230 protein-coding genes, 2 tRNA genes, 1 other RNA gene and 4 pseudogenes are annotated in these 230,686 nt (G+C 43.4%); 45 read left to right on the top strand and 192 right to left on the bottom strand.

The features are described from left to right. Nucleotides 1-72: 72 nt before the first annotated feature. From DQM55_RS01560 to DQM55_RS01510, 11 genes are all read right to left on the bottom strand, one after another. A complete protein-coding gene (locus tag DQM55_RS01560; protein WP_111675262.1) occupies nt 73-2,211 on the bottom strand; it encodes an ATP-dependent Clp protease ATP-binding subunit in 2,139 nt (712 codons plus the stop codon). Nucleotides 2,212-2,689: 478 nt separating this feature from the next. Continuing rightward, nucleotides 2,690-3,841, bottom strand: a complete 1,152-nt coding sequence (locus tag DQM55_RS01555; protein ID WP_111675261.1) for an iron-containing alcohol dehydrogenase — start codon at nt 3,839-3,841, stop codon at nt 2,690-2,692. 186 nt (nt 3,842-4,027) lie between these two features. After that, nucleotides 4,028-4,456 (bottom strand): RbsD/FucU family protein, encoded by a 429-nt coding sequence (locus tag DQM55_RS01550; protein WP_111675260.1) that lies wholly within the window; start codon nt 4,454-4,456, stop codon nt 4,028-4,030. After that, a complete protein-coding gene (locus DQM55_RS01545; protein WP_111675259.1) occupies nt 4,457-5,941 on the bottom strand; it encodes a rhamnulokinase in 1,485 nt (494 codons plus the stop codon). A gap of 42 nt (nt 5,942-5,983) precedes the next feature. Continuing rightward, nucleotides 5,984-7,066 (bottom strand): ABC transporter substrate-binding protein, encoded by a 1,083-nt coding sequence (locus tag DQM55_RS01540; protein WP_111675258.1) that lies wholly within the window; start codon nt 7,064-7,066, stop codon nt 5,984-5,986. Nucleotides 7,067-7,122: 56 nt separating this feature from the next. After that, nucleotides 7,123-8,082 carry an ABC transporter permease gene (locus tag DQM55_RS01535; RefSeq protein WP_231909443.1) on the bottom strand — a complete coding sequence of 320 codons (960 nt, stop codon included), beginning with the start codon at nt 8,080-8,082 and terminating at the stop codon, nt 7,123-7,125. 48 nt (nt 8,083-8,130) lie between these two features. After that, a complete protein-coding gene (locus tag DQM55_RS01530; protein ID WP_002927994.1) occupies nt 8,131-9,627 on the bottom strand; it encodes a sugar ABC transporter ATP-binding protein in 1,497 nt (498 codons plus the stop codon). 1 nt (nt 9,628) lies between these two features. Next, nucleotides 9,629-9,991, bottom strand: a complete 363-nt coding sequence (locus DQM55_RS01525) for a PTS lactose/cellobiose transporter subunit IIA (RefSeq protein WP_111675256.1) — start codon at nt 9,989-9,991, stop codon at nt 9,629-9,631. Nucleotides 9,992-9,995: 4 nt separating this feature from the next. Next, nucleotides 9,996-10,292, bottom strand: a complete 297-nt coding sequence (locus DQM55_RS01520) for a PTS sugar transporter subunit IIB (protein WP_002916544.1) — start codon at nt 10,290-10,292, stop codon at nt 9,996-9,998. A gap of 65 nt (nt 10,293-10,357) precedes the next feature. Beyond that, on the bottom strand, nt 10,358-12,124 hold the full coding sequence (locus DQM55_RS01515; protein WP_111675255.1) for an L-fucose isomerase: 1,767 nt from the start codon (nt 12,122-12,124) through the stop codon (nt 10,358-10,360). Between the two features lie 21 nt (nt 12,125-12,145). Continuing rightward, nucleotides 12,146-12,892 carry a class II aldolase/adducin family protein gene (locus tag DQM55_RS01510; protein ID WP_002927999.1) on the bottom strand — a complete coding sequence of 249 codons (747 nt, stop codon included), beginning with the start codon at nt 12,890-12,892 and terminating at the stop codon, nt 12,146-12,148. A 185-nt stretch (nt 12,893-13,077) separates the two neighbouring features. On the opposite strand from DQM55_RS01510, the gene DQM55_RS01505 reads away from it, so the two are divergent. Continuing rightward, nucleotides 13,078-13,830: a DeoR/GlpR family DNA-binding transcription regulator gene (locus DQM55_RS01505; RefSeq protein WP_111675254.1), complete on the top strand. Its 753-nt coding sequence runs from the start codon at nt 13,078-13,080 to the stop codon at nt 13,828-13,830. Nucleotides 13,831-13,968: 138 nt separating this feature from the next. Here the strand turns inward: DQM55_RS01505 and DQM55_RS01500 are convergent, their stop codons facing one another. From DQM55_RS01500 to DQM55_RS01400, 20 genes are all read right to left on the bottom strand, one after another. Further along, nucleotides 13,969-14,733 carry an amino acid ABC transporter ATP-binding protein gene (locus DQM55_RS01500; protein ID WP_111675253.1) on the bottom strand — a complete coding sequence of 255 codons (765 nt, stop codon included), beginning with the start codon at nt 14,731-14,733 and terminating at the stop codon, nt 13,969-13,971. Nucleotides 14,734-14,745: 12 nt separating this feature from the next. Beyond that, nucleotides 14,746-15,432, bottom strand: a complete 687-nt coding sequence (locus DQM55_RS01495; protein ID WP_111675252.1) for an amino acid ABC transporter permease — start codon at nt 15,430-15,432, stop codon at nt 14,746-14,748. Between the two features lie 3 nt (nt 15,433-15,435). Then, the gene (locus DQM55_RS01490; protein WP_111675251.1) at nt 15,436-16,128 is read right to left on the bottom strand and encodes an amino acid ABC transporter permease; all 693 of its coding nucleotides are present in this window, start codon (nt 16,126-16,128) and stop codon (nt 15,436-15,438) included. A gap of 195 nt (nt 16,129-16,323) precedes the next feature. Beyond that, nucleotides 16,324-17,208: a transporter substrate-binding domain-containing protein gene (locus DQM55_RS01485; RefSeq protein WP_111675250.1), complete on the bottom strand. Its 885-nt coding sequence runs from the start codon at nt 17,206-17,208 to the stop codon at nt 16,324-16,326. A 15-nt stretch (nt 17,209-17,223) separates the two neighbouring features. Continuing rightward, on the bottom strand, nt 17,224-18,225 hold the full coding sequence (locus tag DQM55_RS01480; RefSeq protein WP_111675249.1) for a uroporphyrinogen decarboxylase family protein: 1,002 nt from the start codon (nt 18,223-18,225) through the stop codon (nt 17,224-17,226). An 87-nt stretch (nt 18,226-18,312) separates the two neighbouring features. Further along, the gene (locus tag DQM55_RS01475) at nt 18,313-18,513 is read right to left on the bottom strand and encodes a hypothetical protein (RefSeq protein WP_111675248.1); all 201 of its coding nucleotides are present in this window, start codon (nt 18,511-18,513) and stop codon (nt 18,313-18,315) included. 55 nt (nt 18,514-18,568) lie between these two features. Next, nucleotides 18,569-19,576, bottom strand: a complete 1,008-nt coding sequence (locus tag DQM55_RS01470; RefSeq protein WP_111675247.1) for a uroporphyrinogen decarboxylase family protein — start codon at nt 19,574-19,576, stop codon at nt 18,569-18,571. A 248-nt stretch (nt 19,577-19,824) separates the two neighbouring features. Next, entirely contained in the window at nt 19,825-21,636 is a 1,812-nt protein-coding gene (glmS, locus tag DQM55_RS01465; RefSeq protein WP_111675246.1) for a glutamine--fructose-6-phosphate transaminase (isomerizing), read from the bottom strand. A 353-nt stretch (nt 21,637-21,989) separates the two neighbouring features. Further along, nucleotides 21,990-22,997, bottom strand: a complete 1,008-nt coding sequence (gap, locus tag DQM55_RS01460) for a type I glyceraldehyde-3-phosphate dehydrogenase (protein WP_002907928.1) — start codon at nt 22,995-22,997, stop codon at nt 21,990-21,992. A gap of 322 nt (nt 22,998-23,319) precedes the next feature. Next, nucleotides 23,320-25,401, bottom strand: coding sequence for an elongation factor G (gene fusA / locus DQM55_RS01455; protein WP_002899105.1), 2,082 nt, complete (start codon nt 25,399-25,401; stop codon nt 23,320-23,322). A gap of 240 nt (nt 25,402-25,641) precedes the next feature. After that, on the bottom strand, nt 25,642-26,112 hold the full coding sequence (gene rpsG, locus DQM55_RS01450) for a 30S ribosomal protein S7 (RefSeq protein WP_002893865.1): 471 nt from the start codon (nt 26,110-26,112) through the stop codon (nt 25,642-25,644). A gap of 19 nt (nt 26,113-26,131) precedes the next feature. Beyond that, the gene (rpsL, locus tag DQM55_RS01445) at nt 26,132-26,545 is read right to left on the bottom strand and encodes a 30S ribosomal protein S12 (protein ID WP_002893867.1); all 414 of its coding nucleotides are present in this window, start codon (nt 26,543-26,545) and stop codon (nt 26,132-26,134) included. A gap of 216 nt (nt 26,546-26,761) precedes the next feature. Then, complete coding sequence (locus DQM55_RS01435) at nt 26,762-27,226, bottom strand: hypothetical protein (protein ID WP_111675245.1); 465 nt, start codon at nt 27,224-27,226, stop codon at nt 26,762-26,764. 21 nt (nt 27,227-27,247) lie between these two features. After that, nucleotides 27,248-28,063: a pur operon repressor gene (purR, locus tag DQM55_RS01430; protein ID WP_231909442.1), complete on the bottom strand. Its 816-nt coding sequence runs from the start codon at nt 28,061-28,063 to the stop codon at nt 27,248-27,250. A gap of 92 nt (nt 28,064-28,155) precedes the next feature. Beyond that, nucleotides 28,156-29,100, bottom strand: coding sequence for a 3'-5' exoribonuclease YhaM family protein (locus tag DQM55_RS01425; RefSeq protein ID WP_002893873.1), 945 nt, complete (start codon nt 29,098-29,100; stop codon nt 28,156-28,158). Beyond that, nucleotides 29,090-30,346 carry a DNA recombination protein RmuC gene (locus DQM55_RS01420; protein ID WP_111675243.1) on the bottom strand — a complete coding sequence of 419 codons (1,257 nt, stop codon included), beginning with the start codon at nt 30,344-30,346 and terminating at the stop codon, nt 29,090-29,092. The genes DQM55_RS01425 and DQM55_RS01420 overlap by 11 nt, the downstream gene beginning before the upstream one ends. A gap of 1 nt (nt 30,347) precedes the next feature. Further along, nucleotides 30,348-30,980, bottom strand: coding sequence for a thiamine diphosphokinase (locus DQM55_RS01415; protein WP_172454698.1), 633 nt, complete (start codon nt 30,978-30,980; stop codon nt 30,348-30,350). Continuing rightward, a complete protein-coding gene (rpe, locus tag DQM55_RS01410) occupies nt 30,973-31,632 on the bottom strand; it encodes a ribulose-phosphate 3-epimerase (RefSeq protein ID WP_002893879.1) in 660 nt (219 codons plus the stop codon). The genes DQM55_RS01415 and rpe overlap by 8 nt, the downstream gene beginning before the upstream one ends. A 15-nt stretch (nt 31,633-31,647) precedes the next feature. After that, nucleotides 31,648-32,523, bottom strand: coding sequence for a ribosome small subunit-dependent GTPase A (rsgA, locus tag DQM55_RS01405; protein WP_111675241.1), 876 nt, complete (start codon nt 32,521-32,523; stop codon nt 31,648-31,650). Between the two features lie 234 nt (nt 32,524-32,757). Further along, nucleotides 32,758-37,443, bottom strand: coding sequence for a Cna B-type domain-containing protein (locus DQM55_RS01400; RefSeq protein WP_111675240.1), 4,686 nt, complete (start codon nt 37,441-37,443; stop codon nt 32,758-32,760). Between the two features lie 194 nt (nt 37,444-37,637). Between DQM55_RS01400 and DQM55_RS01395 the strand changes: the two genes are divergently transcribed. Beyond that, nucleotides 37,638-37,720 (top strand) — tRNA-Leu (locus DQM55_RS01395). Nucleotides 37,721-37,866: 146 nt separating this feature from the next. Here the strand turns inward: DQM55_RS01395 and rsmA are convergent. The 4 genes from rsmA to DQM55_RS01375 are packed head-to-tail and all read right to left on the bottom strand — an operon-like array spanning nt 37,867 to nt 40,958. Further along, the gene (gene rsmA, locus DQM55_RS01390; protein ID WP_111675239.1) at nt 37,867-38,739 is read right to left on the bottom strand and encodes a 16S rRNA (adenine(1518)-N(6)/adenine(1519)-N(6))-dimethyltransferase RsmA; all 873 of its coding nucleotides are present in this window, start codon (nt 38,737-38,739) and stop codon (nt 37,867-37,869) included. Nucleotides 38,740-38,759: 20 nt separating this feature from the next. Further along, on the bottom strand, nt 38,760-39,614 hold the full coding sequence (locus DQM55_RS01385) for an SDR family NAD(P)-dependent oxidoreductase (protein ID WP_111675238.1): 855 nt from the start codon (nt 39,612-39,614) through the stop codon (nt 38,760-38,762). 11 nt (nt 39,615-39,625) lie between these two features. Beyond that, complete coding sequence (gene rnmV, locus DQM55_RS01380) at nt 39,626-40,195, bottom strand: ribonuclease M5 (protein WP_415244962.1); 570 nt, start codon at nt 40,193-40,195, stop codon at nt 39,626-39,628. Continuing rightward, entirely contained in the window at nt 40,188-40,958 is a 771-nt protein-coding gene (locus DQM55_RS01375; protein ID WP_111675236.1) for a TatD family hydrolase, read from the bottom strand. Before DQM55_RS01375 ends, rnmV begins: the two co-directional genes overlap by 8 nt. A gap of 236 nt (nt 40,959-41,194) precedes the next feature. Here DQM55_RS01375 and DQM55_RS01370 point away from each other — a divergent pair, with 236 nt between their 5' ends. The 3 genes from DQM55_RS01370 to DQM55_RS01360 are packed head-to-tail and all read left to right on the top strand — an operon-like array spanning nt 41,195 to nt 43,313. Continuing rightward, nucleotides 41,195-41,671 carry a DUF2975 domain-containing protein gene (locus DQM55_RS01370; RefSeq protein ID WP_111675235.1) on the top strand — a complete coding sequence of 159 codons (477 nt, stop codon included), beginning with the start codon at nt 41,195-41,197 and terminating at the stop codon, nt 41,669-41,671. An 8-nt stretch (nt 41,672-41,679) separates the two neighbouring features. Then, complete coding sequence (locus tag DQM55_RS01365) at nt 41,680-41,895, top strand: helix-turn-helix domain-containing protein (RefSeq protein ID WP_002893895.1); 216 nt, start codon at nt 41,680-41,682, stop codon at nt 41,893-41,895. A gap of 2 nt (nt 41,896-41,897) precedes the next feature. Further along, on the top strand, nt 41,898-43,313 hold the full coding sequence (locus tag DQM55_RS01360) for a DUF4153 domain-containing protein (RefSeq protein WP_111675234.1): 1,416 nt from the start codon (nt 41,898-41,900) through the stop codon (nt 43,311-43,313). A gap of 130 nt (nt 43,314-43,443) precedes the next feature. Here the strand turns inward: DQM55_RS01360 and DQM55_RS01355 are convergent, their stop codons facing one another. Together DQM55_RS01355 and DQM55_RS01350 are read right to left on the bottom strand one after the other, a co-directional pair. After that, nucleotides 43,444-44,004: a DNA-3-methyladenine glycosylase I gene (locus DQM55_RS01355; protein ID WP_111675233.1), complete on the bottom strand. Its 561-nt coding sequence runs from the start codon at nt 44,002-44,004 to the stop codon at nt 43,444-43,446. 11 nt (nt 44,005-44,015) lie between these two features. Continuing rightward, nucleotides 44,016-44,480 carry a pyridoxamine 5'-phosphate oxidase family protein gene (locus tag DQM55_RS01350; RefSeq protein WP_111675232.1) on the bottom strand — a complete coding sequence of 155 codons (465 nt, stop codon included), beginning with the start codon at nt 44,478-44,480 and terminating at the stop codon, nt 44,016-44,018. Nucleotides 44,481-44,504: 24 nt separating this feature from the next. On the opposite strand from DQM55_RS01350, the gene DQM55_RS01345 reads away from it, so the two are divergent. Beyond that, nucleotides 44,505-45,122, top strand: coding sequence for a helix-turn-helix transcriptional regulator (locus DQM55_RS01345; protein WP_111675231.1), 618 nt, complete (start codon nt 44,505-44,507; stop codon nt 45,120-45,122). Between the two features lie 60 nt (nt 45,123-45,182). On the opposite strand, the gene rpmH is transcribed toward DQM55_RS01345, so the two are convergent. From rpmH to DQM55_RS01255, 19 genes are all read right to left on the bottom strand, one after another. Then, nucleotides 45,183-45,317, bottom strand: coding sequence for a 50S ribosomal protein L34 (gene rpmH / locus DQM55_RS01340; protein WP_002893904.1), 135 nt, complete (start codon nt 45,315-45,317; stop codon nt 45,183-45,185). A gap of 138 nt (nt 45,318-45,455) precedes the next feature. Then, nucleotides 45,456-46,088, bottom strand: a complete 633-nt coding sequence (locus DQM55_RS01335) for a ribonuclease P (protein WP_111675230.1) — start codon at nt 46,086-46,088, stop codon at nt 45,456-45,458. A gap of 49 nt (nt 46,089-46,137) precedes the next feature. Beyond that, nucleotides 46,138-47,163: an RNA-binding cell elongation regulator Jag/EloR gene (gene jag, locus DQM55_RS01330; RefSeq protein WP_049540303.1), complete on the bottom strand. Its 1,026-nt coding sequence runs from the start codon at nt 47,161-47,163 to the stop codon at nt 46,138-46,140. 21 nt (nt 47,164-47,184) lie between these two features. After that, nucleotides 47,185-48,000, bottom strand: coding sequence for a YidC/Oxa1 family membrane protein insertase (locus tag DQM55_RS01325; RefSeq protein WP_002899132.1), 816 nt, complete (start codon nt 47,998-48,000; stop codon nt 47,185-47,187). Beyond that, complete coding sequence (gene rnpA, locus DQM55_RS01320; RefSeq protein ID WP_002917781.1) at nt 47,984-48,343, bottom strand: ribonuclease P protein component; 360 nt, start codon at nt 48,341-48,343, stop codon at nt 47,984-47,986. The genes DQM55_RS01325 and rnpA overlap by 17 nt, the downstream gene beginning before the upstream one ends. Before the next feature lie 148 nt (nt 48,344-48,491). After that, nucleotides 48,492-49,877 carry an argininosuccinate lyase gene (argH, locus tag DQM55_RS01315; RefSeq protein WP_111675229.1) on the bottom strand — a complete coding sequence of 462 codons (1,386 nt, stop codon included), beginning with the start codon at nt 49,875-49,877 and terminating at the stop codon, nt 48,492-48,494. Between the two features lie 14 nt (nt 49,878-49,891). Continuing rightward, nucleotides 49,892-51,091, bottom strand: a complete 1,200-nt coding sequence (locus tag DQM55_RS01310; protein WP_111675228.1) for an argininosuccinate synthase — start codon at nt 51,089-51,091, stop codon at nt 49,892-49,894. A 175-nt stretch (nt 51,092-51,266) separates the two neighbouring features. Beyond that, nucleotides 51,267-51,890 carry a DUF6287 domain-containing protein gene (locus tag DQM55_RS01305; RefSeq protein WP_111675227.1) on the bottom strand — a complete coding sequence of 208 codons (624 nt, stop codon included), beginning with the start codon at nt 51,888-51,890 and terminating at the stop codon, nt 51,267-51,269. 100 nt (nt 51,891-51,990) lie between these two features. Then, a complete protein-coding gene (gene gltX / locus DQM55_RS01300; protein ID WP_111675226.1) occupies nt 51,991-53,448 on the bottom strand; it encodes a glutamate--tRNA ligase in 1,458 nt (485 codons plus the stop codon). 106 nt (nt 53,449-53,554) lie between these two features. Continuing rightward, entirely contained in the window at nt 53,555-54,334 is a 780-nt protein-coding gene (locus tag DQM55_RS01295) for an alpha/beta hydrolase (protein ID WP_111675225.1), read from the bottom strand. A gap of 74 nt (nt 54,335-54,408) precedes the next feature. After that, nucleotides 54,409-56,076, bottom strand: a complete 1,668-nt coding sequence (locus tag DQM55_RS01290) for a ribonuclease J (protein ID WP_111675224.1) — start codon at nt 56,074-56,076, stop codon at nt 54,409-54,411. 264 nt (nt 56,077-56,340) lie between these two features. Next, a complete protein-coding gene (locus DQM55_RS11710; RefSeq protein WP_172454696.1) occupies nt 56,341-56,502 on the bottom strand; it encodes a hypothetical protein in 162 nt (53 codons plus the stop codon). A gap of 221 nt (nt 56,503-56,723) precedes the next feature. Beyond that, a complete protein-coding gene (locus tag DQM55_RS11705; RefSeq protein ID WP_172454695.1) occupies nt 56,724-56,864 on the bottom strand; it encodes a hypothetical protein in 141 nt (46 codons plus the stop codon). A gap of 21 nt (nt 56,865-56,885) precedes the next feature. Next, nucleotides 56,886-57,587: a hypothetical protein gene (locus DQM55_RS01280; protein ID WP_111675223.1), complete on the bottom strand. Its 702-nt coding sequence runs from the start codon at nt 57,585-57,587 to the stop codon at nt 56,886-56,888. 1,119 nt (nt 57,588-58,706) lie between these two features. Next, on the bottom strand, nt 58,707-58,910 hold the full coding sequence (locus DQM55_RS01275; protein ID WP_002899152.1) for a CsbD family protein: 204 nt from the start codon (nt 58,908-58,910) through the stop codon (nt 58,707-58,709). Nucleotides 58,911-58,985: 75 nt separating this feature from the next. Further along, entirely contained in the window at nt 58,986-59,576 is a 591-nt protein-coding gene (locus tag DQM55_RS01270; RefSeq protein WP_111675222.1) for an Asp23/Gls24 family envelope stress response protein, read from the bottom strand. Nucleotides 59,577-59,593: 17 nt separating this feature from the next. After that, complete coding sequence (locus DQM55_RS01265) at nt 59,594-59,764, bottom strand: DUF2273 domain-containing protein (protein ID WP_002899156.1); 171 nt, start codon at nt 59,762-59,764, stop codon at nt 59,594-59,596. 11 nt (nt 59,765-59,775) lie between these two features. Then, nucleotides 59,776-60,357, bottom strand: a complete 582-nt coding sequence (gene amaP, locus DQM55_RS01260; RefSeq protein ID WP_002893930.1) for an alkaline shock response membrane anchor protein AmaP — start codon at nt 60,355-60,357, stop codon at nt 59,776-59,778. Nucleotides 60,358-60,412: 55 nt separating this feature from the next. Beyond that, the gene (locus DQM55_RS01255; protein WP_111675221.1) at nt 60,413-60,652 is read right to left on the bottom strand and encodes a GlsB/YeaQ/YmgE family stress response membrane protein; all 240 of its coding nucleotides are present in this window, start codon (nt 60,650-60,652) and stop codon (nt 60,413-60,415) included. Between the two features lie 293 nt (nt 60,653-60,945). On the opposite strand from DQM55_RS01255, the gene DQM55_RS01250 reads away from it, so the two are divergent. Further along, complete coding sequence (locus tag DQM55_RS01250; RefSeq protein WP_111675220.1) at nt 60,946-62,427, top strand: M protein trans-acting positive regulator PRD domain-containing protein; 1,482 nt, start codon at nt 60,946-60,948, stop codon at nt 62,425-62,427. 150 nt (nt 62,428-62,577) lie between these two features. On the opposite strand, the gene DQM55_RS01245 is transcribed toward DQM55_RS01250, so the two are convergent. The 13 genes from DQM55_RS01245 to DQM55_RS01185 all read right to left on the bottom strand — a co-directional run bounded on the left by DQM55_RS01245 (nt 62,578) and on the right by DQM55_RS01185 (nt 73,783). Then, nucleotides 62,578-63,336 (bottom strand): ABC transporter ATP-binding protein, encoded by a 759-nt coding sequence (locus DQM55_RS01245; protein WP_111675219.1) that lies wholly within the window; start codon nt 63,334-63,336, stop codon nt 62,578-62,580. Further along, nucleotides 63,333-64,199: an ABC transporter permease gene (locus tag DQM55_RS01240; protein ID WP_002899165.1), complete on the bottom strand. Its 867-nt coding sequence runs from the start codon at nt 64,197-64,199 to the stop codon at nt 63,333-63,335. The genes DQM55_RS01245 and DQM55_RS01240 overlap by 4 nt, the downstream gene beginning before the upstream one ends. A 97-nt stretch (nt 64,200-64,296) precedes the next feature. Next, complete coding sequence (locus DQM55_RS01235; RefSeq protein WP_111675218.1) at nt 64,297-64,794, bottom strand: beta-class carbonic anhydrase; 498 nt, start codon at nt 64,792-64,794, stop codon at nt 64,297-64,299. A gap of 163 nt (nt 64,795-64,957) precedes the next feature. Further along, a complete protein-coding gene (locus DQM55_RS01230; RefSeq protein WP_002893940.1) occupies nt 64,958-65,443 on the bottom strand; it encodes a GNAT family N-acetyltransferase in 486 nt (161 codons plus the stop codon). 288 nt (nt 65,444-65,731) lie between these two features. Beyond that, a complete protein-coding gene (locus DQM55_RS01225; protein WP_002893942.1) occupies nt 65,732-66,427 on the bottom strand; it encodes a TIGR00266 family protein in 696 nt (231 codons plus the stop codon). Nucleotides 66,428-66,540: 113 nt separating this feature from the next. Then, nucleotides 66,541-67,257, bottom strand: coding sequence for a TIGR00266 family protein (locus DQM55_RS01220; protein WP_111675217.1), 717 nt, complete (start codon nt 67,255-67,257; stop codon nt 66,541-66,543). Nucleotides 67,258-67,373: 116 nt separating this feature from the next. Then, entirely contained in the window at nt 67,374-68,741 is a 1,368-nt protein-coding gene (radA, locus tag DQM55_RS01215; protein WP_111675216.1) for a DNA repair protein RadA, read from the bottom strand. A gap of 5 nt (nt 68,742-68,746) precedes the next feature. Then, nucleotides 68,747-69,379 (bottom strand): methyltransferase domain-containing protein, encoded by a 633-nt coding sequence (locus DQM55_RS01210; RefSeq protein WP_111675215.1) that lies wholly within the window; start codon nt 69,377-69,379, stop codon nt 68,747-68,749. Nucleotides 69,380-69,430: 51 nt separating this feature from the next. Then, nucleotides 69,431-69,946, bottom strand: a complete 516-nt coding sequence (locus DQM55_RS01205; RefSeq protein WP_111675214.1) for a histidine phosphatase family protein — start codon at nt 69,944-69,946, stop codon at nt 69,431-69,433. 1 nt (nt 69,947) lies between these two features. Then, nucleotides 69,948-70,394 carry a dUTP diphosphatase gene (locus DQM55_RS01200; RefSeq protein ID WP_111675213.1) on the bottom strand — a complete coding sequence of 149 codons (447 nt, stop codon included), beginning with the start codon at nt 70,392-70,394 and terminating at the stop codon, nt 69,948-69,950. Nucleotides 70,395-70,488: 94 nt separating this feature from the next. After that, the gene (locus tag DQM55_RS01195; protein WP_111675212.1) at nt 70,489-71,634 is read right to left on the bottom strand and encodes a tyrosine-type recombinase/integrase; all 1,146 of its coding nucleotides are present in this window, start codon (nt 71,632-71,634) and stop codon (nt 70,489-70,491) included. Nucleotides 71,635-71,971: 337 nt separating this feature from the next. After that, on the bottom strand, nt 71,972-72,949 hold the full coding sequence (locus DQM55_RS01190) for an Abi family protein (RefSeq protein ID WP_111675211.1): 978 nt from the start codon (nt 72,947-72,949) through the stop codon (nt 71,972-71,974). A 195-nt stretch (nt 72,950-73,144) separates the two neighbouring features. Further along, nucleotides 73,145-73,783, bottom strand: coding sequence for a helix-turn-helix domain-containing protein (locus DQM55_RS01185; RefSeq protein WP_111675210.1), 639 nt, complete (start codon nt 73,781-73,783; stop codon nt 73,145-73,147). 141 nt (nt 73,784-73,924) lie between these two features. On the opposite strand from DQM55_RS01185, the gene DQM55_RS01180 reads away from it, so the two are divergent. The 15 genes from DQM55_RS01180 (at nt 73,925) to DQM55_RS11700 (ending at nt 83,267) form a co-directional block, all read left to right on the top strand. Further along, nucleotides 73,925-74,110, top strand: coding sequence for a hypothetical protein (locus DQM55_RS01180; protein WP_111675209.1), 186 nt, complete (start codon nt 73,925-73,927; stop codon nt 74,108-74,110). A gap of 255 nt (nt 74,111-74,365) precedes the next feature. Next, the gene (locus tag DQM55_RS01175; protein ID WP_111675208.1) at nt 74,366-74,773 is read left to right on the top strand and encodes a DUF1492 domain-containing protein; all 408 of its coding nucleotides are present in this window, start codon (nt 74,366-74,368) and stop codon (nt 74,771-74,773) included. A gap of 239 nt (nt 74,774-75,012) precedes the next feature. Next, complete coding sequence (locus DQM55_RS01165) at nt 75,013-75,273, top strand: hypothetical protein (protein ID WP_111675206.1); 261 nt, start codon at nt 75,013-75,015, stop codon at nt 75,271-75,273. 24 nt (nt 75,274-75,297) lie between these two features. Further along, nucleotides 75,298-75,432 (top strand): hypothetical protein, encoded by a 135-nt coding sequence (locus tag DQM55_RS11855; RefSeq protein ID WP_255297061.1) that lies wholly within the window; start codon nt 75,298-75,300, stop codon nt 75,430-75,432. 26 nt (nt 75,433-75,458) lie between these two features. Then, nucleotides 75,459-75,755 carry a hypothetical protein gene (locus DQM55_RS01160; RefSeq protein ID WP_111675205.1) on the top strand — a complete coding sequence of 99 codons (297 nt, stop codon included), beginning with the start codon at nt 75,459-75,461 and terminating at the stop codon, nt 75,753-75,755. After that, entirely contained in the window at nt 75,745-75,987 is a 243-nt protein-coding gene (locus DQM55_RS01155) for a hypothetical protein (protein WP_111675204.1), read from the top strand. The genes DQM55_RS01160 and DQM55_RS01155 overlap by 11 nt, the downstream gene beginning before the upstream one ends. A 10-nt stretch (nt 75,988-75,997) precedes the next feature. Then, a complete protein-coding gene (locus DQM55_RS01150; protein WP_111675203.1) occupies nt 75,998-76,216 on the top strand; it encodes a hypothetical protein in 219 nt (72 codons plus the stop codon). A 1-nt stretch (nt 76,217) separates the two neighbouring features. Continuing rightward, complete coding sequence (locus DQM55_RS01145) at nt 76,218-76,508, top strand: hypothetical protein (protein ID WP_111675202.1); 291 nt, start codon at nt 76,218-76,220, stop codon at nt 76,506-76,508. After that, nucleotides 76,505-77,020 carry a hypothetical protein gene (locus DQM55_RS01140; protein WP_072074691.1) on the top strand — a complete coding sequence of 172 codons (516 nt, stop codon included), beginning with the start codon at nt 76,505-76,507 and terminating at the stop codon, nt 77,018-77,020. Before DQM55_RS01145 ends, DQM55_RS01140 begins: the two co-directional genes overlap by 4 nt. After that, entirely contained in the window at nt 77,017-78,666 is a 1,650-nt protein-coding gene (locus DQM55_RS01135; RefSeq protein WP_111675201.1) for a phage/plasmid primase, P4 family, read from the top strand. Before DQM55_RS01140 ends, DQM55_RS01135 begins: the two co-directional genes overlap by 4 nt. 651 nt (nt 78,667-79,317) lie before the next feature. Beyond that, nucleotides 79,318-79,863: a hypothetical protein gene (locus DQM55_RS01130; RefSeq protein WP_111675200.1), complete on the top strand. Its 546-nt coding sequence runs from the start codon at nt 79,318-79,320 to the stop codon at nt 79,861-79,863. A 12-nt stretch (nt 79,864-79,875) separates the two neighbouring features. After that, nucleotides 79,876-80,205 carry a hypothetical protein gene (locus DQM55_RS01125; protein WP_111675199.1) on the top strand — a complete coding sequence of 110 codons (330 nt, stop codon included), beginning with the start codon at nt 79,876-79,878 and terminating at the stop codon, nt 80,203-80,205. Between the two features lie 125 nt (nt 80,206-80,330). After that, nucleotides 80,331-81,596, top strand: a complete 1,266-nt coding sequence (locus tag DQM55_RS01120; RefSeq protein ID WP_111675198.1) for a phage portal protein — start codon at nt 80,331-80,333, stop codon at nt 81,594-81,596. 920 nt (nt 81,597-82,516) lie between these two features. Beyond that, nucleotides 82,517-82,708: a hypothetical protein gene (locus DQM55_RS01115; protein ID WP_111675197.1), complete on the top strand. Its 192-nt coding sequence runs from the start codon at nt 82,517-82,519 to the stop codon at nt 82,706-82,708. A 214-nt stretch (nt 82,709-82,922) separates the two neighbouring features. After that, nucleotides 82,923-83,267: a hypothetical protein gene (locus DQM55_RS11700; RefSeq protein WP_172454694.1), complete on the top strand. Its 345-nt coding sequence runs from the start codon at nt 82,923-82,925 to the stop codon at nt 83,265-83,267. Between the two features lie 497 nt (nt 83,268-83,764). On the opposite strand, the gene DQM55_RS01100 is transcribed toward DQM55_RS11700, so the two are convergent. Together DQM55_RS01100 and DQM55_RS01090 are read right to left on the bottom strand one after the other, a co-directional pair. Next, on the bottom strand, nt 83,765-84,214 hold the full coding sequence (locus tag DQM55_RS01100; protein WP_002899180.1) for an 8-oxo-dGTP diphosphatase: 450 nt from the start codon (nt 84,212-84,214) through the stop codon (nt 83,765-83,767). Between the two features lie 265 nt (nt 84,215-84,479). After that, a complete protein-coding gene (locus tag DQM55_RS01090) occupies nt 84,480-85,169 on the bottom strand; it encodes a gamma-glutamyl-gamma-aminobutyrate hydrolase family protein (RefSeq protein WP_002893948.1) in 690 nt (229 codons plus the stop codon). A gap of 228 nt (nt 85,170-85,397) precedes the next feature. Between DQM55_RS01090 and DQM55_RS01085 the strand changes: the two genes are divergently transcribed. Then, a complete protein-coding gene (locus DQM55_RS01085) occupies nt 85,398-87,371 on the top strand; it encodes a peptide ABC transporter substrate-binding protein (RefSeq protein ID WP_111675196.1) in 1,974 nt (657 codons plus the stop codon). A 116-nt stretch (nt 87,372-87,487) separates the two neighbouring features. On the opposite strand, the gene DQM55_RS11915 is transcribed toward DQM55_RS01085, so the two are convergent. From DQM55_RS11915 to DQM55_RS01075, 4 genes and pseudogenes are all read right to left on the bottom strand, one after another. Next, nucleotides 87,488-88,276, bottom strand: coding sequence for an ABC transporter ATP-binding protein (locus DQM55_RS11915; protein WP_415244968.1), 789 nt, complete (start codon nt 88,274-88,276; stop codon nt 87,488-87,490). Between the two features lie 135 nt (nt 88,277-88,411). After that, nucleotides 88,412-89,140 (bottom strand): annotated as a pseudogene (locus DQM55_RS11910) (ABC transporter permease); the annotation flags it as partial. After that, nucleotides 89,119-89,257 (bottom strand): annotated as a pseudogene (locus tag DQM55_RS11905) (ABC transporter ATP-binding protein); the annotation flags it as partial. The pseudogenes DQM55_RS11905 and DQM55_RS11910, both read right to left, overlap by 22 nt. A 1-nt stretch (nt 89,258) precedes the next feature. Beyond that, nucleotides 89,259-90,965 (bottom strand): ABC transporter ATP-binding protein, encoded by a 1,707-nt coding sequence (locus DQM55_RS01075; protein WP_111675194.1) that lies wholly within the window; start codon nt 90,963-90,965, stop codon nt 89,259-89,261. A 159-nt stretch (nt 90,966-91,124) separates the two neighbouring features. On the opposite strand from DQM55_RS01075, the gene DQM55_RS01070 reads away from it, so the two are divergent. Continuing rightward, nucleotides 91,125-92,147: an NAD(P)H-dependent glycerol-3-phosphate dehydrogenase gene (locus tag DQM55_RS01070; protein ID WP_002899188.1), complete on the top strand. Its 1,023-nt coding sequence runs from the start codon at nt 91,125-91,127 to the stop codon at nt 92,145-92,147. A gap of 16 nt (nt 92,148-92,163) precedes the next feature. After that, nucleotides 92,164-93,069, top strand: coding sequence for a UTP--glucose-1-phosphate uridylyltransferase GalU (gene galU, locus DQM55_RS01065; protein WP_002893959.1), 906 nt, complete (start codon nt 92,164-92,166; stop codon nt 93,067-93,069). Between the two features lie 97 nt (nt 93,070-93,166). Here the strand turns inward: galU and DQM55_RS01060 are convergent, their stop codons facing one another. The 11 genes from DQM55_RS01060 to DQM55_RS01005 form a co-directional block, all read right to left on the bottom strand. Next, entirely contained in the window at nt 93,167-93,850 is a 684-nt protein-coding gene (locus DQM55_RS01060) for a rhomboid family intramembrane serine protease (protein WP_023916923.1), read from the bottom strand. Then, nucleotides 93,831-94,370, bottom strand: a complete 540-nt coding sequence (locus DQM55_RS01055; protein ID WP_002917801.1) for a 5-formyltetrahydrofolate cyclo-ligase — start codon at nt 94,368-94,370, stop codon at nt 93,831-93,833. The genes DQM55_RS01060 and DQM55_RS01055 overlap by 20 nt, the downstream gene beginning before the upstream one ends. A 20-nt stretch (nt 94,371-94,390) precedes the next feature. Next, the gene (locus DQM55_RS01050) at nt 94,391-95,524 is read right to left on the bottom strand and encodes an N-acetyldiaminopimelate deacetylase (RefSeq protein ID WP_023916921.1); all 1,134 of its coding nucleotides are present in this window, start codon (nt 95,522-95,524) and stop codon (nt 94,391-94,393) included. Nucleotides 95,525-95,600: 76 nt separating this feature from the next. Next, nucleotides 95,601-96,299 carry a 2,3,4,5-tetrahydropyridine-2,6-dicarboxylate N-acetyltransferase gene (gene dapD / locus DQM55_RS01045; protein WP_002917803.1) on the bottom strand — a complete coding sequence of 233 codons (699 nt, stop codon included), beginning with the start codon at nt 96,297-96,299 and terminating at the stop codon, nt 95,601-95,603. A 350-nt stretch (nt 96,300-96,649) separates the two neighbouring features. Beyond that, entirely contained in the window at nt 96,650-97,663 is a 1,014-nt protein-coding gene (locus tag DQM55_RS01040) for a hypothetical protein (protein WP_009660258.1), read from the bottom strand. 30 nt (nt 97,664-97,693) lie between these two features. Next, on the bottom strand, nt 97,694-98,629 hold the full coding sequence (locus DQM55_RS01035; RefSeq protein ID WP_032905708.1) for a hypothetical protein: 936 nt from the start codon (nt 98,627-98,629) through the stop codon (nt 97,694-97,696). Nucleotides 98,630-98,708: 79 nt separating this feature from the next. Beyond that, entirely contained in the window at nt 98,709-99,566 is an 858-nt protein-coding gene (locus tag DQM55_RS01030; RefSeq protein WP_111675193.1) for a hypothetical protein, read from the bottom strand. Nucleotides 99,567-99,699: 133 nt separating this feature from the next. Next, complete coding sequence (locus DQM55_RS01025) at nt 99,700-101,049, bottom strand: glucose-6-phosphate isomerase (RefSeq protein WP_000018268.1); 1,350 nt, start codon at nt 101,047-101,049, stop codon at nt 99,700-99,702. Between the two features lie 558 nt (nt 101,050-101,607). Beyond that, nucleotides 101,608-101,705: signal recognition particle sRNA small type (gene ffs / locus DQM55_RS01015), an RNA gene on the bottom strand. Between the two features lie 12 nt (nt 101,706-101,717). Beyond that, entirely contained in the window at nt 101,718-102,188 is a 471-nt protein-coding gene (tadA, locus tag DQM55_RS01010) for a tRNA adenosine(34) deaminase TadA (RefSeq protein WP_111675191.1), read from the bottom strand. 242 nt (nt 102,189-102,430) lie between these two features. Next, a complete protein-coding gene (locus tag DQM55_RS01005) occupies nt 102,431-103,723 on the bottom strand; it encodes an adenylosuccinate synthase (RefSeq protein WP_111675190.1) in 1,293 nt (430 codons plus the stop codon). 297 nt (nt 103,724-104,020) lie between these two features. On the opposite strand from DQM55_RS01005, the gene gshAB reads away from it, so the two are divergent. From gshAB to DQM55_RS00990, 3 genes are all read left to right on the top strand, one after another. Beyond that, nucleotides 104,021-106,273 (top strand): bifunctional glutamate--cysteine ligase GshA/glutathione synthetase GshB, encoded by a 2,253-nt coding sequence (gene gshAB / locus DQM55_RS01000; protein ID WP_111675189.1) that lies wholly within the window; start codon nt 104,021-104,023, stop codon nt 106,271-106,273. A gap of 235 nt (nt 106,274-106,508) precedes the next feature. Then, a complete protein-coding gene (locus tag DQM55_RS00995) occupies nt 106,509-107,354 on the top strand; it encodes a hypothetical protein (RefSeq protein ID WP_111675188.1) in 846 nt (281 codons plus the stop codon). A 24-nt stretch (nt 107,355-107,378) separates the two neighbouring features. Beyond that, complete coding sequence (locus tag DQM55_RS00990) at nt 107,379-108,635, top strand: toxic anion resistance protein (RefSeq protein WP_002907849.1); 1,257 nt, start codon at nt 107,379-107,381, stop codon at nt 108,633-108,635. A 76-nt stretch (nt 108,636-108,711) separates the two neighbouring features. Here the strand turns inward: DQM55_RS00990 and DQM55_RS00985 are convergent, their stop codons facing one another. Further along, entirely contained in the window at nt 108,712-109,530 is an 819-nt protein-coding gene (locus DQM55_RS00985) for an ADP-ribosylglycohydrolase family protein (RefSeq protein WP_111675187.1), read from the bottom strand. Nucleotides 109,531-109,641: 111 nt separating this feature from the next. Here DQM55_RS00985 and hslO point away from each other — a divergent pair, with 111 nt between their 5' ends. Next, nucleotides 109,642-110,514 carry an Hsp33 family molecular chaperone HslO gene (hslO, locus tag DQM55_RS00980; protein ID WP_111675186.1) on the top strand — a complete coding sequence of 291 codons (873 nt, stop codon included), beginning with the start codon at nt 109,642-109,644 and terminating at the stop codon, nt 110,512-110,514. Continuing rightward, nucleotides 110,501-111,478 carry a tRNA dihydrouridine synthase DusB gene (gene dusB, locus DQM55_RS00975; protein WP_172454692.1) on the top strand — a complete coding sequence of 326 codons (978 nt, stop codon included), beginning with the start codon at nt 110,501-110,503 and terminating at the stop codon, nt 111,476-111,478. The genes hslO and dusB overlap by 14 nt, the downstream gene beginning before the upstream one ends. Nucleotides 111,479-111,518: 40 nt before the next feature. On the opposite strand, the gene DQM55_RS00970 is transcribed toward dusB, so the two are convergent. From DQM55_RS00970 to DQM55_RS00930, 9 genes and pseudogenes are all read right to left on the bottom strand, one after another. Continuing rightward, nucleotides 111,519-112,268 carry a DUF6287 domain-containing protein gene (locus tag DQM55_RS00970; RefSeq protein WP_111675184.1) on the bottom strand — a complete coding sequence of 250 codons (750 nt, stop codon included), beginning with the start codon at nt 112,266-112,268 and terminating at the stop codon, nt 111,519-111,521. 159 nt (nt 112,269-112,427) lie between these two features. Continuing rightward, nucleotides 112,428-113,216: an NUDIX domain-containing protein gene (locus DQM55_RS00965; RefSeq protein WP_111675183.1), complete on the bottom strand. Its 789-nt coding sequence runs from the start codon at nt 113,214-113,216 to the stop codon at nt 112,428-112,430. A gap of 54 nt (nt 113,217-113,270) precedes the next feature. Further along, nucleotides 113,271-114,086, bottom strand: coding sequence for a nicotinamide riboside transporter PnuC (gene pnuC / locus DQM55_RS00960; RefSeq protein WP_111675182.1), 816 nt, complete (start codon nt 114,084-114,086; stop codon nt 113,271-113,273). A 21-nt stretch (nt 114,087-114,107) separates the two neighbouring features. Further along, a complete protein-coding gene (locus DQM55_RS00955; protein WP_111675181.1) occupies nt 114,108-115,166 on the bottom strand; it encodes an AAA family ATPase in 1,059 nt (352 codons plus the stop codon). Between the two features lie 185 nt (nt 115,167-115,351). Beyond that, complete coding sequence (locus DQM55_RS00950) at nt 115,352-115,753, bottom strand: DUF4430 domain-containing protein (protein ID WP_111675180.1); 402 nt, start codon at nt 115,751-115,753, stop codon at nt 115,352-115,354. Continuing rightward, entirely contained in the window at nt 115,737-116,222 is a 486-nt protein-coding gene (locus DQM55_RS00945) for an ECF transporter S component (protein WP_172454691.1), read from the bottom strand. Before DQM55_RS00945 ends, DQM55_RS00950 begins: the two co-directional genes overlap by 17 nt. Before the next feature lie 42 nt (nt 116,223-116,264). Beyond that, nucleotides 116,265-117,009 (bottom strand): annotated as a pseudogene (locus tag DQM55_RS00940) (DUF4272 domain-containing protein). Nucleotides 117,010-117,102: 93 nt separating this feature from the next. Beyond that, nucleotides 117,103-119,532 carry an ATP-dependent Clp protease ATP-binding subunit gene (locus tag DQM55_RS00935; RefSeq protein WP_111675178.1) on the bottom strand — a complete coding sequence of 810 codons (2,430 nt, stop codon included), beginning with the start codon at nt 119,530-119,532 and terminating at the stop codon, nt 117,103-117,105. Next, on the bottom strand, nt 119,533-119,997 hold the full coding sequence (locus DQM55_RS00930; RefSeq protein ID WP_002899234.1) for a CtsR family transcriptional regulator: 465 nt from the start codon (nt 119,995-119,997) through the stop codon (nt 119,533-119,535). Between the two features lie 146 nt (nt 119,998-120,143). On the opposite strand from DQM55_RS00930, the gene DQM55_RS00925 reads away from it, so the two are divergent. After that, nucleotides 120,144-120,632, top strand: coding sequence for a hypothetical protein (locus DQM55_RS00925; RefSeq protein WP_172454690.1), 489 nt, complete (start codon nt 120,144-120,146; stop codon nt 120,630-120,632). Nucleotides 120,633-120,735: 103 nt separating this feature from the next. Here DQM55_RS00925 and tsf read toward each other — a convergent pair whose 3' ends face one another. Next, nucleotides 120,736-121,779: a translation elongation factor Ts gene (gene tsf / locus DQM55_RS00920; RefSeq protein ID WP_002894014.1), complete on the bottom strand. Its 1,044-nt coding sequence runs from the start codon at nt 121,777-121,779 to the stop codon at nt 120,736-120,738. Between the two features lie 72 nt (nt 121,780-121,851). Then, nucleotides 121,852-122,634: a 30S ribosomal protein S2 gene (gene rpsB / locus DQM55_RS00915; RefSeq protein WP_002894015.1), complete on the bottom strand. Its 783-nt coding sequence runs from the start codon at nt 122,632-122,634 to the stop codon at nt 121,852-121,854. A 306-nt stretch (nt 122,635-122,940) separates the two neighbouring features. Between rpsB and DQM55_RS00910 the strand changes: the two genes are divergently transcribed. After that, nucleotides 122,941-123,011 (top strand) — tRNA-Cys (locus tag DQM55_RS00910). A gap of 129 nt (nt 123,012-123,140) precedes the next feature. Continuing rightward, on the top strand, nt 123,141-123,905 hold the full coding sequence (locus DQM55_RS00905) for a hypothetical protein (protein ID WP_111675177.1): 765 nt from the start codon (nt 123,141-123,143) through the stop codon (nt 123,903-123,905). A gap of 89 nt (nt 123,906-123,994) precedes the next feature. Here DQM55_RS00905 and nusG read toward each other — a convergent pair whose 3' ends face one another. From nusG to pbp2a, 4 genes are all read right to left on the bottom strand, one after another. After that, entirely contained in the window at nt 123,995-124,531 is a 537-nt protein-coding gene (gene nusG / locus DQM55_RS00900; RefSeq protein ID WP_002894018.1) for a transcription termination/antitermination protein NusG, read from the bottom strand. Nucleotides 124,532-124,867: 336 nt separating this feature from the next. Then, complete coding sequence (gene secE, locus DQM55_RS00895) at nt 124,868-125,047, bottom strand: preprotein translocase subunit SecE (protein ID WP_002894022.1); 180 nt, start codon at nt 125,045-125,047, stop codon at nt 124,868-124,870. A 9-nt stretch (nt 125,048-125,056) separates the two neighbouring features. After that, on the bottom strand, nt 125,057-125,209 hold the full coding sequence (gene rpmG, locus DQM55_RS00890; RefSeq protein ID WP_111675176.1) for a 50S ribosomal protein L33: 153 nt from the start codon (nt 125,207-125,209) through the stop codon (nt 125,057-125,059). Nucleotides 125,210-125,277: 68 nt separating this feature from the next. Next, nucleotides 125,278-127,506 (bottom strand): penicillin-binding protein PBP2A, encoded by a 2,229-nt coding sequence (pbp2a, locus tag DQM55_RS00885; RefSeq protein ID WP_111675175.1) that lies wholly within the window; start codon nt 127,504-127,506, stop codon nt 125,278-125,280. Between the two features lie 176 nt (nt 127,507-127,682). Between pbp2a and DQM55_RS00880 the strand changes: the two genes are divergently transcribed. Continuing rightward, a complete protein-coding gene (locus tag DQM55_RS00880) occupies nt 127,683-128,555 on the top strand; it encodes an RluA family pseudouridine synthase (protein ID WP_172454689.1) in 873 nt (290 codons plus the stop codon). Nucleotides 128,556-128,632: 77 nt separating this feature from the next. On the opposite strand, the gene DQM55_RS00875 is transcribed toward DQM55_RS00880, so the two are convergent. The 34 genes from DQM55_RS00875 to DQM55_RS00705 all read right to left on the bottom strand — a co-directional run bounded on the left by DQM55_RS00875 (nt 128,633) and on the right by DQM55_RS00705 (nt 161,283). Beyond that, the gene (locus tag DQM55_RS00875; RefSeq protein WP_111675173.1) at nt 128,633-129,607 is read right to left on the bottom strand and encodes an acyltransferase family protein; all 975 of its coding nucleotides are present in this window, start codon (nt 129,605-129,607) and stop codon (nt 128,633-128,635) included. A 184-nt stretch (nt 129,608-129,791) separates the two neighbouring features. Further along, nucleotides 129,792-130,808, bottom strand: coding sequence for a UDP-glucose 4-epimerase GalE (gene galE / locus DQM55_RS00870; protein WP_111675172.1), 1,017 nt, complete (start codon nt 130,806-130,808; stop codon nt 129,792-129,794). Nucleotides 130,809-130,835: 27 nt separating this feature from the next. Next, nucleotides 130,836-131,891, bottom strand: a complete 1,056-nt coding sequence (locus tag DQM55_RS00865) for a galactofuranosyltransferase (protein ID WP_111675171.1) — start codon at nt 131,889-131,891, stop codon at nt 130,836-130,838. Between the two features lie 25 nt (nt 131,892-131,916). Continuing rightward, the gene (glf, locus tag DQM55_RS00860) at nt 131,917-133,020 is read right to left on the bottom strand and encodes a UDP-galactopyranose mutase (protein WP_002905536.1); all 1,104 of its coding nucleotides are present in this window, start codon (nt 133,018-133,020) and stop codon (nt 131,917-131,919) included. Nucleotides 133,021-133,029: 9 nt separating this feature from the next. Then, entirely contained in the window at nt 133,030-134,442 is a 1,413-nt protein-coding gene (locus DQM55_RS00855) for a flippase (RefSeq protein WP_002905538.1), read from the bottom strand. Next, nucleotides 134,439-135,599: a hypothetical protein gene (locus tag DQM55_RS00850; protein WP_002905539.1), complete on the bottom strand. Its 1,161-nt coding sequence runs from the start codon at nt 135,597-135,599 to the stop codon at nt 134,439-134,441. The genes DQM55_RS00855 and DQM55_RS00850 overlap by 4 nt, the downstream gene beginning before the upstream one ends. A gap of 45 nt (nt 135,600-135,644) precedes the next feature. Continuing rightward, the gene (locus DQM55_RS00845) at nt 135,645-136,607 is read right to left on the bottom strand and encodes a glycosyltransferase family 2 protein (protein ID WP_002905541.1); all 963 of its coding nucleotides are present in this window, start codon (nt 136,605-136,607) and stop codon (nt 135,645-135,647) included. Nucleotides 136,608-136,641: 34 nt separating this feature from the next. Continuing rightward, nucleotides 136,642-137,640, bottom strand: coding sequence for a Stealth CR1 domain-containing protein (locus DQM55_RS00840; protein WP_002905543.1), 999 nt, complete (start codon nt 137,638-137,640; stop codon nt 136,642-136,644). A 2-nt stretch (nt 137,641-137,642) separates the two neighbouring features. Then, nucleotides 137,643-138,800, bottom strand: a complete 1,158-nt coding sequence (locus tag DQM55_RS00835) for a glycosyltransferase family 4 protein (protein WP_002905544.1) — start codon at nt 138,798-138,800, stop codon at nt 137,643-137,645. A 3-nt stretch (nt 138,801-138,803) separates the two neighbouring features. Beyond that, entirely contained in the window at nt 138,804-139,976 is a 1,173-nt protein-coding gene (gene cps2T / locus DQM55_RS00830; RefSeq protein WP_002905545.1) for a beta 1-4 rhamnosyltransferase Cps2T, read from the bottom strand. Nucleotides 139,977-140,006: 30 nt separating this feature from the next. Beyond that, nucleotides 140,007-141,383 carry a sugar transferase gene (locus DQM55_RS00825; RefSeq protein WP_002905546.1) on the bottom strand — a complete coding sequence of 459 codons (1,377 nt, stop codon included), beginning with the start codon at nt 141,381-141,383 and terminating at the stop codon, nt 140,007-140,009. 38 nt (nt 141,384-141,421) lie between these two features. Further along, nucleotides 141,422-142,120, bottom strand: a complete 699-nt coding sequence (locus DQM55_RS00820) for a polysaccharide biosynthesis tyrosine autokinase (RefSeq protein WP_002905547.1) — start codon at nt 142,118-142,120, stop codon at nt 141,422-141,424. 10 nt (nt 142,121-142,130) lie between these two features. Further along, nucleotides 142,131-142,826, bottom strand: coding sequence for a Wzz/FepE/Etk N-terminal domain-containing protein (locus tag DQM55_RS00815; RefSeq protein WP_002894051.1), 696 nt, complete (start codon nt 142,824-142,826; stop codon nt 142,131-142,133). Between the two features lie 7 nt (nt 142,827-142,833). Continuing rightward, nucleotides 142,834-143,565, bottom strand: coding sequence for a capsular polysaccharide biosynthesis protein Cps4B (cps4B, locus tag DQM55_RS00810; RefSeq protein ID WP_002905549.1), 732 nt, complete (start codon nt 143,563-143,565; stop codon nt 142,834-142,836). Further along, a complete protein-coding gene (gene cpsA, locus DQM55_RS00805; RefSeq protein WP_462885281.1) occupies nt 143,562-145,034 on the bottom strand; it encodes an LCP family glycopolymer transferase CpsA in 1,473 nt (490 codons plus the stop codon). The genes cps4B and cpsA overlap by 4 nt, the downstream gene beginning before the upstream one ends. 238 nt (nt 145,035-145,272) lie before the next feature. Next, the gene (gene nrdG / locus DQM55_RS00800; RefSeq protein ID WP_172454688.1) at nt 145,273-145,872 is read right to left on the bottom strand and encodes an anaerobic ribonucleoside-triphosphate reductase activating protein; all 600 of its coding nucleotides are present in this window, start codon (nt 145,870-145,872) and stop codon (nt 145,273-145,275) included. Further along, nucleotides 145,838-146,383 (bottom strand): GNAT family N-acetyltransferase, encoded by a 546-nt coding sequence (locus tag DQM55_RS00795; RefSeq protein ID WP_111675168.1) that lies wholly within the window; start codon nt 146,381-146,383, stop codon nt 145,838-145,840. Before DQM55_RS00795 ends, nrdG begins: the two co-directional genes overlap by 35 nt. A 9-nt stretch (nt 146,384-146,392) precedes the next feature. Further along, on the bottom strand, nt 146,393-146,890 hold the full coding sequence (locus DQM55_RS00790; protein ID WP_111675167.1) for a GNAT family N-acetyltransferase: 498 nt from the start codon (nt 146,888-146,890) through the stop codon (nt 146,393-146,395). A gap of 52 nt (nt 146,891-146,942) precedes the next feature. Further along, the gene (locus DQM55_RS00785; RefSeq protein WP_172454687.1) at nt 146,943-147,083 is read right to left on the bottom strand and encodes a hypothetical protein; all 141 of its coding nucleotides are present in this window, start codon (nt 147,081-147,083) and stop codon (nt 146,943-146,945) included. 1 nt (nt 147,084) lies between these two features. Continuing rightward, complete coding sequence (gene nrdD, locus DQM55_RS00780) at nt 147,085-149,280, bottom strand: anaerobic ribonucleoside-triphosphate reductase (RefSeq protein ID WP_111675165.1); 2,196 nt, start codon at nt 149,278-149,280, stop codon at nt 147,085-147,087. 222 nt (nt 149,281-149,502) lie between these two features. Next, nucleotides 149,503-151,050: a heme transporter CcmD gene (locus tag DQM55_RS00775; protein ID WP_111675164.1), complete on the bottom strand. Its 1,548-nt coding sequence runs from the start codon at nt 151,048-151,050 to the stop codon at nt 149,503-149,505. A gap of 38 nt (nt 151,051-151,088) precedes the next feature. Further along, entirely contained in the window at nt 151,089-151,229 is a 141-nt protein-coding gene (locus DQM55_RS00770) for a hypothetical protein (RefSeq protein ID WP_111675163.1), read from the bottom strand. A gap of 183 nt (nt 151,230-151,412) precedes the next feature. After that, nucleotides 151,413-152,948 (bottom strand): cardiolipin synthase, encoded by a 1,536-nt coding sequence (gene cls / locus DQM55_RS00765; protein ID WP_111675162.1) that lies wholly within the window; start codon nt 152,946-152,948, stop codon nt 151,413-151,415. 194 nt (nt 152,949-153,142) lie between these two features. Then, nucleotides 153,143-153,622, bottom strand: coding sequence for an SP_0198 family lipoprotein (locus tag DQM55_RS00760; protein WP_111675161.1), 480 nt, complete (start codon nt 153,620-153,622; stop codon nt 153,143-153,145). A 57-nt stretch (nt 153,623-153,679) separates the two neighbouring features. Then, nucleotides 153,680-154,912: a bifunctional folylpolyglutamate synthase/dihydrofolate synthase gene (locus tag DQM55_RS00755; RefSeq protein WP_111675160.1), complete on the bottom strand. Its 1,233-nt coding sequence runs from the start codon at nt 154,910-154,912 to the stop codon at nt 153,680-153,682. A gap of 181 nt (nt 154,913-155,093) precedes the next feature. Then, nucleotides 155,094-155,405: a DUF1292 domain-containing protein gene (locus tag DQM55_RS00750; protein ID WP_002894073.1), complete on the bottom strand. Its 312-nt coding sequence runs from the start codon at nt 155,403-155,405 to the stop codon at nt 155,094-155,096. Between the two features lie 24 nt (nt 155,406-155,429). Then, nucleotides 155,430-155,849 (bottom strand): Holliday junction resolvase RuvX, encoded by a 420-nt coding sequence (gene ruvX, locus DQM55_RS00745; RefSeq protein WP_002899275.1) that lies wholly within the window; start codon nt 155,847-155,849, stop codon nt 155,430-155,432. Beyond that, the gene (locus DQM55_RS00740) at nt 155,849-156,115 is read right to left on the bottom strand and encodes an IreB family regulatory phosphoprotein (protein ID WP_002894075.1); all 267 of its coding nucleotides are present in this window, start codon (nt 156,113-156,115) and stop codon (nt 155,849-155,851) included. Before DQM55_RS00740 ends, ruvX begins: the two co-directional genes overlap by 1 nt. A 177-nt stretch (nt 156,116-156,292) precedes the next feature. After that, a complete protein-coding gene (locus tag DQM55_RS00735; protein ID WP_111675159.1) occupies nt 156,293-156,835 on the bottom strand; it encodes a hypothetical protein in 543 nt (180 codons plus the stop codon). 105 nt (nt 156,836-156,940) lie between these two features. Beyond that, entirely contained in the window at nt 156,941-157,513 is a 573-nt protein-coding gene (locus tag DQM55_RS00730) for an SP0191 family lipoprotein (protein WP_111675158.1), read from the bottom strand. Between the two features lie 134 nt (nt 157,514-157,647). After that, nucleotides 157,648-158,046, bottom strand: a complete 399-nt coding sequence (gene spx, locus DQM55_RS00725) for a transcriptional regulator Spx (RefSeq protein ID WP_002894078.1) — start codon at nt 158,044-158,046, stop codon at nt 157,648-157,650. Nucleotides 158,047-158,131: 85 nt separating this feature from the next. Then, on the bottom strand, nt 158,132-159,280 hold the full coding sequence (recA, locus tag DQM55_RS00720; protein ID WP_111675157.1) for a recombinase RecA: 1,149 nt from the start codon (nt 159,278-159,280) through the stop codon (nt 158,132-158,134). A gap of 58 nt (nt 159,281-159,338) precedes the next feature. Further along, a complete protein-coding gene (locus tag DQM55_RS00715; protein WP_049552831.1) occupies nt 159,339-160,595 on the bottom strand; it encodes a competence/damage-inducible protein A in 1,257 nt (418 codons plus the stop codon). Between the two features lie 409 nt (nt 160,596-161,004). Continuing rightward, nucleotides 161,005-161,283: a bacteriocin immunity family protein gene (locus tag DQM55_RS00705; RefSeq protein ID WP_223310420.1), complete on the bottom strand. Its 279-nt coding sequence runs from the start codon at nt 161,281-161,283 to the stop codon at nt 161,005-161,007. Between the two features lie 598 nt (nt 161,284-161,881). Between DQM55_RS00705 and DQM55_RS00695 the strand changes: the two genes are divergently transcribed. Then, a complete protein-coding gene (locus tag DQM55_RS00695; RefSeq protein ID WP_111675156.1) occupies nt 161,882-162,730 on the top strand; it encodes a helix-turn-helix domain-containing protein in 849 nt (282 codons plus the stop codon). A gap of 9 nt (nt 162,731-162,739) precedes the next feature. Here DQM55_RS00695 and DQM55_RS00690 read toward each other — a convergent pair whose 3' ends face one another. Beyond that, on the bottom strand, nt 162,740-163,312 hold the full coding sequence (locus DQM55_RS00690; RefSeq protein WP_111675155.1) for a DNA-3-methyladenine glycosylase I: 573 nt from the start codon (nt 163,310-163,312) through the stop codon (nt 162,740-162,742). A 9-nt stretch (nt 163,313-163,321) separates the two neighbouring features. Beyond that, a complete protein-coding gene (gene ruvA, locus DQM55_RS00685) occupies nt 163,322-163,912 on the bottom strand; it encodes a Holliday junction branch migration protein RuvA (protein ID WP_009660167.1) in 591 nt (196 codons plus the stop codon). Nucleotides 163,913-164,079: 167 nt separating this feature from the next. On the opposite strand from ruvA, the gene DQM55_RS00680 reads away from it, so the two are divergent. Continuing rightward, the gene (locus DQM55_RS00680) at nt 164,080-164,583 is read left to right on the top strand and encodes a helix-turn-helix domain-containing protein (RefSeq protein ID WP_004185136.1); all 504 of its coding nucleotides are present in this window, start codon (nt 164,080-164,082) and stop codon (nt 164,581-164,583) included. Beyond that, a complete protein-coding gene (locus DQM55_RS00675; RefSeq protein WP_168956407.1) occupies nt 164,567-165,088 on the top strand; it encodes an RDD family protein in 522 nt (173 codons plus the stop codon). The genes DQM55_RS00680 and DQM55_RS00675 overlap by 17 nt, the downstream gene beginning before the upstream one ends. A gap of 35 nt (nt 165,089-165,123) precedes the next feature. Here the strand turns inward: DQM55_RS00675 and mutL are convergent, their stop codons facing one another. Further along, on the bottom strand, nt 165,124-167,067 hold the full coding sequence (gene mutL / locus DQM55_RS00670) for a DNA mismatch repair endonuclease MutL (RefSeq protein WP_111675153.1): 1,944 nt from the start codon (nt 167,065-167,067) through the stop codon (nt 165,124-165,126). 184 nt (nt 167,068-167,251) lie between these two features. On the opposite strand from mutL, the gene DQM55_RS00665 reads away from it, so the two are divergent. Together DQM55_RS00665 and DQM55_RS00660 are read left to right on the top strand one after the other, a co-directional pair. After that, entirely contained in the window at nt 167,252-167,692 is a 441-nt protein-coding gene (locus tag DQM55_RS00665; protein WP_111675152.1) for a LytTR family DNA-binding domain-containing protein, read from the top strand. Further along, nucleotides 167,689-168,159, top strand: coding sequence for a DUF3021 family protein (locus DQM55_RS00660; protein WP_111675151.1), 471 nt, complete (start codon nt 167,689-167,691; stop codon nt 168,157-168,159). Before DQM55_RS00665 ends, DQM55_RS00660 begins: the two co-directional genes overlap by 4 nt. A gap of 48 nt (nt 168,160-168,207) precedes the next feature. Here DQM55_RS00660 and mutS read toward each other — a convergent pair whose 3' ends face one another. Further along, nucleotides 168,208-170,757: a DNA mismatch repair protein MutS gene (gene mutS, locus DQM55_RS00655; protein WP_111675150.1), complete on the bottom strand. Its 2,550-nt coding sequence runs from the start codon at nt 170,755-170,757 to the stop codon at nt 168,208-168,210. Between the two features lie 78 nt (nt 170,758-170,835). Next, nucleotides 170,836-171,273 carry an arginine repressor gene (argR, locus tag DQM55_RS00650; RefSeq protein ID WP_111675149.1) on the bottom strand — a complete coding sequence of 146 codons (438 nt, stop codon included), beginning with the start codon at nt 171,271-171,273 and terminating at the stop codon, nt 170,836-170,838. Between the two features lie 300 nt (nt 171,274-171,573). Here argR and argS point away from each other — a divergent pair, with 300 nt between their 5' ends. Beyond that, entirely contained in the window at nt 171,574-173,262 is a 1,689-nt protein-coding gene (argS, locus tag DQM55_RS00645) for an arginine--tRNA ligase (protein ID WP_111675148.1), read from the top strand. Between the two features lie 31 nt (nt 173,263-173,293). On the opposite strand, the gene nrdI is transcribed toward argS, so the two are convergent. The 4 genes from nrdI to malQ form a co-directional block, all read right to left on the bottom strand. Continuing rightward, nucleotides 173,294-173,782: a class Ib ribonucleoside-diphosphate reductase assembly flavoprotein NrdI gene (gene nrdI, locus DQM55_RS00640; protein WP_111675147.1), complete on the bottom strand. Its 489-nt coding sequence runs from the start codon at nt 173,780-173,782 to the stop codon at nt 173,294-173,296. Nucleotides 173,783-173,844: 62 nt separating this feature from the next. After that, a complete protein-coding gene (locus tag DQM55_RS00635) occupies nt 173,845-174,363 on the bottom strand; it encodes an ABC transporter permease (RefSeq protein ID WP_048773721.1) in 519 nt (172 codons plus the stop codon). Nucleotides 174,364-174,544: 181 nt separating this feature from the next. Continuing rightward, the gene (gene glgP, locus DQM55_RS00630) at nt 174,545-176,806 is read right to left on the bottom strand and encodes a glycogen/starch/alpha-glucan family phosphorylase (protein WP_048773719.1); all 2,262 of its coding nucleotides are present in this window, start codon (nt 176,804-176,806) and stop codon (nt 174,545-174,547) included. A gap of 32 nt (nt 176,807-176,838) precedes the next feature. Further along, nucleotides 176,839-178,350, bottom strand: coding sequence for a 4-alpha-glucanotransferase (gene malQ, locus DQM55_RS00625; protein ID WP_111675146.1), 1,512 nt, complete (start codon nt 178,348-178,350; stop codon nt 176,839-176,841). Nucleotides 178,351-178,786: 436 nt separating this feature from the next. Here malQ and DQM55_RS00620 point away from each other — a divergent pair, with 436 nt between their 5' ends. After that, on the top strand, nt 178,787-179,770 hold the full coding sequence (locus DQM55_RS00620) for a LacI family DNA-binding transcriptional regulator (protein ID WP_048773715.1): 984 nt from the start codon (nt 178,787-178,789) through the stop codon (nt 179,768-179,770). Nucleotides 179,771-179,887: 117 nt separating this feature from the next. Further along, nucleotides 179,888-181,963, top strand: coding sequence for a type I pullulanase (gene pulA / locus DQM55_RS00615; protein ID WP_048773713.1), 2,076 nt, complete (start codon nt 179,888-179,890; stop codon nt 181,961-181,963). A 43-nt stretch (nt 181,964-182,006) separates the two neighbouring features. On the opposite strand, the gene thrC is transcribed toward pulA, so the two are convergent. The 12 genes from thrC to DQM55_RS00555 form a co-directional block, all read right to left on the bottom strand. Further along, on the bottom strand, nt 182,007-183,491 hold the full coding sequence (gene thrC, locus DQM55_RS00610) for a threonine synthase (protein WP_111675145.1): 1,485 nt from the start codon (nt 183,489-183,491) through the stop codon (nt 182,007-182,009). Between the two features lie 112 nt (nt 183,492-183,603). Further along, nucleotides 183,604-184,701 carry a LysM peptidoglycan-binding domain-containing protein gene (locus tag DQM55_RS00605; protein ID WP_111675144.1) on the bottom strand — a complete coding sequence of 366 codons (1,098 nt, stop codon included), beginning with the start codon at nt 184,699-184,701 and terminating at the stop codon, nt 183,604-183,606. A 444-nt stretch (nt 184,702-185,145) separates the two neighbouring features. After that, nucleotides 185,146-185,769 (bottom strand): V-type ATP synthase subunit D, encoded by a 624-nt coding sequence (locus tag DQM55_RS00600; RefSeq protein WP_101772105.1) that lies wholly within the window; start codon nt 185,767-185,769, stop codon nt 185,146-185,148. Continuing rightward, nucleotides 185,766-187,160, bottom strand: a complete 1,395-nt coding sequence (locus DQM55_RS00595) for a V-type ATP synthase subunit B (protein WP_002902006.1) — start codon at nt 187,158-187,160, stop codon at nt 185,766-185,768. Before DQM55_RS00595 ends, DQM55_RS00600 begins: the two co-directional genes overlap by 4 nt. Continuing rightward, nucleotides 187,147-188,937, bottom strand: a complete 1,791-nt coding sequence (locus DQM55_RS00590; protein WP_172454686.1) for a V-type ATP synthase subunit A — start codon at nt 188,935-188,937, stop codon at nt 187,147-187,149. Before DQM55_RS00590 ends, DQM55_RS00595 begins: the two co-directional genes overlap by 14 nt. A 164-nt stretch (nt 188,938-189,101) precedes the next feature. Continuing rightward, complete coding sequence (locus DQM55_RS00585; RefSeq protein ID WP_111675142.1) at nt 189,102-189,797, bottom strand: GNAT family N-acetyltransferase; 696 nt, start codon at nt 189,795-189,797, stop codon at nt 189,102-189,104. Between the two features lie 7 nt (nt 189,798-189,804). Then, nucleotides 189,805-190,125, bottom strand: a complete 321-nt coding sequence (locus tag DQM55_RS00580; RefSeq protein WP_002894448.1) for a V-type ATP synthase subunit F — start codon at nt 190,123-190,125, stop codon at nt 189,805-189,807. Further along, complete coding sequence (locus tag DQM55_RS00575; RefSeq protein ID WP_111675141.1) at nt 190,112-191,125, bottom strand: V-type ATPase subunit; 1,014 nt, start codon at nt 191,123-191,125, stop codon at nt 190,112-190,114. Before DQM55_RS00575 ends, DQM55_RS00580 begins: the two co-directional genes overlap by 14 nt. A 10-nt stretch (nt 191,126-191,135) precedes the next feature. Beyond that, nucleotides 191,136-191,726, bottom strand: a complete 591-nt coding sequence (locus DQM55_RS00570; protein WP_111675140.1) for a V-type ATP synthase subunit E family protein — start codon at nt 191,724-191,726, stop codon at nt 191,136-191,138. A gap of 10 nt (nt 191,727-191,736) precedes the next feature. Then, nucleotides 191,737-192,216 (bottom strand): V-type ATP synthase subunit K, encoded by a 480-nt coding sequence (locus tag DQM55_RS00565; RefSeq protein WP_002898768.1) that lies wholly within the window; start codon nt 192,214-192,216, stop codon nt 191,737-191,739. Between the two features lie 132 nt (nt 192,217-192,348). Continuing rightward, nucleotides 192,349-194,304: a V-type ATP synthase subunit I gene (locus DQM55_RS00560; protein ID WP_111675139.1), complete on the bottom strand. Its 1,956-nt coding sequence runs from the start codon at nt 194,302-194,304 to the stop codon at nt 192,349-192,351. Continuing rightward, nucleotides 194,294-194,617, bottom strand: a complete 324-nt coding sequence (locus DQM55_RS00555; RefSeq protein ID WP_111675138.1) for a hypothetical protein — start codon at nt 194,615-194,617, stop codon at nt 194,294-194,296. The genes DQM55_RS00560 and DQM55_RS00555 overlap by 11 nt, the downstream gene beginning before the upstream one ends. A 414-nt stretch (nt 194,618-195,031) precedes the next feature. Between DQM55_RS00555 and DQM55_RS00550 the strand changes: the two genes are divergently transcribed. Together DQM55_RS00550 and DQM55_RS00545 are read left to right on the top strand one after the other, a co-directional pair. Next, nucleotides 195,032-195,871: a MurR/RpiR family transcriptional regulator gene (locus DQM55_RS00550; protein ID WP_002922724.1), complete on the top strand. Its 840-nt coding sequence runs from the start codon at nt 195,032-195,034 to the stop codon at nt 195,869-195,871. Nucleotides 195,872-195,963: 92 nt separating this feature from the next. Next, nucleotides 195,964-197,028 (top strand): DUF4839 domain-containing protein, encoded by a 1,065-nt coding sequence (locus DQM55_RS00545; protein WP_002922725.1) that lies wholly within the window; start codon nt 195,964-195,966, stop codon nt 197,026-197,028. 98 nt (nt 197,029-197,126) lie between these two features. Here the strand turns inward: DQM55_RS00545 and DQM55_RS00540 are convergent, their stop codons facing one another. From DQM55_RS00540 to DQM55_RS00370, 35 genes and pseudogenes are all read right to left on the bottom strand, one after another. Next, the gene (locus tag DQM55_RS00540) at nt 197,127-197,456 is read right to left on the bottom strand and encodes a hypothetical protein (RefSeq protein ID WP_002922726.1); all 330 of its coding nucleotides are present in this window, start codon (nt 197,454-197,456) and stop codon (nt 197,127-197,129) included. A gap of 45 nt (nt 197,457-197,501) precedes the next feature. Beyond that, on the bottom strand, nt 197,502-198,386 hold the full coding sequence (locus DQM55_RS00535; RefSeq protein ID WP_002922727.1) for an ROK family protein: 885 nt from the start codon (nt 198,384-198,386) through the stop codon (nt 197,502-197,504). A 33-nt stretch (nt 198,387-198,419) separates the two neighbouring features. Next, a complete protein-coding gene (locus DQM55_RS00530) occupies nt 198,420-199,337 on the bottom strand; it encodes an N-acetylneuraminate lyase (protein ID WP_002922729.1) in 918 nt (305 codons plus the stop codon). 34 nt (nt 199,338-199,371) lie between these two features. Then, nucleotides 199,372-200,022 (bottom strand): DUF624 domain-containing protein, encoded by a 651-nt coding sequence (locus tag DQM55_RS00525; protein ID WP_002922731.1) that lies wholly within the window; start codon nt 200,020-200,022, stop codon nt 199,372-199,374. Between the two features lie 21 nt (nt 200,023-200,043). Then, on the bottom strand, nt 200,044-200,496 hold the full coding sequence (locus DQM55_RS00520; protein WP_002922732.1) for a NanQ anomerase/TabA/YiaL family protein: 453 nt from the start codon (nt 200,494-200,496) through the stop codon (nt 200,044-200,046). A 4-nt stretch (nt 200,497-200,500) separates the two neighbouring features. Next, the gene (locus tag DQM55_RS00515) at nt 200,501-201,331 is read right to left on the bottom strand and encodes a carbohydrate ABC transporter permease (protein WP_002905745.1); all 831 of its coding nucleotides are present in this window, start codon (nt 201,329-201,331) and stop codon (nt 200,501-200,503) included. A 16-nt stretch (nt 201,332-201,347) separates the two neighbouring features. Continuing rightward, nucleotides 201,348-202,235: a carbohydrate ABC transporter permease gene (locus tag DQM55_RS00510; RefSeq protein ID WP_032906291.1), complete on the bottom strand. Its 888-nt coding sequence runs from the start codon at nt 202,233-202,235 to the stop codon at nt 201,348-201,350. A 95-nt stretch (nt 202,236-202,330) separates the two neighbouring features. Then, complete coding sequence (locus tag DQM55_RS00505) at nt 202,331-203,650, bottom strand: ABC transporter substrate-binding protein (protein ID WP_111675137.1); 1,320 nt, start codon at nt 203,648-203,650, stop codon at nt 202,331-202,333. Nucleotides 203,651-203,907: 257 nt separating this feature from the next. Then, nucleotides 203,908-205,044 (bottom strand): ABC transporter ATP-binding protein, encoded by a 1,137-nt coding sequence (locus tag DQM55_RS00500; protein WP_002905742.1) that lies wholly within the window; start codon nt 205,042-205,044, stop codon nt 203,908-203,910. Between the two features lie 13 nt (nt 205,045-205,057). Beyond that, a complete protein-coding gene (locus DQM55_RS00495) occupies nt 205,058-205,756 on the bottom strand; it encodes an N-acetylmannosamine-6-phosphate 2-epimerase (RefSeq protein ID WP_048773683.1) in 699 nt (232 codons plus the stop codon). A gap of 379 nt (nt 205,757-206,135) precedes the next feature. Further along, complete coding sequence (locus tag DQM55_RS00490) at nt 206,136-207,137, bottom strand: alpha/beta fold hydrolase (protein WP_111675136.1); 1,002 nt, start codon at nt 207,135-207,137, stop codon at nt 206,136-206,138. Between the two features lie 116 nt (nt 207,138-207,253). Next, nucleotides 207,254-207,934 (bottom strand): DUF6796 family protein, encoded by a 681-nt coding sequence (locus DQM55_RS00485; RefSeq protein ID WP_111675135.1) that lies wholly within the window; start codon nt 207,932-207,934, stop codon nt 207,254-207,256. Between the two features lie 81 nt (nt 207,935-208,015). Then, nucleotides 208,016-208,120 (bottom strand): annotated as a pseudogene (locus DQM55_RS11870) (shikimate dehydrogenase); the annotation flags it as partial. Between the two features lie 81 nt (nt 208,121-208,201). Then, on the bottom strand, nt 208,202-210,856 hold the full coding sequence (adhE, locus tag DQM55_RS00480) for a bifunctional acetaldehyde-CoA/alcohol dehydrogenase (protein ID WP_111675134.1): 2,655 nt from the start codon (nt 210,854-210,856) through the stop codon (nt 208,202-208,204). Between the two features lie 353 nt (nt 210,857-211,209). After that, entirely contained in the window at nt 211,210-211,827 is a 618-nt protein-coding gene (locus DQM55_RS00475; RefSeq protein WP_111675133.1) for a hypothetical protein, read from the bottom strand. After that, nucleotides 211,824-212,432 (bottom strand): hypothetical protein, encoded by a 609-nt coding sequence (locus DQM55_RS00470; RefSeq protein ID WP_111675132.1) that lies wholly within the window; start codon nt 212,430-212,432, stop codon nt 211,824-211,826. The genes DQM55_RS00475 and DQM55_RS00470 overlap by 4 nt, the downstream gene beginning before the upstream one ends. Then, the gene (locus tag DQM55_RS00465) at nt 212,429-213,055 is read right to left on the bottom strand and encodes a hypothetical protein (protein WP_111675131.1); all 627 of its coding nucleotides are present in this window, start codon (nt 213,053-213,055) and stop codon (nt 212,429-212,431) included. The genes DQM55_RS00470 and DQM55_RS00465 overlap by 4 nt, the downstream gene beginning before the upstream one ends. Continuing rightward, the gene (locus tag DQM55_RS00460; protein ID WP_111675130.1) at nt 213,052-213,669 is read right to left on the bottom strand and encodes a hypothetical protein; all 618 of its coding nucleotides are present in this window, start codon (nt 213,667-213,669) and stop codon (nt 213,052-213,054) included. Before DQM55_RS00460 ends, DQM55_RS00465 begins: the two co-directional genes overlap by 4 nt. Next, complete coding sequence (locus tag DQM55_RS00455) at nt 213,666-214,292, bottom strand: hypothetical protein (protein ID WP_111675129.1); 627 nt, start codon at nt 214,290-214,292, stop codon at nt 213,666-213,668. Before DQM55_RS00455 ends, DQM55_RS00460 begins: the two co-directional genes overlap by 4 nt. A 14-nt stretch (nt 214,293-214,306) precedes the next feature. Next, a complete protein-coding gene (locus tag DQM55_RS00450; RefSeq protein ID WP_111675128.1) occupies nt 214,307-215,932 on the bottom strand; it encodes an LXG domain-containing protein in 1,626 nt (541 codons plus the stop codon). Continuing rightward, nucleotides 215,923-216,282, bottom strand: a complete 360-nt coding sequence (locus tag DQM55_RS00445) for a hypothetical protein (protein ID WP_048773666.1) — start codon at nt 216,280-216,282, stop codon at nt 215,923-215,925. Before DQM55_RS00445 ends, DQM55_RS00450 begins: the two co-directional genes overlap by 10 nt. A gap of 1 nt (nt 216,283) precedes the next feature. Next, the gene (locus DQM55_RS00440) at nt 216,284-216,556 is read right to left on the bottom strand and encodes a hypothetical protein (protein WP_002894417.1); all 273 of its coding nucleotides are present in this window, start codon (nt 216,554-216,556) and stop codon (nt 216,284-216,286) included. A gap of 21 nt (nt 216,557-216,577) precedes the next feature. Further along, nucleotides 216,578-218,383 carry an acyltransferase family protein gene (locus DQM55_RS00435; protein ID WP_048773663.1) on the bottom strand — a complete coding sequence of 602 codons (1,806 nt, stop codon included), beginning with the start codon at nt 218,381-218,383 and terminating at the stop codon, nt 216,578-216,580. Continuing rightward, complete coding sequence (locus DQM55_RS00430; RefSeq protein WP_002908432.1) at nt 218,373-218,798, bottom strand: MORN repeat-containing protein; 426 nt, start codon at nt 218,796-218,798, stop codon at nt 218,373-218,375. The genes DQM55_RS00435 and DQM55_RS00430 overlap by 11 nt, the downstream gene beginning before the upstream one ends. Next, nucleotides 218,791-219,213: a low molecular weight protein-tyrosine-phosphatase gene (locus DQM55_RS00425; protein WP_048773659.1), complete on the bottom strand. Its 423-nt coding sequence runs from the start codon at nt 219,211-219,213 to the stop codon at nt 218,791-218,793. The genes DQM55_RS00430 and DQM55_RS00425 overlap by 8 nt, the downstream gene beginning before the upstream one ends. Before the next feature lie 275 nt (nt 219,214-219,488). Further along, a complete protein-coding gene (locus tag DQM55_RS00420; RefSeq protein ID WP_004184459.1) occupies nt 219,489-220,058 on the bottom strand; it encodes a nucleotidyltransferase family protein in 570 nt (189 codons plus the stop codon). Then, nucleotides 220,055-221,053 carry a Holliday junction branch migration DNA helicase RuvB gene (ruvB, locus tag DQM55_RS00415; protein WP_048773656.1) on the bottom strand — a complete coding sequence of 333 codons (999 nt, stop codon included), beginning with the start codon at nt 221,051-221,053 and terminating at the stop codon, nt 220,055-220,057. Before ruvB ends, DQM55_RS00420 begins: the two co-directional genes overlap by 4 nt. Nucleotides 221,054-221,613: 560 nt before the next feature. Further along, complete coding sequence (locus DQM55_RS00410) at nt 221,614-222,660, bottom strand: aldose epimerase family protein (RefSeq protein ID WP_111675127.1); 1,047 nt, start codon at nt 222,658-222,660, stop codon at nt 221,614-221,616. Nucleotides 222,661-222,684: 24 nt separating this feature from the next. Next, complete coding sequence (gene lacD / locus DQM55_RS00405) at nt 222,685-223,722, bottom strand: tagatose-bisphosphate aldolase (RefSeq protein ID WP_111675126.1); 1,038 nt, start codon at nt 223,720-223,722, stop codon at nt 222,685-222,687. 14 nt (nt 223,723-223,736) lie between these two features. Further along, nucleotides 223,737-224,915 carry an SIS domain-containing protein gene (locus DQM55_RS00400; protein ID WP_111675125.1) on the bottom strand — a complete coding sequence of 393 codons (1,179 nt, stop codon included), beginning with the start codon at nt 224,913-224,915 and terminating at the stop codon, nt 223,737-223,739. A gap of 312 nt (nt 224,916-225,227) precedes the next feature. Beyond that, the gene (locus DQM55_RS00390; RefSeq protein ID WP_111675124.1) at nt 225,228-225,632 is read right to left on the bottom strand and encodes a PTS sugar transporter subunit IIA; all 405 of its coding nucleotides are present in this window, start codon (nt 225,630-225,632) and stop codon (nt 225,228-225,230) included. A gap of 11 nt (nt 225,633-225,643) precedes the next feature. Beyond that, nucleotides 225,644-226,468 carry a PTS system mannose/fructose/sorbose family transporter subunit IID gene (locus DQM55_RS00385; RefSeq protein WP_002914222.1) on the bottom strand — a complete coding sequence of 275 codons (825 nt, stop codon included), beginning with the start codon at nt 226,466-226,468 and terminating at the stop codon, nt 225,644-225,646. Further along, nucleotides 226,455-227,360 carry a PTS mannose/fructose/sorbose/N-acetylgalactosamine transporter subunit IIC gene (locus tag DQM55_RS00380; protein WP_002901969.1) on the bottom strand — a complete coding sequence of 302 codons (906 nt, stop codon included), beginning with the start codon at nt 227,358-227,360 and terminating at the stop codon, nt 226,455-226,457. Before DQM55_RS00380 ends, DQM55_RS00385 begins: the two co-directional genes overlap by 14 nt. Nucleotides 227,361-227,385: 25 nt before the next feature. Beyond that, entirely contained in the window at nt 227,386-227,862 is a 477-nt protein-coding gene (locus DQM55_RS00375) for a PTS system mannose/fructose/N-acetylgalactosamine-transporter subunit IIB (protein WP_002898809.1), read from the bottom strand. Next, nucleotides 227,859-229,679: a glycoside hydrolase family 35 protein gene (locus tag DQM55_RS00370; protein ID WP_002914223.1), complete on the bottom strand. Its 1,821-nt coding sequence runs from the start codon at nt 229,677-229,679 to the stop codon at nt 227,859-227,861. The genes DQM55_RS00375 and DQM55_RS00370 overlap by 4 nt, the downstream gene beginning before the upstream one ends. A gap of 106 nt (nt 229,680-229,785) precedes the next feature. On the opposite strand from DQM55_RS00370, the gene DQM55_RS00365 reads away from it, so the two are divergent. After that, complete coding sequence (locus DQM55_RS00365; protein WP_002907683.1) at nt 229,786-230,502, top strand: GntR family transcriptional regulator; 717 nt, start codon at nt 229,786-229,788, stop codon at nt 230,500-230,502. The last annotated feature ends 184 nt before the right edge of the window (nt 230,503-230,686 follow it).

Raw genomic sequence — 230,686 nt, 5'->3', positions numbered from 1 at the left:
TCATACTCAGCAAAAAAGACCTGCCTTCATCTAAGAAGGAGGTCTTTGAAAAGTTAGTTGACTTAGTAAGCTTTATTCTGCTTGCTTGTCTTCTTCAGATGCAGCAGCACCCTTTTCCCGAATAACTAAGACACCATCTTCTAAAGCGGCTGTCAAGTGCTTAGCATCTAGATTATCCAAGTGGAAGTCAGTCACCTTGTCACGAATTTGCTGCTCAATGACACGGCGGAGTGGACGAACACCCATGACTTGGTCATAACCAGCGTCGCGTAGGAATTCCTTAGCTGCATCAGATACAGCCAAATCAATTTCTTTCTTGCTCAAGGTTTGATTTACTTCAATCAGCATGAGATTCACAATCTCCATCAGGTCTTCTTTCTTGAGATGAGAGAACTCAATAACCGCATTGAAACGATTGAGGAATTCTGGACGGAAATAAGCTTTGAGTCGATCCATCAGATCAGGCTTTTCAGCATCCTCTTCCAAGCCTGCTTCGTAGCCAAAGCCAGCATTGGAAGTCGCAATGATAACCGTATTCTTGAAGTTGACTGTATTCCCTTGACCATCTGTCAAACGACCGTCATCCAGGACTTGAAGGAGAAGGGTAATCACTTGTGGATCCGCCTTTTCAATCTCATCCAAGAGAATGATAGAGTAAGGATTGCGGCGCACACGCTCGGTCAAGGTGTTGTTGTTGTCATCATAGCCGACATAGCCTGCAGTCGTACCAATCAGCTTGGAAACAGCAGTCCGGTCAGAGTATTCTGACATATCCAGACGGATGATGGCTTCCTTGGTACCGAACATATCCAAAGCTAGTTGCTTAGCCAGCTCAGTCTTGCCGACACCTGTCGGACCAACGAAGAGGAAGCTGCCAATCGGACGGTTGCCTTCATCAAAGCCTGCACGGTTACGGCGGATAGCCCTAGCCACAGCTTCTACAGCCTTGTCTTGACCAATCACCTTGGCTTTGAGACGGTCATTCATGCCCTTGAGGCGCTCAATGTCGCTGGCACCCATCTGAGATACTGGCACACCCGTCATCCGTTCAACAGACTCTGCTACGTCATTGACTGTAGCTGTCACCTTCATATCCTCAGTGTGATTTTGGATCTTCTTTTCTAGCTCTTCAATGCGAGTCTTAGCATTCAGAGCTGCTTCATAATCTTCTTTCTCAACAGCCGCTTCCTGTTTGTCTTTCTGTTCAGCAATCTCATTTTCAACCGCATGAACATCAGTCACTGGATGCTGGGCTGCCAAGTGGGCAGCAGTCACGTCGACCAGGTCAATCGCCTTGTCTGGCAGGCTTCGTTGTGGAATATACTGAACAGAGTAATCCACAGCCGCTTTCAGCACTTCATCCGGCAGGATGACATTGTGGTGCTTTTCATACAGGTCTCGAATGCCTCGAAGGATCTGATAGGTATCTTCGGCAGACGGTGCATTGACCTTGACTTCATTGAAACGGCGAGCCAGAGCTGCATTTTTGAGAATGGTGTTACGATACTCATCCTGAGTGGTAGCCCCGATGACGGTCAACTCCCCACGAGAAAGTGCTGGTTTGAGAATATCCGCCATGCCCTTAGAGCCACTATCTCCACCGATAGATCCTGCTCCTAGGATTTGATGGATTTCATCAAAGAAGAGGATAATGTTGCCGGCTTCCTTGACTTCATTGACCAAGTTTTGGATGTTTTCTTCAAAGCTACCACGATACTGGGTACCAGCTTCCAGACCAGAAATATCAACAGAAATGATTTCCTTATTCTTGATAGCCGCTGGCACATCACCATTGACGATAGCCTGAGCCAATCCTTCTACGACAGCTGTCTTACCAACTCCGGCATCTCCGACCAATACAGGATTATTCTTGGTCCGACGAGAAAGGATTTCAGCAGTTTCTTGGATTTCCTTATTGCGTCCAATGACTGGATCTAACTTACCATCACGCGCTTCTTGGGTCAGATTACGACCCAGCTTAGCCAGGATACCATCCTGCTTAGGTCCATGAGCAGCAGCTTGTCCAGTCTGCTCACCTGTTCCTTGACCAGGGAGCTTGCCAGTAGCACGGTACTGAGCAAACTCTTCCGGTGTGACCTCTCTACCATTAATCAAGTAGCGCCGATGTTCGCTGTTGTAGCCACCCATGCGCCCCATGAGTTGGTTGAAAAGGTCGTCCATATTGTTAAAATTGTTGTAGTTGTTGTTCATAGCATTACCTCGCTTTTTTCATATTTTGCTTTACATAATTTTTGATTGTACCAAAGTTTCAGATAAGAAATCTCTTCCTTATCCACTATAAATTTTGACTTGGGAGATCTTCTCCAATCTATTATTTTACATAACTTATTCTCTTTTCAAAAATCAAGACTGAGTCAGTCTCTACTTTTATAAGTGAATCAAATCTCTTTCATACGAAGATAATTTTACATAACTTTTAATCCTCCCAAAAATAATTGCCTTCCGGCTGTATTCATATCTTCTGATTAAATTTACGTAAACTTTTTTGTTTACAGTTGTAATTTTATCATGACAGAATTTATTTGTCAATAGATTTTACATAATTTTTTAAAATAAATTTACAAATGTAATCAAAATTTTGGTTTAGGCTCTTTTCATTCCTATAAAACAAGCCCTGCAAGCTAGAGTCATGCAGAGCTTTGTTTGTTTCAACAGAATTTTTTCGTTCTTAGAAGAGTTCTTTATATAAAGCAATCGTTTCTTCTAGAGTTGGCATGAATGGATTGCCTGGCGCACAAGCATCAATCAAAGCGTTTTTAGATAGGTATTCAAAGTCAAAGTCTTTTTCTTCGATACCAAGTTCAGTAAGTTTCTTCGGAATACCAACCGTTTCAGACAGTTTTTCGATTTCAGAAATAGCATAAGCTGCACATTCTTCGTCTGTCTTGCCTTCGATTTGCAGACCAAGAGCTTTGGCTACATTGCGGAAAGCTTCTGGTACCCGTTTAGCATTTTCACGCTCTACAATTGGCAGGAGCATGGCACAGCAGACACCGTGCGGAAGTTTGTAAACTGCCCCAAGCTGGTGAGCCATAGAGTGAACATAACCTAGACCGGCATTGTTAAAGGACATACCGCCAAGGAAGATGGCATTCACCATGCCTTCACGCGCTTCAATATCATGGCCATTTGCAACCGCACGAGGAAGGTATTCCTTGATAAGTTCAATAGCTCCGATAGATAATTTCTTGGTAACGCCGTAGGCTCCTGGTGTGACGAGAGCTTCGACCGCGTGAGTCAAAGCATCCATCCCTGTTGCTGCTGTGAGGGCAGCTGGTTTGGATACCATGAGTTCAGGGTCATTGACTGAGATCAGAGCCAAGCTATTCTTGTCCACCATAACCATCTTAACCTTGCGTTCTTCATCTGTGATGACATAGTTAATGGTAATTTCAGCTGAAGTTCCCGCTGTAGTATTGATAGCCACCACCGGCAGACCTTTCTTAGCAGACTTGTGCAAGCCTTCATAGTCTTGTGGTTTGCCACCATTTGTCGCAATAACTGAAATACAGCTAGCCGCATCTTGCGGTGAACCTCCGCCAACACTGATGATGAAGTCACAGTTGTGTTCCTTGAGAGCAGCTACACCATCCATGACGTTCTTACAAGTTGGATTTGGCTCAACATCGCTGAAGACCACATACTGGATGCCTTCCGCATCTAGTGGTGCTAGGATTTGGGGCAGGATATCACTGCCTTCGATAAACTTATCCGTCACCAGCAAGGCCTTGCTATACCCCAGCTCCTTAACATAAGGCCCAACTTCCTTGACAACACCCTTGCCAATAAGATTAACAGCGGGTACGTAAAATGTAGACATATATTTTCTCCTTTTGATTTATATTGTTAATATAATGATACTGCAAAAATCTGCTTTTTGCAAGATTTTTGTGATTTTTTTAACAAGTTATTTGATAAAAAAAGCAAAGAAAGCTCCAGATAAAGATGAGGAACAAGGACACTCCTTTTTAGAAGCAGCCTTGTCCACCTCTTACCTGTTTTTTCATTAGCTGGTAATGACACCTTTTTTCAAAATGATGTTGCCGTACAGAGCTCCTTCGCCCGTTTGGATGACCAAATAAGCTTTTTCCGCCTGCTCATAGAAAGCAAAGCGTTCAAATTCTTTGATGGCTGTACCATATTGATGCTTTTCTAATAAAGCCTTGTAGTCATCCCAGATGACTGGTACGGTCGGATCTCCCGGCACTACCTGCATAAGGCCTGCTTGGTAGTCGCTATAGGTATCCAAGGGCAGGACAGTCAAGATAGCATCCAGCAGCGCTGGAACTCCGTGGCCGTCACAGCGAACAACCCGCTGACCAATCCGATGGGCAGGGAAGTTTGCATCGGCAATGACTACTTCATCTCCGTGCCCCATCTCCATCAGATACTTGACCAATTCTGGACTTAAAATAGTTGGAATATGCTTTAACATCTAACTTCCTACTTTCATACTTGCTTGAAATTCTTGATAGGACTGAGCCAAATCTGAGCCTTCTTGAGCTTGGTATTGCTTGGTCTTTTCTGAATCCTTGACGAGCTTTTGGGCAGCCTGGCGATCTTGAATCTCACCCAAGGTCAAAAGCTGTGCCAAGATATTTCCCAAAGCGCTGGCTTCAATCGGTCCTGTTAGGACTGGCTTCTGGCTTACATCAGCTGTCAGCTGGCAGAGTAGTTCGTTTTGGATACCGCCGCCGACCATGTGAATCTGCTCGATTTTCTGACCGGTCAAGCTCTCAATTTGCTCCACGGTTTGACGGTAGGCAAAAGCGAGACTTTCCAAGACCACTCGGACAACCTCTCCTTTACTTTGCGGGACAGGCTGGTTGGTCATATGGCAACGCTCCTTGACCTTAGCCTCCATGTCTCCTGGAGCTGCAAAAATAGCATCATTGGGATTGATCCAGGAGCGATTATTCGTAACGTTTCTTGCCAGATTCACCATTTCAGCAAAGCTGATGTCCTCTCCTTGCAAGCGCCAGTCCCGCTGCAGTTCCTGGACAATCCAGAGCCCTGTCGTATTCTTCAAAATCCGATAGTGTCCGTCAAAGCAGCCTTCATTGGTCAGATTGGCCGCTAAAGCTGCCTGACTGGTCACAGGATTCTGAGATTCTAGGCCGACCAGAGACCAAGTGCCGCAAGAGATAAAGGCTGTTGGCTGCTCACTTGCATAAGGAATAGCCAGAACAGCTGCCGCTGTATCATGACCAGCCCCAGCAATGACATCAAAAGGCTCAATTTTCAGCTCTTGTGTAATCCGTGGCGACAGGCTTCTCAGGACTCTTCCTCCCTGTATCACCTCACCAAACCACTTTTTAGGAATCTCCAGCGTCTCAAAAACGCTGTCAGACCATGTCTGAGAATTGATATTGAGCAAACCGCTGCTGCTGGCAATAGTGTACTCGCTGGATAAAACACCTGACAAAAGATAGTTAATCAAATCCGGCATGAAGAGCACGCGCTCTGCAACTCTTGCCAAATGGGGCTTTTCCTGTAAATCAGCGAATATTTGCAGGACAGTGTTAATGCAGGCAGGTTGTACGCCTGTCTCCTCAAAAAGCGCCTCTTTGCTGATTTTCTTGTAAAAAGTTTCTTCGTATTGGCCCATACGATTGTCACGATAACAATGCGGCTGGTAGAGCAGATCTCCGTTTTGGTCTAGGTAGGCATAGTCCACTCCCCATGTATCAACGGATATGGATCGAATAGGAATCCCATCTGCTGAAGCTTTCTTAATCCCAATTTTGATTTCTCCAAACAGATGCAGGATATTCCAATAAAGACCGTCATTCACGTTCATCGGCTCGTTTTTGAACCGATGAACTTCTGATAGCTGGATACTATGGCCATTGTAAATTGCTTGCATGACACGACCTGAACTAGCACCTAGGTCAATGGCCAGTAATTTCATCAATGTCATTCTCATCTCCTCCAATACACCAATCTTTACAAACGATTTTGATTATTGGTAAAGCAATGGTTTGATTTCATCAGAGTCGATGTTCTTGGCATCATACCATTTTGATCCTGTGTCTACATCTTTAACTTCTTTTCCTTGAGCCGCTTCAATAGCTAATTTTACAGATTGATAGCCGATTTGAATCGGATCTTGCGTAACAGATCCTACAAAGAGACCGTTGCGAATTGCATCTTGCTGCAAGGCACCTGAGTCAAAACCGACAGCCAAAATCTTGTCTGCACCGAGCTTAGATTCCTTGAAACTGCCATTTGCGTTGATAATAGCTTTAGCTGCAAATTCATTTGAACCGTAAATAGCGACTGTATCTGATTTTTCAAGTACAGTGGAAGCTTCTGTCTTACCTGCTGCATCGTCTACTTGAGCTGGTACACGAACTTCAATGATAGCTTTGGCATCTGATTCAGAGACATTATTTTTGAATTTATCATGACCAACAACAGCCGTTTTGATGCCTTTCTTTTCTAGCAACTCAACCATCTTGTCAATGAAACCGGAAGTCCGTTGTGTGATAGAGAGTGAGTTTGCTTCTTGGGAAACTACCCCGATACGAACCGGTTTGTCACCCAATTTCTTTTCTAACAATGGGAACAAGTGTTCTGCTGCATTGGCACCGGCTGCATGGTTGTCTGTAGAGGCGGTTGCTTTGATTGCTCCGTCTGGTGCACCTGGAACCCCTGAGTCAAAACCAATCAGCGGAATATTCTTCGCTTGAGCTTGTTTAATAGCGTCTAGCTCTGATTCGGTGTCAAGCGCTGCTAGGGCAATCGCATCTGGATTTTTGTTAATGGCATTATTTAACTGTTCCAATTGTTCTGCGATAGCGGTTTCATTTTGAGGGCCGACAAAAGTAATCTTAGCGCCAAATTCATCTGCCGCTTGTTCAGCACCCTTATTAACGGCTTTCCAGAAGTCATGTTGGAAACCTTTGGCAATTACTTCTACCCGATAGTCTCCACCCTTGCTGTCTGTAGCTTTATTGTTGTCTTTCTTAGAAGAACAAGCAACTAGTCCAATCGCAGCAGCAGCAAGAAGTGCCGCAGTAGCAAATTTAAATGATTTTCTCATGATAAAAGCTCCTATTATGTTTTATACACTCATTTATATGATAGCGAGGGCTGTACTTATTTCTTCTTATTCTTGCGAATGAAAATATCAAAGTAAACAGCGATGATAACAACAAAACCAGTAATAAAGAGTTGATAGTGGGGCTGTAGGTCGATATAAGGCAAACCAATTTTCAGGACTGACATGATGAAGACCCCGATAATGGTACCAATAACAGATCCGACACCACCAGCTAGAGAAGTTCCCCCTACTACGACACCGGCAATTGCATCAAGCTCCATACCGTTACCAGTACCTGGCAGAATCGTAGAATAGGTGGCTGCATAAGCAACGGCAGCAAGCCCTGCTGACAGACCACCTATGACATAGGCCATGCCTTCCCATTTGACGACATTGACCCCAGACAGACGAGTGGCTTCTTTATTGGATCCAATCGCGAAGATATAGCGGCCAATTTTTGTCTTGTTCAATACTACTGCAGCAAGGACAGCCACAATCACCAGCACGATCAAGCCTGTCGGGAAATTATCCTGAGTTCGGAATAAATCTTTGTACCAACCTTCACCTGTTCCACGAAGAGGGAAGGTCACACTTTGCACATTTGAGACAATAGAGCTTAAACCGCGGGAAATCATCATCGTACCCAGTGTCGCGATAAAAGGCGGCAAACCGAATTTTGCGACCATGATTCCATTCAGCAGGCCGAATAATCCTCCAATGACTAGAATGGCCAGCAAAGACAGCCAGAGCGGCCAGCCCATCTTGGTATGAAGGACGCCCCCGATAATAGCCGAGCACATCATCACCGTACCAATAGAGAGATCAATACCACCTGTAATGATGACAAATGTGACCCCAATGGCAAGGAAACCAATGTAATATGACGCATCTAAGATACTGACTACCGTATCAAACGAACGAAATGATTCGCTGGAGATGGCAAAGAAGGCAAAGATTACCACCAAGGCAATCAAGGCAATCAGCTTTTGTAAACCAACTGTTTTTTCTAATTTCATCCATAAGGATTGTTTCTCTTCCATACGTAAACACCTCTGTTTTCACTTTTAACGGTCAGTCGCTAGCGCCAAGATTCTCTCTTGTGTTGCTTGGCTAATATCCAGCTCACCCGTTTTTCTACCTTCACACATGACTACGATTCGATCGCTCATCCGTAAGATTTCCGTCAGTTCTGACGAAATCATGATAATGGATTTGCCTTGCGCAACCAGATCATTCATCAGTGTGTATATTTCACTTTTGGCACCGACATCAATTCCTCGTGTCGGCTCATCAAAGATTAAAATATCACTATTTTGTTCCAGCCATTTGGCAATGACTACTTTCTGCTGGTTCCCTCCCGAAAGATTGCGGACCAGCTGTTTGGATGACGGTGTCTTGGTATGTAAAGATTGAACAAACTGATCACTTGCCTTGACAATAGCACCATCATCAATCAAGCCAGCCTTGATATACTTATCAAGATTGGTTATAACCGTATTGTTGGCAATGGTCATGTCCACGATACAGCCAAAGCGCTTGCGGTCTTCAGATAAGTAACCAATCCCTTCCCGAATGGCATCTTGGGGAGAATTGATGCTTACTTCTTTCCCATTTATAACAATGGAACCGCTTTCTTTTTTGTCTGCACCAAACAGCAAACGGGCAACTTCTGTCCGACCGGCTCCCATCAATCCTGAGAAACCTAGAATTTCGCCCTTATGGAGTTTGAAACTCACATCTTTAACGGCCGTTCCTGCACAGAGGTTTTTCACCTCTAGCACCACAGGAGCATCTTCTGCTACTGTTGACGCAGCCTTAGGATCTTCATAAATCGTCCGTCCAACCATCATCGAGATGATTTCATCTTTGGTGGTATCTTTGGTATTGACCGTGCCTACATACTCACCGTCCCGCATAACAGTCACGCGGTCTGTGATTCGGGCAATCTCATCCATCCGGTGAGAAATGTAGATAATACCGACACCTTTTGCACGCAGGTCGTCAATGATGACAAAGAGCTCATTGATTTCCGATTCAGTCAGAGCTGCAGTCGGTTCGTCAAAGACAATCACCTTGGCATCCATTGAGAGGGCCTTGGCAATTTCGACCATTTGTTGTTTCCCAACTGTCAGATTTCCTACTTTTTCAGTTGGGTTGATGTCTAGTTTTAAGAGACTAAAGAGTTCTTTTGCTTTCTTAATACTGGATGCATCGTTAATGAAGAAGCTGCCTTGAACTTCTTCCCGTCCAATAAAGATATTTTGAGCCACTGTTAGATGGTTCATCATATTCAATTCTTGATGAACGATAACAATCCCAGCATCCATTGCTTCCTTGGGCTTGGAATAGACCACCTCTTCTTGATTGTAATGAATGGTACCCTCATTTGCTCCATAGATACCAGTCAAGACCTTCATCAAAGTGGATTTACCAGCCCCATTTTCACCCATTAGAGCATGCACTTCACCAGCCCGCAAGTCAAAATTGACTCCTTTTAAGGCTCGGACTGGACCGAAACTTTTAACAATGCCCTTCATTTCTAATATGACAGGATGATCCATGCTACTCACCTACCTGTTCCAGTTTTGCAATTCTTGCTTTTAAATCTTCAATTTCTTCTATTTGATTGAGAAATACGGCAGCCAATTCGAGTAATAAATGGCTATTCATAAAATGGTCCTGAGCATGGACCGCCAGCAGACTTGGAGGATTGGCTTGACCACTCAGTTCAGACTGGATAAGGCTGGTCTGTAAGTTGTGAGCCTCCACGCTGAGTTTTCTCGCTTGTTCCAACTCAGCATTTGCTTCCTCCTTCTGACCTGACTGAGCCAACTCCAAACTCTGCATGACTTGCGCAGTCACTTTACTACTCTTGACAATCAGTCGCATCAGCTCTTGGCTTGAGCTTTTGTCTTGTCCTGCCATAGGCCTAGTCCATCAATACTTCAGCCTGACGAAGCACTTCTTCGCCTCTCATCAACTCGAAATCTTCATCACTAATGACTGCGACTGGCACCTGCAGGCTTGCTTTAGCCTTTTCTTCTAAATAGGCTAATTGCGGGCTGAGCAATAAGACATCAATATTCTTCAAGTTATTCATGCCGGTAATCCCAATGGAATAAAAGGAATAATCTAATTGGTCACGATGAATAACTTCATTGATTCTCTCTACCAACATGCTGGTTGTTAAGCCACCTACACAGGCTAGAATAATTGTCTTGGTCATCTAAGCTACTCTCTTTCTATTGGGTAGGCTGCGTGCCCAGAAAGAGGCACGCCCACCCAAAATCTTTATTTATGAATTGGCCCTAATAATTGGCAAGCACGGTAGTCGGCTGATTCCAAATCTTCTGTGCCAAACAGTGACCAGTTCTTGGGACGGAAGATGTCTTCCTCTGGCACATTGTGCATATTGACTGGGATACGCAGCATGGAAGCCAACGTAATCAAATCCGCTCCGATATGGCCATAGGTGATAGCACCGTGGTTTGCTCCCCAGTTGTTCATAACATCATAGACAGACTTGAAGGCGCCTTTTCCTGTCAAACGCGGTGCAAACCAAGTGGTTGGCCAGCCCGGATCTGTTCGATTATCCAAGGTATGATGCACTTCCTCTGGCAATTCCAAAGTATAACCTTCAGCGATTTGTAAGACCGGACCTACACCTTTAAGGATGTTCAAACGTACCATGGTCACAGGCATATCGCCCTTGGTCAAGAAGCGAGTAGAGAAACCGCCCCCACGGAAGTATTCGCGATTGGCTGGTGGGAAGTCTGTATTTTCAAGCATCGCATCTACTTCGCTTTGTTCCAATTCCCAGAATGGCTTGATGACTGGCTTGCCGTCTCGACTGGCTTGCCCCGTTCCATCCAGAGTACAAGAGCCAGAGTTAATCAAGTGCAGGAAGCCGTCAGCTGCCTGACCTTCTAACTGATGCCCTGTAACACGTTCTACCGCTTCTGGACTCCAATAAGTCCGGACATCTGCGAAGATTTGCGGTGTATTTGTCAAGAGATAGTTAAAGAGCATAGACACACCGTTGAGCGAGTCATTTTCTGTCGCAAAGACATATGGCTTACGAATGCCGTTCCAGTCAAACTGAGTATTGAGGAAGGTTTCCATGAAGTCCCCGTTCGGGAAGTGGTCGGTCCATTGACGCTGACCTTGGAAGCCAGCAACCAAGGCATGATGCCCAACAGCTTCTTCCTCAAAGCCAAGCTCAGCCAAGCGAGAATTGCCTTGCATAAGATCTCGGCCAATCATGAACATTTTGACTACAAATTCCCATTGTTTTGCTTTTTCTTCTGGAGAAAGAACCAAGTCTTCACGGTTGCGATCCACACCCTCTTTGATGTGCTCTTTGACCCAAACCATGGCCCGTTCAAATTCTTCGTGGTCATAAATGCCTCGGTCAATCCGACGAGTAAACTCCGTCATATCAACTGATTCATTGCGCATACCCAGGTATTCTTGGAAGAAGTCAGGATTGACAATGGAGCCACCGATTCCCATAGAGACGCTGCCCATGGACAAGTAAGCTGTGTCACGCATCAGTCCTGTTGCCAAAGCGGCCCGACTATAACGGAGAATTTTCTCTTTTACATCTTCTGGAATTTCAGTGTCGCTAGCTTCCTGGACATCTCTGCCATAAATACCAAAAGCTGGAATACCTTTTTGTGCATGTGAAGCCAGTACTGCAGCGAGATAAACCGCTCCTGGCCGTTCAGTGCCATTGAAGCCCCAGATCGCATGCGGAATATCTGGTGACATATCCATGGTTTCACTACCATAGCACCAGCATGGTGTCACTGTGATAGTCGCGCAGACATTTGATTTTTTGAATAATTCATGTGATGCGGCTGCCTCAGGGACACGACCGATGGTAGATGGCGAAATAACACATTCAACAGGCTGACCGTCGGGATATTTCAAAGTTGAGCTAATCAAGTCAGCCACACTTTTAGCCATATTCATGGTTTGTACTTCTAGTGATTCCCGAACACCTTGGCGACGTCCGTCAATGGTTGGACGAATTCCAATACGTGGATGTTGAGTCATAATCATTTCCTCCAATGTTTCTTATTCTTTGATGCTTCCGTCACCATTATATTTACGATAACCAGGGTGACGGCCTGTGACTTTATAATTGGCCCGCATTGCAAACAAGCGTTCCAAGGTTGGACGAGAAATCTCTTCCTCCTCAACTCCCTTAGTGGAAAGCAACATGCGTCCATGGAAGGTAGTCTTAGCAACCAGCTCCAAGGTTTCCATCCTATAGTAAGCTGTAATCACATCGCTTCCTACAGTCAAGGCACCATGATTTTCAAGTAACATGACATCATGTTCTGGTAAGTACGGGGTGATGGCATCTGGCACTTCCATGGTAGATGGCACGCCAAAGGGAGTGATAGGAATTGCCCCTACTACAATGGCACTCTCAATCAAGGAATAGGTATCAAGCGGAATATGAGCCAGTGCAAAGCCAGTCGCAATTGGCGGATGCGCGTGGACAACAGCATTCACATCCTCCCGTTCTTCATAGCAGCGAATGTGCATCTTGATTTCACTGGATGGACGATAGCCGTCCTGAGCCTCGATAATCTCCCCTTTTAGATTGAGCTTGACGAGTTTTTCAGGCGTGATAAAGCTCTTACTGATACCTGTTGGCGTTGCAATAATGGTATCTTGGTCTAGACGGACTGAGACATTGCCGTCATTAGCGGCTACCCAGCCTAGTTGCCACATCTTGTGGCATACATCACATATTTGTTCGCGGATTATTTCTTCTTGATGATCCATAATCTCACTCCTTTCTGGATTCATCATAGTATTTTTTATAAGCGCATTCAACACCTGTACCTTTAATTGATAAATAGCCAACTTTTATATAACAATATATCCAAAACTGTTCATAATCGTTCAATCTAATGGTTACTATATTGATTTTTTTTCGTTTATTGTGTTATAATGTGACCATAAATGTTCAGCTTTGTTCATCGGTGGAGGTCACTATGGTTTCTTTGGAACGAATGAGTCGAATTATAGAAATTCTCAGCAAGCGAAAGATTATTGCAACCGCCCAACTTGAAGAACTTTTGTACTGTTCTACATCAACGCTTCGACGGGACTTGATTGAGCTAGAAAAAGAGGGGAAAATCATCCGCTCTCATGGTGAAGTCATGCTGATTACGGCCAACAACGTAGAATATGTGTATTCTGCTCGCGCCCGTGAAGAAGAAAAAAGCAAGCAGCAAATTGCTGAAATTGCCTCAACTTTTATCACTCATAACCAATCTATCTTCATTGATAGCTCTACGACTGCAGCTATGCTCATTCCGCATTTGGCACCTTTCCAGAACCTACGTGTCATAACCAATGGTATTGAAGCAGCCCGCCAGCTAAATAACTTTGAAAATGTCACCCTCTTTTTATCAGGCGGACATATTGGCTGCGGGACCAATTCTGCGCTGGGCGATTTTGCTGCCAACTTCATCAACAATTTCCATGCAGACTTACTCTTCTTTAGCTGCCGCGGATTGGATCGCTACGCCGCCTACGAAGCCAACCACAATCAGGCACATATCAAGCGCGAAATGATCGCTAATAGCGACAAGGCAATTCTATTGGCCGACCACTCTAAGTTTAACACCAGTCATTATTTCAAACTTTCCAACTATTCTAGCCTGGATTGCATTATCACCGACCAGGCACCAGTTGAATCCTTCCAAAACGCTGTCGGCAGCCAGTGCGAAATCCTCTGGTAAGCAACTTTCTTGAAACACAAACTAGACCAAGATAAGCATATCTCGGTCTAGTTTTTTACTATCTACTCGTCCCTCCATTATCAAGTCAAAGGATAACAGCTATCTATCAAAAATAAAAATCTGGACACAATCCAGATTTTAAATCATATACTCTACACTATAGCTGGCATCCGACAAAATGCGCGACAAAAACTGTTTGGTCCGCTCTTCCTTCGGGCTAGAGAAGAATTCCTGAGGAGGATTTTCTTCGACGATATGACCTCCGTCCATAAAGATGACATGGTTGGCCACATCACGGGCAAAGCTCATCTCGTGGGTCACAACGACCATGGTCACCCCCTCCTGAGCCAGCTGTTTCATGACGCTAAGGACTTCGCCGACCAATTCCGGATCTAGAGCCGAAGTTGGTTCATCCAGCAGGATGACATCTGGCTTGACAGCAATGGCACGCGCAATCCCAATCCGCTGCTGCTGACCACCTGATAGCTGCGAAGGATAATAGTCCTTGTAGGCCAAGAGGCCCACGCGTTTCAAGGACTCTTCCGCAATCTCAAGCGCTTCTTCCCTCGGTATCTTACGAGCGATTACTAAGCCCTCTAAGATATTTTCAAGGGCAGTTTTATTGGCAAAGAGATTATAATGCTGGAAGACAAAGGCCGTCTTTCTACGAATTTCCAAAATCTCCTTTTTGCTGAGTTTAGCCAAATCATAGTCCTTACCAGACAAAGTCAGCTGGCCGCTATCCGCTTTTTCTAAGTGATTCAGACAGCGCAGAAATGTTGTTTTCCCAGAGCCCGAGGGTCCCAGAATAACCACAACGTCACCTTGATTGACCTTGAGACTGACATCTGCCAGCACCTGGTGCTCTCCAAATCGTTTGGAGATATGTTTTACTTCTAACATAATCTTTCCTTCCTAAGCAAGAGCGTAGCGCTTTTCCAAGCCCCTAAACATCCACTGAATCAAACCACAAATAATGAGATAAATAACAAAAATCACCAGGTAAGACTCTGAATACTGGTAAGAATGGGAGGCCTCTATCTTAGCCAAGGCTGTGATATCCTTGACTGTCATGACAAATACCAACGAAGTTCCCTTGACTAGATTGATAACCAGATTGGCCAGATTGGGCAGGGCTGAGCGCAGAGCCTGAGGAAAAATAATTCTCCGATAGGCTTGAAAATTCGTTAAACCAATCGCTTGAGCCGCCTCCAACTGCCCTTTATCCACTGTCAAAATGGCTGAGCGCAGGATTTCCGACAAACTACCTGTCGTCATCAGGCTATAAATAATGAAAGCATAGTAAAGCGGATTGAACTTAAAGACGTCTACCTGACTGCCCAGACTTTTGAATATTTGATTCAATAAGCTAGGAAAAAGACTGTAGAAAAAGAGAATGAGCAAAATGGGCGGCGTTGCTCGAATAAAGGCCAGATAAACCACCGAAAAGGTCCGCACACCTCGAACTTTATAAATCTGCCCCAGAGCTAGAAGCAGAGCTGGAATAAAGCTGAGCAGAATAGCCACCACCATAATGATCAAGGTTACTGGTATGCCTTTCAAAGTAACCAGAAAGGTATTTACAATATAATTCAAATCCATGCTTTACCTCTCCTTGACTGTCAGACTTTTTTCCAGAAGCTGGGAAGCCAGCGAAACCACTAGGGCAATCCCCCAGTAAATCAAGGCCACCGCTGTATAGGTTTCGAGGGAATAATTGCCCAGATTACGACTGATAAGATTTTGCCCTGCTCCCATGACATCCACTGCCCCAATCGTATAAGCCAGCGCAGCATCCCGCATGAGATTAAGAAGGGCAGTAGTCAGATTGGGCAGGGTGATGCGAAAAGCCTGTGGCAGGATAATGCGCAGAAAAGTCTGCACCGGTGTCAAGCCAATACTGAGACCTGCCTCGGTCTGTCCCTTAGGAACAGCAAGATAAGCTGCCTTGAAGACTTCCGCAATCATGGCCGCAAAGAGCAGAATCATGGTGATGATGACAAACACAGTCCGCGACCAATTATTGATATCCAGCCCCAGCCACCATTCTAAAAACTCTGGAATGCCATAAAAAACCAAGAAAAGCAAGACGATAGGCGGTGTACATCTAAGGATAAATATATATCCTCTAGCCAGACCAGCAAAAGACTGTTCCTCGGCAATCTGAGCCCAAGCCAACAGACCACCCAGCAAGGAGCCAATCAAAGCTGTCACAAACATAATCCATAAAGTGGTCGGCAGAGCCAGCAGCAGACTAGGCAGCAAGCCAAAGACACGGGACAAGTCATACGAGACCATAAGTTTCTTCTCCTTCGACAGTGATTAAATAGAATAAGCTTCACTTGAACGGGTACTTTCAGTTTGGAGCAGCCTTGCTCTCTCTTTGAAAATTCCTTCAAACAGCAGCAAGGTCAGCTTAGAAGCCACCAACTCTATATTCAGCCAGCTTCTCAGTCAGCCTTTTGATTTTCCATAATTAGCAGACAGCAGCAACTAATCCTTGTCCACATAAGAGAAGACATCTTCTCCGAAATACTTTTCAGATAGTTTAGCCAAGGTTCCGTCTTTTTCCAGTTCCTTAATTGCCTTCTCATATGCCTTGGCAAATTTTTCATTTTTTTCGTTTTTATGCAGCAGGGGATAGGTCGGAATCCCCTTGTAAGGGAACCAAGTCAGTTGATCCGCATACTGGTGGTAAGAGCCTTCCTTGTCCGTCACAGCTTTTTCAAATGACAGCTTGATGTCAAAGAAAGCATCGTAGCGCCCTTCCAGAACCCAAGCATAAGCATCAGCAACCTTGAAGGACTCTGCTGCAGTCAAATCAATAGGAGCACTGCTATGCTTTTTGTTATACTCTTCGATAACGGCCCATTGAGCATTCTGCGGAGAGATTGGTACCAGCTTGCCCTTTTCCTTGGCAAAGTCATCAATAGTTTTGTATTTTTCAGCATCTTCCTTGCGGATAGTGAAACCTATAATACTAGCGCCGATTGGGCTTTTTGGAATGATGAACTTCTTCGCCCGCTCTTCGGTGTACCATGCTCCCTTGGTTCCGATGTCATATTTTCCAGATTCCAGACCGACTAAGAGATCTTCATCACTGGTACCAGTATATTCAAACTGATAGTCTGGCAGCTTTTCATCAATGGCCTTGAGAACAGCAACCTCATAGCCATCTGACTCACCTTTTTCATCCACAAAGTCATAAGGAACATAGTTCTGTGTATGTGCCACTTTCAAAGTCGTGACCTTACCACTGCCTGATGCAGAGCTGCTCGTCTTGCTAGATGAAGCACCTGTCAAGGTCCGTCCCAAATAAGTCGCAGCTACAATAGCAATCACTACCGCTCCACCAATAATCCATTTTTTCTTGCTCATTCTTTCGTCTCCTTCTTATGTTAAGCTTGCTGCTTGGCGAACCCACTGAATCCGCTCTGTCTTAATATCGCTTGGAATAGTACAGTCAGCCCCGATAATCAAAGCTTCCTTGCCAGCTTCTGCTATCAGCCGCTTGGTCTCTTCTTGAATAACCGCTTGACTGCCCGTGTAGAGCAGACCATCCTTGCCATTTTCAAAACCACCCAGAACAGTCCGACCGCCAAATAATTTCCGGCCCTCCGCTAGGCTGATGCCTTCTGGCCCCACTGCCCAGTTGATGACCTGAGCTGGATAGTCAGTAAAAAGATGAACATCATTTCGCGCGCCTTCGTAACCGCAAATGTGCAGGATATTCACTCCGCCAGCCGCGTTGGCTGCTTCCAGCACCGCCAATTCACTAGGAGCAATAAAAGCCTTATAGTCTTCAGCCGACACCCGTGCATCCTGGATGCTCTGAACGCTGAGGTAGATTCCATCCGCACCAGCTTCCTTGATAATCCGCTCTGTCAAAGCCGCAATATCTTGAGCAATCACATCCAGAACCCGCTTCGTGAGCACCGCATCCTCTGCTAGGAAATCTGCAATGATATCATCTCCACCAGAAACCTTACCGACCAACCATTTGAAGTAGGTCACTGGCGCAAAAATATTGTAAATAGCGACCAAGTCCTCTGTAAAGCTAGCCCTAATCTTCTGAACCAGCTCCACCTGCTCACTAATCCAAGGGTGGTCAGCACCCAGCGGCTCAATATCTGCTAACTCCTTGATAGATTGGGCTTTTTTCAAGAGTTCATTAGGATAGGAAAAATAACCATCACTCATCAACTTGATAAAGTCTGGGTCGACTTCTGCCAGAAAAGCTTGATGACCAGCCAGATTTTTATCAATAATGGCCTGATTTCCAAAACCAGCCAGCCACTCATCCTCGCTGGTAAAATGATGCCAGAAACCAACTGGCACTCGGTCAACGGGCTCTCCTCTGAAAGCCTTCAGTACTAATTCTCTTTTTGAAGTCATCTTCTCTCCTTTTTTATTATCCTTATTTAGCCAATGGGTTGTTTTTTAGCTTGCTCATTGAGCTAAGTCAACCTTTTAGTAAAAATTCTAATCAGACAAGAGCAGAGCAGCGATATCATTGGGCTGCATCAAGCCAGTTGACTGCTCTGGCAGTTTCTTGAGCACCTGCAAATCATCTTCTTTTTTGTCTGAAGACTGATGAGCATAAATGTGACTGATGCTCAGAAAGGTTCCTATTATCAAGAATATCAGAGCAAGAGCTGCAAGCCTTTTTTGATATCGATTCATCTATCTTCCTCCTTGAAAGAGTTGAAAATTGCTCTTTAGGACTTTAGCAAGTCCGTCAGAACTGACTAGCAGCCTGACGGATCCAGTCCAATCTTTCTATTTCAAAATCATCTGGTACAGTACAGTCAGCCCCTAGAATCACTCCCTGACTGCCAGCTTCAGCCAGCAGCCGCTTGGTCTCAGCCTCTAACTCTGCTCGACTGCCCGTATTCAGAAGAGCTGCTCTGCCATTTTCAAAGCCGCCCAGGACAGTCTGACCGCCAAAGAGCTTGCGCCCTTCCGCTAAGCTGACCCCTTCATGATGGGTTGCCCAGTTAAAGACTTGAGCCGGATAGTCCTTGAACAGTTCCAAATCATTGCTGGCTCCTTCAAAGCCGCAGATGTGGAGGATATTCACTCCGCCAGCCGCATTGGCCGCCTCCAGAACCTTGACCGTACTAGGCTCAATATAACGACGATAACTGGCCGCATCTACCCGACCGTCTTGAACTTGCTGGGTGCTGAGATAAATCCCCTCAATGCCCGCTTCCTCAATGATCCGCCTAGTCAAAATAGCAATATCAGTGGCAATGACATCTAAAACATGTCCTGTCAGCTCGGAATCCTCTGCCAGAAAATCTGCAATTTCTCTATCTCCTCGCGACCCTTCCCGGCGGAACCAGCGCTTGAGATAGGAGACCGGCGCAAAGATATTGTAGAAGGAAGCGAGGTCCTCTGGATAGCTTTCTTTCACAGCATTCACCATCTCAATCTGCTGCTCAATCCAAGGATGATACTCGCCGATAGACTGGATAGCTGCCAAGTCCCGAATAGACTCAATATGATCCGAGTAAAGCGCGCTAGGATACTTAAAGAAACCATCGCTCATAATCTTGACAAAGTCTGGCCGTGCAGCTCGAACATAAGCAGCATGCCCCTCAACACTTTTATTGAAAATTACTGGATTGTCTAGGCCCAACATCTTTTCCTCTTGGCTTACAAAGTGAAACCAGAATCCAACAGGCACTCGGTCAACTTCTTCACCCCGAAAAGCTCTCAGCACTAATTCTTTCTTGCTGACCATTACTTCCTCCTTCTTTGAATTTGTAATATATCATACCATCCCCTCTCTCTCCTAGGAAATATATTTTCCCTATCAGCCTGATTAAAAATATTTATCAAAGCAAAATAAAAAAGCTAGACTAAGCTAGCTTTTTCAAGGCTTTTCAGACTCTGCTGAACCACCTTATTTTTTGTACCCTTTTTAGATAAGTACCATATATATTTTCTATGGACGAGATAGGTAATTTTTATAGGCACAGCCTGTTGCGCTTATTCTACAGTGACAGACTTAGCCAGATTACGCGGTTTGTCAACATCCAGACCACGGTGCAAGGTTGCAAAGTAAGCAATGAGCTGTGTCGGTACCACCATAGAGATTGGTGACAGGTATGGGTGAACCTGATTGAGTACGATATCGTCACCTTCTTTAGCTACATTCTCCTCAGCAATGGTCAGCACCTTGGCTCCGCGAGCTACGACTTCTGAAATATTGCCTCGTGTATGACTAGCCAAGATTTCATCAGAAAGCAGAGCCAAGACTGGTGTCCCGTCTTCAATCAGAGAGATCGTACCGTGTTTGAGCTCACCAGCCGCGAAACCTTCACACTGGATATAAGAAATTTCTTTGAGTTTTAGGCTGGCTTCCATCGCCACATAGTAGTCTTGACCACGGCCGATATAGAATGCATTGCGGGTCGTTTCCAGAAGGCCACGGACCTTATTGTCAATCAACTCCTTTTCTGACAAAGTGGACTCAATAGACTGCGCAACTATGGACAGCTCGTGAACCAAGTCAAAGGCTGCCGCTTTTTCAGAAGCATTGGCATCGCCAACAGCTTTAGCCAAGAAAGCCAAGGTTGCGATTTGAGCTGTATAGGCCTTAGTAGAAGCAACCGCAATCTCAGGACCTGCATGCAGCAGCATGGTATGATTGGCTTCCCGAGAAAGCGTAGAACCTGGAACATTGGTCACGGTCAAACTTGGAATACCCATCTGATTCGCCTTGACTAAGACCTGACGGCTGTCAGCTGTTTCACCAGATTGGCTGATAAAGATAAAGAGAGGCTTCTTGCTAAGGAGCGGCATGGCATAGCCCCACTCAGAAGCAATGCCCAGTTCAACAGGTGTATCCGTCAGCTCTTCCAGCATACGCTTAGAAGCATAGCCAGCATGGTAAGAAGTTCCAGCTGCAAGAATATAGAGACGGTCAGCTTCCTGAACAGCCTTGACAATATCCGCATCTACTGATACTTGCCCCTTATCATCTGTATAAGCGCTGATGAGCTTACGCATCACAGTTGGCTGCTCATCGATTTCTTTGAGCATATAGTATGGATAAGTCCCCTTACCAATATCGGACAAGTCAAGCTCAGCTGTATAGCTTTCACGCTCCAGAATATTCCCATCATAATCCTGCACTTCCACACTGTCTTTACGGACAATAACCAGCTCTTGGTCATGAATTTCCATAAATTGATTCGTCTCACGAATCATGGCCATGGCATCTGAGCAGACCATATTGTAGCCTTCACCCAGTCCGACTAGAAGTGGAGATTTATTTTTAGCAACATAGATAACATCTGCATCTTCTGAATCCACCAAAGCAAAGGCATAAGAACCACGGATAATGTGAAGAGCTTTTTTAAAGGCTTCTAAAACAGACAAGCCTTCTTCTTCAGCGAATTTGCCAATCAGATGCACAGCAATCTCTGTATCTGTCTGCCCCTTGAAGTCATGACCAGCTAGATAGGTATTCTTGATATCAAGGTAGTTCTCAATCACACCGTTGTGAACCAAGACAAAACGGCCAGTCTGTGAAGTATGAGGATGGGCATTGTTTTCACTTGGTTTTCCATGAGTAGCCCAACGAGTATGTCCGATACCAGTAGTCCCAGCAACATCAATGCCAATTTTAGCATGCAGGTCAGCGATACGACCGACCGACTTGATCAGACTAGAAGTTTTCCCTGTTGTTACAAAAATTCCAGCCGAGTCATAACCTCGGTATTCCAGCTTTTCCAAGCCCTGCATCAAGATATCAGTTGCGTTGCGATTTCCGACAACTCCGACAATTCCACACATAACATTACTTCTGATTTCCTATATTTTAGAAACCAGCCCTTCTTATTGAAAATTGGTATAGTCTTTTTGGAGTCCAAAAACTCCAACAAAGCTAGTATACACACAGTTTTTTGGTTTGTCAAGTGTAAAATTGGTATAGTTTTCTTTAAGAAAAGTATGCTTAGCTTCTCTTACCGCAAAATAGCTCCTTGAAGCATTTAGAAAAATGGACAGATATGGTAAAAATGACTTTCTATATGACTGAAAATTTGGAAAATAGAAGTACAACATACCATAGCCCTGTCTCTAATAATTCTCGCAAAACAGTGCACAGAAAAAGAGACTCAAATGAGCCTCTTTCTTTTACTATTGAATTATTTAGCGATTTTCGCGAAGTATTCAAGAGTACGTACAAGTTGTGCAGTGTATGACATTTCGTTGTCGTACCATGATACAACTTTAACCAATTGTTTGCCGTCAACATCAAGAACTTTAGTTTGAGTTGCGTCGAACAATGAACCGTAAGCCATACCTACGATATCTGAAGATACGATTGGATCTTCTGTGTAACCGTATGATTCGTTAGCTGCTGCTTTCATAGCTGCGTTTACTTCATCAACTGATACGTTCTTTTCAAGAACAGCAACCAATTCAGTAACTGATCCAGTTGGAGTTGGAACGCGTTGTGCAGATCCGTCCAATTTACCGTTCAATTCTGGGATAACCAAGCCGATAGCTTTAGCAGCACCAGTTGAGTTAGGAACGATGTTTGCAGCACCAGCGCGAGCACGACGAAGGTCACCACCACGGTGTGGTCCGTCAAGGATCATTTGGTCACCAGTGTAAGCGTGGATAGTAGTCATCAAACCTTCAACAACACCGAAGTTGTCTTGAAGTGCTTTAGCCATTGGAGCCAAGCAGTTTGTAGTACATGAAGCACCTGAGATAACTGTTTCAGTACCATCAAGAATGTCGTGGTTAGTGTTAAATACAATTGTTTTAACATCATTTCCACCAGGAGCAGTGATAACAACTTTCTTAGCTCCACCTTTAAGGTGTTTTTCAGCAGCATCTTTCTTAGCAAAGAAACCAGTTGCTTCAAGAACGATTTCTACACCGTCAGTAGCCCAGTCAATTTGTTCTGGGTCACGTTCAGCAGAAACTTTAACGAATTTACCGTTAACTTCGAATCCACCTTCTTTAACTTCAACAGTACCATCGAAACGACCTTGAGTTGTGTCGTATTTCAACAGATGTGCAAGCATTACTGGATCTGTAAGGTCGTTGATGCGAGTAACTTCAACACCTTCTACGTTTTGGATACGACGGAAAGCAAGACGACCGATACGACCGAAACCGTTAATACCAACTTTAACTACCATTCGTGATTTCCTCCTTATGAAAATCAAAAAATTTTTATGTGAAAAGAGTAACTTGAGTTGCTACAAATCACCTTTCAACATTTCTATTATATACTTAATTGAGGTAAAATGCAACTGATTTCATTGTTATTAACAAGTATTACGAATTCTTTCACTAACTTTCATTTCGGCTTTCATTGATTTGAAAAAGCAAAGCAGTAACTTTTGAAAATGCAGGAATACAACTTACAAGATAAATCATTTACTCTTTTTATTGAGGAATCGATCCTCTAAAAAATAGAAAAAGCACCCACGAACGCGAGTGCCAAGGTTTGCTCAAGGCTTAAGCTTCACCTTTGTTTTTCTTAATGATTTCTTCTTGTACTGACTTAGGTACATCTTCGTAGTGGTCAAATACCATCATGAAGGTACCGCGTCCTTGTGATGCTGAACGAAGAACTGTTGCATAACCGAACATTTCAGCAAGTGGCACATAGGCACGAACGATTTGGCTGTTACCATGCGCTTCCATACCATCAACACGTCCACGACGAGCTGTTACGTGACCCATAACGTCACCAAGGTTTTCTTCAGGAACAGTGATTGTTACCAACATCATTGGCTCAAGGATAGCAGGCTGAGCAGTCTTAGCAGCTTCTTTCAAAGCGAGTGAAGCCGCAACCTTGAAGGCTGTTTCAGATGAGTCGACATCGTGGTATGAACCATCGTAAAGTTTCGCTTTCACGTCAACGATTGGGTAACCAGCAAGGACACCGTTCGCCATTGACTCAACCAAACCTTTTTCTACCGCAGGGATGAATTCACGTGGAACCACACCACCGACAATAGCATTTTCAAACTCGAAGCCTTTTCCTTCTTCGTTTGGTGTAAACTCGATCCAAACGTCACCGAACTGACCTTTACCACCAGATTGGCGTTTGAAGAATCCACGAGCTTGAGTAGGAGCACGGAATGTTTCACGGTAAGATACTTGAGGTGCACCTACGTTTGCTTCAACCTTGAACTCACGACGCATACGGTCAACAAGGACATCCAAGTGAAGCTCACCCATACCAGAGATAACTGTTTCACCAGTTTCAACATTTGTTTCAACACGGAAAGTTGGATCTTCTTCAGCCAGTTTTTGCAGAGCAACACCCATCTTGTCTTGGTCAGCCTTAGATTTAGGCTCAACCATCAATTGGATAACTGGTTCTGGAACATTGATAGACTCAAGGATGATTTTAGCTTTTTCATCTGTCAATGAGTCACCAGTAGTTGTATCTTTCAAGCCTACGGCAGCAGCGATATCACCCGCATAAACAGTTTCAATTTCATTACGGCTGTTAGCGTGCATTTGCAGGATACGTCCGATACGCTCACGTTTACCTTTAGAAGTGTTCAATACGTATGAACCGCTGTTCAGGACACCTGAGTAAACACGGAAGAAAGTCAAACGACCTACGAATGGGTCAGTCATGATCTTGAAGGCAAGAGCTGCAAATGGCTCTTCATCAGATGCAGGACGAGTTTCTTCTTCTTCTGTATCTGGGTTGATACCTTTGATTGCCGGGATGTCAAGTGGGCTTGGAAGGTAGTCGATAACTGCATCAAGCATCAACTGAACACCCTTGTTCTTGAAGGCAGAACCACACAATACTGGGAAGAATTCAACGTTGATAGTCGCTTTACGGATAGCAGCTTTCAATTCTTCGTTAGTGATTTCTTCACCTTCAAGGTATTTCATCATCAATTCTTCATCAGTTTCAGCAACTGCTTCCACCAATTTTTCACGGTATTCTTGAGCTTGCTCAAGGTATTCAGCTGGGATATCTTCTTCCAAAATATCTGTACCAAGGTCATTAGTATAGATTTCAGCCTTCATCTTAATCAAGTCGATAATTCCGCGGAAGTCATCTTCTGAACCAATTGGCAATTGGATTGGATGAGCGTTTGCTTGAAGACGATCATGCAAAGTGCTTACTGAGTAAAGGAAGTCAGCACCAATCTTGTCCATCTTGTTAGCAAATACGATACGAGGAACTCCGTACTCAGTTGCTTGGCGCCAAACTGTTTCAGTTTGAGGTTCAACACCTGATTGTGAGTCAAGAACGGTTACCGCACCGTCCAAGACACGAAGAGAACGTTGTACTTCGATTGTGAAGTCCACGTGTCCCGGTGTGTCGATGATGTTTACGCGGTGGTTGTTCCATTGAGCAGTTGTCGCAGCAGATGTGATCGTGATACCACGTTCTTGCTCTTGCTCCATCCAGTCCATTTGTGACGCACCTTCGTGAGTTTCACCGATTTTGTGGATTTTACCAGTGTAGTAAAGAATACGCTCAGTTGTTGTTGTTTTACCAGCATCGACGTGGGCCATGATACCGATATTACGAGTTTTTTCAAGTGAAAATTCGCGAGCCATTTGGTTATTTCTCCTATTAATTTATTTTACAATTTATTATAACATGATTTAGCAAAAACGGATAGGCAGGACCTACCCGTTCTCAATGTTTATCTTGTTTTATTGGTTTCAACTTGTAGATAAGTTGAATTGAACTCGGGCTAAAAACTCAGAAAATAGATAAGCTTTTCTAGAATCTTTGATTCTGCGTCAAGCTTCCTAATTTTCAGTCGCTTTTTTAACGCCCTTAGTATCTTATTCTTACCAACGGAAGTGTGCGAAGGCACGGTTGGCTTCAGCCATACGGTGAGTGTCTTCACGTTTCTTAACAGCTGCACCGGTGTTGTTAGAAGCATCCAAGATTTCTTTTGCAAGGCGGTCAACCATTGTGTGCTCACCACGTTGACGAGCAATAGTTACCAACCAGCGAAGTCCAAGTGTTGTACGACGTTCTGGACGAACTTCAACCGGAACTTGGTAGTTTGAACCACCGACACGGCGAGCACGAACTTCAAGTACAGGCATAATGTTTTCCATAGCTGTTTCAAATACTTCCAGCGCATCGTTTCCAGTTGCTTCTTTGATTTGGTCAAAAGCTCCGTAAACGATAGAAGCTGCTGTACCACGCTTACCATCAAGCATAACGCGGTTGATAAGACGAGTAACTAATTTTGAATTGTAAAGCGGATCTGGCAATACTTCGCGCTTAGGCGCTTGGTTTTTACGACTCATTTATCTTTCTCCCCTTTCCTTATGCTTTTGGTTTTTTAGTACCGTATTTAGAACGGCCTTGTTTACGATCAGTAACACCTGCTGTATCAAGTGCACCGCGGACGATATGGTAACGTACCCCTGGAAGGTCTTTTACACGTCCACCACGAAGAAGCACTACGCTGTGCTCTTGCAGGTTGTGTCCGATACCTGGGATGTAAGCTGTAACTTCAATCAGGTTGCTCAGACGTACACGGGCAAACTTACGAAGGGCAGAGTTTGGTTTCTTAGGTGTCATAGTTCCGACACGGGTTGCAACTCCACGTTTTTGTGGTGAAGATACGTTTGTTTGAACTTTTTTATGGCTGTTGTAACCAACGTTCAAAGCTGGTGATTTAGATTTTTCTACTTTTGATTTACGCGGTTTGCGAACCAATTGGTTAATTGTAGGCATCTACATTCTCCTGTATTTTTTTTAATTTTGGTGATGATACACTTGGTGACAGCTACCATCTGCGTGTACTTTTGCAACATTTGTCAGCACGTCTCTGTACACTTTTGAGAGACCAAAAGTAAAAAGTACCGTCTATCATTATAGCACGACGATACTTTTCTGTCAATACATTTTTTCTATTTTAAGCCTATCTCTGCTTATTAGATTGCTGCTGACTTATTGCTGCGGCTGAGCCACTGCTTCTTCTGATACACCAGCTGGATTTTCAGAAACAGCGGCCTGAGCTGCTTCCGGATCAATCAAGACTGCTATCGCCTGAATACGACTTTGGAATCTAGCCTTCGTCGCTGCATCCTTAACCTTCTCTACTGCAGTCTTAGCCAGCTGCAAATCTTCCAAAGTTTGCATGGTTTCAAGCTGTTTAACTGCTTCTTCTGCGGCCTGAACTGCTTGCTCCTCTTCCTGAATTTCTTTTTCCTGTGCTTCTTTTTGAGCAGAGGATAGCTGTAAGGAAGAGCTGCTCGATGCGATGCTGGCAGCTGAACTAACTGAATTCCTGGTGGAATTAGACTGACCCTGTACAAAAACCATGCCGGTAATCAGAATCCCAAATAAAATCGACAATACTCCTAAACGAATCCACAGCGGACTGTGGTCAAACTTTTCTAAAACTGTTTTCATCTATAATCTCCGCCCTTTTCCCTAATCAAAAATATTTCCAATTTCCACATCAATGGTATTCGCCTTGACATCAATATTGGTTACTTTCAAGAGCGATTTATAATCCAGATAATCGCGATTGGCCTGCGCGTTGTCCGCAAAGACCGCTACACCTGCCAGCTCAGAGTCGAACTCAGATAAGAGGCTAATCATCCCTGTAATAGTCCCCCCGCCTTTGAGGAAGTCATCCACAATTAAGACACGGCTGCCAGCCTTGAGACTGCGCTTGGACAAGAACATCTTTTCAATACGATCTCCGCTGGAGCCTGATACATAGTTGACACTGACCGTTGACCCTTCTGTAATCTTTAAATCGCGACGAACGATGACAAAAGGTACATTGAGAACATTGGCTACTGCATTGGCCAAAGGTACTCCCTTAGTAGCAACTGTCATTACTGCATCAATCTGTTGATCTTTAAAGCTTTTGGCAATGATCCGTCCGATATTATTCAGAATGGATGGAGTACTGAGCAGATCAGATAGATAAATATAGCCCCCAGGAAGAATCCGATTGCTTTCAGACAGCTGTTCACAAAGACTTTGTACAATGGTCTTAGCTTCTGTATCTGAGATGGACGGGCTAAAAATCACTCCTCCACCAGCACCAGTAATCGTTTCGATAGTCCCAATTTCAATCTCTTCAAAGGCACGCTTAATAATGACAATATCTTCTGAAATAGAAGATTTGGCAGATTCGTATTTTTCTGCAAATGTATTTAAGCTCGTTAATTCATAAGGATGGTTAATCAAATAATTAGAAATAACCACCATACGCTCACTTCTTCTTAATTTCATTTTTTCACCAATTAAAGTTATTTTATTCATTATACCATAACAGAAACAAAAAAACGAACATTCTTTTCCAAGTAATGTCCATTTTTCGTATTTTACTGTTCAAGTTTTGGTTTGTAGAAAGAACGGCCTTCAAGAGCGAATATTTTATTGCTCATTTCACCTGGATCCACAAGTCCTAAGGCAGCAGTCATCATCATCATCTCCGCATCCAGATTATCAATCATGTGCAGAATTTCTGCCTCCATAATCTTAGGCCGTACAGGACTGCCATATTCCAAGAGACCGTGGTGGCTGAGAAGGACATGGCGCAGGACAATAACCTCTTCCTTACTATCGTCAATTTTCAGCTCCATCAGGGTCTTGGTCAGTTCCTCATCAATCAAAGCAATGTGGCCAATCAGATTGCCTCGCACAGTGTACTCGGTATTTTCCGGACCGCTGAGCTCAATAACCTTAGCCAAGTCATGAAGCATAATCCCAGCAAAGAGCAAGCTTTTATTAAGCTGAGGATAAATGTCTCCGATAGCATCTGCCAGCTTGACCATAGTAGCAGTATGAAAGGCTAGGCCAGATTCAAAAGCATGGTGATTGGTCTTGGCAGCTGGATAAGAATAAAACTCCTTGTCGTACTTGCTATAAAGCGAGCGGACCACGCGCTGCCAGACCGAATTCTCAATCTTGAAAATCATCTGAGATAAATAATCTCGGATTTCTTTCTGGTCTACTGGTGGTTTTTCCTTGAAATCCGCTGGATCATTGGGCTCTCCAGCCTTAGGAAGACGCAGGGTCAGTTGATTGACCTGGGGTGTGTTATTGTAGACTTCCCGTCGGCCTTGCATGTGCACGACCTTGCCAGCAGTGAATTCTTCAACATTATGCGGCTGTGCATCCCAGAGTTTGCCTTCAATTACCCCTGTATCGTCTTGGAACGTAAAGGCCAGATAATTTTTCCCAGCCCTTGTCTGACGGACTTCTGCTGACTTGATCAGATAGAAACCTTCAAACAGTTCATCTTTTTTCATTTGATTAATCTTCATTGTTTTCCCTTTCTTCTGAAAAATCAAGTAAGTTCAAATCGAGGTCTTGGTCGGACAGCTCAATATGGCGTAAGGTTCTTTCGATAGCCCCTGTCCGCCGGGTTAAGAGTTCATCAATATTGCCCGAAGCATGCTGCAAGTGCTTTTGCGCCTTGGTCAGAATACCACCGAACTTGTTAAATTCGGATTTGACAGAACCCAGAACCTTGCTGATATCGTCGGCACTTTTTTGAATATTGAGCGTTTTAAAGCCAACAGACAGTGAATTGAGCAGAGCAGAGAGGGTAGATGGCCCCGCAACCACAATCTGCTCCTCCCTCCGCAAACTGTCAAAAAAGGCTGGATTGCGGACAACTTCCGAATAGAGACCTTCCGTTGGCAGAAACATAATACCAAAGTTAGTCGTAGCTGGTGGAGCCAGATATTTACTCTTAATATCCTTGGCAAAGCGTTTAACACTTGCTAAGAGAGACTTGCGATAGAGCTCAATCTCTTCCTTGCTGCCAGACTCATAAGCATCTTCCAAACGGTAGTAATCAGCCAGAGGAAACTTAGAATCAATGGGCAGATAGACATATTCATGCTCCGTCTGTCCTGGCAGTTTAATGGCATATTCGACACGCTCACTGGAGCCAGCCACTGTCACAAACTCTCGCTCATACTGACTGGCCGTCATGATGTCCTCAATAATCTGCCCCAGTTGCAACTCCCCTAGAATCCCCCGAGTCTTGGTGTTGGAAAGGACCTTGTTCAGTGTGCCGACATCTCGGGCAACACTCTGCATTTCTCCCAGACCACGATTGACAGACTCCAACTGCTTAGAGACCGTTTCAAAAGAAGTCTGAAGACGAGTCTGAAGTGTTTTCTCCAGTTTCTCTTCAACAGTCTGCCGCATCTGCTCTAGACGGGTTTCATTGGACTCTTGGATTTGCCGCATACGCTCGTCAGTTTTATCCCGATTCTTGGTCAGGTTGTCACTGATCTCCAAGCGCAGGTCTGTCAAGTTGCGGTGCAAATCTGCCCTGACCTCGCTCAAACGATCTCCCAGAGCTAATTCCAGCTCTTTCTGAGCCGTTTGCTTTTTCTGACTTTCCTGCTCCAAGCGATAGTCCAACTGATCCGATAGATGATCTGCCTGATTTTCCAAGACTTGCTTTAGCGTCTCAGTCTGCTGACTAAACTTTTGCCATAAAAGAAAGGTCAGCACTAGGTTTCCCAAAAGAATGAGGATGATTATAAACTCCATATCAGCTCCTGTCTTTGCTGTAAATGACGACTGTATAGCCGCTATCAAAGTCCAAATAAATGGGCTTATCTATAAATTCGTTAGAAGCATACACTTTTTTGAAAAAAAAGTTATCTTTATTGAGCGGATATTTGGCGCCCTCAATCGTTAAGGCAGCATCATCCGATGGCAGAAAGGCCAGATAGCGCATGCCAGCTACTGGTTTGATTTCATGGCGCCCCTTGGGAACATAGGTCAGCAGATTCTGTTCGTCTTCCAGAAAAATCTTTTCCATATATGGTGCAATTTTTTCATTACTAGGCAGGAAAACATTGGCCAAGGCATGATCCAGACGGCCCCCAAAGGCTCCAAAAATAGTCAAACAAGCATCTGGATAGCGCTCAAAACAAGCTAGAACAGCTAACTCCAGGTCCGTATCATCCTTTTCAGGATGGGCCTGAACGACTTCCTTGGCACTATCTTTTATGCGCAGCAATTCTTCCTCGGTCACAGAGTCAAAATCCCCGACAGCCAAGTCAGGACAAACTCCCTGCTCAAGCAGAAAGAGGCTTCCACGGTCTACTCCGACTAAAACATCAAAATCTAAGCTAAAATGCTCCAAATTCCCGCCAGCAAACAGTGCAACCTTAGTCATGCAGGGCATCCCGTAAGGTCTGAACTTGATGATTGACATCACCTTTGAAGACATAGCTGCCTGCTACGAAGACATTGGCACCAGCTTCTTTAGCAATCCCAATGGTCTTATCGTCAATACCGCCATCCACTTCAATATCAAAATTCAGCTGATTGACTTCACGCAGAACGACCAGCTCACGGATCTTATCCATGGTTTCTGGCAGAAAGGCCTGACCGCCAAAACCTGGATTAACTGTCATCACAAGGACTTGATCGACCAAATTCAAAACATTTTTGACTGCTTCGACTGGTGTTCCCGGATTAATCACAACACTAGGTTTGACTCCCGCTGCCCGAATCTTCTGCAGTGCTCCGTGGATATGTGGCGTCGCTTCGGCATGGATGCTGATAATATCTGCACCGGCACGAGCGAATTCTTCAATATGATGTTCAGGATTGGAAACCATCAGATGACAATCAAAGACTAGCTTGCTGTGAGGACGCATACTGGCAACAACCCCAGCCCCAAAGCTGATATTGGGTACAAAATGACCATCCATAATATCAATATGAGCATACTCAGCGCCTGTTGCTTCTAACTTTTTCAGTTCTGATTCAAAATTAGCATAGTCCGCACTTAAGATTGAAGGGGCAATTTTGAATGAAGTCATAGTTCTTCTCCTTATTTAGAATTTTTTTTTGACAACTTTTTTATAGGTCTCCCGACGATTTTCGATCTCGCTAAGAAATTGCAGGTAATTATCAAAGCGGAATGAAGCTATCTGACCGGCCTCAACTGCTGGCTTAACGGCACAAGCTGGCTCGTGAGTATGAGTGCAAGTACGAAATTTACAGGACTGGCTGACCTCAGCAATCTCCGGAAAAGCTTGATTGAGATCTTCAGCTGTAGTCACCTCGTAATCCAAAGACGAAAATCCTGGTGTGTCGGCAATCTTCCCACCGTTTAGATTGTAAAAACTGACAGCCCTCGTCGTATGACGGCCGCGGCCAAGACTTTCAGAAATCTCTCCTGTTTCTAGCTGCAGGTCTGGGGCAATTTTATTGAGCAGAGTGGACTTTCCAACCCCAGTCTGTCCCATAAAAACAGTGATTTTCCCAGTCAGCAGCGGCAGCAATTCCTCAGTCGTCTTAATGACCTCATAGCCGATGGACTGATAGGCCTGCACATAGACATCCAAGCTCTGTTCATCTTCAAGCAGGTCTAACTTGCTGATGTAGATAATAGGGTGGATCCGCTTATGCTCTAAAAGCACCAGAAAGCGATCCAACAGATTAGCATTGAAATCTGGCTCTTTCGCGCTCATGATTACAACTGCCTGGTCAATGTTGACAATCGGAGGCCGCACAAGACTGTTCTTTCGCTCTGCTATTTTTAAAATATAGCCTTCCGAGTCTTTTTCTGCTGAAAATTCGACTTCATCACCGACATAAGGTGTCTGCCCTTTTTTGCGAAAATTACCCCGCGCTCTGGTTTGATAAACCTGTCCGTCCGACTCTACATAATAAAAGCCAGCCAGAGCCTTAATGATTTTTCCTTGCAAGATTGCTCCTTAAAAGTTAATACACTCATTATAACAAAAAAAGCGAGATTTAGCTTGCTTGTTTTGTATAGAAAGCATTTCTTAAGGTTAGATTCATTTTTCATAGAAAACAACTGCTTTAAAATATTTGTAATAAAACTGGCATGATAAAAGCGAACAAGCTCAAAAGAACCTGTTCGCTTTTTTATATTAAATAAGACGCTCACTGTAATTTTCAGTAAGTCACAAAACTGATTAGCTGCGTTTTGCCTTAGCCATCAGCATTCCTCCTGCGAGAAGCGCTGCTAGGAAGCCAAGAATAGTAACAAGAAGACTTTCTTCCTGTCCAGTACGAGGAAGAGCTTTTCCTTCTGCTTTCGGAGTCTGACCGCCTCGCTTATCAGCTAAAACCTTCCCTTCAACACTCTCTTTCTTAGCAGGGACATGACTAAAGGTCAGCTGAGTACCGTTGATCTCAAGCTTGTAGCCATCTACTGGATCAGCAGCAACGCTGTAGACAATTTCCTTACCGTCCTTGTACTTAGGAAGGTCGCTAAAGTTATACTGCCAACCATTTTCTTCTGATACAACCTCTTCTTTGATTGGTTTGCCATCTGCCAAGAGTCGAACAGTAATCTTAGAAGGTCGAACCTTATCTTGATTTTCAGCATCTGACCATACCGCAGTTCCCTTAACAGCAATCTGTGTTGGTTTATAGCTGTTAGTCAAAGTGAAGCTGCCATCTGTTACTTGTTCTTGGCTGCTGCTATAACCCTCAACTGTCACTTCCTCAAGGACTGTATAGTTGATTTTCTTGCCCTTCTTATTCTTAGGCAGATCTTTAGACTCAAACTTCCAGTCAGTAGCGGCTGTCACTTCCAGCTCATCTACCACCTTGTCTCCGTCCAAAATCTTTACCTTGATAGATGCTGGGCGCTTGCCGTCTTGATTATTAGCATCATCCCAAACCTTTTGACCAGAGACTTTAACAGTTTCTGGAGTGTAGGAGTTGGTAATAGTGAACTTATCAATCTTAGTTTCATATTGAGCAACTGACACTTCAGAAAGCGTGTAGACAATCTCTTGACCATTTCTATATTTAGGCAGGTCTTTAGATTCAAACTTCCATCCATTAGCAGCTGTTACTTCAAGTGTATCAACAATAGTGCTTCCATCCATTACCTTAACTGTAATAGATGTTGGGCGTTTGCCGTCTTGATCGTCTGCATCATCCCAGACTTTCTGACCAGAAACTTTAACCTGCTCTGGAGTATGAGAGTTAGTGATTGTCTGACCTTCTACTTTCGGACTGTAACCTTTTTCTTTCAAAGCGGCTACTGTTGCATCATCTTCTTTGACAGAGTAGGTAATCTCCTGTCCCTTGTCAAATTGAGGCAGATTGGTGAAGCTTGCTTTCCAAGTGTTAGCAGCTGTCTCATTATCAGCCGTCAAGGTCAACGTTTTACCTACGACAGCAATTGGATCTTGACCATTTACTGAGCGATACAGCTGCACTGTGATAGAAGCTGGACGCTTGCCGTCCTGGTTATCAGCATCATCCCAGACCTTAGTCACAGCATATTCTGTACTTTGAGGAGTGTAAGAATTAGTAATGGTGAACTTATCAATCTTAGTTTGATATTCCGCAACTGCTTCTTCAGTAACAGTGTAGGCAATCTCTTGACCTGCTGCATACTTAGGAAGGGCTTTCGACTCAAACTTCCAATCGTTAGCAGCTGTTACTTCCAATTCATCTACGACAGTATCGCCATTTTTCACCTTAACCTTAACAGAAGCTGGACGCTTGCCATCTTGGTTATCAGCGTCATCCCAGACTTTTTGACCGGAAATCTTGATCATCTCTGGAGTGTAAGAGTTAGTAACTGTGAAATCTTTGATTTCTTTAGTGTAGCCAGCTACATCATCTTCCTCGATAGAGTAATCAATCTTCTGACCATTTTCATAAACTGGTAGATTTTCAAATTTGGTTTGCCATTGATCAGCAGCTGTCACTTCCTTGCTAGCGACTTCTGTCTTGACACCGCCGACGGTCTTCATCAGCTTAATGCTAATCTTAGTTGGACGTTTGCCGTCTTGATTGTCGCTGTCATTCCAAGTCTTGCTAGCAGTGATTTCTGTCTTTTCTGGTGTATAAGAGTTGGTGATATTGTAGCCGTTGAGATTGGTTGAATAACCCGGTACAGCTTCTTCTGTCACTGTATAAGTAATTCGTTGGCCATCCTTGTAGACTGGCAAGCCAGTAAAGTTGTAAGACCAGCCTTCTGCCTCTCCGACTGTTTGGGTATTGACTTTTTGACCGTCAGCTAGTAGATTAACTGTGATAGAAGCTGGACGTTTGCCGTCTTGGTTATCGCCATCTTCCCAAGTCTTGCTTCCAGACACAGTCGTTGTCTCTGGAGTGTAAGAGTTGGTAATGTTGTAACCATCTACTTTGCTAGTATAACCTGGCACAGCTTCCTCACTTACGGTATAAGTGATTTCTTGGCCTGCTGCATATTTAGGCAGAGCCTTAGACTCATACTTCCAGTCGTTAGCGGAAGTCACATTTTGCTCATCAACAACCGTATCACCATTCAGAATTTTAACCTTAACAGAAGCTGGACGCTTACCATCTTGGTTTTCCGCATCTTCCCATTTCTTCTGACCAGAAATCTTGACCGTTTCTGGGGTGTAAGAGTTGGTGATGTTATAGCCGTCCACCTTGCTCGTGTAGCCTGAGACAGCTTCTTCAGCAACAGTATAAGCAATTTCTTGGCCAGCTGCATACTTAGGAAGAGGATTAGATTCATAATTCCAACCGTTAGCAGCCGTCACTTCCTGCACATCAACAATGTCTTGGCCTTTCAAGATCTTGACTCTAACAGCATTTGGACGCTTGCCGTCTTGGTTTTCCGCATCTTCCCACTTCTTCTGACCGGAAATCTTGATAGTTTCTGGCTTGTAAGTGTTGTTCACTACAAAGCCGTCAGCAGCATTGCCAGTTACCTGAGATTGATAGTGAGGGACCGCGTCTTCTTCCAGAGAATAAACAACTTCTTGGCCCTTTTCATACTTGTTCAAGTTGGTGAACTCAGTTGCCCACTGGTCAGCTTCGGTCAGAGTTCTGTTCTCAACTTCTGATTTCTGACCGCCAACTTCTTTATAAAGTTTGACAACGACATTGGCAGGACGTTTGCCGTCTTGATTCTCGGCATCATCCCATTTTTTGCTGGCTTTGATAGCGATTTTCTCTGGCGTACGACTATTGGTAACAGTGAGATTTTCCTGATCTACTTCTGGAGCATCGTAGCCATCAAGCTGATCTTCACCGATTGTATAGGTGATTTTTTGACCACTTGCATCAAAGATTGGTAAATCAGTTGTCTGAGCTGTCCACTCCGCATCTGTACTTCCACCAGTTACGGTCACTGTCTTGTCAGCTAGCTTTTGACCGTTAGCGTAGACATCTACAGCAATAGAAGCTGGACGCTTGCCGTCCTGATTGTTTTCATCTTTCCAAACTTTCTTGACTGTCAGCTTTTTGCTGGCATTTGGATCTACCGTATTCTTGACTGTTTTGACTGCACCATCAGCCTTGATGGTCACTTTCATCGGATTGCTGTCCAGTACATAGCCTTCCGGAGCTGTTACTTCTTCTACTGTGAATTGACCTTTCCTGATTTCTTCACTTGAGAAAGGTTGTGTAGAAACCCGACCGTTAGCATCTGTCGGCGGCAGAGTAATCTCTTCACCGCTAGGAGTTGTCACCTTAAAGACAGCACCTTCCAGCATTTTGCCAGTCTTAGAATCTTGCTTATATAGAACCAGACTGTTGCTGATATCAGCTGTAATGACACCGCCCTCTGTAATCCGGCTGCTGCGCTCTATCGTAGAACTCGTCTGACTAGGACGATCGTCTCTGAATGGCAGTTTTGTATTATCAACTTCCATCTCAGCCGTATTCGACACCAAAGAACCATCAGCTGGTGAAGTTGTCATATAGTTCAACATAAAGGCATGGTTGTCTGGGTTATTGATGGTTAGAGTAAATTCTGTATAAGTGTCATTATAGGCAACCGTATAATCTTGACCTTCTTTCAAGATAACAGAATTCGCAATACTTGATAAACTCTGTGTGTACTCCCCTTGGCGAAGGACAAATTGCTCCGGAACGAATTGCATTGGTGCACTGCTATCTGGAATGACATCCTTGATAACAATCGGAGAGTTATAGGTCTTTTGCTGAGTATTGATACGAACAGTCCAGTTATGTGAGTAGTCACCGCTCTTGCCTAGAATAGCCGAATTATATGGCTTCTTAGTAATGACCCCTCCAATCTTAGCGTAGTTTTCACCAGCAGTTGAAAAACTGCTCTGTTTGCGCTCGTTAATGGTTACCTTATGGCTCATCGCCCCTTGAGTTTCCTCAGGCTTATAATTCCAGTCTTGCTCAGCACCTACTGTTGTCGCCTGAAAATCAAAGAAGAAACTTCCTCTTACTCCACTGGCAGTTGTCTTAGACTTGTAATCGGCCAAATTCTGAATAGTAACCGTAATCAGACCGCCCTTACCCGAACCATTTGACGTCATCTTAGCAGCTCCAAGCTGGACCTGCGTTTCATTATCCGTCAGGGTAAAGGTTGTACCATTAGCAATGGTTGCACCGTTTGGTACTGTAAAGGTAAAGGTGTCTCCATCCTTGAGTTGGCTATCGTAAGCTGACAAATCAAAAACTAGCTCATAACGATAATTTCCCCCTTGAACCAAATTATAAGCACCGTTAACCTTGGTTGCTTCGCGGCCATTAGAGTGGTCCCAGATTTTAATATCTGTGATTGCATTCTTCAAAGCATCGGCTTGAGCAGTTGCTGTAAATAGCTTCAAATCCAGCAAAAACAGAAGGGGCAGCATCAAAAACAGCAGCCATTTTTTCAGTTTCATAACATTCTCCTTTTTTATTTCGTTACCTAAATAAGTAATTAATCTAATTGTAACAAATACTTGCTATAATGGCAATATCATAGAACTATTTTAGTAAAGAAAAAATAGAAATTTTTCTGCTTTTTTCATACAGTGAAAAAAACTGATATTCGCTATTGGCATTTTCACAAAAATAAGTTATAATAGAATCTCAAGCGGAGGTGGTGGAACGGCAGACACGCATGCTTCAGGCGCATGTGCCCGTACGGGTGTGAGGGTTCAAATCCCTTCCTCCGCATAAAAAGCAATCCTATCAATCATGATAGGATTTTTTGTTATTATGAAGTAGAATTACACTGCTGAGAAAAGACAGAAATTTCACTTTCATATTTACCTCATTAGCAAAATAGAAGACCAGCTATATAGAGCAGATCTTCTATTTTTTTATAATCCCTCAGTCTTCAAAGCGTCTGCCAAGCGCGCAAATTCTTCTAAATTAAGAGCTTCTCCCCGAACACTTGGAGATAAGTCAGCTCGTTCTAGAGCCGCTGTCAATTTGCCTTTAGTCTCCTCTGACTTTCCAAAACAACTGGTCAGGTTATTCCAGAGAGTCTTCCGACGGTGGACAAAACTGGCCTTGGAGACCTTGAAAAAGAATTTCTCGTCCTGTACCTCAACAGCTGGCTGGTCTCTGCGCACCATCTTGAGAATAGCCGAATCCACATTTGGAGCAGGCACAAAGACTGTCCGTGGCACGATAAAGGCAACCTTGGCCGTCATGTAATACTGTACCGCAATTGACAAACTACCGTAGGCCTTGGTATTCGGCTGAGCTGATATCCGATCCGCTACTTCTTTTTGCATCATCACGACAAACTCACTAAAAGGAATTCCGCTCTCAATCAAATGCATGAGAATCGGCGTCGTGATATAGTAGGGAAGATTCGCCACTACCTTGATAGGCAGGTCTGGATTCTTAAACTCTGCTATGTACTGAGCCAGATCAACCTTGAGAATATCCTGATTGACCACTGTCACATTGTCAAAATCGCGCAGAGTATCCGCCAAAATCGGCACCAACCGATCATCAATCTCAAAGGCCATGACTTCTGCAGCACTTTCCGCCAAAAATTCTGTCAAAGCCCCAATACCAGGACCAATTTCGATGACATTGACCTTTTTGTCAATCTCAGCTGTGTCCACAATCTTCTGGAGGATGTTGGTATCCGTCAGGAAATTCTGACCGAAAGATTTTTTAAAAGTGAAACCGTGACGCTCCAGAATGGCACGGGTCACACTATGGTCTGCAATACGCATCTTTTCTCTTTTCTAATTATTTATTCATTATCTTTTAAGAAAGTCATTTGTTCAAGCAAGGTGTAAAGTTTTTTCTGTTCTTCTTCCTCGTAAGCAAACGCATTAGCCTTAACTTCTCTGCATTTCTCGTCATACAAAAAGCCCTCATAGCCATCTTCTGTAGATAAGGCTGTATAGACTTTCGCCATTTCTTCAGGACTAATCGAAAATCTCGACTTAATTTTATACAGATTTTTCATAAAAGCGCTGAGGTGATCATAGCGCCGCATATCAACTTTGACATTGGTCACACGGATGGCCTGAACCTTGATACCTTTCCAATGTTTCCGCATATAAAGTGACAGCATCAACAAGGCCAGCTTATTCTGATAATAGATCTTAGCAGGACTGTAATGTTTTTGACCGGATAAATTTTCAAAATCAAGCTTCATGAAAGGATAAAGCACCAGCCCTTGGGAAGAAATATTAATAATCCGACCACTTTCTGACTTTTCCAACAAACCTTTCAATAAAGAAGAAAGTAAGTACGGAGCGCCCACATTGGTCGCAAATTGCTTTTCCAATCCATCTTTGGTTATCACAGGACTTTTGATTGATAAATCAAAATCAGCCGCATTGTTAATTAAAACATCTAAATTCTCTTCTTTTTGGATATACTGTTCTACCGCTTTCCTGACACTTTTCATATCAGATAAATCAACCAAGATATAATCTATATGCGGGTTTCCTGTTTGTTGACGGATTTTCTCACAGGCTTGCTCAGCAGCTTCTTTTCGACGACAAAATAGGGTCACTGACCAACCTTTCTCAGCTAACTGTTTTGCAGTTTGATATCCAATCCCACTATTGCCGCCCGTAATAATTACTTTTTTCATTTCTTACTCCGTTAGACTGAATATCTGAGCATGGTTTCTTCCACTTCCGCCAAAGTCACCCCAAACAATTCCAAGCGTTTGAGCAGATGCTTACCGTTAGAATAGCCGATACGGAGCTGCTCACCCAGATACTCTCGGCGTTGACGGCTGTCACTTCCCATAAGCAGTCCCAGTCGTACGAGGTCATTTTTGGTAATGTCAAAGTTTTCCTCATCATCGAAATATCCGACCAGCACAGCTAACGCCTGCTGTAAATCCTCAAATGAAGCGTGCTCTACCCCAAGCGATTTACCTTTGTTCTTAGACTTGGGTGCCGCCTCATCACGGCGGAGAAAGGCATGTTGAGCAGTCGGCACAGCCTCCATAATCATTCGACGGATACGCTCACCATTGTAGTCTGGATCGGTAAAGACAATCACACCTCGCAGCTGGTGCAGTTTCTCAATCCGCTCTAGATCATCTTCATTGATCGCAGAGCCTCTCGTCTCGTAAGTGTCAACTTGGTAAAATCGCTGAAGGTTAGCTGTGTCATCCTTGCCCTCAACGACAATCACCTGAGGGATTTTTATCTTCTCAGTCAAGCCCAAACACCTTCTTTGCATTATCATAGGTCGTCTGCGCTACTTCTTCGACAGGCAGCCCACGAAGTTCAGCAATTTTCTCTACAACATAGCGGGTATAGGCTGTTTTGTTTTCTCGGCCACGCTTGGGAACAGGCGCCAGATAAGGTGCATCAGTCTCGACGAGGATTTTGTCCAAAGGCAGGCTCCGCGCAGCCTCCTGAATATCCGTCGCTTTCTTAAAGGTCACAACTCCAGAAAAGGAAATCATCATCCCTAGCTCGATAAAGCGCTCTGCCATTTCCAAAGAGCCAGAATAAGAGTGCATAATACCGCCTCGCGGACCTACACCCTCACTCTTGATAATCTCATAAGTATCTTCCAAAGCATCACGTGTGTGAACGACAAAGGGCAGCTTCAGCTTTTTAGAGAGCTGAATTTGGCGGCGAAACACCCGCTCCTGAACATCCTTGGACGCAGTCATCCAGTGATAGTCCAGCCCAATCTCGCCCAAAGCCACCACCTTGGGGTGACGAAGCTTGTCCAGCAGATAGGCTTCCACCGCCTCATCATAAGTCCCAGCCTCAGTCGGATGCCAGCCAATCGTAGCATAAAGCTGATCATAGCAATCTGCCAGCTCCAAGGCGCGCTCAATAGTCGGTCGGTCAAAACCGACAATATTTATTTTGCTAATGCCCATTTCTGCAGCCAGCTGCAGCTCCTCTGCCTCTCGACCAGCAAATTCTTCCACATTTAAATGCGTGTGTGTATCAAAAATTTTCATACTTTACTTCCTTGTATTTCCTGTCCTTTATTATACCAAAAATCAAGCAAAATATTCATCGTCTTCTGCTCTATTCATCTCCTGGCAAGAAATCCATCTCTATACAATAAGAACTTTTTAGAAACTTTCATCTAGTCCTTAAGACCGATTTTATCTTTTTTCGATAGTTTTTTATTGATTATCGATAAGGTACATGTTATAGTTACTAAGAAATGAAACGTTAGTCGGAGGAAATTATGACAGACAAAATGAAAAAGACTGCTGAAGATATGAGCATTACTCTTACAAAAATCAGTATCAGCCTTTTATTTATTGCTTCCATTATCCTGATAGCCCTAGGACCTTGGGTCGTCAACCTAGTTATTGAATTTCCCTCTCCTTTCTTTCAAGGAGAGACACGCTTTTGGGTCTTGCTGCTGTTCGGCTATGTCCTAGGCTGCCTGGCTCTAGCCTGCATTGTCCATCTCTATCGACTCCTTAGCCGCATCGGTAAAAATCAGGTCTTTATCACACAAAATGTTCAGTACATGCGCTATCTTGGCTGGGAAGTCGGCACTGTCGCTCTTATCTCCCTCTTCATGGGACTGACAGCCTATCTGCCCATGCTCTTAGTCACTGTTTCTTGCAGTATCTTGACCCTGATTATTCGTGTCATCCGCAATGCTTTTGGCAAGGCCATTGAGCTGCAGGATCAAGTGGACTACACTATTTAGGAGGTCTTATGATTCAGATAAATTTAGACCTTGTCATGGCGCAAAAGCGCATCAGTGCTGGCCGTTTAGCAGAGTTGATTGACCTAACACCAGCCAATCTATCTATCCTAAAAAACAATCGAGCCAAGGCTGTCCGCTTTTCAACACTCAACGCTCTCTGCCGTGAACTAGACTGTCAACCCGGCGATATTTTGGAGTATATCCCTGATGAGGAGGAGAAATAATTATGGAATATCCAGTACAAGAGCAGATGAATGTCCAGCCTTGTCTGCCCGCAGAAGAAGAAAGACAGACCATCTTTACAGGCCTAGAGGACAAGCAACTGCGATTCTTTAAAATCAGCTATCTAATCCTCTATCTTTTAACCTACTTTTACTCTGCAGTATTTTTTAATTATCAAACTGCATCCTTTTTCCCTTTTGCAATCGGCCTTATATTATTAAGCGAGGCCTTAATCAGGAAATTAGCCTATCCATCTCTGCTGATAAAAAATCTTGACAGCAAGTTAGAGGCTAGAAGCTTTCTGATTATGACGCTAGCTCAAGCCCTAGCTTTAAGTCTCTGGGGGCTTCATCGCCAACTAGAATTTTTCCAATTTCTAGCCATCCACATCTCATTCGCCTTCTATATTCTGTCCCGCACTGGCTGGTTAAGCCAGGGGCGTTTGGGTATCCTGGTCTGGTTTGATGCCATTCAAGCCATCTGCATCCTGCCCTTTAAAAATTTCATTGCTGCTATTCTAGTCTTTATAGAAGGCAAGCAGCAGGACTCTTCTGACAGCTCTGACAGTATGTCTTCAAAGAAAGCCCAACAGCTCGCTATTATTGTCAGTAGCTTCTTTGTCGCGGGAATCTTGGTCTACTTTGTCTGGTCCCAGCTGAGTCAGGTTTCAGACAGCTTTGCCTCTTTCTTCAGCAATACCGCTGATTTCATTGAGAATCTATTTGACTCCCTCTTTTCAAGTCTTGATAGCAGCACGATTCTCTTCAAGGCCTTCCTGGCTGTTCCCGTCAGTCTTTACTTGTATGGGCTCCTAGCCGGGAGTCTGTTAGGCAAAAAAGATACTAAACTGAGCTACAAAAAATTTCAAGCAAGTATCCGCCCTTTGCGAGTAGCACCCGCTTTCGCAGCCTACATTATCATCGGCAGCCTCTGCCTGACCTATGCACTCTTCTTCCTGACAGGTTTGGATGAGCTCGGTCAGCTCCTAAGCGCTGGAACAGTAGCTCAGGCTATTTCTCCTCAGAATGCTTCAACTGTTGCCGTAGCTGGCTTCTGGCAGCTGGTTCGGGTCTCTATCCTTAACTTTGCAGTCCTAGGTGTCTTCTATTTGATTGCCAAAAAGCCACTCTGGGACCAAAAAGGAACGCGATTCGCAGCTACTATCCTCTTTATCTTTACTGGTCTGCTAGCCTTGCTAGCTGGCTGGAAATTATTTGGCATCTACATCTACCTTTACGGACCAACACCACTGCGCTTGATTTCAGCATGGTTCATCCTAGTCCTCTTAGTCTGGTGCCTACTGACTCTGATTCGTTTCTACAAACCTATCCAAGCTATTCGCATCGGTATCTTTTACGCCCTGATAAGCTTTACCTTGCTCTGCTATCTTTATCCAATGCTTTTACCAGTGGCAAAATAAGCAGCTGTACTTAACTATACACAAAAAACCAGAAAGAAAATCCGTTTCTTTCTGGTTTTATTCTCTTTTTCATATCATTTACCTGCATTCAATAATAGACCGCTCACCTTTCCAATTCAAAGAAAAATGATTATATCCTAAAATCACAGGTCAGCAAATGATCATTGACCATGCCAATGGACTGCATAAAGGCATATACAGTCGTAGAGCCAACAAAAGAGAAACCTTTCTTTTTGAGTTCTTTGCTAATTTTATCCGATAGCTCCGTTCGAGCGGGCACCCCTTCAATACTGGACCATGAATTGACAATCGGTTCATTATTTACAAAAGACCAAATATAAGAATCCAAACTACCATATTCTTCTTTTAATTTTAAATAGGCTTTAGCATTTTTTATAACTGCCTTTATTTTCAGCCTATTTCGTATCACTCTTTGATCACTAAGCAATTCTTCAATCTTCTGCTCGTCATAGTTGGAGAGTATTTCAGGATTGAAGTTTTCATAAGCCTCTGTCATAGCATCCATTTTTGACAAAATAGTTTGCCAGCTCAAGCCCGCCTGCTGACCTTCCAAAATCAACATTTTAAAGAGTGTATGCTCGTCATGCACAGGTCGCCCCCATTCATGGTCATGATAATTTCTCTCAAGCTCACTATTTTCAGCCCAATCGCACCTTTTTATCTCAAGCATCTATTTTCTCCTTATAGTTTAATTTTCTCAACTTGATTATTATCTAAGACCAAGAAAGCATCAGAAAAAGATACTTCAAAAAGTTGCAAGGAGTCGGTATGCTGCTCAATAATATCTTGATAATAAGGGTACTTCTGGACAAAAACGCTTCTTATTTCCTCAATAGAAAGCTGGCTTTCTTTGACTCTCCCTTGAATCCGGACATACCTTCCATCACCTTTCGGGACTGTTGTAAGAGCAATACGATTATTGATTGCCAACTCTTGAATTTTTTGACTATTTTTAAATGAGATAAAGAACAATTTCTTTGCCTCCTCATCATAGTAAAAATTGACAATTCTTACATTTGGGATATCCTTTACAGAAGTAGCTAGAGCCATTTCTGTCTGTTCTGCTAATAAGGCCTTAAAATATTGTTTCATATCTGACTCCTTTATTATTTTCTCTAAAACTAGTATAATATAAAAAGGTGTCATTTTTTGAAACCGTTTAATAAAAATATGGAGTTTCTCATGAATAAATCTCAAAGAATTAACGATATGCTTATTTTTCTCAATAAGAAAAGACAATTCAACCTAAAAGATATTATAAATCGATATCACATTTCAAAAAGCACTGCCCTTCGTGATATTGCCAGCCTTGAAACGCTAGGCATTCCAATTTATTCTGACTTAGGTCGGAATGGCAGTTATAAAATTCTTAGCAACGACTTGTTATCTCCTATTATTTTCTCCATAGATGAAATTTCTGCCTTGTATTTTTCCATGCTGACTCTGGAAAACTACAATATGTGTCCTTTTGATATTGACCTGCAAAAATTAAAAGAAAAATTTGAAAACTCGATTTCAGAACAGCAGTTAAGCAAGATCACAAAAATTGAAAAAATCCTTCAACCAGAAGTCAGGAAAACAATCAACAACTCTCAGTTGCGAATAATTCTCGATATTTTATTGCACAGGCAGGGAGAATTTTTTCCAATTAAGTATGAACAGCAGTCTCTCCAAGTTCAATTTATCAAACTATTTAGCCACAAAGGGGACTGGTATGCAGAAGTCATGAATAAAGGCACTGGCCAAAAAGAGGAACTTTCCTGCCAGTCTATTGACTTTTACGCATAAATTTAAGACAAAAAACCAGCGGTCTCGAGTCTCCGCTGGTTTCTTGATAAATCGCTTGGATTAAGCAGCCAAAACTTTGCGTCCTTTACGACGGCGAGCTGCCAATACACGACGACCGTTTTTAGTTGACATACGGTGGCGGAAACCATGTTTACGCGCACGACGGATTTTACTTGGTTGATAAGTACGTTTCACGATGAATACCTCCTCTTAGATTCTTGTATTCGTTTAGCCGGCTAGTTGTGATCAGTTACTAAACATACTTTACTATTCTATATGATTCCGGGGCTTTTGTCAATACTTACTTAAATAACTTTCTCTTTGTAAACGTAATCATATAGTCCGAGTCGCCTCATAAAAGGGAATCAAAGCTGTCATGGCCTCCTGCAGCTGAGACAGCACCTGCTCTCTTGAAGCAGCCTGAGAAAGGGGAACATCGTATTTGACTAAGACCTTACGAACCTGACCGGCTGCTAGCTGCTGAATAAGAAGCTGGCGATTTTCCTCAGTGCCTTCAAAACGCTGACTCACACCATCTATCTGAGCAAAATAGTAAGCTGGCGGCTGAATGGGCAGTTCCAAGATCCGATTTTGCTTGCTGAGGCTGTGCTCATCTTTCTTGCGCTCCATAAAGCTCACCTCCAGTGACACTCCAAAATCATCTGCAGTTCCATACAAGTGCAGGGCAAACATTGGCTCTGTGATTTCCCCATAGCCTTTAAGATAATTCCAAAAATGGGGTCGCAGTATCTGCGCCTGATTCATCCACTGGCTGGTTCGCTCCAAGGTCAGCTTAGGATAGAGGCTCTGAAAATCCTTGACCAAGTCTGCAAACTCCTTGCGTGCCGCCTGCCCCTTAGCTCTTAGCTCCAACATAGACTCACGCAGCTGCCCTGCCTTGTCTGGAGATATATACTTAGCCCCTTGATGAGGCAGATAACTTTCAATAGCTGGAAAAAGTGACATAAAAAATCCTTTCTATATACAAAAACCAGCATCTCTGCTGGCTTTCTTTTTATTCACTGTCAATATCCACGACGACATAGCGGTTAGGCTCGTCGCCTTCGGAATAGCTAGTCACGCCATCGATGCGAGAAATGATGCGGTGGATAATCTTGCGCTCGCTGTTAGACATAGGGTCCGTGTGCTGACCGCGTCGGTCTTCCAAAGCCCGCTGAGCCAGTTTCTGCGCATAGCTTTGCAGCACTTCTGCCCGATGCTCAACATAGTCATTGACATTAATTGAAATGTAGAAGCTCTTAGAATATTGGTTATAAAGATAGTTTTGCGCCAATAGCTGCAGAGCTTTCAAGACTTTTCCGTGGTAGCCAATCACGCGCCCCGGTTCATTGGTATCAATCTGCATGTTAATGGTACGGCGGTTGTGGCTGCTGGAAATACCCGCTTCAACATCCATCTCATCAACGATTTTCTGAACATAGTTCGTTACGTTGTCAACCACTTCTTCAATATCGTAGTCAGCTTCGACTTGGATGCCTAAGTCAGCAAAAGAGCTTTCTTCTGTTTCTATCGGCTCACCCTTGTCTTTAGCCGCTTGTTCAAAAGAGATAACCTTGCTATCGTCCGCTTCTGCTTGAGCAATTGACTCATCAATAGCTTGATTGGTCTTGAGAAGATCAATGGTGCCCGTCTCTTCTAAAATCGTATTGGCTTGCTTGTCATTTTTGAGAATTTCAGCCTTGACCTCATCTGAGATAACTTCGCCTTCTCCTTCGACCTTCTTGATAGCAGCTACCACACGACCCAAATCAACCGTTGCTTCACTGACAGACTGCACAGGCTCATTCTGAGCGTTAATCTCTTCGGGAACACCTTTTACAGCCTTTTGATTGGCTTTAACAACTGTCGTCTCAGCAATCGGCTCGACATCCACCTGAGCTGGCTTCTTGCCAAACAGACCTAAAAAGCCTTTTTTCTCACGTGAAATAACAGTGATATGCGCTCTCATCCGTGGAATATCCAACGTTTTCAAACCATTTTGAATGGCTTCTTCAACACTTGCTCCTGTAAAAATAACCATTGCAAGAGTCCTCCTTCTTACTTACTTTTTCTTTTTCTGTGCTTTTTTTAGGGCACGTTTCTTTTTCTGTTCCAATTGGCGCTCTGACCGTTCCTTGGCTTCCCGCTCGGCAATGATTTTAAAAGGATTGCTCAGCAGCAAGGTCTGAACCACCTGATAAGCATTTGAGACCGCCCAGTAGAGGGCCACCCCACTCGCTGCATAGAGGGCGAAAAAGAAAATCACAACTGGCATCAGGTACATCATGACTGTCATCCCGCCATTTCTCTCAGGCAAGGCCTTGTTTGAAAGCCAAGTACTGAAGAAAGTGAAGAGAGCCGCCAACAGTGGAAGAATAAAGGTCGGATCTGTCGCTCCTAGATTGAGCCAGAGGAAGTGACCTGTTTTCATAAAATCAACCCGAGTCAGGGCTTGAAACAGAGCCAAGAGCACTGGCATCTGGATAAAGAGCGGAATGAATGAGGCATAGGGATTGACACCCTTTTCTTTGTAGAGTTTTTGCGTTTCCTCAGCCAAGGCTGTTCTGCTCTCCATATCCTTGCCAGGATACTTTTCCTGCAGTTGTTTGATATGCGGCTGCACTTCCTGCAGCTTGCGCGAAGAAGTCGTCTGGAATTGGAAGACCGGCAGGAGAACTGTCCGGATAATCAAGGTAAAGAGAATAATCCCAATTCCCTTGCTTCCGCCAAAGGATAGAAAACGAATGGTGTCTGCAAAGAAATATACTAGCTGTTCCCAGAAGCCATGTGAATCGGCTGTAACTTGACTGGTTCCGCAGGCTGTGAGAAAGAGCAGCGAGGCAACCAGCAAAATCCCTAATTTACTTTTCTGTTTCACAAATGAATCCTTCCTGATAAAGTTTAGCAATCTTTAATACATGCAATAAATTTTGTTCAACTTGGTGGTAGTCCAACTCTTCCACTCCTTTGCGAGCGATAACTACGAAGTCCGCCTGGACTAACTGTTTCTGATGCTGCATCAAGACATGGCGGATTTTTCTTTTAATACGATTACGAACTACTGCATTCCCCAGCTTTTTACTGACGGAAATTCCAACTCGAAAATGCTTTTGCTCTTTTTCTAACATGTAAACGACAAATTTTCGATTAGCAAAACTCTGTCCTCTTTTAAAAATCGCATTGAAATCTTTTTCGCTCTTGACGCGATAGTTTTTTCTCAAAACTTAACTCCATCCACCAAAATTATATCTATTATACCATATTTTTCGAAAATGCCAATAAGTCCTGCTATGACGCCGTTTTTGCAAATATTTAAAAGGTTGATTCACCAAAAAAACACCGCAATTTCCTTGCGATGTTCCCTATATCTTATTCCTTTTCCAGCTGTTTTTTCGCTCTTTCCAACTCCTGACGGATCTGTGCAAATCCCGTCCCGCCAAGGGAATCCCGTTTTTGTACAGCGGTCTGCGACTCAAGTGCTTGATAAATATCCTCCTCAATCAGCGACGACACTTCCTGATAGCGGCTCAGCGGAATATCCTGTAGATAATAGCCTGCCTTGCTGCATTCCAGCACCAACTTTCCGACAATCTCATGGGCTTCCCGGAAAGGCAGTCCTTTCTTGGCCAGATAGTCAGCCAATTCTGTCGCATTGGAGAAGTCTTGCTGGGTTGAAACCAGCATTTTTTCCTTATTGACTGTCATACTAGACAGCATACCCGCCATAATATCCAGGGATTTTTGGATAGTATCTACTGTATCGAACATGCCTTCCTTGTCTTCCTGCAGGTCCTTATTATAGGCCAAGGGCAGGGATTTCATAACCGTCAGAAGACTGAAGAGATGGCCATAGACCCGGCCGCTCTTACCCCGAATCAGCTCCGCCATGTCCGGATTTTTCTTTTGCGGCATAATGGATGATCCTGTACTAAAGGTGTCTGACAGACTGACAAAGCCATATTCATAGCTGCACCAGTTAATCAGCTCCTCGCAGAGACGAGACAGATGCATAATGAGAATGCTGCTGTTAGATAGAAATTCCAAGATAAAGTCTCGATCACTGACCGCATCCAAGGAATTGTGGTAAATGCCTTTGAATCCCAATAAATCAGCCGTCAGCTCTCGGTTAATCGGAAATGTTGTCCCCGCCAGAGCCGCCGCTCCCAAAGGAGACAAATCCGTATGCTCCAGATTAAAGGCAAAGCGCTGACTATCCCGGCTGAACATCTGATAATAGGCCAGCAGATGATGAGCAAAGCTAATCGGCTGGGCATGCTGCAGATGGGTATAGCCTGGTATGACAGTCTCTACATGCTCCTCTGCCAAGTCCAATAGAACCTGACGCAGATTTAAGAGTTTATCCGCAATCTGACCGAGCTGATCCTTGAGATAGAGGTGCATATCTGTCGCCACCTGGTCATTACGGGAGCGAGCCGTATGAAGCTTGCCAGCTACTGGCCCAATCTCCTCGGTCAGAAGAGCCTCCATATTCATATGAATATCTTCATTACGCACATCAAACTCAAGCTCTCCAGCCTCATAACGTGCCAACAGCTTTTCTAGGCCTGCCTGAATAGCAGCTGCTTCCTCTGGAGCAATGATCCCTGTCTGTCCCAGCATTTTGACATGAGCTAGGCTGCCCTGCAGATCATAGGGAGCCAGACGATAGTCAAAGCCGATGCTGGCGCCAAACTCCTCTACCCAGCCTTCCAGAGAGGCTTCAAAACGTCCGCCCCACAGTTTATGATTCGCCATAGGAAAGCCCCTTTCTATTTATCTTTGTGAGCCTGGACCTCTGCGTGAACCTTAGACGGAAGCCCCCAAAGTTTGATAAAGCCAATCGCGGCATCCTGGTCAAAGGTATCTGCACTGGTATAGGTGGCCAGACTTTCATCGTAGAGAGAATTGTCAGACTTACGCGCTACGACTGTCGCAGTTCCCTTATAAAGCTTCACCTTAGCTGTGCCATTGACCACCTGCTGAGTGGACTTAAGGTAGGCAATCAAAGCTTCTGTCGCTGGATTAAACCAGAGGCCATTATAGATGAGATTGGACAGTTCATTTTCGATAATCGGCTTGAAATGGGCCAGTTCTCTGACTAGAGTCAGATCCTCGATTTCCTTGTGGGCAGCCAAGAGAGTCACCGCCCCAGGGCATTCATAAATTTCCCGAGACTTAATCCCTACCAGACGGTTTTCCACATGGTCAATCCGGCCAACACCGTGCTGTCCAGCTAAGTCATTCAGCTCAAGAATCAAGTCCGCCAGCTTCATCTTTTTACCATCTAAAGCAACTGGTACACCTGCCTCAAAGTCAATATTTACATAGACTGGGCTGTCTGGCGCTGCTTCTGGTGCAACCGTCAAATCATAGGCATCTTCCGGTGCTTCATTCCAAGGGTTTTCCAAGACTCCGCACTCATTGGCCCGTCCCCAAAGGTTTTGATCGACTGAGTAAGGGCTGTCCAGATCTGCAGGAATTGGCACACCATTAGCTTTGGCGTAATTAATTTCTTCTTCCCGAGACCATTTCCACTCCCGAACCGGAGCAATGACCTTGAGACTGGGATCTAAGGATGCGATAGCCACTTCAAAACGTACCTGATCGTTTCCTTTTCCGGTACAGCCATGGGCAATGGTCGTCGCCCCTGTCTTGTGGGCAATTTCAACCAATTTCTTAGAAATCAAAGGTCGGCTCAGAGCGGACACTAGAGGATATTTTCGTTCGTAGAAGGTGTGTCCTTGCAGAGCAACCAAGACGTAGTCTTCCGCAAACTCGTCTTTAACATCAATAACATGTGATTCGATAGCGCCAACTTTCAGCGCCTTGTTATGAATGAAATCCAAATCATTTCCTTCACCTACGTCCATACAGACCGCGATCACATCATAATCCTTGTCCAGCCAAGTAATGGCCACCGAAGTGTCCAAGCCGCCGGAATACGCTAAAATGACTTTCTCTTTAACCATATGATTACCTCTATCCTTCTACATTTTATTTTTAAACATTCTACTGTATGAAAATGCGAATGTCAAGAGAAATTTTAATATTTATTAAAATAAAAGCGTTTTATCGATTTTTATTCAAAATCAATATATTATATACTGGACTCAAAACAAGAAAAAAAGAGTCCGTCAAGACTCCTTATTTTACGCGGTAAAAAACATCGGGATGTTCGGAAACGCTCTGGGTGATGATGAAACGATCTTGACTGTTATCAGTTGGATCTGTCCCATTGACAGTCTCCCCAGCTGGTAGACTCTTTCCTGCTGGAATTATAAGAAAGGCAGCACCGGTTTGGTTTTTCCAACGAATCCCTGCTCTGTAAATCCCATTTTCATCTGGCCCAGAGTAATCTCCTGTCTCAAGCTTGGCAACATCTGACTCAATACCTGACTCATCAAATGTATAACTGTTCCCTTTGGCATCCTGCCAAGTACCAATCATGCTGGAAAAATCCCCAGAAGCAATAGCCTTCATATCCAAACTAGAAGTCGATGCAGTCTCTTTCTCTCCTTTGCTAGCTTCCTTGGTAGAATTTTCACTTTCTGTTTCCGAATTCTGCTGAGAGCCTGTATCAGAAGTTTCCTGATTATCCGCTTGACCATCAAGTTCGCTCGAATTGGTCCCTCTTTCAGACTTTTTAGAAGATGCAGAGCTAGTCGAACTTACTTTAGAATTGTTGGAAGCAGGAGTCGCCTGCTCTTTCTTTTGATTACAGGTTACTAGCACGAGTAAGGCTAGTAATCCTCCAATCAAGATGATGATCCATTTTTCATTTTTCTCTCCTTAAAGGATTTTCTTATTACAATTGTGACATAAAAACAAAAATTTGCAAAGTAAAAACCAGCTCGAAAGCTGGTTCATCTTATTGAATTTGATTCAGCATGTTTTCGATATGCTGGATGGATTTTTCGCGTCCAAGCAAGTAAATCGTATCTGGCAGCTCTGGTCCATGCATTTCACCCGAAACGGCAATCCGAATCGGCATAAAGAGGTTTTTGCCCTTGATTCCTGTCTCTTTTTGGACAGCCTTGATCTGCGGGAAGATATTCTCCGTCACAAAATCTGCATCCGACATAGCTTCTAGCTTTTCCTTGAAAGCTGTCAACACAGTCGGTACCGTTTCACTAGCCATGACCTCACGCTCCGCATCTGTCAACTCTGGGAAGTCCGCAAAGAAGAGGTCTGTCAGCGGCACAATTTCGTCTACAGACTTCATTTGTGGTTTGTAGAGCTCTACAAGCTTTTCTGCCTTATCGGTCAAACGACCTGCTTCTTCCAAGTATGGCTTAGCCAGAGCAAAGATTGTGTCAAAATCCGCATTCTTGATGTATTCGTTGTTCATCCAGTCCAGCTTCTTCTGGTCAAAGGCAGCTGGAGACTTGCTGAGACGTTTTTCATCAAAAAGCTCGATCAATTCTTGGCGAGAGAAAATCTCATGCTCGCCGCCAGGATTCCAGCCTAGCAGTGCAATAAAGTTAAAGACGGCTTCTGGCAGGTAGCCCTTCTTGCGATAATCCTCGATAAACTGCAAGGTATTGGTATCGCGCTTAGACAGCTTCTTACCTGTTTCAGAGTTGATAATCAAGGTCATGTGCCCAAATTCTGGTGCTTCCCAGCCGAGAGCTTCATAGACCATGAGCTGCTTAGGTGTGTTGGCAATATGATCATCTCCCCGAATAACGTGAGAAATTTCCATCAGATAGTCATCAATAACCACAGCAAAGTTGTAAGTTGGATAGCCGTCTTTCTTCTGGATAACCCAGTCACCACCGATATTACCACCCTCGAACTCAATTTCGCCCTTGACCATGTCACTCCACTTGTAGACACCAGCTTCATTGACAGCCAGACGAACCGTCGGAATAATTCCCGCTGCTTCGCGCTCAGCGATATAGGCTGCCTTCTCTTCCTCTGACATGCCTAGAAACTCATTGATATAACGCGGTGTTTCACCAGCTGCTTCCTGACGTTCGCGTTCAGCAGCTAATTCTTCCTCGGTCACATAGGACTTGTAAGCCAAGCCCTTGTCCAAGAGTTCATTGACATATTTTTGGTAAATATCCAAGCGCTCAGACTGGCGGTAGTTTTCGTGAGTCTCAGGACTTTCATCCCAGTCAATACCCAGCCAGCGTAAATTTTCAAGCTGTGAGCGTTCCCCATCTTCTACATGGCGCTTGCGGTCAGTATCCTCAATACGGATGATGAAAGTTCCACCATAGTGACGAGCATAGAGGTAGTTAAAGAGCGCAGTCCGCGCATTTCCGATGTGTAAAAGTCCAGTCGGACTTGGTGCATAACGCACTCGAATCGCTTTTGTCAAAGTTCCATTCTCCTATTTGTATTCTGGGGAATCAATCCCACTCCGATTCTCAAACGTAATCATTATATCATACTCTGAGATCATAATACGACTTTACAGTCTATTTTTACGACAGGCGCTCTTCCAGCTGGAAGTCGATAGGAAGCCAGGCCAGTACATTCTCCATCTGCTTTTCCCAGTAATACCACTCATGCTTACCTGGACTGTGGCTGTAAGTAATCTCCAAGCCTAAGTCTTGCAGGTTTTTCACCGCCTCCTGATTGGCCTTATAGAGAAAATCCTCTTCGCCACACCATGCCCAAAGCTTAGTCTTTTTATCAGATTGCTTGGCTATACTCTCCAGCGAATGAGGGCTTCTGGTCCAGTCTTTATAGTCTCCAAAAACTCCTCGCCAATAGGCTGGCGTTGCCATTTCAGCATTATCTGGGCGAGCATCAAGAAAACTCAAAGCGCCAGAAAGACTAGCCGCGTATGAAAAGCGGTTAGACTTGAGAGCCAGCTTAAAGGCCCCGTATCCACCCATGGAAAGACCAGCGATAAAATTCTTTTCCCGCTTATCCGACATATTTGGGAAAAAGCGCTTGAGCACCCGAGGCAGCTCCTCAGCGATGGCTTCGTAATAGTTAAAGCCGTACTGAGTATCGGTGTACCAGCCGTTGCTGGTATTAGGCATGACAACAATCAAGTTGGTCGAGCGAACCAGACGCTCAATATTTGAGCGCTTGAGCCAGCTATTGTGATTCCCGTTCATACCATGAAGCAAGTACAAAACAGGAATGTCCTTATCATCCGGCTTGTCCACACGAGCTGCGTCTGGATAGAGGATATTGACACCCCATTCCATCTCCAAAGCCTCAGAATAATACTCTATTTTCATCACTGCCATTCGCATTTCTCCTTCGTATCTTCCTGACAAGAAAAAGCCGAAACCCGACTTTTCTTGTATTTGTGTTGAGATTTTTACCGCACTTCCATAACAACCGGCAAAATAGCTGGGCGACGCTTGGTTTGATCAAAGAGATATTTGGCCAGACTGTCACGGACAGCACCCTTCAGCTCACCCCAGTCAAAGCTATCCTGCGCCAGATAGTCTTCCACGGTTTTATTGATAATGTCAGAGCTTTCACGCAAAATATCTCTGCTCTTCTTGACATAGACAAATCCACGGGTGTGTACTTTAGCCTTGGAAATGATTTTCTTTTCCTTCCGGTTAACTGTGAGTGCCACGATGAAAATACCATCTTCAGACAAGACCTTGCGGTCGCGCAGGACAATATTGCCTACATCGCCAATCGCATTCCCATCAATCATGACATCTCCTGCTGACACAGCACCAGCAGGCACAAAATCACCATGGTCATATTCCATGATGCTACCTCGCTTAGGAATGAAGATATTTTCCGGCAGCATGCCAACTTCCATGGCAGCCTTGGCATGAGCATCCAAGCCGCGGTACTCACCCTGAATCGGGAAGAGGTACTTAGGCTGCAACAGATTAATCATGAGTTGCAAATCACGCGCATTCCCGTGACCCGAAACCCGCAGGTTTTGGGTAATCAGCTTGACAATGCCCCCCGCCTGATAAATCATATTTTCCACGCGAGCTACGACCGCTTCCTTGGCAATTGACGGCGTCGTTACAATGTAAATCAAATCGCCTTCCTTGATTTCCACATAGCGGTGACGGCCGATTGACATCTTGCGCAGACCATTGATAGGCTCACCCATCCGGCCAGTCTCCAAGATAATCAGCTCATGATCTTCAAACTTAGACATTTCCTTGGGCTTGATCAAGAGGCGTTCGTCCACCAAGGACAGCTTCTTGAGGCGGATAGCCGTACGAACGATGTTTTCAACATCAAAGCCTGTCAAAACCACTCGGCGGCCAGTCTCTGCAGCTGCATCAAAGACCTGCTGAATACGAGACAAGTTGCTGGCAACCGCCGCAACAATCACGCGGCCATCCCAGTCAGCAATCGTATCTTCGATTTCCTTGCCAACCTCGCTCTCACTAGCCACCTGAACGCTACTGTCTGCATTGGCTGAATCACTGAGCAAGGCCAGAACGCCCTCGCGGCCAATCTCAGCCAGACGGCCAAAGTCTGTCGCATAGGACGGGCTGGCAGACTGGTCAAACTTGAAATCACCTGTATAAACGATACTGCCTTTTCTGGTCTTGATGACAACTCCCAAACTCTCAGGAATCGAGTGAGTCGTCCGGAAGAAGGAAACCACTGTTTTGCCAAATTCAATCTCAGTATTCTCATCAATCACATGGAAATCGTTGAATTTCTTAACTGCATCGTTATTTTTAACAAAAAGCTTGGCCAGCTCAATCGTCAATTCTGATCCGAAAACGGGCACCTTAGCATCTGCCAAAAGATTAGGCAGAGCACCAATCGCATCCGCGTGTCCGTGCGTCAGAAAGACACCGGCAATCCGCTTCTTGTTTTCAAACAAATAGTCCATGTTGGGAACGACATAATCCACACCCAACTGCTCATTTTCTGGGTACTTCAGCCCAACATCCAATACAAAAATGGAATCATCCACTTCGGCAACATAGAGGTTTTTACCATTTTCACGTACGCCGCCCAAAGCAATCAGTTTAATATTGCTCTTGCTCATTTTTTCTCCTATTCAATTTTCAGAATCTCACTTTTATCAAAGATTCTTTATTTTATTACTAACGGTCCTTGGCTAGCCAAGTCGAATTACAGTCTTGCAAACCTTAGGTTTGCATATCTAACCTATTATAGCATTTTTTCATGTTTTTTCAAAACAAAGAAAAATTGTTTTTCCATTGTCACTTAGAATGGAGCTATTTTTCTAACCACGAAAAAACACACTGACAGCAAAAAAGAAACAGCCGCAAACTGTCTCTTTTTAGGGTTAGGCTTTGCCAGTCAGATTAAAACGGACAAAATAAACCATCATCGCCGCTGTAACCAAGAAAGCCAGCCCGACCGTTGCCAGAGCATGAGCAGAAAAGAACAGCAGGCTAGCTATCAAGCTTAGAATCGGAAGCGCTACCTCTATAAGCAGAAACCTCATTGAGAATCTACGTTCTAGCTTATTACAAGGAGTTTAGGGCAGAAGGACAGACAGGGGGAGAAATTTTCATTTCCGAAATACTCGGAAAGCCCAATCAACTTCTACCCAAAAGTGATAATGTCCAGAAGAAACAGCCGCTCAATCAAATGAGGAAAATCGATGGGGCTGAGATCAGCCGAAACAAAATCATGATTGGGATTACTGAGAAAGCCGGGCAGGATTTAGATCGCCAAAATTCCAATCACTGCTCCCCAAAGACTGATATGGCAAGGAAAGATCAGAGGCAGAAAGAGGCAGGCCGTACAAATGACATAGTCGGCTTCATAGTCAAACAGTTGGTGGCGGCATTTTGTTTTTTTCATATCTACTCTCTTTCCTGAATCCTAAAATCGATTAACCCGTATAGCCAAGCGCTGGTAGAAAAAGAGCCAGCAGTCTGCAAGAAAATTAAGGCCCAGCACAATGTAGAGGCCGCGAAGATTTTCCTTAGCATAGACCGCGCTAGCGTAAATCAGTTCCTGACCACCTAAGTGATAATTCAACAAGTCCATCTCTTCTAAATAAATAAGCTTACTCCAAAATTCACTGCCTAGATAAACTAACAGAATATAATTTGCTACTCTGATTACTGGATACAGATATGATGCCAAATAGTAATGTGCATGCTTTTGAAGATGCCAGCGTCTCAGCCATTCTCGTCTATCAAGCTGAGGTCCTGCAAGAATAAAAGTAAGGACGGCCGCTGTCTCTACAACATCTTTGAAGGGATAGAAGCTCCATTTGAGAATAGGCTCAAAAGAATCAATACCTGTAATCCCGTAGCTTTTAATCACTAAACTATCCAAGAATTGATAATTGAAGATAATGAATAACATTAAAAATAATATTAAAAACAAGAAAAAGAAATAACCTGTTTTCCACCTTAAAAATCTTTTATACTTCCGACTCCGCCGAATTATCTGCAGCTTGAAATTGGGATTATTCGGTATATTCTCCGCAATAGGCTCACCGCAGGCCGGGCAGATGACATAGTCGGCCTCATAGTCAAACAGCCAATGCCGACATTTTTCTTTTTTCAGCTTCATTTTCTCTTTACCTTTCCAAAAACCCGAATATCAAGCTGTATGATATTCGGGTTTCTCACCTTTTATTGGCTCACTTGGTCTTGCAAATTGCTTATCACCAGTCAACACCATAGTATCGGAGCATCCGCTTGCTGACCCGCATGCCATTGTACTGAATCAGCGAAATCCAGCGGTATTTGTCAATCAAATCTTTAAACACCATTCTGCGACTGCTCCGCAAAGACAATCTGACTTGGCAAGACACCGCTCAAAGAAAAAAACAGAAACAAAAGATACACTTGAACTTTTCTTATAATTGGCATAATCATACCTTCCTAATAATGAAAAGCAATGATGACGCTAAAAAAACAGCTCCTATAACAACCTCTCTTCTAACTGCTGATTGTTTTCCAATCATCATTCCTAATATAAATATATACCGAAAACCCTTTCTTGTCAACGGTATCTTATACTTGCAAAGTATAAGAAAACAGCCCCCAGAGGGCTTTCATCCCAGATACACGGCATGCCAATCGTAGCAAAAAACGACCTCTAGCTTTACTCGGCTAGAGGTCTGGTTTACTTCGCTGGTATGAGAGCAATCAGTTCATCCAAGGTGTAACTGAATAACAATTTTTTTGATTTATTGTTTTTATTATTTTTTATAAACTTTTAATTCCTTCAACCGCTAATGATTTTCTTTTTATCTTAGCATTGGAAATCTCTATAACATAATAAAGCACTATTGATTGAATTCTCGAAGTTTGAAAACCATCTAAAAGCTTCTACTTTCTATACTATCGTTACAATCAGGCAAGCTAAGCAGGCCTGTCTGACAATTCAACCAATATGTCAAGTAAAGCAACTACTTATGTATCACAAACAACTATACCAACAAAGTAAACTTAAAAGCGAATGAATTTGGTTTCCTTTCTTCCTATTTCCTTAACTCTATTATAGTACTCTACTCAGTTTTTTGCAAGCGTTTACACCCAAGAAGCTAAGAAATATTTTTTCTATCAAGTGTACAAGCAAAAAGGAAAGGAGACCCTAAAATGAGGTCTCCTTTAGACTGTAGATAATTTTTATCAGTGACTATAGCTAACAAAGACTTTTTATAAGGAAAATCAACTATTGGTTTTATTTATCGTCTTTTTTAACCATATTTTTAACGCCTTCGATTGCGCCTTCAACAGCATCTTTGGCATCTACTGCAACTTCTTTGACTTTAGAAACTACTTTTTCAGCAGCTCCTTCTTTTTCTGTTTTTTTATCACCAGTTAATTTGCCAAGGCCTTCTTTAACAGAACCTTTAGCTTGGTTGAATTTTTCTTCTGTAGACATAATGATACCTCCGTTATTAGTTTCAATTTTTAAAGAAATGAAAGAATATAAGAATTCCTAATCTTAGTTAGAGAATTAACGAACGCGAGCTTTTTCATTTGATGCAGCGTCTTTAACAGCCTCTACACCATCGCCAACTTTTTCTTGAACAGCTGAGAAACCACCGCTAATGCCAGATTTTGCTTTTTCGAATTGCTCTGAAGCAAATTCGCCTGTTGATTCAGCAACATCTGTCACTCGGTCTTGAAGGCTTACTGAATCCGCTTCGTGTTGTTCTTTCGTTTTAATATCAACAACATTGACATTTACTTCAACAACTTCCAAATCAGTCATCTTAGAAACTTCTTCTGCAACGACTTTCTTGATTTCTTTGTATAAAGCTGGAACATTCTTTTGATATTCTGCAACCACATTCAGGTCAACAGCTACTTGTTCTTTACCAACTTCAACATTGACACCATGAGTGACATTGTCAGAGTTGACCAATTTATCTTTTATGTTAGAGAAGAAGCCACCGTCAACAGCCAGCAAACCTGAAACTTTCTCTAAAGAGAGACCGATAATTTTTTGAATGACCTTATCATCGTAAGTCAATTCACCTTTTACTTCGTGAACTTCTTGGGTAACTTCTTTTTTTGCAACATCTTTAACATCTTTATTTGACATGTTAAACTCCTTTATTCTTATTTAAATATATTTTTGTTTTGAATATAATATCCGATTCCTGCCCCTAGAGTAGCGCAAATCAAGACAAATAGAGTCTTAAAGAAGCCAAAGGATAGGATAAAACACGCTAGAATAATGCCTGCTAATCCAGACAAGATTGGATATTGATATTTTTTAAACCATTCCATTTTTTACTTCCTTACTTTACACGACTAGTAGTTTTTTTAGCCGCTTCTTTTGGCTTGAAGTCTGAGACAGAGATTTTAAGCTTGACATTATGATTGATTCCGAAGAATTCTGTCAATCCAGACGCAATTTCTTCTTGAATCAACTGACTTCTCTTGATGATGTTTTCCGAAGGAACAATTGCCCCTTTAACAGAAACCATGCATTTGTTTTTACGGCTATTTACTGAAACTGTAGGATCTTTAATTAAACCGTGTTCTGTTAATAGACTACGAACAAACCCTTCAATGGCTGAATTTTTCAGCATCAGTTTCCCATCCGCATCAGCTAGCTGAATTTCCAAACGTCTCTTAGGATAAAAAGCTATCACTAACATCAGTAGTAAGATTAAGCTTGCTAAAACCACAGTGCCCCAGAAAACATACCTAGAAAGATAGTAGCCCACAAAAGGAATCTGCTTCCAAGTGAATAACTTCCAACTAAATAACTGGAGCCCCAGACCGCTGACTTTATGAAAGTCTAGCAAAACAGGAATCAAAATTGTCAAGATTAAAATACAGAAAATGAGGGAAAGTATTTTTCTTGATTTTGACATATTGAATCCTCACATCATTAAATTTTAAATTGTATTTTGAAAGTAAAAAGACAATTTATGCCTTTTTACCCAAAATAAATGACACAACAGCTACTACAATAACTGCACCAATGATAGAAGGAAGCAAGGCCATACCAGCCAAACTAGGACCCCAAGTTCCCAAAAGTGACTGACCGACAGCAGAACCAACTAAACCTGCAACAACGTTTGCAATAACACCCATTGAGCCGCCTTTTTTAGTGATTGATCCAGCAATAAGACCAATAACACCTCCAACAATAATAGACCAAAGCATATTGATTCTCCTTTCTAATTTTTTCTAAATCAAAATTGTTTAATAATATTTTTTACTATTATTTTTTGATTAACATAATTATATAATTTTCCAACTTGGAAACATAATAATTCAACTTGGTTTTCTTTCCGTTTATCTGTACTATAGATACGCAAAGATAAGAATTCCTTGTTCTATAGGCTTTTATCAGCATTTTTAGATATATTTTAGAGTTGTTAAACGAGGTTAAATGCATAAAATATGGTATAATTGCCTGATAATAAAAACACTATATAAAGAAAGATAATATTTTAATGCGAGAATTACTGTCTAAAAAGAGCCACAGGCAATTAGAACTATTAGAACTACTATTTAAAAACAAACGCTGGTTTCATATTTCTGAACTGGCTGAACTATTGAATTGTACAGAACGTTCAGTAAAAGATGATTTATCTCATGTCAAGTCTGCGTTCCCTCAATTGATTTTTCACTCTTCTACTAATGGCATACGTATCATTAATACCGATGATAGTGATATTGAGATGGTCTATCACCATTTTTTTAAGCATTCAACCCATTTTTCAATTTTAGAATTCATCTTCTTTAATGAAGGATATGAAACTGAGAGTCTTTGTAAAGAGTTTTATATAAGTTCTTCATCACTCTATCGTATAATCAGTCATATTAACAAAATTATAAAAAAACAATATAATTTTAAAATTAGTCTCAATCCTGCTCGGATTATTGGAGATGAGATTGATATCCGTTATTTTTTTGCACAATATTTTTCGGAAAAATATTATTTTTTTGAATGGCCCTTTACAGATTTTTCAGTAGAACCTTTGTGTAAGCTGTTAGCACTGGTCTATAAAGAAACTGCATTTCCTGTCAATTTCGCAACTCAACGAATGTTAAAATTGCTCCTCGTTACGAATTTATATCGAATAAAGTTTGGTCATTTCTTGGAAGTTGAGAAAGATTCTTTTAACAATCAATTGTTAGAATCTTTCATGCAGGCAGAAGGAATCGAAGACATTGTAGCGAGCTTTGATTCTGAATATCATATCTCTTTGAATAAAGAAGTGATAGGCCAACTATTTGTCTCCTATTTTCAAAAAATGTTTTTCATTGATGAAAATCTATTTATGAGCTGTGCAAAAACAGACAGCTATGTAAAAAATTCGTATCAATTATTAAGTGATTTAATTGATCAGATAGAAAGCAAATATAATCTAAAAATAGACAATAATGACAATCTTATTTGGCATTTGCATAATACATCACATCTGCACCGCCAGGAACTATCTACAGAGTTTATTCTATTTGATCAAAAAGGGAATACAATCAAGAACTTTCAAAATATTTTCCCTCAATTTGTTTCAGATATTAAAAAAGGGATTGAACATTATCTAGAGACTTTGGATATCCATAGCACACCAATGAAAGTCAACCATCTATCCTATACTTTTATCACTCACAGCAAACATTTAGTGCTGAACCTTTTACAAAATCAGCCTAAATTAAAAGTTTTAGTCATGAGTAATTTTGATCAGTATCATGCAAGATCAGTAGCAGAGACACTTTCTTATTATTGCAGTAATAATTTTGAACTTGAAGTTTGGAATAAATTAGAATTATCAATCGATTCTTTAAAAGAATCACCTTACGATATCATCATTTCTAATTTTGTTATTCCTCCCATTGAGAACAAGAGACTGATTTATTCCAATAATATTAATACGGTCGCGCTCATCTCCTTACTTAACGCAATGATGTTTATTCGCTTAGATGAGTGATTTAGACTATTTTGATAACAAAAAAACCGCAATCTAGCGGTTTTTATTAATCTATGAGTGCCTTTTGAACATTAATTGTCTAACTTTGTGGGAGCAGTACATTATTTAGTACATATTCTTTTTCTTGTTTTTACAAAACTCTGAGAAAGCCTATTCAAACAAGCCATAGTAGTCTGCGATGGTCATCTTGGCTTTCTCGTCTTTATTTAAGTCCTGAATAATCTGCCCGTCTTTCATAACGATTAGTCGGTTGCCGTATTTGAGGGCATCCTCCATGTGATGTGTAATCATAAGGGCTGTGAGGCGGTCACGATTGACAAATTCATTGGTCAGCTCCATCAAGGCTACACTGGTCTTGGGATCCAGTGCTGCAGTATGCTCATCCAGAAGCAAAAGCTCTGGTCGCTTGAGCGTTGCCATGAGCAGACTCAAAGCCTGTCTTTGCCCGCCAGAAAGAAATTCAATCGGTGTATCCAGATGCTTGTCCAGGCCATTGCCGATTTTCTCAATCGTCGCCTGAAACTCTTCCCTATAACTGTTGAGCCCACGGGGCGCCAAGCCACGCTTTTCACCTCGGAATTTGGCAATAAGAAGATTTTCCGCCACTGTCATGCGCGGAGCTGTTCCCATCTTAGGATCCTGAAAGACACGAGACAGGTACTTGGCCCGCTTTTCTGGTGAAAAATGAGTGACATTTTCCCCCAAGATATGAATGCTGCCGCTGGTTAAAGGGAGAGTGCCAGCAATGACATTGAACAGGGTTGACTTTCCTGCACCGTTTCCGCCTAAAATCGTAATAAAATCATGCTCATGAATGTCTAAAGAAACATCATTTAGGATGATTTTTTCTTCATCAAAGCCGCTCTTTACAAGCTTGGTTGCATTTCTTAATTCTACAATCGCTGTCATTTGCTTAACTTGGCTCCTTTAAAGAATTTATTTTTCAGGGTCGGAATCATGAGACAGACGGCCAGAATCACCGCACTGTAAAGACGGAGATAGTTGGTATTAAAGCCGAGAGCAATGACACCCCAGATCAAGAACTGATAGGCAATCGCACCAACTACAATGGTAATCAGCCGCTCTGCCAAGGTCAGACTATGAAAGAGCACTTCGCCAATGATAAGACTGGCCAGACCGACTACAATCACTCCAATCCCACGGGAAACATCTGCATAGCCTTCCTGCTGGGCAATCAGCGCCCCAGCCAGAGCAATCAAGCCATTAGACAGAATCAGTCCCATCAACTCCATACGGCCAGTATTGATCCCAAAACTGCGAGCCATGTCCGGATTATCTCCAGTCGCGATATAAGCCTGCCCTAGCTTAGTATCCAAGAAAAAGAGCAGGGCTGCAATCACTAGGCTGACAAAAATCAAACCAGTCAAGAGGTCATTGACTTCCCCTGAAAAGGGCAGAATATCCTGAATTTTACTGCTGCCTAAAAGCCCCAGATTGGCACGGCCCATCAGCATCAGCATGATAGAGTGGCAGGAGGTCATGACCAAAATCCCAGAAAGCAAAGTCGGAATTTTCCCCTTGGTATAGAGCAGACCTGTCACGGCACCCGCAGCACAGCCCGCTAAAACGGCTGCTGCTGTTGCCAGAAAAGGATTGACTCCTTTGGTAATCAAGGTAACAGCCACCGCCCCGCCCAAGGGGAAGGAGCCTTCTGTCGTCATATCAGGAAAACCCAGAATCCGGAAGGTCATAAAAATACCTAGACCTAGGACGGCCCAAACCAGTCCCTGAGAAATAATGGAAAGAATCATAACATTGTCCTAACTAATTAAAATCGTTTCTCTATTTTAACATAAAAAAGGAGCCAATTTCAATGCTGATGCGCAGACAAAGAAATTGACTTCCCAACTATTCCTCAACAACTGTCATTCGACCAGTATCTACATCATAAACCGCACCTGAGATTTTTACATCAGCTGGGATTAGCGGTGACTGCCGCAGCAAGGCCATATCCTCGCGCACACTTTCCTCTACATCTGTAAAGGGCAAAAAATCCTGTTCACTAACATCGACACCTAGCTCTTTATGAAGATAGGCCGTAAAATCTTCATTCTTAAAGGTCTGTGCCCCGCAGTCTGTATGATGCAAAACCACGATTTCCCGCGTTCCTAGCTGCTGCTGAGAGATGACCAGTGAGCGAATCATGTCCTCCGTCACCCGACCACCGGCATTTCGCAAGATATGGGCATCTCCTAGTGCCAGTCCCAGAGCCTGAGCTACGTGGAGCCTAGAGTCCATGCAGGTCACAATAGCTACCTTGGTTTTGGGATTAATGGGCAGATGTGCCGTTCCATGCAAATCTACATAAGCTTGATTGGCCTTCATAAAGTTTTCAAAATATGACATTTTGACTCCTGACTAATTATATTATTTGATGTTCAAACGAATTAACCTTATCATACTAGGTTTTGGCTTTAGAACTTCCCTAACTTCAAAAAAGAGAGAACCTATATGAACTGCTCTCTGTGCTAGCTTTTATCACCCACTACAGTTGACAAAGAGCCGTGAGTTATAACTTCTTAAAGTAGCGAGCAACGGGCCATTGTTCAAAACCAAAGTTCTCATAGGTTTTACGAGCCGGTGCATGACCTAGATCACCACCCGTCTCAACCATGACCATTTCCATTCCTTTTTGTTTAATCTGATCACAAGCATAGGTCATGAGCGCTTTTCCAATACCTTGACGCTGATATCTTGGAGCAACAGCTAGGATATAAATCTCACCCATCTTATCCTCAGGGTGCAAGCGAATGTGAATCCATCCTACTAATTCTTCCTCCAGAAAAGCTAACCAGGCAAACTGACTCTCTTCATTTAAGACTGCTGTTAGATCATTGATTTGCCTTTTTTCCCACCCTTGAGGATAAAAATTATCATAAACAAACTTAGGAACTCCTTTTTCCATTTTTGGAAAAACTGGAGACCAAGCTTGAATTGATAATTCTAAAACAGCCTCTTTATCCAATTTCTGATAAGGTTTTATAGTAATTGTCACTTTATTCTCCTAACGTTTCTTTAATCCGCCAAAAATGCCACGAACGAGTTCGCATCCGATGGTGCTAACAGCTAAATCATAAAGGCGGCCGTTGCCTTTTCAAGGCTTGATTGGCCTTCATAAAGTTTTCAAAATATGACATTCTTCCCCTTGCTGGTACTTTGATATTCAAATAATTTTATATTATCTTACCATCTTTTCTGCTATCTGTCAGTTCTCGACTTTGTTACAAAAAATAGGACAGTCAAATCCAGCATCTAGACTGGTCTTCTGTCCTAGTTTTATTTGTTATGAGCTTCTTGGGATATACTTGCTGAGTGAGCCTGCAAAGGTTTGAAGATTGAGACTTTGCACATAGACTTCACCAGTACCTTGGAAGGTGTTGACCACTCCTTCTCCCGTTCCAATAGACTGCCAGAAACCATTTTCCAGATGGATATTATAATTCAAAGATTGGCTCCAAGCTACTACATGGGCATTGTCAATAGTCACTTCTTGGTTATGAAGCTCAATTTTCTTAATAGAACCAAAGGCATTAGCCAAAAGAGTGCCCTGTCCTTGGGTCGTCATAACGAAGAGACCGCCTTGACCGCCAAAGAGAGCCTTGCCAACAGACTGACGCTCCATGGTATAGTAAGCCGTACCATCAAGAGCCAGAAAGGCACCGTCATTCAGCCGATATTGCTTTTCGCCTAGCTGAAGAGGAATGACTTGACCAGGAGCATCTGGCGCCAAAGCAAGGTAGCCATTATCAGACTGGGCAACAGCCTGAGTAATAAAGGTACTTTCACCAGAAACCATCGAACGCCCCACAGCCTTGACAAAACGTCCCAAGCCAGAACCGCTTGCATTGAGCTGGGTATTCAGGGTCACATTCGGCGTGTGGTAGACCATGCTGCCACGCTGGATAAAGACGGTTTCTCCTTGATTGAGCGACAACTCAACCAAAGGAAACTGCATATTACTGTCCATAGAAAATCGCATAAGAAATGCCTCCTTCTTATTATGACTTGATTATAACATTTTCCTATATTTTGAACAAAGGAAAACTGAAGCATCAAAAAAGAAGAGACTGCCTGAGTCTCTCCTAGAAATTTTCAAGAATTGTCAATATTCAGGTGTGGGCGAAGAACATTTGCAAAGGTTTCAATATTGAGACTTTGGATGTAAATTTCCCCAGTTCCATAGAAGGTATTAACCACTCCTTCACCAGTCCCCATGGACTGCCAGAAACCATTTTCTAAATGAATATCATATTCCAACTCTCGACTCCATGCTACTACGTGAGCATTGTCAATCGTTATCCTATCATTATGCAGCTCGACCTTTTGAATCGAGCCAAAGGAATTTACCAAGAGTGTTCCCTGACCTTGGGTACTCATCACATAAAAGCCCCCTTGGCCACCAAAGAGAGCTCGACCTACCGACTGCCTCTCCAAAGTATAAGAGGCAGAACCATCCATAGCCAGAAAAGCTCCATCATTAAGGCGGTATTGCTTTTCGCCTAGTTCCAGAGCAACAATCTGACCAGGTACATTAGGCGCTAAGGCTAGACGACCGTTATTTGATTGAGCAGTTGCTTCAGTGATAAACACTCCTTCGCCAGAAGCCATAGAACGGCCCACAGCTTGGATTGCCTTGCCAAAGATTGATTGAGACTCTGCATTCACTTTGGCATTCAAGATAACGTTGGGAGTGTGATATATCATGCTCCCGGTCTGAATACGAACAGACTCTGATGCATCTAAGGCAATCTCCGCCAAGGGAAATTGAGCATTGTTGGTAATAGAAACATTCATACGATGATCTACCATGGTTGATTATCCTCCTAAAAAATCTGGAAAAACAACTTATAGGAAATTCCAGATAAATCCTAATTTTTCTAGCAATATTATAGCACGCACAACAACTTTTCGCAATACTACTTTAATCAGGAAAACACTTTCTTTAAGACTTCCCCAATCGTCGTCACACCAATGACTTGGATATTGTCTGGAACTTTGAGGCCGTTCAGAGAGTTTTTAGGAGCGTAGACTTTGGTGAAACCCAGCTTTGCTGCTTCGTTGATGCGCTGCTCGATGCGATTGACTCGACGGATTTCACCAGTCAGGCCAATTTCACCGATAAAGCACTCTTGAGGATTGGTAGGCAGATCCTTGTAGCTGGAAGCAATGGCGACCGCTACTGCCAAATCAATGGCTGGCTCATCTAGCTTGACACCACCAGCTGATTTGAGGTAGGCGTCTTGATTTTGCAGGAGGAGCCCTGCCCGTTTTTCCAGAACCGCCATGATAAGGCTGGCTCGGTTAAAGTCCAGTCCAGTCGTGGTTCGCTTGGCATTGCCGAACATGGTCGGTGTCACCAAAGCCTGCACCTCAGCTAAAATCGGCCTCGTTCCTTCCATGGTCACAACGATAGAAGAACCTGTCGCGCCATCCAGACGCTCTTCCAGAAAGACTTCACTGGGGTTGATAACCTCAACTAGCCCACCAGACTGCATCTCAAAAATACCAATCTCATTGGTAGAGCCAAAGCGGTTTTTAACTGCCCGTAAAATACGGAAAGTGTGCTGACGTTCGCCCTCAAAATAAAGCACGGTGTCCACCATATGCTCCAAAGTTCGTGGGCCAGCTAAGGTTCCTTCCTTGGTCATGTGACCAACGATAAAGGTCGCAATATTATTGGTCTTGGCCAGCTGCATGAGCTCAGCTGTCACCTCTCGAACCTGAGAAACAGAACCTTGAACACTGGAAATTTCCGGCGACATCACTGTCTGAATGGAGTCAATAATCAGAAAATCTGGCTTGATTTTCTCAATCTCCGTGCGGATATTTTGCATATTGGTCTCGGCATAGAGATAAAACTCACTGTCAATATCACCGAGTCGCTCCGCCCGCAGCTTAATCTGTTCAGCCGATTCCTCCCCGCTGACATAAAGGACGGTGCCCTGATGAGAAAGTTGAGTGGATACCTGTAGAAGCAAGGTGGACTTCCCGATACCGGGATCCCCGCCAATCAGGACCAAACTGCCAGGCACTACGCCACCACCCAGCACACGGTTGAACTCATCCATTTCTGTCTTGGTTCGGTTGACATCAATCGAAGTGACCTCAGCCAGCTTCATGGGCCGGGTCTTTTCACCTGTCAAGGAAACACGAGCATGCTTGACTTCTACAGCCTCTACTTCCTCAACGAAAGAAGACCAAGAGCCGCAGTTAGGACAGCGACCTAGATACTTGGGCGAATGATATTCACAATTTTGACAGACAAAGGTCGTTTTTTTCTTAGCGATGGTGATTCTCCTTATTTTCTAATAATCCAAACAAAAGTAGATAAGACCTGACACACTTGCTCTATATTGGTAAAACCAGCCTCTTCTAGCAAGCCTGCAACTTCTTGAGGCGAGAGGGAATTCATCAAACCAGCTTGATTCTCATAAGTACGCTGAACTTGTTGCTGATTGGCTCCTAGCTCTGAAGCAAGTGTTTTCCAATAGCCCAGTTGCTGGTTGGAAAAAAAGCTAAGAATCAGAAGGCCATCTTCACTTAAAGAATCATAAATTTTTCGAAGAAAAAAGCTGGGATTTTCAACAAACTGCAACACTAGCAAGCAAGAACAAATCTGATAAGCAGAAGGCAGCACTGCTTCTTCAAACCGACTATTAAGATACTCCGCTTGAGGCAGATGAACCTGTCTTTTAAGCTCTTGTAGCATCGCCTCGCTTGGCTCCACAACCGTCAACCCTGCCTTAGGAAATAAGGATGCCAAACCATTCAGCTCATCCGTCTGGCTTGCCAAAGCTAACACCTTATCGACTTTTAAACTGGGTGCTAACCTGAGCAATACTCCTCGGAAAATCACATCTAGCATCACATCATAGCCTGGAATTTTCTGACGAATTTCTGTTGAATAGTCCTTGTTCTTAAATTCTTTCATATTTCTTTTATCTCTAAATCCTTTTGTTAAGATTCTTTTTACAACGAAACATTAAAACTTCAGTTCACATTCAACAAACTGGCAAAAATCAATCTGCTGATCAGCTACAAACTGGCGGATGAGCATGCGATGGGCTACAAGAGCTACCGTCTCGTATTCTCTGTATTTACTTAGGGTACGCACAAAGCGGTCTTTCATCTGCTCAGCTGTCTCATACCAGACAGGACTTCCTGAAGGAAGTGAGCCTTTATTTTCAAAAAACAGCTTCCGAGCCTGCTCAAACTTTTCTGTCCCACTTTCATATACCTGCCATTCATGTAGAAAAGGCTCCACAAAAAGCGGTAGTTGGCGGTTTCGAATCAGATAGGAAGCCGTCTCCAAAGCCCGCGTCACAGAAGAGGAGATCAGAATTTCCGCCTGTTCCAGCAAAGGATTAGAAGCGGCCTCTGTCGCCATCCGACGACCAGCAGCCGACAAGGGAGCCAAATCTAGTCCAAAGCCAGTATAACCAGCCTCTTCCAAAAGTGAATAATCTGGCTCTCCGTGGCGTATAAAAATGATTTTCATACTAATGCCCTGTCGACCCAAATCCACCGGTCCGCACACCTTCTGCTTCATCTCCATCCGCAATCAAAAATGGTGCAAAGACAGCCTGAACCACACGTTCCCCAACTTCGAGGACGACTTCCTGATTTGTGATGTTTTTCATCTGAGCAAAGATATGCCCTTCGTTTCCGGGATTGCCATAGTAGTCGCCGTCAATGACCCCAACGGAGTTAATCAAGACCAGGCCTTTTTTACGAGGGTTGGACGAGCGGTCGTAAAGATAGAGCACCTCGCCCGGCTGCATATAGGCCTTGACACCAGTCGGAACCAACTTAATCTCCCCTGGCGCAACGAGGGTACGCTCTGCCACTTTCAAATCGTAGCCCGCTGCGTGAGCCGTCTCTCTCTTGGGCAACAAATCTTCATTTGTAAAGCTGGAAACCAGCTCGAATCCGCGAATTTTCGTCATATTTTCTTTTATTATCCTTTCAAACGTTGATTTAATAAGGTTTATAACCTTTGTAAGTAAGTTGTTTTATAAATTTGTTCACCTTTTTGTGGACTTATAGACTATTTATAGCTTTTTCATAATATGAAACAGCCTCTTTCTCTTTGTCCTTGGATAGGTGACTATACACATCTAAGGTCATGGATATATTAGAATGTCCTAACCTATATTGCAACTCCTTGTAGCTGATACCAGCATTCAGCAATAAACTAGCATGAGTATGGCGGAAAGCGTGACAAGTAAATCGTGGGATGCCCAATGTCTCGCAACGCTTGTCAATAATCTGCTGGAGAGAATGCCTTGGCAGATAATCTCTAACCGTAGTGGCAAAGACAACAGACGGAGCTTGAGCCCCCACTTCTAAGAACATTAGGCGCTGACGATTCTGATATTGCCTCAGCATCAGCGTAGTTTTGGGATCTATGCTTATCTTTCGAGTACCTGCTTTTGTCTTTGTTTCCCCTATCATCCGAATTTCTTGGCTGTAGGTTTTACTGATTGTGATTGTCTTTTCCTTTAGGTCAATATCCGACCATTCCAGGGCTGCTAGCTCTCCAATACGGCAGCCTGTGGCCAGTAGCAACTTAAAGACCACAAAGCGGTAATAATGCTTGTAGCTCTTTGTAGATAGCTTTTCAGCATAATCGATAAACATCTTTAAATCATCCGGATCTATGAACTTGACTGTTTCTCTGCCTTTCTTTTGCTTCTTAGGCAGAATCACATCACGTCCAGGGTTAGACGTCAGCAGCTGCAATGTTACGCCATGCTGCAGTATTCTCCTGTTAATTGAGTTAATCTCCTTGAAATTTACAAGATTATGGGCCAGATTGTTTATAAACTCCTGAATACTGCTAGGCGTTATCTTGTCTATCTTCATACTCCCAAACTCAGGGATAAGATGATGATTAACCTGCCTCCTGGTCACAGCAAATGTTTGCGGCCTAACTGTCAGCCTGTGACTTTCTAGCCATAGGGCAGCAAGCTCTTTGTAGGTCTTGACCTGTACCGTCTTTTTGACTGTCGAACCATTAGATTTAAAATCAAACTGCGCTTGCTGGGCTTTACTCTTGACCTCTTTCCTTGTCCGTCCAGTGATACTTGTCTTTACTTTCTTACCAGTAACCTTGTCAACTCCTAGGTAGACGCTAGCTCGGTAAACGGTAGTGCCGTTTTTCTTTTTGACTTCAGTAATTTTCATTAGTTCCCCTTTCTTTTCATCAGCAGGCAAGCCGTAAGGGTTTTAAGAAAGGGTTAAATGGATCCAGGGCGTTGTAGAATGCCCTAGAATTCGTTTTGATAAGTTAGTCGGTATAATCTGTCCAGAAAAAGAAAAACAAGGCTTAAATCAGCTTATATGAGCTTTGAAAAAAGCGTACCATCTTAAAAGATGATACGTTTTCCCATTTTAACCCTTATTTGTATCGATATACAAACCTAGAGCAGTGTAACCTTGGTAGGCTTCTTTTACATTGAGAAAATAATATCACTTTTTAATGGTTTTAACAACTTAGTTTCAAGAAAATTATTACAAGAAGCTACTGTAGCAACTTTTTTGATTGGTGCCAATTATTTGGAAATCCTAATGTTTGCAAAATAAAATTTGTTTGAACTGAATTATTTCTTTTTGAAAGATAGTTATCTAGATAGTTCATTCTCTTAAGCAAGGTATTATGTAAAATAGCGTATTGGGTTTTACTTAAGAAACATTGTAAAGTCAAAAAAGTATTATAAACATCACTTTTGGGGGCATTAGAGGGGATATTGTATTTATCATGCAGAGGTGGGAAATATAAAAGATTATTTCTACATTTAAAATCCAGTAATCGTGAATCATGCGCACAAATATTTCTAATTTCAAAAATATTTTCAATAAATGAGAGCAATACCCTTCCTGTAAAATGCGCCGTGATTGGTAATTTCTCGGATATAAAGGAATAGTGACGTTTAGCTATCTTATTCTGAATGCTTGGTAAGTATTTTATAACTAATTTTAACTCACCAAAAGTTAGGTATTCAACCATTACCCAAAACGGGACTCCATCGTGATTGTTCTTATGATTCTTAATAGGGTTGTTTCCAGGTAATCGAGTATGTTTAGAAATAATTTTTTTAAAGCGTTTTGTTAAAAAAGCTACATCCTTGAATTGTCGTTTATCTTTAGCATTGTATGTGTAGAAAGACTCACTAAGATAACCTAAAGGATCATCTCTGTACTTTTCGGTCAAAGTATAGGCAGTGATTGATTTTAAATGTTTTTCAGCTTCTAAAGTTGCTTTCAAAAATGCAAATTTTATTTCTCTATCTAAAAAATATAAAGTTGAAATATCGTCAAAATTTGTATTAGGGTAATATTTATTGGTTGATTTCCAAAAGTAGCGACTATAACCATTGATGATCGAATAATAGTTGTTAGTCATTAAATAAAGTTTGTTACTTTGGTACTGAGTTAATGTAAGATCCCTAGAGTGTAGTATTTCAAGTTGTTCATGTATATTTTTGAATGGTCGAACCAAAAAAAGACACCTCCTTGGAGATGCCTTCCGCAGTCAGGGCCCGTAGGTTTTCCTGATAGCTATTTCTTAAGTATCTCCATTTTATGATATTGTTTACCTTTTGTCAACGATTTTACTTGACTTCGTGAATTTTTCTAAAATAATGTGAAGAAAAATTTACTTTTTAAAAATCAAGTGTCACGAAATCTTTTATTCTTAGTCATTTTTCTTACTGAAACTATTTTCGTATAAGGTAGTAACCAGATTCATAATACTATCTTGCTCATTTATCGACAAAGTCAAAAATTGCGAGAGAAATTCTTGATAGATAATAGGTAATTCAGCTAGAGCCTTATAAACTCCGTTAACCCATTCATTTAAGGACTCATCAGATATAGTATCAACATCCTCTACTTCTTCCTCGAGTTGCTTTATAATTGCTTTTTTTATTTGTTTTTCAAATAATTCAATGTTATCTGTTTCGTTAAATAGAGAAAAAACAAATTTACCAGAGTTTACTTTACTTATTTCAAATTCATCAATGACGTCTTTAAAGTTAGAATGTGATTGGATTAATTTCTTAATGTTTTCAGAACTCTCTAAAGCATCTTTTTCTATCTCATAAAATTTTTCATAGCCAAGTAGATACCCCACACTAACCTCGAAGTAATCTGCTAACTGTTGAGCTTTCTCTGGTTTGATGGCATGTTTATTATTTTCCCAATTAGATATAACCATCTTTGATACTAGCTTTTCGTTTTCACTTACCCCTTTATTTAATTCTGTTGCAAGTTTATCTTGTGTTATTCCTTTTTTTATTCTTAGTTCCTTAAGTCTGTTTTTTATTGTTGGCATCTTATCACCTCAGTTAAATTATAACTACTAAGAAACCTTTTGTAAAGTTTTTTTTTATTATCTATTGACAAGTAAAGAAAAACATTATATACTTAGCTCAAGTAAAGAAATTCTTTACAAACAGGAAAGGAGAAGAATATATTGCTTATCACCTCAACTCAAGCAAAAGCAATACGCCGAAAGCAAGCGGATAAAAAATTAACTGCTAAGCAAACTAGCGAAGAAATAGGTATCAATCCTATTACATACAAAAAAATTCGAGATGGCGGAGAAGTAAAACCTTGCATTTACCAAAAAGCCATGGAATGGCTAGCAGAAGATTATTAGAAAGGAGCTTACAGCACTAATACAATTAGGCTGAATAAGTCTAGAAGCAACAAAAAAAGGCTTGACGCAGCAACCAACTGACAAGCCTTTCACACTAAGATATTCAAACACTTACTAGCAGGCAAGCCGTAAGGGTTTTAAGAATACTTTTTATACTTAGATTATACCAAAAAGGGATATCAAATGCAACCGCTCAGAGAGGCGACTCTATAAACTGCCGATAAAGACCAAAAGAAAGAGATAAGGATAATCAACATGACTAAAACACCATTTACACAAGGAGACCTAGCCCAGCTTTGGCAAGACGAAGGCCTGATCACTATGGACATTCTTAGAAAGCGACTACCAGACTGGACCGACAGACAGATAAAAGTTCGCTTGAACAACTGGAAAGCTCGTAAGGCTATAGCTTTCACCATGAAGAACAAGGAAATTGTCAGTTTTGAGCTTTTGAGAAACAAGAAGCAGGAAGAAGAACAGACATCAGGCGGCCGCAAGCTAAAGTTAGAAGATTATTACAAGCAAGTAATGGCTACTCGTGAGATTATCGAAAAGAAGACCGCTAGTGACACCAACCGCCTCAAAGCTATCCAGCTGCAGCAGCAAGCACTGAACGAAATTCCTGATCATATCTATAAAGAACTCGCAGAAATTTTTGCATGAGGGCAAAACAAATGATACAAGAAATTGATATGACACCAGACCAAGCAATCGTCTTTGTCTCACTACTACTATTCCTAATCTGGAAGCTATGGCATCTAAACAGCTCTCAGAGCTCACTAGAGCGCTTTAGAGTGACAGAAAGCTCTCAGACGGAAGAAAGCACCACCGACAAACTAACCCCCGAATATGGGGCATATATCCAACTTGCAGGACGCAAGTACAACTAAAGGAGCAAAAACATGAAACTACAAACATTTTCAGATAAAGCAAAAAAACGGACTTTCACTTACGACTTTTTAGATCATGATGCTGCACAAGCAGGTGGCCATGCTCTAATGGGCTACATGATTGGAAACTATGCCCAGCCAGTGATTGAACTGACATACAGAAACAACGGACAGCTTACTGCTGTATATGTCGAGGACAATGACTTAATTGACGTATTTAATCGAATTTGCGACAGCTTCCAGGACTTCCAAACGGTAAGCACTAGCCATTAGAAATAGCTAGGAGAGGTAAAAATTATGGAAATTTCAATCTTTGACCACAACAAACTAAATCGTAATGCTTTTTACGTTAAAGAGCTAGATGTGCTTTTTGTAGCAGATACAGTAAACGAAGAAGAAAAGCAAACCCTTATCCGACAACTCGGAAAATAAGTACTATAAAAGCGAGGAACAAGAAAATGGCTGAAAAAACAGAACAAACTAAAACTGTACAACTTACTGTCGAAGAGCTGCAGAGCTTAGGCTGTCGACTGTCTAATATCCTAAAGACAATTAAATTGGATCAAGTGGCTCAAGCTGGGGTATCTCTTTCAAAAGACTGGGAATCATTCATCTTTACCGACATAGCAACAAGCTATCTAAGTTCTTCCTACGAGGTATTTGAAACGATTATCGCCGAGCTTGATGATATAGCTAGTCAGCTTTTGGAATGCGACGATGCTGAGGAGCTGGAGGGTTTTAGAAATGGCCGATAAATTTGAATTAAGCAATAATATTGTCAATTTCTCGGAGTATATGCAGGAGTTAAAAGACCAGGAAGCAAATCTAGCAAACTTTCAGAATGATGGATCATTCAATAGCATGGTTTGTGAGTTTGCTATCGGAATAAGTAACCATATAGGCAGAATAATCGGGATTTTGGAAGAACAACAGAAAACCATTCGCAGCATGGCCAAGGAAATTGAAAATCTAAAAAGAAAAAAGTGAGGCACGAACATTGATTAAGTCTAAAGATATCAAAGCAATAAAAGAAAGCCTTAAAGCTATTGAAACTTGCCAGAATGAGCCAACAAGAGAAGACCAGCAACTTATGGCCAAGATATTGTGTCAAACATTGGACCTATTGGAGCAGCAAGATAAAAAAATATTGCTTATGAATAAAACTCTAGGGAAAATTGCCGGCAAGGTTATGGCAAATCAGAGGAGGTGGCCTTGACATGGCACTATTCAGCGCAGAAACTGAAAAGGAATTAAAAACAGAGGCTCTATCTCTGGTTGCTGGCTTCTTGGAATCCTATGCACGTCCAAAGGCTAAACATCTGGGTTTAATGTCTGCTGTAGAGGTCCGAGAGGAATTAGGAATTAAGGCCAACACTTTGAAACGTTGGGAATTGGAAGGGGGGTTAAGACGCTACCAGCCACCTCTCGAAGATACTCGTAAGGTATTTTACAAAATAAAAGATATTTTGATTTTCCTGGGAGTAGATGATAACGGAGGAAGAGCATGAATACAATTATGGAATTAACTTTTACTCCTCAGACTATGAAACTGTTTAGCTTCTTGAAAGAAAACCCCACTGCTGTCTATAAAAAAGGGAATTACTACAAGTTCCTCTATTTTGAGCCACTGGATGTTTATATTTCAGAATTCACTTATAAAGGCATCAAATTTAGAAAGCTAGAAAGCAAGAATCTGAAACTGGCCGGCTGGAAATTAGTAAGAGATATGCCAATATCTCTGGCTAAGCCAGAACTAATAACCGTCTTAAAAGACCTTGAAAAAGTCAGAATCAAGGAAAACCGCCAGGGAACTGGGATAAAACTGACTGGCTGGATATTAGAAACTTTGACGCTAGGCCTTTACACCAAGCAAGAAACAGCCTTATTCGTCCGCTTACTATATATCAATGGCTATAGTTGTGAGGATATAGCAGGGTTATTCTCCGCTATTGTGAAGCGCCCAGCCCTTGCCAGATATTTTATAAAAGAATTAAGCAATTTAGAAAGGGGTGTAACTTGACAGAAAAAGAAATCATACAGTCGATCATCGAGGATGACAGAGGGGTAAAGCAGGATAAGTCAACAGAACTGGACAACCAGGAACGAGGGCAGCCCCAAGAATTACAAGAAGACTGTTATTTTAAGACTTTCAAGGGTGTTAGGAAGCTTTTAAAAGATGATCTCCAAAGTCTGTACGAACAGACTTATCAGAAAGCCTTAGCAACAGCTCCAGAAACTGCAGAAGAGACAGCCGAGGAAAAGGCTAGGAAAGCCGCCGCAAGGAAAATGCCTCGGAGCGCATTACAAATTGCTGAATTTCTACGCCAACGGCTACACTTTGTCAGATTAAAGAATGACATGGAGGGGCAACGGGAACCGTTGTATTATTACAATCCTGATAGGGGCTTCTACGAGACAAACGAGGAATTTATAAAAGATTTGATTTTCGTTGTCAATCCAGAGCTGACGGAACGCAAAGCCCTTGATGTTATCTATAAGCTATCCAGAGCAGCTATCAGCAGAAAAGCTGATAATCGTTATACTGCGCTGGGAAATCTGCTTTACAATGCTAAAACTGGCGAAACAGAGCCATTTAGCCCCCAAAAGCTTGTAATTAGGAAGATTGACTGTAATTATATTGCAGATGCAAAAGAACCTAATATAAAAGGCTGGAAAGTAACCGAATGGCTGAAAAATTTGTTTGGAGGAGACGATGAACTGTATAGGATGGCTCTGCAGATCATCAAAGCCAGCGTTACAGGCGAGAGCTTGAAAAATGTTTTTTGGCTACTAGGTAAAGGGGGCACTGGTAAAGGAACTTTTCAAGAGCTGATAAAAAATCTTGTAGGCGCTCAAAATGTGGCAAACCTAAAAATAAACGAGGTGAATAAAAGTCGGTTTGAGACCTCTGTACTGGTAGGCAAGACTGTTGTAATAGGTGATGATGTCCAAGTTCGAGTGAAAATCAAAGATGTATCGACATTCTTTAGTTTAACCACTGGTGATCCTATCAAAATTGAAGAAAAAGGGAAAACACCCTACTCTGTCAATTTAAAAATGACTATTATCCAGTCATCCAATGGCTTGCCTATCATAAACGGTGATTCTGATGCTATTGGTCGGCGATTCCGGATTTTGCCATTTAAAGGCGGTTTTGCTAGGAAGGTAAACCCAGCCATCAAAGATGACTATATCTGCCGCAGAGAGGTACTAGAGTATTTACTTTGCCTAGCTTTAAACACTAAGACAGATTTAAAGTTAAATCCTCAAGCGTCTCAAAAAGCAGTTTACGACTTTCAAGAAGAGGTGAATGAGGTGGTATCCTTTACTCGCCATTTCTTTAAGAAAAACTTAGTATCTTCCTTTCTCCCTAACTCCTTTGTCTGGTGGGTTTGGCTGAGCTTTAAAGAGTATTATCAGATAGAAAATGATCTGACTCCCAATGCTCTGCATAGAGAGATTAAAAACAATCTTCCAGATGGTTTTAAACCTAGCAAAGTCAACATTCCAGCTGGTCAAATGTTGCCAAGAGGATTTTCACCTAAGGAAGACCTCCCTCACTATGCAGCTAAAAACTACAGCACAGATAGAATGCAAGGCAAGGGAATAGAAAAGAGAGGGCAAGAAAAGGGTTATTTGAAAAACAAGGAATTGGATGACGGATGATGCCGGCAAGATGTCGGATAAGTGAAAAGCAAAAATCCTTTATTATCATATATTGAGTACCCTTTTGATGATTGATGACGGATATTTTTAAGAAAAATAGAAAAAATAAAAAAGAAAGGAATAAAAAAAGAAAATAAAAAAGAAATTAAAAAAAACCGTATCGCCGTCCTCATCCGTCATCAACCCTTGGTAATACTGGATTTTCAAAAATGAAAACCGGCATCAAAACCGGCATCAATTCAGGAAAAACCATCATCAATTAGAAAAAAACTTAAAACTACATCATATATTAGCAAGTTTCTAGCTCAGAGGAATTAGAAATACAGTAAGCAGCTCATGGTCTAGGATTTTCATAAACTAGCATGGCATGGTTGGAAATACATTGAATTTTAGCAATAAAAATCTATTGTATTTAACATATTGAGGATTTGTAAATTCATTTTTAGAAAAACAGGTCAATGCCTTGATAAGACTAAGGTTAAGCAAGGTTAGTTGAATCTAACAGAATGTAAGATATGTTAAATTCAAGCAGGAGAAAAAGGAGGTGATAATGTTAGAAAAACCTAGGATAAGAAATGAGACAAAACTATAAAATGATTGAAGAATAGAACTAATGAAGTAGATTACTAGCAAAGCAAAGGAGACAAAGAAATGACTGAAACACTAAACCAAATCAAAGCTGAATTGACAGCGATTGTTACAAACAAAAACCAAGAATGCGATAGATTGCGCCAGCAAATAGAGTCGCTATCTAAAGACATAAAGGAAAAGGAAGCAGAGAAGAAAGAAGCAGAAAGCAAAACTGACTATAAAATCTTGTCTGAAAAAGTAGGGGAACTGTGGAACTTAGAGCAGACTCAGAAGCTTCTGAATGATAAACTCAAGAAATTGGAGTCTACTCAGAGGATCACATCCGAAGAATGCAGAGAATATCAGGATAGGATTCATGCCGCAGCGAGAGAAGAGAGCGAGAAGCTGATTGAAAAGGCTAAACCGCTGTACGATTCATTACGAGAGCTATCAGCAAAATCAGGAGAAATTTATAATCAGTTTGATGAACTTACAAGACTCCTGACCTATGACGTTATGAACACTCCGTCTGTCCCCTCCCTGCCTCTTGATAGCTATCGCGGCAGATCCATTGCAGGGATAAAAGATGTACTTGATTTCGTTCAATTTGAAGAACTTAGGAAATAAGGAGACCATAATATGACAGAAACAGAACAGAACAATCCTTATTCTTGGTATGACAAGTTGGTTGAGGGAGCAACCCAGGAACAAGAAGAGCGACGCAAGAAAGCAGAGGAAGGCTTAGAAGCGATAAGACGAAAGTCTCAAGCTCAATATGATTCAACACAAGAACTCTGGATGAAATCACTGAACAAGATGAAAGAGGAGCGAGAAGCTGCAGGCTATCAAGCAGCAGAACTTGAAGCAAAACAACAGCTAGAATCTTCTAAAAAAGCTCACGGTGTAAAGACAGATGATGAAAAGGCGCTGGATGATGCAATGAGAAAAATGATAAAAGAACTAAAATAATTATTTTTAAAATTTTCTTTTTAAAATCTGGTATGGGGGGTATCCCCCTCCCCTTTGGAGCTTGAGAGCTTCACGCCGTCACTGTACAAATTTTCTCGCGCGAAATGAAAGGATATGAAAACAAAATGGATTTAAAAGGGATACCTTATCTAAGAAATAAGCTGGCAAATGTCAGGGATAGGGTTGACATGAGATATAAGCAGTACGCGATGCAATATCGTGAGAGAATGGTTAGCATCACGATACCAGCTAATATTCGTGAACAGTATAGAGCTGTTCTTGGTTGGACAGCTAAGGGTGTGGATAGTCTTGCGGATCGTCTGGTGTTTCGAGAGTTTGAAAACGATGATTTCCAAGTTAATAAGATTTTTCAGGCAAACAATCCTGATGTCTTTTTTGACTCGGCAATCTTATCGGTATTAATCGGCTCTTGTGCTTTCGTCTACATCTCCAAAGGCGAGGATGATACACTTAGACTGCAAGTCATTGAGGCCAGCAATGCTACTGGTGTGATAGATCCTTTCACTGGCTTGCTAACGGAAGGCTATGCGGTCTTGAAACGAGATGAGTATGACTCTCCTGTTTTGGAGGCTTATTTCACACCGACAGAAACCTGGTATTTATTGAAACATGGAGAAGATTTTATGATTCCCAATCCTGCAGGTACTCCTTTATTAGTTCCGATTATTCATAGACCAGATGCTGTGCGTCCTTTTGGACGGTCAAGGATAACAAGGGCTTGTATGTCATATCAGAGGTATGCTAAACGGACACTTGAGCGAGCCGATGTGACAGCCGAGTTCTACTCATTCCCTCAAAAGTATGTCTTGGGATTGAGTCAAGACGCTGAGCCGATGGATACTTGGAAAGCTACTGTCTCAAGCATGCTGCAGTTCACCAAGGATGACGACGGGGAGAAGCCTACAGTTGGTCAGTTCACTACATCGAACATGTCACCGTTTACCGAACAGCTTCGACTGGCAGCGGCCGGTTTTGCTGGTGAAATGGGGCTGACACTTGATGACCTTGGATTTGTATCAGACAATCCATCCTCGGCAGAAGCTATCCGGGCAAGTCATGAGAATCTGCGACTTGCTGGACGCAAGGCACAGCGCTCTCTTGGATCTGGTTTGCTGAATGTGGCGTATGTAGCAGCTTGCTTGCGTGATGAATGGAAATACTTGCGCAGGCAGTTTGTGAATACAGTCGCGAAATGGGAACCTCTCTTTGAGGCAGACGCTAGCACCTTGACCATGATTGGTGATGGAGCTATCAAGCTCAATCAAGCAATACCAGGATATCTTGATGCTGATATCATCCGAGATTTGACAGGTATCAAGGGCTCTGATAAGCCTACGAATGCTCAAGAGTCAGGTCAGGGTAAAGGTTAAAGATACTGTCCTGTATTTGCTTGACAACTCAGCGCCAGAACGGCCTCTACCTCTTCAGGAAGAATGACGGTCAGATTCTCTCTGAGGCTCTGATAGGCTCTTTAAAAGCTTCTAATTTGTCAGATGGCAAATGTGTATTGCAATATAGCTAAGAGGTTGTTAGAGGGCTTTTTAGGCGGTGATTATGACAAAGCAATCGTGTACTCATAGTTTATCTAAAATATTCTGAATGATGAATCTAAAAACAAGACCTCTGTTCATAGTTCGATTTTAAATCGATATAAGTTAGACGGCCTTGTAAATCAGCTAGACAGTAGAATCTTGATTTAAGGGTATAGCAGGAGCTTATAATTATCCAGATTCCTAATTGAAGTATATAAGAGGCACAGTAATTCCAGGTGTCCTGTTGACTACCTTCAGGAAGTGGGCGCAGGCAGATTGTCTATTCTAAAAAATGGAGTTCGGAGAAAAAGGCTGCAGCTGAAGAAAGAAAGTTAATCGGCCTGAAAGAAAGCAAGGAGCCTTATCAGAGCATAAAAAAAGAGAATTGACTATAGTGCCGACCGTGAAAACGGACAAGGGGCACGAAACCAATCCTCATTACTTAGAGTATACAACATTTTTGCTTGAAAAGAAAGGGAAAAGAGAGGAAATTCTGCTTGTTTGAACTTTGGGGCAGTTAACCTAAGAAAATAATTCTATATCTGATTTAGATATCAAAAACACTCCTATATCTGTGGCGAAATTTCAAGATTTTGAGTATAATGCCATTGAGAAATATGAGCGATTGATTGACAAGGCCTATATTCTGAAAATTTCAGTCTAAGTCCTGGTTAGACAAAGCTAATATTGAAAAAGAATCGCTATAGTAAGACCGGAGCACATATAGTCCCGACATATTATGAAAAGTGAGGAGAAAAATGAATTTATTACAATATAATAATAAAAAAGTTTCCCTGACGGATGTGGAAGGGAAGGTATGGAGCGGTACGGCTCATTATTGCGATGCCGAAAGTTACGACGAAGATGAAGATATGCTGGATATCAAAGTAGGTAACGAATATATTGTATTTTCAGAGTCTGAAATTTATTCTGTGGAAATTTTAAATTAGCATGTCGGTAGTTGCCGAGATGTTTTTATATTCTCAGAAAGAAGGAGAGATGTGAATATAGCAGTTGTAAAACGAGATAATCAATTAGTCGACATAGTTCAAAAAAGGAAGTAACCATCATTCCGACCACAAAGTGGACAAGGGGAACAAGATTACTTCCTTCATTAACTTAAGTATACAACATTTTTACTTAAAAGGGAAAGGATTAAGATACATGGTTTTAGATGAAATAGAAACAGCACGAAGAGCTTATTATTTTCTAAAGAGTTACAAATCGCTGCATACACTAACAGAACGAAAAAACGAGCGTGGAGCATTCAAGGATAAGGCTGTGGAGTTAGTTACAGAGATTGAAGCTTACAGAGATAATCTGGACGAGGTAAAGCGTGAGATATTCGCTAATTTGTTCACTACGAAGTCAAGGAACAGAAAAACCTTAGCCCAACTCTACAAGATTTTTTATATTGATAAATCCGAATATGAACGTCTCAAAATAGAATTCTTGCTTGATTTTGCTAAAAGCTATCGGGAGGGCGCTTTATTGGTGTATAAGACATGATTTTTATATCCTTGTTGCTCTATCTCGAACTACAAAAAGGAACTGACTTAGGCGCCGACCTCAAAGAGGCCATAGGGTGCCAAACCAGTTCCTTATCTAAGTTATCATACAACATTTTTTGTTAAAAATCAAAGTATTATGCCCTAGTGAGATACGTTACATTCAAAAAGTAAAATATGGTATAATGACATCAAGCAATTAAAAAAGCACGTTTGACCGTGCTAGTTCTTGCCTGCTGAACTCATAATTTTCACGCCCTTTTTAGGGCTTTTTTGTTCACCTTTTTGTGGACTAAGAGAGGGCATTAAATACCTTGTATGATATATAATTTCTTCTAAACCTTATACAATCAAGGGTTAATAGCTTAAAAAGGGCTGTAAGAATAACTAGAAGAATATTCCGCGAATTTTCATGCATTTCTCTTTTCTATTTTTGCTGTCCCTATTATACTAAATTCGCAAAGAACAAGCAAAAAAACCGCCGATTGGCGATTCTCCCTAGTATAGATCTCTGATGATCTCTCCATTATCCAGATAGGTAAACTGCTCCGTCAAATCTGATGTGAAAACTTGATACATTTCCTTAAAGCTCACAGCCAGCGAGTAGCTGTCAAAATCTTCACGGTTAATCCAGAACACCTCGCCTTCGTCGGATGAAACTAGCTCTCCTTCAAAACGATTGGTCTTGTAAAGAAAAACGATGTAGCGCTCATCTTTTTCAGTATAAAACTGCTTGACACCACACAAGCGAGGCTCATAGATAGTCAAACCCGTTTCTTCCTTGACTTCCCGTATCACTGATTTGACAAAGGATTCACGATTTTCAACATGGCCACCTGGAAAGCAAAGACCGGTCCAATCGTCATTTACTTTATTTTGCACTAAAATGCGATCTCCATCGTAAACCATACACATATTTGTTAAAATAACTCGCTCCGCTCTTGACATCTCTCTTCCTCCATCTACCGACCGATTCGCTCGGCCTACTTGTGACTCATTATAACATAAAAGACATCAAATTGTTGAAAATCCAGATTTCTCAGCCTTTCCAGCAAAAAAACCGCCAATTGGGCGGTTCTTATAGGGAGATTATTATGAAAAAGAAAAGTTTTAGGATTTCTAAACAAAGTTAGGAGGTCTTTGTTTATGGTCTTAGTATAGAACACTTATCTTAAATTTTCCTAAAAGTAACTTAAAAAAATAAAATAATTTTTTACAGCTCTTGCAAGAGGTACTGAAATAGCTCCAAATTGCCCTTTTCTTCGTTTATTAAAAACTCCGGATGCCATTGAAGACCTATGATACGATGATTGTCAACCGATTCAATCGCTTCGATGGTATTGTCTCTGGGATCAAAAGCTGTCGCGCGGAAATTAGGCGCCAAGTCTTTGATGCTTTGGCGATGGACCGAATTAATCTGGCTAGCCTGACCAAACAAGCGCTCCACAACGCTATCTTTCTCCGTACGAATGGAGTGCGAAGTACCAAATGGCAAGCCCTGCCAGTGATTTTCGATATGCTGATTAAGAGTACCGCCAAAAGCAACATTTACCAACTGCAGACCGCGGCAAATCGCCATGACTGGCTTATTTTGGCGCAGGGCTTCTTTCAAAAGTGCCAACTCAAACTCATCGCGGACAATATTGTAATCATCACTGTCGATGGTCTTCTCTTCCCCATAAAACTGCGGGTGAACATTTTGCCCGCCTGACAAAATCAGCTTGTCAATCGTTTCTACATAATCCTGAACTAAACTTTTATCCCCAACGGGAATCACCATCGGCAGGCCACCAACCATTCGTACGCCGTCCACAAACTTGCGTGAAACAGAGGTGTGAATATTTTTTCCAGCTTCATCAACTGGACAAAGATTGGCTGAAATTCCAACAATTGTTCTGCACATACCGTGATTCCCCCTTATTTTGATATAGTATATCTTACCACTCCTCTGCGAAGCCGTCCAATAGATTTTTTTAAAGCTGGTTATAAAAATTTTTTATCAGAATATGCAACACTACAAATCTCTTTTTTAAAATTTAGAAAAGCATTTCAGAATTGTCAGAAAATTATTTACTTTTGACAGAAATTTGTTATAATAAGCAGTGTAAAAACTCATGACTTGGAGGTCCCTATGAGAAAATCAAATATTCTTCTTGCCGCAGGGCTCACTCTGCTCTCTGTCGGCTTACTTACAGCTTGCTCTGGAGGCGGAAGTTCCCAATCCAGTAAAAAAATCTACAGCTATGTCTTTACGTCTGATCCAACGACTTTGGACTACATCCAGTCGGCAAAGGGGTCTACCCACGAGCTGACTACAAATGGTGTAGATGGCTTGCTGGAAAATGATAAATATGGAAACTTAGCTCCGTCTATCGCAGAAGATTGGACAGTCTCTCCAGATGGTCTCGTCTATACCTATAAGCTGCGCAAAGATGCCAAGTGGTATACCGCTGATGGCGAAGAATACGCAGATGTCACGGCTCAGGACTTTGTGGCAGGTATCAAACATGCTGCTGATATCAAATCAGACGCTCTCCCTCTTATCCAAGATTCTATCAAGGGGCTGAGTGAATATGCAGCTGGTACCAACAAAGATTTTTCAGCTGTTGGAGTTAAGGCACTGGACGATCATACGGTTCAATATACACTCAACAAGCCTGAAACCTACTGGAACTCTAAAACAACATCAGGTGTTATGATGCCGGTCAACGAGGCCTTCCTAGAAAAGCAAGGCAAGGAATTCGGTCAGGCAACCAAAGCCGATTCCATTCTGTATAACGGTCCATTTATCATGAAATCCATTACTTCTAAATCCTCTGTCGAATTTGAGAAGAACCCTAACTACTGGGATAAGGACAAGGTCAAGATTGATGGTGTCAAACTGTCTTACTACGATGGTTCTGATCAAGATTCATTAGCGCGGACCTTCGGAGATGGCGGCTACAGTTTGGCAAGACTCTACCCAGCCACTTCCAGTTATTCCTCAATCGCTGAGAAATACAAAGATAATATCTTCATGACAGAAGCAGGAGCGGGTGTCGGTCTAATCAGCTTTAACATTGACCGTCAAAGTTATAACCACACTTCTAAAACCAGCGATGAACAAAAAGAAGCTACCAAAAAAGCTCTGCTGAACAAAGACTTCCGCCAAGCTCTAGCCTTTGCCCTTAACCGCGAAAGCTATTCGGCTCAGGTCAACGGAGAAGATGCAGCTAAGCCAGCTGTCCGTAATCTCTTTGTTCCGCCAACTTTCGTACAAGCCGATGGCAAGGAATTTGGCACTCTGGTCGAAGAATCACTGGCTTCCTATGGTGACGAGTGGAAAGGTATCAAGCTAGATGACGGTCAAGACGGTCTCCACAATACTGACAAAGCCAAGGCGGAATTTGCCAAAGCCAAGCAGGCTCTTGCAAATGAAGGCGTACAATTCCCAATTCATCTAGACGTTCCTGTCGCTCAGAATTCTACTAACTTCGTCAACCGTATGCAATCTCTGAAACAATCATTAGAAGAGGCTTTAGGAAAGGACAATGTCTCTGTAGACCTACAGATGCTAGCTGAGGACGAAGCACTGAACATCACCTTCAATGCTGAAGCTGCTAGCCAGGAAGACTGGGATATCAACGGTCTCGTTGCCTGGGATCCAGACTACCAAGATCCTTCTACTTACCTGGACATTTTAGTGCCAGGTAACAGCACTCAGACCAGAACCTACCTTGGATTTGAAGACAAAGACAATGCTGCTGCTAAAGCTGTAGGACTAGATGAGTACAGCAAGCTGATCGAAGAGGCCGGAAACGAAACACAAGATGTTGACAAGCGCTATGAAAAATATGCTGCAGCTCAAGCATGGCTGACAGATAGCGCCCTCGTTGTGCCAACTATGAGCAGCAGAGGAGCAGCACCGTTCATTTCTCGGATTGTGCCATTTACCAACTCTTATGCTCAGACAGGTACAAAAGACGCCAACTATCATAAATACGTGGAAATCAGTGATGAGATTGTCGCGACTAAAGACTATCAAAAGGCCCAAGAAAAGTGGAAAAAAGAAAAAGAGGAATCCAATAAAAAGGCCCAAGAGGATCTAGCTAAACATGTGAAATAATCACTACTTTGATGTTAATTAAAAATCCAGCAGGAACAGAAACCTGCTGGATTTTTTAACTTTTCTATCTAATATTTTAAAAGCCTGGTTGATTATCCAGCTGCAAAACAAACCATCTACTCAAACACAAACTGGTTATGATAAAGTTCTGAGTAGAAACCGCCGAGTTTGAGGAGCTGGTGATGATCGCCCTGTTCAATGACCTCTCCATCTTTGAGGACAATAATCTGGTCAGCATTGAGGATTGTCTTGAGGCGATGGGCAATGACAAAGCTAGTTCGACCAGCTACAATAGCTTCCATAGCCTGCTGAATCTTGCTCTCTGTTACCGTATCGACATTAGACGTCGCCTCGTCCAAAATCAAGACTTGCGGGTCCGTCAGCAAAGTTCTAGCAATGGAAATCAACTGTTTCTGCCCAGTTGAAAAGATATTCTGATCATCATCCACCAAGGTATCATATTTGTCTGGCAGACTTTCGATATAGTCATGAATATGAGTCGCACGCGCAGCCGTTTCGACCATCTCCTGACTAGCATCCGGCACACCGAAGCGGATATTGTCCCGAATCGTGCCACTAAAGAGCACCGATTCCTGCAGAACAATCCCCACATGGCTCCGCAGACTGTCCAAGTCATAATCTCGAATGTCGCGACCGTCAAACTCAATACTGCCACTATCCACATCGTAAAAGCGATTGAGCAGGTTCATAATGGTCGTCTTACCTGAACCAGTAGGGCCAACAACAGCCGTCATCTTGCCCTTAGGGGCTAAAATAGATACGTCTTTGAGAATAGGCTTGCCTTCCACATAAGAAAAGTCCACATGCTTGATCTCCACGGAGTCTGTAAGCTCTGTGAAAACAGGTGCATTCTCTGGTCGGACTTCCTCTGGTGCATCAAACATCTCCTGAATCCGGTCAGCCCCTGTAAGGGCCAACTGCAAACTGCCCCAGCTGGCTGCAATCTGGATGATGGGCTGATAATATTGCTGGGAAAACTGAGTAAAAGTAGTAATCAGGCCAACTGCAACAGCCGTTTCAACATTAGGGTCGCTCAGTAAGACAGCCGAACCAACAAAAATAACGATTGCTGTATTAATCAAATTCATCCCGTTCATGATAGGGAAGAGAAGGCCTGAAAAGGTCCGGCCTTTAAAGGTTGCTGAGCGTACTCGGTCATTCTGCTCAATGAAACCTTTGATGACCTCCTCCTGCATTCCCTGAACGATAACGGCTTTCTGACCGGAAATGGTCTCGTCCATATAAGCATTGAGGCGGCCGACTTCTTTTTGCTGAAGATTGGTGTATTTCCGAGCCAGCCTAACAATGACCACTAGAAGAAGAAAAGCAACCGGCGTGCTAGCTACCGTTATCCAGGCCAATCTAGCATTTTGAACAAACATGATAATCACGAGACCCAGATAAAGCAAGGCATTGCTCATAACCTGGATCATACTCTCGTTTAGAGCTTGCAGGATATTGTCCAAGTCACTGGTAAAGCGCGATAAAATGTCGCCGTCCTGATGGCGGTCAAAGAAAGCGACAGTCATCTTGGACAGCTTGCCAAACAGGCCCTTGCGCATCTCATTGGTCGAATGGGCAATAACTCGGGTCATCAAAAGCATGTAAATCAAGCTAGAAACAGACAGGCAGACAAAGGACACCAATACACTGCCCATGACGCTGCCAAAAGTCGACAGAATCTGATCAGTCTCACCCTTCTCCGCAAAAGCCCGTCCCAACTCAACCAAATGCTGAACAGCCTGACCGACATAAACCGGAAAAAGGACCTGAAAAACAGTCGCTGTTATCATCATCAAAAGGACAACGACAAAGGATAATTTGTAACGCTTAAAATATTGCCAGAAAAATGCAATCGTCCGCATCTTAGTCCTCCTTTCCTTTCTGAGTTTCGTAAATTTCACGGTAGACATCGTTAGTGGCGACCAATTCCGCATGCGTCCCTTGGCCAATCAGCCGACCCTGATCCAAGACCAGAATCTTATCTGCATGTACAACAGAGCTAATCTTTTGAGCAATGATAATCGTTGTCGTTCCTTGCAGCTCTTTATTCAAGGCTTCTTGAACCAGCTTTTCTGACTTGGCATCCAAGGCCGAGGTCGAATCATCTAAAATCAAAATATTGGGATTGTTGACAACACCTCGAGCAATGGACATCCGCTGCTTCTGACCGCCAGAGAAGTTGCTGCCACGCTCCTCCACTGCACTGTCAAAACTCTCTTCCATACGGCTGATAAATTCACTAGCTTGGGCAATACGAGCCGCCCGCTCCATCTCAGGCAGCGAAGCGTTGAGCTTACCCTGACGGAGATTGTCCGCAATGGTTCCGCTAAATAGAATCGCCCGCTGCAGCACGATGGAAACATTTTTTCGAAGAGTTCCCTGGCTAAGCTCTCGCAGATCCCGGCCACCAATCTTGACAGAACCTTCCTGCGGATCAAAAAGACGGGGAATCAGCTGGGCCAAGGTAGACTTACCCGCCCCCGTCGCACCAACAACGCCAATCATTTGCCCCGGCTCAACCTCAAAGCTGATATCCTTTAGCATTGGCTCGTCATCGTTGGGATAGGAAAAAGTCACATGCTCAAAGCTGAGGCTACCTTCTAGTTCTTCATCAGGCGAGTCTGGGAAAGCCATAGCTGGCTCCGTTGCCAATACTTCCTTGATCCGACGGATAGAAATGATCCCCCTCGTCACACCATTTCCCAAGAAGCCAACCATAATGATAGTGAAAATAATCTGGCTCAGGTAACCGATAAAAGAAGCGATGGAGCTGACCAGTCCTGGCTCCGCCTGAATCATGCCAGATAGAGTCCAGATAGCCAAGTAAACAGAGCTGTAGCCGACCAACATCATCATTGGCTCAATGATTGAAAAAGCGTAGCCAATATAGAGATTCTCTGACAAAAGTTCATCAGACACCTGACTGAACTTATGAAACTGGTCTTCCTCCCGAACGAAGGACTTGACCACTCGCACACCACGAAGATTTTCCTTAGCAATGGCATTAATCTTATCCAAAAGAGTCTGGAATTTCTTAAAACGAGGCCCCATCATCCCCATCATGACAGCCGTTAGACCAGCTATGAGCACAATCAGCAAGAAGATAATCCACCAGAGAGAGGGCATGGTCACAATGGCCAAGATAACTGATCCGATAAAAAGAATGGGCAGTCGAAGAAGAATTTGAAAGAGCATCATAGTTACATTTTGAATCTGATTGATGTCATTCGTCATCCGCACGACTAGATTACCAGCGTTGAATTCCTCGATATTAGCATAAGAAAAGGTCTGAATCTTGCGGAAAGTCTCCTCGCGGAGATCTGATGAGACAGCTTGGGCAATATAAGCCGCCAAGGTCACATTAATCCCTCCTGCCGCCAGTCCGACAAAACCGATGCCAATTAGCCAGCCGCCCATACTGTAGATGGTCTGGCTATTTTGCTCCTGCAGAGCATCTAAGATGTGCTTTAAAAACCAGGGCAGTAAAAGAGAGCTGGCAATCATCAGCGAGGTCATCAAAAGCGAACTCAGGGCATACCATTTATACCGTAATAGACTTTTAAAAAACATGCTTCCTCCTACTTTTTTCTTATTTGACTTAGTTTCCTTACTATATCACACATAAAAACAATGTCAAGCAAGAAATTTCTTATATTATATGGTAAAATGAGATATAGACTCTAAAACCGATTTAAATTCAGACTCGGAATTTCATCATAAGGAGAAGATATGGATAAACAACGAGTTGCTGTGATTGGTCCTGGTTCTTGGGGAACGGCCTTATCACAAGTGTTAAATGACAACGGACATGAGGTTCGTATTTGGGGAAATATCGCTGAGCAAATCAACGAAATCAACGACGAACACACCAATAAACGCTATTTCAAAGATATTGTACTGGATGAAAAGATCAAGGCTTATCATGACCTAGAAGAAGCTTTAAAAGATGCGGATGCCGTGCTTTTTGTCGTGCCGACCAAGGTAACCCGTCTGGTAGCCAAACAAGTAGCTCAAGCTCTGGACCACAAGGTAAAAATCATGCACGCCTCCAAGGGACTGGAGCCCAATACCCACGAAAGGATTTCAACTATCCTGGAAGAAGAAATCCCTGCAGAGCTACGCAGCGAGATTGTCGTCGTCTCAGGTCCCAGCCATGCTGAGGAAACCATTGTACGCGATATTACCCTAATTACTGCTGCTTCTAAGGACCTGGAAACAGCTAAATATGTGCAAGAGCTCTTCAGCAATCACTACTTCCGCCTCTACACTAATACCGACGTCATCGGAGTGGAGACTGCAGGCGCTCTGAAAAACATCATCGCAGTTGGAGCTGGTGCTCTCCATGGACTAGGCTATGGTGATAACGCCAAGGCAGCTATTATCACACGCGGTCTGGCCGAAATCACGCGTCTAGGTGTCAAGTTAGGAGCCAACCCTCTAACCTACAGCGGTCTATCTGGTGTCGGTGACCTGATTGTCACAGGGACCTCTGTCCACTCCCGCAACTGGCGGGCCGGCAATGCTCTAGGACGCGGCGAGAAATTAGCTGATATTGAAGCCAATATGGGCATGGTTATCGAAGGGATTTCCACCACCAAGGCTGCCTATGAACTGGCCCAGGAGCTGGATGTTTATATGCCGATTACCCAGGCTATTTATAAGGTTATTTATCAAAACTGTAATATCAAAGAAGCCATTTATGAAATCATGAACAATGAATTCAAGGCTGAGAACGAATGGACTTCGTTCTAATAGAAAGGAAATAATTATGTCAAAAGTTAAGAAAGCCGTCATCCCTGCAGCTGGTCTCGGAACCCGCTTCCTGCCAGCTACTAAAGCTCTAGCCAAAGAAATGTTGCCAATCGTTGACAAGCCAACCATCCAGTTTATCGTTGAGGAAGCTCTCAAATCTGGAATTGAAGATATTCTAGTTGTCACAGGTAAATCAAAACGCTCCATCGAAGACCACTTTGACTCAAACTTTGAATTAGAATACAATCTCAAAGAAAAGGGTAAAGACGATTTGCTCAAATTGGTCGATGAAACCACTGGTATCGGTCTGCATTTCATCCGTCAGAGCCATCCGCGCGGACTGGGAGATGCTGTCCTTCAAGCTAAGGCTTTCGTAGGAAACGAGCCTTTCGTTGTCATGCTGGGCGATGATCTCATGGACATCACCAATGATAAGGCTGTGCCGCTGACCAAGCAATTGATTGATGATTACGAGGCTACTCACGCTTCTACCATCGCTGTCATGCAGGTCCCTCATGATGAAGTTTCCTCTTATGGTGTGATTGCCCCTCAAGGCGAAGGTGTCAAAGGTCTCTACAGCGTGGAAACCTTCGTCGAAAAACCAAAACCTGAGGATGCACCGAGTGATTTGGCTATTATCGGCCGCTACTTGCTGACACCAGAAATTTTTGAAATCTTGGAAAAACAAGCGCCAGGTGCTGGAAATGAGATTCAGCTGACCGATGCGATTGATACTCTTAACAAGACGCAGCGCGTGTTCGCTCGCGAATTCAAGGGCGATCGCTATGATGTCGGTGACAAGTTCGGCTTTATGAAGACTTCTATCGACTACGCCCTCAAGCATCCGCAGGTCAAAGACTCCTTGAAGCAGTATATCATTGACTTGGGTCATACATTAGAGAAAAAACAAAGTAAAAAATAATTGATTCAAACAACTAACGTTGAAAATAAAATTTCAGCTATAAAAAAGAGGTTTTTAACCTCTTTTTTATATATCGTTAGTTATTTATACACACTTGTTAAATCAAGGAATGATGAAAGCCTAGAAAAATTAGAAGGGCAGCCAAGGCTAGATAGCCCAACAAGACTAGCCAGCGCTGAGCAGGTTTAAAAGCATTGCTTGAGCTTTTGATAGGGAGAATGACCGCACAGAGTATGCCACCAATCAAACCGCCCAAATGCCCCGCCAAACTGATACTAGGCATGAAACTAAAGATGATATTGACCACAATCAAGGTCATATAAGACTGCCCCAGCTGCTGAATGTAGCTGTCGCGAACGACATAGTGCAGGGTCACGATAGAGGCAAAAAGTCCAAACAAGGCGGTTGAAGCTCCTGCTGATAGAGCATCTGGACTGAAAAAGAAGACAAAGATATTTCCCATTAGGCCAGACATCATATAGAGCAGAAAGAAATTTCGTGAGCCAAAAATATCTTCTGCCTGCCGTCCAATAAAATAAAGAGTAATAACATTTACCACAAAGTGCTCCAAGCCAATATGCACAAAGATAGCAGAAAAGAGGCGCCATATCTGAATGGGATTCATGATAATAGTTGGAGAATACACTGCTCCAAATTCAAAGACCGTTTGTGCTTCAGCATAAGAAAAGCCACGTAAAATCAGCATCCCCACAAAGACAAGTGTTGTTAGAATTAACAAAACACTGGTCACAGGATATTTTTTATCGTAGATGTAGTTCATAAATCAGTACTTCCTTTACTGCTATATCGTGATAATCAGGCTCAAAATCAGACTGTTGAAAACTATAGATGCTGCTGATGGATGCTCCTGCAAAATCAGCCAGATAGCGGTCATAGTAGCCACCGCCGTAACCGATCCGAAAGCCTTGAGAATTGAAAACCACACCCGGCACATGAATCAGATCAATTTCTGTCTTGTCCACAGCCTCTTCACTTATCGGCTCCATAAGACCAAAAGAGCTTTTTTGCAGGCAACTTTCATCATAATCCACAAATATCATCCGACCCTGGCCATAGGTTTTGGGCACTAAAACCCGCTTGCCGTCCAACTGAGCCTGCTTGATAAAGGATGCAGTTGAGACTTCATGCGGCATAGAAAGATAGGTAGCGATAACCTGAGCGTTTTGATAAGCTGCTGAACTGAGCAAGTGCTGGGTCAGCCAGTTATCTGCCTGCTCTTTTTCTTTTCCTGTCAGTTTCTTCATCTGGTTCAGCACAGTTTGTCTCAGCTCTTTTTTCATGCAGCTCGTCCACCTTTTCCTTATCTTTCGTTGATTTTATAATCTAGGAATTTCCCAATTTTTTCAATAGCAAAGGGCAGTGCGGCCTCATCCGGTGCCATCTTGGGATGATGGAGGGCATAGGGACTGTCCACTCCCAGCCAGAACATGACACCCTTGACCTTACTGAGCAGATAGCCGAAGTCCTCACCTGTCATAGCCGGCGCAATATCAATCAACTGCACTCCTTCTTCCTTCTGGAAAAAGTCCATCAATTCGTCTGCTAGGTCAGGATGATTTTCTACAGGTAGGTAGCCACCTTGTTTAAGCTCCAAGTCCAATTCCAGACCGAAACTTTGGGCTATGCCCTCTGCTATTTCCCGTAAGCGCTTCTGAGTCAAGAGATTCATCTCCTGAGTCAGAGTCCGAATGGTGCCATGCAAAAAGGCCGTTTCTGCGATGACATTGTTGGTCGTGCCAGCATGGAGCGAACCAAAGGTTACAACCGCCCCCTCGATAGGATCGACATTGCGACTGACAATGGTCTGCACCTGGGTGATAAAGTAGCTAGCCGCCACCAAAGCATCATTGGCTTCATGAGGAAAGGCCGCATGGCCCCCCTTACCCTTAAAAGTCAGCTTGACTTCACAGGTGCCAGCAAAGAGCGTTCCTCTATTAGTGGCAATATCGCCGACCTTGAGGTCTGGTCGCACATGGAGACCGTAAAACTCATCTGGCAGCCAGTCGCCAAAGGCACCGTCTTCGTACATGAGCATACCGCCAGCTTCATTTTCCTCAGCAGGCTGAAAGAGAAAGAGCAGATTGTGGGTAGGCTGAGCGCTCACAGCTTGTTCCAGCAGACCTAGAGCCACCGTCATGTGCATATCATGTCCGCAGGCATGCATGCGACCTTCATGAGTACTGGCAAAGTCCAGTCCTGTATCCTCCACAATCGGCAAACCATCAATATCTGTCCGCCAGCCAATCGTCTTATCTGGTGAACTTCCCTTGATAAAGACCAAAATACCAGTCCGCCAAGTTCGGATTTCCACAAAGTCTAGGCCAGCTGTCAGTCCATCAATGACCTGCATCAGGTAGGCATGAGTCTTGTATTCTTCCAGACCGATTTCTGGTATCTGGTGTAAATCACGGCGAATGTTCAGATAATCAAGCATTTTTCTTTCCTTTAAAATCTTGTCAGACCAGTCAAAGTGTTGGGCCACACCCAATCAATTCAAATTTATGCTATTTTTAAAGAGTACGCAGGGCGTCTTCCAGAGCTGTCTTCTGCTGGGTCTTTTCGTCAATGGTCTTGATAACTCGTGCCGGAACACCAGCAACCACTACATTTTCCGGAACATCCTGGGTCACAATCGCACCAGCCGCAACAACGGAACCACTGCCAATTTGTACACCTTCAATCACAACCGCATTGGCACCAATCAGCACATTGTCTCCAACCCGAACTGGCTCAGCACTAGCAGGCTCAATGACTCCCGCCAGAACCGCACCAGCACCGACATGACTGTTTTTGCCGACAATCGCTCGGCCACCTAGAATAGCACCCATATCAATCATGGTCCCAGCACCAATTTCTGCACCGATATTGATGACCGCCCCCATCATGATGACAGCATTGTCGCCAATTTCAACTTGGTCACGGATAATAGCGCCCGGCTCAATACGGGCATTGATATCGCGCTTGTCCAAAAGCGGCACCGCTGAGTTGCGGGCATCCTGCTCTACGACATAGGTCTTATTCTCCTCTAAGTTCACTAGGAGTGGCTTGATTTCTTCCCAATCCCCAAAAAGAACATTGCCTAACTTCACAACAGACCAAGGAATCGATCCGTGCAATTCTCCATCAAAGGTCACCTTGACCGGAGTTTTTTTCTTGGCATCAGCGATAAATTTGATAATTTCTTGAGCGTTCATTTTAGTAGCAGACATGATTTTTCCCTCGATTCGTGAATGATTTAGCCTTTTAGTTTGTTTATCTCCTCAATCTCCAACAACTTGAAGAACAATTGATGTAAACCAAGAAGCTTGATTAGACAATATTATAACACAAAAAAGGGGATTGCAAAACTCCTATAAGACTCTCTACATGAGATACAGATTGTAAAAAGACACGAACTCTCGTCCGTGCCTAACAAAGCAATTCCAAACTTATATACCAACGATATTATTTAATTCTTTCGTTCAAAATGTTTCCAGTGTTGGCGTCAATGGTCATTTTGATCTTTTGCGTACCGTTCAGAGCTTCCAGCTTATGAGACAAGAACTCCTATTCATTTATTCTATTTAGAAAGATTACTCAATAGATACTGTCCGTTTTCCTGACGGATAAAAGTCAAAGTTATCTCCTTATTTGAAGAGGTTTCATAGTTTACAAGCATCTTCGGCTCTGATTCACCATCCCCATAAACTGAGATATGTTGATATTCTGGGTATTCCTTGATTACTTCTTTAAAGGAAGAACCGCCCTCGCCTGTTTCCGCATCACCCGTCTTTAAGCTCTCTGTAATCTGGCCAGATACCTTTTTATCATAGTCGTCACTACCGGGCATAATACTCATACCCTGAAGATGGTAGCTGCCATCCTCGTGTTTCATAAAGGTCAGAGTGGTATAACTAGAGTCAGGCAACCAAGACAATGAGAGCCCTTCTTCTTGAAACGTCACACTGCTGGCCAAGCCAAAATCTTTGACTACTTGTTCAGGGGTCAATCCTTCATCATCCGCACTAACAATGCTCAGCTTTTCAAGGTCTTTCACTTCCCACTCATATACATCCTCTTTTGACGGAGCCACAAAAGAAGCAACATCGCTTTGATGTCCCTTTCGAGACAGACTTGGCACACTTCCCCCACCCATAAAATCATTTAGGAAATAGCCGCCAAGACCCCCTAGCAATAGTCCTGCTGCCAGACCTATTCCTAAAAATCCTATCAGCTTGCCCGTACTATTTTTCTTTGGCTCTGGACTTGGCTGGGCAGCGAAGTTTGCAGCTTGCTGTGGTCCGGCAAAGTTCTGACCAGCTGGATTAAATCCCTGAGGAATTGCTTCTTGAAAAGCGGGATTTCCCCAATTATCCTGCTGAGGCATCTGTTGCTGAGGAGCATCAAAAATGGGTTGCTGAACGCCAAAATCTTGATTAGGATTCGGCATTTCAGGACTGCCCCCTTCTACTGGGAGAGGCTGCCCCTCTGTTGAGTTAGCTACAAATTGTCCTGAGTCTGATGACTGGACTTGCTGCGGGTACGGAGCCAATCCTTCTAAAGATTGTTCCTGCGGTTTATTTTGTTCTGACATCGTTTCTCCTTTTATTATTTGAGTTCTGTTTTATTTATTGGCAGTAGTGGACAAAAGATAGTTTCCGTCCTCCTGCTGAACGAATAACAACCTATAAGTTCCATCATTAGGAGCGTCATAAGCCGCCTCCATAATGGTTTGACTAGTATCCTCATTGAAATCTTCATCTACACGAATAGAGATACTTCGCGGACTGCCATATTCCTTAAAAACTTCCTTATAGGAAATGCCATCCTTACCAGTCTTTGCATCGCCTTTTTTCAATTTTTCAAAGTAATCAGCCGCCATCGCTTCGTCCTCAGCATTATGTTTGCTTCCTTCAAAGCGAATATTATAGATATGAAGGCTATTCAGATAGAAACCATCTTTTTTCTTCTCAAAATCCAGAGAAGCAGTTTGATCTGTATAATAAATTGACCAGTCCTCCTCATCATCAGAATCTTGAAGCGTTCCCCACTCTAAATCAAGGCTGTCACGAGAGATTTCTTCTTTTAAAGCCTTGCCATATTTATCTAGAATATCTTCCACAGAAGTACCATTCGTATCTGTCTGAATAGTATTGAACCGTAACTCTGACAAACTATCAATGTCCCACTTGAACTCAGTAGTATCAGGGTCAATGTACTGATCTGATTGATCTCTCTTTGATTCCCTAGCATCTGCCAAAGGATGAAGCACAGGATATTCTCCTTTGATGACATCCGCTACTCCCATTCTATATCCCCAGATTCCCCCTCCGATTAGTCCAAGACCAAGAGAGAGCAAGGCTCCGCCTATCAGGATTCCTCTCCAGGATCTATTCTTGGTCAAAGGCGGAGTTGGTCCCTGCGGACTTGAAACATGGCCTTGCTGAGGTTGAAAATGATGCGGGAATTTCTCTTGCGACTGAGCATTCCTTGAAGGCTCAAAAGAATGCTGTGTTTGCTGTTCTGTCAATCTTCTTTCCTCTTTCTTGTTTATTTCCAATAATCTTATCAGTTCTCTTTTAATAACGAAATGCTTTGAAAGCAGTCAGTCACAAAAGATAAACTAAATAACTAAAAACTTACATTTCCTCTGACTTTATATATAAGAAATTTCCATCTGGCTGGCCTACAAACAGAAGATATTTATAACTATCTTCTGTTTTATAAGTCACCTCAGCAATCAGACGGTTGGAGATAATCTTATTATCCACGTCACGTTCGGTTGTGATGACAATTTCTGACGGCACAGGATGCTTCTTCAGGACCTCTGATAAAGCTGTTCCTCCTTCACCCGTTTCCTTGTCTCCTTCTTTCAAACGTTCAAGGTCTTTGGGAGATAATACGCTCCAATCTGTCGTTTCCTTCCCTTTTCTATATTCTTTAAAAGAATCTCCAACTACCACTTGCCTCAGATAGTAGTTCTGGTCAACTTTATCAAATTGAAAAGAAATATTTTGCTCCTTGTCCCTGACAGAAGGGCCCCATCGGAGTGTCAGACGATTGCGATCATATTCTGCTGAACTAGCCAAGCCATAAGTTTCAACGATTTGATCAGCCGTCAGACCTAATCCTTCATCATTTGTATAGCTCAACCGTCCCAAGTCTTTCAAAGTCCAATTAAACTGAACCGACTGCCCGTCTGTAGTAAAGCTGTCGCCATTTTCTTTGGCTTCCTCCTGAGCCTTACTTAAGCGTTTAATCCTTTGCATATCCTTATTTGTCTGCGCCTGCTTGCCGATAAAATAAACTGAACCGCTACCAATCAAAAGACCAATTATGAGAGCAAAAATTGAAAGTCCTATGACTTTTCCGATATTGCCCTTCTTATCAGGTAATCCTTGCGGCTGAATCTGCTGGAAATTCCCTTGCATTGGCTGGCTAGGTTGATTTTCTTGCCAAGCCCCTTGCACTTGACCTTGTCCATCTTTATCTGACATGGTTTTCTCCTTATAAATTTTATTGATTTGTCATATTGCGAAAACATTGAAAAATAATGACAAATTTTACAATATTATAACATAAATTATTCTTCCAATCAAAAAACCTCCCAAAGGGAGGCTGCGTTTCGTATTACAAACGTGCATTCAATTCTTTGCTCAGCTCTTCAAATCCTGGTTTACCAAGAAGGGCAAACATATTGCGCTTGTATGCTTCAACACCTGGTTGGTCAAATGGGTTGATGGCATTCAAGTAACCTGAAAGGGCGATGGCCAATTCGAAGAAGTAGATGGTGTAGCCAAGAGTGAAGGCATCTTGCTCTGGAAGAGTCACGTACATGTTTGGTACATCACCGTCTGTGTGGGCAAGAAGAACACCGTCAGTCGCTTTTTTGTTTACAAAGTCAACGTCTTTTCCTTGAAGGTAACCAAGTCCGTCAAGGTCTTCTTCCAAGCTAGGGATAATCACGTTCTTACGAGGTTTGTCAACACGGACAACTGTTTCAAACATGATACGAGTTCCTTCTTGGATAAATTGACCCAATGAGTGCAAATCAGTTGAGAAGTTAGCTGAAGTTGGGTAGATCCCTTTTTGGTCTTTCCCTTCTGATTCACCAGCCAATTGTTTCCACCATTCTGAGAAGTATTGAAGTGATGGCTCGTAGTTTACCAAGATTTCAGTAGCATAACCTTTGCGGTAAAGGATGTTACGAACCGCTGCGTATTGGTAAGCTTCGTTTTCAGAAATTTTGTCTGAAGTGTAGTCTTTACGAGCTGCGTTGGCACCTTCCATAAGGGCTTTGATGTCAGCTCCTGATGCAGCGATTGGAAGCAAACCAACTGCGGTCAAGACTGAAAAACGTCCACCGATATCATCTGGAACCACAAATGTTTCCCAACCGTTGGCATCTGCTTCAACTTTAACGGCACCTTTTTGGCGGTCAGTTGTTGCATAGATACGTTTGTTGGCTTCTTCTTGACCGTATTTCTTAACCAAGAGTTCTTTGAAGACACGGAAAGCGATAGCTGGTTCAGTTGTTGTACCTGATTTAGAAATCACGTTTACTGAGAAATCTTTGTCTGCTACATACTCTACCAGGTCAGCAAGATAAGTAGATGAAATTGAGTTTCCAGCGTAAAGGATTTGTGGCGCTTTGCGCTCTTCTTTTGTTTGCAAGTTTGCAAAGTGGTGGTTCAAGAAGTCGATAGCCGCTTTGGCACCAAGGTAAGAGCCACCGATACCGATAACAACCAAGACATCACTGTCTGATTTGATTTGCTCAGCAGCCTTCAAGATGCGGTCGAATTCTTCACGGTCGTAATTTTCAGGAAGGTCCAACCAACCTAAAAAGTCGCTTCCAGCACCAGTTCCTTTACGAATCAATTCATCCGCTGCTGTTACTTGTGATTGCATGTACTCCACTTCATGTGGGGCAACAAATTTATCTAAAACTTTTGAATAATCAAATTTAATATGTGACATGATATTCCTCCATTTTTTATTCCACTCTATCATATCGCTTTCATAGTTATTTAGCAAGTAATTTATTGTTTTAAAACGCTTCCAATTTATTTTTTTATAAATAGGCTAAAGCTAGAAACCATCTGAAAGCAATCGTTTGCGTAAGTCAGCAAATTTTAACCCTATTGAGAAGAATAATTTTGATTGACAAGAAAGCCAATATACTTCTTAAGATTGAATGTCAGCTGAATTCATTTCAGGTCCGTTCAAACTAGATTCACTGCTCCAATATTCATCTGCGCCTTTTAGGCTTGACTCATTAAATATTGGAACCTAGTTCTAGCTTTGCTTAAACTGCATCAATGTACCTAAGTTCTTTTGTGTCCTTTGGACTTAATTCACTAAAAGACTCTATCCGGTTTACAGATTTTTCCCTTATGGGAAAAACTGCATCCATTGCTCTAAGATTCATCTGCGCCTTTCAGGCTTGATTCATTCAACATTGGAACCTAGTTCTCGCTTTGCTCAAACTGCGTCAATGTCTCTAAACTCATCTTCCTCCTTCGGAGTTGATTCGTTAAGAGGCATAGAAAAAGAGCACACAGCTTACATCGCTTAGGGCTGCTGGATTCCTCCCCTGACCCGCTTCACGCAAAACTGTTGCTCCATGAATAGTATATCACATTTTTTTACTTTTGGCGACGATTTCTAAAAAAATCTTGCATGATTTGAGCACACTCTTCTTGGAGGACACCTGTCTCCACCTCTACACGGTGGTTAAGTCGCTCATCTGTCAAAATATCGTAAAGGCTTCCAGCTGCTCCAAACTTTTGATTTGCTGCTCCATAGACAACGTGAGGAATGCGCGCTAGACCGATTGCTCCACTGCACATGACACAGGGCTCAATGGTTACAAAAAGCGTTGTATCCAGCAAGCGCCAGCTATTTTCATGCCGATTCGCCTCTTCGATAGCCATTATTTCCGCATGCATAACAGCCCGTTGCAGCTCCTCACGTGCATTGTGACCGCGGCCGATAATCTTACCTTCTTTAACCAAGACACAGCCGATGGGAATTTCATCATGAGCCAGAGCAATCTCCGCCTCCTTTAAAGCTTCCCGCATAAATTCTTCTTTTTCTTCAATCGTATAATTCATCATTATCTTTCTAAATCTCTAGTCGTCTATCTCATTATACCACAAGTCTGCCGCACTTCTAAGAAAAAGCAAAAGCCACCACTGGGGTGACTTTCAGGAGATTATTATGAAAAAAGTTTAGGATTTTTAAACAAAGTTAGGAGGTCTTTGTTTACGCTGTTAGTATAATATATATCTTAAATGAATCTTAAGATGAAATTTTCTTGCAAAAAAGCACAAGAAGCAATTTCCTTGTGCTGACTTTTTTATAAATTAGACCAGACGCTTTCCAAGATATTGGTCTGCTCGCGGCCAGGACCGACTGAGAAGGTAGAAATACGGACACCAACCAACTCACTCACTCGGCGAACATAGTTGCGGGCATTTTCTGGCAAGTCTTCCAGACTGCGGACACCGATGATGTCCTCTGACCAGCCTGGCAGCTCTTCATAAATCGGCTTGCAGCGCTTGAGCTGTTCCAGACTAGCTGGGTAATGGTCAATTCGCTGCCCATCCAAGTCATAGGCTACACAGATTTTGACTGTATCCAGACCGCTCAAAACATCGATGGAGTTAAGCGAAAGATTGGTAATCCCTGATACACGGCGGCTATGGCGCATGACAACAGAGTCAAACCAGCCTACCCGACGCGGACGACCGGTGGTGGTACCATATTCGTGGCCGATATCACGAATGCGGTCACCAACTTCATCGAAAAGCTCTGTTGGGAATGGTCCATCTCCGACCCGACTGGTGTAGGCCTTGCAGACACCGACTACCTTGTCAATTTTGCTCGGACCAACACCGGAACCGATGGTGACTCCCCCTGCAACTGGATTAGAAGAAGTTACAAAGGGATAAGTACCTTGATCAATATCCAGCATGACCCCTTGAGCTCCTTCAAAGAGCACTCGTTTCCCTTGATCCAGCGCATCGTTGAGGATAACAGAGGTATCGGTTACATACTGCTTGATTTGCTGACCATATTCATAGTATTCTTCAAAAATATCATCAAAGCTGATTGCTGTACTATCGTACAACTTCTCAAAGAGGCGGTTTTTCTCAGCTAAATTCCGCTCCAAGCGCTCTCTGAAAATATCTTTATCCAAAAGGTCAGCGATGCGGATACCGACACGAGCAGCCTTGTCCATATAGGCAGGGCCGATTCCCTTGATTGTCGTTCCGATTTTATTATCACCTTTTGCTTCTTCCTGCAGACGATCCAGCTCGATATGGTAAGGCAGGATGACATGCGCTCGATCGGAGATACGAAGATTATCTGTCGTCACACCCTCTTCATGCAGGTAGTTCAATTCTTTGACCAGAGATTTGGGATTGACCACCATTCCATTTCCAATGACAGAAATTTTTTCTGGGAAGAAAATTCCTGACGGAATCAGGTGCAGCTTGTACTTCTTGCCGTCAATCACGATAGTGTGGCCGGCATTGTCACCACCCTGATAGCGAGCAATCACTTCGGCATTGGCTGAAAGGAAGTCTGTAATCTTCCCTTTTCCTTCATCCCCCCACTGGGTTCCTACAACAACTACTGATGTCATAATTTTGTCTGAGCTGAAGCAGCTCTTCCTTTCTTGAAAAGCAGGCAGGAATCTCACCTGCGATTATGTTTTATACCTCATTATATGAAAAATTTAACAATTTTTCAAGGTGGGATCCATTCTTGATTTGCTTTTCTCCTTTTGAAAACGAATTAAATTTTCAAAAAATCTGTTTTTTCTGAAAGTTGTTAGTTAATTAAAAATAAAAGTTCGGAATTTTTGTAAAATCGTAGCGAAAATTTGTTTTCTTTTTCCGTTTGTAATAGACTAAAATTACTATCATAGGACGGTGAAACGATGACGATTAATCAATTACTGCAGAAACTGGATACATCAAGCCCTATTCTCCAAGCGACCTTTGGTCTAGAGAGGGAAAATCTGCGAGTGACAGCTGACGGGCACCTAGCTCAAACTGCCCATCCGAGTCAGCTTGGTTCCCGCAATTTCCACCCGACCATCCAAACAGACTTCAGTGAGCAACAACTGGAACTAATTACACCTATTGCTCACTCGACTAAAGAAGCACGGCGCTTACTGGGAGCTATCAGCGATGTGGCTGGCCGCTCGATTGACCAGAGTGAACGCCTCTGGCCCCTGTCCATGCCACCGCAGCTGACAGAAGAAGAGATTGCCATCGCCCATCTGGAAAACGACTACGAACGCCACTACCGAGAGGGTTTAGCGAAAAAATATGGTAAAAAACTACAGGCTATCTCTGGCATCCACTACAATATGGAACTAGGGAAAGATCTGATCACTGCTCTCTTTCAAGCCAGCTCCCACCATTCACTCAAGGACTTTAAAAATGACCTCTATCTCAAGCTGGCTCGAAACTTTCTGCGCTTTCGCTGGATTTTAACCTATCTCTATGGTGCTGCCCCTTTGGCAGAAGCTGGTTTCTACAGTCAGGACATTTCCCAGCCTATCCGCTCTTTTCGCAACAGCGACTATGGCTATGTCAATGACGAGCATATTCAGGTATCCTACGCTTCTTTGGAACAATATGTAACCGACATTGAAAACTACGTTCAGTCTGGCGAGCTCAGCGCCGAAAAAGAATTTTACTCAGCCGTTCGCTTCCGTGGACAGAAGCACAATCGTGCCTATCTGGAGCAAGGCATCACTTATCTGGAATTCCGCTGCTTTGATCTCAATCCTTTTGACCATTTAGGCATTAGCCAAGAGACCTTAGATACCGTCCATCTCTTTTTACTGAGCCTGCTATGGTTAGATGATGTAGAAAATGTAGATACGGCATTAAAAGCCGCCCACGACTTGAACCAAAAAATTGCTTGTAGCCACCCACTGACTGCCCTGCCAGATGAGGCAGACAGCTCAGCCCTGATCCAAGCCATGGAAGAGCTCATTCAACATTTTGAACTGCCAACTTACTACCAAACCTTGCTTCAGCAACTTAAAGAAGCACTTCTGAATCCTCAGCTAACCCTATCTGGTCAGCTCCTGCATCATATCCAGCAAGATTCTTTAATGGCCTTTGGACTAGAAAAAGCAGAGGAGTATCACCGCTATGCTTGGACTGCTCCTTATGCCCTCAAAGGCTACGAAAATATGGAACTATCCACTCAAATGCTACTCTTTGATGCCATACAAAGAGGTCTAAACTTTGAAATTTTAGATGAAAATGACCAATTTCTCAAGCTTTGGCATGGTCACCATGTAGAGTATGTCAAGAACGGCAATATGACCTCCAAGGATAACTATGTCATCCCTCTGGCCATGGCCAATAAAACAGTCACCAAAAAGATTTTGGCAGAAGCTGACTTTCCCGTTCCAGATGGAGCAGAATTTTCTTCTCTTGAAGAGGGACTGGCCTATTACCCTTTGATTAAGAACCGACAAATTGTCGTCAAACCTAAGTCAACCAACTTCGGACTGGGCATCTCTATCTTCCAAGAACCAGCTAGTCTGGAAGCTTATCGCAAGGCTTTGGAGATTGCTTTTTCAGAGGACGCTGCTGTCTTAGTGGAAGAATTCATCGCTGGAACGGAGTACCGCTTCTTTGTCTTAGACGGTCAGTGTGAGGCAGTCCTCTTGCGAGTAGCAGCCAATGTCGTCGGAGACGGTCAGCATACTGTGAGAGAATTGGTTGCCATCAAAAATGACAATCCTATGCGCGGGCGAGACCATCGTTCACCACTCGAAATCATTGAACTGGGGGACATTGAACTGCTCATGCTGGACCAGCAAGGCTATGGACCCGACGATATCCTGCCTGCTGGAGTTAAGGTTGACTTGCGGCGCAATTCCAACATTTCTACTGGCGGAGACTCGATTGATGTCACAGACAGCATGCACTCATCTTATAAGGAACTCGCTGCGGACATGGCAAAGGCTATGGGAGCTTGGGCTTGTGGCGTTGACCTAATCATCCCTGACTGTTCTGCTATTTCCACAAAGGAAAATCCCAACTGTACCTGCATCGAGCTAAACTTCAATCCCTCTATGTATATGCACACCTATTGTGCTGAGGGACCGGGACAAAGCATCACCCCTAAAATATTAGCCAAACTTTTCCCAGAAATGGACTGATAAAACACGAATCGCAGGGTATTCCTTGCGATTTTTGTTTGAATACTTGAGAGAAACGAAGAAACTTTCGTTTTAGAAATGACGCTTGCTTTATTGATAGGAATCAAATGTCTTTTTGAATTAAGCAAATATAAAAAATGGTCTCAATATATAAAATCATTTCAATCTTTATCCTTCAAAAACCAGCTTTTATGTTAAAATAGAGATATCACATTGAGAAGAAAGAGCAAAGTCCATGTCGAGAAAAAAGGATGATTCTAACCAGCAACCAGAATGGTTTAGCTGGATTTGGATACTTGTATTTGTATTTGGTTCTGGAGCTGTAGCCAGCTATCTAATTCCCATAGCTATTCTGGGGGCTATTGGTTACGGAATCTATCGCCACCAAAGCCAGAAAAAAGTTCGGATTGAAGCAAAGCAAGCCAGCATTGGCCGTATTGAAGATTTGAAATCAGAAATTGGTCAGGCTGACCGCCGCATAAAAAAATTGGAAGCCTACCAAGAAGATGGGGACCAAGAAAGCTATCAGAATTTAGCTCTAGAAATTCTTCCCCAGCTAACCTATATCAAAAATGCTGCTAACGACCTACGGGGAGAAATTCCTGCTTCAGTCTACCAGCGAATCCAAACCAAAATTCGTACTGTAACCAATGAAATTGATGAACAACTTAGAAAGATTGAACGAGAGAAAAAACGAAAAGAAGCGCAGCCCAAGAAAACTAGTCTAGAAGAGTTAGCCCCAGAATTGGTCGCTACGGTTCGCAATATTCAGATTGACCATGAGGCCATTCTTCAAAAAATCTCCCAATCCGAAAGCAACAATAAGGAAGAGCTGACTGCCATTCATCAGTCCCAGATGGAGCACTACGAAGATATTTTAGAAGGCTACCTCAAAATCAAAGCTTCTCCCAAAGATTTTTACAATGCAGAGGAGCGGCTAGCCAAGGCCAAAGCAGCCATCAAGCAGTTTGACTTGGACCTAGACGAAGCGCTGCGCCAATTAAATGAAGCTGATTTGAGGGACTTTGACATTAGCCTGCGCATCTTAGATAAAGAAAAGCACACAGACACCGGCTTTTAAGCTAGATAAACCAAAGGAGAAACTATGAGCCAAGAATTTAATTTTGATATTGATAAAATTGCCAATAATGCTATCAGCAAAAGCGACAAAACAACAGAAATCATCGAAGCCAACACGACTCAAGAAAATGGTCAGCTAACTTTTCTGGAAAAGCTGACTCCTGAGCAACAGAGTGCGATTACGGCTAAAGCTCCGCAGCTGGTGGATAACTTCGTATCAGACCAAAATGCCTTGCTGGACTTTGGCCAATCTGCTGTAGAAGAGGTCAACGGTACTGTCAATCGTATCTTAGCCGAGCAGAAAAAATTACAAATTCCCCAGGTAGATGAGCTTTTAAAAAATACCAACAAAGAACTCAATGGCTTTGTCGCAAAATACAAGGATGCTCAAGTAGCAGAATTGGACAAGAAGCCTAATTTCTTGGAAAAACTCTTCAAACAGAGCAAAAACACTCTTCAAGAATTCTATTTTGACTCACAAAATATTGAACAGAAAATGGACGGAATGGCTGCAACCGTCGTCAAGCAAGAAGACGTTCTGGCTCGCAATATTGTTTCTGCTGAAATGCTGATCGAGGATAATACCAAATCGATTGAAAACCTAGTCGGAGTTATTTCCTTTATCGAAGCTGCTCAGCAAGAATCTGGCAATCGAGCGCTCAAGCTGCAGGCTGAAGTCGCTCAGCTAGATATGACAACTGTTGACTATCAAGTCAAATCGCAAGAATTAGCCCGAATGACAGAGGTGGTCAATACCTTAGAGCAACAACATACTGAATATGTCAGCCGTCTCTATGTAGCTTGGGCGACGACTCCTCAAATGCGTAATCTGGTCAAGGTTTCCTCTGATATGCGCCAAAAACTTGGAATGCTCCGTCGCAATACCATTCCAACTATGAAACTGTCTATCGCCCAGTTAGGCATTCTCCAGCAATCGATGAAGTCTGGTCAGGTAGCTGACGCTATCTCTAATGCGAATAACGCTGCTCTGCAAATGCTCGCTGAAACGAGCAAGGAAGTCATTCCTCAGCTGGAGCGGATTTCCCAAAGTCCTACTATCGCTGTTGAGTCTGTCACTAAGCTGGCAGAAAGCCTCGTCGCACAAAATCAAGGCATTATCGAAGCCATTGATAAAGGACGAGAAAAACGCGCTCTGCTGGAAGCTACTGTTATCCAGTCTGCAGAGACCATCAACAACTCTGTCAAACTGCGTGATCAAAAGATTATCCAAGCCCTACTGGACCAAGGCAAGGAAGCCCAGAAAGAATTAACTACAGAATAAGCAAAAGAGCCTAGGTGGCTCTTTTACTGTTTTACTTTTTAAATGATCAATACAGTCCTGTCTTCCGATTATCCCTTTAAAACAAGCAACTTTCCAACAGTTCTTTATGGCGCAGCTGGGTTAGCCAGTTATCAGGAATCCCTTCCAAACCATAGATGACACCAGCCAAGCCGCCAGCAACTGCTGCTACTGTATCAGTGTCATCGCCCAAATTAACAGCTTTCAGGACAGTTTCCAGATAAGAAGTGCTAGTCAGCAGACACCACAGCGCTGCTTCCAAGGTATCCACCACATAGCCAGTAGAGCGAATGTCATCTGCGGTCAGCTCTGCTAAAATTTGCAAACGAGCATAGGTCGTACTAGTCTCTAAGCCTGATAGTATTTTCGGTAGTTGCTGGCCTTTTAAGAGCCTACGACCAATATCCACATAAAGCAGGCAGGCCTCCACGGAAGTCGCATGGGCATGTGTAATACTGGAAACAGCCTCAACGTCAGACGGACTGGCTTCCGTAAAGGCAAGGGGCAGAATCCGCATCAAAGAACCATTTCCGTTGGAATATTCATCAGACAGACCGTGTCCTCTTGTCAAGGCTTCGCGAGTCGCATTTCCTACATCAAAGGTCAGACCATTTGGCGTGTAGGCTCCCTCGAAGAGCCAATTTTTAAACCGCTGCTGCATATCGGCAGGGTCGATCTTACCTTTTTCCCTGATAGAATCACAGGTCGCCAAAACAAGGCTGGTATCATCTGACCAAGTGCCAGCAGGTTGCTGATGGCTGCCATAGCCCACCATCTCAACTGCTTCAAAACTGCTACGGGGCAAGAATTCATACGGAACTCCTAATGCATCAGCCACTGCCAGACCATAGACTGCCGCTTTCAAAGATTGGTTCATACTAGCCTCCTTTGTTTTATTATACTATTTTTAGTCTTAAAATGCTTCCTAACCCCAAAAAACAAGCGCAGTCGCGCGCTTGTTTTTCTTTTTTGTGTTAAAATAAAAGGTATGGACAAAATTATCAAAACTATCTCAGAAAATGGTTCTTTCCGTGCTTATGTGCTGGATAGCACAGAGACGGTTCGGACCGCTCAAGAAAAACATCAAACTCAAGCAAGCTCTACCGTTGCACTTGGCCGCACACTGATTGCCAGTCAAATTTTAGCTGCAAATGAAAAAGGCCAGACCAAGATTACCGTCAAGGTCCTCGGGACCAGCTCACTAGGCGCAATTATCACAGTGGCAGATACCGAGGGCAATGTCAAAGGCTATGTACAAAATCCCGGTGTAGATATCAAAAAGACTGCCACCGGTGAGGTTCTAGTTGGTCCTTTTGTTGGCCAAGGAGAATTCCTCGTCATCACGGACTACGGTACTGGCAATCCTTACAACTCCATGACTCCTCTCATCTCTGGAGAAATCGGCGAAGACCTAGCTTTCTACCTGACCGAAAGCCAGCAAACACCTTCCGCAGTTGGCCTCAACGTCCTCTTGGATGAGAATGATAAAGTCAAGGTTGCTGGCGGTTTCTTGGTACAAGTTCTGCCTGGTGCCAAAGAAGCTGAAATTGCCCGCTTTGAAAAGCGAATCCAAGAAATGCCTGCTATCTCAAAACTGCTGGAATCCGATGACCATATCGAAGCTCTGCTGGCTGCCATCTATGGTGATGACCCATACAAACGCCTGTCTGAAGAGGAAATCTGCTTCCAGTGCGACTGTAGCAAAGAGCGCTTCATGAATGCCTTGGCTACCCTGCCAAAGGCTGACTTAGAAGAGATGCGTGACCAAGACCAAGGAGCTGAAATCGTCTGCCAATTCTGCCAGACAGCCTATCACTTTGACCAAAATGACCTGGAGGAACTGATTCGTGACAAATCTTAATACCCCTTTTATGATTGGGAATGTTGAAATTCCCAACCGCACAGTTCTGGCGCCTATGGCCGGCGTAACCAACTCTGCTTTCCGAACCATTGCCAAAGAGCTGGGAGCAGGCCTGGTCGTGATGGAAATGGTCTCTGACAAGGGCATCCAGTATAACAACGAAAAAACCCTCCACATGCTTCATATCGATGAGGGAGAAAACCCAGTTTCTATCCAACTGTTCGGTAGCGATGAGGACAGCTTAGCCCGCGCAGCAGAATTTATCCAAGAAAATACCAAGACGGATATCGTCGATATCAATATGGGCTGCCCAGTCAATAAAATCGTTAAAAACGAAGCTGGAGCTAAATGGCTCAAGGACCCTGAGAAAATCTATAAAATTATTAACAAGGTCCAGTCCGTTCTGGATATTCCTCTGACAGTCAAGATGCGAACTGGCTGGTCTGACAGCTCACTAGCTGTAGAAAATGCTCTAGCAGCCGAAGCTGCTGGGGTCTCAGCCCTGGCTATGCACGGTCGCACCCGTGAGCAAATGTATACTGGTCATGCTGACCTTGAGACCTTGCACGATGTAGCCCAAGCTCTGACCAAGATTCCTTTCATCGCTAACGGTGATATCCGGAGTGTGCATGATGCTAAACAGCGTATCGAGGAAGTCGGTGCCGATGCCGTTATGGTAGGTCGAGCGGCTATGGGAAATCCCTACCTCTTTAACCAAATCAACCACTACTTTGAAACCGGCGAAATCCTTCCAGACCTCAGCTTTGAGGACAAGATGAAAATCGCCCATGACCACCTCTCCCGCTTGGTAAACCTCAAAGGAGAATATGTGGCCATCCGCGAATTCCGTGGTCTAGCTCCGCATTATTTGCGTGGTACTGCCGGAGCAGCCAAGCTCCGCGGTGCTATTTCACAAGCTGAAAGCCTGGCTGAAATTGAAGAACTCTTACAAATTCAAAAATAAAACCAAAAGGAAGCCAATTGGACTTCCTTTTTTGTTCTGTTTAGGGCTGAGTCACCACAACGCTTGTCACTGAACCATCTGCTCCTGTTGTAATCTGCAAATTGGCATTGCCTTGCCCGCTTAACTGCGCATTGTATTTGCCATCATCCAGTGTATAAGAGTAAGAAGCGATGGAATAATTATCTGTTTTTCCATCTGCAGACTGGACTGTGAATTGACCATTACCTGATACAGTCACAGTATTTCCATTGGCATCCTTCCAAGTTCCAGCAGCGGCTGAGAAATCCCCATCCACCATAGTCAAGACACCTTTATAGCGAGCATTGCTGGCTGCCTGTTTATTCTGAAGCTGGCGATTGCTTTCGGGCGCTTGGGCTGGTTGAGTTGCTTGATTCTGAGTGTTTTGTCGACCTGAGGCTTGCTGCGGCTGCGGTTGTTGGGCTTGAGGCTCTTCTACAGTAGACTGTTGCTGACTGGCAGGAGCTTGGGTTTGTCCAGGCTGGCTAACTGCTCCTTCTGAAGAAGCGCTATTGCTAGCCTTAGGAGAAGCGCTGGCCTTGCTGGATGACGCAACTTTTGAGCTAGAAGAAGCTTGAACAGTCTTGCTAGAACTAGCACTTGTTGCACTTTCTTCTTTCTTACCACATGCCCCTAAAAGCAAACTAGAAGCCAGAACTGCAGCTGCCATCATTTTTGTATAAGTACGTGTTTTCATCTTTTGTCTCCTTGTAATATTAAGAAATCTTTTTGTAACATTATTGTAACACTGTAATTTTACTATGTCAATCATTTATGCAAAATTCTTAAAAAATTTTTTACTCAAGCGAAGTTCTGTTTCTCAATCTGTTTCTTTTGTCATGAGAAACTTGCTTCTACTTATCTATTCGTAATTAGAAACGAAAAAACAGGACAAATTTGTCCTGCAGAGAAATATATGATCAGCTTTCTTTTAATCTGGTTTTTCTGCCTTCAGCCGATACACTTTTCTCGGCTTCTTCTTTGGCACGCGCTTAACACCAGCCTCCTCTAGGTATTCTCCAAATTTCACTAGAAAATTATTGCTGACAATAGGTCGTCTAGGCGTGATGAGATTGACCAACTCAGTCCCTTCATAGACAGTAAACGGTGATTCTAGCAAATGGAGAAAAGTTGGATTCCAGTCCAGTCGCCCCTGAATCCGCTTGATAGATTCCAACAGGATTTGGTAGTGGTCAAAGGCAAAGTCCTCTGCTGTCAGGATTCGCTCACCGTCTCTAAAACTCCTTGTCTTAAAATCTACATCAAGAAAGGTGACTTCCTTGGCATCATCCCCAGCTTGTGCTTGGTCTACTGCTATGGCCGGCAGATAGACCAGATGGGCAATGGTGATGACCCAACCGCGCGGATCACGTCCTGGAGTAGATACCGTCATCAGTTGTTCCACCTTTTCCAGCGGTATCTCCAGCCCCACCTCTTCCTTAACTTCCCGAATACAAGCTTGATAAGCATCCTCATGCTTGTCTACAAAACCTCCGACCAAAGCATATTTATTCTGATAAGGGTGGGCCTTGCGCTTGATGACCAAGAGTTTTATCTGCCCTTCCACGAAGCAGTAGGACACCATATCCGCTGTTACACTAGGCGTTTCATACTTGGGTAAATCCTGTGTCTTGTACCATGCCAAAAAGGCGGACTCATCCGCCATGGTTTCATAGTACTCTTTTTCCGACATTCCCGCTGGGATATCCTGTTTGGTCATGAGTTTCTTCCTTTCCTAAGCTATTTTTTCTATCAAAAAATCTCAAATCTTAGTCTAAGCTTTCTTCACCGCCTTGGTCCACTGATACCATCCAACGATACTATTAAGGGTATAGACCCAGTACATAGCCTGGATATGAAGGTTGCTACCCCACCAGAGATAGATACTGAAGAGATTGGTCGCAATCCAGAAAATCCACTGCTCGCGGTAGAGACCAGTCATAAGAAGCTGACCGATACCATTGGTCGCATCTGTCACACTATCACGGAAAGGACGGTGACTGTGAATGCTCTTATAGGCAAAGCCCATACCAATCCAAATCAAAGCCGTCAAGGCCAAATATTTAAGCCAGCCACGCCAGTCTAACTTCTTAGCTTCAAAATGAGACGGTTCTTCCTTATCTTGTTCATTGACCCGGTTGGACAACCAAGTGTAGAGACCGATTGGCTGCATGATAAAGAAGTAGACTGTAGTCAGTACTTCTCCATAAAAGCTAGCATTGAAGGACAATATAAGGTAAATTGCCGAATTAACAGCTCCGAAGAGATAATTGCTAGCCCGCCCCTCGGCTACTAGAATGACGCAGACAATGCCTGTCCAGGAAGCAAAGAGTCCCAGCCAATCATGCTGCTCCTGACCACTGGTGAACTCCAGAATGAAAGGCAGACTGGAAAGAACAATCAAGTAGAGCCATTGAGTCAAGCTGCGCCCGCCAAATAAATCCTGCCAGAACAATTTCGCTATGCCACTAAAACCTTGTTTTTTAGCTTCCGCACAGACATTGCGGAAATTCCGAGCAAAAGTTTGAGATTTTTGTTTCAGTCCTGCGTAAAGAGCTGCAGGAGCGAGTTTTTGATTTTTTACTACCATTCTATTTTACCACTTTCTTTTTTAATCCGCTTGATAAATCATGTCAATCGCTTCTTTGGCCGCCTGGTAATTATCCAAATAACTACCAGCTAGATAGACCGTCGGAATATGAGCCAAGCACTGCTCTTTCAGCCTTTTTAGATGGCTGGAAAAATCACTGCGGATAGCCTCGTCTGCCATGCTCATATCGCGAAAACCATCGTTAACATAGGTGCCGACCGGCTCAGCAAAGAGAATCAAATCCCATTTTTCCTTGGACAAAATACTGGCAAAGAGATTGTCAAAGGTATCTGTTTCTTCGTCCTGAACTGGACTTTCTTTCAGATAGTAATCATAGTAAGCCTTGGTTACCAGAGAATTTGTATCAGCCACGACCAGACCACGGTTGGCGCTGCTGTCAATTAATCTGGAAGTCTGAGCATATTGTCCTAAGAGCAGATAATAGTAGTCTTTAGGAGTCAGCTCATCGTCTCGCACGTTATTTTGAATCTGGTATTCTCGAGCATATTCCAGACTAACCGGAGCATCATAAAAGCGAGCCAAATCCTTAGCCAAGGTCGTTTTACCATTGCTGGCACTACCCATAATCAGCACTTTCTTGGTAAAGTGACGGCGGAAAGGCTGGGCTATATATTTCCAATAAAGACTAAGATTTTCCCGAATCATCGTAGCTGAGATACCAAACTGTCGCTCCTGCAAGGAAGTTTTGAAAGCACGCTTTTCTAACTCTTCCTGATAGTCAGCCTCACCAACAAAGAAAATCAGTTCCTCCCGTTCTGCATCATAGCTCACCAACTCTAATAGAGCTGACAGCCACTTGTCCCAACCCAGAGGATAGCGGGGAAAGGAAGTTTCATCCAGTTTGTAAACCTGAGTCAATTCATCATCTGCGAAAGTCTCCCGCGTATAACGGAATCGCTTCTGCAGAGACAGACCCACTTCCTGCCCACGATCTCCCTGATAACCTGAAACCACCACGCGTACCTTATCGTAAGAACGCTTAGCCTTCTGTATCAAATCAATATGCCCCTGATGCAAGGGAGCAAATGTTCCAAAGACGATTGCAATTTTTTCTTTCATATATCTAACCTTTTTATTGTTTTTTATATTTTATTCTTTCTATGATTTTATTATAAACTATATTTTTCTTTTGTCAATAGTTTTTTATAAAGTTTTATAAAAATATTTTCAGACACTTTAAAACTATATCGAGGGCACAAAAAAGAACCTAATGTCTTAAGCATCAGATTCTTATTCTACAAGATTTATTGCTGATAGACTTCTTGGTAGAATTCCAGCTTGTCTCCATCCTTGACAGTGATTTGATTGGCTGCCTTAGGAGCCATTTCTCCGTTGACCTTAAACATCCAGTAGAGGCCCTTTTCTTCATCCTGAGCATGGCCGTCAATAGAAGTGATAAAACCATCTTTTTCTTCGACCTTATAGGCCTTCTTCAAAGCATCCATCGCTGTCTTTCCTTCTGCAACAGCCACCGTTTTCTCGCTCTTCTCCTGATCTTCTGGTGCAATACTGATGCTGATTTTCAGTTCCTTTTTGACAGAAGAATCAGCGGAGCTAGAGCTCTTGTCAGTATTTGTCTGGCTGCTGCCGCAACCAACAAGGAGAAGGGCAAAAGCAAGTGTGAGCAAACTAAAGATTTTTTTCATTATAGATCCTCCTTAAAATAGGGTACAAGAGTGGGTAAAAAAACAAGGTCGACAGTCCGTGCGCTATATTGAAAGTCAAAGCGTTGATAATCGCATAAGACCACCAGTGATAGTTATACAGCAAGGCTGTCAGTGTATCGATGGCAATGCCATAGCCAAAGGATAGGAGAGCTGCTGTTATTCCCTGGCCCACTAGATTTAACCGGGGATAGAGCAGCCGCCAAAGGCAAAGAATCAGTCCAAAGGACAGCAACTGAAAGAGGACGATTGGACTCATTCCCAAAAGAAAGGCTGATGTAAACATCGTCACAGCCATCACTAGGAGTGAAGTCTGCAAATCCTCAAAGATAACGATCAGAAAAAAGATAGCTGAGATAGGCTGCACATTGGGCAAAAAGGAAAATGCATAGCGAAAGGCCACACATAGAGCCGATAGGATGGCAATTTTAGCCATTTTACGAGCGGACAAAGGTACCTCCTTTTCTAATTAAGTGAAGCAAGAGAATTTGGACTAGGTATGCAGCTCAACAGCATCCCAGTCCTGGGCCGTATTCAGCCCCAGTAGCCAGTCAAGACCAGACCGCCTCTCCTGAACAACACTTTCATCAAGGCCTGCCGGTGCTGGCTGGTTATGAATCCGAGCATCGACACAGGCCCAGTGATAACGATAAATCAAATCATCCTCATCCAGTAACTCTTCTAAGCTGCGCGGTTGGCATTTGCTCAGAAATTCCTGAAAGTCAACCGCACTAGCGACTGCGTCAATAGCAGCATCACAATCACAAATCTTATCTGGAAACGGTAAAGTATCTACTAGACCCAAGTACCAAATCAGGGACCAATAGGCCTCATATTTCCAAACCATATTAATAATAGCTGCCGAGTCGGCACGATCTTCCAAGACTGCCCTTTCTTTGGGCGTCAACTCTTCCTGCACCCCGTATTGCTGCAGTTTATCCTGCAGCCACTGGCGACTCTCCTCATTAATAATTATTATTTTCGATATCCAAGGCCGCCTGAATAATCAAGAGGCTGCTAATAGCCCGACGCGCAATTTCTTCTAACGAGCGCGGCCTTACTTGCTCAGCACTTTCGATGACTGGCAAATGCTCAATGTAAGGAATCCCCTCCTTTTTCAAGCGCTGGATACTGGCCGCCTTGCGCTCTTCTGGTGTTTTTACTCTAGCTTTCTTGCCAGCAAACAAGTCTTTAAAAAACGACATATCAGCCTCCAATCCTTCAATTCCCAGTTTCATTGAATGATGAAATAACTGTTCGGTATCTATAGGTATGCTTTCTATTAAGGATTAACCGAAAGCACTCAACTTTCCATTGCAAGGTTTCGCTTTCTAGGACACTTCGAACTTGAGTTGGCCAGCTTTGACTCCGACCTTAAGAGTTTGACCCGTTGTCAAATCTCCTGTCAAGAGTAGCTCAGACAGCTTGTCCTCCACCTGAGTCTGCAGAGTGCGGCGCAATGGCCGTGCCCCCATTTCCACATCGTAGCCTTCCTGAGCCAGCAGCTTAAGGGCACTAGCCTGGAACTTCAGCTCAATTCCCTTCTCAGCAAGACTGGCAATGAGCGGTTTGACCATAACCTTGACCACTTCCTGCATATCTTCTGCAGATAAGCTGTGGAAAACTACCTTTTCGTCGATACGGTTGATAAACTCTGGTCGATAAGCTTTCTTAAGCTCTTCCAGCATCCGTTTTTCCATATTGGCATGGTCCAAGCGAATATCCCGCGCTCCAAAGCCCACCGTCTTATCATCCCGCAAACTAGTTGCCCCCAGATTGCTGGTCATGATAATAATCGTGTTGGAGAAGTCCACCTTGCGGCCCTTGCTGTCAGTCAACTGACCATCATCCAAGACCTGCAGGAGAACATTGAAAATATCCGGGTGCGCCTTTTCCACCTCGTCAAAGAGCAGGACAGAATAAGGTCGGTTGCGTACCTTCTCCGTCAACTCCCCTCCTTCTTCATAGCCTACATAGCCTGGAGGCGCTCCGTTGAGGCGGCTAGCCGCGAATTTCTCCATGTACTCACTCATATCAAAGCGGATGAGAGCAGATTCGTCATCAAAGAGACTTTCGGCCAAAGCTTTGGCTAGCTCTGTCTTCCCGACTCCTGTCGGACCTAGGAACATAAAAGATCCGATCGGCCGCTTGCTACTGCGGATACCAGACTGGTTCCGTCGGATAGCTCGGCTGATAGCTGAAATCGCCTCGTCCTGCCCAATCACGCGTTTATGCAGTTCTGTTTCCAAATTGAGGTATTTCTTCGCATCTGTCTGAGTCAGCTTCTGCACTGGAATACCAGACAAGCCACTCAGAGTAGCCAAAACATCGTCTTCTTCCACTTTCAGTTTATAGAGCTTAGGTTGCTGCTCTTGCTCAAGCAGTTGTGAAACCTTTTTAAAATCCGCTGCCATCAAGGCTTGATCCACTGGCGTCAAATCCGACTGCTCGTAATTCTGCGGTCCTCTGTTCTGGACTGTCGCACTAGCCTCATCTAAAAGATCAATAGCAGAGTCAGGCAGATGCTTGCTAGTCAGATAGCGATGGGCGTATTTCACCGCCGTCTCAATAGCCTGATCACTAATCTGTACCTTATGATGGTCCTCATAGCTCTTTCTCAGACCTTGTAAAATAGCAATGCTGTCAGCCACATTTGGCTCTTCTATGCTGACCTTGGCAAAACGCCGGGAAAGAGCCGCATCTTTTTCAATATGTTTCTGATACTCTTCCTGCGTCGTGGCGCCAACTGTCCGCAGAGTGCCGCGAGCCAGAGCCGGTTTCAGGATATTGGCCGCATCCAAGGTCGAGTCAATACCGCTGCCAGAGCCCATGATGGTATGCAGCTCATCGATGAAGAGAATGACATGACCATCTTCTTCAATGTCATTGATGATGTTGTTCATCCGCTCCTCGAAATCTCCGCGAAAGCGAGTGCCAGCGACTACATTCATCAAGTCCAGCTCCAAAACCCGCATCTTGGCAAGTTCAGCAGGAACCTGACCGGCCGCTACACGTTGGGCCAATCCTAAGGCCAGAGCCGTCTTACCAACCCCAGCATCTCCAACCAGCACTGGATTATTTTTAGTCTTGCGACTAAGAATCTGAACTATCCGTGAAATTTCCTGATCACGGCCAATGACGGGCTCCAATCGGCCATCTCTAGCCAGCTCCGTCAGATCACGAGTGTAGTCTTCTAGCCCCCCGCTGGTAGAAGCTGGCATACCCATCATATTAGCCATGGTCTGCTTAGCTGCCATTACTCCCTTATTCAGACTGCGAATAGCCTTGATATCTTCCTTGCCCCAGCCAGCTCGCTGCTCCAAGATCTTTCGCAAATCACTGATTTTCGGTCCTTGCTCCTTGTCCTCGTAGCTAAAGCCGGTAAATTCCAGAATACGAGAGGCCAAGGTTCCTCTGTCAAATAGCATGGCCAGCAGCACATGCTCAGTACCTACATGCTTAGCGCGAACAGCTTCTGCAATCTGGCCCGCCTCCTCAAACAACTCCTCTAAGCGATAAGAAAAAGGCAGCAGCTCGAAGTGACCGTCTTTCTGATAAGCCTGACCAGTAATCTGAAAAGCTGCTTCTTCAAATCCATCAACTTCCACAGGAAACTCATTGAGGACTGAACCAGCAACGCTGTAGGGATTATTAGCTAGAGCAATCAGCAGATGCCATGATTCCAGATAATCTGTCGTAAAATGGCCGGCCAAGAGCTGGGCTGCTTCCAAGCTTTCTATTAAGGCTTTTGAGTATTTCATTTATGATTCCATTCCTTTTCTGTCTAGTTGTTGTAAAATCTTTTTTAATATCCGGGCACGAATCACCGCAGCCCCATCACCCAAAATCGAGTCCGATGCTGTTGACAAGATTAGATTGCCCTCACGTTCAGTCATAATCTTCTCATCAAAAAGAAGCTGAATAACATCTGTGAAAACCTGCTGGCTGACACGCTCTCCCACACTGTCGTACAGGCCGCAAAGCATCTGATGCCGGTCGGAAAATTCAATCTTTCCAATCCGAATATAGCCGCCGCCACCACGCTTACTCTCAACGATATAGCCCCGACTTTCCGTAAAACGCGTCTTAATCACATAGTTAATCTGACTGGGAACCACCTGAAAAACATCAGCCAGTTCACTGCGTTTCAGTTCAACCATCCCAGCCTGAGCCAGAATAGACTTGATATATGCTTCAATACTGTCCGATGTGTTTTTTGCACCCATGATTTCCCTTTCCAGTTGAAAATTTCAGAATAAATCTCTTCTTTTCTTGTTTCTCTAACATTGACTATCTTTGACTAATATTATACCGGAAAAGTCTCTATTTTGAAAGAAAAAGGGATGACTGAAAGGTCTGAGAATTCAAACTAGTGAAAAAGCTTTGCTACGGTTGTGTAACCGCTTGCTTTTTGCTTTTAAAGCGTTATAATATAGGTGGAAATCCACAAGGAAAAGACAGACAGAAACTCCTGCCTGCCAACTATCATCTAAACAAGGAGGATAATCCTATGAAAATGGATTGGCTCAACTATTCTCGTCATGTACTCAAATGGCTCTTTGCAGCTCTGAGTATTTTTACCATCTTTTCCGCTGATTACGTTGATATTCCTATCGGAGCTCTCATCGCCTGTCTTTATGCTCCCCTGCTCTTCGAACAGGAGCTGGTCAGCAACCGAGTCAAATGGTATAGCTTTCTGATTATGATGGTGGTTACTCTGCCCCTTTTGTTTATTACCAAAGTCTACCAGTTTAGCCTAACTTACCCCCAAACGACAGCTCTTCTCTTCATATTGGTAGTCTTGATTTTTACCAATGGCTTGATTGCTCATAAGGAAGAAAGAGAAAAAGCAGCTAAGTGATGCTGCTCACCATTCTACACTTGATGTTTCAAAATGCTACAAATGAAAAGGTCTGAGAAAAATCTCAGACCTTTTTATCGTTCAATTTCTAAGCTAAAAACGATTAGTTTTGACCAAGAGCAGCAGCCATTGTTGCAGCTACTTCGTTTTCAAAGTCGTTAGCAGCTTTTTCGATACCTTCACCAACTTCAAAGCGAGCGAACTCAACTACTGAAGCATTTACTGATTCAAGGTAAGCTTCAACTGTCTTGCTGTCATCCATGATGTATACTTGTGCAAGAAGTGTGTATGCTTGGTCAACTTTAGTGTTGTCAAGCATGAAGCGATCCATTTTACCTGGGATAATCTTGTCCCAAATCTTTTCAGGTTTGCCTTCAGCAGCCAACTCAGCTTTGATGTCTTCTTCAGCTTGAGCAACAACTGCATCAGTCAATTGAGCTTTAGAACCGTATTTCAAGTGTGGAAGAGCTGGCTTACCAACCATTGCACGGCTTTCGTTGTCTTGATCGATGACGTGGTTCAATTGTGCCAATTCATCTTTGACAAATTGCTCATCCAATTCTTTGTATGAAAGAACAGTTGGTTTCATCGCAGCAATGTGCATAGAGATTTGCTTAGCAAGAGCATCGTCTCCACCTTCGATAACGGAGATAACTCCGATACGGCCACCGTTGTGTTGGTAAGCACCAAAGTGTTGAGCATCTGTCTTTTCAATCAAAGCAAAGCGACGGAAAGAGATTTTTTCTCCGATAGTTGCAGTTGCAGATACGTATGCAGCTTCAAGAGTTTCACCTGAAGGCATTGTCAAAGCAAGAGCTTCTTCGTTGTTAGCTGGTTTACCTTCAGCGATTACTTTAGCTGTTGCATTTACCAAGTCAACGAATTGAGCGTTTTTCGCAACGAAGTCAGTTTCAGCATTCACTTCAACAACAGCGGCAACGTTACCGTTTACGTAAACGCCTGTCAGACCTTCAGCGGCAACACGGTCAGCTTTCTTAGCTGCTTTTGCCATACCTTTTTCGCGAAGCAATTCAATCGCTTTTTCGATGTCACCATCAGTTTCAACAAGTGCTTTTTTAGCGTCCATGACACCAGCACCAGATTTTTCACGCAATTCTTTGACAAGCTTAGCTGTAATTTCTGCCATTTTTCTTCTCCTATTTTTTAATGTAAATAAAGGAGCTGGGCTGAGCCCCGCCCCTTTAGGTTAGTTTACTGATTATTCGTTTGAACCTTCAACAACTTCAACGATTTCTTCGATAGAATCTGCTTGAGTTTCAGTTGCAGCCAATTCTGCTTCTACTGATTCAACGCTATCTTCACCTTGACGGCCTTCGATAACTGCATCAGCCATTTTCGCAGTGATTAATTTAACTGCACGGATTGCATCGTCGTTAGCTGGGATGATAACATCGATATCATCAGGATCAGTGTTAGTATCAACCATGGCAACCACTGGGATACCTAATTTCTTAGCTTCCTTAACAGCGATTTGCTCTTTATGAGGGTCAACTACGTACATCACATCTGGGATACGAGGCATATCTTCGATACCGCCCAAGAATTTTTCAAGACGAGCACGTTGTTTGTTGAGAAGAGCGACTTCTTTCTTAGGAAGAACTTCGAAAGTTCCGTCTTCTTCCATGCGTTTGATTTCTTTCAAACGAGCTACACGTTTTTGGATAGTAGACCAGTTTGTAAGAGTTCCACCCAACCAACGGTGGTTGATGAAGTATTGACCTGAACGTTCTGCTTCTTCTTTGACAGCGTCAGCAGCTTGCTTTTTAGTACCAACGAAGAGGATAACTGCATCGTTAGCAGCAGCATCACGCATAAAGTCGTAAGCTTGGTCAGCATACTTTACAGTTTGCTGCAAGTCGATTACGTGGATACCGTTACGCTCAGTGAAGATGTATTTAGCCATCTTAGGGTTCCAGCGACGAGTTTGGTGACCAAAGTGAACACCAGCCTCAAGAAGTTGTTTCATTGAAATTACTGCCATGAGTAAATTCTCCTTTTTGTTTTTTTCCTCTTTTAGATTTCAGCTCGCAGGACCACCCGAGGGCAACAGTCCCACAATTCATCTAAAATGAGTATTTTGCCATTTACACGGCACCTCCTATTATAACAAAAGGGCAGCTCTTTGACAAGGCATTTACCAGATTTTCTGCCACTAAGTACGAATTCTACTTCTCAGCTGAACATTTGTTCCTGAAGCGTTCAGAATGGTAGCGTCTAACATTTTCTGATTTGACTTTGAAAGACTCTTGACGAAAGCGAGTATTTACGATAGAATAATAAGAGTTGCGGCGGTATAGCCAAGTGGTAAGGCACGGCTCTGCAAAAGCTTGATCGTCGGTTCAAATCCGTCTACCGCCTTCATAGATATATTTCCAGAAGCCCACCAAAGGGCTTTTTTATTGCATTTCCTATTGTTTCTAGCAAACTTTGCTGATATAATATTATAAAAATATCATTCATCATCAGCGAAAGGAAAAAAGATTGATTATGAAAAAAGTTAGCTTCTATGCCCTCAGCCTTCTCTCTCTGCTAGCTCTCTCAGCCTGCATGCCTGTCAAGCAGACGCAGCAAAGAAAAAAGACGCCTAGCTCCCTCAAAGCTTCAAAAAGTTCATCCTCTAAGGAAACATCCAGCAAATCATCTAGCAGTAGCTCTAGCACCTATGAAAGTAGTGATGAGGTATTTCAGAAACGTGCTACCTTTGATCCAGATGATGCTTCTGCACTACAATACATACCAGATGCAGCTTCTATTCCTGAATTAGAGAAAATAAGAAATTTTCATATTTCCACTGGCTTTGTCATTCAGGTAAAGGGAGAGGATATCAATGGTGACAAACCTAAAACGTCTTACGATGAGGTGACAGCGGCTCTAGGCCAACCTACATTCAGCACTGATGAGAATGACCCTGGCAACTCTGTTAACATCTGGCACACAGACAACGGAGACATTATGTGCTACTTTACCAATAATGTACTGACGAATTTGAGTTTTAGCCTAAAAGACGCTCAGCCAGCCAAAAGCAGTTACTCTAGCATCACCACATCTGACACTCCCAAGACAGCTTTCGACAAGCTTGGTCGTCCGGAAATGATTATGCGTTCAGAACGCGATACAACCTTTGTCTATAAAAATTCTAATGACGAACAGTTCAGTTTCTCTACCCAGAACAATCAAATCGTTGGGGTAATGTCTACCTATCAAATGAAACAAACCAAAGACATCATTGACTCTGTCATTAAGGATAAGTAATCTTCTAATAAGTTAGTTCCAAAAACACAAAAATCCAAGACGTTTTTAGTCTTGGATTTTATTTTTGACGAGGATAGCGGCTTCGTCGATTAAAGCTCTGCAATCTGGCTGAGATTAACTTCGGCCACGGTGTCATTGCCAAACATAGAAATAATCATCTTGACCTTGTTATTATCAATCTCTGTAATCTTACCTGTATAGTCAGTAAAGGCACCATCGATGATACGAACAGTATCCCCAACCTTGACATCCAAGTCAAATTCCTGCACTGTTTGACCCATGGAGATGAGAATGTTGCGAATCTCTTCTTCCAAGAGCGGCGTTGGTTTAGAGCGGTTCCCGTGTGAACCGACAAATCCTGTTACATTTGGAGTATTCCGCACGACAAACCAAGCTTCGTCTGTCATTACCATTTCTACCAAAACATAACCAGGGAAGCGATTTTCTTCGATTTCCTTGGTCTTGCCATTTTTCTCTACTTGCACGGTCTGAGTAGGGATTTCCACGCGCAAGATATTTTCCAGCATATTATAAGTCTGAGCGCGCTGCAAAAGATTTTCTTTTACCTTGTTTTCATAACCTGAATAGGTCTGCAGTACAAACCAGCCTTTGTCAAAACTGTCCATGAGTTCATCCTTTCCTAAATAAAAAAGCCTGCGGGCTTCTGCTTCTTTCTAGCCCTATTATACCATAATTTCCTCAAATGCAAAGGAATTTATTAACTTTTTCCCATACAAATCAAAGCCTTTTAATTCTGCCCAAAAATCTTGAATCTGTATTGTCTAGTATGAGAAATTTTTATTTCAAACGATGAATTATAGATAGATTTGATTTTTTTGAAGCTGACTGAAATTGTCAGCGCATAAATAAGTGCATACGCCAAAAATCCCACCTACTCACAATAGGTGGGACTTTGAATGATATACCTGTCGCAGGATTCTTTTCTATTTCCTCTACAGTTATTAAGAGAAAATATTCAGAATCTGGAAAAGACCGCTTGCCACTACTTTGTCAAAGATATAGATGATTACTACAAAGAATGCAGTGTATTCCATGACAGAGATAAAATCTGTCCATCTTTCTTTTCGAGTAGGCCAAGTTGTATCTTTCAATAATTTAAAAACATCTTTAAAGAATTTCACAACAATCTCCTATCTAGTTTCTTTATGCAGGGTGTATTTACTGCAATGCTTACAAAATTTATTAAATTCTAAACGCGTTGGTTTTGGAGTGCTACTGAGCTTAACCGAGTAGTTCCTAGAACCACAGACTGTACACGCTAGACTCGCTTTTTTTAATGCCATAACGCCTCCATCTTTCTTATTATAGCAGGATTCTATGCTTTTGACAAGCCGTTCAGCTCTTTTAAATCCTATTGAAACCAACTGGTAACAGTATCCCAGAGGTTTTTCGCTTTCTCAGGAATACCAGTGTCATCAATAGCCTTCTTGGCTTCATCCACCAGATTTTGAGCTCGGTCCTGAACGTCCTGCAGGAAGTCTTTGTTTTCAGTTGTAGTACCCGTTTCCTCCGTACCATAGGTGTCCACAGGGGCAATACCGTTGGCAGCATAGGCATTCTTCTGCCCTTCAAAGGAAGTTCCTTCTGTATATGGCAGGATGCTATTGGCAACATTCCGGAAAACTGCCGAAGCTTCATTCGCACTGGTCCCAGTCAGATAGTGGGTTTCATCAGTTTTTGGAAAGCCTAGCCACTGGCTAATAACCACATCTGGCGTATAACCAATAACCCATTGGTCACCAGATAGATCTGGGTTAAAGTCCGTTTCAGTCGTACCGGTCTTACCAGCCATAGTATAGCCATACGGAGCTGCGTAGATACCTGTACCGTTGGAGAAAGTCCCCAGCATCATGCTGTTCATCTTGTCAGTAGTTGAACTATTAAGAACCCGAGTAGAGGTTTGGCGATGGGTCTTGACAACCTGACCGCTGGCATTTTCAATTTTTGTAATGAGATGGGCATCATTCATCACACCGCCGTTGGCAAAGACCGAGTAGGCCTGCGCCATCTGCATTGGATTGGTTGTAACTCCGCTTCCTAGCGCTACTCCCAAAGTCTTATCAACCTTGTCCATATTCAGACCAAACTTTTTTCCGTACTCAAAGGCCTTGTTAATACCTAACTCGTCTACAGTTGAAACAGCCGGAATGTTCAAAGATTCTGCCAAGGCCTGATACATTGGTACTTTAGGGGAACTTTGGATATTGCCGTAGTTGTTGATGGTATAGTCGCCAAAGGTGGTTCTGGTATTATCCAGCTCCTTATCTGTCGGCCATCCAGCAGCAACGGCTGGACTGTAAGCAACCAAAGGCTTGATAGTAGAGCCGGGGCTACGAGAGGACTGAGTTGCATAGTTAAAGCTTCTGAAGGAAGAGCCTTCTGCACTATTGACTCGCCCGACTAGTGCTCGCACACCGCCGGTTTTTGGATCCAAGGCAACACTGCCCGACTCAGCCATGGTACCATCTTCTGCTACAGGAAAGAGAGAGACATTGCTGTAAATAACCTGCATGCTGGCTTGGTAGTTCTGGTCCAGTTCAGTATAAATGCGGTAGCCATTATTAACAATCTCTTCTTCTGTCAAGCCGTAGTCATTCACTGCTTCATTGATGACCGCATCGAAATAGGATGGATAGCGATAGTCTTCTGACTTACCGGCATAAGCATCAACCAGTTGGCCACCAATTCCTACAGCGGCAGCCTGATCGGCCGTCCCCTGATCAATAAAGCCTGCAGCAACCATATTTTGCAGCACCGTATTACGGCGATTGGTCGCATTTTCAACTGAGTACAGCGGATTATAAATCTCTGGCCCCTTGAGCATACCAGCCAGAACAGCAGACTGGTCCAGGCTGAGCTGGCTAGCCGAGACTCCGAAATATTTCTTAGAGGCATCCTCCACACCCCAGACCCCATTCCCAAAATAGGAATTATTGAGGTACATGGTCAGGATTTCTTGCTTGCTGTATTTCTTATTGATTTCTAAAGCTAGGAAAAATTCCTTGGCCTTCCGCTCGATGGTCTGGTCCTGAGACAGATAGGCATTCTTGGCCAACTGCTGGGTAATGGTAGAACCCCCACCAGAGCGACCAGCCGTCAGGATAGCTAGGATAAAACGACTGTAGTTAATCCCGCCATTCTCATAGAAAGTCCGGTCCTCTGTCGCGATGACAGCATTCTGCAGGTCTTGACTAATCTCGGTCAGCTCAACATAAGTTCCTTTCTGACCAGACAGGCTTCCCGCTTCATTACCATCCTTGTCAAAGATGAGCGTGGTAGCTTTGAGGGCATTCTGCAAATCCTTGACATTGGTCGTCTTAGCCACATAAAAGAGATAGCCGCCGACCACCAGGCCAAAGGTCAAGCCGAGAATCAGGAATATCTTGGTCAGATGAAACCTGCGCCAAAAACGGCGGATAGGGTGCTGAGAGAGAGGTTTCTTCTTGGTCTTGCCCGAACGGCTGAGACCAGACTTAGCCTGCTCTTCTGTCAGCTCTACCTCCTCTGCTGCTTCTTTTTGAGGTTTCTGTATAGTAAAATAATCTACTAATTTTTCAAACAAATCTTTTAAATTCTTCATAAACCTTATTTTATCACCTTATTTAGGTGCAGACAAGAAAGTACCCTATTTCCCGTCTGATTTTTAGTTATTTTTAAGAAAAAGGGTATATTAAATAGCCGTTTAAAAGCCTCTGCAGCAAGTCTTATCCGACACTGCCTATTTTCAAAGTTATAGCTTTCTGCTACAATAAATGTATGAAATTTACACTGACTATCCCAGATGGACTGCCCGCCATGACAGTCAAAGAGCTGCTGGAAGAACAATTTCTCATTCCGCGAAAAATTCGGCACTTTCTGCGGACCAAAAAGCATGTGTCCGTCAACGGCCTAGCTATCAACTGGCAGACTGTAGTCAACCCCGGAGATGACATCTGCCTGATATTTGATGAAGAGGATTATCCTCAAAAGACAATCTTATTTGGAAATGGCGAACTCGTAGAGGAGCTCTATCAGGACCAACATCTCATTATCGTCAATAAACCTGAGGGTATGAAAACCCACGCTAATGAACCAACAGAGTTGGCCCTGCTTAATCATGTTTCTGCTTACGTCGGTGAGACCTGCTATGTCGTTCACCGGCTGGATAAGGAAACCAGCGGTGCTGTCCTCTTTGCCAAGAATCCCTTTGTCCTGCCCATCCTCAATCGACTGCTGGAAAAGCGAGAAATCAGCCGTGAATATTGGGCTTTGGTCCAAGGCAAGTTCCCAGCTAAAAAGCTTATCTATAAAGACAAGATTGGCCGCGACCGCCATGATCGCAGGAAACGGCTGGTCGACCCCCGAAAAGGACTCTATGCAGAGACTCATGTGAATCGGATCAAGCAGTTTGGGCAGGCTAGCTTGGTCAAATGCCAACTCAAGACTGGCCGCACCCATCAGATCCGTGTCCATCTGGCTCACCACGGACACCAACTGGTCGGCGATCCCCTTTATCATCCGCAGCCCCAAGGCCGGCTTATGCTCCACGCCCATCGGCTGACCTTCACCCACCCTTTTACGCTAGAAAAAATCACCGTCGAAGCCCGCTCTGATAGTTTTGAAAAAGTATTAAGCAGTCTGAAGCCATGATAGACCAAGAAAAGCAACAGAATTACCTGTTGCTTTTAGTTTGGAGTCAAAGCGAGGATAAGCTATGCCAGCTTACATCACTGAGCCGGAAGTGCACTGATAAGTCTGGGCCTGATGGTTTTCTGAAAAGCTATGCTCAGCAAATAAGACAGTAAGAAAATGATAAAAAAGCCAAAACTGTAAATGGTATTCCGAGGCATTATCGACCTGAAAATGAAGATAATGAAGGGATGAATGATATAAATCATGGTGGCGTACTTTTTGGCAATATTATTCAAAATCGGAATATCAATATTGGTCCCATTTCTGACCGCGTAGAAGAAAATTGCACTGGAAGACAAAAGGGTACTAGGATAGAGGTCGTACTCCGTACCCATGAAACAATACTCAAGCAGAATCAAGCCTGCTATTCCCAAACCAATCGCCCATTTCCTGACAGACGACAAGTCGTAGGCTAAAATCCGATCCCGATGCTTGGCAAACTGCATGCCTAGAATAAAAAAGGGAAGACCCATAAACAGGAAGTTGCGATAGTAAAATTCGCTGTCTGTATTGAACTCTATACAAAAGGCCAGAACCAACAAGAATAAGGACACACCAAAGCTAGTTAAGCGGTGGAAATGCTTATAAAAAACCAGATAAAGCGTGTAGATATAGGAGATAGCCAGCAAATACCAGGTCGGTGTAGCAGCCGAGCCAATCAAGTCTCTGGGACTGTTAAAGAGGAAAAAGTCTGCAAAATCAGACAGGTTTATAGCCGCCATCTTTTCTATTAACTCTCTTGTTAGCAGCAAGTTGACAAAATGCACAATCGTGTAAAATAGGAGACTGGCAGCTGTCAAAAGGAGCATCTGCTTGAGACGATACTTGACCTTATCCCTGGAAATATTATAGGAAAAATAGCCCGACAGCATCATGAAAAAGGGAACTGCAAAGCGGGCCACAATTTGATAAAAAACGCCAAATTGCCCCGGCAGCAGAAAGTGTAAGGAAACAATACTAAAGCAAGCTAGGGCCTTAAAAGCGTGCAAAGTTGTGTTTTCAGTCTTCATGCAGACATTATAGCATGTTTATTATTACAGCTCATCAAGACCAGATTACATGCCCATTAAAAAACATATCAATTGATGACATTCTTTAAAAAGTTTTGCATCTGCAGGAGAAGACAGCTCTTATATAGAAAAACTCTTCTGCACTATTACATGAGAGTTTTATTCACCTGACTGATATTCTATGTTAGCTTTCATAGCCATTAGGATTTGAGCTTTGCCATCTCCAAGAATCTCGCATCATATCTTGGAGAGTTTTCTCAGCTTTCCAGCCCAAAATGTCATTCGCTTTGCTTGCATCAGCATAGCAAGTCGCCACATCTCCAGGTCGTCTATTCTTGATAACATAAGGAATTTTCACACCATTGACATTTTCAAAGGCCTTAACCATATCCAGCACACTATAGCCAATTCCTGTGCCAAGATTGAAAACAGCGACCCCCTTGTTTTCTAAATTATGTTTCAAAGCCAAAACATGGCCCTTGGCTAAATCGACTACATGAATATAATCCCGCACTCCTGTACTGTCGTGCGTATCATAATCATTTCCGAAAACGCTAAGCTCTTGTAATTTACCGACCGCAACCTGAGTAATATAAGGCATGAGGTTATTGGGAATTCCATTTGGGGCCTCACCAATCATACCAGACTCGTGAGCACCAATTGGATTAAAATAACGAAGATTAGTCACAGACCAATCTGAATGTGCACGAGCAAGATCCGTCAAAATCTGCTCCATCATCAGCTTGGTATAGCCATAAGGATTGGTCGCTGAAGTAGGTAAATCTTCTGTCAGCGGTGAAATATTATTCATACCATAGACAGTGGCACTAGAACTAAAGATAATATGGTCTACTTTATTCTCTTTCATAACTTCAAGAAGAGCAATAGTACCTCCGACATTATTTTCGTAATATTTGAGTGGCTCTTGGACAGACTCTCCAACTGCTTTATAAGCTGCGAAATGGATGACCGCATCAATATGATTCTCTTCGAAAACCCGATTCATAAATCCTTTATCCGCAACGGAACCTTGGTAAAAGGAAATTTCTCTGCCTGTGATAGACTTCAATCTATCTAGTACTTGGACAGAGCCATTCGAAAGGTCATCCACAATAATGGCTTCGTAACCAGCCGCGACTAGTTCAACCACTGTGTGACTACCTATATAACCCGCTCCTCCTGTCACTAATATTTTTTTCATAACATTCCTCTCCAGTAAACCCTTAACTCACTTTAATTTTGCTAATGCAGCCTTTAAATAGCGGCCTTCTCGAAGTTGGCTGCCAATCTGTCTGGCACTTTGCAGCATTTCCTTATATTCTTCCTCTGTCAACGTATCCAACTCAGTTTTTAAATCATATAGAGAAGCAACTGCCAAACCGCATTTCTTTTCTAATATAAAATGAGCCAGAGCCGACTCTTTCCAAACTACTACAGGAAATCCTGCTGCTAAATAAAGAGAAGCTTTATGAGAATTATTAAAACGCAGATAATTTCCATATACTCCACTACAGGTTTCCGCGCTGTCTCCATCCCAGATCAAGCCAAAGCTGCCGCTGAGTACAGCCAGCAGTTGGTCTGGCATAAAAGAACCGAAATAAGTTTGATTTTTTAGTGCTCTATCGCTTTCAAAACCTAGTCCATAAAGATTGTAGTCAGGTTCTTGAGGCAGGCAATAAAGATAGCCCGTCTTATCTGGCATTAAGTTGCCAGCGACAATCATCGGGCTGTCCTTACTTGGTTCTTCTTTTTCTTGAAAATCAGGTATGAGATAATCAAAAATTTCTAAACTAACCATATTAGATTGTTGGATTCCATGATTGCTCAAAAACTCTTTCATCTTATCATTATGCACAATCAGACCATCCACTGCCCGCAAGACTTGTTTCTCCTGTAAAAAGGTCCTGATTTTCTGGCGGAGTCCAACGCTGGAATGGTTGCTATCCCGCAAAATGGCTAAATCATGAATCAGGAAAAATACTTTGGCTCCCCGTCTTTGCGCCTGCTTTATCAAATGAGCATGAAAAAATGTATGGTGAATAATAGGAAACTGAATGACTAATTCATCCCCAGCACTCAATTGGTCGAAAACGGCTTTTGTCGCAGCATACTTGTGTGCTTGAGCTTTGAAAAAATTCATCTCGTACCAATTCTCTACTCGAGGCTCTAGTCCCTTATAGCCTGCAGAAATAAAGATTGCTTCTGCATCGTCTCGCGCCTTATTTCCCGCATTTTTTTCATGTGCATTATGCATAAATGAATCTTTCAGATAATACTTGACCATTTGTCCTCTTCATCTCTCATTATTCCTAAGAATTTCCCAATTCCTCTTTAACAACATCCAGCGCACGCTCTATGGTTACGTGCATATCGTAGTATTTATAATCTGCCAAGCGCCCACAAAAGATAACTCTATCGTTCTTCTTAGCTTCTGCTAAATATTTCACATAGATTTCGTTATTTTTCTGATCATTTATCGGATAATAAGGCTCGTCACCTCTTTTCCAATCAGCTGGATATTCCCGAGTGATAACTGTCTTCTCCTGAGCCCCAAACTCAAAATGCTTGTGCTCAATGATACGTGTATAAGGAATAGTACGCTCAGTGTAGTTGATGACAGCATTTCCTTGATAGTTCGCTTCGTCTAAAACTTCATGCTCAAAACGCAAACTACGATACTCTAACTCACCAAATTTGTAATCAAAATACTGATCAATCATTCCAGTAAAGACAATCTTTTGAGCTGACGCTTCCCATCTCTCACGATCTTCAAAGAAATCCGTACCAAGCTCTAGTTCAATACCCTCTAATAATTTTTCAACTATTACATTATACCCGCCAATTGGAATCCCTTGATAACGGTCATTAAAATAATTGTTGTCATAAGTCAGACGCACAGGTAGACGCTTGATGATAAAAGGTGGTAAATCCGTCGCTGAACGCCCCCATTGTTTTTCTGTGTAGCCTTTGATTAGCTTCTCATATACATCCGTTCCAATTAGCTTAATAGCTTGTTCTTCCAAATTTTTGGGTTCAACATCTTGCATATGGGTTGTCTGCTCTGCAATCTTATTCTTGACTTCTTGTGGCGTTTTAGTTCCCCACAAGCCATAAAAGGTATTCATATTGAAGGGAAGATTATAAAGTTGACCTTGATAATTGGCTAGAGGTGAATTGATATAGTTGTTAAATTCAGCAAATTGATTCACATAATCCCAAACTTCCTTATTAGATGTATGGAAAATATGGGCTCCATATTTATGAACATTAATTCCCTCAATATTCTCACAGTAGATATTCCCACCAATATGGTCTCTTTTATCAATAACCTTAACAGTTTTGCCACGCTTCCTAGCTTCATGAGCAAAAATTGCCCCTGACAGCCCTGCACCGACAATCAAATAATCATACATAACATATCCTTATTTCTTAAATACACTTTTCAGTTCTTGAAAATCCAAGACACGCAAGGTTAATACTAATCCAGCATAGATGAACAATCCCAACATCGCACTAATCAATACATTAACGACGGAAGGAAAGTGAAGTAGGGGCTGGATGATATACAAAATCCCGTACATGATGAGGGAAGCAGCTAGTATTTTCAACATGGATGGAAGAATCTTTATCTCCTTCAAATAAGAACGAGTGAAATAAAGCTGAAGCAACCAGACCAAACCTTCAGTATCCACCGACACGATAGATGCACCGATATAACCAAGAGAGGGAATCAATAAGATATTCAATCCTACACTAAAGAAAGCCGGAATGGTCGTAGATAACATGAACTCACGATTCTTATTATGAGGAATCAGGATTTGAATCCCCATGATATTGGTCCAACCAATAAAGAACATTCTAAAGACCATAATGGCAATGGCATGCCGCGCCTCTTGGAAGTCTTGACCCAAGAAAAAATTGACAAAATCTTTGTTAACAATTAAAATACCAGCAATCATCGGAAATATCACTAAATTATATACCAAGAAGGACATTTCATGTAGTTTATTAACTGCTTTTTGATTCCCCAATGACAACAGATTAGATACCCTCGGTAGCATAACACTTCCTAGGGAAGTCACAATCGTCAACAAAATATTTAAAAGCTTGAGAGCCTGATCATAAATCCCTACATCAGTTGTTGAAGACAAGGCACCTAACATGGTCCGATCCAAGGTGATATAGAGTGAAATGGCAATCTGGGGTAAAAACAATAAAATAACTGGTTTAATATGCCGCTTAGCATAAACTATATCTAGATGAGGTCTGCCAATATGTTCTCTAGCCGGAAGCCACATGCTTAACTGTCCTAGCAAGTCATAAACAACCAGCAGGATAATATACAGATATAAATCCGATGGCTTTTTTACAAAGATAAAAACGGAAGCAACGCCTAGGAGTTTAACAGCTGTATTCCGAACCGTGATTTTTTTAAAATCTTCCATCCCTTGAAAAAGCCAGGAAATATCTAGGCCTCTAGAAAGTAAACTGAAGCCCAAAATATAGGCTATCAGATTATTCATGGACGGAATGAGTAGGCATGTAGCTATGTAAAGAACAAGCGCTAAACAAGTCGCCAAGACTTGCAAACTATAGATCCCCCAGAAAGTTTTCTGAACATTTTTGCGATGCCCTGAAATCTCCTTAGTCCCATAATTGGCCACTCCAAGTGTCGCTAAAAGTATAAAATAGGTCACTATTGAGTTGTAGTATCCGTAGGAACCTAAGTCATTGGACGAGAAAACTCGAGTGATATAAGGTGTAGTAATGACTGGCAAAACGATTACTAGCAACTGATAAGATAGATTATATAAATAATTTTTTAATACTCTCACACGGAGTTCCTCGTTTTAGATTTCTTTGATACAAGGTCGGCTGCTGGCAATGCTGCAAATAAAATAAACATAAAAATATTGTAAGACGGACGAACCCAGAAGGCTTCAAACATACAGTTGACTGCAATCAAGGACAAAGCTGTTAAGAGCAAATACTCTCTCTTTTGATAGAGTTTCCAAGACTGAAATATATAGAGTAAAACCAAGATAATGACTGGAATCATCCCATAAGTAAACAGCATCTGGACATAAGAAGAATCAACATAGTCATAACTCAAAACAGTTTCCGTCTTTCCGCCGTAGCCAATAAAGGAAATCCCCCGAATACCAAACCACTCTAAGCCATACTTCTTAAACGCTTCATGCCCCAAGTGCAACCGCATATTGGTAAAATTATTCAAGGCAACATATGTTGGATTCGACCAGCTAAAATTTTGAGAGAGATAAATCATTAGCGAAGATGCCAAACCAGATGATAACGGCAAGAAAGCCATTAGCCAAGACTTCAAGTCTTTTCTATAATAAAAATACAGAAAAACAAGAGACATTAACGCAATAGAGGCCGCATTTAAACGAGCATCACAATATTTAATAATGAAAAAAGCTAACCCTAAACCAGATACAGTACGCAAAAAAATAAATTTTTTTCTTAACAGATAGGAGACAGCAGTATAAAGATAAAAACAGTGAGAGGCAAAATCTGTCGGATAAATAAATCCAAAAGAGTTTCGAACCACTATTCCTGTTGAACGGTACTGTGCAAACTGGAGATTAGGAATCACATCTAACAAGGACAGCAAAACAGCCATGACTATAAAAAAGCTACTTACTCCAACGTAAATCCTTAAAACACTTTCCATATCCGCCTTGTAAAGAAGGACGACTAAAAGCATAGACATAAGAAAATTGAGATTCCCTGCATTAAAATAAACCAACAATCCAGATGAAAACAAAATAGTTGCTATCAGTAAGTAACTTAAAGAATAGTGGTAGATATAGCGAAAACGAAGGAGCAATAAAAAAATTGCAAAAAAAGGAGCTGAATTTGAAATCCTTGGTAGAATAGTTGTCAACATAGATGTATTAAACATATCAAGCGAAATAATAAGAATTAAAACCGCTCCTATCAGTAATTTATCACGTTCTATCTTTAACATTTTCTTTTTCCTTTTCTAATCTCTGAACTTCTTTCATTCAGTCGTTTATTTCTTCCACTTTTTAAAGTAAAAGTAGAGGCGTGGATACCTACTAATCAAAATATAGAGAATCTTACGTTTCTTACTAACTCTAGCATTCTTCAAGACAAGAGGCAAATAGGATCTCGTCTTCTCCTGAAGACGCTTGAACTCTGCTGGATTTCCATCCCGAATCATCGTAAAGATAAGAAGACTTCCTGTAAAGAAGCGTGAAATGATGGCTTCTTGGAGTTCTGAACTCTTAGGATAGATTGCATTCACAACCTCTTTTAAATGATCAATTGCTTCGTAAAACTCGTATTGTTTTGGCGTGAAAGCTGAGGCAGTAATGCTACCAGGTCTATGGTAATAATGGTAAATCGGAAGATGGAACAAGGCCACGGATTGCGCTTGGTTGAGATGCTCACTGATAACATAGAGGTCTTCGTAAATGCGCCCCTTGGGGAAGGGGATTTTCTCAAGAAGTTCTTTCCGATAGAGTTTCCCACAAGCAGAGACCGTTACAAGGTCTCCATAGAGCATCTCAGTTAGAGCCTTTGCCTTGTCATAGACCTTAACTTGATCTAAATCAAGCTGATCCAAGTGAAAATTTTGATAACGATGATAGTGAGCTGTTGGCTCTACTTTACCACTAACCATATCTGCTTGGGTACGACCTTGTAGCTCTGCCAGCAATTCCAAGGCGCAAGGTTCCAAATAGTCGTCTGGATCTAGGAAAGTAATCCATTCACCCTTGGCTTTCAAGACCCCATAGTTCCGAGCATCAGACAAGCCACCGTTGACCTTGTGGTAGCTAGTCACCCAATCATATTGCTGGGCATACTGGTCACATAAGAGTCCTGATCCATCACTCGATCCATCATCAATCAAGAGGACTTCCATATCCTTATAAGTCTGATGTTCCAAAGTCTCCATGGCATAATGAAGATAGTCCTCCACATTGTAAACAGGCACAATTACCGAAATCATCTTTTCTTTTCTTTCTCTTATTTAGTTTTACTGTTTAAATCTCAAATGAACTTTTATCTGGAAGCAGTTGGTCCATAGCCTTGATAAAGTCTGCCATCACCTGTTCCTCATCTTGAACATTGTGTCCGTCATTAATACACATAATTTGGTATTTACCAGAATTTAATATCTTCCAAAAATCTGGTCCGGCATTATCCAAAGAAAAGAGTCCCCCCAACTTTGGATTTCCGACAGCGTATTGACCACTGGCAATCTGCCAATACTTAAAGAGCCAAACATTGGTATCAGATGGATTTCTAAAGCGACTAGCCGAGGTTCTTTCCAAGACAGCTCTTTCCTTTTCCCATACTAAGTTCATCGTTGATTTTAGTAGAGGATAGGGCAGATGACTCTCCCAGAAACCACAGATAAACTGACTATTTCTGTATAGTAGCGACTTAACGATACTTTTTAATCCCTGCTTTGGATCAAAGAATTGGCCATTCTTCAAAATTTCATTTCGACTGAAATAGCTAGTGACAATCTCCATGTCATTTATCTGAAAATTCCCCGTTCCATATCGCTCAGGAATAATCGGTGAAAGAGCCGTATTATATTTGGGTAAACCATCCTCTGAGAAAAAATCTGTCGGCTCGACTGGAGCTGTCAAATACATATCGTCATTAAAAAAAACAAAATGCTCTGAGAGACCAGGGATTCGATGGATGTTACTTTCGATAGGATTGGCAGAAAAAACTGGCAGGTAGTCATTACAGATAATCTCTGTATGATCTACCAACACCAATTTTTCACTATTTATATCTAACCAGCTTGGCTTTTGCTGGTCGGTCACGAGGTAGACCTTATTGACCCAAGGAGCAAATTTTTCAACTCCTCTAAACCAATATTTAAAGGTCCCCCATTCTCGGTAAGCCTTGACTGAATTCATACTCTGTTTAGAAGTATTAACCGAGCCATCATAGCTTGATTTTTTTTCTTGCCACACAGGATTATTCCCATCAACCCAAGTAACAACAAAATCTATTTTATTCATAACTAATCTTTTCTATCTGTTTTATACAACTCCGAAAAGTTCTTGATGTAACTCTCCAAAGAAAACAGCTCTTTTTGTCTCTGATATCCTACTCGCCCAAATTTTTCTCTTTTTTCAGAACTATCTAGTAAGAGAGAAATGGCATTAGAAAGTTCTCGAGGACGATTTGATTTGACTAAGCAACCACTTTTGTCATCTACTACCATTTCAGCTATTCCCCCATTGTTATAACCAACAACTGGTTTTGAACAAGCCATGGCTTCTAGGACTACTGTAGGTAGGGAATCAGGTTTTATACTTGGTAAGACAAAGATATCAAACATATTATAAAGTTCAGAAGTCTTATCGTAGTAATCAATACGATGAATTTGTGACACAACAGATGAAGAAGCTATTCTCTTATCTAGTTCTTCTAAACGCCATTCTTCACCAGGAAAAACACCTCCAGCTAGGAAAGCCACCGCTTGCTCATTCTTTTCCAAAAGTGGCTCGACTGCTTCTATGAAATCATTTTGTCCTTTGATAGCATTGACCCGACCAATCATGCCAATCACAAGTGCATCTTGCGCAATATCAAATTTTTCACGAATAGAAGACGCATCCATTGGATAATAGACAGCATTATCGACACCGTTATAAATCACTTCCACTTGGCTATCTTTGATAAAGGGAGACTGCTTGATATGATTAGCGACCGCTTGGGACACCGTCACAATCTTGTCTGCATATCGTCCCATGAGCATATTGATAAAGTCAGAAATAGCTTTGGGTTTGACGATAATCTCATGAACATGCCAAATCAAAGGCAGCTTGAGCTTGCGTTTCAAATAGATGCCCTCCAAAACAGCCGCTGTATTATTGTGAACCATATCTATACTGTGTTCTCGAGCATAGAGGGCGATTTGCTTAGCATAGAAATGATAAGAGCGGATATAGTCTACAATGCCTTTGGGATTAAAATACTTCCTTCGTAAAATCGGATAATCCAACACACTGACCTGAGCCCCAACCTGACGCAAGGCCTCGACTAAAACACCATCATTTGGCAGGATGACATGAGCTTCAAATTCTTTGGAATCCAATCCTTTGATCAATTCCAATAAAACCTTATCTGCTCCATACATTTCTGCACCAGCATGCAAGTATAAAATCCGTTTCATTCCCTATCCTTTAAAAACTTCTTCATAATCTGACACAATCTTTTCCCATGTGAAAGCTGAGAGGATTCTTTGACTTGACTTGAAATCCAAGTCAGTTATTGCTGCCTGATCAAATCCTTCTACTTCCTCAATGACACGAGCCAACTCATCTTTTTTCCAATAAATGGCCCCGTCTTCACCAACCTCACGGTTAAAGCCAACATCCAATAAGAGATTTAATTTAGTAGATGCCAAGGCCTCCAAAAGAGACGGATTTGTTCCGCCAACTTCGTGGCCATGAAGATAGGCAAATGCATTCTCCCGAATGTACTTGAGCAATTCTTGATCATAAACTGTTCCAACAAATTTAATCCTTGGATCTTTATCAAATCCTGTGTCTTTGAGCAGCTGATTGTAAAACTTGTTTTCTTCAACATTGGTAATCAGGACAAAGTCTTTTTTAGAATGAGATGCCATAGCCCCCTTAATCATGGCTTGATAGTTATTTTCTGGCACAAAGCGCCCAACAACTAAGTAATACTCATTCTCAGCAATATCTTTTTCCTGATACCATGATCGAACTTTGTCTTCGTTAGCAGACAACTCAGATCTGCTTGTATCTGTCCCATAGGCAACGTAAGTTGTCTTTGGAGCATATCTCACATAGTCTGCTTTTATGTAAGATTCGATATTCTCACTATCACAAACTAAGAGATCTGCATGCTTAACCATCAGTGCTTCAGAAATTTTCCAATACTTGCGTACTGGCATGCTCCATTTAGCTCGCAGCCATTCATGACCATCGGGATTGACAAGGAGCTTGCCGCCCAGTGCTTTGATTTTCTTTTTGATGTTTCCGATAAAAGGGCCAATTCTACAAGCTAGAACGTAGAAAATTGGCTCAGAATCTTGATTCTGCTCAGCTAGCTCAATAGCCTTATTTAGCGCAGCAATATCGTAGGCAATCGCTCGAGCTGAGCCAATCTTAGGCACATCTATGTTGTAACATATAGCTCCATTATACTCGAAAGTATCCTCTAAAATCCCAGACTTGGCTGAATTCTCCCTCATACAAGCCACATAGTACTGGATATTAGAATTTTTCTGGCAGGCGGTCAGCTTCTCAACAAAGGTCTCAAATCCACCATATTTAGCTGGGATACCTTTAGATCCCACGATATAGACTGACTTTTTCATACTCCTCCTAACTCCGAAAAACAATTCCCCCTACTTTGCTCCATCTCTAGCCAATACGACTCTAAATGTCTTTAGCAAAATTTTGATATCTGACCAAATCGTCCATTCATCTATATAAGCAACATCCAAGCGTACCACTTCATTAAAGTCTGTAATTTGACTACGGCCGCTAACCTGCCAAAGACCTGTGATTCCTGGCTTAAAACTAAGACGCCGTTTTTGCTCTGGTGTATATTGCTCGTACTCATCCACAGTTGGCGGTCGTGTCCCAACCAAGCTCATATCCCCAATTAAAACATTATAAAACTGTGGCAGTTCGTCTAAGCTGGTTTTACGGATAAAGCGGCCGATAGGCGTAATCCGTGGGTCATTATTGACCTTAAACATACCTCCAACCATCGTATTCTGCGCCAACAAATCTTTTTTCCGCTCTTCAGCATCAGTGTACATAGACCGGAACTTATAGAACTTGAAACGACGCCCATTCTTCCCAATTCTCTCCTGGACAAAGATAGCAGGTCCACCATCCTTCTTGATAAGCGGAACTAAAACAAGAGCAGCCAAACCACAGAAGAAGAGACCAACCAGAGCACCAATAATATCCAGCGTGCGTTTTGCTAACACATGGCCATACTTGTAAAAGTTTGTTGAAAAAGTGACCACACTCAAGCCTGCAACTTCTCGAACCCGTTTCTCTCCCATAGAGATAAAATCGAAAACATTGATATTGACAGAAACATCGATTCCCATTGCTTCAAACTGTGAAATAAATCCTTCAATGTTATATTCCTCATTTGGCAGGTTGATGAACACTTCGTCCACTACTTCACGCGTTGCAAATGAAACGATTTTTTCTTTAGGAACGATTTTTACATTGGGATTGCTAAACGGAGCATCATCTAGCAAAGACACCGCAACAATCCTGCCCCCTATATCGAATGATTCTTGCAGGCGTTCAAAGACCTTATCCAGAGAATCGCCTGTTGTAATCAGAAAAACTCTTTTACTATTTTTCAAGTTTGGATAAACAGTCTTCTGATAACGTTTAAAAGCCAAATTGACAAAATAGACTAGCGCTGCATTTACAATGACAAAGTAAATAAGCCCTCTTCGAGAAATAGAAAAACTATCTTGCATCATGAAAGAAGCAAAACTAATTGCCAAACTATAAAAAATACTATATCTCACAGTGAAAATAAACTCTTCTAAATAGCCTCGCTTCAGGATGTCATAGCAAAAATCGCTGGCATAAAAAGCAATGACATGCAAGAATGCAAGCACTAAAATACTGTGCTGATTGATTTCCGTTTCCCTTAAAGGACTCACTAAAAATCCCGTAAAGAGTACAGCAAAAAGCTGAACAAAGGCAAGTTCTGCCTTTTGAAATTCCTTCCTGTCTCTAAACATAATAATCTCCCAATTATCCTAAAACTCTTTAATCCCTATTATTTCCCATAATTGCCATAGCTGCCGTATCCCCCATAAGTTCCGTAGGCACCATAGCGTTCCAAATCAATGTTATATTTATTGAGGACAACACCCAAAAAAGGAGTTCCCGTTTGTTCCAACTGCTCTTTAGCTTTCATGACTGCTTTTCGTTTGATATGGCCTGCTTGTGTCACCAAGAAGCTGGCATCGCATTTCTGAGCGATGATAGCCGCATCAATGACCAGACCAATCGGTGAAGTATCCACAATGATGTAGTCATAACGAACACGCAAGTCCGTCAAAAGTGCTTCAAACTGCTTGCTTTGCAAAAGCCCCGTCGGATTAGGTGATACCGGACCAGACAAGATCACATCTAGGTTGTCCAGATCTGTATCGTTGATGACTTCATGCAGGGCAGCCTGTCCTGACAAATAGTCCGTCAGTCCTGATACTTTTCTCTGACTGCTAAACACACCGGACATGACTGAGTTGCGGATATCCGCATCGATCATCAAGGTCTTATGACCAGCTCTGGCAAAGGCGGCCGCGAGATTCACTGAGGTTGTAGACTTTCCTTCATTTGCCGTCACCGAGCTTATTTCGACCATCTTGATATTGGCGCCGCTCAGCTGTACATTAGTGCTCAGAGCGTTGTAGTATTCCTCGGTTAGTTTGACAAGGTTTCTTTTTTTCCTAACTAATTCTAAGGTTGCCATTTTCTCTCCCTTACATTCTGTTCATATCTGGGATAACGCCCAACAGCGTCAAGCCCATGACTTCTTCAATGTCCTCTGGCTTCTTCACCCGATCATCCAGGATTTCGACAGCGATGATAAAGATCGACATCAGGACACTGCCCCCTAAAAATCCTAAGATAACATTACGCCGAATATTTGGTGAAGAAGGCTCTGCTGGGACTGTTGCTTCTTCCAAAGTTGTCACATCAGAAACTTTTGTCACCTCGATGATTTTCTCAGCAGCGATATTACGAAAGGCATTGGCAATGCGAGCCGCTTCCTCTGGATTGTCATCTTTAACTGTAATCGAAACGATACGAGTATCCGCCGGAACGGAAACTGTGATGTGACGCGTCAGCTCTCTTGGTGACGTTTGCAGTTTCAGCTCACTAATTGCCTGTGATAGAACCGCCTGTGACAGAATGATTTCCTTAAAGTCCTTAACGAGGTAAGACCCTGCCTGCAAGTCCTGATTAGTCAAAGCTGCCTGCGTTTCGTTTTGACGGCTGACCACATAGATGCGTGTGGTACTCTGATACATTTTCTTAGCAATAAAGACGCTGTAGCCAAAAGCCAGCAAAGAAAAGAGCACCGCTCCCAATACGATGGTAAATTTCTTCAGCCATAAGGCTCTCAGCAAGGACAGAATATCGATTTCTACGATTTGCTTTTCTTGTTTTTCCATTTTTCCCCTAAATCAATTCATTTTTCAATAATAATGCTTGGTTGCCGCCAAAGAGAGCTTCTGCCCGGCGGGAACCGTATTTTTTAGCGACGATGTCAAAGGCCTCCTTCATAAAGGGCGGTCTCTGACTTAGATTGTGCATGTCGCTGGCAACAAAGTGGACCAAGTCCTTCTCCAAAAAGAACTGAGCCCGTTTTTTCATAAATTTATGCGAGTCTCCAAGCAGCTTAGGCTTTAGAACACTGGAGCTGTTAATCTGAGTATAGCAGCCCATATTAATGAGTTCCTGCACCTTCTTTTCATCATTTTCCAGGCAGTGATAGCGCTCAATATGAGCCACGACCGGTGTCAGACCTAGGCGCAGAATCTGAGCCAAGCCTTTATGGATGTCCTTATAAGGAGTTGCCATGCTAAACTCAATCAGCACATAGCGTGTGCCAGCTAGACTAGGGAAAATCCCCTTTTCCAACTTATCCGCCACATCACTGGTGTAGTAAATCTCTGCCCCATAGAGAACCGTCAAGTCAGGCGCCACAAGCTCTGCCAGTTCTTTTACCATTTTAAAGTTAGAGCTAATGGTCTCTTCAGGCGTTTCAAACATGCCCTTTCTGCGATGAGAAGTAGAGATAATAGTCCTAACTCCCTGTCGATAGCTTTCTTCCAGCAGTTTTTTGGAATCCTCAAAATTCTTAGGACCATCGTCCACATCAAAGATAATATGAGAATGGATATCAATCATGGTGTTTTCCCTTCCATTACCTGCTGAATCGCTGCCTTAGCATTATCAAGGCTTTCTGGCTGGATTTCCATCATGTAGAGATTGGAATCTGGCATAGCGTAGGATGGTAGATCCATACGACCGTTTCCGCTGATGGCTTGTGACTGAACTTGATAGCTTCCACCTGACTCCAGCTGGGTATTGACCAGATTCATAAGAACAGGCAGCTCCATATTGGTCTGGATAGAGTCCTGCAAGCCGGAAATAATCTCGTTGTAGTTCTTCAAAGCACTGGTTGAAGTCAGCTTTTTAATGACTGCTTCGATAACCTTTTCTTGATTTTTTCCGCGGTCATTGTCGCCCCCCTGAAGAGAGTAACGCTCGCGAACAAAGCCTAGTGCCTGATCTGAGTTCATGTGGACTTTCCCTACTGGGAAATGATGATTGCCATGTCGGCTGGTAAATTCTTGGTCATTTTCAACATCAATCCCTCCCAACAGGTCTACCAGCTTGAGGAAGGAAGTGAAGTTCAGACGAACGTAGTAGTCAATGCGAATGCCGTAAAGATTTTCCAGTGTGTGGACAGAAGCATCTACTCCATAAATCCCTGCATGGGTCAGCTTGTCCATCTGCCCAGCTCCTCCATCTGCAATAGCCATATAAGAATCACGAGGAGTTGTCGTCAATAGGACTTTCTTGGTCTTGCGATTAATTGTCATGATAATATTGACATCTGAGCGTGAGACAGATGAGATAGACCCATAAGTGTCAATACCGCTGACATAGATATTGAAGACATCCGCATCAGCAGCATCGCTCCGTTTGCCGGTCTCTACCTGACGGGTAATTTTATAAGTATAGATTTTCTTTATCTTTGAAGCATAGTCAGCATCGTGAGAAGCCAGCATATCTCCAAACGAGCTATTGAGGGCAATGGCCTCCGTCTCTTGATTCATAAGGGCCTTGTAAGCTGCGATATAAGACGAGCTGTTTTCTACAGTGAGTTCTGTCTTTTTAGTCTTCTTGATGTGGTCCAGAAGAGCCGTCACATTGTCCATATCCCCATTTTCAGTCGGAGCCGTCAGCTTCTGCAGCTGGGTCACATCTGATTTGTCGCTGTCTGCTCGGACATAAACCGCCATTTCAATTTCAGAGTAATTTGAGGTGGAGTTCACACCTCTAGATAAGTCCATTAGCTCCTTGACCCCGTACATGGCTCCTGAAGATACCAACAAGGTCACAAGCAAAAGCACCGTGGTCAGGACTTTGAACTTATTTTTCCATACAAAGAAGGCTGCCAGTAAAATAACAGCCGCCAAAAGAGCAGACAAAATAAGGTTCAGGTGATGAAACGCCAGAACATTATTTTTAAATATAGAAAAAACAAGCAAACCTGAAACCAAGCTTACCAATGTCAGTAAAGCTACATTAAAGAGCCTCAGCTTCTTCCCCTTTTTAGAAGCAGGCACATTTCTCCTATGATGATTCATAATTCTCCCTTTTTCTCCCCTGAGATATAAATACATTTTATTATATCATAAATGCATTATGATAAACTAAAATATTTAAAAATATTTTAGTTTTTTCCAAAATTTGTTGACAAAAAAGGACAGTCTGTATTAATTTTCAGTAAATTCCTTCTCCCTTTTCGAAAAACCAATATTTTATACTGTTTTTGGCAACAGAAAAAGAGGTGAAACCTCTTTTATATCAGTATTTTGCTTTTTTTTAAAGCATCTTATCCCTGTCAACTTGCTCATAGGCCTGCAAGCCATCATTGAGATTCTCCCAGATGACTACCTGGCCAGACTGAAGGGACTTCTGCACATCAATGATGCGCTGATTGGAAGAACCGCGGAACTGCAGCATAAGATTCTTCTTGCTAAGGTCAAAACGGCCGTCCACTAGAATGTCAATCAAACTCAGCAGTTCCAGCTTATCCTCCGTTTCCAGCATCATCTCCTCCCAGGTGTAGCCCGTCCAGGACCAGATATCTTTGTCTGGAAGCTCTCTCCGAATCCGCTTGACCAAGGGCAGGAGAATGCCTGTATTGAGAAAAGGCTCGCCGCCTAGGAGGGTCAGCCCCTGCACATAGGGTTCCGCCAAGTCTTTCATAATCTGCTCCTCCAGCTCTTGGGTATAAGGAATGCCAGCGTTGAAAGACCAGGTTGCTGCATTATAGCAGCCCTCACAGTGAAACATACAGCCACTGACATAGAGAGAGTTACGGACACCTTCACCATCCACAAAGTTAAAGGCCTTATAGTCAATGATTCGCCCCTTACTCAGCTCCTCACTTTTCCATTCTTGAGGTTTGGGATTGTTCATCTTCATCCTCCAAATCAATCCAGTAGCGCTGACTTCTGTCGATTGTATTTTCGTAAACACCGCCAGCAGAGAGAATGGTGCGACGACTGGCTTCGTTGTCTTCATCGCAGGTAATCAGCACTCGTTCTAGTCTTTGCTTTCGAGCCTCTGCTAGTCCTAGCTCTAGCTGCATCTTAGCAAAGCCCTTTCTGCGTTGACTGGGCCGGATAGAATAGCCAATATGCCCACCCTCTACAAATAATTTGTCATTTAAGGACAGGCGTAAAGCTAAAAATCCCAGAGGCAAGCCAGTCTCATCAAAGGACAAAAATTGGATGGCAGGAACCCAACCTGCTGGCAAGTTTGCCACATCTTCCTTCTGTTCTACAATCTTTAACCAATCCTCATAATCCTTTGCTCGCTTCCAAGTGGAGCCCATGCCACCATGCATATAAGATTTTGCAGCATCGAACTCCGCAATCATCTCTAAAATCGCATCTTTATCTTCCAAAGTTGGTCGTCTTAGCTCCATATTCCCTCCTTAATTGACATCAATCCAGTAACGCTCTTTCCCGCCTCGAACATCCTCTAAAGCTCCGCTATTAGCCAGAATCACTGCCCGGCTGGCAGCATTGTCACTATCGCAAGTCACTAGGACTCGTTTTATATTTTTACTTTTGGCTACTTGCAAGCCTTGTCGCAGCTGCTCTTTTGCCAATCCTTTCCCACGCGCAGAGGGACGGATACTATAACCGATATGCCCGCCTTCTTGGAGCAAATGGTCATTGAGCCGCAAGCGCAGATTGAGAAAGCCCACAGCCTGACCATCCGCAGCAAAAGAGATTAGTTGGATGTAAGGCACAAAACCTTGCGGCAAGCCTAGACCTGCCTCGGCTAGCTGAATCGTCTCCAGCCAGTCCTCATAGACAAAATCTGCTCCGCCAAAGAAGCCGTCCTGTCGGCTACCAGCTGCTTCAAAGTCAGCCAGCATCTCTAAAATTTTTTCCTTGTCTTCTAGTTCCGGTCGTCTCAGCTCCATACTTCCTCCTGATACGAAGAGAGTGAGACCGCCTTGCGCCCCACTCTGACTTCTATTGTTTCTTGTTCTTTTCTAAAAATTGCTGACGCAGTTTGGCCAATCGCTCTTTTTTGCGGCTGCCGCCCTGCGAATGTTTTTCATGGAAACGCTGCACCTGAGCCTTTCCTTTGTCATCCAATTGATACTTTCCCATCTTAATTTCCTTCGTACTTAATAGTCGAGCCATTCATATGCTTGACCCGAGCTGATATTTCCTTGTGTCGGCCATTGACCATTGGACGGGCTTGTGGATTTCCTAAGTAACCACAGGTCCGCTTGACTACATCGACCGTCTTGGGATCGCTGTTGCCACAGTTTGGACAGGTGAAGCCCCGCTCGGTCGGCGTGAAATCCCCCTCAAAGTTACACTTGTAACAGCGGTCAATCGGTGTATTGGTTCCCAGATAGCCGACTCGGTCATAGGCATAGTCCCAGACAGCCTCCAGTGCTTTTGGATTTTGCTGCAGCACAGGATATTCACAGTAATGGATAAAGCCGCCTGAGGCTCCTACTTCAGGATAAATCTTCTCAAAGTCCAGTTTCTCAAAAGGCGTTGGATTCTTGCGCACATCGTAGTGGAAAGAATTAGTATAGTATTCCTTGTCAGTAATATCCGGAACGACCCCAAACTTCTCTGTATCCAAGCGACAGAAACGGTCGGTCAGACTTTCAGATGGCGTCGAGTAAACAGAGAAATGATAGTCATACTGCTCGGACCATTCTTCCACCCGACGCTTCATATCTTTGACAATAGCAACCGTAAAGTCCTTGGCTTCTGGATTAGTTTCCCAGTCGCCACCGTAAAAGACTGCTGCCACTTCATACAAACCGATATAGCCTAGGGAAACCGTTGCACGACGGTGAGTAAAGAGCTGGTCTACCTGATCATACTTGCCCAAGCGTTGGCCAAAAGCCCCATACTGATAAAGAATCGGTGCATTGGCTGGACTGGCTTCCTTGGTCCGCTCCACTCGGTAGACCAAAGCATCTTCAGCGATATTCATCCGCTCGTTAAAGAGTTCCCAGAATTTATCCAAATCCCCCTCGGATTCAAGCGCAATCCGCGGCAGATTGACAGTAACGACACCTAGATTCATACGGCCGGAGTTGACTTCCTGTCCATTTTCATCCTTCCAGCCTTGCAGGAAAGAACGGCAGCCCATCGGAACCTTGAAAGAGCCAGTCAAATCAATGATTTTATCATAAGAAAGGACATCTGGATACATCCGTTTCGTCGCACATTCTAGCGCCAGCTGTTTGATATCGTAGTTGGGACTTCCAGGCTCTAAATTAAGGCCACGCTTAAGAGTGAAAATCAACTTAGGAAAGATAGCCGTCCGATGTTCACTTCCCAAACCTTTGATACGGATATTGAGAATAGCCTTCTGAATCTCCCGCTCAAAACGATTGGTTCCCAGCCCGAAGCCCAGCGAAGTAAAAGGAGTCTGACCGTTAGAGGTAAAGAGAGTATTGATCTCATACTCCAGCGACTGCATGGCATCGTAGATGTCCTTCTTGGTCTTCGCCCAGGCGTACTCTTTCTGCTTATCCGGCAAGACCCATTGCTCCGCATCCTTGAGATGCTTTTGATAATTAAGCTCAGCATAAGGCGCCAAGACTTCATCAATCCGATCGGCCGAACAACCGCCGTACTGGCTGGAAGCTACATTGGCAATGATTTGCGAGATCTGAGCTGTCGCGGTCTGGATAGACTTGGGACTCTCTACTTCTGCATTCCCAATCTTGAAGCCATTTTTCAGCATGCCGTCAAAGTCAATTAGACAGCAGTTAGTCATCGGCGTATAAGGGCTATAATCCAAATCATGGTAGTGGATGTCCCCCTTCTGGTGAGCATTGGCCACATGAGGCGGCAGCATCTTAAGGCCGATGGATTTGCCGACAATCCCAGCCGTCAAATCCCGTTGGGTATTGAAAACATCACTGTCCTTATTGGCATTCTCGTTGACTACCGTGCGGTCTTTGTTGAGGAGCTTGTCAATAGTAAAGTTGATATCAGTCGCTTTTGAGCGCTCAAAATCCCGTTGGGTGCGGTAAGTGATGTAGTTCTCTGCAATGGCATATTCCTTGGCATTCAAAAGCTCATGCTCAACGATGTTCTGAATCTCATAGATTTTGACATACTTAGCGAAGCGACTGCTGATTTCTGCCACAATGCGGTCTGTGATAGCTTCTAGCTTGGCTTCCAGCATTGGATTCAGCGGACCGACTTCCTGAGCCGCCCGCACCATAGCCTTATAAATCTTTGACACATCAAAAGCCACTCTGCGGCCATCCCGCTTCTCCACATAAATCGCTGGAGCAGTTTCAAACTTCTCTTCCCTTAAAATCATCACGAACACTTCCTTTTCTCTGCCCTTAGGACAAATCAAGTCTCTTTAAACCTATCGCTTGCGAAGAAATTTCCAAGAAATCTCCGACAGCAGTTCATCCAAAGAACAGTATTTTATAAATAAGTCGATACAAGACTCATTATAGCACGTTAAAATTAAAAATCAATATGTTGTGGCAAAAAAGTTATTTTTTCTTTTTATACACAACATATTGATTTTTTACTACTTAAGTTGATAAAGCTTGAAATGGTCGAGTTTGAGGTCAGATTCCTTATAATTTTTGGAAATTAGCTGTTTCGCATCCGACAGCAGTTTGACATCATTGTTGACCAAAATATACTTGGGCTGGCTGTTTTCAAGTCCATTCTGAAGACCCAAACGATTTTCAGCCGTTCCCACATACAAAGTTGGAGACAAGAGAGAAACAGCTGATAGGCGGCCGCTCTTTTGATACAGACTAGCCGAGGTGTCCCAGGCATAGATAGTATCCCCATCCTTGGTCTTTTCCTTAATATACTGAGCCGCTTTACTTCTTTCAGCAGAGACACCGCTGGAAAGGATATACTCATTCACCAAAGGATAACCAATCAGATAAAAGATGGCTAAGAGTGGCAGAAAGAACTGGCCTGAAAGATAAGAAGTCCACATCGTAGGGCGACGGCGATCCCTGCGGTGACGCCCCGGTGCCTGCTGCTTGCCTTTATTGAACCACAAAGCAAAAAGAATCATGGCAAAAGGCAGAGCCGGAAGCAGTTGATAACTGCCTTGATCTGGCAGGATAAAAGCTGCAAAGACAGTAATGAAGAGCCCTAGCAGACCGATAAAGCGCAAGACGCGCAGGCTGGTTGCTTGCCCCTTTTCTCTTGAAAAGAGATTGGCACCCAAAGCAGAGATAAAACCCAAACCAAGAGTCAACAAGCCATAATAAATCAGATTAGAAATACTATGACTGCCAACCAAGCTGATGGAATCCCAAGCATAGGTCACCTGACTAATGGCTTGGCCAAAGGTTTGATTGGCAACAGTAAAGTAGCCGATAGGATAAAAAATCACTGAGAAGCCAAAGAGACCAGCTAAAAGCTGATAGAAGCCTCGAGCCACACGCTTAGCTACGATATTGTAGACCAAAAGCACCAGACCAGTCAAAGAATAGAAGACTAGGCTGGAAACCGGATCAATCATAAAAGCAAGAGCTCCGAAAGCCCCATAAAGAATGAACTTTTCATCCTTGATCGAATCCTGCAGATAGCGCACCAAGAAAGAAAGATTCCAAAAAATAAAGGGCAGAACAAAAATACTAGAGTAAAGGCCACCAAATCCAAGGGCAAAGACTAGCAGGTAAAAGAGCAGCAGGAGGCTGCGCGATAAATCCTGTTTAGGCTGTAAGAGCACCAAGGTCTTGTGCAGGAAAAGTCCAGCCAGCCACAGAGCCAGCGTCTGAAAGACCATCCACAAAAGCTGCCCAAAAGCTAGACTGCTGGTCCAAGCCATCAGATAGTAAAGCAGGCCACTAGTCCCATATATTTGCGAATAAGGCACCTGCCCCTGAGTCATGGCCCAGCCGGCATAGAGGTTCTGGCTTTGTAAATTCGTTGCTAGATTGGTCAAAAAAGGATTAACCACACTCAGCAGGCTGATAGCCAAACTGCACAAGAGCGTCAAAAAATAGGGCGTCGGCTCTGGCTTGGTAATTTTTTGCTCAGACCTTTCAGCCCTAGTCAGCTGCTCCTCTGAAACCTCTAAAACTTTTTCTTCCGTTGTATCATGCATATAAAATATTCTCCTTGATATCAGTCCCATCTAGTATATCAAATTCCTGTCCTCCTGTCAGCTTTCTCTTGACTCTTCTTCTGAGCATTATAGCTTCTAGCCAGCTCCTCCAATTCCCGAAAACAGCGGTATTCTCTCGTTTCATAAGCAAGCGGCTGGTTAGAAATTTTCTCCATCATCTTAAAAAATTCCTTTATTTTTTACATTCGTAAAAACAAAGCAAAAATCCGTACCTACATAAAAGCAAAAATGACAAGAACACATCTCAACACGATTAGAAAAAGCACAAGCAAAAAATCTGAGACAGAGCTCTGCCTCAGATCTTCTTTTTATTTAACTGCATAACTTGCTCAACTCTGCCATCATAGCATCGGAGCAAAGAGCTGCATGATTTCTTTGATAAAGCGACGATACCAGCTGCTATCGAGATTTTCAGGAAGAATTTCCTCAGAAGCCTCAAAAATTGCTTCAAAATCTACCTTGATAGCTGGGATACTCTCCGTATGGTACATCAGGACTGCATTTTCATAATGGTGCACCAGACTGCGGTAGTCAAAGTTAATCGTCCCTACCACAGCAAATTCATCATCGGCCACCACATTCTTGCTGTGGATAAACCCTGGCGTGTACTCAAAAATCTTAACCCCTGCTTCCATCAGATCCGGATAGGCTCCGCGGGTAACAATCTGAATCAGCTTCTTGTCCGGAATGAAAGGAGTCACGATGCGGACATCCACTCCCCGCATAGCAGCATTCTTAATATCCTCCGTCAGGTCATAGTCAATAATCAGATAAGGCGTGGTAATGTAGACATAGTCCGTAGCCTGACTGATGATATTTTGATAGACCGTTTTGCCAACCTGACCCTTATAAATAGGCTTAGGCCCGCTGCCGTAGGGAATGTAAAGCCCTTTGCCTTCGACAGCTTTATTTTCCAGATGGTACTTGTCAAAGTCTGTGATTTCCCCGCGGTTGATGTACCAGTTCATGAGAAAGAGCCGCGTCAGAGCCTTGACTGCCCGACCTTCCAAGCGTACACCGCCATCTTTCCAGTGTCCAAAACGAACAATATGATTGATATACTCGTCAGCCAGATTGATACCGCCAGTATAGCCAACCTGACCATCAATCACCAAAATCTTACGGTGGTCACGGTTATTATAGGATACCGTCATCCGCGGAATCACCTTGTTAAACTTATAAGCCTCGATGCCCATCTTGCGCAGCTTACGGGTATAATCGCCCGGCAAAGTAGCCATGCAGCCAATATCATCATAGAGCAGCTTGACTTCAACGCCCTGCGAGGCTTTTTCGACCAAGATATCCAGAACACTGTTCCACATCAGTCCTTCATCGATGATATAAAACTCCAGAAAAATGAATTTCTCAGCAGCCCGCAGATCAGCCAGCATGGCCTCAAACATCGCCTCACCGATGGGAAAATAGCGAGAAGCTGTACCGTCATAGACATCTGCATTATTGTCCATACTCAGCAGTGATTTGATAATACCGTAGGCTGACTTGTTTTTCTTTTTCAGCTGGACACGAAGATCGTAGCTGTTGTCCTCACGAAATTTCATGGAGTCCATATTTTCCAGCTGGATCATTTCTTTTTTAGACAGCCGTCGCTCGCCAAACATCAGATAGAGCAGGAAGCCAAAGATTGGCACCACCGCAATCAGGAGCCAGGTCACCTTGCTCTCCGGCGGCATATTGCGGTTGACAATGGCTAAAATGGTCCCAATATACAGGAAAACAATCATGACCACTGACAGCCAGTTGGGTGCAATCTCATTAAAATAGAAAAACGCAACAAAGACAAAGACCAGCTCCAGCAGCATAATAATAATGCTGAAACCGTATTTTGACATTAATAAGCGGAATTTCCTGAAAGTCATACACTCTCCTATCTCATTGCATATATTCTAGTATATCAGTAAAACTGCCTTAAAACAACGTTTATATCAATGCAAATCGTATTTCTGGCTGATGAAAAACCAAGAACAGTATTTGAAGACCGCTATCCTCAAAATTTCACTACAAGATTACAACTGATAAAAGGAAAAGCCCTATTCAAGACAGGGCTCTTTCATCATTGTTTCGTAAAGACCAGTGTGTCATCATCATAAGGCTCTTGGGAAAGATCCTCAATTGTCAGCTGATTGCCCTCAATGCGATAGCGCTTGACATCATCTCCAATGACCATAGTCTGGTTGGTAGCATCAATCTGAACCTGTTCAATTTCCTGATCACCATCCGCTTCGACCTTGGTTAGCTGGCCAGTAGTGCCCGAAATCTGCAAGGTCAGCTGATCGCCTTCATGACTTGTCTGGTAGCTGCCATCCAGCTCACCATTGGCTGCTTGCTCGGAAGAAGACGCTGAAGCAGATGAGCTGTTATTGGCCGCACTTGACGTGCTAGCTACCGACGAAGACTCTGCTGTCTTGCTGGAAGCGACTGACTGAGACTGAGAGGAAGGTGCCGTCTGGTTCTGATTAGAGCCGCAAGCTGCCAAGGCCAAAACAGCCGCAGCAGTTAGACCTAAAAATATTAACTTTTTAGAAATTGCCATAGTATTCTCCTTTTTCTTCTGTCTTTATTGTACCAAAGCAGGACTCTGGCGGTCAATTTATAAACTTGTCAAATAAGCTCTGACTTCCGCAATAAAATAGAGAGAGCCCGTAATGAAAAGCAGCTGATTAGTGTTTTTTCTCTCCTGAAAGTTCTGAATAAGCTGCCTATAATCCTCTATGTATAAGAAGCCTTCCGCTTCTGCTTGACCAAGGGAATCTCCATCAGAAAAGGAAGTAACCGTCAACTGAACATTTGGCAGAGCCTCTCGCAGATAAGACAGCATAGCGCTATAGTCCTTACGCTTGAGAGCACCGAAAAGAAGCAGGCACTCTTTGTCATTCTGGCTCTGGATGAACTCCACTAACCTTTCCAGTGCAGGCAGATTATGGGCCCCATCAAGATAAATACCTGGACTGACTTCTTCCAAACGCCCTGCCCATCGAGTCTCCTGCAAGGCCGTCCGAATCTTAGCAGAATCTATTTCCCAGTCTTGCTGCTGCATGAAGAGTAGGAAAGCCTGCAGAGCCAGCGCTGCATTTTCCTCCTGATAGGCTCCCTTGAGTCCCAGTTCAAGATTGGATAGGGCCATAGTAGAATTAGAAAAAGTCTGATTCGTCAGAGAAAAATCGCGACCATGCTGATAGAGTTCTATTCCTAGCTCCTGAGCTCGCTGCTCACAAACCAATCGTGCCTCTTCTGGCAGCGGCCCGATGACCGCTGGCCGCCCCGGCTTGAAAATCCCTGCCTTTTGATCTGCTATCGCCGTCAAGCTCCTTCCCAGAGTCTCCTGATGGTCCAAGCCCACAGAACTGATGACCGCAATATCTCCCGTAATGACATTAGTCGTGTCTAAGAGTCCGCCGATTCCCACCTCAATCAGGGCTATGTCCACTTCCTGCTCCTTGAAATAGAGAAAGGCAATCAAGGTCAGAATTTCAAAATAGGACAGCTGGTCATGACTTTTGAGCAGTTCTTGCTCCATCTTTTGCACCGCTTGACCCAGACGGATAAAATCAGCTGGAGCAATCGGTTGACCGTTAATACAAATCCGATCGTGAATACTAATCATATGAGGCGAGGTAAAACTCCCTGTCTTGCGACCATGCCCCGCAAACAGCTGACGCATGAAAGCAATAGTAGAGCCTTTGCCATTTGTACCAGTTACATGAATCGTTGGAAAACTCTGCTCAGGATTTCCCAAAAGAGCTACAGCCTGCTGCATCCGCCCTAGACCCGAACGAAAGTTTAGACCAATTCGGCTATTCAGCCATTCTTCAATTTCATTCATTTTTTTACCTAAAAAAGAGCAGCGAAGCAGAACTCAAATCTGAATTGCAACTCGCTCCTCTTTCTAATGTTTATGATACGAGATAGAAAATAGCCAATTCTTAGCTACTTCCTTCATCTGTCAATTTTAGCTAGCTTTTCGCCCACACTTGTCCATTTCTGGAAACGAGGCTAGATCAGTCTTACTCCTCCATAAAACTGTTGAAGACTTCTTCAATCATATCCCATTCAGCATCTGAGTCTTCTGGGATTGGCTGCAGGTCACCTTCTGTGCCATCTTCATTTTCAGTAAAGGAATAAGCTTGAATCTCTACCTCACCGTTCTCATCTTCTTCCGCATTAGCCGGAATCAAAAGAACATAATTCTTGCCAAACTCTTCCTTACCATCAATGGTCAAAAGAATTTCAAATAAAGTTTCGTTCCCCTGCTCGTCAACCAAGGTGATTAATTCACGCTCTTCATGCTCGTGGTCATGGTTATGATCATGTGTCATACTAGTGTCTCCTTCATTTCTTTTCTAAAAATTTCGATCCAGATAATTCTGCAAAATCAGCTGTGCGGCTAGCTTATCAATAACTTTCTTGCGCTTGCTGCGGCTAATATCCGCCTGCTCAACCAGCATGCGCTCGGCAGCCACCGTCGTCAGGCGCTCATCCTGATAGTCAACCGGCAGACCAAACAGCTCAGCAATCCGCTGACCATAAGCCTGACTGGCCTCCACTCGAGGCCCGCTGGTATTGTTCATATTCTTAGGCAGGCCAATGACAAACTTATCAACCTTATACTCTTTAACCAGCTCGCCCAAGCGCTCTAGGCCGAATTCGCCCTTATCTTCATGAATCGGAATAATCTCCAGTCCTTGAGCCGTAAAACCAAGAGGATCACTAATGGCAACCCCAACCGTTTTTGAGCCCACATCTAATCCCATAATTCTCATTAGAGATCGACGCCTTGTCCTTTCAAATAATAACGAACCAACTCCTCAACAATCTCATCGCGCTCATATTTGCGGATTTGATTGCGGGCGTTGTTATAGCGAGGTACGTACGCAGGATCACCACTGAGTACGTATCCCACGATTTGATTGATTGGATTGTATCCTTTTTCATTGAGCGACTTGTAGACATCGGTCAAAGTCTCGCTAATTTCCTTTTTATTTGAATCATCGAGATTAAAACGTACTGTTTCATCTGTAAATCCCACAATTACACCCTCTTTCTTTAGAATATCCCTATTATAGCATAATTATAGGCTTTTCACAAATTTAATTCACCCGAATTCTCCTAATTTTTCAATAAGCTTTAGCTAATATTTATCCGAAGTCTGGCTCTGAAATCCAGCAAAAATCCAGCTCTCTTCAGAGAACTGGATGGAAACTTCCTAATTTGAAGACGACACTTCTACACCGTCGCTTCCCTTAAACTTGTTAAGCAATTCTTCCGGACTCAGGGTCTCGATTTGCTCAAATAGCTGCGCGTAGTTTGGAAGCTTTTTGGCGGCTTTGTAGTCTAGATTCTCAGGATCGATAGTCATCTCCAGAGAAATCTCTTCCGCTGTCATATCTGTTTTCAAGTCAAGGCCGGTGATATTCACCGCCTCTTTCAGACCCAGTGCTTCCTCGATCAAAGACAGCATTTCTTTCTTCACAGTGGAAACATCCTGCTTTGACAGAGCTTCCTTGATGTTGTCAGGAATAGCCTTGCTGACATGCAGGATAACCTTATCATACTTCTGTCCGCTGTAGCTGACTGTTAAGATTCTGGTTTCTTTTCCATGTTCTAATTGCTTCTCAGTTTTATAGGACTTAGTGACAATATCTCCTTTTCCAGCTCCTCCCTGTGAGGATGAACTGTTATTTGACTGCTGACTGCAGGCTGTTAAGATTGCCAAAGCTGCCAGCAAAAAGACAATTAATTTTCTCATGTCTTATCTCCTTCAATATTGAACTGATTTTATCATATCATTATAAAAATGGCGCTGTCAAACTGATTGTCACTCTGTCATTAAAATGTAATAAAAAAGAGCAGCTTATTTCTGCTCTTCTGCTCCATTCATCAGGAGATTGTTGATATATTCTTCTGGCGTCAGCTTGATCATTTCTTTGAGCTTGAGATTTTGAAAATAAGGCATAGACGCTGCTTTTTCAATATCCAAACTCTCAAAGTCATAGGTAGAAGTCATTTTCAGTTCGTTCTCATTCAAAATTGTCACTGAACCGCTGAAGCCTTGAAGTCCACGAGCCTGCACATAGTCTGCATCCTGCTCCAGTGACTCATTGAGCGACTTCTGCGCTTCCTCCAGCCCCATTTGCTTGATGGCTTCTTTCATCTCATCATCAGTCGCAGTCAACCTTTCAACGACCAAGCGTTTGAAATGCTCTCCCTGATAAGTCACTGTCTGGCTCTGCTGGTTTCCTCGTTCATCCTTTGGAAAAACAAGCGTCCGAGTAATCATTTCCTGCTGCTTGGCATTATCAATGATAGGCAGATTATTGCTGATTTCTTTCTTGTCAGCCGCATTCGAATTCGTCTCTGTCTTTTTATGTCCACAGCCTGCTAACAGTGCTACACTCAATCCCAGTCCTACTAAAATTTTCTTCATCTTCCATCCTCCTCAGAGATATTGTATCACAGTTCTGCTCCTTGTCAATCCATCTCGTCGCCAAAGCCTCTGTCAACCCGAACAAAAAGAAGAGCCGAGATTCTCTTCCCGACTCTTTCAGTTATATTCAAAGATTAGAGAGCTGCCCGTAGACGAGCTTCTGCATTTTCAACATTGCGAACAGAACGTGGCAGAAAAGCACGGATATCATCTTCTTTGTAACCAACTTGGAGACGTTTATCATCCACTAAAATAGGACTTTTCAAAATACGCGGGGTCTCCATGATGATGTCAAGAACTTCATTGACACTTAACTCTTCAATGTCAACACCCAAACCTTTAGCATAGCGGTTTTTGGATGAAACAATGCTCGCGATACCATTTTCTGTTTTGGTTAAAATATCCAGAAGTTCCTCTTTGGTGATGCCTTCTTTGCCTAAATTTTGTTCTTTATAAGTTAATTGATGAGCGTTTAGCCAGGTTTTTGCTTTTTTACAACTAGTACAACTTGAGACAGTATAGATTGTGATCATGTAAGTACTCCTTTCGCTACACGATACTAATATCGTAGTCTATTATATCACAAAAACCATCGGTCTTGCGACCTATTTTGTAAAATTACTCTTCAATTTCGATGGCATCGTCCAAATCCAGAGTCACTTCTTCCAGCGTTTCCACAGGACTGTCAGCCTTGCTGCCAACCGCTTCTACCAACTCATCACCTTCAATCAAACCATAGCGTACACGAACCTGGCGGCCAATTTCGTCAAAGACTTCTGGATGATCAGCCAAGTACTTCTTAGCATTTTCAGATCCTTGGCCGATTTTTTCATCATTGTAGGAGTACCAAGCACCAGCTTTTTTGATGATATCCAAATCAGTCGCAATCTTGATCAGCTCACCTGTCTTAGAAATACCTTCTCCGTACATGATTTCCACAAAGGCTTCTTTGAATGGCGGAGCCACCTTATTTTTAACGACCTTGATCTTAGTCTCTTTACCAACATTGGTATCCTTCTCATCACCAGTTCCCTTGATTTGAGTATTACCACGGACATCCAAACGGACAGAAGCATAGAACTTCAGTGCACGACCACCTGGTGTTGTTTCAGGATTACCAAACATAACGCCAACTTTTTCACGCAGCTGGTTAATGAAAATCGCAATTGTCTTCGTTTTGTTGATAGAAGCAGACAGTTTGCGCATAGCCTGGCTCATCATCCGAGCCTGCAAGCCGACATGGCTGTCGCCGATATCGCCATCGATTTCTGCACGTGGTACCAGGGCTGCAACGGAGTCCACAACCACCAAGTCCACCGCACCTGAGTCAATCAGCTTACCGGCAATTTCCAGTCCCTGTTCGCCAGAGTCAGGTTGAGACAGCAGTAACTCATCAATATTAACACCCAGAGCAGCCGCGTATGACGGATCCAAAGCATGCTCAGCATCGATAAAGGCAGCGATACCACCTTCTTTTTGCGCTTGAGCAACTGCGTGAAGAGCAACGGTTGTCTTACCAGAAGACTCTGGTCCGTAAATCTCAATAATCCGTCCCTTAGGATAACCACCGGCACCAAGGGCAATATCCAAGGCCAAAGAGCCAGAACTCATAACTTGAACCTTTTGCTCTGCCCGCTCGCCAAGACGCATAATGGCTCCCTTACCAAAATCCTTTTCAATGTTTTTAAGAGCATTATCCAAGGCTTTTTGGCGCTCATCGCCGAATTTCTTTGAGATTTCGTCTAATTTTTTTTGTTTCTTTGCCATTTATTTCTCCTGTTTTTTCTAAAATGTCTTTTGGCCATCTTCATCATTATACCAAAAATCAGCTATTTAATAAAGTTTTTCGTACTAGGTTGAAGGCGTGCAGAACAGCAATTTTCCGCACATCACGACGACTGCGTCCAGCAATATTGACCTTAATAGTTTCCGTTCCTGAAGCACTAGCTAAACCGATAAAAACGGTCCCTGCAGGATGATCTTCCAGTGAATCTGGGCCTGCCACACCTGTCAAACTGACAGCTAAGTCGCTTTCGGTCAGCTTTCTAGCCTGCTCTGCCATTTTCCCTGCCGTAAAAGCTGAAACAACTCCATGCTCCTCCAAGTCTCCCAACGGAATATCCAGCATCCGGCTCTTTTCCTCCATGCTGTAGGTGACAAAGCCACCTGAAAAAATGGAAGAGGCTCCAGCAAAATCAGCCAAGGTCGCTTGAAAGAGGCCTGCTGTCAGACTCTCCGCCGCCGAAATCGTCTTCCCTTGACTCTTCAGCAACTCAAAAGCCACCTGTGCCAAGGAATTGTCATCCCCGTAACCATAGAAAATCTCTGACAGTGATTGCCCCTCAAAAGTCTTATGTTCCAAAATTTCCTTTTCCACAGCCTCAAACTTGGTGTCAGCTTCTACCTGACTCAGAGCCTTGGTGGACAGTCGTAGGGTAACTTCCCCTGTCTTTGCATAAGGAGCAATGGTGGGGTCACTCTGCTGCTCAATCATCTCTGACAAAATAGTCACTAGCTGACTCTCGCCGATACCAAAGAAACGCAGCACCCGTGAATATAATTTCTGGCCTGTGGATAAGAGGGGAACCAACTCATTATTAACCATAGGCTTAAGCTCACTAGGCGGGCCAGGCAGGACTACATAGGTCACTCCGTCTGCTTCTAACAATCCTCCGACAGCTAAACCAGTCGCATTTGGTAACGGAGTCGAACCTTCGACCAGCTGGGCCTGACGCTCATTATTGGGCGTTCGAGCATAATCTGGCCGGCTAGCAAAAAAGCGATCCAGCTTTTCCACAGCCTGTGAGTCAAAAATGAGCTCACGTCCTAAGAACTTAGCCAAGGTCTGCTTGGTCAAATCATCCTCTGTTGGCCCCAAGCCTCCTGTTAGGATAATCAGATTATTGCGCCCTTGAGCAATTTCCAAAACAGATAGGAGACGATTTTCATTGTCCCCTACTGCTGTCTGAAAATAAACATCAATCCCCAGACTCGCAAGTTTTTCAGATAAAAATTGGGCATTGGTATTGACAATCTGACCCGTCAGAATCTCAGTGCCCACAGCAATAATTTCTGCTTTCATAGAACCTCCTACCTTACTATTCGGAATTGGCTTTATTTTATCACAAAAAATCTTAAAAAAGTTGATTTTCATTTCAGGAAATAAAAAGAGCTGTCAAGTTCCTTGACAAACTTGTCAACATGCTGTGGAAAACTTTTAAGAATGACTGGTGTTATGCAGAATAACTAGATTGTTAGGGAAATGCTATTGGCAAATGGTTTGAATCTTTTTATAATGGAGAGATAAATTCCAATAAAAAGAGTTTGGGACAAAAAGATTTCAATTTTTAAAAATCTTAATTATTAAGCCCTTCAAATCTATAATTAAATACGAAAAGCGAACAAAGCAGAATTCTGATTACCAGAAAACTAGTTTTGTTCGCTTTTTATATTTGAGGTTGGACTTTTGTCCCAGGTTCTTTTAAATACAACTAAAACCAGCTAAAAAAACTAATCCAGCCCCTGTAAAAATTACTTTCCCTTTGCAAGAAGGTCTGTAAGTCTACTAATTCTTTTGAAGGGGCAGACAATAGATACTGATTTAAAAAAGGGATTAGACGGACACACTCAATTGAAGCATTCTTACCATTTTCAATCTTATAAACAGTAGATAAGATTAGCTGTGAAAATTTCTCATCCTTTTTAGTCGTATCTAAATGGTATACTTCTTGCAATAGATGTAAAAGCTCTTTTTCTTTAGCTTTTCTCACAGCAGCTACCTCCTTATCTATAAACACGCGGTACCCACGGTCCGTATCTAGCCCAACCATCAAACATAACATTTACCATGTGCTGTAAAGTGGGTATTACTTGAACCATTTTCCACTCACCTGTATAAGGATTATAATAAAAATCATAAGGTTTCGCTGTATATCTATAGTAAAACTGATTGGCCGGGTCAGTATATCGTGGAACCTCTCCTTGTATTTTTACCTCTCCGCTGTTCACTATATCAGCTCTGATACTTGCTACAGGTGCAAATAAAACAAATACCAACAAAACAACGGAATAAAACCATTTTATTCTGCTTTTCCTCATTTTTAGTACCTCACTGACTACTTGTTTTCAAAGGTAATATAATTTAATGTAAAGTCTTATTTAGCCTTTTGGGCTCACCCTCCTCTCTTTCATATTTAGACCTATTCCCAAGGCCACCACCATGGAAATACATTAACAATAATCATTACTAGCAAAATAAATTTGCGCTTTGTTTTTCCCACCTTTGCCCTCCTTTCTATTTCATGATATACTATTTTAAAACATTTTTTCAAAACGTAGCTTTTAGTAACATTTTCAAAGAGGGTTCTTATGCGCTGGGATTATGGAAAAATCTATAAAGAAATTAGAAAATCAAAAGGGCTGACTCAAGAAGAAATTTGTGGGGATTTTTTAGCTCGCTCAACTTTGGCACGAATTGAAAGTGGACAAGTCGTGCCAAAGTTCGATACCATGATTTTTTTACTTCGCCAGATAGATATGACACTAGAAGAATTTAAATACATTTGTGATTATTATCAACCTAGTCAGAGACAGAAAATTTTAAATTCTCTTTATAACCAAGGTGAGACTATTGTAGGGACGAAAGGTTTGTTACAATTAAAGAGAGAATGCGAGGCATATCTATGTAAACATTCCGATATTCCGATTAAACATGCTTTAGATATCATCAATATTACTATTCATCTGAGACAAAATGGAATTTCTGAGACAAAAGAAATTAATGCTACTACCAATAAAATTTGGGCGTATTTAGAAAAACAGGACACTTGGTATGAAAGTGATTTTCAACTTCTTTCTACTATCCTTTATTTCTTCCCTTTAGAAAATATCAAACAATTTACCCAAAAGATTTTAAATAGTATAAAGAAATACCAATCATTTCGCTATGGGAATAATGTACAAATCGGTCTTTTAGTCAACCTTTCTACCATCTATCTTTATAATGGATTAAAGAGAGAATGCGCTGAAATTACTAAGTACATTTACGATTTGTCAAAAAAAGAAAAACGTTATGATTCCCTCGGGCTTTCACAGATTCGACTTGGAATTTGCAAAAATGATAACGAATTAATAAAAAAAGGGATTGCTCTACTACAACTTACCGATGAAAAAGAGCTAGTAAAATCTCTAAAAGAAGAAATTGAAAAATACCGTTGAGAATCTTTCTCAAACGGTATTTCTATGTGGATTAAAGTCACAATCATTTTCATGATCATTGATAAGGCCAGCGGCTTCTAGGAATGAATAGACACAAACGGGACCGACAAATTTGAAGCCTTGCTTTTTCAGCGCCTTGGACATGCTTTCTGACAGCTCTGTCTTAGCTGGCGCTTCCTTGTAGTTCGTAATTTGATTGTCAATCGTTTTGAAATCTACAAAGGACCAGACAAAGTCATTAAAAGAGCCAAACTGCTTTTGAACAGCCAAAAAAGCTTGGGCATTAGCCCTAGTTGCATAAATCTTCATCTTGTTACGGATGATGTCGGGATTATCCAACAAACCATCCAGATCTGCATCTGTCATCTGAGCAATTTTCTGGGCATCATAGAAATGAAAAGCTTCCCGAAAAGCCTGACGTTTATTCAGAATGGTCTCCCAAGAAAGTCCAGCCTGATAGGTCTCCATGCAGAGCAATTCAAATAATTTCTGATTATCATGGAGGGGTTTGCCCCACTCCTCATCATGATAGGCTACATACAAGGAGTTGTTCATTTTTACCCAGCCGCATCGTTTGGTCATAACTTTCTCCTATTTCACCAACATCTTAAGGGCTGACTTGATATAGTTTTCTGCTGTATCCGTCGTTCCTTCAAAGAATTTCTTGATTTTCTTGAGCTCAGCAGCTTTGTAGCCCAGAGCCAGCATGGCTTCCATGGCTTCTTCCAGCTCCTGATTATCCACAGTCTGGACAGGTGCCTTGCTTTCTGCCAGACCATCCGCCGCCACTACCTTGCCTTCCAAGTCCAGCACCATCTGCTGGGCTGTTTTCTTGCCAATTTTAGGAAACTTGGTCAGGTAGGTGATATTTTTCTGCTCAATGGCTTGCACTAAGCCAGCATTATCATCCGCCGCAATAATTGCCAGGGCAGACACTGGGCCGATACCTGAGACTGAAATCAAGCTGAGAAAGAGTTGCTTCTCCTCCTCAGTCGCAAAACCGTACAGGAGCTCCGCGTCTTCCCTCACCACCTGGTGCACATAGACCTTAGCTTCCTGATGAAGACGCCCTGAGTATGCATAGGGGTTGGCCACATGAAGAATATAGCCGATAGAGTTGACTTCCAATACGATGTACTTGGCTGTAATTTTACTGATGATTCCTTTAAAATATTCGTACATAATCTTCCTTCTTTTTGTATCATTTTGCCTATCTAGTATATCATATTTTCTGTCTGGAAACTGCAAATAGAAGTGCAACCAGCGGTTGACAAAATGTACAGGAAGCTGTATTCTCAAGATAAATAAAAGCTGTTAGGATAGAGATAGAAAAAAAGGAGGCTGTGATGATGAAACTCGCTGATAAATTATTTGAACTAAGAAAAGAAAAAGGCTGGTCACAAGAAAAGCTGGCAGAACAAATCAATGTCTCTCGCCAAAGCATTTCCAAGTGGGAATCTGGCCAAGCACTGCCAGAGCTGGAAAAAATTGTAGAGCTGAGCAAGATTTTCCAGGTGACGACAGATTATCTGCTTTTAGAAGAAAGTGACAAACCAGAAATAAAACCTGTCCTCTCAGAAGACGAAAAAGATCGCTACTATAAGGAAGTGAAATCTTATGGTTTCTGGCAGGTTCTGTATATTTTTATATCAGCTCTGGCTATTTTTCTCTTCTTCGCAGGTTCCAGCTTTCCAGCAACATTCACTGCCCTGGTCTGGTTGACTTTCTTCCTCTTAATCGCATCAGCAATGGCTATTAACAAGGCACTAAAGATTAAGAAAAAGTATCTGGACAAGGTTATAGGCCTTGATGATTCTGAGAAAGAAGGTGCTCAAGATGAAACTAAAAACTGACAATCCCATACCTGTCAAAACTCGTCTGAAAGAGCTGCTTGGAGACTGGCTCTTCATCTCATTCTATCTCATTTCTCTTTTTTTACTAGCTATGGGCTTTTACAATCTGGTTCTAGGAGGCATTCCTTCATTCACTGAAGCTCAGAGCCAACTTCTGGCTTTTTCTAGCTCCGTCCTGCCTCTAACTATCATCTTTGCTTGGCTAGACTATCGAAAAGGAAGTCTTGGCAAGCGTTGGGCAGGTTTACAGTTGGTTTACAAACATAGGAGCCTTTCCCACAGCCTTTTGCGCTCTGCTATCAAATTTTTCCCTTGGCAGCTGGGACATATGGGAGCTATCCGTAGTGCTTATCAAGCAGATGCCCTGTCAATTTTCTTGTCAACTTCAGCAGGGATTCTCTTCTTGATCTTTCTGCTGATGGGACTGCTTCGCAAGGACAAACGCCATCCAGCTGATTTGCTTGCTAGAACACAAGTTCAGGTCAAACATCAAAAACAGCTCTAGTTCTATGACTAGGGCTGTTTGATCTTCTATACAGTTTAGTATTTCCCTAACTCCCGCAGGCTAGTATGATTTTCCTGAATGCGGCGGAACATTTTTTCCATATCCGACTTGGTAAAATTGACTAAGACCGGTCGGCCGTGTGGGCAGTTGTAAGGATTGTCACACTGGGACAGCTGAAAGAGCAAGTCACGCGCAGAGTAGTCATCCAGACTGTGATTGGCCTTGATGGAGCGTTTGCAGCTCATCATAATGGCTAGCTCTGCTCGATATTTCTTGATGGAAACTTCCTTGGTCAGGAGAAGCATATCACACATTTCATAGATGCCGGCCTCAATCTCCTCTTCCTTGAACCAAATGGGATGCTCACGGAGGATAAACTGATTGGCTCCGTACTCTTCTAAAAAGATGCCAGCATCTTCTAACAGCTCCATCCGCTGCTTGATTCGCAGCATATCGTCTGCTGGAAATTCAAAGATATAGGGCACCAAGAGCTGCTGCTGGCTATTGTCCACATCCCCTATCTTCTCCCGATAATACTCATACTTGACCCGCTCTTGGGCAGCATGCTGGTCAATAATGTAAAGACCACCCTTGCCCTGAGCAAAGAGATAAGTGCCATGCATCTGGCCGAAATATTCTAACTCTGGGAAGCTTGACTTCTCTTCCTGTTCCAACTTATCCACAGCCCGCTCCAGACTGGCCTGATCTAGCTCTGGATGATCTAGTTGGTCATAGCTGGCTAGCTTTCTCTCTGCAAATTTGACTGAAGTTGGTTGTGGCTCTGCTTTTTCATTTGTCGCTTCATGAACAGGCCCTGCTGATTCTTCAAAGGATAGCTGCTGCTCGGCCACCTGTGGCTTGAGGAAAAAGTCATTCTGCTCCTTATCGTAGTAGAGGCGATTTTCTTTCAGCGGAAGACTGGTCTGTTCGGGCTTAGTCGCACGCTTAACAGTTGATTTGGCTAGATTTTCCAAAGCATCCGGGATAAGATCCTGCTCCTTGAGACTGGTTGCAATAGCTTGCGAAATCAAGGCCATGAGTTCCCGCTCTTTAGAAATTCGCACCTCTTGCTTGGTCGGATGGACATTGACATCTGCCAGATAGGGATCAATCTGGATATTGATGACCGCTAGTGGGAAGCGGCCTACCATCAGCTTGCTGCCGTAGCCGTCCAAAATAGCACGATTGAGTAGGAAATTCTTAATGTAGCGGCCGTTAATGAGGATCGTAATATAATTACGATTCGCACGAGTCAACTCAGGCAGGCTGACATAGCCACTCACTTCAAAGTCCAAATCTGAAGCAGAGATTTCCACCATTTTCTTAGCTGTTGCCAAACCATAGATTCCTGAAATAGCCTGACGCAGATTACCACTGCCGGCAGTCCGTGTCATTTCGCGGCCGTCACTGATAAGGGTGAAAGCTACTTCCGGATGGGCCAGACTGAGCCGATTAATCACATCAACGATATGGGACAGCTCAGCCTGCTGGCTCTTCATATACTTGAGCCGGGCCGGAGTATTGAAGAAGAGATCTTCTATCTTGATTTTCGTTCCCACCGGACTGCTGGTAGGCACATGCTCTTCGATCTCACCGCCTTGGGCAACCAGCAGGGTCCCGTGCTGGCCGGCTTCCGTTGCTGTTTCAATGGTAAAACGCGAGACAGAAGCAATGGAAGGAATGGCCTCACCACGAAAACCCAATGTCCGAATCCGAAAGAGATCCGCCTGCTTCTTGATTTTGCTGGTAGCATGGCGGCGAAGTGCCAGAGGGACATCTTGGTGCTCTATGCCCTCGCCATTGTCCGTTACCTGAATGCTCTTGAGTCCGGCCTCCTCGATTTCGATAGTAATCTGACTTGCACCCGCATCAATTGAATTTTCCACCAGCTCCTTGACCACGCTGCTAGGTCGCTCAATGACCTCACCTGCCGCAATCTGATTGGCCAGAATTTCTGGAAGTTCGATAATTTTTGACATCTTTTTCTCCGTATTTGTTCTGCTATCTATTATAACACATTGGGCTTTTTCTATCAGAAGGGAGCCTTATCTCGACCACTCTGCTCACCATTCAAACCAAATAGACACAGATAGCTGCCACATAGACACAAGGGCTTGTTTTCGCTACTAAGTTGCGGTTTAATAAAGATGAAAGGAGGAAGTTATGAAAGTTAAGCTAAGAATCGATTCTCAAGTCACCGAAGACTCCGTCAGCATTGAGGCTCGCCTTATGACAGAAAGCATTCAGGAATTGGTCCACTTTGCTCAACATCTAGGCAAAGAGGACAAGATTCATGTCAAGAAAGAAGACGACATCTATCTGCTGGACGCTAAGGAAATCCACCGAATCTATACAGAAAATCGTCAGGTTCGGGTCCGAACGGCAAAAGACAGCTATCGAACTCAACAAGCTCTTTATCAATTGCTGCAGATCCTACCGGACTATTTCCTGCAGATTTCTCAGTCGGAGATTATCAACAGCCAACAAATCAGCCACCTCAAGCTGACTCCAAATGGTCTGATTCAAATATTTCTGAAAAACGGCGATCAGACATACTCGTCCCGCCGCTATCTCAAATCCATTAAAGAAAGGTTGCAATTATGAAAACTCGTCTTAAAGAACTCTTTTTCGGAGGGATTGGAGGGATTTTCATCGGTCTCTTCTTCTCCATGATTGTTTCTTATTTTTACAATCCAGCTTATCTACCGCTTCACCCTCGCTCTCCTATCGGCCACTTCTTTTTGAGCCAGCATGTCCATGTTTCCCTCATCATGCTCTACTGCATGCTTATCTGGTTTAACATGGGAGCTGTTTTCAGATGGAGTGGAAGCTTCTTCCAAAGAGATTGGAGCATCCTGCGCTCCGTCGTCAGCCACTATGGAGTGATGATTCTGAGCTTTGCACTTTTGGCTAATCTAGCTGGATTTTTCCCAAGAGAAAAACTACTCAGCCTGACACTGACTGCCGTCGGGGAATTCACCCTCATCTATCTAATCATTTCAGGTGCCATCTACTACCGCACTTACCGCAACATTCAAAAAATCAATAGCCGTTTGTCTAGAAAATCGTGAGAAACAAAAAGAACAGACTTGAGGCATTAACAAGTCTGTTCTTTGCTTTTACAGCTTTTTCTTGAGATCGGCCACTGCTGCCATGACTTCCAGAGGAGTCATATTATAGATGTCCAAGTCTCGTAGTTCAGTCAGGACTGGATTTCCCGATCCTTCTGCGAAAAGAGACATCTGCTCCGCCACTTGCGAACGTGTTTGTCTAGATTCAGCAGGAAGCTCTGAGCCTAGCCCTGTATCCTGACTTTCCAAATGACTCAAAATGCTATCCGCCCGCTCCAGTAATTTCTCAGGAAGTCCGGCAATCTTCGCCACATGAATTCCGTAGGACTTGTCAGCCGGACCCGGCTCAATCTTATGCAGGAAAGTCACCTGCCCGTCCTTTTCCAAGGTTGCCACATGGACATTTTCCAAATGCTCCAAGCTGTCCTCTAAGGCTGTCAGCTCATGATAGTGGGTGGCAAAGAGGGTTTTGGCCCCAGTATAGTGATGAATGTGCTCGATAATAGCCTGAGCCAAGGCCATCCCATCATAAGTCGCCGTCCCACGACCCAGCTCATCAAAGAGGATGAGCGAACGATCGCTGGCCTGCCGAATGGCCCGATTGGCCTCCATCATCTCCACCATAAAGGTGGACTGGCCGGACACCAAATCATCCGCTGCGCCGATGCGAGTGAAAATCGCATCGAATAGCGGCAGACTGGCAGACTGAGCGGGCACATAAGATCCCATCTGTGCCATGATGACGATGATAGCCAACTGGCGCATATAGGTCGATTTCCCGCTCATATTAGGCCCGGTAATCAGCTGGATGTCCGTTTCCTGATCTAGCAGAATACTATTTGGAATGTAGCTTTGGGCACCCATGACCTTTTCCACAACAGCATGCCGACCTTTTTCAATCTGCAGACGGCGCTCCGCAGTAAAGACAGGGCGCACCAAATGCAGTTGTTCTGCCACCGCAGCAAAGCTCTGCAAGACATCTACAGCTGCCAGCGTTTGTGCCAAGGCCTGCAAGCGCTGGATGTATTTGCCAGCTTCCTCGCGAATCCGCATGAAAATCTCGTATTCCAGATTAGCAGATTTTTCACGCGCCTCCAACATCTCTCCCTCAATCCGGGCCAGCTCCTCCGTTCCGAAACGCTCAGAATTTTTCAGGGTCGCCTTGCGAAAGAAATGACTAGGCACATGAGCCAGTTGGGAATTGGTCACGTGGAAATAGTAACCATCTTTTTTATTGTAATCAATCTTCAAATTGCTGATGCCGCTGTTGGCACGTTCTTTAACTTCCAGCTCCGCAATCCATCCGGTTCCCTCCCTCAGCACAAGCCGATACTGATCCAAGGTCTCATCAAAACCGGTCCGAATGATATTGCCCTCAGTAATGACATGGGGCGCATCCGGTGAAATAGCTGAGCTAATCAAGCCTGCCAACTCTGGAATAGGGTCCAATCCCTCAATCAAACGAGCTAGATGCGGGCTGCCAATCCCTTGCAGAATAGCCTTAATCTGAGGCACATTGCCCAATGTTGCTGCCAGCTGCAGCAGATCTTTAGGATTGGTCTTGCCAAAAGAAACCCGACTAGCCAGCCGCTCGATATCATAGACTCCCTTGAGACTTTCTGTCAAATCACTTCGCTCAAAGAAATGATCCAGAAAGACCTCGACGACATTCTGCCGCTGGATGATTCGCGCTTCATCAATCAGCGGACGCTGAATCCAAGAGCGCAGCATGCGGCCGCCCATGGCCGTCTTGGTCTCGTCCATCAGCCAATAAAGACTGCCGTGCTTCTTGCCCGAACGAGCATTTTCTGTCAAATCCAGACTCGCCTTAGTGGCATAATCCATTTGCAGAAAGTCCTTGATTTCATAATGCTGAGCCTTCTTCAAATGGCTGAGCTCCCTCATCTGGGTCCGGTGCACATACTCCAGCAATTTCCCTGCTGCCTGACGCTCCATAGGAGACAGCTCCTCGCCCAGCAGCTGGACATCGTCCAAGGCCGTCTGTACATAGGACAGTAAAAGGTTCATCTGTCCAGCCAAGACCTGCTCCTCAGCTTCTGGCAAGGCATAGCCCAACACCACTTCCCTAGCTTTCAAATTGCGGATTTCCCCGCAGACCAAGGCAAAGTCCTCTAGACTGGTCACCTGAAACTCACCGGTCACCAAGTCCATATAAGCCAGACCATAGAGGCCCTCTGAGTAATCCAGAGCCACCAGAAAGTTATTAGCAGAGTCCGGCTTACTGGAGTCCACCACCGTTCCCGGCGTGATAACCTGAACAACCTCCCGCTTAACAACCCCCTTGGCTTCCTTGGGATCTTCCATCTGCTCCGCAATTGCTACCTTATAGCCTGATTCGACCAAAACATCAATATACTGCTGTGCCGAATGATAGGGAACTCCAGCCATGGGAATGGGATTTTCTGCATTTTTATTGCGGCTAGTGAGAGAAATCTCTAAAATCTGGGCGGCATTGACCGCATCATCATAAAACAACTCATAGAAATCCCCCATCCGAAAGAGCAAGAAAGCATCTGGATAGTCCTTTTTGATATCCAAATACTGCTGCATGCCTGGCGATAACTTTTCTACTGCCATCTCTATCCTTTCTAAAAACAAACGAGGTCAGGACTTCCGTCTCAAACCTCTCCATTTTTCCTGAAAAAACTGTGATTCTTACATTACTTCCTGTATTTGCTCCTCAATCTCCTGAGCAGCTGCTTGATCCCGGCAAACTACTAAAAGAGTATTGGCACCTGCAACGGTTCCCAAAATACGGCTATCCAGCGAGCTATCCACGACATTGGCCAGCACTGTTGCCTCGCCCAGCACAGTACGAAGAACCAGACTAAACTCGGCCCTGGCTACACTCTCCACATGCTTGGCTAAAAACTCTATAAAATCAATCTCTTCAGTCTCATGCGCCAAAACATAATAAGTCAGCCCCTTCTTCTTAACTTTAGTCAGGCCGATTTCACGGAGGTCACGCGACAGGGTAGTCTGTGTTACATAAATCCCTTGCGCTTCCAGACGATCCTGAATCTCCTTTTGCGTTCCTAGCTTTTCTTCCTTAATCATCGTTTTGACTAACTGATGACGGTCATTCTTTCTCATTTTTACCTCATTATTGAATAATTAGAAGCTGCATTCATGAAGGGCACCTCATCCGATCAAAGGCTGCTTCTCCATCAATCTAGGCAAAGATTTGCAGGAATACTGAGAATAAACAAAAAACTTTAACCAAGAGTGTCAGGGAAGGAAGCATTTAGATGGAAAACTCATCTATAAATACAGGTTCTTATCCCTCTTATTATATCAGAAAAATTCCTATTAGCCCAAAAATTATTCCCAAAAAAATTGAAGATTCCTTGAAAAATGTGATAAAATAATAACAAAAGACACAAAGGAGCAAATATGGATAACAAACAGTTGATTGCCGGCGAATTGGCCAAGGTTATTGACAGCCTTGATCAAGACGCTATTTTAAATTTATTGGAGCAGCCAAAGAGCTCTGAACTTGGTGATATCGCCTTCCCAGCCTTTTCTCTGGCAAAGACTGAGCGCAAAGCTCCTCAAATCATCGCTGCTGACATCGCTGAAAAGATTGACACGGCGCATTTTGATAAAGTCGTTGCGACTGGTCCTTATGTCAACTTTTTCCTCAGCAAGGCTGAAATTTCTGGCCAAGTTATCAAAGAAGTCATCAAAGACGGAGCTGACTACGGCCAGCAGAACGAAGGAAATAATCAGAATATCACCATTGACCTGTCCAGTCCAAACATTGCCAAGCCTTTCTCAGTCGGCCACTTGCGCTCTACTGTTATCGGTGACGCTCTTTCCAATATCTTCCGTAAAATAGGCTACAATACCATTAAAGTCAACCACTTGGGAGACTGGGGCAAACAGTTCGGCCTCCTGATGGTAGCTTATAAGAAGTGGGGAAGCCAGGAAGCTGTTGAAGCCAACCCTATCGATGAGCTCCTCAAACTCTATGTGCGTATCAATGCTGAGATCGAAAACGACCCATCTCTGGATGAAGAAGGCCGCCTTTGGTTCAAGAAGCTGGAAGACGGTGACCCAGAAGCGACTGAGCTCTGGCAATGGTTCCGCGATGAAAGTCTGACAGAATTCAACCGTATCTACGAACTCCTAGGTGTCGAATTTGACAGCCTAAACGGTGAAGCCTTCTACAATGACAAGATGGACGAAGGGATTCAAATCCTTGAAGACAAGGGTCTCCTGCAGGAATCCAAAGGAGCTAGCATTGTAGACTTGGAAGACTTTAACCTTCCGCCTGCTATGATTAAAAAATCAGACGGCGCTACCCTCTACATTACACGGGATATCGCAACAGCCATCTACCGGGCTCGCACTTACAACTTTGTCAAAAATGTCTATGTTGTAGGTCAAGAGCAGGCCAACCACTTCAGACAGCTCAAGGCCGTTCTGAAAAAGATGGGCTTTGACTGGAGCGATGACATGATTCACGTTGACTTTGGTCTGGTGACTAAAAACCGTCAAAAGCTGTCTACACGTAAAGGAAATATCATCCTTCTCGAACCAACTCTGTTAGAAGCTATCAGCCGGGCTAAGAGCCAGATTGAAGCTAAAAACCCAGATTTGGAAGACAAGGAAGCTGTTGCTCGTGCAGTTGGGGTAGGAGCAGTTAAGTTCTACGACCTCAAAACTGACCGCCGCAATGGTTACGACTTTGATCTGGAAGCTATGGTTTCCTTCGAGGGAGAAACAGGCCCTTACATCCAGTATGCCTATGCTCGTATCCAGTCTATCCTGCGCAAGGCGAACTTCCAGCCTGATGCAGAGGCTACATACAGCCTGAACGATCCAGAAAGCTGGGAAATTATCAAGCTGCTTCAAGACTTCGGTCGCGTTGTCAAGCGTGCTGCTGATAACTATGAGCCATCACTGATTGCCAAATACGCTATTAGCTTGGCTCAAGCCTTTAACAAATATTATGCGCACACGCGGATTCTGGATGAAAGCCCTGAACGCGACAGCCGTCTGGCTCTCAGCTACTCAACAGCTGTTGTCCTCAAAGAAGCTCTACGTCTGCTAGGAGTAGAAGCGCCAGAAAAGATGTAAGCTTAATTTAGAACATCAAAAAACGAAAACCTCACTGGTTTTCGTTTTTTTCAATATGATAGAGCTCCTCAATAATCCCCGCAACCTTCTTAATGTCTCCCAACATGCCGCGCATTTCAAAATCAGCCAAAACCGGAAATCCGAACCGCTCTGAGTATTGCTTGGCTGTCAGACAGTATTGGTTGTTAAAGTTACGATTGCCGCTGCCAATGACCCCCAGACACTTGCTGGCATTCTGACCAAAGGCGATAAAATCCCCTACATCGGTTGTCAGAATTTCTACATCGCCATTGTCCACACCATTGCCACCCTCCAGATAAGTCGGCAGAAAAGCGATAAAAGGATTGTCCATTTCAAAAAAGGGAATTCCTTCCTTTACCAGGTCTTTGATATGAATCTTCTCTACTTCTAGGCTTGGATGCTGCTCCAGCAAATAGTCTGTCAGCCGACGGACGAAACTCTCTGTATTGCCGCTCAGGCTGATGTAAACCAAGGAAACCTTTGTCATTTTACTCTCCATTCTAAAAAATAACAGATATTGCTTCTTAAAATTGTAAGCACTTATCTGTTATTTGTCAAATCTTATTCGTTTGCAGCTAGTTCTGCTTTTTCAGCCTCTTTTTGCTGCTGGATTAGCTTAAAGACGACGATGGAAAGATAAATTAAACTGATAATAAAGCCCAGCACTGTTCCTAAAAGAAGACTGTTTGAATGCGTTGCAATGTTCTCAGGGCTTGTAAATACCTTGCCAACAATCCCTTTCGATGAAATATAGACGTAAACTTGAGATAACAAACTGACTAGTATATAAACGATATAGCTAATATTAGCCATCTGCAGATTTTTTCTAACCAAAAAGACGATAGATGCTATTAACAGAGCCGTCATAACGAAAAAAATCAGCATATTCATTCCATTACGAAGAAATTCAAAATAAAGTCTATTAAACTGATTTGTCTGATCGCTCAATTCTTTTGAGAAATTTATTTTTGTATAATCTACCTCAGAAAACTTGGAGAAAAAACGACTCCATACTCCCAGTAAAGTTCCGATTGCTGACAAGCCCAGCAAAACATAAAGATAAATTGGTTTCTTTTTCATGAACGCCTCCTGTAAAGAAATATTTTCACTTATTATACACCGAAAAGAAAAAGCTGACAAGACCGAGAGGTTTTCACCTTGCCAGAAGCCCACACAATAGCTAAATCCTTATTCATTTCTTCGACTAAAAAATCAAAGCCGAAACACTGCTGTCTCGGCTTTTGTTTTGATTTAAAGAATATTAGCTATTCAAGTGCCATACTTCTTCTTCGTATTGAGCGATAGTACGGTCAGATGAGAAGAAACCAGCTTTGGCGATATTGACGATAACTTTGTCCATCCAAGCATCGCGGTCTTCATAGTCAGCCAGCATGCGCTCTTTGACTTGGATATAGTCTTCTAGATCCAGCAGGGTCATGAACCAGTCCTTGCTGATCAGTTCATTGTAAAGACGTTCCAAGCGTTCAGCTTTACCAACTGCCAATACTTCATCGCTGACGATAAAGTCAACCAATGGCTTGATAGCTTCACGTGCATAGTACTCACTAGATTTGTAAGCAGATTTTGCGTAGAGGTCAATAACAGTCTCAGAATCTTCACCGAAGATGTAGATGTTGTCTTCGCCAACCAACTCTGCAATCTCAACGTTTGCTCCGTCCATTGTACCAAGAGTCAAAGCACCGTTAAGCATGAACTTCATGTTACCAGTACCAGATGCTTCCTTAGAAGCCAGGGAAATCTGCTCAGAAATGTCACCAGCTGCAATCAAGAAGCTAGACGCTGTAACGTTGTAGTTTTCTACCATAACTACTTGCAGATGTGGAGCCACTTTAGGGTCATTAGCAATCACTTCTGACAAGCAAAGGATGAGGTGGATGATGTCCTGTGCAATCGTGTAAGCAGGAGCAGCCTTACCACCGAAGAAGACAGTGATTGGACGAGCAGGGATGTTGCCAGCCTTGATATCCAGATACTTGTGGATAACGTACAGAGCGTTCATTTGTTGGCGCTTGTACTCATGCAGACGCTTGATTTGGATATCAAAGATAGATTCTGGATTGATTTCCACACCTTGGGCTTCCTTCAAGTGACGAGCCAATTTACGCTTGTTGTGAGCCTTGATACCTTCCAATTTTTCTTTAACATTTGCAGCACCAGTGAATTCCAACAAGCCTTCGAGCTTAGTTGCATCATGGTGCCAGTCGCGGCCCAGCAACTCATCTAGGTAATGAGATAGACGTGGGTTGGCATGCATGAGCCAGCGGCGGAAAGTAATACCGTTGGTCTTGTTATTGAATTTTTCAGGGTAGATATCGTAGAAGGCTTTAAGCTCAGAGTTTTTCAGGATTTCTGTATGCAGAGCAGCAACCCCATTGACACTGTATCCGTAGTGGATATCCATGTGAGCCATGTGCACACGATCGTCCTCATCAATGATTTGCACTGCTGGATCTGCGTATTTAGCTTTCACGCGCTTGTCAAGCTCTTTGATGATTGGTACCAGATGCGGTACTACTTCTTTCAAGAATTCCAAAGGCCATTTTTCAAGAGCTTCTGCCAAAATCGTGTGATTCGTATAAGCAGTCATCTTCTGTACGATGGCAATTGCTTCATCCAAATCCAAACCACGCTCTGTCAAGAGACGAATCATTTCTGGGATAACCAGAGATGGGTGGGTATCATTGATTTGGATGACAGCGTAGTCTGCCAAATCATGCAGGTTGCTGCCTTTTTCAATCGCTTCGTCAATAATCAGCTGAGCACCATTTGAAACCATGAAATACTGTTGGAAGATACGGAGCAATTCCCCTTGCTTGTCACTATCATCTGGATAGAGGAAGAGGGTCAAGTTGCGAGCGATATCTGTCTTATCAAAGTCAATACCGTCTGTGATGATATCCGCATCCACTGAGTCCAAATCAAAGAGACGAAGACGGTTCTTAGTTTCTGTCTTGTAACCTGGCACATCAATATCATAAAGAGTAGATGTCAGGGTGAAGTGAGCAAATGGCACTTGGTAGCTGCGACTAGAGCGAACCAACCAGTTTTGCTCTGTCAGCCAGAAGTTAGGAATTGTGGTCTGTTCGTTGTTTTTCAAAACCTGTTGGAAGAGACCGAAGTGGTAGTTCAGTCCTACACCATCACCATTGAGACCAAGTGTCGCAATAGAGTCCAAGAAGCAGGCAGCCAGACGGCCCAAGCCTCCGTTACCCAGAGACGGCTCCAACTCAACTTCTTCTACTTCAATCAAGTCTTTACCAGCATCTGCCAACTCTTGCTTCACATCATCGTAAAGTCCAAGGTTGATCAAGTTGTTAGACAAAAGTTTACCAATCAGGAATTCAGCTGAAATGTAGTAAAGTTTTTTCTTACCAGTATTAACTGGCTTTTGAGCGCTGGCTAATTTAGTGTAGTTCAAAAGAGCCAGGTAGAGTTCTTCGTTGCTGCAATCAGCAAGATTTTTTGAATAAGTATTTTTGATATAAGTTTGTAAGTTTGACATGATTACTCCCTTCAAGTCTAATTAGCTGTTCTTTATTTGTTAATTAAATCGGTATTCATACGACGGTAAGTCTTAGTCAAGCTATAAAGCTCACCTTCGACGATTGGATTCAGCTCTTCAGCTGTCATCCGCCAAGTCCAGTTCCCACCAATTGTGGATGGATAGTTCATCCGTGCTGCACTGTCTAATTCCAGCAGGTCTTGCATGGTTGCAATGGCCATAAAGCTGACTGAAGCAAAGATTGTGCGCAGCATTGCATGAGGTACTGTTTCGTACTCCTTACGGTTGGTGTACTGAGCCATGTACTGGCGAGTAGCGTCGTCAATCTCATCCTTGTACCAGCCCAGAACAGTATTGTTATCATGGGTTCCTGTATACATGACTGAGTTGTTTGGCGCTAGATGCGGGCTGTCGATGCTTTCATCATCAGGATTGAAGGCAAATTGTAAGATTTTCATTCCTGGGAAACCAGTGCGCTCGCGCAACTCGATCACTTCATCCGTCATAAAGCCTAGGTCTTCTGCGATGATATTCAAATCACCCAAGGCTTCCTTAACCGCTGCAAAAAGCTTGTAGTCTGGACCTTTGACCCACTTACCAGAAGCAGATGTTTCTGAGCCAGCAGGTACTTCCCAGTAAGATTCAAAGCCGCGGAAGTGGTCGATACGGACAATGTCGTAAATCTTGAAGCTTTCGCGCAGGCGTTCAATCCACCAAGCATAACCATCCTTATCCATAGCTTCCCAGTCATAGATAGGATTGCCCCAAAGCTGGCCAGTTTCTGAAAATTCATCTGGCGGACAGCCTGCCACACAAGTCGGCTTACCAACAGCATCTGTCTTAAAGAAGTGCGGCTGTGCCCACACATCAGCACTATCAGCTGCCACATAGATTGGCATATCACCGACAATCTCGATGTGATGTTCATTAGCATAGGCTTTTAATCTTAACCACTGCTTAAAGAAGAGATACTGGGTCACACGATGGTAGGTCAGCTTGTCAGCCAGCTTCTCACGATAAGAAGCGAGACTAGCAGCCTCACGGCGACGGATCGCTTCATCCGGCCACTCAGTCCAAGCTAGATTATCAAAATGCTCTTTGATAGCCATGTACTCAGCGAAAACTTCCAGCCAAGCTGCATTTTGCTCCACAAAGCTCTCATAGTCAGACAGATCGTCTGCTTTCAAGAAGCGAGCTACTGCTTTTTCCATGATTGGACGGCGAGCATCGAAAATCTTTGCATAATCCACTTTTCTAGGATCATCTCCAAATTCAGCTCCCTTGACATCCGCCTCGTTCAGCAAACCTTCTTCTATCAGAATATCAAAATCGATAAAGTAGGTATTCCCCGCAAAAGCAGAGAAAGACTGATAAGGAGAATCACCATAACTGGTCGTTCCCAGTGGCAAAATCTGCCAATAGCGCTGCTTGGTGCGAACCAAGAAGTCTACAAAATCATAAGCACTTTGGCCAAAAGATCCGATACCGTACTTGCCCGGAAGGGATGAAATGTGCATGAGCACGCCGCTTTGACGTTTTTTCATTTTGTCACCTCGTTATTTTTTCCTCTACGCCTTTTCATTTTTACTTAATGCAAACGTTTGCGTCGACTTGATTATAACCTATTTTTTTTTTTAGTGCAAGGGGTTTTTGAGATTTTTTTCAATTTATTGGTTAATGGATATAATGCTCTTTTAGGACTCTCCTACTGCCCCAATTGTTTACCGTTTTTCTCTTCTTGCAAGCGTTCTCTTTTTGTGTTAAAATGTTCTTACAAACAGAAAACGTTTGCGTTTGCGGAGAAACTGCTTCATACTTGCTTTTTTGACCACAATAGTTAAGCAAAATCACTGGCTACGATGGCTATTTTTGGCACAGGTTTGCATGACTCTTAGAAAGCAAGTGCTTCTACTACTAGATTTAAAATAGTTGATGTTATAGAAAGGATTTCCAGCAAATGCAGGCCTTTAGGAGGTTTTTATGCGAGTTACTATCAAAGAAGTCGCAAAACTAGCAGGCGTGTCGCCCTCTACCGTGACCCGCGTCGTACAAAACAAATCAACCATCAGTGAAGAAACTAAAAAACGGGTCCGTGCCGCTATGAAAGAGCTGGACTATCATCCCAACCTCAATGCCAGAAGTCTGGTCAGCCAGTCCAGCCAGGTCATCGGCTTGGTCCTGCCGGACGACTCAGATGTCTTCTATCAAAACCCTTTTTTCCCAACTGTATTACGGGGGATTTCTCAGATTGCTTCTGACTATGACTATGCCATCCAGATCAGCACGGGGCAAGACGAAGAACATCGCTTGGAAAATATGAAGCAGATGATTTTGGGCAAGCGAGTTGACGGACTGATTTTCCTTTACTCCAAGCAGGACGATCCTTTGGTCGACTTTGCAGTCAGGAACAACTTCCCTTTCCTTATCCTAGGGAAAGCTGTCTCACCTTTCATCTCTCTAGTGGACAACGACAATATCAAGGCTGGCTATGACGCAACCAGATATTTCCTTGACAAGGGCTATCAGAAAATTGCCTTTCTGGCTGGGAATAAGGAGCTGGTTGTTTCTCAAGATCGTTACACAGGCTACAAGCAAGCCCTGAATGAAGCAGAACGGCCTTTGGATGAACGCATTATCAAATTTGCCTTCGGTTTCCTTCTGGAAGACAACAGTTACAAGATTATGGAGGAGCTGCCGCTGGATGAGATTGAAGCTATCGTAACCTCTGATACCTTGGTAGCAGAAGGAGCCCTGCACTATCTCAAAGATCAGGACTACCAGATTCCCATTATCACCTTTGATTCTATCAAACCGCGCATTGATGTGGATGCCTATATCGATATCAATGCCCTCGAGCTTGGGAAAGAGTCTTTCCGGACCCTCTTCCAGATCATCAAGGACAATAAAGAAGACAAGCAGATCTGCTATCGCCAGCTGATTCCGCATAGCATCAGCACTCGCTAATCCGAGTGCTTTTGCTCATTCATCAACGATTCACATATCGGCCTTGTCCTAACCTAGGGAAGAGCCTAAACTCAAAACAATTACACGAATAGAAACTGACAAAGAAAGAGGAAAAACATGGCCTTTCGTATTTTTCAAGCCTATTTAGATGACGAAAATATCATCACCATCGAACTGGAAAAGAGCTTTGAAGCCTACTCCATCCACTTTACACTGGAAGACAAGCACAGCTCCAGCCCTTTGACCATCAAAAATATCAACAATCAGGAAGAGCGGATTATCTACACCGTGTCGGCTAATGAGCCCATTGACCTGACGCAGTCCTACAAGGTCTATGACCAGGATCGCAACCATACTGACCTGCAGTACCGCCATATCGTGAAAAAGCCTATTTTCGATGAAATTTTTGACTATGCAGGCGACGATTTGGGAGCTCAATACAGTCCCCAAGCCACCGATTTCAAACTCTGGGCGCCGATTTCCGAAAAAGTCCTCCTGCATCTCAAAGACCAGGTTCACCATCTCAAACGTCTGGATAAGGGAGTCTGGCATACCCGGATTGAGGGAGATTTAGAGGGAGCCTCCTATTCTTATCTCCATAAGATTAATGGCAAATGGATTGAAGTCCACGATTCCTACGCCCTATCCTCAGATGTCAATTCGGGCAACAGCTATGTCATTGATTTAGAAAAGATTAAAAAGCCTATCAAACGAGCAAAAACACAGTTGGATCCGACAGAAGCCGTCATTTATGAAATGAGCGTCCGCGATTTCTCTATGCAGAAAGAAGCTAGCTTCTCCTATCCTGGGAAGTTTGCCTCGCTGAGCGAATCTCCAGTCGTCCACGGTCAGAAGTTCGGTCTGGACTATCTGAAAGAGCTAGGCATCAGCCACGTGCAACTTATGCCTGTCTACGATTTTGGCAGCGTTGATGAAAAGCATCCTGAGCTCGTCTACAACTGGGGCTACGACCCTGTCCAATATAATGTCCCAGACGGCAGTTTTGCCAGTGACCCACGAGACCCTTATGCCCGCATCTTAGAGCTACAGGCGGCCATTACTGCCTTCCACAATGCTGATATCAGCGTCATCATGGACGTGGTCTACAATCATGTCTATGATGCCAATAGCTATGCTTTTGAAAAAATCGTGCCCGGCTATTTTTTCCGGCTCAATGATATGGGCTACCGGACCAACGGGACCTTCTGTGGCAATGATGTAGCCAGTGAGAAAGCCATGGTTCGCCGCTATATCAAGCAGTCGGTCAAGCAATGGGTCAGCATCTATGGCTTTGACGGTTTCCGCTTTGATCTGATGGGGATTTTAGATATCCAAACCATGCAGCAGATAGCTGACGAACTCAAGACGCTCTATCCTAACATCTACCTCTACGGCGAAGGCTGGCAGATGGATACTGGGCTGGCAAGTGAGCAATTGGCCCATCAGTACAATGCTTCCCAGCTGCCAGATTATGGATTTTTCAGCGATCATTTCCGCGACAGTCTCAAGCAGACCATCGCTCAAGGCCGGCAAATCGAGAGCAAGACTCCTGCCAGTCAGCTTGAAAACGTCCTGACAGCCAATGTCGGACTAAAAGGCGAGGCTCACTTCATAGCGCCCCAGCAGGCTATTAATTATGTGGAGTGCCATGACAATGCAACGGTTTTTGATTACTTTGATATCGTCAACCCTGCTATCACCTTGCGGGATCGGCTGGCCAATTCGCGGCTGGCTCTCCAACTCGTCCTGCTGGCTCAAGGTGTTCCCTTTATCCACAGCGGTCAGGAATTTTTCCGGACTAAAAATCTGATTGACAACACCTACAATATGCCCGACGAGATCAATAAACTAGACTGGCTGCGCTCCCTGCATTACACAGAGGATATTGCTTTTCTTAAAAAGCTGATTTCCTTTCGCAGGGCACATCCGCTGCTGCATCTAAAGACCAGCGCCGCTATCAAGCAAGCCTGTCAGGTCAACTGGCTGACAGACAGTCTATTGGAGTACAAAATTCAAGACAGCAAAGCGAGCATGACCATCGTCATCAACTTCAGCAGCCAAGAGGCTGTCTACGAAAACAAAAACAAGCAAAAGCTGCACCTTCAATATCCAGCCATTGATGTCCAAAAACCAATTGCACCGCTAGCTGACAGTTACAACCTAGCTGGCAAGCAGTTGATTGTTTTGAAATAGATTATAAAACATCAGCCAATGAATAAGCTGATGTTTTTGTTTTTTATAATCCCAAGTAATCCTCGACTGCTGCCTGCATTTGGTCTGCAGCGACCGTCGTTTTGTGGCGCACTGGGGCTGTTTCTAAGCCGTCCACAGCTGGTGGCAGGGCTACGCCAGAAAGTTCGTGCAGTTGCTCCAAAGCCTCGAAGTCACTAAGTCCTGACTGACCAGTCACAGCCTCAACAGCCACGACTGGGAATTTATAAGGGCTAGCGGTAGACGCGATAACAGTCTTGCGCTGATCACCTGTCTCTGCCAAGTATTTTTGATAGACAGCGGACGCAACGGCTGTATGAGGGTCTTCGATGTAGTCAGATGCTTGATAGACCCGCTTGATTTCAGTTACTGTTTCTTCTTCTGTCGCATAATCAGCCGCAAATAGTTCCAAAATCTCAGCGTCAAAGTCCGTTAGTTCATACTGTCCATGCTCATTCAGGGCCGCCATCAAGGCCGCTGTTTTCTCAGCGCTGTTACCAGACAGATGGAAAATCAAGCGCTCCAAGTTAGAGGAAACCAGAATATCCATGGACGGACTAGACGTCACCTTGAAGCTTCGCTTCTTGTCATAAACCTTAGTCTTGAAGAAGTCAGTCAGGACATTGTTTTCATTTGATGCGCAAATCAGCTTGCCAACCGGCAGACCGATTTGCTTGGCATAGTAGGCCGCCAAGATATTGCCAAAGTTCCCTGTCGGAACGGTAAAGTTGACCTTGTCTCCTGCTGTGATTTCTCCTGTCTTCACCAGCTGAGCATAGGCATAGACATAGTAAACAATCTGCGGCACCAAACGGCCGATATTCATGGAATTAGCAGATGACAACTGCAGCTTATGCTCCAAGAGACGAGCTCGTAGGTCTGTGTCATTGAACATGTGCTTGACATTGGTCTGGGCATCGTCAAAGTTGCCATCAATGGCAACCACATGCGTATTGGCACCTGTCTGGGTCGTCATTTGCAGCTCTTGGACCTTGCTGACACCATCTTTCGGATAAAAGACGATAATCTCAGTCCCAGGAACATCCGCAAAGCCTGCCATAGCCGCCTTGCCTGTGTCGCCAGAAGTCGCCGTCAAAATGACAATTTTGTTTTCCAAGCCGTGCTTTTTAGCTGCAGTTGTCATCAACTGAGGCAGGATAGACAAAGCCATGTCCTTGAAGGCAATGGTCGCTCCGTGGAAAAGCTCTAGATTGTACTGACCATCCAGCTTAACCAAGGGAGCGATAGCCGCATCATCAAACTTGCTGTCATAGGCATGGTTGATACAGTAGTCCAGCTCTTCTTCAGAAAAATCGTCCAAAAAAGCAGACAAAACCAGCTTGGCTACTTCCTGATAAGAAGCGTCTTTGAGCTTGGCAAAGTCCAAATCGACCTGCGGATAGGTAATGGGCGTAAAGAGCCCGCCATCTGTTGCCAAGCCTTGTAGAATCGCCTGGCTGGCTGTTACTCTATTCTTTTCGTCGCGTGTTGATTGATAAACTAAGGTCATTCTCTCTCATCCTTTATCTGTAGTTCGCTTTATTATACCAAAATTTATCAGAAAATTCTCGCCTTTTCACAGAGAATATCAGAAAAAGCCCATTTCTGGGCTTGTATCCATCTTATTCATTCATAGATACGTGAACGTGGTCGTAGTGATTTTCAGTTACACTACCACGATCTGGCATTTGGTTCCAAGTATTAGCTGGTCCATAAATGCTTTCAAATGGTGCATAGAACTGCTGCTGCCAGATAACATAAGAGATTCCTCTTTCAGTCATGTTAGAAGTAACATCTGCTGCGACCTGGTTTCCTAATTCAGTATTGTCACCAACGATAAAGTCAGCTGCCAAGCCCTTACCATGATCTCCGCTATCGCCTGGACGATAGAGACTAAATTCTGTAATGCCATATTTAGCTGCTATCTCTTCTTTCAGAGCTGCAGTTTGTGGCTGAAGACCTTCATTAGCAGGATTGTTAGTCGTCACGCTTGCAGCATCTGTTACAGCTGGAGCATTGTAAGTTGTTGGCTCAACAGCGGCAGTTGCTTGACTGACTTGATTTTGTCCTAATTCAGTCGCTTCTGGAGCTGCCTCTGCTGGTGCTTCTGGACTTGCAGTTACTGCTGGCAGTGGCGCTGCTTCTACAGGAGCGGCTGCATTTGCTTCCGCAGCTGGGGCTGCTTCACTTGCAACTTCTGCTACTGGTGCAGGAGCTTCTTCAGCAGGCGCTGGTGCTTGGTCTGCTGGAGCTGCAACAGCTTCCTCAACAGCCGGAGCTGGAGTTTCTGCTGCTTGAGCAGGTGCCGCTGGAGCGGCTTGTTCAGTACCAAAAATCTCACTTGCTGTATAATCTTCCGTTACCAATCCTGCATTATTTCCTGCTTGGTAGCTTTGGATTTCTACAGAGGTGATTTCGTTGTGTCCATTTGTTGTAATAGTCAAAACAGTACCTGGGAAAATCAAGTCAGCATTGGCAATTTGATTGATTTTAGCCAAATCAACAAGATCAATGTTCATCGCTTGAGCGATATTTCCCAAAGTGTCACCATATTGAACAGTGTAAGTTTGTTGGTTTTCATTGCTCGTAATATCCGCTTTAATTTGCTCAACTGTTCTGGCAGTCCAGTTTTGTGGCTGCTCCTCAGCTCGCGTTGTCAACAAAGGCAATGCTGACAAAGCAACAGTTGAAGCCAAAAGTAATTTCTTATTCATTTTCATATGCAAAATGCACCTTCCTAATCATTCATGATACGAAAACCATCTTACCATAAATCTTCTAAGAAAAAAGCCTTTTTCGACCTATTTAACAAAACTGTCTGCCCCCTGTAATATGGAGATTTGTTTGTAACATATAAAAACAGGCAACAAGCAAAAGAACCCCATTTAGAGAGGTTCTGTTTTTTCTTTTGGGCTTATTTGAATTTTTTCTACTCTGGTGAACTGAACCCGACCTAAGCTCTGGGCAAAAAAGATAAAATCTCCTAGAAGCTGTCACTTCTTCGTCTATTTTCCTATTTTTGCTGTGAATAGATCTATTCAGTCTAGGTTAGCTCAGCTAAATCGAGCTACAGCTAAAAACTCGAAAAAAAGAGAACTGGCTCGGATTCATCGAATCCATCGTCCAGTTCCTGTTTTTCAGTCGTTTTTTAACGCCTACACATCTTATTTCACCTTCATCATTCGGACGAGGCTGGCTCGTTCGGCTTCTTCTAGCTTCATCTCGATGTAGTAGATAGTTTCTTTGAGGTCAGGGATGGTAGCATACTCTAGTCCGTTGACCCGACGGCGGGTTTTCTCGATTTCATCCGCCATGAGCTGGCAGCTTTTCTCAATTTCAGCCAGTCGCAGCAGGTCAGGAAGCAGATCGCTCATGCTTTCAATGGTTTCATCCATCTGGCTGTTAGACGCCACATAGCTATAAACCACGTCTCCCTCGTCATCAGTATGCGGATTGTCAATATGGGCGTACATCTTGGGCACGCGCACACTCATGATATTCTCAGTCTCCACATGCAGATTGACTTCCCGCATGGGCACAGCGAAAATTTCCTTGACCATGAGATCGCTCTCCAGCGCCTTGGCCATGACAAAATCCTGCAGATGGCCAACCAGAGCGGATTCGACCTTTTGGCGAAGCTGATTGTTCTCACGGACAGACTCAATGAAGCGCCGCATCAGCTCATCCCGCTTGTCCTTGAGCAATTTATGCCCACGGACAGCCGTTTTGAGACGGGCTTTTAAGTTATTTAGCTCCATCCGAGTCGGCTTGACATTGAGTCGCGTCATCTTTCTTCCTCCTTGGTCTGCGGCAGGTATTGGTCAATCATATCGTCCTTGATCCGCTTAAGCTCCGTTCTAGGTAAGATGGACAGGAGTTCCCAGCCCAGATCCAAGCTTTCCTCGATGGTTCGGTTGGTCTGGAAACCTTGATTGATGTATTCCTGCTCGAAGCGGTCGGTAAAGCGGACATAGAGCTTGTCCGTTTCGGACAGGGCGGATTCCCCCAGAACGACAGCCAACTCCTTGGCCTGCTTGCCTTGCGCATAGGCAGCAAATAATTGGTTCATAGTTGCGGCATGGTCTCCCCTAGTCTTACCCTCACCTGAGCCCTTGTCCTTGAGACGAGACAGAGATGGCAGGACATTGATTGGCGGACGATAGCCACTGTTGTAAAGGTCGCGTGAAAGGATAATCTGACCTTCCGTAATATAACCCGTCAAGTCTGGAATCGGATGGGTAATGTCATCCTCTGGCATGGACAGGATCGGAATCTGCGTCACCGAGCCTTTCTTGCCGACCAGACGTCCAGCCCGCTCATAAAGGGTGGATAGGTTAGTATAGAGGTAACCCGGATACCCACGACGGCCCGGCACCTCACGACGAGCTGCGGAAACTTCCCGCAGGGCTTCACAGTAGTTGGTCATGTCAGTCATGATGACCAGAACGTGCATGTCCTTTTCATAAGCTAGGTACTCGGCTGCTGTCAGGGCAATCCGCGGCGTTGCAATCCGCTCGATAGCCGGATCATTAGCCAGATTGATAAAGAGCACCGAGCGGTCAATGGCTCCCGTCTCCCGGAGGTCATTCATGAAGAACTCGGCTTCTTCAAAGGTAATACCCATGGCCGCAAAGACCACGGCGAAGTTTTCATCAGAGTTGAGCACAGTTGCCTGACGGGCGATTTGAGCAGCTAATTCCTTGTGGGGCAGACCAGAGCCAGAAAATACTGGCAATTTTTGTCCCCGAACCAAGGTATTGAGGTGGTCGATGGCCGAAATTCCAGTCTGAATAAACTCATCCGGATAATCGCGAGCTACTGGATTGATGGCTTGACCGTCAATATCCAGATATTTTTCTGGCAAAATAGCTGGGCCGCCATCAATTGGCTTGCCCATTCCATTGAAAATCCGTCCCACCATGTCTTCTGACACTGGCAGCTCTAGCGGTCGACCGGTAAAGCGGACCTTGGCTTTTTCCAGATTGATACCGCTTGATCCCTCAAAAAGCTGGACCATAGCCTTGTCTTCTTGGACTTCCAGAACCTGGCCCTGACGCTTGCTGCCGTCATGCAGCTGGATTTCTACCAATTCATTGAAATGCACGCCAGCGACTTGGTCGACAATCATCAGAGGGCCGACAACTTCACTGACGGTGCGGTATTCTTTAATGACGCTCATTGTCTAGTCCTCCTTGGGCAAGAATCTGGTGCAGGGTTTCCTCGATAGTCTGACTGAGAGCCTGAATTTTTTCCAGCTGGTCTTCATGAATAAACTTGCTGCGGGCAATTCGGTCACGCAGCTCCACCGTTCCTTCCATGATTTCCCGGAAATAAGCTCCCAGCTCCAAGGCACGATTGGCCTCCGCATCGAAGGTCAGGATATTGCTCAATAAAGCCACCTGTTTTTTGAAAGAAGTATAGGTGTCCACATCATCAAAGGCATTCTGCTGCAGATAGTCCTCGCGGATCATCTTGGCTGCATTCATGGTCAGCCGGTCCTTCTCAGACAAGGAATCTAAGCCCACCAAACGCACGATTTCCTGCAGTTCGCTTTCCTTTTGCAGGATATTCATGGCCTTGGTCACCTTTTCCGCCCAAGCAATCTTCTCATGCTGGTCGATATATGCTCCCACTTCGTCTAGATAGAGTGAGTATGAGCTCAGCCAGTTGATAGCTGGGAAATGCCGGCGTTGAGCCAGCTGGGCATCCAAGCCCCAGAAGACCTTGACAATTCGCAGGGTATTTTGCGTCACCGGCTCAGAAATATCGCCGCCCGGAGGTGATACGGCTCCGATAGCGGTTATAGAGCCTTCGCGCGCAGTTGAACCGAGTGTCTTGACCCGGCCTGCCCGCTCATAGTACTCAGCAATCCGGCTGCCAAGATAGGCTGGATAGCCTTCGTCACCCGGCATTTCTTCCAGACGGCCGGACATTTCCCGCAGGGCTTCTGCCCAGCGAGAGGTGGAGTCCGCCATGATGGCCACAGAATAACCCATGTCACGGAAGTATTCTGCGATAGTAATCCCTGTGTAAATCGACGCTTCCCGGGCTGCCACCGGCATATTGGAGGTGTTGGCAATCAGCACCGTTCGCTGCATGATGGACTGGCCTGTCGCCGGGTCGATTAGTTCTGGAAATTCATTAAGTACGTCAGTCATCTCATTGCCACGCTCACCGCAGCCGACATAGATAACGATGTCAACATTGGCAAACTTGGCCACCTGGTGCTGAACCACAGTCTTACCAGCCCCGAATGGTCCTGGTACAGCAGCTGCTCCGCCCTTGGTCACTGGGAAGAAGGTATCAATGACCCGCTGACCTGTCACCAAAGGCTCAACCGGAATCAGCTTCTGAGCAAAAGGACGCCCACGACGGACCGGCCATTTTTGCATGAGAGTCCCTTTAAAGACAGAACCGTCCGCCTGCTCAATCTCATAAACAGTCTCTTCAACAGTGAAACTGTCAGCTGAGATATTAGCCAATCGTCCACTGACGCCGACTGGCACCATGATGCGGTGCTCCACCAGATTGGTCTCCTGCACCGTGCCCAGAATATCGCCAGCCTCAACTGCATCTCCAACAGACAGACTTGGAACAAAATCCCACTTAGCCTCTCGGTCTAGATTTGGCAGTTGGACACCGCGAACGAGGAAGTCGCTTGCCGTGATGGTCTGGAAACGCTCCAAAGGCCGCTGAATCCCGTCAAACATCTGAGAAATCAGACCTGGTCCCAGCTCAACGGACAGAGGACTTCCAGTCGTGATGACCGGCTCTCCCGGACCCAAGCCAGAAGTTTCTTCATAAACCTGAATAGAGGCTTGGTCCCGCCGCATTTCAATAATTTCACCGATCAGCCCCAAATCGCCAACCCGGCAGATATCCTGAATATTCGCTTCCTGCATCCCTGATGCCAGCACCAGAGGACCAGAAACTTTGATAATCTTTCCTTGACTCACAATCTTCCTCCATTCTTGGGAGATTTTTCTTAATTCTCCATGAAAATCAAAGCTCAAACTAAGTAACAGTTTGAAATTCATTTCCAAAGAGTATTTTTTGATTCTTGCCGCGAGTTTGAAATTCTTCTTAGCTAGCTCTAGGGCAAGGATTGTTACTTTTTATTTTAAAAATCAGATAAGGCTTTTATTTGCTGGCCCTTTTCGTCGAAATTGTCTGGGCTCAACCATTTTTCTAGACGGCTCTTGACGACCGGCCAATCCTTGTCAATCATAGACAGCCAGTCAGTATCTCGGTTGCGCCCCTTATAGACAATAGCCTGACGAAACCTACCTTCATAAGTGAAACCAAGCCGCTCTGCTGCCCGCCTTGAAGGCTGATTGAGGGAGTCGCATTTCCATTCATAGCGACGATACTCCAGCTCTTCAAAGACATAGCGTGCTAGTAAGTACTGGGCTTCTGTAGCCAGTCTGGTGCGCTTCAGCTTAGGCGAATAGGTCACAGCTCCCACTTCGATAACGCGGTTATTTCGGTCAATCCTCATCAAGGCAAAAGTTCCTAAAGTCTTACCGCTCTCCTTATCCACAATCGCATAGTGAAAACGATCCTGTGCTGCCAGCATCTGTTCTAGCTTCTGGGACCATTCTTCCTGATTTTGAGCAGGATTTTGAAATAGATAGGTCCACATATCCGCAGGAGAATCTGGGCCATACACTTCATACAAATCCGCCCCATGCTTGTCCTTGGACAAACGCTCGATAATAACATACTGGCCTTCGATTCGCTCCAAGTTAGGCAAGTCCCCCGGCTGAAAATCCGGCAGAGCATTCCCAATGGGTTGACCTAGTTGATTGATTCGCATAAAAACCTCACAATATATCCTGTCCAACAGCCTTTTCGACATTTTCATGAATCCGCGAAAGAGCCAGTCCCGTGCTCCCCTTATGAGTAGGAATGAGCACAAGAGCAGGAATCTCCAGCTGATCATAGTAGGCCAGGGTTTCTGGAATATCCGCAGCCATATCCTCCGTCAGATAGATAATGCCGAAATCTTCACGAGCGAGCCGACGCAGGGTATTGACCGTCTCCTGAGCTTCCTTCACCGGAAAGGTCTGAAAACCAATCAGCTTAAAAGGGAGAATGGTATCACGATTCCCCACGACAGCAATCTTGTAGCTAGTCTTGTCCATAAATCGATCGCATCCTTTCTCTGATAAGCTCTACTGGCAGCTGATTGTCCATACCGGTCAAAATCAGCCGCAGATTCTTGACTTCCAACTCCTTGCCCAGCAGATAGCGGGCCAGAGGAAGCGGGCCATCTGTCTCAAACTGACCAGTCGCCAGCAACTTGGCCTGCAAGAGGTCCGCTAGATATTCTAGCTCTACTGTCGTCAAGGTCTGGTTCCTCATTTTCTCCTCATAGGAGCGCAGATCCAAATCGTAACCACAGGGATTGATCTGGCTGAACCATGTCAAGAAATCTCCCTGCTCTGCCATGGCAATCCAGTTGGCAGCAGAGAGGCTCCCTTCATCAGACAGGAGCTGCCTCATAAAGCTGCGCGGTTTTCCCAAGTCAACAGCCCGCTTAACGGTGATGGCATTATAAAAATCAATAGTCAGATTCACCAGCTGCAGCAGGCTCTCATCTTCCAACTCCTGTGTCAGGCGCTTGAGATGCTGGAAATAAGCCATATCCATGCCAATCTCCAAGACGCGCACATCCTGATAATCCTGGTATTCCTGCCAGGTCGCAAGCACCTCGTCCAGCATGAAATCTGGACAATACTCAGCCGAAAAGGCCATGACCAGGTGCTCTAAAACCTCCAACGAATAGGTCCCCACCGGCATCAGCAAATGCTCCAATGACTGACCTGTCGCCCGACCCTTGAGAAAAACTTTGAGATTGTGGTAGGTATAGCGGAGCGTGAAAATCTCCACTAACTCCTTACTTGGACTGATCTCAAGCGCCCAATTATAAACAGAATACAAATGCTTCATCAGTACTTGCTCAATGGCATTGAGATCCTTGATCGCTTCAGCATCCATGGCATAGACCGTTCCCTGCAGAAGAGCCGAACGACTGGCAGGATCGTCAGCCTGCAGCAACTGATCATATTGCTGGGGCGTCAAAAAGGAAGCCTCCTGCACACTAATGGCTGTATTGACTTGAGAGAAGCTTGTTTCACTCATGGTCCGCCTCCTATTCTGCCTGGTCTTTGAAAATGTCCTGAGCCAGACGGTAGCTTTCCTCCTGCCAGACAGAGTCCAGCAAGTCGCGATAGAGATAACTATCATCCACTCGTCCTTGGCTCAATACAAAGCCTGCCTGACCGGCTATGGACTGGTCTGAAAAGTGTACTTGCGGAAAGGCTTTTTTCAAGTCTTCTAACTGGCTGGAGCTGAATTTCTCAGCTGATAGAGCACCGAAAACTAGTGCCATCTCTTCCTCTGGGTATTTGGCCAGGACACTCTTTAGAAAATGCTCTTCTTCAGCTGGTGGCCAAGCCGCCATCTGAGCATAGGCCTCCTCAAAAAGCTCTCTGAGAACCCGCTGCTTTATGACCAGAGTAGACTGGCGCTTTTGATTTTCCAGCTGCTGAATATCGCGCTGACTGCGCCGACTGATTTCTTTCAGCTGCTGCTCCCTCTGTCCAAGCTTTTGCCGAACTAGCTGGGCCTCACGTTCCTTGGCTTCCTGTTCTATTTTCTCAGTAGCCTCGGCCAAAAGCAGACGCCCCTTTTCGTGAGCTTGCTCCAAGACAGAAACTTTGAGATCTGACATGTCAGACATAAAAGCCTCCTTACTTCACATTCAGAACCATGATGAAGGATACAACGAAGGCCAAGATCGCGTAGGTTTCAACCATAGCCGCTAGGATAACCCCTTTCATGACCTCTTCCGGACGCTTGGCCAAAATCTGAATACCAGCTGTCGCCACTCGTCCTTGATGCTTGGCTGAAAAGTAACCAACAATCGCAACTGGCAGAGCTGCTAGGAAATAAGCCACGCCTGATTGCAGAGCCAATTCCGGCTTGATATTAAAGAAGACGGTAATCCCGATAACAAAGCCGTAGAGACCTTGGGTACCTGGCAAAAGCTGCAGAATCAGAGCTTGAGCGAATTTTTCTGGCTGCTCTTTCAAGAGGGCTGCCGCTGCCTGACCAGTGCTTCCAACACCCAGAGCTGAGCCCATTCCGCTGAGAAAGACCGCCAAAGCTACTCCCAGACCTGCAAAAAAGGCGCCGCCGTAAGTTCCAAAATATGATGCTAAATGTTCCATGATTTACTCCTATGAAAATGCTGTAATCATCGTAAAATCAACAGCTAATTGAATGAATAATGCTTGTTTTGATGTTGTAGAAAGTGTTTTTCTAAAGATGAGCTTCTCATCTCTTACCATAGTTCCTAATCTTTATTTCTTGCTTTGCTGAACGTATTTCTCACTAGGCTTGAGCGGAGTGAAAGGCTTGCCGCCGCCGTCGTAGAATTTCCCGAAAAATTCCACGAAAATCAAACGCGCTCCGTGCACATAACCGGACAGAAAAGATAGAAACATATTGACCAAATGCAGGGCAATAAAGAGCAGAATACCGATGCTGAAGCGAGCGACAGGTGGAAAGAGGCTGACAATCAAGTTAAAAGCCGAGCCAATGCTGGCCCCCGAAAGCCCTAGAGCCATCAGCCGCGTAAAGCTGACAAGGTCTCCTACATAGCCACTGACATTGTAAAGATTAAAGAGACCTGACCCTAAGCCTGCCAAACTCTTAGCACTGACAATGGATACTGCCAGTATACCCAGAGCATTGATGATGGCCAGCCACTGACCAATCGTTGCAGCAAAGGCCAAGGATGGGAAGAAATTTCCCAGGGCCAAGAGTAGCAGCCCCAGCAAAATCAGTACCCAAGCAAAGCCTGCATTATAAGCTTCTGCATAATCCTTGAGACGCATATTTTTCAGACCACTGAGGAAGAGGCCCGCCAGCACTGTAACAAAGCCAAAGACAACAGAAATAACCAGAATCGTCATGGCATCAGAGCTGGTACTGATCAGAGCAAAGGGCAGTTCAAAGCCAAAGAAAGAGCCATAAACCAGCCCCCAGATGATGACTGCCACACCCAACAGGCGGAAGAATCGCAGATTCTTAGCCAGTCCCGACTTGACATGCAAGAAGTGCAGCGCCAGACTGGTGCCTACAAAGAGCAAGAGGCCGTAGCCAATGTCGGCAACCATCATGCCAAAGAATACAAAATAAAATAGGGAAACGACAGGGGTAGGATCCTTGTCACCATATTTAGGCAGGGAATACATCTCCGTCACTAGCTCGAAGGGCTCCACCAAGGCATTGTTTTTAAGCTTGGTCGGAACCTTATCTTCCTCGTCCTGTCGAATCTCTCTGGTCTGGATGAGAATGCTCTGGCCGAACTGCTCCGTCAAGCAAGCCTCAAGAGCTTGAACCTGATTGCTTTCGATCCAGCCTTCCAAGGCTGCCAGATTTTGCGTGCTGGCTAACTGATTTTTACTTTCTTGGCGAGAGGAGAGATTGCAGAGATAGTCCAGCTGAACCTTGAGTTGATCCAGTTCATTCTTGGAAGCTGCCAGACTCTTGGTCATAACATCTGCCACCGCCTCCTGCTGTCGAATATTGGCCTTGAGCTGGGCTACCCGCTCAGCAGGTAGCTCCTCACGGTCATACTCAAAAGGCTTAAAGCCATACTCTTTCAAGATTTTGCGTACTTCTTCCAGAGAGCCTGTCTTGTAAAAAATAAGAACCCCATGCTCCGTATCATCGGTAAAGACTTCCTGAAACTTCAGGTCAGGATGTGCTCCCAGAGCCAAGCGCAGAGCATCGTCGTCGGTATTAGGAATCGTCCCAATCAAAGCTCCCAGATGGCTGAAAGTCGCAGCTGCTTGCGGTGTTAGCTCCAGTGGCTCCCACTTCTCCAGCGCAGCCACTTCTAAGCGATCAGCTTCTATCTGACCCTTGGCCTCTTGCAAGACCTTGAGCTGCTTGCTGATTCCTTCCAGCAGTGCCTCCTCATCTCGGGCCTTCCCTGCCTGCTCCAAAGCAGCAAAGGACAGCTCCAAAGGCTCTTCTTTTAAGGATTCCAGCAGTTTCTTTTTGGGCATAAAAGACTCTAGCTCTGCAATTAGCCTCTCGAGCTTTTCCTGACGACTGAGCAAATCCTGCTGAGATAGCTGCTGATCCGGTCGGCCGACTAAAGTCTGCTCAAAGGCTGCCTGCCAGTCCTCTTCCTGCCGCAAGTCATGAATCTGAACCGACTCTAAACCCTGTAGGTAAAAGAGAAGCTGATCCAGCAGTTCCTTGGGCAGAAGCAGAGACAACTGCCGCATTTGACTAATGGCCATAGGCTTCTACCACCTTCTCTACAATGACTCGCGCCAAGTCTGCTTTCTTATCTGTCAGCGCAGCCGCAACCTTGTCCTCATTCTGCTGGGTTGTCTGCTCCAAGTCTTGCTGCAGGTGCACCAACTTTTGCTGAGAAGTCGCGGTTAATTCCTCAGCCAGCTTCTGCGTTTCATCGTCATAAGTCAGACCTAGCTGTCTGAGATTTTCATCTACCTGCTGTCGCAGCTCCTGAGCCTGTGTCCTGGAGCCCATCAAAACTTCTTCTGCAGCAGTTTCAATTTCCTGCATTTTTTCAAGTGTTTCATTGGCCATCTATTCACCCCCTCGTTTTCAAAAACCTTCGAAAACGGATTTTAAAATCTGCATTCCTGGCTGACTGTCCAACCATCTGGCAAACTCATCTTCTGGAATACAGCTTCGTACTTGCATAAATTATAACATATTTTCAGAAAAACAGTCAGAGATTGCTAAACATCTATCTCAAACTGATAGGAAAAGCCCATATAGATTTGATTCATTTCAATACTTACAAATCAGTCTCAGCTGTACACTCTTGATAAGTTTCAGTCTTGCAAACGGTTTATTTGTCTATAACTATGTTATAATATAAACAAATTCTAAGACAAATATAGAATGGCAGAATAGTAAAAGTGGCTTCAAATGTACCTTCCAGCCAGAACAGCCCTAAACTTTTAATAAACATTATCCCATGAAGAAAGTGATTTTATGAGTCAGCAAAATATCTTGGCTATCATTGAGAGCCATCTTGACAAGATGACCGACTTGGAACAGAGGATTGGTCACTATTTTTTGAATCCAAATAGTATTCAAGAGGATTTACCCTCTTTGCAAGTCGCTCAAACCTTGCACATTTCTCAAGCAGCCTTGACCCGTTTCGCCAAAAAATGTGGCTTTAAAGGTTATCGGGAATTTAGCTTTCAATATTTACAGGACCTACAAAAGTCGCAAATCGAGGCGGATAATATGCAAAGCAGCTTATCACGTCATGTCTTGTACAACTACAATCAAATCCACCAGCAGACAAAAGAACTGATAGATGAGGAAAAGCTGAAGCGAGTGGCTCAAATCATAGAAGAGGCCGACCGTGTTTATTTCTTTGGAACAGGGAGCTCAGGCTTAGTAGCACGTGATATGAAGCTGCGCTTCATGAGACTGGGAGTCGTTTGTGAAGCCCTAACCGACCAAGATGGCTTCGCTTGGACAACTAGTATTCTGGACAAGAACTGCCTCGTTATCGGATTTTCTCTATCCGGACAGACCCAGTCCATCATTGACAGCTTGATTGACGCTAAAAATATGGGAGCAAAAACCATCTTGGTGACTGGACAACCTGAAAAGATTCAAGAAGACTTCACTGAAGTCGTTCCTGTTGCCCTTCAAAGCAAGCCTGAGTTTATCCTACGGATTTCCGCACAATTCCCCATGCTTCTCATGATTGACCTCATCTATGCCTTTTTCCTCGAGATTAACCGCGAGAAGAAAGAAAGAATCTTTAACAGCTTTTGGGAGAATCAGAAATTGAATGGTTATTATCGGAGAAGATAACAAGAAAATAAATATTGAAATAATTTTACAAATTATATTATTGTCCTACTTGTTATGTTATACTCTAACTAAAAGGTTAAAAGGAGCTTATTATGAAAAAATTAGGAATTTATCTTTCTTGCGGTTTATTATTAACTTCATTACAAACTGCTTATGTTGTCAACGCGAATTCTACGGATTCCATTAAGGTAACTATTTCCAGTAAAGAAGCTAAATATCAAGAATATCAAAACGTTATCAAAAAGTTAAACGATGCAGGTTTTACTAATATAAAAACCAATGAAATTAAGGATTTACCACTCGGAGTTTTTACTAAAGAAGGGGACATTGAAAATGGTGATGTTGAAGAAGTTAAAATTGACGGAAAAACAAAATTCAACAGTAGTGATAAATTTCGAAAGGATTCCTTAATTACTATCTCATATCACTCTTTTGCTTCCAACGAAGCGGATGAGAATTTAATTAGTCTCCCCTTTTCTTCTAAAGAAATTTCAAAACAAAATTATAAAGATATTGTTAAAAAACTGAAAAAAGCTGGATTCACTAACATAAAAACTGAAAAAATTGATGATTTGGTATTTGGGTGGTTAAAAAAAGATGGAACAATTGATCAAGTTAAAGTAGATGGAATAACAGATTTCAAGAAAAATGAAAAAATTAATAAAGATACTGAAATAATTGTTTCTTACCACACTTTTCCTGAACAGACAACTGAAGAAAAATCACCTGTGAGTGATGTTGAAAATTCCAGTGCAGCCGCTTCAACTGAAAAGAACATACAAAACTCTAGTTCTTCTACTCAAGAAGTAATAACTACCGAAAACAATGCCGAATTTGCATCCATTCTACAAACTGATGAAGAGGGAAAAATAAAAGAATTTACAAAGAAATATTCTGGGAAAGTTGTTGAATTTGATGGATATATCGCGGACATCCAACGCCTTACGAATACAAAATATAATGCTGATGTACTGATTTATGCAGGCGATACAGGAGCACTCACAGGTCCAGCTTTCCAACTTCATAGAGTTAGTCTTACCAATCTATCTAAACAAGGAGTCACTGGAATAAATCAAAATGTCCATATTAAAGCTACAATTGTTCCTAGAGATAATTATTTATTTGGCCTTGACCCTATTGAAGTGAAACCCCGATAGACTTCAACCTACTACCGCCGCAATACCCACAAACGATAAAAACGAATCAGGATTTTCTGACTCGTTTTCTTTTTTGGTCTAAATTTTTCCTCTTTCTTTCACAAGGGGAGGATTGGCCCATAGATTTCTAATTGGGGCTGAACTTTTTCCATATGAAAGGCATCGTAGGCACGCCACTTTTGATAAGTAGGCTGATCCAGTTTGAGGCTACTAAGACCAATTAAAAAACTAGCACTTTTATGGAAGCTTTCAAGAGCAATGAGAAGACGGTTATCCAGGGCCTTGGTTTTCTCCAAGCTCCTTAAAACTTCTGCTAAGCACTCGTAAAAGCGGATTTCATCTCTTGACCGAATTGCCTTCTTTTGAAAATCTTCCATCAAAGAACCTAGAAGCTGAGCAGCTTCCTGAATGAAACTTCTTTCTGCCATTTGATTTTCCTCTTAAAAGACAAGGAACCTGAGAAAAATCTCAGGTTAAACTTGTCTATTTTTGAAATGATAGTAGGCTCCAAACATACCCGCAGTATTTTGATGATGAGCAAAGGCCAGTTTGGTTTTGTCAGCAATGCTTGGAACCAAAGCATCCTGCAAAGCCGCCTGAATACGCGGTCTAAGGATAGCTTCTTGTCCCATGATGCCTCCGCCTAGAATAACAACTTCTGGATTAACGACATAGCAGATATTGGCAATTCCTTGACCCAGATAGCCAACCATGCGATCGATGCCTTCGATACAGAGTTTATTGCCCTCAGTTGCTTCTTTGAAAATCCGACGGCCATTCCAATACTCTGCGTCTTCTCCATGTAGCTCAGCCACATAATTGACCAGAGCTGTTGTAGATGCCACATCTTGGAAAGCTCCGTCTGGTAGATGCAGGTATCCGACCTCACAAGCAGAGTTACTAAAGCCATGGAAGACCTGACCATCTACGACCAGACAGCCTCCAATACCTGTACCGATTGTCAAACAAAGGGCAATCTTCGCTCCCTTGCCACTACCCGACATAGCCTCCGCCAGACCAGCACAGTTGACATCATTTTCAATCTCACAAGGCAGGGAGAATGTTTCTTCCAGCACTTTTTTGAACTGGGTCCCAGCGTAATTAGGAATCTGTGGCCCAGCATAGAAAATTTCACCCTTGTCTGGATCCACCATACCAGCCGAAGAAATACAAATCCCAGCCAGAGGTCCTTTTTCTAAATAGGCTGCAACAATCGCTTCAACCTTTTGCATAATTCCCGGACCACCTTTGTGGGCCTCTGTCGGCATTTCATGTGCTTCCACCAAGGTCTCAGCCTCGTTGATCAAGCCATACTTGATATTGGTACCGCCAATATCAATGGCAACATAGTGTTTCATAGCACACCTTCTCTCTAGTGTTTATCCTGTTGCTTATAAAAATTGCTCCTTGGTTTGTCTAATCAATTGAGCAGCTTCTTCCACAATTGGCCGATCACTTTCGTGTAGCGGTGTTAGAGGAGAACGGACAGATCCGATGGTCAAGCCTTCATTAATTTCCAAAACACCCTTTATAACAGCGTACATATTGCCGCGGGCACTGGTTAATTTTCCGATGATTGCATTTATCGCATATTGCAATTCTTTAGCCCGTTCCAATTCCTTGTCAGCAATCAATTGATTGAGTTTGAGAAAGAGCTCTGGCATAGCCCCGTATGTACCACCGATACCGGCTGCAGCACCCATAAGACGGCCACCTAAGAATTGCTCATCTGGACCATTAAAGACCACATGATCTTCTCCCCCAAGAGCTACAAAGGTCTGAATATCCTGCACTGGCATTGAAGAGTTCTTCACACCAATCACGCGCTCATTCTTGAGCATTTCCTTGTAAAGGCTAGGAGTTAAGGCTACACCAGCCAGCTGAGGGATATTATAAATCACGAAATCAGTATTAGGCGCCGCCGCACTGATGTCATTCCAATATTGGGCAACCGAATACTCTGGCAAACGGAAATAAATCGGCGGAATAGCTGCAATAGCATCGACTCCCAAACTTTCCGCATGACGAGCCAGCTCCACGCTGTCTTTAGTATTGTTGCAAGCCACATGGGCAATGATAGTCAGACGCCCCTTAGCAACTTTCATCACTTCTTCTAGAACCCGTTTTCGGTCTTCTACACTCAGATAGATACACTCGCCCGAAGAACCGTTGACATAAAGACCTTGTACGCTCTTGGCGATGAAATATTCCACTAAAGCGCGAGTCCGCTCCGGGCTGATTTCACCTTCCTCGTCATAGCAAGCGTAGAAAGCAGGAATGACACCTTGGTATTTGGTCATATTTTTCATTTTCTTTTATCTCCAAATCTAGAATTTCTATAAATTAAGGCTTTTCGTATTTGGCAAAAATCTTCTCTAAAACAGTAATCTGCGTGAAGGCCAATCCAGCAAAACCGATTAAAACAAAGAGCGATAGCCCTAGTAAAAGTAAAAGTCCTGAACTAAGAAGCACTGTCAAAATAGCTACTAGAATAGCTATCATCAGGAAAAACCAAGGAAAGTTAAGACTGAGCAAAACTAGACTAGTCTGTAACCCACCTATAAGAGACTGCTCAAATCGGCCAGCCAGTGGATAAACACACAGAAAAAGCGCTGTTGTAAAGATAAGAAGAGCAAAGCAGGCAACTTTCAGTATTTGAAAAGGTAGAGCCTCCTGACCCCAGATAAGAAGAAGGTCAAAAATACTGATAGCAGACAGCATCAGCTCCAGCAGGCCCAACTTGAAGCCCAACTGCCAATTTTCTCGGAAGGCCTTGATATAGACAGCCGTTACTTTTACACGACGACCGCCTTTGATCTCAAAAAGAGTTTGATAGAGGCTTAGCTTCGCAATACCGATGGTTAGAAGAGGCAGAGATGTCAGCAGAAAAAGCAAGTTTACTGTCGCTAAATCAAGGATTTTCTCACAAATCTGCATAAAGAAATTATCCGTATCAAAAATAGTCTCTATCAATCGAGCACCTCTTTTATCCATTGCTAGCCTCCTTTTCAAATATTAATCCAACAAAACTTTAAATACACACTTTTTAACTGTCTCTTCTCTGCCAGCAAATTGATTAGGCTGGTGGGCTTCTTCTGGCAAAAAAGCAGCAAAATTGAAACCGTCTAACAAGAGCGGATAAGTCTGTTTGCAAACAACAAAACCAATATCTCGCCCTTCATCATAGGCTTCCTGAACTTCTCTAATCTGACAGCCATATTGGATCAGTTCATGCCCTTCCAAAAGAAAGTGCAGGTCCAAGTATCTCTGGTGAAATTCAAAGCTTTCCTCTTGCTGCTGACTGAGAGTATTTTCCTGCAAAAAGAAGAAGACCCTATCACCATCTACTTCATAGCGCCCTGAGTTTAGATTAGATACATCGTGACTCAGGAGATAATCAATGGCTGTATCGATATTTTCGTGAATCCCTCGATAGCGAACAAGATTCTCTAATTGATCAAAAATCATATTTCTATCCCTTAACAGCTCCCATCGTGATTCCTTGTGTGAAGGATTTTTGGAAGATGAGGAAGACTGCCACAATTGGCACTGCAGCCAAAGCTGCTCCAGCCATAATGAGGCCATAGTTGGTTGCCATTTCAGCCTGCATAGTCGCAACCCCGAGCGAGATTGTCAGATTCTGACGAGATGTCAACATAACCAGCTGCATAAAGTAGTCGTTCCAGGTATTGATAAAGGTGAAAATAGCTAGAGCCGCAAAGCCCGGTTTGACAATCGGGAAAGCAACACTCCAGAAAGTCCGAATTTCGCCACAACCGTCGATCTTTGCAGACTCAAGAAGCTCTGTCGGGATATTTTCACTGAACTGCTTCATTAGAAAAACTCCGAAAGGCCAGCCAACCAACGGTAAGATTACTGCAGCCAAGGTATCGTGAATTCCCATGAAATTAACAATACGCACTAATGGTACCAGTACTACTTGCTTAGGCAAAGCCATGGCCGCAATGAAGATGGCAAAAAGAATCCGTTGACCATAGAACCGCTTCTTGGCCAAAACATATCCTGCCAAAGAAGAAGTAGCACAGACCAGAAACATGGTCGCAAGCGAAATGAAAACACTATTCCACATCCATTGCATGGCTGGATTTTGCACCATCAATTGCTGGAAGTTTTCAACCGTTGGCATTTTTGGCCACCATTCTGGCGGAATGACAATCGTTGCTGGTTGAGACTTGAAAGCTCCTGTCAAAATCCAATAGAAAGGAAAGACAAAGAGGATGGTTAATATGGCCAAAACAAAGCCTGATACCACCTTAAAAACGTTCATTTTTTTAGTTTGCATCTTCTTTCTCCTTTCTCTAGTATTCTACATCGTTTCCAAGAATCTTGAATTGGGCAAAGCTGATGATGGCAATCATGACTGCTAAAAAGACTCCCATGGTATTAGCATAGCCGTATTCAGATAACTTGAAGGCTTTTTCATACAGATAGTACATGAGCGTACTGGTTGAGTAATTAGGTCCGCCTGATGTCAAGAGCTGAATCAAGGCAAAACACTGGAATGAGTTAATCGTAGTAATGATAGCAATGTAAAGGGTTGTTGGAAGCAGGCTAGGCCATTTGATCTTCCAGAAGACTTGCATTTCTGTTGCACCATCCACTCGCGCAGCCTCAACTAGAGAATTGTCAATATTTCCCATAGCTGCGATATAGAGAATGATAGGCTGGCCCACAGAAGTTGTTAAGAGAATAATGATAATCGCTAGCAATGCCCAATGTTTATCCCCAAGCCAAGAAATATTTTGATTGATGACATGGCCTGACTTCAAAACAAAGTTCAAAATACCAGACAGCGGATCGTAGATCCATTTCCATACGACCGTCACAGCTACGCTCCCTGTAACAACTGGCAGGAAGAATACAAAACGGTAAAAGGAACGAGAGACAGCATTCATCTCATAAGTCTGCGAAGCCACAAACAAAGAGAAGAGAACTACAATCGGCACAGAGCCGACCACGATAATGACCGTATTAATCAGCGATTTCATAAAGACCGGATCTTTAAACATCCGAATATAATTATCAAATCCGACAAAAGTAAAGGAGGTCATCGTATAGTTAAAAAAACTAGTAACAAAACCCATAATCATAGGTGCCAAGACAAATACCGTGAAAAATATCAGTATTGGAGCTAAAAACGCGTATGATACTAGGGTTTCTTTCATTCTGATTTTATTGACTTTCACAATGAGGTACCCCTCTTTCAAGATTTTCTAACAAAATCCCCCTTTTTCTACCTCTAGAAACTGTCAACAGAAAAAGGGGAGGATTTCACATTTGCTTATTTTTTAGTAATTGTTTCGTTTGCTTTTTCTGTAAATGTCTTCAAAGCAGGTTCAACCTTTTCATCACCATTGGATACAGATTGGAGCATTGGGAACCAAAGGGTTCTCATTTCCGCAAAGCCATCAATCGTGTTGTAATATGGTGAATAGTACTGAGTCCAACCACTGATGGTTTCCATACGTTTATCATCATAGAGTTTTCCAAATGAAGTACGAACTGGGAAAGCACCTGTGCGAACTACATTCTTAGGTCCCCACTCTTTGTCATCAGCGATAAATTGGACGAACTTCTTAGAAGCTGCTACTTTCTTTTCATCTTTATTGTTAAAGACTGCAAATCCGTTTACAAGATATTCAAGAGCTGGTTTACCAGATTCTGATGGGAACGGTACTTCCACTACATCAACTTTACTGGCTTCTAAAAGTTGTGCTTGAATACCATTTTGAGAAGGAGCCCAAAGAAGAGTGTAGGATGTTTGGCCGTTAGCAAAGTTTTGAATATCTGCTCCACCATCATATTGAGAGCCGTTCATCATCAAACCGTCGTTAATCCAGCCAACTGCTTTTTCCAGCCCTTTGACAAACTTAGGATCGTCAGTTGTGTATTTGGTAACTTTTTCGTCTGTAATAGATCCGCCGTAAAGATTAGCGATGAAGGCACGAGTTCCTTGGTCACCACCTTGACCATTACTAAAGAGGGAACCTGGAGTATAGCCTTTATCTTTCAGAGCTTTCAGCACTTTTTCAAAATCAGATGTTGTCCAGCCCTCCTTGACAAGATTTGCTACACCAGCATCTTCCAACATTTTCTTATTGAAAGCCATATAGAATGGAGCAGAGCTGATAGGATACATGTAAGCTTTGTCTCCTGCCTTGCTGGCTTGGATAATGTTATCATTATTGACATCTTTGACAAAGTCATCAGTAAAGAGATCATTCAAATCAGCTAATTTACCATTTTTTCCATACTGGATAATCCGACCTGGTGCATCAAATAAAACATCTGGTGCTGTGCCTGCTTCGATAGCGGTCGTAATCTTTTCAGGACCAGATTTAAAGTCAATAGTTTCTAGATTGACATGAATATCTGGGTTCGCTTTTTCAAAAGCCTCGATAATTGATTTTTCATAAGTTCCAACACCATCGTTGGCATTTTCCTGTGTGAAGACTGGGAAAGCCCACCAAGTAATCTCTGTTTTGCCAGAATTACTGCCAGAGCTAGCTGTTTTATCTGATCCGCCACTGTTTCCACAAGCTGCTAAAGAAACAATTGCAGCACCTGTCAATAACGATGCGAATATTTTTCCGAATTTCATATTCTTTTCTCCTTAAAAATGAATTTCTCTTAAATCTAGTCCTTTTCTTTACAAAAACTGAGAGACTTATCTGTCTTTATTTTTCCAGTTTAAAGTAAAGATTGGACCTGGTGACAGACATGGACCTGTTGGTCCTTCTTGTTTTACTGCTTCTTCAGAACAGTAAATAAGTATTTTTAGAACCTTAACTCGATAAATTCACTCCCTTTTAATAATTTTCTTTTTATAGATAGCGTTTTCATTTTTATTTAAAATTCTTAGATTTTGATTCTCTCCTGACTATCAAAGTCAAATATATGAGCCTTAGGCATCTTAAAGGTAAAGCGAATCTTAGAGCCAGGCTCCAAATAGTTAGAAGCTTCCACTTTGGCTGAAAATTCTTGTACGCCAGCCTTACAATAGAGAACAGACTCGCTGCCTAGCAACTCAGAAACGGTGACTTCAGCATCTACAGTACTATCTGGAAAAGTATCTTCTACTATCAACTCAGCTGAGATATCCTCTGGTCGAATGCCCAGTATCACTTTCTTCCCTTGATAACCTTTTTCTTCTAGGATTTTACGTTGACCGTCTGGAAGTCCAACAGCAAAGCCTTGTCCATCTGTAAGCTGATCGCCCTCTAAGTTCACTTCAAAGAAATTCATGGCTGGACTACCGATAAAACCTGCCACAAATTTATTAGCTGGTTCGTTATAAAGTTCCTGCGGCGTACCGATTTGCTCGATTCGACCGATAGTACCTGTTCCTGCTTCATTCTTAGTAGCTGACATGATAACGATGCGGTCAGCCAAAGTCATGGCCTCGGTCTGGTCGTGGGTTACATAGATTGTCGTCGCTCCGATACGGCGGTGAATTTTTGCGATTTCTGCCCGCATGGACACGCGCAGTTTAGCATCCAAGTTAGATAAAGGCTCATCCATGAGGAAGACTTTGGCATCACGGACAATCGCCCGCCCCATAGCTACCCGCTGACGCTGGCCACCTGACAAGTCGGCTGGTTTACGATCCAGCAACTCTTTCAGCCCAAGGATTTCCGCCGCTTCCTGAACTCTTTTGTCAATATCAGCCTTGTCATACTTGCGAAGCTTGAGTCCGAATGCCATATTGTCATAAACAGTCATGTGAGGATAAAGGGCATAATTTTGGAAAACCATGGCGATATCCCGATCTTTAGGAGCAATGTCATTGACAAGATTTTGATCAATATAGAGCTCCCCTTCTGTGATATCCTCAAGGCCTGCAATCATCCGTAAGGTTGTTGATTTTCCACAACCGGAAGGTCCTACAAAAACGATAAACTCCTTATCCTTAATATCCAAATCAAAATTCTCAACAGAGTAAAAATCACTATTAGGATATTTTTTATATAGTTTATTTAGTGTTAAGGTTGTCATTCATCTACCTCACTTATTTTAATCCTGCAACAAAGCGCTCTGTAATTTCTTTAGGCCGAGTAATGGCTCCGCCGACAACGATACCTCTTACACCCAAATCATGTATCTGCTTGGCTTGACTTGGATAGTGAATCTTTCCTTCAGCGATGACATCAAAGCCTGCTTGGCACAAGCGGCGGATAAGCTCAATGTCTGGTCCGTCAACCTTGGGACTGTAAGAAGTGTAGCCCGATAAGGTAGTGCCGACAAAGTCTACACCAGCTTCTACAGCAGCAGCAGCTTCCTCATAGGTACTAATATCTGCCATCAATAGCTGATGAGGATACTTGGCCTTAACCTGCTTGATGAAATCCGCAATTGTCAGGCCATCATGGCGTTCCCGCTTGGTACAGTCCAGAGCAATGACTTCAATATCCAGAGCAGCCAACTCATCCACTTCCCGCATGGTAGCCGTGATAAAAGGCTCTTGTGGCGGATAGTCGCGTTTGATAATTCCGATGATGGGCAGAGAAGTTACTTCCTTGATCTCCCGAATATCGCGAACACTATTAGCTCGAATACCAACAGCACCGCCCTGCTCAGCAGCCTTAACCAAGAGAGGAATGACTCCTCCAGCTTCCGTATAAAGCGGCTCCTGGGGCAAGGCTTGACAGGAAACAATGATGCCGTCTTTAATCTTGGCTATCAAGTCATCTTTTAAAATCTGTGACATGAATATACAATCTCCTTTCGTAAGACGTCGGTCTGATCAGATAGTCTAACAACTACCTAGAACCTCAGGTGGAGCAGAGAAGAAGGCCGCAAACAAATATTTTTACTTCCTTATCCTGGACTCCGTTTTTTAACTCGAGTATTTCATAATGTTATTATAAATAATTTTTAAAGCGCTTTCAATATTGTTTGAGATTTAGATTTTAGTTTCCGAATTTTCCAGAAAAACAGAAATTTCTGAAACTACTTTCAGAAATCCGTTTTGTAGAAAAGTCAATGAAAGAGCAAGCAAACTTCTAAAAAGATTCTCACTTTCTATACTCCCTCAGGCAAGTAAAAAGGGCTAGGCCTTTACCTAGCCCCAAAGGGGGGGACGAATATTATCTCTCGGATTTCAAGTCCGAAACGAGAGAAAGTCTTTTTATTTTGGTTCCGCAGAGCCAGTTAAAGACAGTATCGCTGACACGGACATTCATAGCCTCATGCCCATACTCAGGCAGGAGATGATACTCTTTTTCTCCAGCCAAGCTGTTATAGATGGCAAACTGCGTGATAGGATAGCAAACATCATCCTCTAGGCCAATAATCATCTGCACTGGACAGCTAATACGATGGGCCAGATTTTTCACGTCAATATAAGCAAGTGTCCGCAACAACTGCTCTTCTGTCTCATGAAAAGGATCATGGAATTTGAAATAACGAAAGAGCTCATCATAGGCTTCACTGGTATTGCCAATCTCCAAAACCCGTCTAAAGTCAGCAAGGAAGGGATAGATGGCTACAGTCTGCTTGATCCGAGAATTTAATGCAGCTGCTGCCAAAGCCAAGGCTCCGCCCTGTGAGCCTCCAAAACTAGACAAACGGTTTTCATCCACGAAGTCCAAACCAGCCACTAGCTCGACCAAGGTGTAAACATCCAGATAGACATCCTTGAAAAAGAGCTGATCCGGTCCATCTAGAGCCCCGCGGATAATATGTCCTTTAACAGTATTGCCGCGGACTTCTCTATCACCATCCAGTGAATATCCTGACTGACCACGAACATCCATCGACACCACACCCCAGCCCGCTGCCGTATAGGCCAGCATATCAGACCAATCCCATCCCTGCCCCATATAACCATGAAAATGAAACAATACCGGAACTTTTTCTGATAACTTAGGCACAACTAGCTTAGCGTAGATTTGTCCACCGTTTCCAGACTTGAAGGTTAGCTCATAGCAAGTCGCATATGCAATTTGAAAATCTTTTTCCAGCAACTGGTAGTCCTGAGGCACTTCCAACTCCGCCACGTATTGATTCCAAAAGGTATCAAAATCGTCGGGCATTTCATCTCTTCCGCGATAATCTAACATTTCTTTAAGTAAAGTAGGGTTTTTCATGTCTTATCCTCCCAACGATTCTTGAAACCTCTTTCATCATACCATAGAAAGAGGAAATCTTCAATAGGTTAATATATAGATTTTCTATTTTTTCTGAAATTTTACCGATTCACTGCCTAAGAACCTATATGAAGCAGGAGCAGTAAATAGAACAAACTAAATCCTATGTTTAGGCCAGCTCCGTTAAGGTAGGGGCGTCCGATTCTCAGCTTTTCTACCAGTAAGATAGTCAGCAGACTGAGAGGTAAAGGCGTCAGCAGCCCCAGATAAGCAGGCAATATTGTCTGACCGGTAACTATTAGCAGCGAGTAAACGAGCCATCCTAGACCTGTCAGAGCGATAGCTGTCCGCCAGGTTATATCTAGAAAGAGCACTGCTTCATTGATAAGCCCGCTATCTTCGTCTGAGCAAACTAGTCCGCCGCTTTGTTTATAAGCCTTTTTGCTGATGATCCCAACGTAGTAAAAGGCCACATGTGCCACGGGTGACAGGGCAAATCCAATTCCTAACAAGGCTATTGACAGATAGGCCCACAAGCCCTTATTTGTCAAACCAAAGAGAGCATAAAGCGAAACTAACATAAGAGGGATTGAGAAGTTAGCCACCAAAGCGCCCAGGCGCAGCCGACCGACAGAGCCAGACAGCATCAGCATAGCCAGCTTCTTATTGCCAATCCGACTCTGCTCCGTAAAAGAGTCATAACTCTCCTTATCTACCTCAAAGCCAACCAGCAGAATATCCCCCAATAACCAGCAAAGACCACTCAACAGCCCAGCCCATAAAGATAAAACAATCACATTACTCTCCTTTTTCCATTGTCCTCTTATCTTAGCACAAAAGCTCACTTAATCACAAGTAATCAGAAGGTTTAAGTCTTTTTACCCCAGCAAGCGCCTTTCGTTAAGAGACCTAGAGCTCACATCGCTCCGCTCCTCAGCATCCATGTCTCTAAGCTCAGCTTCGACCAGAGGTCTTGCCTCGCTAAGACACATAAAAAAATCCCCTACCAAAGGGCAGGGGATGACCGACAAACTGTCTTATTTTTAATTGAGGAAGCTGCTCGCTTATTTGCGGCGTCCTGGGCGTTCCTTGTAGCCATAGTATGCGTCTTCGATGATTTCCTGCATGTGGTCAACCATTGGAAGGCGTGGGTTAGCTGGCGAACATTGATCTTCATAGGCAAGGAAGGCCAATTCGCGTGAATGTTCTTTCCATTCTTTTTCGTCAATACCTTGAGCCTTGAAGTTCATTTCGATACCGACACGTTCTCCCAGTTCATAAACAGCTTTCGCAAATGATTCAACACCTTCTTCTGGAGTAGAAGCTGGCAAGCCGAGCATGCGAGCGATGTCTTGGTATTTCTCATCCGCACGGTAGTAGTTGTACTTAGGCCATGTCGCTGTCTTAGCTGGACGTGTACCATTGTAGCGGATTACATATGGCAGTAAGATCGCATTGGTACGACCGTGGATCGTGTGGAACTGAGCACCAATCTTATGGGCCATAGAGTGGGAAATTCCCAGGAAGGCATTGGCAAAGGCCATACCAGCGATAGTAGAGGCATTGTGCATCTTTTCGCGAGAGTGGAAGTCAGCATTCTTAACAGAGTTTTCCAGATTTTCAAAGACTAGTTTGATCGCTTGGAGAGCCAAACCATCCGTAAAGTCGCTGGCCATCTGAGATACATAAGCTTCTGTTGCGTGAGTCAGAACATCCATACCAGTGTCTGCTGCAACAAATCCTGGAACAGTCAGTACCAGAGCTGGGTCTACGATGGCTACAGTTGGAGTCAGAGAGTAGTCAGCAATTGGGTACTTACGGTTGTTAGCCTTGTCAGAGATAACGGCAAATGGTGTTACTTCTGATCCTGTACCAGATGTTGTAGGGATTGCGATAAACTTAGTCTTCTTACCAAGCAACGGGAATTTGAAGGCACGTTTACGGATATCCATGAATTTTTGCACAAGGTCACGGAAGTCCACTTCTGGTTGTTCATAGAAGAGCCACATGACTTTGGCTGCGTCCATTGGTGAACCACCACCAAGCGCAATAATTGTATCAGGTTTGAAGGTACGCATAATCTCTGTACCACGTTCAACAGTTGTGATATCTGGATCTGGTTCTACGTCTGCAAAGATTTGGTAAACAACCTTATTACGACGAAGATCGAGTTGTTCGATGATACGATCTAGGAAACCAAGCTCTACCATAGCATGGTCTGTTACAATCATGACACGTTCCACATCACGACATTTTTGCAGGTATTGGATAGAGTCACGCTCGAAGTAAGTTTTTGAAGGGAGTTTCATCCATTGCATATTATTTCTACGTCTTCCTACTTTTTTGATGTTCAAGAGATTCACAGCACTAACGTTATCACCAACTGAGTTGCGACCATAAGATCCACAGCCCAGAGTCAGTGATGGCAGGAAGGCATTATAAACATCCCCGATACCACCGAAAGTAGAAGGTGAGTTGCAAATAACACGGATGGCACGAACAGCCTTACCAAATTCCTTAGTCAACTCTTCGTCCGCTGTATGGATAGCAGCTGAGTGGCCAAGACCATGGAATTCTACCATTTGACGGGCCTTTTCAACACCGTCTTCACGGGATTCAGACTTGAGAACAGCGATGACAGGTGACAGTTTTTCACGTGTCAATGGCTCTTTTTCCCCAACTTCTTTACACTCTGCAGCCAAGATATTCGTATCTTCTGGCACGCTGAAGCCTGCTTGCTCTGCAATCCAAGTAGCTGGCTTACCAACGATATCCGGATTGAGCTTAGCACCAGCACAGTTCTTGCTGTTTGCCTTAGCGCCGAAGCAGAATTCTTCCAACAGAGCTTTTTCTTTCTTATTTACAAAGTAAGTATGGTAAGATTTGAACTCTTCTACAAACTCATCATAAACTTCCTTGTCAATGATAACGGCTTGCTCAGAAGCACAGACCATACCATTGTCAAAGGACTTAGACATAACGATATCGTGCGCTGCTTGACGGATATTAGCTGATTTTTCCACATAAGCTGGTACGTTTCCGGCACCAACCCCAAGAGCTGGCTTACCACATGAGTAAGCTGCCTTCACCATTGCATTACCACCTGTCGCAAGGATTGTTGCAATCCCTTCGTGGTTCATAAGTGCAGAAGTTGCTTCCATAGATGGTTGTGTAATCCATTGCACACAGTTTTCAGGCGCACCTGCTGCAATCGCAGCATCACGCACGATTTGTGCTGCATGAGCAGATGATTCTTGAGCAGATGGATGGAAAGCAAAGATAATCGGATTACGTGTTTTTAAGGAAATCAAAGCCTTAAAAATAGCGGTTGAAGTTGGGTTAGTTGTTGGAGTAATTCCGCAGACAACACCCACTGGCTCCGCAATCAAGGTCAAACCAGTCACATCATCTTCCTGAATAACACCGACAGTTTTCGTGTGGCGCATATTATTCACAACGTGCTCACAGGCAAATAAGTTTTTAGTCGCCTTATCTTCAAAAACTCCGCGACCCGTTTCTTCATAAGCATGCAGAGCCAACTCACCATGGGCATCCAAAGCTGCTACAGAGGCCTTGGCTACGATGTAGTCCACCTGTTCCTGATTCAGCTTTCTCATTTCCTCCAGTGCAACCAGACCTTTTTGCACCAATTCATCGACATGCTTTTGCGCTGCCAAAGCCTTGTCTTCTTGTTCTACCGTTTTCTTCTTTTCAGCCATTCTATTCCTCCAATGGTTTTGCCTTAGGTTAGACGAAGAACTCCAACCTTTGTTAAATATTTCACAATTCAATTATAACTTATTTAACGATTTTTGTAAACACTTTCACTTAACATTCACAAACTTTTCTCTATTAATTTGTGAAATACATAACAAATTCACTTATTTTACAGCCTATTCTTTTAGTCATTGTGAAAAAATTTTTTATTTTTTAGAGATTTCACATACTTTTACTTTCACATAATATATGAAAGCGCTTTCTTTATTTAAATATAAAAAGCTCGGACGAACCGAGCTGATCTTTACTTTATAAACTTATAAAAGATGAACCTTAATTCCCATTTTTAATAATCTCAATCGTCATCATAAACACGTTCACCATGTATTTTGATATATTCTTCGCGTTTTCTATCCAACTCTTCCCAGATGGGATCGTCAATAGCATCAATCGTCTGAATTTCTTCCAGGCTCATCTCATTTGCTTCATCAAAGGTTAGAGATAAGATATCTTGGTGCTTTTCCTTGAATTCCTCGACTGTTAGCCATGTTTTCTTATCATCTTCACTGATTTGTCCATCAATAGCAATCGCAATTTCAAGCGCCATAATATACATAGCACGCTTATCAACTGTTAAAACATCCAAATAATTAGAAGCGATTCTTAGATATTTTCCCTTTTCTCTACCGTCGCTTTCATAACTTCCCTCATAATCCAAATCAATATTTTCATATTTTTGGGAATTTATTGCACTGCCACCTTTAACCTTGGCATCTTTCCAACAGGAGCCACTTGCTCCCCACTTATCTAACCGCAAAGATAAATAGAAGTCATTTTGCAACATCTCGTCATTCCCAACATTTGAGAAACTTATTTTTTGGCCATTTCTTTCTTTAAACCACATTTTCCATGCGAGTTCTCTGTAGCCAAATGGCACTTTTCTAGTATAATCACCTTTAATATATAGTCTCATAAATCTGAGATATCGCCTCCATGTGCTAGTATATATTCTTTTCGACTATTGGCTTCTTCCTCCCAAAGAGGATCGTCTACAACATCCATCGTTTGAATTTCTGTCAAACTTAGTTCATTTGCTTCTTCAAAAGTTAGAGATAGAATAGTCTCATGTTTTCTTTTAAACTCCTCAATTGTCAACCAGCTATTCTTGCCATCCTCGCTAATTTGCCCGTCAATAACCTTTGCAATCTCAAGCGCCATAATGTACATGGCTCGTTTATCTATTGTCAAAACTTCCAGATGGCTGGTTAAAATTCGGAGATAGTCTCCCTTTTCGTTAAAATCTGTAGCAACTGCATCTTCAAAATTGATTTCAATACATTCCTCAATATGTGAAAAGAGACTTCTTACGCCTTCCTTTAGGGGGACACTAGACCATCTCTTATCAGCAGTGCCTTTCCTCAAGGATAAATTTGAGAAAAAATCTTCTTGTAATGCATCATTGTTCCCAGCATTTGAGTAAGAAATTTGCTCATCTTCTGGAAACCACATTTTGCCAGCTAGTTCTAAATAACCATAAGGTATCTTTTTTGTATAATCGCCTTTTAAGTATAATTTCATTCGTCCTCGTCATCCAACTCCACTTCTCCATGGATTTTGATGTATTCTTCATTCCTGCGGTCGTCTTCTTCCCAAACTGGATCTCGAACATCATCCATAAACGGAATTTCTCCAAGACTCATCTCATTAGCCTGTTCATAACTCATCGAAAGGATATCTTCATGCCTTTTTTTAAATTCCTCCACACTTAACCAGCTCTCTTTATCATCTTCGCTAATCTGACCATCAATAGCAGTCGCAATTTCAATCGCCATAATATAGAAGGCACGTTTATCAACGGTGAGAAGTTCAAGGTGGGTAGAAGCTAAACGTAGACAGTCTCCTTTTTCTCGATAGTCTGTTGCTGGATTATCTTCGTAATCTAATTCAAGATTTTCATATACATGACTCCCAAATTTGTTGGTAATCCCTTCTTTCAACTGAACATTATTCCATCTATTATCATGCATCCACTTATTCAATTTCAAGTGAATAGTTGGGTCTGTTTTAAATGGGCGAGTATTTCCAAAATAAGAAAAATCTACTCGCTTACCATCTTTAGTATCAAACCACATTCTCTTCGCTAGTTCTAAGTAATCAAATGGAATTTCTTTGGTGTAATCGCCTTTTATATAAATTCTCACTCGCCTTCCTCATCATCGTCCAACTCTACCTCTCCATGAATTCGGATATACTCCTCGCGCTTCCTATCCAATTCTTCCCAGAGTGGCTCGTCAATGGCTTTCATAACCTTCATCTCTTCTAAACTAATATCGACTGCTTCGTCGTAGGTCAAATTCAGTAGGTCTTTATGTTTTGTTTTGAATTCTTCAACACTCAGCCATGTTTCTTTGTCGTCTTCGCTGATTTGACCGTCAATAGCAGATGCTACTTCAATCGCCATGATACAGAGAGCTCGCTTATCAACCGCTAGAATATCCTTATGAGTCGTGATGATTCGAAGATAGTCTCCTTTTTCTCGCCCATCACTTTCATAAGAATCTTCAAAATTTAGATTTAAATTTTCACGCTTAAAAGTCGCCCAAGAGTCTTTTCCTATTCTAAAATCAGCCATTCCCCAACGCTCATCATTTGAAGAAAATTTGTCCAAACTAACGCTAAAATAAAAATCATCATCACATGCGTAAGAAAAACCAACTTTCACTCCCTTACGTTCCTTGAACCACATTTTCCAAGGATATTCCATACTAGCTTGATAGATATTAGCTTCGTAGTTGCCTTTAATGTATAGTCTCACTCATCTTCCTCATCGTCATAAACTCGTTCACCATGGATTTTGATGTATTCTTCATGAAGCCGTTCCTCTTCATCCCACAAAAGGTCCTCTACAGGTTTCATACTTTTCAGTTCCTCCACACTGATATCAGTTGCTTGATCGTAGGTTAGTGATAAGACGTCCTTGTGCAACTCCTTAAAAGTCTCTACATCAATCCAGGTCTCTTTGTCATCCTCACTAATCTGCCCATCAATAGCAGAAGCTATCTCGACTGCCATGATATACATAGCACGTTTATCAACCGTTAAAATATCTGTATGTGTCGTAGCAATCCTAAGGTTTTCTCCACGTTCTCTCCCATCAGTAATAAAATCATTTTCAAATTCCAATTGAATATTTTCATCAGAAAACGAATTCCAAGGATCGCTCTTGTCGTATGGTATATGATTCCATCGTTTATCATTAAATCGCCATTTATCAAATTGAACTCCAAAAAAGAAATCATCTTGTAACATCTCATTATCACCCACATTAGAAGTAGTAATCAAATGGCCATTCCATTCTTTAAACCACATCTTCCAAACAAGCTCTCTAGTAGTAAATGTTATTTTTTTCTTAAAATCACTTTTGATATATAGTCTCATGTTCTCTCCTAATTTCAGTAATTATTTTGAAAAGTTTTCCAAATTCTATCTACAATTTCATTTTTGACACTCTCATTAAGATTTTTCAGTCTCCTTGTTTTATTTACCCAATTCATTACTGAATTTCTATCTGATATTTTTCCTATATCAATATGCTCATCGATAGAATACCCCGACTTTCCACTTCCAGATTGAACCTGGAACACTCCATCACCATTAGTACCACTAGTTGGCTCCCAATCCACACGAAGCTTCACTTTTCGATTTCCTACTCGGGCTTCAATTAGTTTACCACCTCTGCCGGAAATGGTCTTACTCGTCGGTTTATTTGCCTGCCAGCTGTTATAGTTACTAGCTGCACTGAGGGTAACTCCTAAATTCGCTGTATCAATTTCATAAAGAGTTCTAGCAACTGACAAAGTCCCATCTACAACTAGGCCTTCTGCAGTAATATACCCTGCTTCTACAGCTGCTGCTGCTACTAGCGCCGAGCCACCTCCAGTTAGTGGAGCCCACTCCAAAGCAAAAGCTGCTCCTAGAGAAGTACCAGCATAAATACCAAGACCAGCTAAAATTTCTACTACTCCCTTAGCCAAGTCAACAGAATTAGCTTCAAAATTTTCTTGAATAAGTTCTTGGTATTTTTCATTGACCATTCTCGTATAAGCACTATCATACTTTCCATTTTTTAGTACAGAAAAGTTATCATCTTTTTGATAATGACGATCCTTATAAGCTCTAAAATCAAAAATATCAATTATATTGCCTTCATTGTCAATCTTTAGAGTATGATTATAATCATCAACAATCTTATCCCATTCTGAACGCGGTTTCCCCTTTAACTTTTCCTTGAGTTGACTACGATAATAGGCATCCCCTTCATCCGATAGCATCATATTCCGAGAAGCTTCTTGAATCAATCGTTCTTTAGGCTCTAGATATTTTTTCTTCGAAATAGTCTGAATCTTCTGAGCCTTCATCTTAGTAGACCAACTCATATCTATACCATCAGTAGAGTAATTACCCTCACTGTCTACCAATACCTGACTAAGCTGCGTCGCTCCTTGGATAGCTAAACCCAAAACCTGCAGACTATCTGTGAAATACTGGGACACCTGATCCACAAACCATTCCAGTTTGTCTATTTTTTCTTGAATTTCTCGAATACCGATATTTAGTTGAGTTTCAACTTCCATTAAAGCAGATGTCTGAGATAAAAGCTCTCCCAACTTACCTGTCAGCAGAGCTCCTGCATTACGGAAAAAATCTTGATTATCTGCAATCTGCTTTTCTACTTTTGCCAGTTGCTCATTTTTTATTTTCAGCTGTTCCTTCAGTAGATCCAAGTCCAATTCGCCATATCCAGCCACCTCGGAATCAGCACTTTTATAGGAAGCAAGCTCTCCCTGAATATCATCAATAGCCTCTTGCAACTTCTTGATGGCAGGGATGATTACCTCAGTAAATAAGCCTTTCCCCGCTGTATAAGCCGCTCCCTGCAGCTCACCCGACTCCAAAGAGGCAATCAGATGGTCGCAGCCACTAGATAGACGATCGGTCACTTGATTGGCTACTTGAAGGTTGCTGGTCATCGCTTGGATAAGCTGGGCTGAATCTGCTGCACTATATTTTACTCCCATGGCAGACTATTCCTTTCTTTGGTCAGTTTGTCTCGCTCTTCTTCCATAGTCTTTCTTGTTTGACGACTGAGCTTTCCAAGTTCATCCATCTGAACATCCACATAGTTCTTAACCTGTCGGTTAAGATACTGAGTTTCTGATAAATCACGACTGAGGGCAGCAGAGCTTTGAGGGTGTTCATAAAGTAGATGTTCCATTCGGGTCGTCAAGTATTGGAAATCCGTCGCAAAATTCGCCAGGGAAATCTCGTATTGACGTTTCATCGTCATAAATTCGTCTTCTTTTTGGTCGACTTTGAGGATTTTTTCGTAAAGTGCCTGGCGTTCTTTTTCGCTTTTATCTGCCTTCATCTCAACTCTCCCAGCGCTTGGCTTCCTCTATATCGCGTTTCTCAATTTTTGCAGCAATTTCTGGAAATTTATTGGCCTGAGTCAGAACAGCTGAGCTGAAGTCACTGACAGCCTGTAGCATTTGATTGCAGGCCTGACGGCCAGCTTCCATCCCAGCAATCCCTGTTGTATAGGAAAATTCGACTTGTTGATTTTGTGCATTGCTAGTATCAACTCCAACTAGCTCACTGATAGCAGAGCCAGCTGAAATGGCGCTTGATTTAATTTGTCCCATTGTTGCTTCTCCTTTTGGAATTTATGGTTTCACATTGCCAGAATTTGCTTCATCTATGGCTTGCTTAATGGTATTGGCATAGAGAGTTCCCCCCTCAATGATGGACTCTGAGTTTGAGCCAAAGTGGACATAGTCTGTCCCTTCCCAAATCTGCGGATTTTCGATAGCAGTTTGATGCCAGTCAGCCACAAAGACATAGTCGTACTTTTTGGCTAATTCCAGCTCATACTCCCGCTGCTGGGCTAAAACACCGCCCTCTGAGCGACCGTCATAAGGGGTCACGAGGATCAGTTGATGTCCCTTAGGCAGGCTGGAAACATACTCATCCAAAAGCTCATTCGAATAACCAGACGAATTGGTCCCGAGAGCCAGGACAACCTGCTTCTTCAGTACTCTATTAGCAATATCTGTCTTGTAGACCTCTAAGCCTGTGCTCAGACTGCGGCTAACGACAGTATCTAGCTCGATTCCTGGCAAGATCTGCTGCAATTGATCGCTTGAGCGCAGGGCAACCGAGTCACCAATCATGGTAATTCCGTCCGCCACATTATACTCAGTCGCCTTGGACTGATCAACCTGACTGCGAGTTGTCTGCATCTTAGTGTCTGCTTGATTCAGAGCATTGACAATCAAACTTTCCTCAAAAGCTCCTACCTTGGGTGCTGTCACCGAGATAAAGAACATAATCAAAGTCAGCGGAATCATGCTGTAAAAGATTGGCCTAGTAAGAGACGATAGATCCATCTTGGTCCCCATGATAACTGGCTGACGACCAGCAAGAGTTGGCTCCAAGATATAGAAAGACAAGGCTGCAAAGGTAAGAGACAGCAGCGTGGTCAAGAGAACAGCCAAACCGTTACTCATCAGCTGGCTAAAGATAATATAGAATGGCCAGTGGAAGAGATAAACACCATAGCTAGTATCTGCGATAAAGTTGATAAGGCTAGGTTCCTTCACATCTGGGAGCTTGTCATGCAGCATCCTGGCAGCCAAAATCATCAGACAGGCCAAGATAGTCGAAATCAAGAATCCTACCAGGTAGGTCCAAAGGTTATCAAACTTGAGTAGGAAGCTGAGCAAAAGCAAAACAGCTGCACTGCCACCCATAATTCCTAGCACTTGCTTGAGAGCCAGCTTTTCTTCCAGCATCTTAAAGCGACTGCTGACATGGCCGACGCCAGATAAGGTTGCTAGGATGCTTCCTGCAAAGAAAGGAAAGACGTGGGTCAAACTTGAGAAATAAATGTCAGAGTAATTCTTAGTGGTCAAAGCACCAGCAAACATTGATACAAAGCTGAGCAAAAAGAGACCTGCAGAAACTAGTGCAATCATGCCGCGATAGCGGGCCGTTGACTTGGCAACCTTGCCCAAGCCCCAAGCAGCCAGCCCCCAAAGAACATAATAGTGCACTTCTAAAGCCAGACTCCAAGTGTGGATCAGGATGTGCGGCACAAATTGACTCTCATAACTGCCGCCTGAGAGCATTTCATAAAAGTTGGTCACAAAGCCCAAAGCAGCCGCAATCTGCGTCCCAATCCCAGCCACAAAATCCTTACGGATTAAGAAAGTAAAGGGCATAACGACTAAAATCATAAAGACCAGAGGCGGTACAATCCGATAAAAACGCCGTTTGAAAAAGCCTTGGATATCGATTTCTTTCTTCTTGGCAAACTCGTCAATAAGCAGAGATGTAATCAAGAATCCAGAAAAGGTAAAGAAGATATCCACGCCAATAAAACCGCCAGGGAAAACGCCCTGGAAGTAATGATAAAGCAGAACTAGAAGCAGCCCCGTGATTCTGACGAGCGAAAACCATTTAATGCGCATTTTGATAAATTCCTTGTTTAAACGTTCCTTCATAAACGACATTGCCTTCTGTCGTTAGCTTTCCTTGTCCGTCGGCCTGACCCTTGCTGAAGTCCCCTTCATATTTCCAGCCAGCCTGCGAGGTAAAAGTCCCTTTGCCGTCAAAGATGCCATTGCGAAATTGACCGGTATAACTATCCCCATTTTGAAAAGTCATAGTCCCCTGACCGTTCATCTTCCCGCGAACCAAGGTCCCGTCATACTTGATCTTGCCCTGATCCAGCGTTAAAACGCCCTTACCAGGAATCCCCGAGGTAAAGACCAGAATAGCTGACAGCACAATAACCGTTACAGCCAAAAGTTCTAAATTCTGCCGGGTCAGATAGACCTTGTATTTATCGTAAAATTCTTTTACTTTATCCATATTCCTATCCATCCAAACGCTCCAGCCACTTCTTGCAGCCAGCCAAGACCAAATCATAGGTTTGATCAAAATCTCCTGTGTACCAAGGATCTGGCACACTTTCTTCCTCAAACTGATAAATTTTATACTGAAAATCCTCGGGCGCCATCCGCTTCAAATCTCGGACATTGCTTTCATCCATACCGATGACGTAGTCAAAATCCGCAAAATCCGCTGCCGAAATCTGCTGAGAAGTCTTGTCCCTATCATAAGAAATGGCATATTTCTCAAAAATAGCCTGTGTTCCCTGATGAATGGGATTGCCGTGCTCCCAGCTTGAAGTTGCCCGGCTCTCGATTTTCAACTGGTCTGTTAAACTCTTCATGACAAACTCTGCCATCGGACTGCGGCAGATGTTGCCCAAACATACAAATACAATTTTCTTCATAGAATACCTCGCTATCTATTATAACAAAATAATGGCAAAAACTAGCCCTGAATCGTTTACAGTTTCCTGATTCTCGTTGAAAACTGGCAAGCCCTACTCCTATTATGTCTGAAAATAGCAAAAAACCACCGTTTGGTGGCTTTTTGTAGGGAGATTATTTTTTAAAAAGAAAAAAGTTTTAGGAGTTAAGTTAATTTCTTAACTTGGTTATAGTATAATATCCATTTCTTAAAACTTCCTTAAAATAACTTAAACATTTTACTCTTAGCTTATACCTATTTATCAGGATAGTGATATTCCAGCTGCGGCCAGCGTTTCTGCCAGTTCTTCTTAGCCAAGCGCTCAGCATAGACACGCTGACGCTCCTTATTTTCAAGAAAATGAGGAGTCGGTCTGACCTGAAAGTTTAAGATATCCTTCAAACCATAGGGAGCAAAAAGTTCCAGTTTATCATTTGCCAGCAAGCGCAGTCCGATAGTCGTGCAGCGCTCAGGATACTTACTCATGGCTTCGCGAGCATTTTTATAAGGCGCCGTTCCAGGACTATGGCGGTGCATATAGGCTTGATTTCTCAGCTCCCATCGATACTGTGGCCAGTCTGCCTTGAGCTTGGCTTCCAGCTCTATCCTCTCTGCCTCAGCATAAGTCGGATCAAAGAAAATGACATCTACATCCGTGTCAGAATCAAAACCTGGTCGCTCTGACAGCATATTCCAGATAAAATTCCTCACACATCCAGCCGCTAACCAAGAATCCTTGAGCTCCAGACTGCGAATAATTTCCAAAATTCCTCGGATGTCTGGAGCTTGACCTAGTCGGTCTAAAATCTCCTTTTCTGTCATCATTCCTTCATATACTCATATCCTAAATGCTCATAGGCTTTGCGGGTAGCCACGCGCCCAGTCCGTGTCCGCATGACAAAGCCTTTCTGAATTAGGTAAGGCTCATACATGTCCTCCACTGTTTCACGCTCCTCAGCAATATTGACCGAGAGGGTTCCCAGCCCTACCGGACCGCCACCATAGACCTCAATCATAGTCTTCAAAATCTTCTGATCCACATAGTCCAGCCCTTCCTGGTCCACATCCAGCATGGAGAGAGCCTGATCGGTTATCTTATCATCAATCAGGCCATTGCCCATAATCTGCGCGTAATCCCGCACCCGCTTGAGCAAACGATTGGCAATCCGCGGAGTGCCTCGACTACGCAGAGCCAGCTCCTTCGCAGCCTCGTGGGTAATATCCATCTCAAAAATCTCTGCAGTCCGCTCGACAATTTCCGTCAAGTCGCCAGTTTCATAATACTCCATATGACCAGTAATTCCAAAGCGAGCCCGCAGAGGATTGGACAGCATGCCTGCCCGAGTGGTCGCCCCAATCAGAGTGAAAGGCGGCAAATCCAGATGGACGCTGCGACTGGTCTCACCTGAGCCAATCATAATGTCGATGTAAAAGTCTTCCATAGCGCTGTACAGCACTTCCTCTACTGCCATTGGCAAGCGGTGAATCTCATCTATAAAGAGGACATCACCCGGTTCAAGGTCATTTAAGATCGCAACCAAATCACCGGACTTTTCAATCACCGGACCAGAAGTCTGCTTGAGATTTACGCCTAGTTCATTGGCAATGACAAAGGCCATGGTCGTCTTCCCCAGACCTGGAGGGCCAAAAAGCAGGGTGTGGTCCAGCGCCTCATCCCTTAGCTTAGCCGCTTCAATAAAAATCTTCAGCTGGTTCTTGACCTTGTCCTGACCGATATACTCCTGTAAATACTGGGGACGCAAGGTGCGCTCCACTAATTCCTCATCGCCCATTAATTCATTATCTAAAATTCTACTCATAGAACTATTATAGCAGAAAATAAAGCCGAGGAAGCAAATCTAATTCGCGTCTGAACACAAAAAAAGACCACCGGATTGGGTGGCCTTTATGGGAGATTATTATGAAAAAGTTTAGGATTTCTATCAAATAAAGTTAGGAGGTCTTCATTTGATACTCATAGTATACTGCCCCTAACTTAAAGAAACCTTAACTTTGTATAACGTATCCTTTAAAATTTAACATTTGAGTTACAATCCGATAAACATCCTGTCTTATTCTAAAATTTGAGCAAAAAAAGACCACCGGATTGGGTGGCCTTTATGGGAGATTATTATGAAAAAGTTTAGGATTATCAAACAAAGTTAGGGGGCTTCATTTGATAAGAATAAGTATAGCAGCCTTAGCTTAAGAAAAACTTAAAGTAAAATTCAGTTAGCAAAAAAGATTTTGCTTTTGATAGTGGAGCCTTTTTCCTTGCTTAAGATTAGCTACTTATGAAAACATAGTCTCTGAAAACTGGACCAAGAAAAACGGCAGAAGGAGGTACTGCCGTTTTTTGTGCTCTTTCGCGATTGTTTCTTTATAAAGTTGCTGGTACATCAGCAAAATACACCGTCCTGCTGGTAAAAATCTGACCGGCCTTGAGAATGACATCTGACTGCTGGCTGCTGTGAATGGCATCCGGCAGGGCCTGGGCTTCCAGAGCCAAGCCATTATGCTGAATCATAGGCTGGCCGTCAAACTGAACCGAATCATCCACACAATTCGCTGAATAAATCACTAAGCAGGGCGCCTGAGTCTCAATAGTCAGGCGGCGGCCCGATGCTGGATAATAGAGCGTCCCTGCCTGATCTCGGCTTGGGTTTAGAGCAAAAGGATGATCCAAGCCAGATACTAGCCGAATTTGCTCATCGGTCGCAGCGAAAATTTCTTTAAGGGAAGCGCCCTTGGTCAGCTTCTTGACAAAGTCACGCTCTGCATCAGCCTTTTTTTCAGGAAGACCGTCAGCTGCGATAGGATAGACACCACCAGTATTGAGCTGCAGGATATGGTCATCAATGGGCTGATTGAAACGACCTGACAGGTTGAAATAGCTGTGGTTGGTCGGATTGACCAAGGTATCTTGATCTGTCTGGACTTGATAGGAGATTTCCAGCTTGCCCTTCTCTGTCAGGGTATAGGAAATCCAGATTTTCAGATTGCCCGGGAAGCCGCCAGTTCCGTCAGTCCGCTCTGTATAAAAGGTAAGTCCGTCATTACTGACTTCCTCTACTTCAAAAACGCTACTGTCCCAGCCGCTGGATCCACTATGGTTGCAGTTTAAGCCATTATTGGCCTCTAGCTGAAAGGTCTGACCATTCAGATCAAATGTTGCACCAGCAATACGTCCAGCAACTGGACCAATGCTGGCTCCGTGCTTAGGGCTGTTCCCAATATAGTCCTCAAACTGATCAAAGCCAACGACGATATTGTCAAAGTGATTATTTTTATCAGGAGTGACATACTGGATGACGGTCGCTCCGTAGTTCATGACTGTCAGTCGATAACCTCGATCGTTTTCAAAAGTATAAGCCAGAATCTCCTGACCGCCCAGCTTGCCAAAAATGGATTCTCGGTAAGATTTCATACAAAACCTCTTTTATCTATCCTGCTAAAAATCACGAACTTGCCAAGTCCTGTCTTCAAAAGGCAGGTCAAGCTTGTCCACCCAAGACACCGCTGTTTGGCGCAAGACTTGATTAAGATCCTCGATATTCTGACGGCCTGTCTCGTCCAGCCACGCTTGAGCTGCTGCAGCTCCCTCTTGGGCAAAGACTGAGACTGCATCCTTCCAGGTAGCCCGTCCACACAGAACGCCGTTAAACTGTGAGCCCGCTTCATGGGCTAGCCGCAGCGTTTCTTGGAAAAGCTCGGCACTGACACCAGCGCTGAGGAAAATGAAAGGCAAGTGCGTCGCATCTGACTGTTCTTTAAAGAAAGCTCGGGCTTCCGTCACGCTGTAGACTGGCTGAACTCCTTCTTTTGTGAAGCCCTCGACAAAGTTCATATTGACCGGCACTTCAACCTTTAAGACATCTACATGATAGCGGGAATCTGAAAAGAGTTTGACTGCCTCGTTGACCTTATGCGGCTTAAGCTTGGCATAGTTAGCGTCCAAGACACTGTCACTCTTAGCGTCATAGGTCAAAATCTCCAGAAAATAGGGAATATCCTCAGCTAAGCATTCACTGCCCACGCGCTCAACCCAGGCCTGCTTGATATCGTTGATTTCTGGCTTGTCGTCCACATCATAGTAAATCAAGACCTTAACGGCATCTGCGCCCATGTCTCGGATGCGACTAGCTGACCAGTTAGGCAGCAAGTCCGGCAGGCGGCCCTCGGCTGTCGCATCATAGCCGGTCTTCTCGTAGGCCACTATTAGCCCACAGGACGCAGCTCGCAGCTCGGCTGCTGGCAGACCGAACTCCAGATCCAACAGGATGGAGCTGGCATAGGGCGTCAGCTGACTAGAGATTAATTCTTTAAACTGAACCAGAGCTTGGTCACCAGATGGCGCATCTTCTCCGCTGGCCAGCATTTTCTTGAGCGAGCCACGCTGGTCAATGGCCAAAGCCCCGATAATCCCCTGCTCGTTTGATAGTTTTTTCAAATGGCTCACTTTTTTGTGACTGATTTGTAATTTCTCCATAACTTTTCCTTTTCTTACTGCCCAAAAGGGTGAATGATAACTCCCTGTACTACACGATTGACCGTGCCTGTCGGAGACGGTGTATCTGGACGGTTTTTGACCTTGAGCGAGGACAAGAGGGCAAAGAGCTGAGCGTAAACAATGTAAGGGAAGATGCGATAGCTATCTCCCAGAGGCTCTTGGGTACTTAGCACTACTTGCTCGACTCCTTCCAACTGCTCCTCCCGGTCAGTCAGCATCACCAGCCTGCGGACAATCCCGTCACCAGCCACTTCCCGCACCAAATCCAAATCATAAGCCTTGGTATAGGCATCTGCCGAACCAAAGACCAGAACGACGGTGTCTTGGTTAATCAGCGACTTAGGTCCATGCCGGAAACCGACTGGGCTTTCGTACATGGTCGCAATTTGGCCGGCTGTCAACTCTAAAATCTTAAGCTGGGCTTCATGTGCCAAACCAAAGAAATGCCCTACCCCCAGATAAATGACCCGACTGAAATCCAAATCAACCAGCTGCTGCACATCTGCAACGCGGCCTAAAACATCTTGACTGAGCTGAATCAAAGCCGCAACCTTAGCTTCCTTCTGGTCTAGTTCAGCCCGGTCAAAGACCAAAAGGGCTGTCAGCATCATAGAGCTGAAGCTAGAGGTCATGGCAAAGCCAGCATCATTAGAAGCTTCCGGCTGCAGGAGCAAAAGATTCTTTTCATCACCTTGGGCCTGCTGGGCTAGCTTGCCTTGGACAGCACAAGTAATGGTAATCTGGTACAAGTCATCTACCAACTGCTTGGCCAAGTCCACGGTCGCTACACTTTCTGGGGAATTTCCGCTGCGGGCAAAGGAAACCAGTACCGTCGGTACTTCTCTCTTCAGATGCACCAAGGGGTTGGCCACGATATCTGTCGTTGCAATGGCGTTGAAATTCCATTTGCGCTCATCATAAATCTGCCTAAAATAAGGAGTCAAAGTATCTCCGACATAGGCTGATGAGCCAGCTCCGGAAAAAATGACCTTGATGTAGTCATGTTTGTTCTCGATTTTTTTCAGAAAAGCAGCGATAGCTGTGGCTTGAGCCTTGTAACTGTCAAAGGCTTCCTGCCAAACCTCAGGCTGCTGATAGATTTCTCTCGTTGTGATGTCAGCCCCCAGACGCTGCAATTCTTCCTGTGAATAATCTAACATTCTCTTTCTCATTCCTTTCCATTATTTTGAAAAAAGGGGGAGCGAGACAGAAATCCAGAAAATCCAAGATTTTCGGCTCGCTGTCCCACCCCCGCGACGATGGCTAGGCTTGAAATATGCTTTTAACAAGCTTTTTCAAACCAGACAGCGACTGCATTTTGCAATGCTGAACCATCCATTTCCCTAGGCCAAGAGGCATCTCCCAAATTCCTCTTAGACCAGTATGCTTGAATCAACCACTGTGGTCAATCCTCAGCTATCATCAGTCTCCCATCTGCTGACAGCGCAAGGACTTGACCTAACTAGAAGTGGCTGTTCAAGCTTTTATTCATCTTCATCATCCATTAGATCAGCCAAGACATCATTGACCTTAACAATATTCTCTGCTGCCTTGGATGGATAGCTAACTTCTGCTCCTGTCAAAGAAGAGTTAATAAACTCAATGACCATGGGCAGATTGACCCCCGCATAAAGCTCGATATCCTGTCCTTCCATAATGAAACGGCTGACTACATTACAAGGAGTGCCCCCCAAGAGATCCGCAAAGACCAAGTAATCCTCAAAATCTTTGACCGTCTCTAAGAATTTAGCTACGAAGTCTTCTGGACCTTCCTCCGGAAGCAGGGCTACTGCATGGATATCTTCCTGAGGCCCCATAATCATTTCCGTAGTGGTTTTCAGTTCTTCACAAAAGCGACCATGACTGACTAAAACTAATTTCTTACTCATAAATCACTCCATTATTCTGGCACTTGTCCCAGCAGGAAGTAGCCGATAGCAGAGAAGCTTACTGCCATGATAATGATAATGAAGATAGCCTTGGTAGAGTTCATTCCTTTCTTGCCCAAGAGCCAGAAGATAAAGCCTGTAAAGACTGCTGGAATCAAACGTGGGAAAATCAGATTCATCATGTCTTGGAAATCAATAGCTTTTTCACCGATGTTCCATACCCAGGATACTTCAAAGTTGATCATAGTAGCAATCAAACCACCCACCATAAAGATACCCAATACAGAAGCCGCTTCAACAAGAGCTGTCAAAGTACTTTGCATGTTGGTGATGAGATTGACCCCTTCTTTGTAGGCGAATTCTAACTGTTTCCAACGGAAAATGTCATAAGCAACTGCTACAGCAATCCAAAGGAAAATTCCCCAAGGCTGGCCTGCAATAGCCATGGTAGCAGCGATAGATCCCATGATGGCTGGCACAAGAGAGCCAAAGATGGAGTCTCCAAGAGGAGCAAATGGTCCCATAAGACCTGTCTTGATACCATTGACCGCATCTTTTGATTTAACACCGTCTTTTTCTTCCATAGCTAGGTCAAAACCTGCAATAATGGTGTGGAAGAAAGGTGATGTATTGAAGAATTGCGTATGCAATTTCATCATTTCTTGCAATTCTGGAGTGCCATCTCCGTACATTTTGCGCAGCTGAGGCAAGAGCATGTAGAGATAACCTGACCCTTGCATCCGCTCGTAGTTCCAGCCTAATTGGAAAGTGAACAAGCTGCGTTTATTGATTTGTTTAAAATCTTCTTTTGTTAATTTATAATTAGAGTTCGTCATCTTCAATTTCCTCACTTTCTGATTTTGTGCTAGCAGCTGGCGCAGCAACTACTGTTCTTTGGCTGTATTTGAAATGCTGTACTGCAAGGAAGATACCAAAGATAGCTACACCAATCATAGACAAACCTTTGAAGTTGTTGGCAAATGTGATCGCAGCATCTTTTGGAAGAGTCCCAACAATACTAGATACAGCCCCACCCAAAGTTTGAATGTTTGAGTAAAGCACAGTCAGCATAGCCGTCAAGCCAAAACCAAGAGCTAAGTAGTGAAGATTACGTTTAACTGGAAGGTAACGAAGCAAGATAGCAAATCCAAGTCCTGGTAACATACGACCAGCCAGTGTCAATCCTGCAGCCAGCCATTTCACACCAGCAACACCATCTACTATCGCTTGTACAAATGCTCCACCAAATGCCAGAGCCAGAAAGACTGGGAGGGCACGAGACAGAGCCCAAGGAAGGGCACCTAAGAGATAGTTGCGTTCAATACCTTTATAGTCGAAGCGTTCAACTGCTGCATCCACACGGTGCGCGAAATAAGTCGTTGTCATACGGCCTAAGATATCAAAGTAAGTTAGCAAAGTTGCTACCGGTACTGCGATTGTCGCGATAGCCAACTCTGGCTTAATGCCTTGTGCTACGGAGAAGGCTGTCGCCAAAACGGCACCTGATGTCGCATCAATACGAGAAGCTCCACCAAATGTCCCCACACCAAGAACGAACAATTGCAGGCTACCACCAATAAACAAACCGGTCGTCAAATCGCCCATAATCAAGCCAGTAATGAAACCAGCAAATACAGGAGATCCTGCTGACGAAACGATGGTCAACTCATCACAGATTTGATAAGCTGAGTACAAAGTGAGTAGTAAAATTTGCCACCATTGTATCATAACAATGTCCTCCTAAAATTTTGTCTTATTTTAATAACTTCATGAAGTCCTCAACCGGATCGTTGGGAACCATTTGCGCTGTCAGTTTTACTCCTTTTTCATGAAGCTTGTGAAAGGCTTCAACATCTGCATCTACCACATTGATAGAGCGAGTAATAGAGCGAGTTTCGTCTGACTGAGACATATTGCCGACGTTCAGCGTTTCCAGCGGAACACCAGCTTCGACCAACCGCAGGAAGCGGTCTGGCTTGCGAGCAACAATCAAGAGTCGCTGCGAATCATACTTGCCAGCCAAGATATTTTCTGCTGCCTTAGCAATCGGCAAGACACTGAGTTTCACGCCAGCTGGCGTTGCAAGCTTGAGCCCGCTCTTTTCGATAGCATTTTCAGCTACCTCATCGTCAATCACCATAATGCGTGAAATGTTGAGCTTGGTAGTCCAAAGATTGGCTACCTGTCCATGGATCAAACGTCCATCGATACGTGCACCTACTATTGTCATAGATTTTCCCCCTTTATTGTTTTAAATGTAGGTTGGTTAACTAAGTGAATGGTTTCGCTATAGATCCCTTCTGTCTCAAAGATAATGATGCGATTGTCGCCTTCTCTGAGCAGGCTGTGCGGGATATAAAGCGATAAGGTCGGTCCGACATTCCAGAAGCGGCCAATGCTGACACCGTTGACAAAGACGACGCCCTTGCCAAAGTCGGACAGTTCCAGATAAGTATCTTTAAGCGCTTTCATTTTAAAGTCAAAAGCGTAGAAAGCTGGTTGATTTTCCTGCCACTCTTTTGAAAAGTCGATCTTTTCTGGATGGTCCAGTGGCAGTGGATAATGCTGCCAGTCAAGCAGGAAGTGCAGATCCTTGCAGACACCGGTACGAATGCCCTTCTGCTGGGTATCTGCCAAGAGTTTGTGCCCATAATTGACCCGGCCCATATTTTCCATCAGAATGTCAAGCTGGTGCTCTGCCTTTTTCTGGCCGTCCACCATAATATCCTGACCGATTTCTGTCTGGTACTGGGTTGCAATGTGCTGACCGTCCACATAGAGCTGCATCCGGTCGCGGCCGTCAATGACACGGAGCCTTTCCTGATCAGCATCCCAACTAGCCCAAGTCCGATATAGCAAGTAGCCGACATTTTGCCCCAGCTCCTCCATCTTCATTGGATAGAGACTTTCGATAGGCTCTGCCAAGTCAGGCAGTGTCTCAAAGAGACTGACCTTCTGACTGAGCGGAATATTCCTGAGTTCAAAAGCCTCTTTCACCAGCGGCTCCATCTGCGGATACTCTGGATAATGCTCTTTCAGCATCCTCTGGACTGCATAGTACTTATCCGTCGGATTGCCTCGCTCATCAAGTAGAGCATCATAGTCATAGGAAGTTACCTGTGGCAGGTCAATGACACCTCTGGCCGAACAGCCGTTCATAAAGCCAAAGTTGGTACCGCCATGAAACATATAGAGATTGATTGAGCCCTGCTGGAGCACTTCGTGAACAGCTTGAGCCAGTTCGTCTGGATCTCGCTTGATGACAGGCTCTTTCCAGCGATTGAACCAGCCATCCCAGAACTCCATACACATGAGCGGCCACTTTTTGCCATGCTCGTCAAAGAATTCCTGCAGCTGGGCAAAATTGTAATCTGCCTTGGAGCCGAAATTTCCTGTCACAAAGACATCGTCATCAATCAGCGTACCCGCTCGAAGCGTAGCCCGCCAAGGCCCGTCTGAAGTAAAGAGCGGACAGGTTACACCTCGTTCTTCCATGAGCTGTCTGATTGCTCTCAGGTAGGCCTTGTCTTCCCCATAAGAACCGTACTCATTTTCCACCTGCATCATGAGGATATTTCCCCCATTGTCCAGCAGCCTTGGAGTCAGTCGCGGCAGCAGCTCGTCATAATAGCTGGCTACAGCCTGCAGAAAGGCCTCATTTGATGAGCGGATGCGCATATTTTCATTGAGCAGCCAGGCCGGCAGACCACCGAACTCCCACTCCGCGCAGATAAAAGGCGAAGGGCGGATAATGGCATAAAGTTCCAAATCCTGAGCCGTCTGTAAAAATGCCTCAATATCTAAAATCCCTTGGAAATCAAAGACACCTTTTTGGGGTTCGTGCATATTCCAGGGAAGATAGGTCTCCACTGTATTAAAGCCCAGAGCTTTGAGATTATAAAGGGAATGATACCAATCCTCAGGCTGTACCCGAAAATAGTGAATGGCTCCCGATAAAATCTTAAACTCCCGATCATCCAAACAGAAAGAATGACCAATTTTGAATCTTGCCATCTGATGTTCCCTTCGGTGTAAAACCGCTTTCATCTCTTATTAATATTAATATAATAAATTTTTGCATAAATGTCAACATTTTTTTTAAAAATATGTTAAAATCTTAAGTAAGAAAAGTAAAAAAAGAGAGGTGAACAAAATGGCTATTCCAAAATACCAACAAATCAAAGATGAGCTCAAGCAGCAAATCATTTCTGGCAAATTTGAAAATGGCGATAAGTTTTACACAGAGGCTGAGCTGATTCAGATGTTTAATGTCAGCTCCATTACTGTTGTCCGCGCTTTGAATGAACTGGCCAACGATGGCTACATCATCCGCCAGCAAGGCAAGGGAACCTTCGTTTCACGTGCAAGAAAGCACAAGCTGGTGGAATTTTCTGACGTTGAGACCTTCCCTATCCAAAAAGATAAGGTGACTGTTCTCTCCATCAAGCGTGGGAATGACCTGAAAATCTTGGATAAGCTAGAACTGGCACCAACGCAGTTCTACTATAAGATTGACCGGATCAGACGGACTGGCGATAAAGTCTATATCTATCACCAAACCTATATCCCTGAGCAATACATCAATCCTAACTATCCAGATATGGACTACTACAGCTCTATCTACAATCGCTTCAAAACTGACTACCACATTCACATGAATGATGAGCATTTTGAAGAGACCAATGAAATTGTCTTCCCAACACCAAAAGATGTTGCGAAAGTACTGGAAGTTGATACCAACTTCCCGACTGTTCATCAGGTGAAGATTACCCAGCTGGAAAGCACTGGCCAGATCTTAGAGTACAGCGAAACTTACAAACGCGGTGACTTCTTCAAGATTAAGTTCATTTCCTGCAATCGGGACCACTAAGATTGAAAACGATGGCTTCTAATCGGCTGTCGTTTTTTCTTTCATCTTGTGTACTTATATCTATTATAAGTCTATCTATACCAATTTGCAATCCATTCTAGTAATTTTTGTTCATTAAAAGGTGAATTCTGTCAAAAAGTAAACGAAACTTATGATTTCGTCCTATTTTTAATCAATTTAAAGA

This window comes from Streptococcus sanguinis (assembly GCF_900475275.1).
Lineage (GTDB): Bacteria > Bacillota > Bacilli > Lactobacillales > Streptococcaceae > Streptococcus > Streptococcus sanguinis_N.
The sequence above is the reverse complement of the archived record's forward strand: the minus strand, read 5'-3'. Positions and strand labels throughout refer to the sequence as shown.

Coding starts and splice junctions, on each gene's coding strand:
- DQM55_RS01560 (WP_111675262.1), bottom strand. CDS start 2,211: ATGAACAACAACTACAACAATTTTAACAATATGGACGACCTTTTCAAC.
- DQM55_RS01555 (WP_111675261.1), bottom strand. CDS start 3,841: ATGTCTACATTTTACGTACCCGCTGTTAATCTTATTGGCAAGGGTGTT.
- DQM55_RS01550 (WP_111675260.1), bottom strand. CDS start 4,456: ATGTTAAAGCATATTCCAACTATTTTAAGTCCAGAATTGGTCAAGTAT.
- DQM55_RS01545 (WP_111675259.1), bottom strand. CDS start 5,941: ATGACATTGATGAAATTACTGGCCATTGACCTAGGTGCTAGTTCAGGT.
- DQM55_RS01540 (WP_111675258.1), bottom strand. CDS start 7,066: ATGAGAAAATCATTTAAATTTGCTACTGCGGCACTTCTTGCTGCTGCT.
- DQM55_RS01535 (WP_231909443.1), bottom strand. CDS start 8,082: ATGAAATTAGAAAAAACAGTTGGTTTACAAAAGCTGATTGCCTTGATT.
- DQM55_RS01530 (WP_002927994.1), bottom strand. CDS start 9,627: ATGGATCATCCTGTCATATTAGAAATGAAGGGCATTGTTAAAAGTTTC.
- DQM55_RS01525 (WP_111675256.1), bottom strand. CDS start 9,991: ATGGCAGGACAAGACAAAAGCTCAAGCCAAGAGCTGATGCGACTGATT.
- DQM55_RS01520 (WP_002916544.1), bottom strand. CDS start 10,292: ATGACCAAGACAATTATTCTAGCCTGTGTAGGTGGCTTAACAACCAGC.
- DQM55_RS01515 (WP_111675255.1), bottom strand. CDS start 12,124: ATGACTCAACATCCACGTATTGGAATTCGTCCAACCATTGACGGACGT.
- DQM55_RS01510 (WP_002927999.1), bottom strand. CDS start 12,892: ATGATGAATCCAGAAAGGAGTGAGATTATGGATCATCAAGAAGAAATA.
- DQM55_RS01505 (WP_111675254.1), top strand. CDS start 13,078: ATGGTTTCTTTGGAACGAATGAGTCGAATTATAGAAATTCTCAGCAAG.
- DQM55_RS01500 (WP_111675253.1), bottom strand. CDS start 14,733: ATGTTAGAAGTAAAACATATCTCCAAACGATTTGGAGAGCACCAGGTG.
- DQM55_RS01495 (WP_111675252.1), bottom strand. CDS start 15,432: ATGGATTTGAATTATATTGTAAATACCTTTCTGGTTACTTTGAAAGGC.
- DQM55_RS01490 (WP_111675251.1), bottom strand. CDS start 16,128: ATGGTCTCGTATGACTTGTCCCGTGTCTTTGGCTTGCTGCCTAGTCTG.
- DQM55_RS01485 (WP_111675250.1), bottom strand. CDS start 17,208: ATGAGCAAGAAAAAATGGATTATTGGTGGAGCGGTAGTGATTGCTATT.
- DQM55_RS01480 (WP_111675249.1), bottom strand. CDS start 18,225: ATGACTTCAAAAAGAGAATTAGTACTGAAGGCTTTCAGAGGAGAGCCC.
- DQM55_RS01475 (WP_111675248.1), bottom strand. CDS start 18,513: ATGAATCGATATCAAAAAAGGCTTGCAGCTCTTGCTCTGATATTCTTG.
- DQM55_RS01470 (WP_111675247.1), bottom strand. CDS start 19,576: ATGGTCAGCAAGAAAGAATTAGTGCTGAGAGCTTTTCGGGGTGAAGAA.
- glmS (WP_111675246.1), bottom strand. CDS start 21,636: ATGTGTGGAATTGTCGGAGTTGTCGGAAATCGCAACGCAACTGATATC.
- gap (WP_002907928.1), bottom strand. CDS start 22,997: ATGGTAGTTAAAGTTGGTATTAACGGTTTCGGTCGTATCGGTCGTCTT.
- fusA (WP_002899105.1), bottom strand. CDS start 25,401: ATGGCTCGCGAATTTTCACTTGAAAAAACTCGTAATATCGGTATCATG.
- rpsG (WP_002893865.1), bottom strand. CDS start 26,112: ATGAGTCGTAAAAACCAAGCGCCTAAGCGCGAAGTATTGCCAGATCCG.
- rpsL (WP_002893867.1), bottom strand. CDS start 26,545: ATGCCTACAATTAACCAATTGGTTCGCAAACCGCGTAAATCAAAAGTA.
- DQM55_RS01435 (WP_111675245.1), bottom strand. CDS start 27,226: ATGAAAACAGTTTTAGAAAAGTTTGACCACAGTCCGCTGTGGATTCGT.
- purR (WP_231909442.1), bottom strand. CDS start 28,063: ATGAAATTAAGAAGAAGTGAGCGTATGGTGGTTATTTCTAATTATTTG.
- DQM55_RS01425 (WP_002893873.1), bottom strand. CDS start 29,100: ATGAAGATTAATCAAATGAAAAAAGATGAACTGTTTGAAGGTTTCTAT.
- DQM55_RS01420 (WP_111675243.1), bottom strand. CDS start 30,346: ATGGAGTTTATAATCATCCTCATTCTTTTGGGAAACCTAGTGCTGACC.
- DQM55_RS01415 (WP_172454698.1), bottom strand. CDS start 30,980: ATGACTAAGGTTGCACTGTTTGCTGGCGGGAATTTGGAGCATTTTAGC.
- rpe (WP_002893879.1), bottom strand. CDS start 31,632: ATGACTTCATTCAAAATTGCCCCTTCAATCTTAAGTGCGGACTATGCT.
- DQM55_RS01400 (WP_111675240.1), bottom strand. CDS start 37,443: ATGAAACTGAAAAAATGGCTGCTGTTTTTGATGCTGCCCCTTCTGTTT.
- rsmA (WP_111675239.1), bottom strand. CDS start 38,739: ATGCGTATTGCAGACCATAGTGTGACCCGTGCCATTCTGGAGCGTCAC.
- DQM55_RS01385 (WP_111675238.1), bottom strand. CDS start 39,614: ATGAAAAAAGTAATTATTACGGGCGGCAATAGTGGGATTGGATATCAA.
- DQM55_RS01375 (WP_111675236.1), bottom strand. CDS start 40,958: ATGAAAATTTTTGATACACACACGCATTTAAATGTGGAAGAATTTGCT.
- DQM55_RS01370 (WP_111675235.1), top strand. CDS start 41,195: ATGACAGACAAAATGAAAAAGACTGCTGAAGATATGAGCATTACTCTT.
- DQM55_RS01365 (WP_002893895.1), top strand. CDS start 41,680: ATGATTCAGATAAATTTAGACCTTGTCATGGCGCAAAAGCGCATCAGT.
- DQM55_RS01360 (WP_111675234.1), top strand. CDS start 41,898: ATGGAATATCCAGTACAAGAGCAGATGAATGTCCAGCCTTGTCTGCCC.
- DQM55_RS01355 (WP_111675233.1), bottom strand. CDS start 44,004: ATGCTTGAGATAAAAAGGTGCGATTGGGCTGAAAATAGTGAGCTTGAG.
- DQM55_RS01350 (WP_111675232.1), bottom strand. CDS start 44,480: ATGACACCTTTTTATATTATACTAGTTTTAGAGAAAATAATAAAGGAG.
- DQM55_RS01345 (WP_111675231.1), top strand. CDS start 44,505: ATGGAGTTTCTCATGAATAAATCTCAAAGAATTAACGATATGCTTATT.
- DQM55_RS01335 (WP_111675230.1), bottom strand. CDS start 46,088: ATGTCACTTTTTCCAGCTATTGAAAGTTATCTGCCTCATCAAGGGGCT.
- jag (WP_049540303.1), bottom strand. CDS start 47,163: ATGGTTATTTTTACAGGAGCAAGTGTTGAAGAAGCCATTCAAAATGGT.
- argH (WP_111675229.1), bottom strand. CDS start 49,877: ATGGCGAATCATAAACTGTGGGGCGGACGTTTTGAAGCCTCTCTGGAA.
- DQM55_RS01310 (WP_111675228.1), bottom strand. CDS start 51,091: ATGGTTAAAGAGAAAGTCATTTTAGCGTATTCCGGCGGCTTGGACACT.
- DQM55_RS01295 (WP_111675225.1), bottom strand. CDS start 54,334: ATGGCAGTGATGAAAATAGAGTATTATTCTGAGGCTTTGGAGATGGAA.
- DQM55_RS01290 (WP_111675224.1), bottom strand. CDS start 56,076: ATGAGCAAGAGCAATATTAAACTGATTGCTTTGGGCGGCGTACGTGAA.
- DQM55_RS11710 (WP_172454696.1), bottom strand. CDS start 56,502: ATGAGGTTTCTGCTTATAGAGGTAGCGCTTCCGATTCTAAGCTTGATA.
- DQM55_RS11705 (WP_172454695.1), bottom strand. CDS start 56,864: ATGAAAAAAACAAAATGCCGCCACCAACTGTTTGACTATGAAGCCGAC.
- DQM55_RS01280 (WP_111675223.1), bottom strand. CDS start 57,587: ATGAAGCTGAAAAAAGAAAAATGTCGGCATTGGCTGTTTGACTATGAG.
- DQM55_RS01275 (WP_002899152.1), bottom strand. CDS start 58,910: ATGTCTACAGAAGAAAAATTCAACCAAGCTAAAGGTTCTGTTAAAGAA.
- DQM55_RS01270 (WP_111675222.1), bottom strand. CDS start 59,576: ATGTCAAATAAAGATGTTAAAGATGTTGCAAAAAAAGAAGTTACCCAA.
- DQM55_RS01265 (WP_002899156.1), bottom strand. CDS start 59,764: ATGGAATGGTTTAAAAAATATCAATATCCAATCTTGTCTGGATTAGCA.
- amaP (WP_002893930.1), bottom strand. CDS start 60,357: ATGTCAAAATCAAGAAAAATACTTTCCCTCATTTTCTGTATTTTAATC.
- DQM55_RS01255 (WP_111675221.1), bottom strand. CDS start 60,652: ATGCTTTGGTCTATTATTGTTGGAGGTGTTATTGGTCTTATTGCTGGA.
- DQM55_RS01250 (WP_111675220.1), top strand. CDS start 60,946: ATGCGAGAATTACTGTCTAAAAAGAGCCACAGGCAATTAGAACTATTA.
- DQM55_RS01245 (WP_111675219.1), bottom strand. CDS start 63,336: ATGACAGCGATTGTAGAATTAAGAAATGCAACCAAGCTTGTAAAGAGC.
- DQM55_RS01240 (WP_002899165.1), bottom strand. CDS start 64,199: ATGATTCTTTCCATTATTTCTCAGGGACTGGTTTGGGCCGTCCTAGGT.
- DQM55_RS01235 (WP_111675218.1), bottom strand. CDS start 64,794: ATGTCATATTTTGAAAACTTTATGAAGGCCAATCAAGCTTATGTAGAT.
- DQM55_RS01225 (WP_002893942.1), bottom strand. CDS start 66,427: ATGCGATTTTCTATGGACAGTAATATGCAGTTTCCTTTGGTTGAGTTG.
- DQM55_RS01220 (WP_111675217.1), bottom strand. CDS start 67,257: ATGGTAGATCATCGTATGAATGTTTCTATTACCAACAATGCTCAATTT.
- DQM55_RS01210 (WP_111675215.1), bottom strand. CDS start 69,379: ATGAAAGAATTTAAGAACAAGGACTATTCAACAGAAATTCGTCAGAAA.
- DQM55_RS01205 (WP_111675214.1), bottom strand. CDS start 69,946: ATGAAAATCATTTTTATACGCCACGGAGAGCCAGATTATTCACTTTTG.
- DQM55_RS01200 (WP_111675213.1), bottom strand. CDS start 70,394: ATGACGAAAATTCGCGGATTCGAGCTGGTTTCCAGCTTTACAAATGAA.
- DQM55_RS01195 (WP_111675212.1), bottom strand. CDS start 71,634: ATGAAAATTACTGAAGTCAAAAAGAAAAACGGCACTACCGTTTACCGA.
- DQM55_RS01185 (WP_111675210.1), bottom strand. CDS start 73,783: ATGCCAACAATAAAAAACAGACTTAAGGAACTAAGAATAAAAAAAGGA.
- DQM55_RS01175 (WP_111675208.1), top strand. CDS start 74,366: ATGACTAAAACACCATTTACACAAGGAGACCTAGCCCAGCTTTGGCAA.
- DQM55_RS01165 (WP_111675206.1), top strand. CDS start 75,013: ATGAAACTACAAACATTTTCAGATAAAGCAAAAAAACGGACTTTCACT.
- DQM55_RS11855 (WP_255297061.1), top strand. CDS start 75,298: ATGGAAATTTCAATCTTTGACCACAACAAACTAAATCGTAATGCTTTT.
- DQM55_RS01160 (WP_111675205.1), top strand. CDS start 75,459: ATGGCTGAAAAAACAGAACAAACTAAAACTGTACAACTTACTGTCGAA.
- DQM55_RS01155 (WP_111675204.1), top strand. CDS start 75,745: ATGGCCGATAAATTTGAATTAAGCAATAATATTGTCAATTTCTCGGAG.
- DQM55_RS01145 (WP_111675202.1), top strand. CDS start 76,218: ATGGCACTATTCAGCGCAGAAACTGAAAAGGAATTAAAAACAGAGGCT.
- DQM55_RS01140 (WP_072074691.1), top strand. CDS start 76,505: ATGAATACAATTATGGAATTAACTTTTACTCCTCAGACTATGAAACTG.
- DQM55_RS01130 (WP_111675200.1), top strand. CDS start 79,318: ATGACTGAAACACTAAACCAAATCAAAGCTGAATTGACAGCGATTGTT.
- DQM55_RS01125 (WP_111675199.1), top strand. CDS start 79,876: ATGACAGAAACAGAACAGAACAATCCTTATTCTTGGTATGACAAGTTG.
- DQM55_RS01120 (WP_111675198.1), top strand. CDS start 80,331: ATGGATTTAAAAGGGATACCTTATCTAAGAAATAAGCTGGCAAATGTC.
- DQM55_RS01115 (WP_111675197.1), top strand. CDS start 82,517: ATGAATTTATTACAATATAATAATAAAAAAGTTTCCCTGACGGATGTG.
- DQM55_RS11700 (WP_172454694.1), top strand. CDS start 82,923: ATGGTTTTAGATGAAATAGAAACAGCACGAAGAGCTTATTATTTTCTA.
- DQM55_RS01100 (WP_002899180.1), bottom strand. CDS start 84,214: ATGTCAAGAGCGGAGCGAGTTATTTTAACAAATATGTGTATGGTTTAC.
- DQM55_RS01090 (WP_002893948.1), bottom strand. CDS start 85,169: ATGTGCAGAACAATTGTTGGAATTTCAGCCAATCTTTGTCCAGTTGAT.
- DQM55_RS01085 (WP_111675196.1), top strand. CDS start 85,398: ATGAGAAAATCAAATATTCTTCTTGCCGCAGGGCTCACTCTGCTCTCT.
- DQM55_RS11915 (WP_415244968.1), bottom strand. CDS start 88,276: ATGTTTGATGCACCAGAGGAAGTCCGACCAGAGAATGCACCTGTTTTC.
- DQM55_RS01075 (WP_111675194.1), bottom strand. CDS start 90,965: ATGTTTTTTAAAAGTCTATTACGGTATAAATGGTATGCCCTGAGTTCG.
- DQM55_RS01070 (WP_002899188.1), top strand. CDS start 91,125: ATGGATAAACAACGAGTTGCTGTGATTGGTCCTGGTTCTTGGGGAACG.
- galU (WP_002893959.1), top strand. CDS start 92,164: ATGTCAAAAGTTAAGAAAGCCGTCATCCCTGCAGCTGGTCTCGGAACC.
- DQM55_RS01060 (WP_023916923.1), bottom strand. CDS start 93,850: ATGAACTACATCTACGATAAAAAATATCCTGTGACCAGTGTTTTGTTA.
- DQM55_RS01055 (WP_002917801.1), bottom strand. CDS start 94,370: ATGAAAAAAGAGCTGAGACAAACTGTGCTGAACCAGATGAAGAAACTG.
- DQM55_RS01050 (WP_023916921.1), bottom strand. CDS start 95,524: ATGCTTGATTATCTGAACATTCGCCGTGATTTACACCAGATACCAGAA.
- dapD (WP_002917803.1), bottom strand. CDS start 96,299: ATGTCTGCTACTAAAATGAACGCTCAAGAAATTATCAAATTTATCGCT.
- DQM55_RS01040 (WP_009660258.1), bottom strand. CDS start 97,663: ATGTCAGAACAAAATAAACCGCAGGAACAATCTTTAGAAGGATTGGCT.
- DQM55_RS01030 (WP_111675193.1), bottom strand. CDS start 99,566: ATGTCAGATAAAGATGGACAAGGTCAAGTGCAAGGGGCTTGGCAAGAA.
- DQM55_RS01025 (WP_000018268.1), bottom strand. CDS start 101,049: ATGTCACATATTAAATTTGATTATTCAAAAGTTTTAGATAAATTTGTT.
- tadA (WP_111675191.1), bottom strand. CDS start 102,188: ATGATGAATTATACGATTGAAGAAAAAGAAGAATTTATGCGGGAAGCT.
- DQM55_RS01005 (WP_111675190.1), bottom strand. CDS start 103,723: ATGACATCAGTAGTTGTTGTAGGAACCCAGTGGGGGGATGAAGGAAAA.
- gshAB (WP_111675189.1), top strand. CDS start 104,021: ATGACGATTAATCAATTACTGCAGAAACTGGATACATCAAGCCCTATT.
- DQM55_RS00995 (WP_111675188.1), top strand. CDS start 106,509: ATGTCGAGAAAAAAGGATGATTCTAACCAGCAACCAGAATGGTTTAGC.
- DQM55_RS00990 (WP_002907849.1), top strand. CDS start 107,379: ATGAGCCAAGAATTTAATTTTGATATTGATAAAATTGCCAATAATGCT.
- DQM55_RS00985 (WP_111675187.1), bottom strand. CDS start 109,530: ATGAACCAATCTTTGAAAGCGGCAGTCTATGGTCTGGCAGTGGCTGAT.
- hslO (WP_111675186.1), top strand. CDS start 109,642: ATGGACAAAATTATCAAAACTATCTCAGAAAATGGTTCTTTCCGTGCT.
- DQM55_RS00970 (WP_111675184.1), bottom strand. CDS start 112,268: ATGATTGACATAGTAAAATTACAGTGTTACAATAATGTTACAAAAAGA.
- DQM55_RS00965 (WP_111675183.1), bottom strand. CDS start 113,216: ATGACCAAACAGGATATCCCAGCGGGAATGTCGGAAAAAGAGTACTAT.
- pnuC (WP_111675182.1), bottom strand. CDS start 114,086: ATGGTAGTAAAAAATCAAAAACTCGCTCCTGCAGCTCTTTACGCAGGA.
- DQM55_RS00955 (WP_111675181.1), bottom strand. CDS start 115,166: ATGAAAGAAAAAATTGCAATCGTCTTTGGAACATTTGCTCCCTTGCAT.
- DQM55_RS00950 (WP_111675180.1), bottom strand. CDS start 115,753: ATGAAAAAAATCTTTAGTTTGCTCACACTTGCTTTTGCCCTTCTCCTT.
- DQM55_RS00935 (WP_111675178.1), bottom strand. CDS start 119,532: ATGAAATACTCAAAAGCCTTAATAGAAAGCTTGGAAGCAGCCCAGCTC.
- DQM55_RS00930 (WP_002899234.1), bottom strand. CDS start 119,997: ATGGGTGCAAAAAACACATCGGACAGTATTGAAGCATATATCAAGTCT.
- tsf (WP_002894014.1), bottom strand. CDS start 121,779: ATGGCAGAAATTACAGCTAAGCTTGTCAAAGAATTGCGTGAAAAATCT.
- rpsB (WP_002894015.1), bottom strand. CDS start 122,634: ATGGCAGTAATTTCAATGAAACAACTTCTTGAGGCTGGTGTTCACTTT.
- DQM55_RS00905 (WP_111675177.1), top strand. CDS start 123,141: ATGAAAAAAGTTAGCTTCTATGCCCTCAGCCTTCTCTCTCTGCTAGCT.
- nusG (WP_002894018.1), bottom strand. CDS start 124,531: ATGGACAGTTTTGACAAAGGCTGGTTTGTACTGCAGACCTATTCAGGT.
- rpmG (WP_111675176.1), bottom strand. CDS start 125,209: ATGGCATTAAAAAAAGCGAGTCTAGCGTGTACAGTCTGTGGTTCTAGG.
- pbp2a (WP_111675175.1), bottom strand. CDS start 127,506: ATGAAGAATTTAAAAGATTTGTTTGAAAAATTAGTAGATTATTTTACT.
- DQM55_RS00880 (WP_172454689.1), top strand. CDS start 127,683: ATGAAATTTACACTGACTATCCCAGATGGACTGCCCGCCATGACAGTC.
- DQM55_RS00875 (WP_111675173.1), bottom strand. CDS start 129,607: ATGAAGACTGAAAACACAACTTTGCACGCTTTTAAGGCCCTAGCTTGC.
- galE (WP_111675172.1), bottom strand. CDS start 130,808: ATGAAAAAAATATTAGTGACAGGAGGAGCGGGTTATATAGGTAGTCAC.
- DQM55_RS00865 (WP_111675171.1), bottom strand. CDS start 131,891: ATGGTCAAGTATTATCTGAAAGATTCATTTATGCATAATGCACATGAA.
- glf (WP_002905536.1), bottom strand. CDS start 133,020: ATGTATGATTATTTGATTGTCGGTGCAGGGCTGTCAGGGGCAATTTTT.
- DQM55_RS00850 (WP_002905539.1), bottom strand. CDS start 135,599: ATGTTAAAGATAGAACGTGATAAATTACTGATAGGAGCGGTTTTAATT.
- DQM55_RS00845 (WP_002905541.1), bottom strand. CDS start 136,607: ATGATTTCGGTAATTGTGCCTGTTTACAATGTGGAGGACTATCTTCAT.
- DQM55_RS00840 (WP_002905543.1), bottom strand. CDS start 137,640: ATGAATAAAATAGATTTTGTTGTTACTTGGGTTGATGGGAATAATCCT.
- DQM55_RS00835 (WP_002905544.1), bottom strand. CDS start 138,800: ATGAAACGGATTTTATACTTGCATGCTGGTGCAGAAATGTATGGAGCA.
- cps2T (WP_002905545.1), bottom strand. CDS start 139,976: ATGAAAAAGTCAGTCTATATCGTGGGATCTAAAGGTATCCCAGCTAAA.
- DQM55_RS00825 (WP_002905546.1), bottom strand. CDS start 141,383: ATGTTTAGAGACAGGAAGGAATTTCAAAAGGCAGAACTTGCCTTTGTT.
- DQM55_RS00820 (WP_002905547.1), bottom strand. CDS start 142,120: ATGGCAACCTTAGAATTAGTTAGGAAAAAAAGAAACCTTGTCAAACTA.
- DQM55_RS00815 (WP_002894051.1), bottom strand. CDS start 142,826: ATGGAAAAACAAGAAAAGCAAATCGTAGAAATCGATATTCTGTCCTTG.
- cps4B (WP_002905549.1), bottom strand. CDS start 143,565: ATGATTGATATCCATTCTCATATTATCTTTGATGTGGACGATGGTCCT.
- cpsA (WP_462885281.1), bottom strand. CDS start 145,034: ATGAATCATCATAGGAGAAATGTGCCTGCTTCTAAAAAGGGGAAGAAG.
- nrdG (WP_172454688.1), bottom strand. CDS start 145,872: ATGAACAATCCCAAACCTCAAGAATGGAAAAGTGAGGAGCTGAGTAAG.
- DQM55_RS00795 (WP_111675168.1), bottom strand. CDS start 146,383: ATGGAGCTAAGACGACCAACTTTGGAAGATAAAGATGCGATTTTAGAG.
- DQM55_RS00790 (WP_111675167.1), bottom strand. CDS start 146,890: ATGGAGCTGAGACGACCGGAACTAGAAGACAAGGAAAAAATTTTAGAG.
- DQM55_RS00785 (WP_172454687.1), bottom strand. CDS start 147,083: ATGGGAAAGTATCAATTGGATGACAAAGGAAAGGCTCAGGTGCAGCGT.
- nrdD (WP_111675165.1), bottom strand. CDS start 149,280: ATGATTTTAAGGGAAGAGAAGTTTGAAACTGCTCCAGCGATTTATGTG.
- DQM55_RS00775 (WP_111675164.1), bottom strand. CDS start 151,050: ATGCATGATACAACGGAAGAAAAAGTTTTAGAGGTTTCAGAGGAGCAG.
- DQM55_RS00770 (WP_111675163.1), bottom strand. CDS start 151,229: ATGATGGAGAAAATTTCTAACCAGCCGCTTGCTTATGAAACGAGAGAA.
- cls (WP_111675162.1), bottom strand. CDS start 152,948: ATGACTTTCAGGAAATTCCGCTTATTAATGTCAAAATACGGTTTCAGC.
- DQM55_RS00760 (WP_111675161.1), bottom strand. CDS start 153,622: ATGGCAATTTCTAAAAAGTTAATATTTTTAGGTCTAACTGCTGCGGCT.
- DQM55_RS00755 (WP_111675160.1), bottom strand. CDS start 154,912: ATGAATGAAATTGAAGAATGGCTGAATAGCCGAATTGGTCTAAACTTT.
- DQM55_RS00750 (WP_002894073.1), bottom strand. CDS start 155,405: ATGACACATGATCATAACCATGACCACGAGCATGAAGAGCGTGAATTA.
- ruvX (WP_002899275.1), bottom strand. CDS start 155,849: ATGAGAATTATGGGATTAGATGTGGGCTCAAAAACGGTTGGGGTTGCC.
- DQM55_RS00735 (WP_111675159.1), bottom strand. CDS start 156,835: ATGAGAAAATTAATTGTCTTTTTGCTGGCAGCTTTGGCAATCTTAACA.
- DQM55_RS00730 (WP_111675158.1), bottom strand. CDS start 157,513: ATGAAGAAAATTTTAGTAGGACTGGGATTGAGTGTAGCACTGTTAGCA.
- spx (WP_002894078.1), bottom strand. CDS start 158,046: ATGATCACAATCTATACTGTCTCAAGTTGTACTAGTTGTAAAAAAGCA.
- recA (WP_111675157.1), bottom strand. CDS start 159,280: ATGGCAAAGAAACAAAAAAAATTAGACGAAATCTCAAAGAAATTCGGC.
- DQM55_RS00715 (WP_049552831.1), bottom strand. CDS start 160,595: ATGAAAGCAGAAATTATTGCTGTGGGCACTGAGATTCTGACGGGTCAG.
- DQM55_RS00695 (WP_111675156.1), top strand. CDS start 161,882: ATGCGCTGGGATTATGGAAAAATCTATAAAGAAATTAGAAAATCAAAA.
- DQM55_RS00690 (WP_111675155.1), bottom strand. CDS start 163,312: ATGACCAAACGATGCGGCTGGGTAAAAATGAACAACTCCTTGTATGTA.
- ruvA (WP_009660167.1), bottom strand. CDS start 163,912: ATGTACGAATATTTTAAAGGAATCATCAGTAAAATTACAGCCAAGTAC.
- DQM55_RS00680 (WP_004185136.1), top strand. CDS start 164,080: ATGAAACTCGCTGATAAATTATTTGAACTAAGAAAAGAAAAAGGCTGG.
- DQM55_RS00675 (WP_168956407.1), top strand. CDS start 164,567: ATGAAACTAAAAACTGACAATCCCATACCTGTCAAAACTCGTCTGAAA.
- mutL (WP_111675153.1), bottom strand. CDS start 167,067: ATGTCAAAAATTATCGAACTTCCAGAAATTCTGGCCAATCAGATTGCG.
- DQM55_RS00665 (WP_111675152.1), top strand. CDS start 167,252: ATGAAAGTTAAGCTAAGAATCGATTCTCAAGTCACCGAAGACTCCGTC.
- DQM55_RS00660 (WP_111675151.1), top strand. CDS start 167,689: ATGAAAACTCGTCTTAAAGAACTCTTTTTCGGAGGGATTGGAGGGATT.
- mutS (WP_111675150.1), bottom strand. CDS start 170,757: ATGGCAGTAGAAAAGTTATCGCCAGGCATGCAGCAGTATTTGGATATC.
- argR (WP_111675149.1), bottom strand. CDS start 171,273: ATGAGAAAGAATGACCGTCATCAGTTAGTCAAAACGATGATTAAGGAA.
- argS (WP_111675148.1), top strand. CDS start 171,574: ATGGATAACAAACAGTTGATTGCCGGCGAATTGGCCAAGGTTATTGAC.
- nrdI (WP_111675147.1), bottom strand. CDS start 173,782: ATGGAGAGTAAAATGACAAAGGTTTCCTTGGTTTACATCAGCCTGAGC.
- DQM55_RS00635 (WP_048773721.1), bottom strand. CDS start 174,363: ATGAAAAAGAAACCAATTTATCTTTATGTTTTGCTGGGCTTGTCAGCA.
- glgP (WP_048773719.1), bottom strand. CDS start 176,806: ATGTCAAACTTACAAACTTATATCAAAAATACTTATTCAAAAAATCTT.
- malQ (WP_111675146.1), bottom strand. CDS start 178,350: ATGAAAAAACGTCAAAGCGGCGTGCTCATGCACATTTCATCCCTTCCG.
- DQM55_RS00620 (WP_048773715.1), top strand. CDS start 178,787: ATGCGAGTTACTATCAAAGAAGTCGCAAAACTAGCAGGCGTGTCGCCC.
- pulA (WP_048773713.1), top strand. CDS start 179,888: ATGGCCTTTCGTATTTTTCAAGCCTATTTAGATGACGAAAATATCATC.
- thrC (WP_111675145.1), bottom strand. CDS start 183,491: ATGACCTTAGTTTATCAATCAACACGCGACGAAAAGAATAGAGTAACA.
- DQM55_RS00605 (WP_111675144.1), bottom strand. CDS start 184,701: ATGAAAATGAATAAGAAATTACTTTTGGCTTCAACTGTTGCTTTGTCA.
- DQM55_RS00600 (WP_101772105.1), bottom strand. CDS start 185,769: ATGACGCGACTCAATGTCAAGCCGACTCGGATGGAGCTAAATAACTTA.
- DQM55_RS00595 (WP_002902006.1), bottom strand. CDS start 187,160: ATGAGCGTCATTAAAGAATACCGCACCGTCAGTGAAGTTGTCGGCCCT.
- DQM55_RS00585 (WP_111675142.1), bottom strand. CDS start 189,797: ATGCGAATCAATCAACTAGGTCAACCCATTGGGAATGCTCTGCCGGAT.
- DQM55_RS00580 (WP_002894448.1), bottom strand. CDS start 190,125: ATGGACAAGACTAGCTACAAGATTGCTGTCGTGGGGAATCGTGATACC.
- DQM55_RS00575 (WP_111675141.1), bottom strand. CDS start 191,125: ATGAGTGAAACAAGCTTCTCTCAAGTCAATACAGCCATTAGTGTGCAG.
- DQM55_RS00570 (WP_111675140.1), bottom strand. CDS start 191,726: ATGTCTGACATGTCAGATCTCAAAGTTTCTGTCTTGGAGCAAGCTCAC.
- DQM55_RS00565 (WP_002898768.1), bottom strand. CDS start 192,216: ATGGAACATTTAGCATCATATTTTGGAACTTACGGCGGCGCCTTTTTT.
- DQM55_RS00560 (WP_111675139.1), bottom strand. CDS start 194,304: ATGGCCATTAGTCAAATGCGGCAGTTGTCTCTGCTTCTGCCCAAGGAA.
- DQM55_RS00555 (WP_111675138.1), bottom strand. CDS start 194,617: ATGGCCAATGAAACACTTGAAAAAATGCAGGAAATTGAAACTGCTGCA.
- DQM55_RS00550 (WP_002922724.1), top strand. CDS start 195,032: ATGAGTCAGCAAAATATCTTGGCTATCATTGAGAGCCATCTTGACAAG.
- DQM55_RS00545 (WP_002922725.1), top strand. CDS start 195,964: ATGAAAAAATTAGGAATTTATCTTTCTTGCGGTTTATTATTAACTTCA.
- DQM55_RS00540 (WP_002922726.1), bottom strand. CDS start 197,456: ATGGCAGAAAGAAGTTTCATTCAGGAAGCTGCTCAGCTTCTAGGTTCT.
- DQM55_RS00535 (WP_002922727.1), bottom strand. CDS start 198,386: ATGAAACACTATGTTGCCATTGATATTGGCGGTACCAATATCAAGTAT.
- DQM55_RS00530 (WP_002922729.1), bottom strand. CDS start 199,337: ATGAAAAATATGACCAAATACCAAGGTGTCATTCCTGCTTTCTACGCT.
- DQM55_RS00525 (WP_002922731.1), bottom strand. CDS start 200,022: ATGGATAAAAGAGGTGCTCGATTGATAGAGACTATTTTTGATACGGAT.
- DQM55_RS00520 (WP_002922732.1), bottom strand. CDS start 200,496: ATGATTTTTGATCAATTAGAGAATCTTGTTCGCTATCGAGGGATTCAC.
- DQM55_RS00515 (WP_002905745.1), bottom strand. CDS start 201,331: ATGCAAACTAAAAAAATGAACGTTTTTAAGGTGGTATCAGGCTTTGTT.
- DQM55_RS00505 (WP_111675137.1), bottom strand. CDS start 203,650: ATGAAATTCGGAAAAATATTCGCATCGTTATTGACAGGTGCTGCAATT.
- DQM55_RS00500 (WP_002905742.1), bottom strand. CDS start 205,044: ATGACAACCTTAACACTAAATAAACTATATAAAAAATATCCTAATAGT.
- DQM55_RS00495 (WP_048773683.1), bottom strand. CDS start 205,756: ATGTCACAGATTTTAAAAGATGACTTGATAGCCAAGATTAAAGACGGC.
- DQM55_RS00490 (WP_111675136.1), bottom strand. CDS start 207,137: ATGAAAAACCCTACTTTACTTAAAGAAATGTTAGATTATCGCGGAAGA.
- adhE (WP_111675134.1), bottom strand. CDS start 210,856: ATGGCTGAAAAGAAGAAAACGGTAGAACAAGAAGACAAGGCTTTGGCA.
- DQM55_RS00475 (WP_111675133.1), bottom strand. CDS start 211,827: ATGAGACTATATATTAAAGGTGATTATACTAGAAAAGTGCCATTTGGC.
- DQM55_RS00470 (WP_111675132.1), bottom strand. CDS start 212,432: ATGAAATTATACTTAAAAGGCGATTATACAAAAAAGATACCTTATGGT.
- DQM55_RS00455 (WP_111675129.1), bottom strand. CDS start 214,292: ATGAGACTATATATCAAAAGTGATTTTAAGAAAAAAATAACATTTACT.
- DQM55_RS00450 (WP_111675128.1), bottom strand. CDS start 215,932: ATGGGAGTAAAATATAGTGCAGCAGATTCAGCCCAGCTTATCCAAGCG.
- DQM55_RS00445 (WP_048773666.1), bottom strand. CDS start 216,282: ATGAAGGCAGATAAAAGCGAAAAAGAACGCCAGGCACTTTACGAAAAA.
- DQM55_RS00440 (WP_002894417.1), bottom strand. CDS start 216,556: ATGGGACAAATTAAATCAAGCGCCATTTCAGCTGGCTCTGCTATCAGT.
- DQM55_RS00435 (WP_048773663.1), bottom strand. CDS start 218,383: ATGCGCATTAAATGGTTTTCGCTCGTCAGAATCACGGGGCTGCTTCTA.
- DQM55_RS00430 (WP_002908432.1), bottom strand. CDS start 218,798: ATGGATAGGAATATGGATAAAGTAAAAGAATTTTACGATAAATACAAG.
- DQM55_RS00425 (WP_048773659.1), bottom strand. CDS start 219,213: ATGAAGAAAATTGTATTTGTATGTTTGGGCAACATCTGCCGCAGTCCG.
- DQM55_RS00420 (WP_004184459.1), bottom strand. CDS start 220,058: ATGATGACAGAAAAGGAGATTTTAGACCGACTAGGTCAAGCTCCAGAC.
- ruvB (WP_048773656.1), bottom strand. CDS start 221,053: ATGAGTAGAATTTTAGATAATGAATTAATGGGCGATGAGGAATTAGTG.
- DQM55_RS00410 (WP_111675127.1), bottom strand. CDS start 222,660: ATGAAATCTTACCGAGAATCCATTTTTGGCAAGCTGGGCGGTCAGGAG.
- lacD (WP_111675126.1), bottom strand. CDS start 223,722: ATGGAGAAATTACAAATCAGTCACAAAAAAGTGAGCCATTTGAAAAAA.
- DQM55_RS00400 (WP_111675125.1), bottom strand. CDS start 224,915: ATGAGAAAGAGAATGTTAGATTATTCACAGGAAGAATTGCAGCGTCTG.
- DQM55_RS00390 (WP_111675124.1), bottom strand. CDS start 225,632: ATGAGTAAGAAATTAGTTTTAGTCAGTCATGGTCGCTTTTGTGAAGAA.
- DQM55_RS00385 (WP_002914222.1), bottom strand. CDS start 226,468: ATGACGAACTCTAATTATAAATTAACAAAAGAAGATTTTAAACAAATC.
- DQM55_RS00380 (WP_002901969.1), bottom strand. CDS start 227,360: ATGATACAATGGTGGCAAATTTTACTACTCACTTTGTACTCAGCTTAT.
- DQM55_RS00375 (WP_002898809.1), bottom strand. CDS start 227,862: ATGACAATAGTAGGTGCACGTATCGATGGACGTTTGATCCATGGACAG.
- DQM55_RS00370 (WP_002914223.1), bottom strand. CDS start 229,679: ATGAAAGCGGTTTTACACCGAAGGGAACATCAGATGGCAAGATTCAAA.
- DQM55_RS00365 (WP_002907683.1), top strand. CDS start 229,786: ATGGCTATTCCAAAATACCAACAAATCAAAGATGAGCTCAAGCAGCAA.